Genomic DNA, 229,251 nt, shown 5'->3' on the forward strand with positions numbered 1-229,251 from the left:
GCGTTGAACTACTACGCCCAGCACGACGACTTCGTCGCCAAGCGTCGGTTGGCGGCGCTGGCGACCTGTTTGTAAGTCGCCGGCCCAGCAGCCCTGTGGGCGTTCAGTCCGCAGCTTCCAGGCGCTTCTGGAAGAAAAAGTGCTGGTGGCCCGGAGGGTAGTCGTCGATGTGGCCGACTTCCGTGAAGCCTTGCTTGCGATAGAACGCCGGTGCCTGGAAGTCGAACGTGTCCAGAAAAATGCCCAAGCAGTTTTTCTCCCGCGCCAGGTCTTCGGCCATTTGCATCAGGGTCGAGCCCGTGCCTTGGCCCCGGGCCTGTTCCGGCACGACCAGCAACTCGATGTAGAACCAGCGGAAAAATATTCGCCCGTAGAGCCCGCCGACGACTTCAGCGCTGTGCTCGTCGCGTATCAGCAAGGCGACGAGCTCGGGCACCGTGGCGCCGGTCTGGGCGCTGTTGTAGGCGCGCAGCGGCGCGAGAATGGCCTGGCGCTCCTCGTCGGTGGGCGCATCGGTGCGTTCGATTCGCAGCGTCATTGGGGATGTCCTCAAGCGGGAATTATCTGCGCGAGACTATCGCAACGGGCGCATTGCGCAAACCGGGCCATACTGGCTAGGTCCTAAAACAAGAAGAGACCTGACCCATGACGTTCCAATCCCTTGCCAGGACCCTCCTGGCCACCTCGCTGACCCTTGGCTGCCTGGCCGCGCAGGCCGCGTCCCAGGCGCCGGTTGCCGCCGAAAACGGCATGGTGGTCACCGCCCAGCACCTGGCCACCCACGTGGGCGTCGATGTGCTCAAGAACGGCGGTAATGCCGTGGATGCAGCAGTGGCGGTGGGCTATGCCCTGGCGGTGGTCTACCCGGCGGCGGGCAACCTGGGGGGCGGCGGCTTCATGACCCTCCAACTGGCCGACGGCCGCAAGACCTTCCTGGACTTCCGCGAAAAAGCCCCTCTGGCGGCCACCGCCAACATGTACCTGGACAAGGACGGCAACGTCGTGCCCGAACTCAGCACCCGTGGCCACTTGGCGGTGGGTGTGCCCGGCACCGTGTCCGGCATGGAGCTGGCGTTGCAGAAATACGGCAGCAAGCCCCGGGCTGAACTGATCGCCCCGGCCATTCGCCTCGCCGAAGAAGGGTTCACCCTCGAGCAGGGCGATGTCGACCTGCTGGAAACCGCAACCGATGTGTTCAAGAAGGACATGCGCGACTCCGGGGCGATTTTCCTGCACAACGGCGAGCCCATGCAGGTTGGCCAGAAACTGGTGCAGAAGGACCTCGCCAAGACCCTGCGGGAAATCTCCGCCAAGGGCGCCGATGGCTTCTACAAGGGCTGGGTCGCCGATGCACTCGTTACCTCCAGCCAGGCCAACAAGGGCATCATCACCCAGGCCGACCTGGACAAGTACAAGACCCGTGAGCTGGCACCGGTGGAGTGCGACTACCGCGGCTACCACATTGTCTCGGCGCCACCGCCCAGTTCCGGTGGGGTGGTGTTGTGCCAGATCATGAACATCCTCGACGGCTATCCGATGAAGGAGCTGGGCTTTCATTCGGCCCAGGGCATGCATTACCAGATTGAAGCCATGCGCCACGCCTACGTGGACCGCAACAGCTACCTGGGTGACCCGGACTTCGTGAAGAACCCCATCGACCACCTGCTGGACAAGCAATACGCCGCCAAGTTGCGCGCCGCCATCGAGCCGCAAAAGGCTGGCGATTCGCAGAAGATCAAGCCGGGCGTGGCGCCCCATGAGGGCAGCAACACCACCCATTACTCCATCGTCGACCAGTGGGGCAACGCCGTTTCCGTCACCTACACCCTCAACGACTGGTTCGGTGCCGGGGTGATGGCGAGCAAGACCGGGGTCATCCTCAACGACGAGATGGACGACTTCACCGCCAAGGTCGGCGTGCCCAACATGTACGGCCTGGTGCAGGGCGAGGCCAATGCCATCGCACCGGGCAAGGCGCCGCTGTCGTCCATGAGCCCGACCATCGTCACCAAGGACGGCAAGACGGTGATGGTGGTGGGGACGCCGGGCGGCAGCCGCATCATCACGGCGACCTTGCTGACCATCCTCAACGTGATCGACTACGGCATGAACCTCCAGGAAGCCGTCGATGCGCCGCGTTTCCATCAGCAGTGGATGCCCGAGGAGACCAACCTGGAAACCTTCGCCGCCAGCCCCGATACGCAGAAGCTGTTGGAAAGCTGGGGCCACAAGTTCGCCGGCCCGCAAGACCCCAACCACATCGCGGCGATCCTGGTCGGTGCGCCGTCGCTGGGTGGCAAACCGGTGGGCAAGAACCGCTTCTATGGCGCCAACGACCCTCGCCGTAACACTGGGTTGTCGTTGGGTTACTGATCCCATCAACGTTTGCAGAGGAAAGTCATGAGCACCGCATTGCTGATCATCGATGTCCAGAACGGACTGTGCAGTGGCGAAGAAGAATGTTTCGACATCCAGCGCGTCATCCGGACCATCAACGACCTCAGCGCCAAGGCCAGGGCGGCCGGCTGGCCGGTGATCCTGGTCCAGCATGAGGAGCTGGAAGGTTCGCTGACCCATGGCTGCGACGCCTGGCAACTGGCTGACGGCCTGCTGACTGACGCAGACGATCTGCGGGTGCGCAAGACCACGCCGGACGCCTTCTACCAGACCGACCTGCTGTCGCTGCTGCAAGCGCGGAGTATTGATCGGCTGGTGGTCTGCGGGCTGCAGACCGATTACTGCGTCAACGCCACCGTGCGCCAGGCCCATGCTCTCGGCTATGACCTGGTGCTGGCGGCCGACGCCCACTCTACGGTGGACAACGGCAGCATGACGGCAGAGCAGATCATCGCCAACCACAACAACCGCCTGGGGCGCCTGAGCAGCGCGGTGTCGCGGATCGATGTGGTGCCGGCGGAGGCCGTGCGGTTCTGACCTCACCCAGCACCTGTGGCGAGGGAGCTTGCTCCCTCGCCACAAAACCTGGTCGCCAGGGCGCGACGTCGGTGCTTCAGTTACGCCCAGCCACCCCGGCCACGGGCGCCTTGGCCCGTTCAACCTTGCGGTACGTCAGCAGCACGATACCGGTGACCACGATCGCGCCGCCCAGCACCTGGCCCGGGTTGAGCATCTGGTCCAGCACCAGCCAGCCAATCAGCAGCGTGGCCAGCGGTTCGATGTTCATCACTGGGGCGTTGCGCGGCATGTCCAGGCGCGGCACGCAGATGAACAGGACGGTGAACCCGGTGCCGTAGAGCACCACCAGCGTGGCCAGGGCCAGCCAGCCGGTGCTGCTGGCCGGCAGGTCGAAACCGCCGGGCAGGGCGCCGGTCAGGCCGGCGAGGTTGACGCTGCTGAAGACGATGAAAATCGTCAGCAGGCTGCGCACCGAGCCGCGCACCTGGGACAACTTGTGGTCGGTAATCCACAAGGCGCAGGCAAACACGCAGGCGGCGCAGAAGGCCAGCCCCACCCCGACCAGCCATTGCGGGCCGACGCTCTGTTCAGAGGCCAGCCGCGCCGGCACCTCCAACACGAACACCAGGCCCACCAGGATCATCCCCATCAGTGCGGCGGTGCGTGCGGTCGGGCGGGGCCCACCCAGTGCCCAGGTGAGCAGCGCCAGCAGAATCGGAAAGAGGTTGCCGACCAGCAGCGCCAACGCCACGGGCACCCGCGCCACGGCGGAGTAGAGGCACAGGCTCTGGGCACCGATCAACAACCCCAGCGTCAGTTGCCAGCGCCACGCACCGCGGGGCAGGCGCAGGCTCTGGCGTTGCCACAGCACCAGGGCGGCCAGCACCAGCAAGGTCCCGCCCGAGCGCAGCAGGATCGCCAGCAACACGCCGGCGCCGTCGTCAAAAGCGGCCCGGGCGGCGACATGATTACCGGCAAAGGCGCAGCCCATGCACAGCAGGACAAGCACCGCGAGGTGCCGGGGAAGTGGAGTGGGAGCGGCAGTAGCGAGGGTCATGGCAGTCTCGAAGGGCAGGCCACCCGAGCAAGTATTTCGGATGGCCGTTATTGTTATTAGTTATCGTACAACATGAGTTTTTACCCCACGAAGGGCCAGGAAACAAGCGCGCAGTCGGTATCAGTGGCTCGCCATCAGTGGGCTGAAATGCGGAGCATCGCGAAAAAACGCTGAATTGCCTGTCTTGTACGATGTCTTATCACGGAGTAAAACTGTGCTCCCGTCCAATAACAATAACGGAGAGACGCACGATGGATGCTTCGCAATCTTCAACCGCCGCCGATCAGGGGCGTCGGGTCTTCCTGAAAAAATCCCTGGTGGTTTCGGCGGCTGCCGCTACCTTGGGCAACCTGCCGGGGCTCGCCCAGGCCGAACCGCTGAGCCAGCGTTACCCGGACCCGTTGATCAATATCCTCGACCCTAGCTTCATGGACTTGCGCATCTTCAACGCCAGCGTGGAAAAGCTCGCCACCGGCCTGCGCTGGGCGGAAGGGCCGGTGTGGATCGGCGACGGTCGTTACCTGCTGGTCAGTGACATTCCCAACAACCGCATCGTGCGCTGGGATGAAATCACCGGCGATCTCTCGGTGTACCGCGAACACTCCAACTTCTCCAACGGCATGTGCCGGGATCGCCAGGGACGATTGCTGGTGTGCGAAGGTTCCACCACGTCCAGCGAAGGCCGGCGCGTGACCCGCACCGAGCACAACGGCACGATCACCGTGCTGGCGGACAGTTTCGAGGGCAAGCCGCTCAACTCGCCCAACGACATCGTCTGCAAGAAGGACGGTTCGATCTGGTTCACCGACCCGCCGTTCCAGACCGGCAACAACTACGAAGGGCACAAAGTCACGCCGGCCCAGCCCCATGCGGTGTACCGCATCGATGGCGAGACCGGTACGCTCAGCCGGGTGATCGACGACCTGGCGGGGCCGAACGGGCTGTGCTTTTCCCCGGACGAGAAAATCCTCTACGTGGTCGAAGGCCGGGCCAAGCCCAACCGCCTGATCTGGGCGATCACGGTCAAGGACGACGGCACCTTGGGCGAGCGGCGCAAGCACATCGAGGGCCTGGACTACGCCGCCATCGATGGCATCAAGTGCGACGAAAGCGGCAACCTCTGGTGCGGCTGGGGCGGCAACGGTGACCCCAAGGCCGACCTGGAAAAACTCGATGGCGTGCGGGTGTTCAACCCTCAAGGCAAGGCTATCGGGCACATCTCCCTGCCGGAACGCTGCCCCAATGTCTGCTTTGGCGGCCGGGAAGGTAACCGGTTGTTCATGGCGGGCAGCCATTCGTTGTATTCACTGTTCGTGAATACGCGGGGGGCGACGTTCGCCTGATCGATCGAGTGCTGTCAGGCAGCCCTTTTCCTGTGGCGCGGGCTGCCTCGCAGCCCCGCGCAAGCAAGCGCCCTCGCCACGGAAGGGGCGACGCCGGTCATTTATGGCCGACGTCCAGCCTGGTGTAGGTCACTTTCCCGCCTTCGCTGGCGTACCCGACGTTGTCCAGGGTGTAGACGCCGGCCTTGAAGTAAAAGTCGTAGGCGTACCAGGAAGGGTCCAGCTTGACCTGCTTGCCGAGGCTGTTGATCAGCACGGTGAGCGTGCCTTGCTTGTCCATCTGCAACGCATAGGTGAAGGCTTTGTTCAGCGCCATGTTCGGCACGCTGAAGAGCACCGGGCTCTTCACGTCCTTGGGCTTGACCCGGTATTCCACGTCGAGGTTGCCGGTGCCCTTGGCGTAGCGATACACCAGTTTCAGCAGCGGGGCGGGGGCGTCCTTGGCGTGGATCTGCGCCACCACGACCCGTCCTTCCGACGGTACCTGGTTTACCGACAAGGTGCCGTTGAGGGTGTTGAGGCCACTGTTGTAGCGCCAGTTGCGCAGCTTGCCGTCCTTACCGGTTTCCCGCAGTTCGGAGCGCGGGAAGTCGCTTTTGCCGGTGTGGGAACCGGTCACCGGTGCCCAGAACACGATGCGCTCGCCGTTGCGGTTGAAATACGGGCTCTGCAGCGTCGGCATGGCCTTGGTGGCTACGGTCAGGGCCGGCGTTTGCACGGGCAGGGTGATGTTCCAGACAGTCAGGTCAATCATGCTCAAGCGCTCCAACGGGGCTGGCCGTCGTTCATCGATACTTGGTCTGCTGGGCAACCAATGGCCTTGCCGGGCGCAGTGACTGGTTTATCGACGGCGCGCCGTTTCGCTGGAGCGGCAACTGACGAGCGGCTCTGGGTGGCGCCTCGCAGCTGAACAAGTGAATGCTGTCAATCTGATGCTGATCGGTTAGAGTACGCGCCGCCCGAGAGATGGATCCCGGGCGTTTTCCCATGGAGTATTCAATGAACCACCTCAGCAAGATCGCTGCCTGCGCACTGCTCGGCCTGGCCCTGGCGGGCTGCACCGGCGCCCCGATGAAAACCCAGCAATACGACAGCAGCCAATACACCGTAGTCGGCCACAGTGAAGCCAAGGCCACCGGCCTGCTGCTGTTCGGGGTGATCCCGATCCAGCAGAACAGCCGTTTCGTGCGCGCCCAGACCGCTGCGATCAAGGCTAAGGGCGGCGACGCCATGATCAACACCCAAGTCCAGGAAAACTGGTTCTGGGCGTGGGTCCTGACCGGCTACACCACCTCGGTGTCCGGTGATGTGGTCAAGCTGAAGAACGTTCAGTAAGCCATCGCTGTGGCGAGTCAGCGTCTCCCTCGCCACAGTCCCCTCAGTGCCCCCCGACCACCATCCGACTGAACGGCACCACATACGCCTGCAACGTCACCAGCCCGCCCACCAGGATCGCCAGCACGACCGAGTGGAAGAATACGTAGCGCAGGATTTCCCCTTCATGGCCGTACCAGCGAGTCGCGGTTGAGGCGACCACGATCGATTGCGCATCGACCATCTTGCCCATCACCCCGCCGGAACTGTTCGCCGCCGCCATCAGCACCGGGCTGATCCCCAACTGTTCCGCCGTGACCCGCTGCAAGCCACCGAACAGCACGTTGGACGCCGTGTCCGAACCGGTCAGCGCCACGCCGAGCCAGCCCAGCAGTGTGCCGAACATTGGGTAGAAGATGCCCGTCGCGGCGAAGGCCAGACCCATGGTGGCGTCCAGCCCCGAATAGCGCGTGAGGAACCCCAGGGCCAGCATCGCCACGATGGTGATCAGCGAATAGCGCACCACCCAGAGCGTGCGCAGGTACTGGCGCAGCAGTTGCGGGATCGAATAGCCCATCAGCAGGCCGCCGAGGATGGCCGCCAGGAAGATGCCGCTGCCGGTGGCGGTGAACCAGTTGAACTTGTAGATCGCTTCCTCGGTTTTCGGTTGTGGCACCACCGGCGGGACTTTCTCGATCTGCTGGTGCAGGGTAGTGAATGTCAGCATCGGCGAGAACAGCGGATTGGCCTCGCGCACCGGCTTGCCTTGCTGATCCAGCTTGACCGACTGGGTCTGCGGGTCGAGCGCCGGACGGGTGTCGAACAGGTTCTTGAAGCCCTGGGTGCCCCAGGCGAAGACGAACACGGTGAGGATGATCCACGGCATCCACGCCCGCAGCACGGCCGGGCGCGCATCGCTGGCGAACGCACCGCCGGCGACGGGCTGCGCCTGCTCGCTGGCCTCGATCTTCGAGTCATCGACCCGCCCCGACAGCGCGGCGGAGGTGTGCACCGTGGCCGGTTTCCAGACCTTGAGGAAGCCGGTCAGGCAGGCCATGGAAATCAGCGCGGCAATCACGTCCACCAGCATCGGCCCGTGGTAGTTGGAGACCAGGAACTGCGGGATGGCGAAGCTGACGCCGGCCACCAGGATCGCCGGCCAGATTTCCAGCATCTTGCGCCAGCCGGCGAATGCCCAGATCAGCCAGAACGGGACGATGACCGAGAAGAACGGCAGTTGCCGGCCGACCATCATCGACAGCTCCATTTCATCCAGGCCGGTGACCTTGGCTAGGGTGATGATGGGCGTGCCCAGGGCGCCGAACGCCACGGGCGCGGTGTTGGCGATCAAGGCCAGGCCCGAGGCGGCCAGGGGCGAGAAGCCCAGGCCGATCAAGATGGCCCCGGTCACCGCCACCGGCGTACCGAAGCCGGCCGCGCCTTCGAAGAATGCGCCGAAGCAGAAGGCGATCAGCAGCAATTGCAGGCGCCGGTCGTCGGTGATGCGTGCGAGGGAATCCTGCAGGACCTTGAACGAGCCGTTCTCGGTGGTCAGGCGGTGCAGGAAAATGATGTTGAGCACGATCCAGCCAATGGGTAACAGGCCGTTGGCCGCGCCGTACAACGCCGCCGACCCGGCCATCCCGGCGGGCATGCCGAAGGCGAAGATCGCGATCAGCAGGGCCGACGCCAAGGCCAGCAGCGCCGCCAGGTGCGCCTTGATATGAAAGAACGCCAGGGACGCCAGCATCACCACCACCGGGACCGCCGCCAGGAGCGTCGACAGCACTGCATTACCGAAGGGATCGTAGACTTGTTGCCAGACCATGTTCCACCTCTGCTTTTTATTATTGGAAGTGCAGGCCCCGTGGGGGTTGGCAGAACAGTATAGAAGGGGATTGGGCGGCAGGCCGTCCCGTCAGTTTTGCTCCTCTCGCAGCGCCAGGCTCAAGCCATCGCAGCTTTGCGACCAGGCACTCAACCAGGGCGCCAGCGCCGGCGACTGTTCGGCCAGCCCCAGTGCGCGGATGAACTCACCCGGTGCAACCGTGCCCCGGGCCGAGCGGAACAGGCCCCGCATGATCACCACGCCGACCACGCGCCCCTGGCTGATGAAGCGATGCTCCATGAAGGTCCACTTGTCGTCCCAGCCGAGCATCCGCGAGTGCACCTCGAACGCTTCGAACAACTTGAGTTCGCGCCGGAACTTGCCCCAGACATCCCCCACGATCGGCACCGCGCGTTGGCGCAGGGCGACTTTGTAGGCGCCGCTGCGCAGCACGTAATCCATGCGCCCGACGTCGGCCAGGGTGAAGTAGCGCCCGTTGGTGACGTGGCGGTTGAGGTCCAGGTCCAGTGGCCAGACGCGCATCCGCACCACGGTGGTGCCCAAAGGGTCAGTGGGCTTGCGCCAGGGACGACGCAACAGCATCAACAAGAGTCGGAACCAGAGATTCATGAGCACGCCACCAGGATGGAAACGGCGCACTTTAGCGGCGTGGTCGAGGCCGGGCTAGGTGCGTAAATGACTGTTTTTCGGGAAAACGCGCGTTTGGGGCAGGTCGCGGAGCCCGAGGTTTATGCTGGAACCTGTGGCGAGGGGATAAATCCCCTTGCCACATAAGTGCCTCTACCCTGCAGGTTATACCGGCAACATCAGGCCTTGGCGGCTATTGCCGTCACTTCCACGCGCATGCCTTCTACTGCCAGCGCCGCCACGCCCACGGCCGCGCGCACCGGCCAGGGTTTGGCGAAGAAGCGTTTGTAGACTTCGTTGAAGGCACCGCGATCCGCCATGTCGGTAAGGTAGATGGTCAGGTGCAGGACCCGGTCCATGGAGCTGCCGGCGCGCTCCAGGGCGGTCTTGAGGGCTTGCAAGGTGCATTCGCTTTGCAAGGTGATGTCGCCCAGCTCCAGGCTGCCATCGGCCCGGGTCGGGATCTGGGTGGAAACCAGCAGGCCGCCGAAGCCGGCAACGTCGGAGGAGATGGAATCTGCGTCTGGGTCGGGGGTGAAGGTGATGTCTGGATTGGCCATGCAAGTCTCTTGTTCGAAAGGATGAGGGGCGGTGTTGCGCGGCCAGTTTACCGTCCCTCGTCGAGCCTTTCGTGATTTCCTTGAGTGGCGCTGTCAGCCTCGGCCCTGGATCAGCCGTTGGGGTGGCGGGATGTGTCCGAGGGGTGGGTTGATCAGCGCCGCGCTCGCCGCGATCTGCTGCGCCTGTTCCCAATCCAGGTCGGGCCGTAGCCACTGGAGGGCTTCCTCGCCGGTGAAGGCCAGCAGGCGCTGCTGCTTGCTGGCGATGTCGCCGTAGGTCACCAGGGTCAGGCCGTCGCAGCCGTTGGGTGTTTCGCTGGCCTGGGCCAGGGCCGCGAGGAAGATCGGCGCGCCCTGGTTGGACGCGGTGTAGCTCAGGCGCGGGGAGGCGGGCGCCACGGTGGCGTCGGCCGACTCGTACCAGCCGTTCACCGCCACCAGCACCCGGCCCTCGCGCTTGATTCGATCGAAGACCTTGGAGCGCATCACCAGGTGCAGCGGCAGATGGGTCAGCGGCGGCATCGTTCCGACGGACCAGATCGGCGACCAACCCCAGCGCACCTTGATGCACTCCAGGCGCCCGCCCCGGCAGCGAATGGCACTGAGCTGCATGTTCGGCTTGATCAGGTTCTGCTGGTCGTGGGGTTTGAACTGAGCCGTCACCGACAGCCCGGCGGCGGGCGCACAGGCCTTGAAACCCGTGCCGTGGGTATCGCGTTGGGCAAAAAACGCCAGGGACTCCTTCGAGGAAACCTGTTGGACTAGGCATTCGTACATGGCGAAACTCCGGCAGTGAACTGCAAGGACACTCAATGCGCCCGCCGTTCAAGCCGTGATGCCCCGTCGCTTGCAGCGGTGTCATGTAGCTACGAGCCGTAGCGAGACGCTTGGTTCGAAAATCCTGAGGGCGGGGGGACGAGTGGCGGGTGGGCTGGGCCGAAACCGCCGGATCGGCGTGCAGCCCTGTCGAGGCGGGCCGCCACCGTCATTTGCGGGCCTGGATGAAATCCACGAAGGCCCGCAGCGGCGAGGGCAGGTAGCGGCGGCCGGGGTAGTAGAGGAAGGGGCCGGTGAAGCGCTGCCACCAGGGTTCGAGGACCGGTTCGAGGGCGCCGCTGTCGAGGTAGGGGCGCAGCCAGTCTTCGAACAGGTAGATTACGCCTAGCCCATCCAGGGCGGCCTGGACCGCCAGGTCCACCGCGCCGCCGATCCGCACGATCAACGGGCCGCTCGGGTCGACGCTCACGGTTTCGCCGTCGCGTTCGTACTCCCACGGCGGCATGGCGCCGCTGGCGAACTTGCCCCGCAGGCAGGCGTGCTGGAGCAGGTCCCGCGGGTGTTCGGGGCGGCCCCTGGCGTCCAGGTACGCCGGTGAGGCCGCCGTGGCGAAGCGTTGGAAACGCGGGCCGATGGGGATAGCGATCATGTCCTGCTCAAGGCGCTCGTCGTAGCGGATGCCGGCGTCGCAACCGGCCGCGAGCACGTCCACGAAGCTTTCTTCGGCAATCACCTCCAGGCGAATGTCGGGGTAGCTTTTCAGGAACGGCGTGACGATCGCGGGCAGCACCAGCCTGACCGCGCTGGCCGGTACGTTCAGCCGCAGCGTGCCCGAAGGGCGGTCGCGAAATTCGTTGACCACGTCCAGCGCCGACTCGACCTCGCCCAGGGCCGGCACGATGCGCTCCATCAACCGGGCACCGGCCTCGGTCGGTACCACGCTGCGAGTGGTGCGGTTGAGCAGGCGCACGCCCAGGCGGCGCTCCATCCGGCGTACCGCATCGCTGAGGCTGGAGGCAGACTTGCCGCTGAGCCGCGCGCCTTCGCGAAAGCCCCCTGCGTTGACCACCGCCACGAAGGCCAGCAAGTCTTGGATATCCGCCGCCATTGTTCTCTCCGTCGTACAAGCTGTGCCGATTGCACCCGATTATCAGCGCAATGGTCAATGCTTATAGTGCTCGTACTTTCATTGATCCAAGGGGCACGCGATGAGCATTGCAGACAAGGCAGGCACTTTTCTACTGGGCGACCGTGCGGTCAAGCGCATGGGCTACGGGGCGATGCAACTGGCGGGGCCCCATGTATTCGGGCCACCCAAGGACCCGGCGGCGGCCGTCGCGGTGCTGCGTGAGGCCGTGGCTAGCGGGGTCAACCACATCGACACCGCCGACTTCTACGGCCCGCACGTCACCAACCAGTTGATTCGCGAAGCGTTGCACCCCTACGCCGAGGACTTGACCCTCGTGACCAAGGTGGGCGCAGTGCGCGGCGCCGATGCATCCTGGAACCCGGCCCAGAGCCCCGCCGAGTTGACCCAGGCGGTGCACGACAACCTGCGCAACCTGGGCCTGGATGTGCTGGATGTGGTCAACCTGCGGGTATGGGGCAATATGAATTCGCCGTCGGACGAATCCATCGAGCAAGCCTTCACGGCCCTGGCTGAGTTGCAGCACCAGGGGTTTATCCGGCATTTGGGCGTGAGCAACGTCACCGCCGCGCAGGTCAGGCAGGCCCAGGGCATCGCCAAGGTTGTCTGTGTGCAGAACCACTTCAACCTGACCCATCGGGCCGACGAGTCCCTCATCGCCGAGCTTGGCCGCGAAGGCATCGCCTACGTGCCGTTCTTCCCGTTGGGCGGCTTCACGCCGTTGCAATCGCAAACCCTGTCCAGCGTCGCGGCGCGCCTGGAGGCGTCGCCGCTGTGCGTGGCCCTGGCGTGGCTGCTGCAACGGGCGCCCAACATCCTGTTGATCCCGGGTACGTCATCGTTGGCGCACCTGCGGGAAAACCTCAGTGCCAGCGAGCTGACCCTTGCACCGGCGCTGCTCGCCGAGCTGGACGCCTTGGTGGAGGTGGGCTGACGTCGGGCGCGCGACTCAGTCCGGCTCCGGCCGATGCTGTTCGGACCAGCCGTGGGTCGGCCGGGCGCGGTCTTCGTTGAACATTTCTTCGAGCAATGCGTTGGCTCGTAGGTAGGCGTTGTGGCGGAAGTCGAGGTCGTCCGCCGGGTGGGCCACGATCTCGTCGAGCATCTGCAGGTTCAGGCGACGGAACTGGTCCGCGCGCTCCCGTGCCTCGTAGCTGCCCACACCCATCTGCACCAGGGCGCTTCGACCCAGCGCCAGCGCGCTTTCGAAGGTTTCTCGCTCGGCGGCCTCCACGCCCAGTTGCCGCAGGGCGATGATGTGCCCCATGTCCCGGGCCCGGGCAAGCAGCTTCAAGCCGGGGAAGTGTTCCCGGACCAGGCGCGTCAGCTTCAGGTTGTCTTCCTGGTCGTCGATCGCATTGATCATCACCACGGCCTGGCCCGCGCCGGCCGCTTCCAGCAGGTCGAGGCGGGTGGCGTCGCCGTAGAACACTTTCACGCCGAATTTGCGCAAGGTCTCGATGTTGTCCGGGTCGTGGTCCAGGACCACCACCTCGACGCCGCAGGACATCAGCAGGCGGCCGGCGATTTGCCCGAACCGGCCGAACCCGGCGATGATCACCCGGGGCGTCTGCGGGTCGACCAGGTCGGATTCCTGGCGGTTCTTCTTGCTGGCGGACTCCATGCGCGCCAACAGCAGGATGAGCAACGGCGTCAGGCACATGGACAAGGCCACGGCCAGCGTCAGGCTTTTACCCCATTGCTCGGTCAGGATGCCCGCGACCGTCGCGGCGCCGAACACCACGAAGGCAAATTCGCTGCCCTGGCCGAGCAGCACCGCCTGCCATGAGCGCTGGCCACCGGGGACATTGAGCACGCGTGCGATAAGCCGGATCACCAGCAGCTTGATCAGGATGAAACCCAGGGTCAGGGTCAGGACCTTCAGCGGCGCATGGATCAGGGTGCCGAAGTCGATCGACATGCCCACGCCGATAAAAAACAACCCCAGCAGTAAGCCTTTGAACGGCTCGATGTCGCTTTCCAGGGCGTGCCGGTATTCCGAGCTGGCCAGCAGCACCCCGGCGAGGAATGCGCCCATCGCCATCGACAGGCCGGCTTCCTCCAGCAGGAACCCGAAGCCGAATACCAGGAAGAGGGCGACGGCACTGAAGATTTCCCGCAGGCCGGATTTGGCGACAAAGCGCAGCAGCGGCCGGGAAACGTAACGGCCGAGCACCACGACAAGGCCGACTGCCGCGACGATCTTGCCGATCGACAAGGCCAGGTCGGCGCCTGACGGGGTTCCGCCGTGGGCCGCCAACAGGGGGATCATGGCCACCAGGGGAATGGCGGCGATGTCCTGGAACAGCAGCACGGCAAAACTGCTGCGCCCCACGGCAGTCGCGGTCAGGTTGCGCTCACTCATGGCCTGCATGGCAATGGCCGTGGAGGACAGGCTCAAGGTCAGGCCCACCAGCAGCGCCGCCGTCCAGTTCAGGCCAAGCAGCGCGCAGAACGAGGCGATGGCTGCGCCACAGGCGAGCATTTGCAGCGCGCCGCCGCCAAACACCATTTTGCGCAGCGCCCACAAGCGCTTGGGGTCCAGTTCGAGGCCGATGATGAAGAGCATCAGCACCACGCCGATCTCGGCGAATTCCAGGATCGCCTTGACGTCGGTGACGAACTTCAGGCCCCAGGGACCGATGGCGCAACCGGCGAGCAGGTAGCCCAGCACCGGGCCCAGCCCCAACCGGACGGCGATCGGCACGATCAGAGCCGCCGAGCCCAGGTAGATGAGCATTTCAATCAGGCTATGTGTTTCCATTTCAATCGTCCTTCCAGGCGGCCAGGCGAGCGCAATAGTGCTCGATTTGTGCGTCTTGGGCGTCGCAGGCACCGGCATACGCGCCGTGCACGGCTACCGGCTCCAGCCACCGCATGTGGCAGTAGAGGGCTGTCGCGTGGAGGGGTTGGGCCAGCGCCAAAAAACCGGGGTAGTCGCCCATCTGGAAATGATCGTGCGCGCCACCGGTGGTGACGGCCCACAGCAAGGGCTTGCCCTTGAGGGCGACGGCGCCCTTGCCATAGGCCCAGCCCTGGGTGAACACCTTGTCGATCCACAATTTCAGCAGTGGCGGGGCGCTGTACCAGTACATCGGGTGTTGCAGCACCACCAGTTGCGCTTGCTCGACTGCCCGCTGTTCGGCCTCGACATCGATGTCGAAGTCCGGGTACAGCTCGTAGAGGGAGCGGATGACCACGTCCGGGTGACGGGCGGCGCGCCTGAGCATCTCCTGGTTGACCCGCGATTTATCGGGGTAGGGATGGGCGTAAATGATAAGAATCATCGGGTGAACTCCATAACGTTCAATTGGCTCCGTCGATCCTTTGGCACACGTGAGCGAAGGGGGAACGATTGCGCCCGAGCGCGGTGTCGGGCAGAAAAAAAGCGCCTTCCCGGACAGGGCCGGGGCAGCGGGGCCGGACATCCTATCGAGGAAGGCGCCGATTGTTTAGCGCATTATTCATCGTGGGGTTTTTCCAGCCGTTGCCGGGCTAACCATTCAAGGGCAGCAGGACCTTGGCCTCCAGTCCACCACCGTGACGATTGTTCAGGCTCAGCGTCCCGCCATGCTCCAGCACGGTGGCCCGGGCTGCTGACAGGCCCAGGCCGACACCGCCGGTGTTTTTGTTGCGTGAGCCTTCGAGGCGGAAGAACGGAGCGAATACCCGCTCCTGGTATTCGGGGGCAATGCCTGGGCCGCGGTCGAGGATGCGAATCTCGACGTGATCGGTCCAGGCCTTGAGTTGCACCGCCGGTTCGCTGCCGTACTTGATCGCGTTGTCGATCAGGTTCACCAAGGCGCGCTTGATCCCGATGGGCCGGCCGACATAGACGAACCGCTGGGCGCCCTCGAAGGCCACCTCGATGCCGGCGTCCTTGAAATCATCGACGACGGTGTGCAGCAGTTCGGCCAGGTCGAAGGCGGTGGCATGCTCCAGCCGGGCGTCGTCGCGGAAGAACTCCAGGGCCGAGTTGACCATCGCCTGCATCTCGTCCACGTCCCTGAACAGCCGGGATTGCTGCTCGGCATCGTCGATGAACTCCCCGCGCAGGCGCATGCGGGTCAACGGTGCCCGCAGGTCATGGGAGATGGCGGCGAGCATTTGCGTGCGGTCTTCGATGAAGTGCCTGAGCTGGGCCTGCATGGCATTGAAGGCGAGGATCGCCTGGCGGATTTCGTAAGGGCCGATCACGGGAATGGGCGGGGCCCGGTGATCCACGCCAAAGCGCCTGGCCCCTTCGGCGAAGCGTTCCAGAGGCGCGGCCAGGTGCCGGGTGGCGACCAACGCCACGATGAAGGTCGACAGCAGGATCAACGCCAGGATGATCAGGTTGCGCTCCCAGTCTTCCAGCCCCCAGTTGCGCGCGGGCATGGAGAACATCACCCACGAATGATCACTCAACTCGATCAGCGCGGCGTAGCGCCCGCCGGGTTCGCCAGCGGGCCAGTCGCTCGGCTCGTAGCCTTCTATCCGCGCATCCGGCCTGCCCAGTTGCTGGCGCAGCCGCGCCGCGCCGTCGTTGTATTGCGGGTCGTCGTCGATCACCGGCACTCGTGCGTCGTCGTGGTGTTGCAGCCATTGCGTGTTGAATGCCTGGTCGCTGGCGGCCCTGGCGATGGCGGGGCGCTGTTCGGGCGTTGCCGAGTCGATGATGCGGCTGATGGCGGAGATCTTTTCGAACAGGCCGGTTTCCATCAGGGGCGGGCGCGCCCAGGCATCGGCCAATTGGCTGAACAGCGCGTTCAGGGCCAGCAACGTCAGCATGGCACCGAGGGTCGTCAGGGCGATCCAGCGCGCCAGGGTGTCCCGTGGGCGCTTGGCGCCCGAGCGCGGCGGTTTCATCGTTTTACCACCTGGGGCGTGAACAGGTAGCCGCCGTTGCGCACGGTGCGGATCATCGACGCGCCGGTGCTGTCGGTTTCCAACTTGCGGCGTAGCCGGCTGACTTGCACGTCGATGCTGCGGTCGAACGCGTCGTAGGTCTCGCCACGGGCCATGTCCAGCAACTGCTGGCGGCTGAGCACCCGGCGCGGGTGCTCGACAAAGACCAGCAACAGTTCGAACTCGCCGGTGGAGAGCGGGATCATGACGTTGTCCGGTGAACGCAGTTCGCGGCGGGTGACGTCCAGTTGCCAGTTATCGAACGCCAGCACCCAGCGGGACGTGTCGTTGGCGGGGCTCCTGGTTTCGCCGGTGCGCCTGAGGACGGCGCGGACCCGGGCCAGGAGTTCGCGGGCATCGAACGGTTTGGTCAGGTAGTCGTCCGCTCCCAGCTCCAGGCCCACGACGCGATCACTCAATTCGCCCATGGCGGTGAGCATGACGATGCCCACGGTGTGCTCGGCCCGCAGTCGCTGGCACAGCACCAGGCCACTGTCGCCCGGCAGCATGACGTCGAGGATGATCAGGTCCGGCAACCGGCGTTCCACCGCTTGCCAGAGGGCGCGACCGTCGGCGGCCACGTCCACGCTGTAGCCATGTTGTTCGAGGAATTTGCGCAAGAGGGCGAGGACTTCGAGGTCGTCGTCCACCAGTAGTAAATGGCTCACGGCGGGCACGCTGGGCAAGGAATACAGGCGTCGATACTAGGGTCAATCCAGGGCCCGCGTCATATATTTCAATTCGGAAATAAAGTTGCCGCTGGGCAATGTTGCGGAAATCTTCGGGCAAGAAAACGGCGGCAGGATTGCGCCGGTGTCAGTCAGTTTGCCTGCGACCACACTCGCCACGGGCATTCAGGCAGCACTTCCTCAATTCCTTGCGAGACAGCCCCGTATGCCGCTCACCGATCCCGCTTCGTTACGTGTTCGATATTCCCTGGTCCTGGCACTCGCCGCCTTCGCCAGCGGCTGTGCCCAGACGCCGGCGGCCACGCCCGGCCGTTGCGAGCATGCGCGCTATGGCGTCCATGATCCCGCCGAGCCCATCAATCGCGGCATCTTCGCCTTCAACCGGACGGTGGATGACTATGCGCTGGCCCCGGTGGCCCGCGGTTACCGCAAGCTCCCTGGGTTCTTCCAGGCCGGGGTGCACAACTTCGTGGCGAACTTCGGCGAGCCCAAAGTGTTCGTCAACGACCTGCTGCAAGGCAACGGCCAGCGCTCGGTCAACACCCTGGGCCGTTTCGTGATCAACACCACGGCGGGCATCGTCGGCCTGGTCGACGTCTCCGGCAAACTGGGTATCGAACGCCACGAGGCCGATTTCGGCCAGACGTTCGGCGTCTGGAACATCGCGGCGGGGCCGACCGTGGAACTGCCGATACTGGGCACGGCCAACCTGCGGGACGCCACGGGCAAGGTGATCGATTTCATGGTCAGCCCGTTCGGTGACAACAGCAGCACCGTCGACACCCTGGGCACGCTCAACACCGCCGGCGGCATCGTCGATGGACGTGCGCAGGCGTTGCCGCTGACAGACGAACTGCGGACCCGACCGGACTATTACGCGGCCCTGCGAGAGGCCGTGGCACAGCGGCGCGCCGATGTTGTCGCCGAGGGCAAGCTGGGCGCCGTGGTGACCGGTCAATCAACATGCCCGGACGAGGAGAACGCCGATGAGTAGGGGCGCGCTGGTCTTGCATCGACGGATGCGCACGCTTGAGCAGGGGGCCTTGCACTGCCGCGAGGTGGAGCTGCACCTGGCCGAGGATGGGCGCCATGTGGTGCTCAGCCGCTATGTCGAACGGTTCAGCCAGGACCACGCCGGTTGGTGCGCCGTGCACCAGCATCGAGTGGCGTTGGTGGACATGGTGCGCTGGATGGTCGAGAACGGCGAGCGCTGAGGGCGCTGGCTGTCAAATTGCCAGCTTTTCCGGCCGCGGATCAATGAAACATTTCTACATACTTGAGGCTCAAGAATGGTTGTACGATGTCGTATCTAATGTGTTCGACTGTGGCCCGTTTCTCACAAAAAAAATAACGGAGATTCCATCCATGTCGAGCATTCCGTCCGTCGAAGGCAAGGCCGCCGCGCCCGCCCAAGGCCGCTTTGTACGAATACTCAAGCTTCTGGGCCCGGGCATCATCGCGGTCCTTTCCTGGCTCGGCGCCGGCGACCTGATCACCTCTTCGGTGGCCGGTGCGAACTACGGCTACGCGATGATGTGGGTGCTGGCGGTGTCGCTGCTGCTCAGGTACCTGATCGTCAACATCATCGCGCGCTTCCAGCTCTGCAATAACCAGGGCATGACCATCTTGCAGGGGTACGCCCAGCTCAACCCGTTCTTCGCCTGGTTCCTGCTGGTCTACGCGCTGCTCATGGGCCACTTGATGAACGCCTACATGATCAAGGGCGCTGGCGAGTCCCTGGCGATGCTGCTGCGGGTCGACTACCCGTTGCTGTGTTCGGTGGCGGTGGTGCTGGCGGTGTGGCTGCTGGTGGGGCGCAACATCTATTCGATGATCGAAGGGGTGATGAAGGCGCTGCTGGCGATCATGACCCTGGCGTTCATCGCCCTGGCCGTGATGTCCGGACCGGATGTGGTGGGGATCGTCAAAGGCACCATCGGCTTCAGCATTCCTGCGGACGAAGGTGTCCACGGTGCGCTGCTGGTGGCAGTCTCGGTGATTGGCGCGGTGGCCGGCTCGATTGCCAACTTCGTGCATCCATACGTCATGCGCCAGAAGGGCTGGACCGGGCCCGAGCACAAGCGCATCCAGCGCAACGACCTGCTGTTCGCGGTGTTCGTGGGGATTGTCATCAACCTGGCGATCTGGATCGTCGGTGCCGAGATCCTGCGGCCCAACGGCATTGAAGTCAAAACCCTGGGTGACCTGGGCAAGGCGTTGGAAATCTTCTTCGGCCCCATCGGCTGGTATGTGTTCTTCGTCGGCGTATTCGCCACGCTGTTCGCCAGTATTTCCGGCAAGACCACGGCGTTCCCGATGCTCATTACCGATGCCTTCCAGCACGTCCTGCCCAAGCGTCGGGAGCGCTACGGCAAGGAGTTCCACCGTGACCCGATGCACAAGTGGTTCATGCTCTTCATCCTCGTCACACCGTTGATCTGGTCGATGCCCGGCATGCCGGACTTCGTCACCCTGACCATCGGTGTCAGCGCGCTGAACATCGTCGGCCTGCCGGTCATTTCCCTGGGCCTGTTGATCATGTCCAACCAGAAATCGTTGCTGAGCAAGCAATACCGCAACAACCTGTTCGAGAACATCGCACTGCTGTTCGCGACGGGGCTGGCGCTGTGGGTGGCGTTCCAGCTGGGGGTCGATCTGTTCACCTGATGGGCGATAGGCCCGGCTCGATAGGGGACTGCTAGACTTCACCGTCCAGTCCCTCTCTCGGAGAACGCGGATGAACAACAAGAACACAATCTGTCTCTGGTACGACGGCGCTGCGCTGCAAGCGGCCCAGTTCTATGCGCAGACCTTCCCGGACAGCAAGGTGCTGGCCGTGCACCGTGCGCCGGGCGATTTCCCTTCGGGCAAACAAGGCGATGAGTTGACGGTGGAGTTCACGGTGATGGGCATCCCGTGCCTGGGGTTGAACGGAGGGCCTTCGGTCAAGCACGGCATTGCGTTTTCCTTTCAAGTGGCCACTGATGACCAGGCCGAGACCGACCGCTTGTGGCACGCGATTGTGAGCAACGGCGGGCAGGAAAATGCCTGTGGCTGGTGTACGGACAAGTGGGGCATCTCCTGGCAGATCACCCCTCGGGTCCTGAGCGAGGCCGTCACTCACCCGGACCAGGCGATCGCCAAGCGCGCCTTCGACGCCATGATGACGATGACCAAGATCGACATCGCGGCGATCGAGGCGGCAGTCAGGGGTTGATCACGGCTGATCCACCGCCTTCGCGAGCAAGCTCCCACAAATGGCTCTGCGGCGCCCTACCGCGCGCCTTTGTGGGAGCGAGCTTGCTCGCGAAGGCGTCGGCCGAAGACTTACCCCTTGCCACCCTCCGGCAACTTGGCAATCACCTTGATTTCAAACTCAAACCCATACAACCAGGTCACACCGACCGCCGTCAGGGTCGGATGCGGAGCGTTGCCCCAGAATTCGGGCACAACCTCCCAGATGGCCTCGAATTTCGCTTCGGGGTCGACGATGAAAACGGTGACGTCCACCACGTCGTCGAAGGTGCAATCGGCGGCCGCGAGAATCGCTTTCAGGTTGTTGAACGCCTGCCGCACCTGGGCTTGTAGCTCGGGCACCGGCGAACCCTCCTCGGTGCTGCCGACCTGCCCTGACACGAACAGAAACCCGTTGGAACGAATGGCCGGCGAATAGCGATTGCGCTCATAAAGCGCCTGGCGTCCGGCGGGGAAAACAACGTCACGCTGTGTCATGCAGACCTCCATCAATGGGCCGTGAGCGACCCGAAATCAACGATGAAGTCACTCTAGGGACTTGTGCCCAGGCGATAAACGAGCAACCTTGGCGATCACTGTTTGTAAAATCCAAACAATCCGACAAGTGCCGAGGCAGATATGGATCGTTTCGATGCGATGCAGGCGTTCGTGCGGGTGGTGGAGGCGGGCAGCTTCACCAAGGCTGCCGAGACCCTGCACATGAGCAAGACCACCGTGACGCAACTGGTCCAGCAACTGGAGGCGCGCTTGCGGGTCAGGTTGCTCAATCGCACCACGCGCAAGGTCAACGTCACCGCTGACGGCGCGGCCTATTACGAACGGGTGATCCGGCTGCTGGCGGACATGGACGATGCCGAGACCAGCCTCGCCGGTGCGCAGACCTTGCCCCGTGGACGGCTGCGGGTGGACGTGCCGAGTCCGCTCGCTGCCATGATCCTGGTGCCGGCCTTGCCTGCGTTCTATGCGCGGTACCCGGACATCCAGATCGACCTGGGTGTCAGCGACCGGATTGTCGACATGCTCGATGAAAACGTCGATTGCGTGGTGCGTGGCGGCGAGCTGGTGGATCAGTCACTGGTTGCCCGGCGCATCGGCGATCTGGCCCTGGGCATTTTCGCCGCGCCGGGTTACCTGGCGCGTCACGGCCCGCCGGATCATCCGCAGGCGCTGGAAGATTCCCTGCACCGTGTCGTTGGTTTCCTCTGGGCGCGCACGCGCAAACCCATGCCGTATGCGATGCATCGCCGGGGCGAGCGCTTGCAGGTCAAGGGCCGCTACGCGCTGGCCGTCGACGATGGCAACGCCTACCTGGCGGCGGGCCTCGCGGGGCTGGGGGTGCTGTGGCTGCCTCGGTACATGTCCAGGCCATACGAAGCGCAAGGCCAGCTCGTACCGCTTTTCGAAGACTGGCGCATAGACCCCATGCCGCTCTACCTGGCCTATCCGCCGAACCGCCACCTCAGTGCCAAGTTGCGGGTGTTCATCGAATGGGTCGCGGAGTTGATGGCGTTGCATGCGCCCGTTATCAATCGTCATGATCCGTGACTACTGACCGCTGCATGCATTTCCAAGCAAGGAAGACGGATGATCGCCCAGGCAATTGTGATACTGCTGGACTACGCGTTGTACCTGATACCCGGCCTTGTGCTCTTCGGGCTGTGGTTCGGCTTGACGCCCAAGGCCCTGACAGGAACGCGTATTTTGATTCTGCTGATGGCGTTCGTGCTGATGCGCGACGTGATGACACCGCTGCGCCTGTGGTCGCTCAAGGGTGACTTGCAGATCAGCTTTCTCGCCAACCCGTTCGTGCTGGCCACACTGGGGCTGTCGTCGCTGGGGCTGATCGCACTGAGTGCTCGCTTGTTGCCCGATCTGTGGCAACTGGTGGTGTTGTCCAAGGGGCGTCGATTGACGGGCGTTGCCCTGGGCGTCGGCGTGGGAGGCTTGATCGGCTTGCCGCTGCGGCTTTGTCAAGCGACTGATGCGGCAATGCTGCCAGGCTATTGGGCATGGTTGCCGGGCATGGTGGTGCTGGCCTATGGTGCCAATATGCTGGAAGAAGTGCTGTTTCGCGGTTTCCTTCAGGGCCATCTCGAACAGCACGTCAGCGCCCTGCGAGCGGCGCTGATCAGTGGTGTGGCGTTTGCGGCGTGCCATGGGTTCCTCGCCTTGAGCGTGACGTCGCTTGGCTGGCCAATTCTTCTTTTCACGTTGGTGGAGGGGTTGGCTTGTGGGTGGGTGCGCATGCGCCACGGGGTCGTGGCATCGACCGCGACGCACGGTACCGCGATCTTGCTGATGGCGGTACCGATGGTGGGCAACGGCTGAAGCAAACCAGATGCAAGAGGGGTCGAAGGTGTATCGATACCCTGGCCAAGAGGAACCACACCATGGACCGATTCACCGGCGGATGCCTGTGTGGCAACGTGCGTATCGAAGCCTCGGGCCGCCCTTATCGAGTGGGGCTTTGCCACTGCCTCGACTGCCGCAAGCACCATGGGGCATTGTTCTTCGCGGCGGCCATATTCCCTGAGACGGCGGTTAGGATCGAAGGCGAGACGCGCGATTACGACGGGCGTTTTTTCTGTCCGCGCTGCGGCTCGTCGGTGTTCGCCCGCAGCGGGGATGAAATCGAGGTGAACCTGGGCGCCCTGGATGCCCCTGATCAGTTGATGCCGACCTACGAGTGCTGGACCCGGCGGCGCGAGGCCTGGTTGCCGGCGTTCGTGCACATGAAACCGTACGCAGGCGACCGTAAGGGCCCTGGGCGGTCAGAGCCGTAGGCGATCAACCGAAGCCGACAATCGCCTTGGTCTCCAGATACTCCTCGAACCCATGGACGCCATACTCGCGGCCATTGCCCGAGCGCTTGTAGCCACCGAACGGCGCCATCGGATTCCAGGCCGGGTAGTTCAACAGCACCTGGCCTGCGCGGATGCGCGACGCCACGCTGCGCACCTGGTCGAGGTCCTGGCCCTGGACATGGGCCCCGAGGCCGTAGACGGTGTCGTTGGCGATGGCGACGGCTTCGTCCAGCGTGTCGTAGGGGATGATGCACAGCACCGGGCCGAAGATCTCTTCCTGGGCGATGCGCATGGCACTGTCCACCTGGGAGAATACCGTCGGCCGGGCATAGAAACCTTTGTCAAAGCCGGGCACGCGGCCTGGCCCGCCGCACAGCAATTTTGCGCCTTCCTCCAGGCCGAGGGCGATCATGCCTTGCACGCGGTTGAACTGCGCTTCGTTGGCGATGGGGCCGAGGACGGTGGCTTCCGATTGCGGATCGCCAACGATGATCGCGTTGGCGGTCGCGGCCGCGAGGGCTTCGACCTCCGCCAGGCGACTGCGCGGTACGATCATCCGGGTCGGTGCGCTGCAGGACTGGCCGACGTTGCGAAATGCCGACATCACGCCTGGCGGCACGGCCTTGGCCACGTCCGCGTCCGGCATCAGCAGGTTCGGTGATTTGCCGCCCAGTTCCTGGGTGACGCGCTTGACCGTGGGCGCGGCGGCCTGGGCCACCAGCGCGCCGGCGCGGTTCGAGCCGGTGATGGAGATCATGTCGATATCCGGATGCGCCGCCATGGCCGCGCCAACGTCGGCACCGCTGCCGTTCACCAGGTTGAAAACGCCTGGAGGGAGGCCGGCGTCATGCACCAGTTGGGCGAAGAGCAGGGCGCTCAACGGCGACAGTTCGCTGGGTTTGAGGACCACCGTGCAGCCGGCGGCAATCGCCGGGGCGACCTTGGCGGTGATCTGGTACAGCGGCCAGTTCCACGGCGTGATGAGGCCGCAGACGCCAATGGGCTCGCGGTCGATGGCGGTGCCGTTCTCGACCTTGCGAAACGCATAGGTGGCGAGCAGGTCACGGGCCACCCGGACATGTTCGGCCGCCAGCGGCACCTGCATGGCCCGGGCGAAACCGATGGCGGCGCCCATTTCCAGCGAGAGCGTCTGGGCCAATGCCTCCTTGTGTTCAAGGATCAGCTCATGGAGTCTGCCCAGGATCGATGCGCGCGTGGCCACCGGGGTCGCGGCCCACCCCGCAAAGGCCCCACGGGCGGCGGCGACTGCCCGGTCGACGTCCTCGCTGGAACCGCGGGCGACTTCGGCGATTACCGCTTCGGTGGCCGGGTTGACCACCGGTAGCGTGGCCGGGTGGGCCGCAAACGACCAGTCGCCGTTGATGTAAAACTGCCCATGCTTCAGCGGGCTATTCGAAGATCGGGTGGTCATCCAACGGGCTCCCATGGGCGTAATGCGATGGCCGGCAGCAGATCGCGATGCCGTTTCTCATCAATAAACTATCAAAGCCGTTGCGATGGCTTGTGCCGTTGTTGAGCCTGGCAAAGGATAATCTGCTGTATCTGCCGGGCAGACTGGGCAAAACGTAGCGACGCAGGTTTCATGGCGCAAAAAACCTCGGGTCGTCAGCCGATGGCTTGGGCGGTTCAGACAAGCTTGCCGGTGCTCGCGATGCTGGCCGAGAGCGGCGTGGCGAGGGCCATCGGGTCGGTGAAGCGGCGGATGTCGAACGGGCTGATCAAGGTGCCGGTGCTGCCGGTGCTGATCAACTCGGCCATGACATCGCCGACGCCTGGGCCGAGCTGGAAACCATGCCCGCAGAACCCGAAGGCATAGAACAGCCCCGGCACCCTGCCGCTGGGGCCCATGATCGGCAGCGAGTCGGGGGTATAGCTCTCGATGCCGCTCCACACGCGGATGATGTTGAGGTGGCCGACCCCCGGCAGCAGGCGATTCATCTGGTGCATCTGGTTGAGCAGGCTTTCCGGCCGGAAGTAGGCGCGACGGTTGATCATGTCCGGCTTGCAGCGGTTGCCACCGCCGATGATGAGATTGCCCCGGGGGATCTGCCGGAAGTAGATCACTTCTTCCTTGATCTTGGTGAACACTCCAATCACTGTCGGCAACGCATAGGGCACCGGTTCAGTGACCGACATCTGTGGCCCGTTGGGCTCCAGGGGCACGGCTTCGTCGAACTGTTCGGACAGCCTGGCCCCCCAGGCGCCCGCCGTGATCAGCAACTGCTCGCCGATGAACTGCTGGCCGTCGGTGGTGGTCACGTGGAATTCGCCGTTGACCTTTTGCACGTCGGCCACTTCCGTGCGTTCGCGGACGTGGGCCCCGGCCCGGGTTGCCGCGCGGGCAAAGGCCGGGGCCGCCAGGCGCGGATTGGCGTGACCGTCGTGGGGGGCGTAGGAGCCGCCCTTGACCTCGGGGCCGAGGAAGGGAAAGCGCTCGTGCAAGGCCTTGCCGGTGATGATCTGCAAGTCCAGCGCCCGAGCCTCGGGGGCGTCGGCGTAGGCCTGCAGCTCGGCGATCTCGTCTTCGCGATAACACACGCGCATGTGGCCGCTGGGAATGAATTCCAGGTCGTCGCCGATCAGTTCGGGTAGCCGTTTCCATAACCCGTAGGAGCGGTTGGACAGCTCCAGTTGGCCAAGGAATCGTCCCTGGCGCCGCACGTTGCCGAAGTTCACCCCACTGGCGTACTGGCCGATCAGGTCGCGTTCCAGCAACGTCACCGAACGCCCGCGCTGGCGCAGGAAAAACGCCGACGCCGAGCCCATGATGCCGCCGCCGATAATCAGTACATCGCTTTTTTGTGGCTTCATGATGTGTGCTCGATGGGCCCATGGGGCGAGGGTGAATAGGTGCCCTCGGGGACACCGGCCAGCGCTTCGATTTCGGTGAGGTAACCGAGATGCAGGGCCGGCACCGGGACCACGGCCTGGGGGTAATGCCTACCCGGCGCGGCAGGCTGGGGGGTATGAATCAAGTCGATTTCACCAGCCATGCAGGCGACTCCAGGTCTGGATTTCGCCGCTGGCCTCACAGGCGCTGTACTGAGGAAACTGCGCGCCCGTGGCGCACGCGTGGTTGGGCAGGATGCGCAGGCGGCTGCCGACGGGAAACCGTGTCGTGATGTCCACGTTTGCGGGCTGTTCCAGGGTGATGATGCCGTGCTCCTGATTGGCGCCGGTGAGCCGCGCGCCGTCGATCCAGTCGCCGGCCTCGTTGCACACCTGGCCGTAGCCAAAGTCGCGCCGTTGGCGCTGCGTCCCCCGGTCGCGACTCATGGCCATCCAGCCGGCATCGGTGATGATCCAGCCTTTGTCTTTCTGATGACCGATCACGGTGGTCAGTACGCTCAGGGCCAACTCGTCGGCGGCGCAAACACCGACGTTGTGCATCACCAGGTCGAAGAACACATACACCCCGGCGCGAACTTCGGTGACGCCTTCCAGGTGCTGCGCCGACAAGGCCGTGGGTGTCGAGCCGATGCTGACCTGCGGGCAGGCCAGGCCGGCTTCGCGGATGCGCTGGGCGGCGCTGACACAGGCGTGCCGCTCCTGTTCGGCCAAGGCTTGCAGCGCCTGGGGCGTGTCGAGTTCGTAGCTGGATCCGGCGTGGGTCATCACGCCGCACAGGTGCATGCCGCCGTCGCTGAGTGTCCGCGCGATGTCGACGAGCGACGGGTCCTCGACCCGCAGGCCGGATCGATGGCCGTCGCAATCGATCTCGATCCAGACGGCGAAACGTTCGTCGTGGTGCCCGCCGAAATCGACGACGGCCTGGGCGGCGGCCAGGCTGTCGACCAGGAGGCTCAGCTGGCAGCCCTTGCGCCTGAGGGCCAGGGCCTGGGGCAATTTGCCAGGAGCCATGGCGACCGCATAGAAGATGTCCTGGATGCCGTTGGCGAAACAGTGTTGCGCCTCCTTCAAGGTGGAGACGGTGATCCCGCTGGCGCCGGCCTGGATCTGTGCCTGGACCACGGGCAGGCATTTGCTGGTCTTGATGTGCGGGCGCAGGCGAACGCCCAATGCGTCCATGCGTTGCTGCATGCGTTGGATATTGCGCTGCATTCGCGGCACATCGATGAGCGCAACGGGGGTGTCGAGAGAGGCAAGGGAGGCAGGCATGGGCAGGACTCGGTGAGGGGAGACAGGGCGACTCTACGCAGCCATCGTGAAGTTATGGTTCAATGCTTCGTCATCTATCATTAAGTTGAATTGAATGATTGCCATCGAAGACCTGCGCATGGCCGTGACGCTGGCGCGTTCCGATTCGTTGAGTGCCGCCGCCAGGGCCCTCAATGTCTCGCCACCGGCGCTATCCATGCGTTTGCGCAAGCTGGAAACGCTGCTCGGCCTGACCTTGGCCAACCGCGACGCCCGGCGCCTGAGCCTGACCGCCGACGGCGAGCGGTTCTCGCGCCAGAGCGCGCTGTTGCTGGAGCAGTTGGAGGCGCTGCCCGAGTCGTTCAAGCAACAGGACGATCAGCTGGCCGGCACCCTCAGGCTGGCGGCGCCGTTCGGCTATGGTCGACAACGCATCGCGCCGCTGCTGGCCCGTTTCGCCCGGCTGCATCCGCACCTGTGCCTGCACCTGGATTTGCGCGAAACGCCCTGGCCTGATCGCCATGACAGCGACGCGGTGATACACGTCGGCGCCCTCAGTGACAGCCAGTGGGTGGCCCGGCCCCTGACCCAGAATGATCGATGGCTCTGCGCAAGTCCGGCCTATCTGGAGCAGTACGGTACGCCTGCGTTACCTGAGCAACTGGCTGAACACCGCTGCATCTGTATTCGGGAAAACGATGAAGACGTCACGCTGTGGCATCTGCGCAACGGGCAGGGGCGCAAGACGTTGCGCATCAAGCCCGCGCTATTGAGCAACGACGGCAGCGTGGCCCGGCGTTGGGCCGAGCAGGGGCTGGGCTTGGTGCTGCGCTCGCAATGGGACGTCAGCAAAGCCATCGCCGAAGGCCGCCTGCTGCGGGTGCTCGCTGATTGGCAATTCGACAGCGCCCCGATCAACCTGCTGGTGCCCTCGCGCAAGCTCCGCAGCGCACGGGTACAGGCCTTGGTGAGCTTCTTCGAGGCTGAATTGAAGGCCTGAGTTCTACAGGCCTACCGCCTTCGCGAGCAAGCTCGCTCCCGCAGTGGTTTGGTGGGGTGCATCCAGTGCAGCAACACCCGATACCTCCTGTGGGCGCGAGCTTGCTCGCGAAAGCGATCGTCCATTCCACACAGCCGGCAGCACTGCCTATTCCAGGCGTAGATTCTGCCGTAAAGCACCCTTTGCAGCGCCGGTTTGCGCACCATAACTGCCCGCAAAGCCTCAGAAACACGGGTGCAGCGCCCACGCCTGGAGCATCCCGCAAAGTCTGCTGAGGGAGCCCCGCAAAACGGTGGTTTGTACCAAGCGGCCAGTATTTTTAACCGTTTTTCCACGGTCTCATGGTGTTGTAATGAAAACGTGATGCAGCGATGCCGCGACGCCTCACGACCCGCAGCAATGTTTGCCACGTCAGGCCCTCAACCATCATCAGGACCCGCACTCATGAGCTTTCTTCGACCCAAGTACATCACCTTCGACTGCTACGGCACGTTGACCAATTTCCAGATGGGCACCATGACCCGCGAGCTGTTTGCCGACCGTGTCAGCGCCGGGCAGATGGACCAGTTCGTCACGGACTTCGCCGCCTATCGCCTGGACCAGGTGATGGGTGACTGGCGGCCCTATGATGAAATCATCAAGACCTCCCTGATGCGGGTCTGCAAGCGTTGGGGCGTCGAGTACCGGGGCGAAGGCCAGCTCTATTACGATGCCGTTCCCACCTGGGGCCCGCACGCCGACGTACCGGCGGGCCTGTCGAAGATCGCCGACAAGATCCCCCTGGTGATTTTCTCCAACGCGATGGACGAGCAGATCATGTCCAACGTCGACAAGCTCGGCGCGCCTTTTCATAAAGTCTTCACCGCCCAGCAGGCCCAGGCCTACAAGCCGCGCCTGGCGGCCTTCGAATTCATGCTCGACAACTTAGGCTGCGGGCCGGAGGACGTGCTGCACGTCTCGTCCAGTTTCCGCTACGACCTGATGCCCGCCCACGACATGAAGATCAGGAACAAAGCCTTCGTCGCCCGTGGCCATGAACAACCAGGCAACGCCATCTACGGCTACCACCAGATCGCCGATATCGGTGGCTTGCCCGGCCTGGTCGGGCTCTGAGGCGCACGCATTCTTCAAGGTCAAAGGGGTTAGACATGGGCAGTGAGTCCTATTGGCTCGATACCGCACCGGCGTTCACCGGTGCCCAGCTCGGCGGGTTGCCGGGGCAGGTCGACGTCGCCATCGTGGGTGGTGGCTTCACCGGCCTGGCGGCGGCCCGCGCCTTGGCCTTGAAGGGCGCCAGCGTGGTAGTGCTGGAGGCCGGCAGAGTGATCGGCGAAGCGTCGGGGCGCAACGGCGGCCATTGCAGCACCGGCGTGGCCCAGGACTACGCCGCACTCACCGCCAGCCTTGGCGCCGATAAGGCGCGTGCCTATTACCAGGCCTACGAAAGCGCGGTGCAAAGCGTCGTTTCACTGGTGGAGCAGGAGAGGATTGCCTGCGACCTCAAGCGCAACGGCAAGCTCAAACTGGCCGCCAAGCCGATGCACTACGAAGGGTTGGCGCGCACTTGCGAGCTGATTCGCAAGGAGGTCGATGCCCAGGTCCAATTGCTGTCTGCGCAAGAGGCCCGGGCGGAGGTCAACTCCAGCCAGTTCCACGGCGGCCTGTTGCAGCGCAACGGCGTGCAGATGCACGTCGGGCGCTTCGGGATCGGCCTGGCCGAGGCGGCGGCGCGTCACGGCGCGCTGATCTTCCAGGGCGTCACGGTCAAGGACTGGAAGGCCAGCGCCGGCGGCTATCAGGTCAACACCAGCAAGGGCACGTTGCACGCCTCGCAGGTCTTGTTGGCGACCGGCGCCAGCCAGCAGGGCGGCTTGGGTTGGTATCGGCGGCGCATTGTCCCGGTGGGCAGCTTCGTGGTGGCTACTGAGGTGTTGCCGGACGCATTGATCGACAGCCTGCTGCCGGCCCGGCGCTCCTATGTCACCAGCCGGATGATCGGCAATTACTTCCGGTTGACGCCGGACAATCGCCTGCTGTTTGGCGGCCGCGCCCGGTTTGCCATGTCCGACAGCGTGTCCGATGCCAAGAGCGGCAAGGTGCTGCAAGCGGCGATGGTGCGGATGTTCCCGCAACTGGCGAACACCCGGATCGATTATTGCTGGGGCGGCCTGGTGGACATGACGTCCGATCGCCTGCCCCGGGCCGGGCAGCATGGCGGGGTGTTCCACTCCATGGGCTACAGCGGCCATGGCGTGCAGATGTCGGTGCACATGGGCCAGGTCATGGCCGAGGTCATGGCCGGCAAGGCCGAGGCCAATCCTTGGCGTGAACTCGATTGGCCGGCCATCCCCGGCCACTTCGGCAAGCCTTGGTTCCTGCCGTTGGTGGGGGCGTACTACCGGCTGCAGGACTACCTGCACTGAGTTTCATGAAGTTGCTTGGCGTTCCATTCACGTTGCGTCAACCGTGCGCAACCGAGCCCTTATCACTTGGAAAGGTAGAACTGACATGACTGACAATAAGAACAGCATCGACAGCCAGTTGATTACCGGCACAGAAAGTCTGCGTGTTTTCGAAGGGCTCAACCGCGGCATGTCGCGTCGCCACGCCTTGCAGATGCTGGGGCTGGCGGGTGTCGCGGCAGCGGGGGCCGGCAGCCTGTTCGGCGCCGCTGGCAAGTTGTTCGCCGATGAACAGGCCAACCCCGGCAAAGGCAAGCCCGGCGGGCGTATCCGCGTCGCGGGCATCTCCAGCTCGACCGCCGATACCCTGGACCCGGCCAAAGGCTCGTCGTCCACCGACTACGTACGTCACTACATGTTCTACAACGGCCTGACCCGTTTCGACAGCCACATGGTGCCGCAACTGGAGCTGGCCGAACGCATCGACACCACCGACGCCACGCTCTGGGTCGTCACCCTGCGCAAGGAAGTGACGTTCCACAACGGCAAGGGGCTGACCGCTGCCGATGTGGTGTATTCGCTGATGCGCCACAAAGACCCGATCACCGGTTCCAAGGTCATGTCGCTGGCGGAGCAGTTCGCCGAGGTCAAGGCCACCGGCACCCACGAGGTGCAGATCCGCCTGAGCGGCCCGAATGCCGAACTGCCGTCGATCCTCGCCGTTTCTCACCTGCTGATCGTCCCGGAGGGCACCAGCGACTTCAACCAGGGCATCGGGACCGGGCCGTACAAGGTCAAGGAATTCAAGCCTGGGGTGCGTTCGATCGGTGTACGCAACACCGGCTACTGGAAACCCGGCCTGCCGTACCTGGACGAGATCGAATTCATCGGCATCGGCGACGAGCCGTCGCGGGTCAACGCGCTGCTGTCGGGCGACGTGCAGATCATCAACGAGGTCAACCCGCGTTCGACCACGCGGATCAAGGACAGCAGCGGCCATCGTGTGGTGGATTCCCCGTCGGGCAACTACACCGACCTGATCATTCGCCAGGACCAGATGCCCGGCCAGAGCGCCGAGTTCACCGAGGCGCTGAAACTGCTGCTGGACCGCGAGCAGGTCAAGTCGGCGATCTTCCGTGGCTTCGCCCGGGTCGGCAACGACCACCCCATCGCCCCCGGCGCACGGTTCTACAACGCCGACCTGCCTCAGCGGGTCTACGACCCGGAGAAGGCCAGGTTCCTGCTCAAGAAGGCCGGCATGGAAAGCATCAGCATGCCGTTGATGTGCTCGCCGGCCGCCACCGGTTCGGTGGACGTGGCCGTGCTGTTGCAGCAATCGGCCAAGGAAGCCGGGCTCAAGCTCAACGTCAACCGCCTGCCGAGCGATGGCTACTGGTCCAACCACTGGGCCAAGCACCCGCTGAGTTTCGGCAACATCAACCCGCGTCCCAACGCCGACATGCTGTTTTCGCAGTTCTTCCAGTCCTCGGCGCCGTGGAACGAGTCCGGTTGGAAGAACCCGCAGTTCGACCAACTGTTGGTGCAGGCCCGGGGGGAAACCGACGAGGCCAAGCGCGGCAAGATGTACGCCGACATGCAGACCCTGGTGCACGACCACAGCGGCATCGGCATTCCGGTGTTCATCAGCAACATCGACGGCGTCGACCAGCGCGTCAAGGGCTATGGCACCAACCCGCTGGGCGGTTTCATGGGCTACATGTTCGCCGAGCAAGTCTGGCTGGACGCCTGATGAGCGTCGGGTATCGGCCGGGTGACCGGGCAGGAGGGCAGGGTGATGAATAGCAGCACACTGTGGCTGATCGGCCGGCGCGCAGGCGCCGCGATCGTGACGCTGTTGATCGTCTCGATGGTGGTGTTCGCCATCACGGCGGTGTTGCCGGGAGATGCGGCGCAACAGGCCCTTGGACAGTTCGCCACGCCGGAGCAGGTCGCGGCGCTGCGGGTGAAGATGGGCCTCGATCAGCCGGGCGTGCTGCGCTACCTGCACTGGTTGACGAGCCTGCTCAGTGGCGACCTCGGCGTGTCGGTCTCCAATGCCGTGCCGGTCACCGAGCTGATGGCAGGCAGGGTGCCCAACACGCTGATGCTGGCGGCCACCACGGCGCTGGTCTCGGTGCCCGTGGCATTGATCCTGGGCATTGGCTCGGCGATGTGGCGTGGTGGCCGCGTCGACGGTTTCATGAGCTTCTTCACCCTGATGATGGTGGCGGTGCCGGAGTTCCTGGTCGCGACCCTGGCGGTGCTGATTTTCGCGGTGAACCTGGGTTGGCTTTCGGCACTGTCCTACGCCAGTGAAATCACCTCGCCGTGGCAGTTCATGCGCACCTACGCCTTGCCGGTGATGACGCTGTGCTGCGTGATCGTTGCGCAGATGGCGCGCATGACCCGGGCAGCGGTGATCGATCAACTGGACAGCCCCTACGTGGAAATGGCCCGCCTCAAGGGCGTGAGTGCGGTGCGGGTGGTGCTGCGGCATGCCTTGCCCAACGCGATTGGACCGATCGCCAACGCCATCGCCTTGAGCCTCTCCTACCTGCTGGGCGGGGTGGTGATCGTCGAGACGATTTTCAACTACCCCGGCATCGCCAGCCTGATGGTCGATGCCGTGACCAACCGTGACATGGCGCTGGTCCAGGCCTGCACCATGCTGTTCTGCACGGCGTACCTGATGTTGGTGCTGATTGCCGATCTGTGCGCGATCCTTTCCAATCCGAGGCTGAGAAACCAATGAACAATCCCATTGTGAAATCCCCGACGGCGGCGGTCGCACTGGCATTGGGCAAGGACGCTCACGGTTCGTCCTGGCTGGGGCTGATCGGCGCCGTGATGTGCGCGGTCTGGCTGCTGGTGGCGATCTTCGGCCCCTGGCTGGCACCGCACCCGGTGGGCGAAGTGGTCTCCGACAATATCTTCGACAGTTTCAGCGCGGCCTACCCGCTGGGCACCGATTACCTGGGGCGCGACATGCTCAGCCGCATTCTCGTGGGCGCGCGCCTCACGGTGGGCCTGGCGCTGGTGGCGGCGGTCCTGGCCAGTGGGCTCGGCACCAGTTGCGCGCTGCTGTCAGTGGTCTCGCCCAAGTGGCTGGATGAACTGATCAGTCGGCTGATGGACGCCTTCATTTCGATCCCGAGCAAGATGCTGGCGCTGATCATGGTCTCGGCCTTCGGTTCGTCGGTGACGCTGCTGGTGTGCACGGCGGTGCTGAGCTACACGCCGGGCGCGTTTCGCATCGCCCGCAGCATGGCGGTGAATATCGAGGCGCTGGAGTACGTGCAAGTGGCCCGCACCCGGGGCGAGCGGCGGCTGTACGTCGCCTGTGTGGAAATCCTGCCGAACATGCTCAACCCGGTGCTGGCTGACCTGGGGTTGCGCTTTGGCTTCATCGTCCTGCTGCTCAGCGGCATGAGCTTCCTCGGCCTCGGTGTGCAACCGCCGGACGCCGACCTGGGATCGCTGGTGCGCGAGAACATCGGTGGCCTCAACCAGGGCGCACCGGCCATCGTGATTCCGGCATTGGCCATCGGCACCCTGACCATTGGCGTCAATCTGTTTATCGATCGCCTGTCGTCACGGCGCAATCGACGTTCGGGAGGCCATTGATATGAGCGAATTGATCCGAGTCGACAACCTGCGGGTGGTCGCCAGTGGCGAGCGCGGTGACGTGGAGATCGTCAAGGGCGTGAGCTTCGCCCTGGAAAAAGGCGAGGTGCTGGCCCTGATCGGCGAGTCCGGCTCCGGCAAGACCACCATCGCCCTGGCGCTGCTCGGCTACGCCCGGCGCGGTTGTCGCCTGGCGGGTGGGGTGGTGCAGATCGGCGAGCACGACATGCTCGCATTGAGCGAGAGCGAGTTGCAGGGCTTGCGTGGCAACCGAGTCTCGTACATCGCCCAAAGCGCCGCGGCGGCGTTCAACCCGGCCAAAAGGCTGATCGACCAAGTGGTGGAAGGGGCACTGATCCATGGCCTGGGCAGTCGGGCCACGCTGGAAGCCAAGGCCATGGAGTTGTTTCGCGACCTGGCGTTGCCGAACCCCGAACGCATCGGCCGCCGCTATCCTCATCAAGTGTCCGGCGGACAATTGCAGCGGGTCATGGCGGCCATGGCGCTGATCAGCGACCCGCTGCTGGTGGTGCTCGACGAGCCGACCACTGCCCTGGACGTGACCACCCAGATCGATGTGTTGCGTGCCTTCAAACGCGTGGTGCGCGAGCGCGGCGCCACGGCGGTCTACGTGTCCCACGACCTGGCCGTCGTGGCCCAGATGGCCGACCAGATCGTGGTGCTCAACGGCGGGCAGATCTTCGAGCAGAGCGCCACCGCGCCGTTGCTCAAGGGCCCGGCCCACGCCTACACCCGCAGCCTGTTGGCGGCGGCGCGACCGGACATGACCCTGCGCCCGCCGTGCGGCGTGGCGCAAGACACGCCGCTGCTGACCATCCAGGGCTTGACCGCCGGCTACGGCAACAAGGATGCGCGCGGCATGCCGACGATCCGCGTCCTGGAGGACATCGACCTGACGGTGCGCCGGGGCCAGGCCATCGGTGTGATCGGTGAGTCGGGTTCGGGCAAGTCGACCCTGGCGCGGGTGGTGGCGGGGTTGCTGACCCCGGCGGTCGGCGGGCTGGCGTTCGACGGGCACCCCTTGGGTGGCAGCCTGTCCGAGCGCACCGATGAGCAGTTCCGACGGATCCAGATGGTGTTCCAGAACGCCGACACCGCGCTCAATCCGATGCACAGCATCAGCACCATCCTGGGCCGGCCGCTGAAGATGTATTTCGGCCTCAAGGGCGCGGCCCTGCGTGAGCGTATCGGTGAGCTGCTGGACCTGGTACGCCTGCCGCGGGACTTGGCCGAACGCCGCCCCGGCGAGCTTTCCGGCGGGCAGAAACAGCGCGTCAACCTGGCCCGGGCGCTGGCGGCCAAGCCGGACCTGATCCTGTGCGATGAAGTGACCTCGGCCCTCGACACCGTGGTCGGCGCGGCGATCCTCGAACTGCTGCGCGACCTGCGCCAGCAATTGGGGGTTTCCTACCTGTTCATCAGCCATGACATCTCCACGGTGCGGGCGCTGTGCGACGACATCGTGGTGATGTACAGCGGCTACAAGGTCCAGGCCGGTGCGCGGCAAGCCTTCGCCCAGGCGCCGTTCCATCCCTACACCGACCTGTTGATCCATTCGGTGCCAGAAATGCGCCAGGGCTGGCTGGAAAGCTGCGGCGCCACGACTTGCGGCTCGCTGCCCGCCCTGGGGCCGAGGGCCGATGTGCCGGGGTTGTGCACCTTTCTCGAACGTTGCCCGGTGCGGGTCGATGGCGTGTGCAATCGCACCGCGCCACCGCGACGAATCATCGACGGCGGCAGCGAAGTGCTCTGTCATCACGACAGCGGCGAGCTGCTCAAGACCCAACAGGATTCAAACAGCATGATCGTGGGAGCCTACGCATGAACGCGCGTTTTGTGAGGTTGGCCGAACAGGGCCGGCCCGTTGTCCGATTGAAGGTCGATGGCGAACCCATCGAGGCGTTGCAGGGCGACACGCTGATGGTCGCGCTGTTGACCCATGGCCCGGCGCTGCGCCAGTCGGAGTTCGACCCCGGCAGTCGCGCCGGCTTCTGCCTGATGGGGGCCTGCCAGGATTGCTGGGTCTGGACCCGCGGCGGCGAGCGCCTGCGCGCTTGTTCCAATGAAGTGCGCGAAGGACTGGACATCATCACCCGGCAACCGGAGGCGATATGGCCACTGCGCGGATGAACACTCATCGAATTGCCATCGTCGGCGCGGGCCCGGCTGGCGTGCGGTGCGCCGAGACCCTGGTGGCGGCGGGCTTCAGGCCGATCCTGATCGACGAAAATCGTCGCGACGGCGGGCAGATCTATCGCCGCCAGCCCGAAGGCTTCACTCGCAGCTACGCGACGCTGTACGGCACCGAGGCGGACAAGGCCAGGGCCTTGCACGACAGCTTCGATCGTCTGCGCCCGCAGATCGACTATCGCCCGGACACCCTGGTCTGGAACCTGACGCCGGGCCAGCTGTGTTGCGTCAGCCAGGGCGTGCATTCGACGGTGGAGTACGACGCCCTGATTCTTTGCACCGGTGCCACCGACCGCTTGATGCCGGTCGAAGGCTGGCAACTGGGCGGCACCTACAGCCTCGGCGGGGCGCAGATCGCGCTCAAGGCCCAGGCCGTTTCCATCGGCCATCGCGTGGTGTTCATGGGCAGCGGGCCGTTGCTGTACCTGGTCGCCAGCCAGTATGTGAAAGCCGGGGCCTCGGTGGCCGCTGTGCTGGACACCTCGCCCCTGGGCCATCGGCTCAAGGCCTTGCCCAAGCTCATGGCACGCCCGGGATTACTGTTCACCGGGCTGAAACTGCTGGCGCAACTGTATCGGGCGAAGATCCCGGTGCACCTGGGCATTTCTCCCCTCGGCGTGCTCGGCGAGGCCAGCCGTGGCGTCAGCGGCGTGCGGGTGCGCCGCGCGAATGGCGAGACGTTGACCGTGGCATGCGACGCGCTGGCGCTGGGTTACCACCTGCGGTCGGAGACTCAACTGGCCGACCTGGCGGGCTGCCGCCTGCGCTTTGACGAGGCGAGCAGTCAATGGTGGCTGGACACGGACGCCGAGGGCCGGACCTCGGTCAGTGGCGTCTACGCGGCCGGCGATGGGGCGAAGGTCCGCGGTGCCGATGCCGCCGAACATGCCGGTCGCCTGGTCGCCATGGCGCTGCTCCGTGACCTGCAACAGCCGGTGGAGGCGACACACCTGGCCGATCAGCAGCGTGCGCTCAAGGTCATGGATGCGTTTCGCCTGGGCCTGGCCGAGGCATTCCCCTGGCCTGCCGAACAAGCCGGGGCCTTGCCGGACGAGGCCATCGTCTGTCGCTGCGAAATGATCAGCGCCGGCGAGTTGCGCCGCACCGTCAGCGAGAAGGGCGCCTGCGAAGTGAACCGGGCCAAGGCGTTCAGCCGGGTCGGCATGGGCCGCTGCCAGGGTCGTTACTGTTCCCAGGCCGGGGCCGAAGTGATCGCCGCCGCCGCTGGCATCCCGGTGCAGGAGGTGGGGCGCCAACGTGGCCAGGCACCGGTGAAACCGCTTTCGATGCTGACCCGGGAGGTAACCCCATGACGGTGCAACGAGCCGATGTGGTGATTGTCGGCGGCGGCCTGATGGGCTCGGCCACGGCGTTTTTCCTGCGGCAGCGGGGGCAGTCGGTGATCCTGCTGGAGCGTGACCAGGTCGGTCAGTACGCCAGCGGTGTGAACTTCGGCAATGTGCGACGCCAGGGGCGTTTTCTCGGGCAGTTGGAACTGGCGAACCGTTCGTGGGCCTTGTGGAAGCGCCTGCCGGAGTTGATCGACGATGACCTGGAATTCATCGCCAGCGGTCACATGCGCGTGTGTTATCGCGAGGATGAAATTGCCGAGCTCCAAGCCTACGCGGCGGCGCCTGAAGCGGCGCAGCTGGATTTGCAGATCTACCGGGGCGCCGAGCTGCACGAGCGCTTCCCGTTCCTGGGCAAGGATGTCAAGGGCGGCTCCTATGCGCCGCACGACGGGCATGCCAACCCCCGCCTGGCGGCACCTGCGTTTGCGCGGGCGGCCCGGCGGCTCGGGGCGCGGATCGAAGAGCGCACCGAGGTGGCCGAAGTGCACAAGAGTGGCGACGGGTTTGGCGTGACCACCACCGATGGCCGCCAGTTCAGCGCCGCGCAGTTGCTGATCACCGCCGGTGCCTGGGGCGAGAAGCTCTCGGCGCAATTCGGCGAACCGGTTCCCCTGGAAACCAACGGCCCGCAGATGGCCGTCACCGAACCGGTGCCGTATGCCTTGCCGACGGTGATCGGCGTGTACACCAAAATCCCCGAAGAGGTGATCTACTTCCGCCAGATCCCGCGGGGCAACATCATCATTGGCGGGGGATATCGCAGCAAGCCGGACATGCTCAACCGCCGGGCCTACGTCGAGCCGCGCAGCATCCTCAACCAACTGGAGCAGATGCGGCGCCTGGTGCCGGGCATCGACAACCTCAACATCATCCGGGTGTGGAGCGGTATCGAAGGCTACCTGTCGGATGCTTTGCCGGTGATGGGTCGCAGCGGCAATGTCGACGGTCTGTTCTATGCTTTCGGCTTCAGCGGCCACGGCTTCCAGCTCGGCCCGGGCGTCGGCGACGTCATGGCCGAACTGATCAGCACCGGCAGCACCAGCACTTCCATCGAGCCGTTTTCCATTCGCCGGTTCGCCTCATCCGCCGAGCAACGGAGCAAGGCCTCATGAAACCTCGGGTACTGGCCATCCTCGAACGCCTGCTGGCCTTTGAAACGGTCTCCTCGCAGTCGAACCTCGCCTTGATCGAATATGTGCGCGACCTGTTGCTGAGCAAGGGCATCGATTCACTGATCGTCGAGGATGAAAGCGGCAAGAAAGCCAACCTGTTCGCCAGCACCGGGCCACGGGAGTTGCCGGGGATCCTGTTGTCCGGGCACACCGACGTGGTGCCGGCGGCCGGGCAGGCCTGGACGGTCCCGGCGTTCCAGGCGACGCTGCGGGACGGCCGGATCTACGGCCGTGGCAGCTGCGACATGAAGGGCTTCATCGCCCTGGCCATCGACGCCATGCTCGATGCGGCCGAGCATCCGTTGAGCCGGCCGTTGCAGCTGGCGTTGTCCCACGACGAGGAAATCGGTTGCGTGGGGGTGCGACGCTTGCTCGATGTGCTGCACCTGGCGCCGGTGCGACCGTTCCTGTGTGTGATCGGCGAGCCGACCAACATGCAGTTCGTGCTCGGCCATAAGGGCAAGGGTTCCTACCGCACCTACTGCCGTGGCCTGGAGGCGCATTCGTCGCTGGCGCCGCGCTCGGTGAATGCGATCCACCTGGCCTGCGACTTCATCGCCGCCTTGCGCCAGAGCCAGCAGCGGTTGCAGGCGCATGGAGCGCAGGATGCGGATTACGACGTGCCCTACAGCACCGTGCATGTGGGGCAGATTGTCGGTGGCAAGGCGCTGAACATCGTGCCGAACCTGTGCACCCTGGATTTCGAGGTGCGCAACCTGCCGGCCGATGACCTCGACGGGTTCCTGGAGCAGTTGCGCGAACACGCCGAATTGATCGTCAGGGAGGCCAGGCAGTTGTCCAGCGTGGCGGCCATCGAGATCGAAACCGTGAACGTCTACCCGGGCCTGGACACTCACCCGAGCGTCGAGGCGGTGCGTTTCCTCAAGGCCTTCGCTGCCCCGGACACCGGCACCGCCAAGGTCTCCTTCGGCACCGAGGGCGGCCTGTTCAAGCAACGCCTGGACGTGCCGGTGGTGGTCTGCGGCCCGGGCTCGATCGAACAGGCGCACAAGCCCGATGAGTTCATCGAGATCAGCCAGATGGAAGCGGGCGAGCGATTCCTGGATGGGCTGCTGGGATCGCTCAAGCGCTAGATTTCTGTGGGAGCTTGCTCGCGAAAATGGTGTGTCAGCCGCTGCCTAGGTAGCTGACCTGACGCCTTCGCGGATAAGCCCGCTCCCACGGGGTTTCTGCTTGCCGCAATTATCGCAGCCACCCCAAAAACAACTGTGCGAGCTTGCCCCCACTCGGGATTCTCCAACAAGGGGAATCATCAGGATCAGGTTGATTCCGGCGGTCGGTAGAGCCTGCCGTCCCATCGCGATTTTCAGCATCCAACACTGCGCCAAAATACCCTTTCAGCATCCTGCCCCGTGGCATCTCCCTAGACTGGAATGACCTCGGAACAGGACACGACCATGCTCAAGAATCGCCTGAAAGACCCCAGCCTGCTGGTAGAACTCGCCTACATCGATGGTCAATGGGCCGCCGCTGATGACGCGGCCACCCTCGACGTGCTGGACCCGTCCAGCGGCCAGTGCCTCGCGCGGGTGCCGGCGATGCAGGGCGGCGAAACCCACCGCGCCATCGAGGCCGCCGAGCGTGCCTGGCCAGCCTGGCGTGCGCGCCCGGCCGCCGAGCGCGCGGCGCTGCTGGAGCGCTGGTACCAGGCCATGATCGACAACCTCGACGACCTGGCGCTGATCATGACCTGTGAACAGGGCAAGCCGCTGAACGAAGCCAAAGGTGAAATTCGCTACGGCGCCAGTTTCGTCAAATGGTTTGCCGAGGAAGCCCGCCGGGTGTACGGCGAGACCATCCCGACGCCCAGCGGCGACCGGCGCCTGCTCACGCTCAAGCAGCCGGTGGGCGTCTGCGCGGCCATCACGCCGTGGAACTTCCCCAACGCGATGATCACCCGCAAATGTGCGCCGGCCCTGGCGGCGGGCTGCCCGGTGATCGTCAAGCCGTCGGACCTGACCCCGTTGTCGGCGCTGGCGCTGGCGCTGCTGGCCGAGCGGGTGGGGATTCCGGCCGGGGTGTTCAACGTCGTCACCGGCCTGCCCACGGCCATCGGCGAAGCGCTGACCAGCAACCCGGTCGTGCGCAAGATTTCCTTCACCGGCTCAACCGCCGTCGGCCGTTTGCTGATGCGCCAGAGCGCCGAGCACATCAAGCGCCTGAGCCTGGAACTGGGCGGCAATGCCCCGTTCATCGTGTTCGACGACGCCGATCTGGAGCAAGCCGTGGCCGGCATCATGCTCAGCAAGTTTCGCAATGCCGGCCAGACCTGCGTGTGCGCCAACCGCATCCTGGTGCAGGACGGCATCTACGAGCGTTTCGCCGCGCGGCTGGTGGAAGAGGTGGGCAAGCTCAAGGTTGGCAGTGGCCTGGAGGCTGACGTGACGATCGGCCCGCTGATCAATCCGGCCGCGGTCGACAAGGTGGCCCGACATATCGACGATGCCCTGAGCCAGGGCGCTCGGCTGCTGTGTGGGGGCGTGCCTGACGGCGACAGCCAGTTTGTCCAGCCGACGGTGCTGGGGGAGGCCCACGCCGGCATGTTGTTGGCCAGCGAAGAAACCTTCGGCCCGGTGGCGCCGCTGATGCGCTTTAGCACCGAGCAAGAAGCCCTGGCCCTGGCCAATGCCACCCCCTATGGCCTGGGGGCGTACTACTTCACCCAGGACCTGCGCCGCTCATGGCGGGTCGGGGAAGCGCTGGAGTTCGGCATGGTCGGCCTCAATACCGGGATCATTTCCATGGAGGTCGCGCCGTTCGGCGGGGTCAAGCAATCCGGCCTGGGACGCGAAGGCAGCAAGTACGGCCTGGATGAATACCTGGAAGTCAAAGCCTTCCACATCGGTGGGCTGTGAGCCGGTCACCGTTCGAACCAACACCGTGGAGCCACGATAGATGAATAGACCCTTTCGAATCGCCGCCATTGCCGGCGATGGCATTGGCAAGGAAGTCCTGCCGCAAGGATTGCGGGTACTGGAGCAGGCCGCAAAAACATGGCAGTTGGCGCTGAGCATCGAAGTGCTCGACTGGGCCCACTGCGACTACTACCTGGAGCACGGGCAGATGATGCCCGCCGACTGGTTCGAGCGTCTCAAGGGCTTCGACGCGATCTACTTCGGCGCCGTGGGCTGGGCGGACAAGGTCCCGGACCATGTGTCGCTGTGGGGCTCGCTGCTCAAGTTCCGCCGCGACTTCGACCAGTACGTGAACATCCGCCCGGTGCGCCTGTTCCCCGGCGTGCCGTGCCCCCTGGCCGGACGCGAAGCGGGGGACATCGACTTCGTGGTGATCCGCGAGAACACCGAGGGCGAATATTCTTCCGTCGGCGGCAAGATGTTCGAAGGCACCGAGCACGAGTTCGTACTCCAGGAGTCGGTGTTCACCCGGCGCGGTGTCGATCGCATCCTCAAGTTCGCCTTCGACCTGGCCCAGGCCCGGCCGCGCAAGCGCCTGACGGCGGCGACCAAGTCCAACGGCATCTCCATCAGCATGCCCTACTGGGATGAGCGCACGGCGCTGATGGCCGAGCAGTACCCGCAGGTGCAATGGGACAAGCAGCACATCGATATCCTGTGCGCGCGTTTCGTCCTGCAACCGGATCGGTTCGACGTGGTGGTGGCGTCCAACCTGTTCGGCGACATCCTCTCCGACCTGGGTCCGGCCTGTGCCGGCACCATCGGCATCGCGCCCTCGGCCAACCTCGATCCGCAGCGGCGCTTTCCGTCACTGTTCGAGCCGGTGCATGGTTCGGCGCCGGACATCTATGGGCAGAACATCGCCAACCCGATCGCGATGATCTGGTCCGGGGCATTGATGCTCGACTTCCTCGGCAACGGCGATGAACGTTACCGCGCCGCCCACGACGGCATTCTCAAGGCCATCGAGCAGGTGATCGCCGAAGGCCCGATCACCCCCGACCTGGGCGGCCAGGGCTCGACCCAGGACGTCGGCAGGGCGATTACCGAGGCGCTCCGGGCCGATTGAACGCCATCCACTCGCAGCACCTTTGCCCGCGCACACTGCGGGCTTTTTTATGGGACTGCGCAGGTAAACCCTGTGGGTGGGGCGGGGGGATTCAACCTGTCCTACCTGACGACATACACCTTGCGCACATAGACCAGGCTCTTCCAGGCACACGGCGCATTCAGCGGCACGAACACTGTATCGCCCGTGCCGACCAGCAGTTCGCGGCCATCGGCGGCCTGGAGGGTGACGCTGCCTTCGAGCAGGTGCATCAGTTCATGCAGCTTGTGCGGTCGTGAGCCGCGGGTGTAGGGCGTCGAATCCCAGAGGCCGACGCGCAGGTCGGTGGCCTCCTCGACGAACAGATTGTGCGAGCGACATTGCGGCGCGGCACTGAGCAGGATCTGCGCATCGGGCGCCGCCGAAGGCGAGAGCAGGGTGTGGGCGGGCAGTGCCGTGAGCCCGGGCATCCGCGTATCGATCGCCTGCGCATCGGCGCAGAAGGCCCAGAGCGACTGAGGGTGTGCCTCGACCTCCAGTGACGTACCGCGGCCGATCACCGCGCTGTCCCCTGGTTTGAGCTGCAGCGTTAGCGCCGGGCTACGCAGGGTGACGTCGCCGGCGTGCACCACGATCGTTTCACTGAACGGGTAATCCTCGACGGTCAATCGTCCGCTCGCCCGGACCACCCCGGCCGCCATGCCATCCGCGCCATGGTAGGCAATGAGCCTGTCGAACGGATCGTTGGGCCCCAGGGTGCCTTCGGTGAACGGGGTCGAGGGGAGGCGGCCGTCGGCGTGGGCCAGCAGCATGGCGGTGGGTTCGAGCATGGCGATGACTCTCTTGGAATGTTGTTCGGAACGGTAAATGCTCAGCCGACGGCCTGGGTCGCCAGCGCGAACTGCTGCACGCCGCCGCTGGGCTGTGGCGGCGTGCCCCGGGCCATCTGGGCGACGCTGTCGACCTGCTTGAGCCCGGCGTCTTCCAGCCAGGGCGCCAGGCCCGTGTGGACGGGAATGTCGATGCGCACGAAGGCGTCCGGCACCCGGGCCAGCAATTGAGTGATCAAGTGCCGGGCCTGCTCGGCGGTTTGCGCCACCACCGGGCCAATGCAGCGGCCACGGCCAAAGGGGCGCAACAGGGCGAAGGCGCACAACTGGCCGTCGCGTTCGATGCCCACCGAATGCTCGACGACCTCGAACAGGTCCGTCAGCAGGGCTTCCCGATCCAGCCCGCTGCCGGCGTTGGCCAGTTGGATCAGGCGGGCGTTGTCGGCGCTGGTCAACGCCCGGCAATGCTCACCGGCGGCCAATGCTTGCAGGGCCGGCACCCGCGCCTGCCCTTGATGCTGCTGGACATGCCCGAAGTCGACGAAACCCTGGCTGGCATACAACGGCGCGCCGGCCAGCGTGGCATTGAGGATGGCCGTCCGCGTGCCGCAGGCCTCGATGGCCAGTTCCATCAACTTGCGCCCGATTCCCTGGCCCTGGTACTCGTCGCTGACAATCACCAGGCCGATGGTGGCATGGCCGCCCTGAGGGCAGGTGAAGGCCGAACCGATCACGCGGCCTTGGTCTTCCACGACGAACCCGTGGGCGACACGCTGCAACATGGCCCAGTCTTCCAGCCGATGAGGCCATTTCAACTGCACCGACAATGCGTGCGCCGAAGGGACATCGGCGGCCGTCATGGAACGGTAGGAATAGGTGGGGCGTTGCGCATTGGACATGGCGAGTCACCGCTGGAAAAGGTGCTTGATGGGGGCGGATTCAACCGCTGCTGGTGCTTGTATCTCACCTGCAACGGGCCCTGACAAGCGCCAGCAATTGATTCGGCAGGTTAGGTAAGCCGCGGCTTTTGCCGCCACATTTCTTGCTCAAATGCGCGGCTTGGCCAGCAGTAAATACCGGGCCGTTTTTCAGTGGCCCGGCGCAAGGCTTGTAGTGTATCGCCTGTCACGCGACGGGCCTTTGGGCGGGCGATCAGCCTTTTTTCAAGGTCGACAACAGGTCGGTCAGCCCGGGCATGGTCGGGCCGGACTCGTTGGAGATGAGCCCGGTTTCCGAGCGACTGAACAGCGACTGCAGGATGATCTTTCGCGACTCTTCGTCCACTTGCGTGTCGTTGTTCAAGGACAGGTACAGGTGCGTGAGCTGTTCTCGTTCCTCGGCATCCCGTTGCAGGTGAAACGCGCTGAAGATCAGCTTGGAGAGCGTCCTGACGGTAAAGGCCAGCGTCGACAGGAGCGAGACGAAAATCAGCGCGCCTTCAATCTGACTGAGCCCCACCGGAGTCCGCGCGCCACTCAACCAGATGTTGAAAGACGTCCATAGCCAGATGACAGAGACGAACAGGATGACGCCGAGCACGCCGGTCCAGATGTAGCCGCGGGTCTGGTGCTCGCTGGCTTTCTTCGCCCAGTAGGTGGCCGGTCCCTCCAGACGCAGCTTTTCCCGGTAGGTGGCTTCCAACGTGTTGAGGCGCTGGGTCCAGGCCGCCTCTTCGGTCTTGTGCCAGTCGGAAAACGTACTCAGCTCTTTTTCAGCTTTGCGGGTGAGCCTGGCTTTGGCTTTGAAGAACTTGGAATGGACGTCGCGCAGGGCCAAGGTTTGCGCAGCGGCACGGCCAGCGAAGGCGCTTTCCAGGGGCAGCTTGAACTCATAAGCCGCCAGGTAGCCCGTCAGGTGATCGAATGAATCCAGGTGCTCGCTTTTTCCAAGGAAGATCCCGTCATAGAAGCCTTCCGCCACCTTCGGTTGTTGTGCGTGCAACTCCAGCCATTTGCGCGTTGCGGGGGACTCGCTGTAGAGCCAGACATCCCAGAGTCTCTCTTCGGGCTGGTCATCGTAGATAAAGTCGTTCTCATTGACCTCGATCTCGTATCGGAGGACGGCCAGGCTGTTGGCCAGGTTTTCGAAGGCTTGGTGCTTCGCAGACATATTTTTGACCTGGAGCGCTTCATGTTGCGCTTTCCAGAAGCTCAGTTCGTTTTTCATGAACTCGCATTTGGCGGCGATGCTTTCGAACACATAGCGTTCGCCGTTCAAGGTGATCAGCGTCCTTGCAGCTTCATTCATGCAGGCGGTCCATCAGAAGTTGAAGGCTAAATGCTATCACTTCGGTGGAGGCCAAAGGTAGTTGGCGTGCTGTGGGGCAACAGCGCAGCCCGGCGGGATAAGCGCCTTGCCACGGCTGCACGCCTCTTGTCGGCCTGGTCTTGCGCCCGTCGCGGTCAGTAACTGCGCGCTCGGTCCACGCATCCCAGCATCGGTTCGCCCCGTTGATGCCGACGAATGTTTTCCAGCAACCCCGCAAAGGCGCTGTCGGGTTGCGTCATGGCGGCGATGTGGGGCGTCAGCAGGATCTGCGGATGAGTCCAGAACGGATGGTCCGGCGGGGCCGGCTCCTGTTCCAGGACGTCGAGCACGGCAGCGCTCAATTGGCCGCTCGCCAGGGCTTGGAGCAGGTCCGCTTCGACCAGGTGCCCTCCGCGGCCCATGTTGACCAGCGCGGCCCCCTTTGGCAGGTGCTGGAACAACGAGCGGTCGAGGATCCCACGGGTCTGCTCGGTCAGCGGCAGCACGCACACGACGATGTCGCACTGGCCGAGAAAGGCCGGCAGTTGGTCGGCGCCGGAAAAGCAGGTCACTCCGTCAATGCGATGTTCGCTACGCGCCCAACCCGACAAGGCGAAGCCGAAGGCCTGCAAGGTGGCGAGTATCTGCCGCGCCTGCAAGCCCAGGCCCATGACCCCGACCCGGCGTTGTTGCGCGGGCACCAGCCGGTGCGCCTGCCAGTTCCCCTGGGCCTGTTGCTGGCGGTAGCGCAGCATGTCGCGGTGCAGGCCGAGCACGGCGAAGCTGGCGTATTCGCACATGCCCTGGGTGATGCCCGGGTCGAGCAGGCGCACCACCGGCAGCGTGGCCGGCAAGCGGTCGAGGTCGAGCTGATCGACCCCCGCCGACAGGGCGAACAGCACTTGCAGGTTCGGCAGCAGTGTCTGGATGTCGTCCGGTGCCTGCCAGGCCGCGAGGTAGCGGATTTCCCGAGGATCGCCGATGTCTGGCCAGGCACGCCATTGGATGTCCGGCGCGTGTTCGGCGAACAGCCGTTGCCAGTGTTCACCGCGTACCGGGTCAGCTTTGTAGAGCAGGGCCATGGATCGCTTCTCGCCTGAAATCAAGGAGCCTCAAGCATGCCTCAACGGCGGAGCAGGATCTGTCGAAAGGAGCGGCGATAAAACCCGGCGCTGCGTTGCAGGGCCCTCGGGGCGGCAGATTCGATGGGCCTGGGGCGCCTTGGAGGATTCTGCTGTTTGCCGACGTGTAAACAGTCGATCCGAATTTCTCAGTGACCAAGTTCGGCTTAGACAATCGTGTCGAACGCTTAACCTGTGATCACACCGCAGCCGCTTCCCGGGTGCGAGGCTCACGATGGGAAATGCCAATGAACAGTAAAGTCGAAGAAACCCCAAGTCTGCTCCGTCAACGTGATCAATTCGTGCCCCGTGGCCTGGTCACCGCTCACCCCTTGGTGATCGACCGGGCCCAGGGTGCGCAACTGTGGGACGTGGACGGCAAGCGTTACCTGGACTTCGTCGGCGGTATCGGTGTGTTGAACATCGGCCACAACCACCCCAAGGTCGTCGCGGCGGTGCAGGCCCAGTTGCAGAAGGTGTCCCATGCCTGCTTCCAGGTCGTGGCCTACACGCCTTACCTGGACCTGGCCCAGCGGCTGTGCCGGATGATCGGCGGCGAGCAGGCCTATAAGGCGGCGTTCTTCACCTCCGGCGCCGAAGCGGTGGAAAACGCCGTGAAGATCGCCCGGGCCCACACCCAACGCTCGGCGGTGATCGCCTTTCGCGGCGGGTTCCACGGCCGGACCTTGCTCGGCACCACGTTGACCGGCATGAGCCAGCCGTATAAACAGAACTTCGGACCGTTCGCCCCGGAGGTCTTCCACACGCCTTATCCGAATGCCTATCGCGGCGTTACCAGCGAGATGGCGCTCCAGGCCCTGGACGAATTGCTGGCGACCCAAGTGGCGCCCGAGCGCGTCGCCGCCATCATCATCGAGCCGGTGCAGGGCGACGGCGGTTTCCTCGCGGCCCCCGCCGAGTTCCTCCAGGCGCTGCGGGCGCTGACCGAGAAGCACGGTATCGTGCTGATCCTCGACGAGATCCAGACCGGGTTCGGTCGCACCGGTAAATGGTTCGGTTACCAGCACGCCGGGATCCAGCCGGACCTGGTCACCGTCGCCAAGAGCCTGGCCGGAGGCTTGCCCTTGTCGGGCGTGGTCGGCAAGGCGCAGATCATGGATGCGCCGCTGCCGGGCGGGTTGGGTGGCACTTATGGCGGCAACGCGCTGTCGTGCGCGGCGGCGCTGGCGGTGATCGACGCCTACGAGCAGGAGCATCTGCTGGCCCGTGGCGAAGCCCTGGGCGAGCGCCTGCGCCAGGGCTTGTTGCGCTTGCAGGCCCGCTACCCGCGTATCGGCGACGTGCGCGGCAGCGGTTTCATGCTGGCGATCGAGCTGATCCAGGACGACGAAGCCCGCACGCCGGATGCCGAGTTGAACCAGCGGCTGATCGACGAGGCCCGGCTGGGCGGGCTGCTGGTGATCAAGTGCGGGGTCTACCGCAACGTCTTGCGCTTCCTGGCGCCGCTGGTGACCGACGAGGCGCAGGTCGACGAAGCGCTGCAGATTCTCGAGGGCGCGTTGGCGCGGGTCATGAATTGAATCGCCACACTCGGCGCAATTCCTTGGAAGAACGGCATTAGGGACTCATCAGAGGTTTACCCATGAGGCTGACTGAATATCGAGCGTTGTTGATCGACTGCGACGAGGTTCTGGTGGACCGCGATTCCGGTGTCTGGACGGCGTTGCAGCCGCTGTTGGAGCAGCGTGGCGAGCCGCAGGACAAGGCCCGGGTGTTGGCCGAGTTCGACGAGGTGTTGCAAGCCTTGTACCCGCGTTTCGGCGAGCTGGGCTTCAGTGGCCTGCTGTGCTTTGCCCACCGTCAACTGGCCGAACGCTGGAGGCTCAAGGTCAGTTGGGAGGAGGGCATGAGTTTCGCCCGCTCGGCCGCCAGTTGGTCGTTGTTCGAGGATGGGCCGGGTGCGATGCTCTACCTGCGCAAATTCTATCGCCTGCTGGTGCAGGGAGACCGGGATGCCGAAGATCGCGGTGTGTTGTGCGAGCGGCTGGGCATCGAGCCGGAAGATTTCATTTCCCTGGCCAGCGATCCCTTGCAGGATCACGCCTGGTTGCAGGCCAATGCCCTCGACGCCGAGGCTGTCCTGCGGGTGACCCGCCCGGGCGCCCGTGCATTGGCCGTCGGGGCGGCCTGCCTGATCTGTCGCGACCCCGACAAAGCGTCCCGGCCGTGCAGCGCGGACTACTGCATCGACAGCATGGCTGACCTGGTGGCTCAGCATCAGCTGTCTTTACGACGCTGATTTTGTTAGAAGATTGTCTTACAAACGGCAGGCAAGAGGTATGCGATGGAAGGTTTAGCGAAACTGGACCGGATCGACATCAGCATTTTGGTAGAGCTTCAAAAAGACGGTCGCATGACCAACGTCAGCCTGGCCGATGCCGTTGGCCTGTCGGCAAGTCCCTGTCTGCAACGGGTCAAGCGGCTGGAATCGCTGGGCTATATTTCCAGCTACAAGGCCCATCTGAACCTGGCCAAGATCACCGATTCGGTGACGGTCTTCACCGAGGTCACCCTGAGCGACCACAAGCGCGAGGATTTCGCCAAGTTCGAATCCAATATTCGCCTGGTGGATGAAGTGCTCGAATGCCACCTGATCAGCGGCGGCTACGACTACCTGGTGCGCTTCATGACCCGCAGCATCCAGGATTACCAGGACGTGATGGAAAGTCTGTTGGACCGCAACATCGGCATCTCCAAGTACTTCAGCTACATCGTCATCAAGTCTCCGGTGCGCAAGGACGAGATTCCGCTGCGCAAGCTGCTGCGCCATTGAGTCAGCGCTTGGCCGACTGGATCAGCGAGCGCACCCGGCGCCCCAGGTCGGTCAGGCTGAAGGGCTTGGTCATGATCCAGGTCGTCGCATTGGCGCTGACCAGGCTTTCCCCCTCGGCGAAGCCGGTGATGAACAGCACCTTCAGCCCCGGGTCGCGCTTGCGCAATTCGTCGGCGAGACCGATGCCGTTCATGGCGCCGGGCAGGCCGATGTCGGTCAGCAACAGGTCGATGGCCCCGGCTTTTTCGGCTTGCTGCAAGGCCGAGACACTGTCCAGAGCCTCGACGACGCGATAACCGGTTTCCGCCAGGTACTCCGAGACCATCTGCCGGATGGCCGCTTCGTCGTCCACCAGAAGGATCGTTTCGTTGCCGCCGGGTTGCACCGGCGCCACGCTGTCGGGCGCGGCGGTTTTCGTGCGTTGGGAGGCGCGGCGCGCCACCGGGAAATACATCGTCACCGTCGTACCTTCGCCGACATTGCTCTGGATCCTGACGTGCCCTGCGGACTGCTGGGCAAATCCGTAGATCATCGACAGGCCCAGCCCCGATCCCTCGCCCAGGCGCTTGGTCGTGAAGAAAGGGTCGAACACCCGGGACAGGATGTCGGCACTGATGCCCGTTCCCGAGTCCGAGACCGCGATCGCTACATACGGCCCCGGCGGCAACAGTTTTGCGTCGGCGCCGTTTTCCTCGATCACGTAGCGGTGGACGTCGAGCTTGAGGACACCGCCTTCGGGCATGGCGTCCCGGGCGTTGATCGCCAGGTTGAGCAGGGCATTCTCCAGTTCGTTCGGGTCGCACTTGATCGGGTCGTTGTTGCGGAACGAACACTCCACAACGATGTTCGGCCCCACGGAGCGGCGGATCATTTCTTCCAGGCCGGCCACCACCTTGCGCGGTTCGAGGACGGCCGGTTGCAGCGATTGCTGCCGGGAAAAGGCCAGCAGCCGCTGGGTGAGGGCGGCGGCCCGGGTCGCCGAGGTCAAGGCAACGGCGTTGTAGCGCGACAGCTCGGCGTACTGCTGGTTGTCGATGCGCCGCTGCATCAGCTCCAGGCTGCCCGTGATGCCTGCCAGCAGGTTGTTGAAGTCGTGGGCGATGCCGCCGGTGAGCTGGCCGACCGCTTCCATTTTCTGGCTTTGCCGCAGCTTCGACTCGGCCAGGGCGCGCTCGTGCTGTTCGGCCTCCAATTGCCCGGTACGCTGGGCGATGCGTGCTTCGAGCTGGTCGTTCCAGTCTCGCAATGCGGCTTCCAGCTGCACCCGCTCGTTGATGTCTTCGACGGTGCCATACCATTGTTCGCAGTGCCCGGCAGCGTCGAGGCTGCACAACGCCCGGACCCTGAACCAGCGGTATTCGCCGGTGTGCCGGCGCAGGCGAATCTGCGCGTCGAAGGGTTGCAGGCTCGCCAGGGACTGGTTCCACGCCCGGGCGATGGTGAGCTTGTCGTCGGGGTGCGCGGCGTTCAACCATTGGCGCCCCAGCGTCTGCTCCGGGGTCCGGGCGGTGTAGTCGTACCAGCGCGGATCCAGCGACAGCAGCGCGCCATCGCTGGTGGCCGTCCAGGGCCAGAGTGGGTTGAGCTCGGCCGCGATCCGGTAGTGCCTTTCACTCTCGCGCAGCTTTGCCTCGGTCAGGCGCATGGCGTGCAAGGTCACGGAGCGCTTCAAGGCCGCCCCGATCAGGTTGGCGTAGCCGCGCAAAAAATCGATATCGCTCTGGGTAAACTGTCGTGGATGGCGACAGTCGACCTCGAAGATCCCGAACGGTCGCGCTTCGGTGGCGCCATGGACCAGCACGTTGACGAAAGCCTGGACGCCGTTCTGGATCTGGAAGTCGTGATAGCGAAAACGGGTTTCGGTGGCGATGTCCGTGGAAATCACCGCACTGCCGGTGTCCAGCGAGTGGCGTTCGGGGGTGCCGTCCAGCGCCTGCACCCGGACCTGGCCCACCACGCCCGGGGCCCAACCGACTCCGTTGCGCACGGTCAGCGTGAGCCCGTCCTCTTCCAGCAGCATGAATTTCGCCATGTGGGTTTCGAGTGCATCGCCCACCAGACGGCACGCCTCGTCGAGGATGTGCTCCAGGTCGTCCGACACCAGCGCCAGCTCACCGAGTTCGGCCAGCACCTTGCGTTGGCGCAGTAACGTATCTTCCATTGCCATGTGGGTCACCCTTGCTCCGTCTTCCATATCCGAGGGCCGGGCGCGGGCTAGGTTCACACGAATCGATGACCGTGCCTGTTCACTTCACCTGTGGGAGTGAGCTTGCTCGCGAAGGCGGTAGGTCAGGCACTGCAACATGGCTTGATCCACCGCCTTCGCGAGCAAGCTCGCTCCCCCATGGACTGCCTGGTTGCGGGCTATCCCTGGGGGAGCGAGCGGCTTGCGCAGCGTTATTGCTGAAGAAACTTCAACAGGTCCTGGTTCAGGCGATCCTTGTGAGTCTCGGTCAGGCCATGGGGGGCCCCGGCGTAGACAATCAGGCGGGCGCCCTTGATCAGTGCGGCCGAGGCTTTGCCCGAGGCGTCGATGGGGACGATCTGGTCGTCGTCACCGTGGATCACCAGGGTCGGCACGTCGAACTTCTTCAGGTCGGCGCGGAAATCGGTGGCCGAGAACGCCGCGATCGAATCGTAGGTGTTCTTGCTGCCGCCCAGCATGCCTTGCGCCCAGAACGACTGGATCAGGCCTTGGGACGGTTTGGCGCCCTTGCGGTTGTAGCCATAGAACGGCCCCGAGGCGATGTCCAGGTACAGCTGCGAGCGGTTCTCCAGGGACGCCTTGCGCAGGCCGTCGAATACCTCGATGGGCAGGCCGCCGGGGTTGGTGTCGGTCTTGAGCATCAACGGCGGCACGGAGGACACCAACACGGCTTTCTTCACGCGTCCGGTGCCGTGGCGACCAATGTAGCGCGCCACTTCACCACCGCCCGTGGAGAAACCGACCAGGGTCACGTCCTTCAGGTCCAAAGCTTCGATCACGGCTGCCAGGTCATCGGCGTAGTGATCCATGTCGTTGCCTTCCCAAGGCTGGCTGGAGCGACCGTGGCCGCGACGGTCGTGGGCAATCACGCGGTAGCCCTTGGAGGCGAGGAACATCATCTGCGCTTCCCAGCTGTCGGAGTCCAGCGGCCAGCCGTGGCTGAACGTCACGACCTGGCCATCACGCGGGCCCCAGTCCTTGTAGTACAGCTGCACGCCATCTTTTGTGGTGATGTAGCTGGCGGACTGGATCACGCTGCCGACCGCGGACACCGGGGCGGTGGCCTGGGACGGGGTGGCGGCTTCGGCGCCGAGGGAGGCCAGTGCCAAGGTGGCGACGGCCAGGGTGCGGTTCAGTGTGTTCATGGTCTCTCTCCTAAGGGGTTGGTCTGTCTGGTTGCGACCGTTGTCGATCGCTTGGTGTGCAGATTAGAGAGGGACGCCGATGTCGAGAACGGTGCGGGTATTGATAGCAACTATGCGCTTGACCGATAGCTGGGCTTCGCTCCGCTGGGTGGGGGCGAACCTGATGGGAAAGAGGCGCTGAGACTCGCTAGGCAGGCTCCACCTGCGCCGCCAGGTAAACTTGGCGGCGCAGCCATTGGTGCCCGGCATCCTTGTTGTTGCGCGGATGCCAGGCCAGCGACAGGCGCAGGGTCGCCAGTTCGATGGGGGGCTCGAACAGGTCCAGGCGGTCGCGGTACTGGGCAAGGAAACGCGCGGGCAGGGTGCACACCGCATCCGTTGCCGCAATCAACGAGGGCGCGAGGGCATAGCTTTGAATGGAAAACGCCACGTTGCGCACGCGGTTCAGCTCCACCAGTGCATCGTCGACCACACCTGCGAAGCGTCCGCCTTCGGAAGAGACGAGCACGTGGTCGAGGGCGCAAAAAACGTCGAGATCGAGCGGGCCGGTTCCCCGTGGATGGCCTTTGCGCTGGGCGGTCAGGAAACCATCCTCCCAGAGGGCGCGCTGCATGACATCGTCACGCAGGGCCTGCGGCACGGTGATCAGCAGGTCGATCTGCCCTTGCTCCAGGCGTTCGAACACATCGTGCGCAGGCTGAACGAAAGCCAGCCTGGCGTGCTTGGCCTCTCGGGCCAGGCCGGCGCAAAGCGCCGGTGCGAGGAGCGCTGCCGGCGTTTCGAATAACGCGATGACGAAGGTGCGGGTCGTTGTGGCCGGATCGAATGCATCGGGTTCACTGGCCAGGCGCCTGAGGCCTTCGAGTACCTGCCGCAATTCTTGCTCCAGCGCTTGCGCCCGGGGCGTGGGCACGACGCCTCGGCCGTTTGCCGCCGGCACGAACAGCGGGTCGGCGAGGATGTCTCGCAAGCGTGCCAGTCGCGCCGACAGGGCCGGCTGGCTGATGCCCAAGCGGGCGGCGGCCCGGGTGACGTTGCGTTCCTCCAGCAGCGCCTTGAGCGTCAGCAGCAGTGCCGCGTCGAAATCCGTGTAGTTCATCATGATCTCCCGATCAGCGCCTTCAGGCAGGTGGCTGTACGGGCATCAAATCAAACCAGGCAGTGGTCTGTACAGGGCGGCCCGGGCTTGCTCGCCCGTCTCAGTCACGGTTGCGATAGTCGGCCGGCACCCATTCATAGTGCCCGGCTTGCGCGCGAAGGTGGCCTATCCCCGGGAACGGCAAGTGCGCGGCCGCCGACAGGCGCGCCTCGTTGGCCGAGGCCTTGAACTGCTGTTGGCGCTGGGCGCGTGCGCGGTCCTGGTCGACGTCGAAAGTGACCGTCACGTCAGGTCGGGCAAACTGGACCGGGCCGACGTGGAGGAGATCGCCCCAGAAATCGATGCTCTCACCCTGGCTTTCGACCCGGTAGACGCTGTGGCCTGGGGTATGGCCAGGTGTCGGGATCGCCGTGATGCCGGGCACCAGGGTCGTAGGGCCGCTGAAGGTCTTGACCCGGCCCGCATCGACGTAAGGCCCAACGGTCCTCTGGCTCTTCTCCAGGTCCTGGGGTTTGAGCCCCTTGGTCAGATTGGCCGGGTCGAGGAAGAAATCGACGTCGGCCTGGGCCACGTGGACGGTCGCATTGGGGAACATCATCTGCCGGTTGCGCGACAGCCCGCCGGAGTGATCGGCGTGGATGTGGGTGAGCAGGACGTCGCTGATGTCCTCCAGTTTATAACCGGCCGCCGCCAGGCTCTGGGGCAACTTGCCCGCCACCTGGCCAAACAGCTCGCCGGCTCCGGTATCCACCAGCAGCACCCGTGGGCCGGTGTCGATCACATAGGTGTTGATCGACGTCTCGACGGGGTTGCGAATAAAGCCTTTTTTCAGCAACGCATCGATCTTCTCGGCGCTGATGCCTCGCAGCAGCGGGTGCAGGTCCAGCGGCAACGTGCCGTCGCTCAGGGCGGTGATCTGGAAGGCGCCGACCTGGAATCGGTAGACACCTGCCACCTGCGGTTTGTGGATGGGTAAGGGCTCCGCGACCGGTGTCGCGGCGGCATTTACCGAAGTGATCGTCCCCGCCAGAACCAGGGTGGTAAACAGTGTCGCGAGCGGGAGGGGGACTTTGTTGAACATGTCGAAACTCCTTGATAGCGCAGGCTTCGTTGATCGCGCGAATCAGCGTAGGTCAGGTGCGCACCAGGGAGAACGGTTGTGTTGGTTATACGAGGCATCGGCCCGGTGGATGGCCAGCCGTTTCAAGCCGTGGGCCTCCAGTGGGATGCAGGCTACAAAGCCGGGCGGGGTGTCAGGCAGGTGAAAGTGGGAAATGCTGGCGCCTTCGCGAGCAAGCTCGCTCCCACAAGGTTTTGTAGGGTCAATGACCTGGAGGACAGCCCTTGTGGGCGCGAGTTTGCTCGCGAAGGTGGCGCATCAACCCCTCAATGCTCGACAGGCGCCTGCGGCGCTTGCTCGGCTTCGGCCGCCAGTTTCAGGCGATCCGCCTTGCTGATGTACTTGGGTTTCTGCGGGGCCAGTTTGGCGCTGGCCTTTTTCGCATGGGCCTGCAGCAACTGCTTTATTTTCTTGCGACGATTCATGACGGCTACTCGGTGTGTAAGCGCGCGGATGATATCAGCAGCGTGAAGCGCGCCGCTTTATTTGAAGAACGTGCTCGGTGTCTTGCCAAACTGCTTGCGGAACATGTTGGTGAACGCACTCGGGCTTTCGTAGCCCAGCGCCAGCGCAACGTCGATGATCTTCTCGCCCATTGCCATGCGCTCGACTGCCTGCAACAGGCGCACCTGCTGTCGCCATTGCCCGAAGGTGATCCCGGTTTCCTTGCGGAACAGCCGCTGGATGGTCTTCTCGTCAAGGCCCAGGCGGGCGCTCCAGTCCGACAACGTCGAGCCGTCGGCGGGGTCGCCTTGCAACGTGACGCAGATTTTCTTGATACGCCGGTCCGCCGGCTGCGGCAAGTGCAGGGGCAGGGTGGGGAGCAGGGCGAGTTCATCGAGAATCAGCTGCATCACCCGGGCGGCCCGGGTGTTCGGGGCATAGGGGAGTTGCAGATGCACGGCGACCTTGATCAATTCGCTCAAGAGGGCGGAAATGCTCACCGCCTTCGTTTCGGTCGGCAGGTCTGCGGCGGCATCGGGCCGGACAAACAGGCTGCGCATTTTCACGTGCCCGACGCAGCGCACCGAATGCACCTGCCCGCAGGGCATCCACAGCCCTCGATTCGACGGCACCGTCCACTGACTGGACGCCGTGTGCACCACCATCACCCCTTCGACAGCGTAGATCAGTTGGTGCTTTTCATGGGAGTGCGAGGCGATCAGCCAATTGTCCGGGTAATCGGTCGCCCTCCCGATCATCGTCCAGGCGCCTTCGTCGATCTCGAGCAATGCTTCATTCAACGGTTTAATCATGATGTCCTTTTTGCGACGGTTGATTCCCTTGTCCAGTGAGACAGACATTTTTGTGGATTCTAGGATGATGCCGCGCCTGTCAGAAAGTGCTGTCACCTTCTGCCTACGTTTTTTTTCAGACCCATCGCCTGGAAGCTTTTGTCATGTCCACCACCGCCACAGCCTCGACCACGGCCTCCGTCGTCAATCAAACGAGCCCGCTTGTTATGCGGGTCATCGGTGCCTGCGCCCTTGCGCACCTGATCAATGACCTCATCCAGGCCGTGCTGCCTTCCATCTATCCGATGCTGAAGGCCAACTACGGCCTGACCTTCACCCAGGTGGGATTGATCACACTGACCTTCCAGCTGACGGCCTCGCTGTTGCAACCGTGGGTGGGCTATCACACCGACCGTCATCCCAAGCCCTGGCTGCTGCCCGCCGGGATGGTCTGCACCCTCATCGGCATTCTGATGCTGGCGTTCGTCGGCAGCTTCGGTGCCATCCTCCTGGCCTCCGCGCTGGTGGGCATTGGCTCGTCGACCTTCCACCCGGAAACCTCGCGCGTGGCCCGCCTCGCTTCGGGCGGCCGCTATGGCCTGGCGCAGTCGACCTTCCAGGTCGGCGGCAACGCGGGCAGCGCCTTCGGCCCGCTGCTGGCCGCGGCCATCGTGATCCCTTATGGCCAGGGCCACGTCGCCTGGTTCGGCTTGTTTGCGGCATTCGCGATCCTGGTGCAGTACGGCCTGAGCCGCTGGTATCGCAACCACCTCAACCTGTTCAAGCTCAAGCAGGGCGGCAAGGCGACCCACGGCCTGTCCAGGCAGCGAGTGACCGCGGCCCTGGTGGTCCTGGCGTTGCTGGTGTTCTCCAAGTATTTCTACATGGCCAGCTTCACCAGTTATTTCACGTTCTACCTGATCGAAAAATTCCAGCTGTCGGTGACCAGTTCCCAGCTGTACCTGTTCCTGTTCCTGGGATCGGTAGCCGCTGGCACCTTCTTCGGTGGCCCCATCGGCGACAGGATCGGCCGCAAGAAGGTCATCTGGTTCTCGATCCTGGGCGTGGCGCCGTTCACCCTGGCACTGCCCTACGTGGATCTGTTCTGGACCGGCGTGCTGAGCATGATCATTGGTTTCGTCCTGGCCTCGGCGTTCTCCGCCATCGTGGTCTTTGCCCAGGAACTGGTGCCGGGCAATGTCGGCATGATTGCCGGCGTGTTCTTCGGCTTGATGTTCGGCTTTGGCGGCATCGGTGCCGCGCTGCTGGGTTACCTCGCCGACATCCACGGTATCGAATACGTCTACACCCTGTGTTCCTACTTGCCGTTGCTGGGTGTGCTGACGGTCCTGTTGCCGTCCACCAAGGGCGTCTGAACCGCAGGTGCGCCTTGCGGCGCACCTGCACACCATGGCCTGGAACGTCGAGCCGCGAACGGTTAGTCCTGCTGTGATCGACTGACCGGGAGTCGCAGCAGGAGCCTGTTTGGCTTGTGCTATGGCAAAGCGTCGCGCTCCGCAAAGATGCCGGCTATTTGCTCCGCGTTCTCGGTCCCCCAGGTGCACAGTGGGATGATCGCCTCGGCCAGGCTGCGCCCCAGCGGGGTCAGCGCATAATCCACGCGCGGCGGCACTTCCTTGTAGTCGGTCCGTGCCAGCACGCGGTCGGCTTCCAGATCCTTCAACTGCTGGATCAGCACCTTGTCGCTGACGGCTGGGATCAAACGCTTGAGCTCGCCATAACGCTTCGGCCCCTCGCGCAGGAAAAACAGGACGAGCGGTTTCCACTTGCCCGAGATGATGCGCAACGTGGCGTTGAGCCCGCAGCCGGTACCGCAGATTTCAGGAGAAAAGGTCATATTTTGATACTTACCAAAAGGTGCATACTTGTTCTTAGGTTATCAGGGCGGCATCCTCGGGCTCAACGAGCAATTTTCTGCTTGGGTTAAACGCCAACGAGGGATGCATGATATGACCAGACTGAATGGAAAGACCGCCGTGATCACCGGCGGTGCTACCGGGATCGGCCTTGCGGCGGCAAAACGGTTCATAGAGGAAGGGGCTTTTGTCTTCATTTTCGGTCGCCGGCAAGAGGCGCTCGATGCCGCCGTGGCCGAACTCGGGGCCAATGCCCGTGCGGTGAAGGGCTCGGTTTCCGACCTGTCCGACCTCGACCGACTTTACGCGGCGGTGAGGGCCGAGCGCGGGACCCTCGACATCGTCTTCGCCAACGCCGGGGCGGGAAGCCAGCTTGTGCTTGGCGAAATCACTGCCGAACACATTGACGAAATCTTCGAGACCAATGTGAAGGGGGCGATCTTCACGGTCCAGAAGGCGCTACCGCTGATGGGCCAGGGTGGCTCGATCATCCTGACCGGTTCGAGTGCCGGTACCACGGGGGCGCCGGGCTTCAGTGCCTACAGCGCCAGCAAGGCGGCAGTGCGCAACCTCGCGCGGACTTGGGCGCTGGACCTGAAGGGCACCGGCATCCGGGTGAACGTGCTGTCGCCCGGGCCGACGGCGACCGAACTCGCCAAGCAGGCGCTGGGCGAGGAGGGCATGAAGGTCTTCGCCTCGATGAACCCGCTCCAGCGCATGGCTGATCCGGCCGAGCTTGGCGCGGCGGCGGCCTTTCTTGCCTCTCAGGACAGCAGCTTCATGACCGCTGGCGAACTCGCGGTCGACGGTGGCCTGGCGCAAATCTGACTCGCTGCATAAGAGCTGCCACCATTTGATTGTGGCGAGGAGCGGTGTAACGATGGCGAGCGATCCGAGCCCAGTCGCTCGCCTCATGACTTCTATGGAGCAGGTAACCCTTCGATGGACATCCAGTTTCGCGGTCACGCAATGCCTCATAATCCGTCCGCAGGCACCTGCGATGAATACAGCGTCAGCGGCATCTCCAGCTTCGATGACGTGCACGGCGCTTATCAGCACATCGCGGCCCGTCACCCAGGTACCAAGCCATTGCTTTCGCTTGATGACCTGCACCAGGCCCGCTACACCTGCGGGCATGCACGGGACAACCTGGGGCTGGATAGTGCATCCGAGCAGGACATCGCCGGGTTGCCGCCCGAATGCTTTGAAAACGGCGAGTACCTGGGGTATCCCACGACCAAGGCCGAATTCGCCATCGGCTATCGCAATTTCATGAACCTGGTCGCGGCCACGTCATTCCAGGACGCCTGCGCCCACGGCCTGACCCTCGACACAACAGCCCTGCAAGAGTGGGAGGCGTATCAGCAAGACCCGGTGTCATTGCTCGACCAGCCGCTCTCGGCACTCGTGGTGCCGGTTGAACAGAGTTACCAGGCGCTCGCCGCTTTCCCCAATGGCTACTTCACTTGCGACCTGGACCCCGCGCAGAACTTCGCGGTGGCCCGCCATTTTGCGCTGACTCATGGTTATGAATTGATCGGGGTGGGGGCATCCTATCTCGGCTACCTGCGCGCAGAACCGCCCGCCCCAGAGGAGGCCCTTGCGGTGGCGGCGGATTTCTGTGCGTTGTACAACACCCGTGACGAAGACCGCGAAACGGTGATTGCCCGGGTCATGGCGGCGATCAACGGGCGTACGCACCTTTGGTTGCGGTATGTGGAGTAGCTGACAGGTGGACCGCGCATGAACGAACTGCCAACAGCCGGCATTGGCCACGACGAGGCGATGCGCAAGAAGATCAGCGCCGCCGTGGCTGCAAGAAACCTGGCGAGTGCGTCAAACAACACCAAGTGGGATGAACTGATCAGCCATTTCCGCCAGCGCGAGGGATGGTGCCCGTCCTGGCGGTACAAGTCAGTCTCCGGCTACATCTCGGGGTGGGATGTGGAATGGTTCTACCATTTGCCGTTTCCATTCGCCTGCGTCGAATGGTTCGACATCGGCCTGACGCAAGAAGGCCCGTTCCGGGGACGGCTGCTGGCCCGGACAACCATCGACCACACCGACGAACTATCGGCAGTGGTCGCACGGATTGGATTCGAATTCGAAGTGCGTGGCGATGTGTTGAGGATCTGGGGTTACTTGCCTAAGTGTTATGAGGATTTTCCACCCGCGTGACAAGTTGCGCATGTCGGACGAAGCCACGGAAGAGTCGCCCAAGGCCCTTCAGGAAACAGGTCGACGCATCGCAAGGATGGCGGCGCCAAAACCGATGAACGTCGAGCCCACCAGCCGGCTGATCCATATGGAGAACGCTGGACGGGTCAGCAGGCCTTTGACCTGGGCCGCAGCGGCTGCGTACAGACTCAGTGACACCAACGACAACCCCATGAATATCGAGGTGAGCAACAGGAATTGCGGCAACAGCGCTGCGCCCTGGTCGATAAATTGTGGGAAGAGGGCGGTGAAGAACATCGTCGCCTTGGGGTTGGTGGCAGCGGTCAGGAACGCCGACTTGTAGAGCTTTTTGCGCGACGGGGCTTGGACTGTTCCGTCTGGCTGGATCTGCTGGGCGAGGATCGGCTGCCGAGTGAGCAATTGCCTGGCGCCCAGGTAGAACAGATAACCGGCACCCAGGACCTTCACCGCGTTGAACATCCATTCGGAGCTGGCAAGCAGGGCACCCAGGCCGGACATCGCCGCCGCCGACAGGCAGAACAGCCCGCAGGCATTGCCCAGCGAAGACCATACTGCGTACCGCGGCCCGTAGGCCAGGCTGTTATTGATCGCCATCACGGTCGCAGGGCCGGGGCTTGCGATGGCAATCGCGGCGACCAGTGTAAAGGCCAGGATTGAGTGCAGGTCCATTGGTCTCATTCATAGGTGGTTGGAGACGGGCATAGTACAAGACAAACCTAGAATTGCCTGGATAAAGCCGCCATCAGGATCCCGGCGGCAATTGCTGGAAGCGGCTTGCGCAGGGTTAGCATCATGACGGCGGTCGTCAGCAGGGCCAGCCGCGCACCGTTGTCACCGGTGACCGCCAGCGGCGTGAGCACCGCCACCAGTACCGAGCCGGACATGGCGTTGATGAACTGCTGCACCCGGTAGTTGATCGGGACGAATGACATCACGAACACGCCGCCCCAACGCGTCGCGAGGGTCACCACGGCCATGATCAGGATGATGAGGAATGTGCCGTAGCCTGAGGTCTCAATGCTCATGTTTTTTCTCCGTCCAGACCGCGCCCAGCACACCACCGGCCAATGCCCCGGTGACCACGTGGGCGTTTTCAGGCAGGTACCTGTACGCCAGCAACGACGCACCGGCGGCCACGCTCCAGATGATCAGCATGCGCAGGTTCTTTTGGCCTCCGAGTACCATGGCGAGCAGAAAGCAGCCCATGACCATGTCCAGGCCGAGGCTCACCGGGTCCTGGATGACGCTGCCGAACTTCAACCCCAGCCAACTGCCGAGCGCCCAGGCCGACCACAGCGCCAGGCCACCGCCAAACAGCAGGCCCAGGCCTGGCTTGCGGTTGCTGAACGCCTGCATGGACATCGCCCAGTTGGCGTCCGAGACCACCAGCATCACGCCATAGCGCCGGGCCCGGGGCAGTTCCCGCAGCCAGGGATACAACGTGGCCCCCATCAGCAGATGCCGGGCATTGATCGCGAATACCGTCACCACCAGCGGCAGCACCGGAACGTGCGGCCCCCACAGGTCAAGCACGGCAAATTGCGCGGCGCCGGCGAATACCAGCGTGCTCATCAGCAAGGTTGACGTTGCGTCCAGGCCGGTTTGCGCAGCGGCAAGGCCGAAGGCAACGGCGAAGACAATCACGAACAGGGAAATCGGTAACAGCTGCTTGAAGCCACTCCACACCAGGTTCCTATCCAGGCTCACGGAGCCCGCATCGACACTCAACACACCTTCACCTCACGACTGCCTCAAGTTGTACCGCTACAGGGGCGCCATTGTGGAAGCAATCGTGGGGTTCAGAAAAGCGAATAAGCGTCATGGGTCCCATTCGAATTTCGAATGGTAGCGTCTGGCGCTGGGAGCAATGTTGCAGTCGACGCGGTCAGGGCGCCTGATCGGGCTCCGAGCCTTCAATCAGCATGGCGCGCAAGCGTTGGCGTTGGTGTTCGAGCGCTTCGATCTGCTGTTCGAGCATCGCCAGCCGCTTGCGCTGGGTGTCGGTGATGTTAGCGCAGGCTTTCGCCCCTTCGATCAGCAGCATGCAGTCGGGGAAGGTGCGGATCTCATCCAGGCTGAAGCCGCTGGCGATCAGGCGCTGGATTTGCTTGACCTGCGTGATGGCGACTGCGGGGAATGCCCGGTAGCCGTTATCGGCCCGCGTGCACGTGAGCAAGCCTTGCTGATCGTAATGACGAATCGAGCGCACGCTGGCGCCGGTTGCTCGTGCCAGGGCACCAATCTTCAGCGGGGCGGGAGGCGATGTCTGGTTCATGGATCGAACCATAGCATTGCTGCTTGACCGTGACACTAATGTCAGGGTTTAGGCTGCGCGCTTTCCATTCGCAGGAGCTTTAACATGATGTCTTTCAAGGCCTTCAACCCCTGGCGAAGCGGGTGTGCCGGCATCGCGCTCATGGGCGTGTCTTTGCTGGCACAGGCTGCCGTGCAGCCGTACACCGTGACGGCGCCCGATGGCGTGTCCATTGCCGTGCAAGAAGCGGGAGACCCGAATGGTTCACCCATCCTCTTTATTCACGGCTTGCTGGGCAGCCATCTGAGTTGGGAAAAGCAGGTCAATAGCCCTGAACTGCAGCGCTACCGTCTCATTACCTACGACCTGAGGGGGCATGGCGGTTCCGGCCGGCCCGAGCGTGCCGATGCCTATCGTGATGGACGCCGTTGGGCTGATGATCTGGCCGCGGTGATTGCGGGCTCCGGCGCCCAACGGCCTGTGCTGGTGGGGTGGTCGCTGGGGGCGGCGGTGGCGACAAATTACCTGGCAGCCTATGGCGACGCGAAGATTGCCGGTGCCGTGTACGTGGGGGGTGTGATTGAGCTGAAACCCGAGCAAATCGTTGCGCACACTCGTGTGTACAGTGGAATGGCATCGCCTGATCTCAAGACCCATCTCGATGCCGAACGTGAGTTTGTCGCGCTGTGTTTTGCCACGCGGCCTGATGCCGATACGTTCCAGCGCTTGGTGGCGAATGCGGCCATGGCGTCGGAAAACATGCAGAAAGCGGTGCATGGCATGTCGCTGGACGCCCCCAAGGGCCTGGGCGCGATGCACAAGCCATTGTTGTTGATTTATGGGGCGCGCGACGCCCTAGTGCAGGCTGAACCTTCGTTCAATCGCGCCAAGGCGTTGAATGCCTCAGTCCTCGGCAAGTTTTATCCGAACTCGGGGCATGCTCCTTTCCTGGAGGAGGCCGAACGTTTCAATCGCGATCTGTCGGTCTTCGTTGACGCAGCGACACGGCATTAGCCATTGCGGCCGGCCGAGTTGATAGTCCGAGGCAAGGGACCGCAGTGACCTGAGGGACAACCACGCATTACAAAGGCTATGGCCAGGTCGACAAGGCCTGGTCGGCCACCGCCTCGAGTGTTTCACGGCTGAAGCCAGCCTTGGCTTGAACGGCCATGCCGTGGGTCACCGCCATGATGAACGCCGCCAGGGCAGCGCAGTTGGCCGACTCGGGCAGATCGCCCTCAGCCTTGGCCCGCTCGAACCGTTCGCGCAGTGCCGTCTCTCCCTCTGCCCGTGCCTCAATCAGCGCTTGCCGGATGGGTTCGGCGTCGTCCGAGCCGGCCAGCACTCCCTGTATACCCAGGCATCCCCTGCGGTCGGGGTAGCGGGTATTGAGTTCGGCCACCCCCCGCAGGATGTGCTCGACCACCTGGCGCGAGGTCGGCTGCAACATCGCTTCGGGGAAGAAAGCGAGGTAGACCTCGTAGTAGCGCTCCAGCGCCCGGCGGAACAGGGCCTCTTTGTTGCCGAACGCCGAATACAGGCCTGGCCGCTCCACCCCGGTGGCCTGCGTGAGGTCCGTGTACGAGGTGCCCTCGTAGCCCTTGCGCCAGAACACACCCAGGGCAGCCTCTAACGCCTGATCCACGTCGAACTCGCGCTGACGACCCATTTCTTACCTCCGTTTTTTCATAACGATCGATATTAAATGCCTTGACACCCTGGGGCAAGGTCAATTTAATAACAGTCGTTACTGTAACGGTGATTATGAAATTTAAATGCAGTCAGTCCTCGCTGTGCGGGTAGCGCGCAGGACGTTCGAATGACCCTCGACGCAGGTCGAGCCGGTCGAAATTTTCCAGTGCATGAACAAGGGATATCAAATGACGAATAAGTTTGGCGCAAAGTCGACCGCGGACGACGTGCTCTCCGGTCTCGAACTCAATGGCAAGCGCTACCTGGTGACCGGCGTGTCTTCGGGCATTGGCCTGGAAACCGCACGCTCATTGGTTGCCCACGGTGCCACGGTGGTGGGGACGGTCAGAGACCTCGCCAAAGCCGAGAAGGCCACGGCTTCGGTTTTTGAAGAAGCTGCGCGAGCGGGGGGCAGCCTGGCGTTGCTCGAGCTGGACCTGGCCTCCTTGCAAAGCGTTCGCGCCACCGCGCACAGGTTACTTGCCAATGGCCAGTCCTTCGACGCCATCATTGCCAATGCGGGTGTGATGGCAACGCCGTTCGGGCATACGGTCGATGGTTTCGAGGTCCAGCTAGGAACCAATCACCTGGGCCATTTCGCCTTGATCAATCGCATCGCGCCGCTGCTCGTCGACAACGGACGCCTGGTGGTGCTGTCCTCCCAGGCGCATCGCGTCGCCGACATCGATCTGGACGATCCGAATTTCGAACAACAGGCCTACGACCCCTTTGTCGCCTACGGCCGCTCGAAAACAGCCACCACACTGTTCGCCGTTGCCTTTGACCAACGGCACCGCAGCCGTGGCATCCGCGCCGCGGCGGTGATGCCTGGCAACAGCCTGACCGATCTACCGCGCCATTTCCCGCAGGAAGCGTTGCAGGGCCTTTTTGAAACCGTGGGCAACGCGCGGGCCGAAGCAGGTCTGCCGCCCCTGGAACTCAAATCGATTCCACAAGCGGCGGCCACCTCGGTCTGGGCCGCCGTCCTCGCAGAAAAAGACGCGATTGGCGGACGTTACCTCGAAGATTGCGCGGTCGCGCCGATTGTCGATACCTCGAACCCGTTTGCTGATGGCGCGAGGTCGTACGCGCTTGATCCTTCCAAGGCGCAAGCGCTCTGGGAAAGAAGCGAGCAAATGATCGGCAGCGTGTAATAGAACCCGCGATTTCCAGGAGAATCACATGTCAGCTTTCAACGATAAATCTGTTTTGGTGCTCGGCGGCAGCCGGGGAATTGGGGCTGCGATCGTGCGGCGTTTCGCCTCGGAGGGGGCTGCGGTGACGTTCAGTTATGCCGGCTCGAAACAGGCCGCTGAGCAGCTTGCCAACGAAACAAACAGCATCGCCGTCGAGACCGACAGTTCCGACCGTGATGCGGTCATCGCGCGGGTGCGCGACAGCGGTCCTCTGGATGTGCTGGTGGTCAATGCAGGCATCGCGATTTTCGGCGATGCGCTGGAGCAGGACCCGGATGCGATCGAGCGGCTCTTTCGGATCAACATTCATGCGCCTTACTTCGCAGCAGTGGAAGCGGCCCGGCGGATGCCCGAAGGAGGACGTATCCTCATCATTGGTTCCGTCAACGGTGATCGGATGCCGGTCCCTGGGATGGCGTCCTACGCCGTGAGCAAATCCGCGCTGCAAGGGCTGGCCCGTGGACTCGCCCGGGATTTCGGGCCGCGTGGAATTACCGTCAATGTGGTCCAGCCCGGTCCGATTGACACCGACGCGAACCCGGCGGACGGACCGATGAAGGATCTCATGCACAGTTTCATGGCCATCAAACGCCATGGAAGGCCGGAAGAGGTGGCGGCCATGGTCGCTTGGCTGGCTGGCCCGGAGGCCGGTTTCGTCACAGGCGCGATGCACACCATTGATGGCGCGTTCGGGGCCTGACAATCGGCCAGGCGCATTGAAGCCGTTTTGCTTGGGGATTTCAGTCGTTGGCAGGCAATCAGATCTTCAGATCAGACTGTAGTCGCTGTATTGACCCATCCCCTTGTGAGCCCCCGTGACCAGGTGGACGTATGGCCGTTTACCCAGTCCACCGGCAGGCAATCGTCCACCTGGAGCACGGCGTCGGTGTGGGCCTTGAGCCAATCCGCCGGCATGCGGCGCTTGCCCAATTGCTTGGCCTGGGTCTTGTCTCGGGCCACTACCAGCAGGTAGCGGTGGGCTTCACCAAACACTTCGCGCTCGTAGCCACCCAGGTTGATGAAAAACAGCTTGGGTTCGTCGGGGCCTGGGGCCATCGAGCTGAATTCGACGCGGTAGGTGTCGATGCCGTCGATTTCCAGCCAGGAATCGATATGCAAACCCTGACGGCTGCCGAACCACGCCTGGCGCAGTTGGGGGTACGCCTGTTCGAGTGAGTCCGCTTGGGCGAACACCACGTCGTGTACTTCGATGCTGGCTCGGGGGTGACGACCGCCGAGCATGACTACGTACAGCATGAAAACTCCTCACCAGGGACTGCGCATAAATCTATACAAATTTTGAATTTATCTGTACAAGAAACTAATCTTGTACAGATATTTTCGTATTCTACAGGTTCTCCATGGCGCACTCTGTTCGTTGGGCCTGCCTTTGCCTGATGCTGACGGTGATGGCCTCGGCCGCCGCAGACTGGCGAACGACGCTGCCCACCGCGCAACGGCTGGGGGAGGGCGATTTCACCTGGTTCGGCCTGCGCCTGTATACCGCCCGGTTATGGACCGCCGGCCCGGTACAGGATTGGAACCAGCCCTTCGCGCTGGAGTTGCTTTATCACCGATCGATATCCCGGGAAACGCTGGTGCAGGTCAGCCTCGAGGAAATGCAGCGGCTAGGCCCCGGCAGCCTGACAGCCCAATCCGTTGAGGCCTGGACCCAGGCGATGCAGGCCGCATTCGTGGACGTGCGCCCCGGCATGCGCATCACTGGCCTGTACCTGCCGGGCAAGGGTTGCCGCTTCTACGTGGACGGCAAGCTCAGCCATGAAGTGGCCGACCCGGTGTTTGCCCGGGCGTTCTTCGCCATCTGGCTGGATCCGCGGGCCCGCGACCCACAATTGCGCCAGCGCCTGCTAGGCCTGGCGGACAACGACCGAGGGACCTGAACATGTACAAAGCACTTTTGCTGGTGGCCTGCCTGTTTCTCGGCAGTTGCGGCAATGTCGGCGTCGAGCACTATGCCGGGGAACAACCGCGCTTGGACCTGGCGGCGTTCTTCTCGCGACCGGTGCAGGCCTGGGGGATGTTCCAGAAGCGGTCCGGAGAAGTGGTCAAGCGCTTCCACGTTCGCATCGACAGTCGCCGTGAAGGCGAGCGTCTGATCCTCGATGAACACTTCCTCTACAGCGACGGCACGCGACAGCAGCGTACCTGGACGATTGTGCCGGACGGCCCGGGTCGTTGGCGCGGAACCGCCGGGGATGTGATCGGCGAGGCCCGGGGCGAAGTGGCCGGTAACGCACTGCGTTGGCGTTACCGATTGGACTTGCCCGTGGAAGGACGGCATTGGGAAGTGGACCTGGACGACTGGATGTACCTGATGGATGAAGACACCCTGATCAACCGTTCGAGCATGAGCAAACTGGGGGTGGAGATCGGCCAGATCACCTTGTTCTTCCGCCGCTTGCCGGAGGGCACGCCATGAATTTGAGTCAACTCACTGAGCGAGTCACGGCCGGTGAAGTCGAAGCGCTTGAGTTGCTGTCGCTGGAAGGCGGCTTCTACCTCCTGCGCGCCATGACCGGTACCGGTCCGGTCACCCTGAGCGATGCCCAGGGCCAGCCTGTTCGATTGCGTTCATCCACCGAGCTGCGCCAGTTGCTGATCGATCTGCCACCCGTGCCGTGCACGTTGGTGCAGCATGTGGTGCATGATGAGATGTGTGGGCAGCGTGACGGCCCCATCGCGCCCTTGCGGCTGCCGTTGACGCTGGCTAGCCAGTGGTAGAGAGGCAGCGGCTCAGCGCCACGCCGCGAGGCGCACAAGCAGGGGAAAGGCCAATGCCCAGACCGCGCTCAACAGGATGCCCGTTTCCATGACGCCCAGCGGCAGCTCGACCTGTGCCACCCTGGCGCCGCCCAGGTAGGCCAACGGACCTCCCACTGCGCCGAGCACCGCCGCGCGCCAGACGGGCCGGCCGGTCCAGGCCAGGCTGTGGCGCAAGCCGCTGGCCAGGACCAGCCACAACAGCGCCAGCCACAGGGGCAGCGGCCAGCTGTCGAAGCGGAATACGTTCAACGCCCCTAGCAGGCTATCCAGCGCACAACCGACCAGGGCGGTGCGCAGCAGGGCCTTTACCTCGCCATTGAAGTCCGGACACAGCCACAGATGCAGGGCCAGGCCGACGGGCACCAGCAACAACAGCCAGGGATGCTGAGCCCCTAGTACGCAGATCCACCAGCCGACCTGCAACCAGAGGGCATTGGCGACCAGCCATCGCCTGGGCATCAAGCCTGTCCAGGCAAGGCCGCACGCCTTGCCTGGGGCGCGGCCCAGAGCAGGTGCGCCACACCAATGGCGCGCTCCTGGAAACCGCCCTGGCAATAACACAGGTAGAACTCCCACAGACGCTGGAACGTATCGTCGTAGCCCAGCGTCGTCAGTTCGGTACGCGCCTGTCGCAAGTTATCGCGCCAATGTTCCAGGGTGCGGGCGTAGTCCAGGCCGAAATCCTCCAGGTGCACGAGGTTGAGGGCGGTGTGACGGCTGGCGGTGTCGAGCATCACGCTCAGCGAGGGCAGGGCGCCGCCGGGGAAGATGTAGCGTTGGATGAAGTCCACCGAGCGCCGTGCCTGGGCATAGCGCTGGTCTCGGATGGTGATCGCCTGCAACAGCATAAGGCCCTCGGGTTTGAGCAGTGCCGCGCATTGGCGGAAATACACCGGCAGGTAGCGGTGGCCGACAGCCTCGATCATTTCGATCGAGACGAGCTTGTCGAAGGTGCCCTTGAGGTCGCGGTAGTCTTCGCGCAGCACCGTCACGCGCTGCTCCAGCCCCAGGGCCTGCACGCGCTGCACGGTATAGGCGTACTGCGCTTCGGAAAGGGTCGTGGTGGTGACCCGGCAACCGTGCCGGATGGCCGCGTGGATCGCCAGGCTGCCCCAGCCGCAGCCGATCTCCAGCAGATGATCGTCGGGGCGCAGCTCAAGCTTCTGGCAAATGTTTTCCAGCTTGTGCAACTGGGCTTGTTCCAGTGTTTGCCCGGCGTGCTCGAACTGGGCGGCGGAGTACATCATGGTCGGGTCCAGCAGCCGCTCGAACAAGGCATTGCCCAGGTCGTAGTGGGCTAGGATGTTGCGCCGGGAACCGCGTCGGCTGTTGCGGTTCAACCGATGCAGCAGTCGCAGGGCCGGGCGACCCAGGCGCGCCAGGCCGCCTTCAAGGGCATCGAGCACGTCCAGGTTGGCGACGAACAGGCGGGTCACCAAGGCCAGGTCCGGGCTGCGCCAGAAGCCGTGGATATAGGCCTCGCCCGCGCCGATTGAGCCGTTGCCGGCGATCATGCCCCAGGTGGTGTCGTCGAGGATCTCCACTTCGGCCTGCAACGGGCTGGCGGCATCACCGAAGTTCCATTGCCGCCCATGGCTGAGCAGCCGCAGGTGACCGTGGCGCAGCTTGCCCAGTTGAGCGAGCACGGCGGTGCGGGCCAGCCCGCCGAGCAAAGGCGCCAGGCCCGTGGACTTGCTAACGCTCAGGGTGGAATTGGACATGGTCGGGGTTCTCGCAAGGTTGGCCGAGCGCCAGGTCGCCCGGGCGGGTCGTGTGGTCATGGATTGGGGTGCGCTTGAACAACAGGCGCAAGGCTTGCCAGTAAATGGCCGAGACAGTGCGCAGGCTCATCCAGGGGAACGTCAGGATGTATCGATGCAACGCCTTTCGATCCAGCGGCTGGCGGCGCAAGGCGAGGTCGGCCTCGAAAACCCTGTCGGTGCCTTGCCAGTTCTCCATGTGGATGCGCACGTGCTGTTCGTCCAGGGCGAATCGCAGGCGATAGTCCATGTCCATCGGCATGAACGGCGACACATGGAAGGCTTTGGCCACGGCGAACGGTTTGGCGAGGTCGTCTTGCACCGGCAGCACGTAGTGGAATCGCTCACGCCACGGCGTGTTGCGCACTTCGAGCAGGATCGCCGCCAGGCGCCCGTCGCGGTCGTGGCAGAAATAGAAACTCACCGGGTTGAACGACAGGCCCCAGCAACGCAACTGCGTGAGCAGGTGGACCGGGCCCTCGGGTGTTTGTCCCGTGGCCTGTCCGACCAGCAGGCGGGCGGCCTGGGCCAGTGACTCGCCTTGACGGGTCCGCGCCGGCAGGTAGTCGCTCTCGCGCCAGCTCAGCGGTGCCAGGCGCCAGCGCCCCAGCCAGCGCGACAGGCCGAGCAGCCAGGCTTGCTCGTCCAGGTCCAGGTAGAACAGGCCGATCCGGTAGCGGAAGGCATGGCGCCGTGGCGACAGGCGACGGTGGCTGATCCAGCCCAGGCAAAGGCTGCTGTTCACAATGTTTCTCCGAAATGCTCAGCCACCTTCAGCGCGCTGACCACCCCGTCCTCGTGAAAGCCGTTGCCCCAATAGGCACCGCAGTAGTAACTCAATTGCTGGCCTTGCAGTTGCGCGTGGTCCGCTTGCGCAGCCGATGCGGCCAGGCTGTACTGCGGATGGTCGTACTGGAAGCGGGCGATGATCTTTGCCGGGTCCACCAACGCTGTCTGGTTGAGGCTTACGCAGAAGGTCTCCGATGCCTGGATACCTTGCAGGATGTTCATGTTGTAGGTCACGGCCGCCGGGGCCTGGTCGCTGCCGCCGAGACGATAGTTCCAGCTGGCCCAGGCCCTCCTGCGGCGCGGCAGCAGGCGGCTGTCGGTGTGCAGCACGACGTCATTGTCGGCGTAGCGGATGGCGCCCAGTACGGCGCGTTCCTGCGGGCTGGGCGCTTCCAGCAGCGCCAGGGCCTGGTCGCTGTGGCAGGCGAACACCACGCTGTCGAAGCGTTCCGGGCCGGCGGCGCTGGTCAGCGTTACGCCGACTTCGTCGCGGCTGACCCGGTGAACCTTGCAGTTGAGCCGGATACGTTGCGCGAACGGTTGGCACAACGGCGCGATGTAACTGCGCGAGCCGCCTTCGATGACCCGCCATTGCGGACGCTGATTCACCGACAGCAAGCCATGGTTGCGGCAAAAGCGCACGAAGAACTGCAGGGGAAAGTCGAGCATGTCCGCGGGGGACATCGACCAGATCGCCGCCCCCATCGGCACGATGTAATGCTCGATGAAGCGCTGGCCGTAGCCCTGGGCCCGCAGGTAGCTGCCCAGGGTGGTGCTGGCGTCGATACGCTGCTCGTCCAGGTCGGCGAGCGCCTGGCGATTGAAGCGCAGAATATCGCGCAGCATTCCCCAGAATCCCGGCGACACCAGGTTGCGACGCTGGGCGAACAACGTGTTCAGGTCGTGACCGTTGTATTCCAGGCCGGTGAGCGGGTCATGCACCGAGAAGCTCATCTCGGTCGGTCGTGAGGCGACCTTGAGCTGATCGAGCAAGCGGATGAAGTTCGGATAGGTCCAGTCGTTGAAGACAATGAAGCCGGTGTCGATGGCATAGTGCTCGCCACGCCAGGCCACATCGACGGTGTGGGTGTGACCGCCAACCCATTCGGCGGCCTCGAACACCGTCACTTCGTGTTTGCGTGACAGCAGGTGGGCGCAGGTCAGGCCCGCGATGCCGCTGCCGATGATTGCTATACGCATCGATCGTCAATCCTGTTCATGGCGGGCCAGGCGTTGGCCCAGCTTCAGGCGCAGGCACGCGGGCATGGCCCCGAGCAGGCGCAACACCAGGGTGAAAATGCCGGGGAAGTTGATCTCCAGCGGCCGTCGGGGCAGACGCTTGGCGATATGCCGTGCGGCGCGCTGCGCCGACCACAGTTGCGGCATGGGGAAGTCGTTGCGACGGGTCAGTGGCGTGTCGACGAAGCCGGGGTTGACCAGGGTGACGTCGATGCCCTCGCGGGCCAGGTCGATACGCTGCGACTCCACCAGATACCGCACGGCCGCCTTGGACGCGCCGTAGGCACCGGCGCGGGGCAAGGCCAGCCAGGTCACCGAACTGCCCATCACCACCAGGTGGGGTCGCTGGCCATTGCGCAGCAAGGGCAGGGCGGCCGCCAGGCAGTGGCTGACCCCCATGAGATTGGTGCGCATCACTCGCTCGACCACGGCGGGGTCGAAATGGCCCGGTTCCAGGTACTCGCAGGTGCCGGCATTGAGGATCGCCATGTCCAGCGCTCCCCAGGCAAGCTGGATCCGGGTGGCGATCCCGGCCACTTGCTCCGGGTCGTCGAGGTCGCCGATGGCCAGCAATACCTGGCCGGGAAACCGCTCCGCCAGAGGTGCGAGGCTATCTGCGTGGCGACCGCCCAATGCCACCTGATGGCCTTGCTCCAGCAGGTGTTGCGCGAGCGCGGCCCCGATGCCGCTACTGGCGCCGGTCAGCCAGCAACGGCTCATGCCAACCGGCCCTTGAGCCAGCGGATGGCGCCGCCCATGACCGGGATGTGTTCATAGAGCAGGGCGCCGGCGTCGAAATAATCCTGGTGGAAATGGACCCGGTCGCTCCACTGCAAATGACTGCAGCCTTGCAGGGTGATCTGCTCGCCGCGGGCCAGGCGTGGATGACGGAACTGCAGGGTCCAGCGCAGGTAACCTTGCCCAGGCTGGACTTCGTCGGCGCTGGTGAAGGCATAGCGGATGTCGTGGGCGTTGGCGTACAGCTCGGTAAAGTAGGCTCGCAGGTCCTTCAGGCCCTGGATCTGATGCAGGGGATCACGGAAGATGATGTCTTCGCTGTACAGCTTTTCCAGTGCATCGAGGTTGTCTCCCGTGAGACTGGCAAAGTCCTCGGCGAATTGCTGCAGGTAGGCTGACATACGGCACTCCAGGCAATCCTGTACAAAAAAGAAATGTTGTACAGGTATGGCTGAAGCGTACGGTTAAATCTGTACAAGTCAATCCTCTTGTACAGTTTTTTGTTTCAACGATTGATCTCGGCGAGTTGCCGACGCAGTTCCGCGACGTCTGCTTCCAGCGCGCGAACCTGTTCCTCGGCGGCAATCTGCGCCGTAACGTCGCGTTGGATGCCGATGTAGTACGTCAACTGGTCCGCCTCGTTGTGCACGGGCGTGATGGACAATTCATTCCAGAACAGACTGCCGTCCTTGCGATAGTTGCGCAGGACCTGACGGCAGGGCCGGCCCTGGCTGATCGCCTCGCGGATAGCGGCGATGCCCGCCTGATCATGATCCTGGCGCTGGAGAAAGCGGCAGTCCTGGTAGAGGATGTCGTCGGCGCTATAGCCGGTGAGGCGTTCGAAGGCCGGGTTGGTATAGATGAGGATGCTGTCGTTGCCCTCCTGCTCGGCGACGACGATGCCATCGTTGGAGTTTTCGACCATCAATTGCAGCAGCTTTGCGTCGATCATTGGGCCCACCCACGAAATTATGCAGCGGTCTGCGTAGCGCACCTGTGCGAAGCCTCGGTGCGGTTTGCCACATGATGACCTACGGATGCTCGCCGCAGAAAGACTGTATGGGTTTAGAATGTGCCACCTTTCGGATAAACCCCTCGTATGACTGAAGCCACCCCACCCGATTTGCTGCCCATGCGTGACGTGGTCAGCCTGACCGGCATCAATCCGGTGACATTGCGTGCCTGGGAACGACGCCATGGGTTGATCCGCCCGCAACGCACCGACGGTGGTCATCGGTTGTACACGGTCGAGGATGTACAGCGCATACGCGACATCCTGCGCTGGACGGCCGGTGGCCTGCCCATCAGCAAGGTCGGCGAACTGCTCGAAGGCCAGCACGAGGTGGTCCCGCCCGAGGATAACGCGCTTGACGATTGGCGTGCCGCCGTCGTGCACGCCACCAAGGCCTTCGATGCCCGGGCGCTGGAAGACCTCTATCACCGGTTGTTCACGCTATTGCCCAAGGCTGTGGTACTGCGCAAGGTGTTGATGCCGGTCTGGCAAGACCTGGCGGCGGGCAGTGCGTTGGGGGCGTGCAGCCAATGGCTGTTTCTCGACACGTTCCTGCGCAATCGCCTGATGCTGCGCCTGCAGAGGGATCAGGTGGATGCGCCGCACGTACTGCTGGCCGGTACCGAAGGGCATGCCGAACTGCAGTTGCTGTGCGCCGCCGTGCTGCTGGGCGGCAAGCAGCAACGCATCGACGTGCTCGGTTGCGGGCAACCCTTGCAAGAGCTTGCCCTGGTGTGCGCGGCCATCCAGCCGGCGGCGCTGGTGATTGCGTTGCAAGCGCCGGTCAACCCCCTCCTGGCCACGCGCCTGCGTTCGTTACAAATGGACATCGCTTGCCCACTGGCCCTGACGGGGGTGGGGCTGGCTGGCTCGCAAGCCGCCCTGCAAGGCATTCCGCTGTGCCTGTTGAACGAGCAGGACGCCGATGTCGAGGGCGTGCTCAACGCCTTGATCAGAGGCACCCTGGATCTGTGACCGCTTGTTTGCACGATTGCATGCAGGCATTGAGGCCAGCCAAGTGATGGCCTTTTGATTTCGGGTGGATCCCGCTAGAATCCGCACCCCTCTTCGTGAGCGGCAACTAGAACATTACGCAAGGAAGTTGATATGCAATTTGCAAAAGCCATAGGTCTTGTCCTGGCCTTGAGCCTCACTGGCTGCGCCAGCTTCACCAAGGATGAAGTCGCCCCAGTGAACCTGCCTTCGATGGCCGGTTATTCGAACAAGCCGAACGTCTATGTCGACTTCGATTTCTATCAGGGCGAACCTGACAGTGCCAAGGCCACCGAAGTGCCGCAGGCCCGCGACATGCTCAAGCCCGAACTGAAACGTACCATCGATGAATCGGGGCTGTTTGGCCGCGTGGTTTTCGACGAATTCCAGAAGCAACCCGGTGACTACAGCCTGCGCCTGAAGGTCTACAACCACGCGCCAGGCGGCGGTCAGTTGGTCTTGGCGTTCATCAGTGGTTTCTCGCTCGGGATTATTCCTGCACTGGCAACGGACCAGTACACCATGAGCCTGGAAACCGTGGATGAGCGTGGCCAGCCACTGGGCAAAGCCAACAACCATGACGCGATCAACACCTGGATGGGCATCTGGTTCCTGCCGCTGGCAGGCAATACCCCCAAGGCAGCCGTCACTGACACCTTCAACCGCCAGGTCAATGCGCTGTTGAAGAACTGGGTCGACAACAACCGCACGAAATACTCCGCTGTCGACACCCGCATTCCACGGGGCTGACACCGCTGAAAAAAAGAGCCGCGATTGCGGCTCTTTTTTTTTGCTTACTTCAACGCTTGAGTGAACTGCGGGTCGCTGTACAAGTTTTTGAGCAGGTCCTGCACCATCGGGTTGTAGTTGTTCGCGGCCGCCGGGATGGCGATCGGGCCGAAGAAACTGCTGTCCCATTCGCGCTGCACGTCCTTGGTGGCTTCGTAGAGAACCTGGTCGCCTTTGCGCAGCGTGAAGCGTGCGGACAACTCGCCATGACCGCTGCCCATGCCGGCCGTGAGCTGGTTCTTGATCAACCGGACTTGCAGCTGACGGTCAGCGCGAGGGTCCAGCAGACCCGCCTGGCGCAGTTCGTCGTTGATCGCTGCCTGGATGTGCAGCGGAACGCTACCGGCAGGCGAAGAGATCGGGTTCATGCGCACCATCAGCGACCCTTGGCCGGAATCGGCATCGACCTGGGCTTCACGCACGGGCTGCATGGGCACCTGTTGCTTGAGCTGTTGAACGTTCTGGAAGTTGGGTTCGTAGCGGGTCATGGTCACACCGCAGCCTTGAAGCAGCAGGGCGCAGAACGGTAGAGCCAGGTAGAGCTTCTTCACAGCAAATCCTTATGTGCTTTTTAAAGAGGCGTGATTATCGACAGATAGCTATGAGCCATCAAGGATTAGACGTGTGCAGTGCCGATGGAATGCCTGCCGGGCCGTTGCAGCTTGCAGCAGATGAGCAAGGACCGCTGCCTGTTGCCAGCGGTCCCCGGTTGCCAGAGGGCGTGTTATTGCGCCGCTTTCTCGATCAGGTTGGCCACCACCTTCGGGTTGGAAACCATCACCACGTGGGAGGCGCCTTTCACCACGACGGTCTGTTTAGAATGGGCACGCTCTGCCATGAACGCCATGGCTTGAGGCGGGATGTTCTTGTCCTTGTCGCCGTACACGAACCAGGATGGAATGGTTTTCCAGGCCGGGTCGGTCGCGGCTTCGTTGAGCGCGGCGACGGTGACCGGACGCTGACCGGCAGCCATCAGGCGTGCTTCGGCCTCAGGTACATCGGCGGCGAACTGGTCGTGGAACTTGTCCTGCTCGATGTACAGATCCTTGCCGCCGTCGGCCAGGTCCACCGGGGCCGCCAAGGCCGAAGCCAGGGTGCCGCCCGGGAACCGTCCAGACAATTGCGCCGCCGTCTCGCCCGTCTCGGGCGTGAACGCTGCCACGTACACCAGGCCCTTCACGTTGGGGTTGCCGTACGCCGCCTCACTGATCACCGAGCCGCCGTAGGAGTGGCCGACCAGGACCACCGGCGTCTTGATGTTCTTGACGATGCTCGCCACGGCCTGGGCATCACTGCTGACGCCCCGCAAAGGGTTCGCCGCCGCAATGACCGGATAGCCGTCCTTTTCCAGAATTTTTACCACGCCGTTCCAGCTCGAAGAGTCGGCGAAAGCGCCATGCACTAGCACGACAGTGGGTTTGACGTCGGCCGCGTTTGCAAGACCGGCAGCTGCGAAAGCGGTGGCGAGGGCCAGGCCAGAAAGAAGCTTTTTCATGAGTCACTACCTTTAAAAAGAAGAAGCGGGTGGTTGCCTGTTGTGGCGGTGTGCACGTTCGGGAAGGCCCGTGACGTCAGACCGAGACGTGCAGGCGCACATCGACATTACCGCGGGTGGCGTTGGAGTACGGGCAGACCTGGTGGGCCGCGTCGACCAGCGCCTGGGCATCGGCTTGATCAAGGCCCGGCAGGCTGATGTGCAGGTCGATGTCGAGGCCGAAACCGCCGGGGATCTGGCCGATGCCGACGTGGGCGGTGATCGAGGCGTCGTCCGGGATCTTGCGCTTGCCCTGGCTGGCGACGAATTTCAGCGCGCCGATGAAGCAGGCCGAGTAACCGGCGGCGAACAGTTGCTCAGGGTTGGTCGCCGCACCGCCGGCGCCGCCAAGTTCCTTGGGGGTAGTCAGCTTCACGTCGAGGATGCCGTCGTTCGAAACAGCGCGGCCATCACGGCCACCGGTGGCGGTTGCTACAGCGGTGTAGAGTGCTTTCATGGTCTTTCTCCTGAGAGTAGATGCGGACGGTGCTGGTTAGGTTTTAGCGCCTTAAATGTTTGCGCGCTAAGAAGTTGAGTGAAAATTATCGCATTGAAATTTAGCGCGCAAGCTAATTTTTGGAAATACATTGAAATTTCCATTAGCTCATTGTTTTTAAAGGGAATATTTTTTAAGGCACGAAGACGTCTGTCCCGTTCGCGAGACGACAGGGGTGGGCTTGGCTTCTGGACTGCTATCGAAAACGTGCTGATTTTCGCTGACGCTGCGCGCGACCTCGAAGGCGGAGGTCGCGCTGTTCTTCAGATCACCGCTTATTGGCCACGGCTAACGAACGTTGCGATGCAGCATCAGACGCGCACTTTCGTGAAGGCCGCGCGTCAGTTCCTGCAAGCGCAGGAACTCTTCAGGGTGTTGCGCGGCCACGTCTTCTCGGGGCGTTGGCGAGGCCAGGTCATGCAGGGTGGGTGAACTGCCGTCGTGCTGCATCTGCAGCAGGAAGTGCTGGGTCACGCCGCCGATGATCGGGAAGGTGCCTTCGCGCAACACCAGCGGCACCACGCGTTCGCCTTCGGGGGCGGGCTGCTGGATGTCCCGGCCCATGGCGCCGTTGGTGAAGGGGATGCCTGCCAGGCCCGCCACGGTGGGCAACAGGTCGGCCAGGCCGACGGCCTCTTCGATCACGCGGGGCGCGAGGCCTGGGGCGTGGATCAGCAACGGTACGTTGTTGCTTTCCAGGCCCAGCTGTTCGAAGGCGGGCGCCATGTGCGGGATCTGGCTGATGCGTGTGTTGTGGTCGCCAAAGAACACAAAGATGCTGTTGTCGTAGTAGCCGCCGGCCTTGGCGATCTCCATCAGACGGCCGATGTTGTAGTCCAGCAGGCGCACCGCGTTGTATTGCTCGACGCTGCGCGAACCGGCGGCCTGGGCTTGTTCCAGCGTCACATCACTCACCTGGAAGCCGTCGTTGTGCTTGGGGATGGTGAAGGGGCGATGGTTGCCGGAGGTTTGCAGGTAAGCGAAGAACGGCTGGTCCTTGGGGACGGCGCGCAGCCGTTCGTCACTCTCCTTGAACAGGTCCAGGTCGGAAATGCCCCACACGTCCACCCGTGGCGTTCGCCAGTCGCTCTCTTCAAACAGCTGCACATCGTCGATGCTCTGGCGGATCAATGCATTGATATTGGCCCAACCGGCGTTGCCGCCGATCATGTAGAACTTCCGATAGCCTTCGAACGCGTTGATCAGTGTGTGCTGCCGGGTGATCAGCGGGTTGCGCGTGGCCGTTTCCTGGCGGGTGACGTCGGGTACGCCCGTGATGCTGGCCCAGACGGTCTTGGCGGTGCCCGTGACCGGCACGTAGAAATGCTTGAAGAACCAGCTCTGCGTGGCGAGTTTGTCCAGGTTCGGCGTGGGATTGAGTGGGTTGCCGTAGGCACCGACGGCGCTGGTGCCGAGGGATTCGAGCATCACAAAGATCACGTTCGGCGGGCGCTCGCCGGCCAGCCGATAGGGCTGTACGCCTTGATGGCGCTTGAAGTCCAACTGCCGGGCATCCGGCCGATCCACCCCCAGGTACTTGGCGATTTGCGGATAATACTGGCGCACCAGGGCTTCATCGAACTGCGATTGGCCAGTTTTCAGGGTGTCGTACAGAAACAGCACCGGGTTCAGCCCCACGGCGGCCACTTGGCTGTTGCCGGAAAAGAATGCATCGCTCCAGCGCAGGGGCACCGGGTTTTCCAGGTTGAGGTTGGCGACGCGGCCGAGCAGGGCCAGCAACACGGCGACCACACCCATCACTGAGACGGATGCCAGCGCCCACCGGTTGTGGGAGGTGGGCGTGCGGTCCAAGGTCAAGCGCTCCAGGCGGACCAACGCCCACACCCACGCCACCACCGCTGCCAGCCAGCCGGCGGTGATCCATAGCACCGGGTAGGTTTCCCACACCATCTGTTGTGAAATCTGCGCGTCTTGCAGGTAACGCAGTACCGTCGCATTGATGCGCACGCCCAGGTAGGCGTAATGACCGAAGTCGATGATGTACACCAGGCCGATCATCGCCAAGGCCACAGCCAGATACGCGCGCGCCAGCCAGCGCAGGGCCGGGAGGGTGCTGAGGTTCCAGCGCGGTAGCCACGCCAGCACAGCCAGCGGCAGCAGGAGCAGCACGGCCAGGCGCAGGTCGAAGCGCAGGCCGATGCCCAGGGTTTCCAGCAGCGCCGGGGTGGTCAAGTCCAGACCTGAAAAGCCCAGCAGGAACACCAGCCGCAGCGCCACCAGCAACGCAAATACCAGCCCGATCGCGCCCACGCCGTAGCGCAAGCGGCGTGATTGCAACGCGCTCATCATTGACCTCTGTGCCATTTCAAAAGGGGACGCCAGGCGATGCCGATCAACAACCCTGCACCGGCGATCAGGCAGTAGCCGGCCAGCAATGGGTCCATCAGATAATCCCAATAGTTTTCCGAGGCCTTGAGCCGCAAGGCGAACGCCAACGTGCCGATCGCCAGCATCCCCACCGCCAACGCATGCCTCAGCCACAGCATCAGCAGCGTCGCCGCTGCCACCAGCACGATCATCGGTCGAGGGTTGAAGCCCCAGCGGTAGGGGTCGAAATAGGTCAGGCCCAGCGTGGCGGGGTAGAGCACCAGGCTCAACAGACCGAACAGCAGCCACATTTGCACCTGGTGCCGTCGAGCGAGCGGCGGCACCACGCCCAGGCGGTTGAGCACGACCCACGCCAGCAGCACCAGCGTGCTGATGGCCAAGTCATCGGTAAAACTGCGCACGTACGCCGCCAACGGCAGCTCATTGACCTGCACAAAACTCACCGCCGCCAGCATTGGCAACAGCCATGGCCGCCAGGGTGCGGTGAACCGGAGCGTGCTCAAAAGCACGAACCCCAGCAGCACGAAACTCAAGTGGGCCTGCCACAGAGAAACCATCACAGACGCTCCGCCAGCCAGGCTTCGTTGAAGCTGACATGTTTGATGAACGTGTTATTCCACGAGTACACCAGGTGATACATGCCGTCCGGGCTGCGGCTGAAGTACGGGTACTCGTATTCGAAATCGCAGCCTTGGGGCTTGCATACGCGGTAGTCGAGGTTGCTGAGGAAGCGTTGCGCCAGCGGTAACCGTTTCGCACCGCTGGAGGCGCGAAAGCCTTCGCCAATGATTGCTTTATAGGCTTCGGGGGAAAACGGCTGACCGAGCGGGTCGGGCGACTGATCCAGTTCCACCACGGTGCGCCACTGACTGAGCTGGGCGTCGGTGCTGTAGAGGCTGAGCTTGAAGCGGCCGTCCTGCAGGTCGTTCAGGGCCACCAGCAAACCGTCGTCCGCGGTGCCCACCGCCGCCAGCGACGAATTGGGGTTGGCGGGCTCCAGTGGGTACGGCGGGCTCCAGGTTTGCCCGGCGTCCGCGGTGCGGCTGGCCAGCACGCGGTGATGGGTGTCGCCGGCATAGCGCAACATCGCCACGGCGCGCTGGCCGTCCAGCGGCACGATGGTCGGTTGCAGGGCGTTCTTGCCACGGCTGATGCGGAATTTGTCGATCACGGCGCCGTCCGCGCTCAGGTACAGGTACTCGGCAAACTTACCCATGAACTCGTGGTACACCGGCAGGCCGATGGAGCCGTCGGCGTGGAACACCGGGGCGGCGCGGACCAGGGTGCTGATGTTGAAGAACGGCGACGTCACCAATTGCCGGGGCGCTGTCCAGCTGGCACCGAGGTCATCGGAGACCATCACGTTGATCGCGCTGGTGGCCCAGCCACCCACCGAGACCGACACGTAGAACATCCACAGGCGATTATCCGGCGCCAGGGCGATCACCGGGTTGCCGAGCTTGCGGATGTGACGTTGGGTGCCATCGCGGGTGCTTTCCCGCGTGGCCAGTACCTGTTCGGCGCCCCATTCGCCGCTGCGCGCATCAAAGCGGGCGGTGCGCACCTGCACATCGGCGGCGCCTTCGCGCGAACCGGCGAACCACACGGCCATCAGGTCGCCGCCGGGCAGGGCCGTGACCGACGAGGAATGCACGAAATCCGTGAGCTGGGTGGACACGAATCGGCTGCTGTACTGCGTCGGTGCATCGACGTTTGCGGTGTTCGAAGCGACCTGGGCAAACGGCGCCAACACATGGGGCGGATGGCTTTGCCAGGCCGCGAAGAACACTCCCAGCAAGAGGCCAATCAATAAGGTGGAGCGCATAGGGAACCCGTGGCAAGAGAAATTACTGCCCACGTTCATCCGGCAGGCGCTTCCTGCGACCGGTGAGCATGGATAACGGCAGGTTGTCCCGCACCAGGACACTTTCAAACAGCGCCGCCAGCACGTGGATACACACCAGGGCCAGCAGCCCATTGGCGGCCGTTTCATGGACCTGGAGCGGCCAATCGGCGCCCCACAAGGCGTCGACTTCCTGCATCAGGAAACCGCTGACGCCGATCAGCAGCAACGCCAGCAACATCGACAGCATCACCAGCGCGCCAATGGGCGAGTGGCCCAGGCGATGTTGCGGGCGACCGTTGAGCAACGAGCGCACGTGGGCATTGAGTCTTCTGGGGGTAGGCCAGAAGTCCGCCCAACGTGCACTGCGCGGTCCGACAAATCCCCACACGGTTCGTACCAGCAGCCAGGCCATGGCGTAGTAGCCCAGCCAGACATGCCAATCGTCGCCGGCTTCGTTGAAGAAGTAGTTGGCGACAAAGACCCCGGCAATGGAGGCATGGAACAGCCTCACCAAGGGGTCCCACAAGCGCAGGGATTCGCCGGGCATCAGCCTTTGATCTCCGTCTTCACCGCCTTGCCGGTGACCGGGTCGTGGTAGATTTCGACCTTGCGCTTGTCCTTGTCGAAACCGTAGATCTCGTAGCAGTTGCCGTCAGTGACCTTGAATTTGCTGATGGTGTAGCCGTCAGCCTTGAGTTTGTCCTGGAAGGCTTTTTCGTCTTGCCATTGCGAGCGCTCGGCGGTGGTGCATTGCGGGCCTGCGAAGGCCAGAGGGCTGGCGATGATCAGGGACAGCAGGAGAATTTTGCGCATGGAAAAGCTCTCAGCAGATGTGGGAGATTTCACAATGCAAAACCAACCTTAGGACAATCTTAGTTTGCAACGAGCCGTAACATCTTTGCCGAAATAACCCCGATCAGAACCCGGCATGATGCCGCCGATTCCTCCAGAGACTTTTGCCATGCGCCTACTGCTTGTCGAAGATGACCGTGCCCTCGGCCAAGGGATTCGCGTGGCTTTGGCTGCCGAAGGCTACACCCTGGACTGGTTGCAGGATGGCGCCGCGGCCTTGCACGCCTTGCGCAGCGAAAGCTTCGATTTGCTGTTGCTCGACCTCGGCCTGCCACGGCTCGACGGGATTGACCTGCTGCAACAACTGCGCGCCGGACAGCATGACTTGCCGGTGCTGATTCTCACCGCTCGCGACGGCACCGCCGAGCGCATCGCCGGCCTCGACGCCGGTGCCGACGACTACCTGGTCAAACCTTTCGACGTGGAGGAACTCAAGGCCCGCGTCCGAGCCCTGTTGCGCCGCAGCCAGGGCCGCGCGCAACCGATGCTCGAACACGCCGGCGTCAGCCTCGATCCGGCCACCCAGCAGGTGCGCTACCAGGACGCCGACATCATCGTCACCCCCATGGAGTACCAGTTGTTGCACCAATTGATGGTGCGCCCCGGCAAAGTGGTGACCCGCGAGCGCTTGTCCCGCGCGCTGTACGGCTGGCAGGAACGGGTGGAGAGCAACACGCTGGAAGTGTTGATCCACAACCTGCGTAGAAAGCTGTCCACCGAACTGATCCGCACCGTGCGCGGTGTTGGCTATGTGCTGGCGCTCAAACCATGAATTCCGTACGAGCGCGCATCCTCGTTCCGGTGCTGGTGCTGATCCTGCTCGGAGACGCCTTGATCAGTTGGCTGGTGCTGCGCGACAGCCACCACGAAATCGAGGAGGTCTATGACGCCCAACTGGCCCAAAGCGCGCGCCTGCTGCAAGGCGTGCTGCGCCAGCGCGACCCCGGCGAAGCGGATTGGGACCGCTTGTACCAGGCCTTCGACCAGGCCATGAGCCGCGTGGGCGAGGAGGGCGTGGCCCATCCTTATGAAACCCGGTTGACCTTCCAGGTCTGGAGCAGCGAAGGTGAGCTGCTGGTGCGTTCCGCGCAGGCCCCTGCGCTCGCGGCACCCCCGACGACCCTCGGCTCCCACGATCTGCTGCTCAATGGCAACGACTGGTGCGCCTTCCTCCTGGCCGACCCGCAACAGGGCCTGCTGATCTGGGTGGGCGAGCGCGATGACATCCGCCAGGACCTGATCCAGCGCATCGTGCGCCACACCCTCTGGCCCACCCTGATTGGCGTGCCGCTGCTGACCGTGCTGATCTGGCTGGTCATCGGCTGGGGGCTCAAGCCTCTGCGCGCCATGGCCCGCTCCATTCGTGGGCGCACGGCCGAAACCTTGCAGCCGCTTCATCTGAAGCCACTGCCCAGCGACCTGGAACCCATGCAGACCGCGCTCAACCGGTTGCTGGTGCAGGTGGACGAGTTGCTCGGACGCGAACGTCGCTTCATCGCCGATGCCGCCCATGAATTGCGCACGCCCCTGGCGATCCTGCGCATCCATGCCCAGAACGCCCAGAACGCCGACACGCCTGAACAGCGGTACGAGGCGCTGGACTTCCTGGTAAACGGTGTAGATCGCGCCACGCGCATCGGCAGCCAACTACTGACCATGGCCCGCATCGAGCCACAACTGAAAAACCCCAAGCGCAGCCGTGTGCAACTGACCGAACTGGTGCGCGAAGAACTGGCCGAACTGACGCCGCTGGCCATGGAAAAAGACGTGGAGCTGGTGCTGGAAGGCAATGAGGAATGCTGGGTAGAGAGCGAACCCGTGGCGTTGGCCATTGCACTTCAGAACCTGGTGACCAATGCACTCAACTTTTCCCCGCCGGGCAGCGAAGTGAAGGTGGTGATCGGCGCCCATTGCCTGAGCGTGGAAGACCAGGGGCCGGGGATCGATGAAGAGGAAATGGGCCGACTGTTCGAGCGCTTCTACAGCCGGGGCAATGCGAAGGGCGCCGGGTTGGGGCTGTCGATTGTAGAGATGATCGCCAACAAGATTGGTTGCGACTTAAGGCTCTACAACAAGCCTGGAGGCGGTTTATGCGCAGAGCTGACCTTGAATCGGGTCGCCCCTCGGGTGGATGACCCAGTGAGGGTTGCGCGTTCGGAAGCGATGGATGAACCGGTCGGCTGAAGCCCGTGGCTGCTGTTCACACGGGCATTCTTCGAGCATCGGGTTCGCTCAGATCAACAAGTCCTCATAAAACGCACCAAACGGGCGCTCAGGATGGGCCAATTGGATTTCCAGGATCCACAGGCCGGTATTGGGGTATTGCGCCAGGTTTCCGAGGTCGCCGCCGCGATGAATCGCATGGGGGAAGTCGCTGACCCGGTGGCCCTTGATGTCGAGGTTGAGCGTCCAGCCCATGGCTTTCGCCTGGGCGGCTGCGAAGTCGTAAAGCGCCACCCCGGATACCTGTTCACTGCGCCAGAAGCCCTCGACCTGGTCGAACAGTGTCTTGGCGGCTGCGGCACAGGCGATCATCTGCGGGTCGGAGCCCGTGGTGAAGGTCGCCCCGGCGTCACCCTCATGGCCTTGCCAGACGACGCCCATGTCGATGAAGAAAATATCGTCGGTTCCCAGCTCGGGATCGCCCTCGGAGCGCTGTTTGAACGTCTTGAGCGTGTTGGCGCCGAAGCGCACCAGCAAGGGGTGCCAGATCCGGTCCATGCCCATTTGCGCCAGGATCGTCTTGCCTTGTGCCTGCGCCTCGGATTCGCGCATGCCGGGGGTGATGGCGCGGGCGATCTGATCGATGGCCTTCCAGGTCATCTGCTGTGCATGGCGCATCGTTTCAAGCTGATAGCGCTCACCGACCGCTTCTTTGTTGTTGGAGACAGCATTCATCGTTCATTCCCTTGGCATGAAAGGCGCGGCTCAAGCGCTATATATTTCCATATATTGCGGTAGTCGATATCAAAAATAAAGTTTCCGGTTTCGCTCCCTTGCAGGGTTGCAGCGGCCGTCGCCGAAACCGTGAGTTACTTGGCTGCCCGATGCCTGCAGGGTTAAAGTCAACTTCAAGGTCAATGGGTGTTCTGGAGCGGCGATGAGGATTGGTGAACTGGCGAAAATCAGCGGGTTGGCGCCCTCGCGCATCTGCTTCTACGAGGCGAGCGGTCTGATCCGGTCGGTCGAGCGCAAGGCCAACGGTTATCGTGACTATGCGCCTGAGACCGAGTGGATCCTGCAGATCATCACGGGGGCACAAGCGGCAGGGTTTTCATTGGAGCAGATCCGGCAATTGATGCCGGTGGACGCCAACGGCTGGCAGGAGGAAGAGCTGCTTGGCGGGCTCAGGCAAAAGGTCGAGGAAATCGAAATCCTGCAGCAGCGACTGGCCCAGAACAAGGCCCAGCTGCTGCTGGTCATCAAGGGCATCGAGGGCAAGCCCGAGGGCGTGGCGTGTGCCGACAACGCGCAATTGTTGTTGCACCGCCTGCGTGAAGAAGGGGCGAGGGCAGCCCCAGCCCGTCAGGACGGGGTGACGTCCAAGGGGAAAAAAGCACGCAGGGTTTGAAGCTGAAAAAAATCTGTTGACCTTAAAGTTGACTTCAATCTTAAGGTGGCTGCCTCCCCCCGCTGAGGACTGCCCCATGAGTTTGTTCGACCGCCTGATCCTTCCCAACGGCTCGACCATCCAGAACCGAATCGCCAAAGCCGCCATGGAAGAGAACATGGCAGACGCCGACCAGGCGCCCTCCGAAGCCCTGATGCGGCTTTATCAGGCGTGGGCCGATGGCGGAGCCGGCCTGATCATCACCGGCAACGTCATGGTCGACGGTCGTGCCATGACCGGTCCGGGGGGCGTGGTGTTGCAGGATGACCAGCAACTGGACAAGTTCAAGCGCTGGGCACGTGTGGGTCGATCCGGCGGTGCGCAATTCTGGTTGCAGATCAACCACCCAGGTCGCCAGATGCAGGCCAATCTCGGGCAAAAGGCCTGGGCACCATCTGCTGTGCCGCTGGACCTGGGCTCCATGTCCAAGCTTTTCTCAACGCCTCACGCCATGACCCCGGCGGTGATTGAAGAGGTCATCCAGCGCTTTACCCGCAGCGCGCGCCTTGGCGAGCAGGCCGGTTTCACCGGGGTGCAGATCCACGCTGCCCATGGTTACTTGTTGAGCCAGTTCCTTTCACCGCTGACCAACCAGAGGACGGACGAGTGGGGCGGCTCCCTGGAAAACCGCGCGCGCCTGTTGCTCGACATCGTCAAGGCCGTCCGGACGGTGGTGTCCGCGGAATTTGCGGTGGCGGTCAAACTGAATTCTGCTGACTTCCAGCGCGGAGGGTTCACGGCCGACGACGCCAGGAAGGTCGTCGAGTGGCTCAACGATCTGGGGGTGGACCTGGTGGAGCTGTCGGGCGGCAGTTACGAAGCCCCCGCCATGCAGGGTGATGCGCGCGATGGGAGTACCCTGGCGCGTGAGGCCTATTTCGTCGAGTTTGCCCGCGACATCCAGACCGTCGCCAGGATGCCCGTGATGGTCACCGGCGGTGTGCGCCGACGCCCGGTGGCTGAGAGTGTCGTGGCCAGTGGGGTGGACATGGTGGGCATCGGGACGGCGCTGGCCATCGACCCGGGCCTGCCTCGTGATTGGCGCCAGGGCAAGGACAGCGCCCCTCAACTGCCGCCGATCACCTGGAAGAACAAAGCCTTCGCGGCCCTGGCCAACATGGCGGTGGTCAAGTTCCAGCTGAGTAAACTCAGCCGCGACAAGCAGCCCGACCCGACGGTGTCGCCATTGCGCGCGCTGATCTTGCAGCAGCTCGCGGTGCTCTGGCGCACCCGGCAATATCGGCGTTGGGTACAGAAGCGTCTGGTGTGAGGTGTCGGGGCTTTTCGTGACCGCTGGCGACTGTGCCGGTGTCTTGCTGGGGGCCCTGAACCGGATTTCCCGATCCGCCTGGATGACACGCCGTTGGTTTCGAGAATCAGTTGTTCGGAATTTTTAGTGCCTCGCCGACCTCTTCCAATGTTGCAGCTTTCATCGATACCGTCCTTTTCTAACGGCCTTGGCTATTGAATCAGCACCTCAATCGAGAAGTGGAACAAACTAACGTCGTGGTAGTCTTCAAGTGTGCCCCCTGACAACGAACTGTTCTTGGCAGGGTGGCGGCCCGCAACGCTGGAGTCTTTTTTCCATAGGAGGTTTCGAGTGCCCTGGAAGTCAAACCTTGTAGTGCTTGCCCTGTCTGCCGTTGCCTTTTCGGCGCAGGCCCAATCCGATAATCAAGTGGTCGAGGACATGGTGACTCGCTCGGCCAATGTCTGCCCTGGCCACAGCACTGAGCGCACCTCGCCCACGGTGAAGGCGGTGCCTGTCGGCGCGTTGCGGGTGATGCTCGATCGCGGCTTGGTCATGTGTCCCGATCGGCGTCTCGATGCCGATGCGCCGGCGGTGTTCTACGGCAGGGTCGGCGTATTCGAATGGAACCCCGAAGTGCCTGCAAGCTCGCAAGTGATCGCCAAGCAGATCGACGCCATGACCCGCAAGGACGAGTACCCCTCGGACACCTTGGTTTGGGACGCAACGGGGACGCCCCTCCAGCAGCGCACGGTGCCGGCTTTCGAACCCAAGCCAGGGGCTGCTGTGCTGTATCAGATACGGTAAGCGCTCTGCATCCACACGCCCGCGGGACGAACCTTTCCAGAGAGAGGCAGAATCGGCATGGCGCAGCACCATCTTGGCTTCCCGGGGACGATTCAGGGCCTGGTTTCAGCCGCGAGTCCATGGCCGGCTGAACCTGGATGTCACGAGGCGAAAAGTCTCGTGTCGGGCTAGCCTGGAGAAGGCCCCCTGAACATAAGGAAATGGGCGTCACCATGACAGACCGCGAACGGCTCCACCTGGATGGCTATGTCCTGCTGCGCCGGGCGATCCCGGCCGAATGGCTGGCAGGCCTGCGCGTCGTGTTCGATGCGGGTGTCCGGCCCTCGGATCAATGGCCGACACCGCGGGGCTGGGACTGGCGACATTCGCTGCTTGAGGGTGATGCGCAGATTCAGGCGGTGTGCCGCTTGCCGCCGTTGCTGGCAGCGGTGGGCGAAGTGATCGGCGAACGGTTCTTCCTGGCGCAAGTGGAAGGGCGCGAGCCCCTGGCGGGCGGCGGCCACCAGCAGTTGCACCGCGACCTGTCGGCCCAGCGCCCCGGCGATACGGCCGTCGCCCTGGCGTTCTTCGACGACTATGGCCCCGAGAACGGTGCGACACGCCTCGTGCCCGGCAGCCATCGCCCCGACCCGCAAGCCCCCTCCTTCGATTTCACTGACGAGTCCCGCTCCGTCCAACTGTCGGGTTGCGCCGGTGACATTCTGGTTTTTGACGCCGAACTGGTTCACGCCGCCAGCCTGAATGTGAACGGTGCGCGTCGTCGCTCCATCCTGATCGGGTACTTTTCAGAGCAGCTCTATGCCTCGCACCTGGAGACCGCCGCGCTGCGCAGCATCCAGATGGACACGAGCGAGCGATTCGAACCTTCCGGGGTTGCCTTGGGCCCGCTGTAGCACGACTTCTGCCCAACGCGGCGGGAAGGCTGTCCGGCCGCTCGGCTCATGGCTCGAACTCCGTTTGTAGCATGGCCAGGAATGCTTCCCTGGCAGGGTGCTGGCCGGCGTTTTCAGGCCAGTAGAACAGGTTGTCGATGCCCGTCAGTTCGGCGAACTCATACCCGCTGCAGCCGGCGCCCTGGCGGTATTGTTCATAGATCCCGCGCGGCACCAGCGAGACGCCGGCACCCGCACTGACACACCCGACGATGGCGCCATAGCTGGCGATGCTGACGATGGGTTGCACTTGACCGTGACGCAGCAGCCATTGCTCCAGCGCCAGGCGATAAGGGCAGCCCGAAGGCCACATGAAGATCGCCTTGCCTCGAAGGTCTGCGGCGCTGCGCAACGGTCCGTGGGATTCGGACGCGATCAGCACCAGGTCTTCGCGATACGTCACCACCCGTTTGAGCCCAGGCCGCTCGATGTCGACGGCGACGATCACGCCGTCGAGGCGGTGGCGCTGACTATCATCCAGCAGTTGGGACCAGGTTCCCGTGCTCAGTTCCAGGGACACTTGCGGGTATCGGGCGTGGTATTTCGCCAGCAGTTGCGGCAGGCGCCCGCTGGCGCTGGACTCAATGGCGCCAATGCGCAGGGGCCCGCTCGGCGTACTGTCAGGGCCAACCGCGTGGCGCGCCTGTTCCGTCAAGCTCAGGATTTTTTTCGCATAGTCCAGGAACACTTCGCCCGCCGGGCTGATCCGCAGGCCGCGACCTTCACGAAAAAACAACGCGGTGCCCAGTTCCCGCTCCAAGGACTTGAGGCGCGCAGTGATGTTGGACGGTACGCAGTGCAGCACTTCGGCCGCACGGGCAATGCTGCCGGTGTCGCAGACCGTCTTGAGCATGCGCAGTTGGGACAGTTCCATGGCTCACCCAAAGTGAATGATGGATTGAGTTTAAGTCACTTGTGCTGAGGTGGGAGAGGTTTCGATACTCCCAGGCAAATAGGCCCTGTGCAGGAACTCAGGATGCAAACCCGTGGCATGTCGTTCGAAGGCGCCAAGAGCCTGCGCAAACCGAACGTGAAGGTTCTACTGGCGACGCTGTTCGTGATTGTCTGCTGGGCCTATTCACCGATTGGTATCCACATTGGCTTGCAGGCCTACGCGCCCGGTCAACTGGCGTTGATGCGATTCCTTATCGCTTCGCTGTTCATGACCCTCGTGGCGACGGTGAAGGGGATTGCCCGGCCGCGGCTCAGGGATTTTCCGCTGCTGGCGGTGTTGGGTTTTTTGGCCGTGAGTCTGCACCACATTGCGCTCAATTACGGACAGCGGGGTGTCAGTGCCGGTGCGGCCAGCGTGCTGGCTCAATCCACGCCGCTGTTCAGCACGTTGCTGGCGCAATGGGTCTTCAAGGAACGCGTCTGTGGTTGGCGCTGGGGCTGTGTGTTGTGCGGGCTATTGGGCGCCGCCGTGGTGGTCGCGGGGGATCATGGCTGGGGAGCGGTGGACGCCCATGGGCTGTTGATCCTGTTGGCGGCGCTGTCCTGGAGCCTGTATTTCTCTTTGCAAAAACGCCACGCCCATCGTTACGACGGATTGACCATGGTGTGCTACACCCTGTGGTCAGGCACCCTCCTGTTGTTCGTGTTTGCACCGGGCTTGGCGGACGCGGCGCGCCAGGCCTCGGCATCGGTGAACCTGGCGGTGCTGACCCTCGGCGTTTTCCCCAGCGCGTTGGCTTATCTCGCCTGGGCCTATGTGCTGGCGCACAGCAACGTGAGTCGAGCAACAATGGCGCTTTACCTGATACCGCCCACCGCGATGTCGATGGCCGCCCTGGTGTTGGCCGAGCGTCCCTCGATAATGGTCATGACAGGAACCGTCATCGTGTTGGTGAGTGTGCTTGCGTTGAATTTCGAGCCGAAAACGAAGAAGTCTCCGACAGCTTTTTAGGGTTGGCCCTCGGAAGTGCTCCCCTTACGATCTGACTCTGCCACGGCGCCCCCCTCGGGCATCCGATGCCCAGTCTCTATCGTGAGGACAGTTCGATGCCTGAAACCGTATTCGCCAAGACCGACGAACGGAGTTACCGCGCTTGCGACATTTGGCGTTAACATGGCGACAAATGTCGCAGAAAGGTCAATGCCATGTCCGTAGCCAAGCAAGCAGACGCTTCAATCGTCAAAACCACGGCGAGGGCGAAGAAGGCCAGCAGGAAGCCTACCGAAGTGTTGTTACAGGGCCGCAAGGGGGATGAGCGCTTGTTGATCATCCGCTACGCGCAAGAAGGTTTTTACCTGAGCGACGTCAAGGAGATGCTGTCCACGTCCACGTTGTACCTGGAGCATGATCTGGTTCAGCGCATTACCGGCAAGTCCGTCAGGACCGTCCAGCGCCTGGCGAAGGAGACCCAGCCCATTCGCCTGAACCCGCAGCAGAGCACGGTGGCTTTCCAGTACGCCCAGGTCCTGGAACAGGCCATCAATGTCTTTGGCAGCCAGTCGTTGGCGGAGGACTGGTTGAGAAAGCCCTGCAAGTACCTGGACGGCCACGTGCCACTGGAACTGATCGACAACGCGCTGGGCTTCCAGGTGGTGGAGGATTACCTGACCCGGATCGAACACGGGGTTTACCAGTGAATCCTTTGCCCTGGGAGGGGCGATGGCACGCTTGGCGCCTTGATCGCGAGGTCTACAGGCAGACGTGGGACAGCGGCATTGGTGCGCAACGAAGCGGTGGCCGTTGGAACCCGCCCGGACGACGGGTCATCTACGCTTCGGCTGACCCGGCCACGGCCATTCTGGAGGTGGCGGCGCACCTGGGGTTCGATGCCCTGGACACGGTGCCCCATCTGCTGACCTGCTTCGAGGTGCTGGATCCGGCGCTCATCAAAGTGGTCCAGGCCGAAGACGTGCCCAACCCGAACTGGCTGGCTCCGGCTCGCCCCTCGCCCAATCAGCAGCAGTTCGCTGACGCGTTGCTGGCGCAGCACCCCTTCGTGCTGATTCCTTCGGCGGTGACCCAGCATTCCTGGAACCTGCTGGTGAGCTGCGACCTGGCGGCGGATCAGTTCAGGCTGGTCTCGCAGGAGCGGTTCGGCCTGGATACTCGCTTGGTCAAGTGAGCACCGGCCCTGTTCGATGGGGGGACGGTGCGTCCTTGCTCATTTCTTGAGGGGATAATCCTTGCCCCACAACCGCACGGTGGTCATCGCTTCGTTCATGCCTTCGAACACGAACTTCTGCCGCACGGCGGTTTTCGGCGGGATGGTGACTTCGTCCGGGTTGTCCAGGCCAGTGAGCTTGTTGGCGTAACCGGCCTGGTCGATGGCCAGCAGCACACCGGTCTGGCCGAGATTGATCAGGCGCAGCTGGGTGTCGGTGCTGTTCTTGAAACCGAGGGTAATGGTGTAGATGTCTTCGCTGGATTCCAGTTTCAGCACCTCCACCTGAATACGGTCCTTCATCTGCTCGCCAGAGGCAACGATCGCCGCGCCGTCAGTGCCCTGGACCGATTCTCGACCATCGAGCACGCCTTCGCTGACACCGCCCAACAGGTTCTTTCCCGCCGTGATGAACGTCGAGACGGCGGACTTGGTGGAGTCCTTGATGACGCTGTCCGTCGACTCGCCTTCGGCCAGGCACAGCGAGCTGAACAGGAGACTGGAGACGAGGAGGGTGGCGCGTGACGGTGGAAGGGTCATACCTGGGTCCTTGAGGTGGTCTGCAACGCCCGTGAGCAGGGCGAAAGGCATGATAGCCGCGACAGGTGCTGCTAGCGATCCACGTCCTTGAGTTTTTCCGACATTTTGACCAGGGTTGCCAACGAATCCGCATTCATCTTGCGCATCAGGGCGCCACGCCGCACTTTCACGGTCACCTCGCTCACGCCCAGCCGGGCGGCCACCTGCTTGTTCAACAAACCTGATACCACCAACGCCATGACCTCGCGTTCCCCGTCATTCAGGGTGCCATGGCGGCGCCTGAGTTCGTCCAAGGTCGCCGCCGTCTGGCGTCGTAGCTGATCACGGTCCAGCCCCAGGCTGATCGCGTCGAGCAGGTCCTGCTCGCGAAAGGGCTTGGTCAGGAACTCCAGCGCGCCAGCCTTCATGGCTTTGACCGACATCGGGATGTCGCCGTGGGCGGTGATGAAGATCACCGGGACCAGGATGTTCAAACGGGCCATGTCTTGCTGGAAATCCAGCCCGCTCACGCCCGGCATGCGCACGTCGAGGACCAGGCAGGCCGGTGCGTCCGGCAACCGGGCTTGCATGAACTCGCGGGCCGAGCCGAAGGCCATGCTTGCCAGGCCCACCGAGGCCAGCAGGTCTTGCAGCGAAGCACGCACCGAGCTGTCGTCGTCGACGATGTAGACCATCGGTTCGGCGGTGTCGTGGGCGTCAGTTCTGCTCATCGGGCTCCCGTGTCACGGCAGGCAGGGTGAAATGAAAGGTCGCGCCTGATTGCGGGTTGCTGGCGACCCAGATCCGTCCGTCATGGGCCTCGATGATGGAGCGACTGATGGCCAGGCCCATCCCCATGCCGTCCGGCTTGGTGCTGTAGAAAGCGTCGAACACCCGTTCGTGGTCGTTGCCGGCGAGGCCCTTGCCCTGGTCGGACACGGAAAAATGCAGTTGCCCCGCTTCCAGCCCGGCACGAACGTCGAGGGTCCGGCGATCGTCGTCATCGACCTGGCGCAGGGCGTCGATGGCGTTCATTGCCAGGTTCAGGAGCACTTGCTGGATCTGCACCTCGTCCACCAGCATCGGCGGCAGTCCTTCCTGGATCTGCACGCGCAAATGGATGTTCTGCTCATTCAACTCGCCGGCCAACAGCCGCAGCGCGGCGTTCACCGTGTCGGCCACGTTCAACCACTGCTTGGTCGGCGCCTGGTGACGGGCCATGCCGCGCAACCGGGCAATGATGTCACTGGCCCGATGGGTGTCGGCGAGGATGCGTTCCACGGCTTGTCGGGCCTTGGGCAGGTTGGGCGGGTCATTGGCCATCCAGCGCAGGCACGCGCTGCTGCTGTTGGCGACGGCGGCCAGTGGCTGGTTCACTTCGTGGGCGATGGAGGCCGCCAGTTCGCCGAGCATGTTCACGCGGGCAATGTGCGCCAGGTGCGCTCGGGTCCGATGCACGGTGCCGATGGCGGCCGACAGGCGCAGCGCCAGGTAGGTCGTGCCGGCGATGGCCGCGAGGCTGATCAGCACGTTGATCAGGCCGGCTTCCGAGTCACCGAAGCGGGTGTACCGGTAGCTTAAGATCGTCAGCACCATGCAGGCGACCGACACGCCTGCCACCGCTCGCGCCGGCAGGAGCCTCACGGCGATCAGCACCACCACGATCTGGAACACGCCCACCGCGATTTCCAGGTCGGTGACGGTGTCTATCGCGGCGATGCCGAGCGCCAGGCCCAGCAACAGCAGCAAGCGAAGCGTCAGCTGGGTTCTTCTCATTAACGGTTCATCCCACGGTTGTGTCGGCTGCCAAGGCTTCAGTGACGCAGTGTATACCGCCCAAAACGCTTCAGGAGGGGTTGTCCAGGCTGAACTGGTCGGCCACTTCATCGTAGGCGAACAGCTCGGCGTAGCGTCCCCATTGGGTGACACAGTCCAGGGTATGGACGGCGTCGTGCTCGGACATGAAGTCCTCCAACTGGTCACGGAAGCGCCGGGCCGGTGCGGTACGGGTGGGCCGGTCATCCAGCACCCGGCGCACGTGCCCCGCCAGCGGCACATACCGGAGCAGGTGCTGGGCGAACAATTGCTTGCGCTCATCGACGGTCGAGTCTGCATAGCGGTGCCCGGCCGGCAGCAGGGTGATGTGGCCGTCGTGCATGTTGGCGAAGCGCATCAGTTGCAGCACCTCGGCCACCGGGAAAAGATCGCTGGCGTTGTAGCGCAACGCCTTGGCCAGTTCACGCAAATCCGCCTGGCCGTCGTAAGGGTGATCCTGGACCGCCTCCATCAACCCGGCCAACGCGTTGGTGGAAATCGACGGCAGGACCATGCCCACTCCGCTGCCCGCAAACACGTCCCGGCGCGCGGAACCTGTCGCGCCGCCGCCGGCCATTTGCACGTAGATGTGCTCGACCAGCGCCTGGAAGGCCGGGTCGCTGCGGTTGCGTGGTTGGCTGAGGTCCACGTTGATGTGCGTCATCACCCGCCCCGGGTTGGAGGAAAAGATCAGGATCCGATCACACATCAGCACCGCTTCTTCGATGTTGTGGGTGACCATCAGTATCGATTTGATCGGCATGCGCCTTTCCCGCCACAGGTCCAGCAGGTCGGTGCGCAGGGTCTCAGCCGTCAGCACGTCCAGGGCGGAAAACGGCTCGTCCATCAACAGCACATCCGGCGCCACCACCAATGCACGCGCCAGGCCGACGCGCTGGCGCATGCCGCCTGACAGCTCTTTCGGGAAAGCGCTTTCGAACCCGTCGAGGCCAATCAGGTCGATGGCGGCCAGGGCCCGGCGCCGTCGCTCAGGGGCCGCCACGTGCAAGGCTTCGAGGCCGATCTCGACGTTTTGCAACACCGTCAGCCAGGGGAACAGGGCAAAGCTTTGGAACACCATGCGCACCGAACTCGCATCCCCTTGCGCATCCGCCGGGAAGTCGACCACGCCCGCGGTGGGGGCAATCAACCCGGCGATGGCGCGCAGCAAGGTCGACTTCCCGGACCCCGAGCGCCCCAGCAGGCCGACGATCTCCCCTTCGTCCAGGCGCAGGCAGACGTCGTCCAGCACCAGTCGCTCGGCACTGCCTGCCGTACCGTATACGTGCCCCAGTTGCCGCACATCGACGAGGCAACGTTTGTCGATCACATGCATTGCTCTCTCCTCAATCAATTCGAAGCCGGCGTTCGGCGTAGCCGTACAAGGGGCGCCACAGCAGCCGGTTGAAACCCACCACGAACATCGCCATGACCGACACCCCCAGGGCCACGCGCTGCAAATCCCCCGCCGAGGTGGCCAGGGCGATGAACGACCCCAGGCCCGAGGCATACAGGTGCTCATGACCCCAGGACACGGCTTCGGCGACGATGCTGGCGTTCCAGGATCCGCCTGCCGCCGTCAAGGCGCCGGTGACGTAGTAGGGGAATACCCCCGGCAGCGCGACCTGACGCCACCATTGCCAACCGCGCACCTGGAAGCTGCGCGCCGCTTCCCGCAGGTCGGTCGGCAAGGCGCTGGCGCCGGCGATCACGTTGAACAGGATGTACCACTGCGTGCCCAGGACCATCAGCGGCGACAGCCAGACATTGGGGTTGAGCTTCAGGGCAACAATGGCGACCACCGCGAACGGGAACAGCACGTTGGCCGGGAACGCCGCCAGCAACTGTGCGATGGGTTGCAAGCGCTCGGCCCAGCGCGGGTTCAGGCCGATCCAGACGCCGATGGGCACCCAGACCACGCTGGCAAGCACGATGAGTACGGCGACGCGCAACAGGGTCGCCAGGCCCAGGCCGAAGACCTCGATCACGTCGCCCAGGCCCAGGGTGCTGCCAATGAAGCGCGACAGTTGCACCGCGCCGACCAGGCAAGCGACCGCCACCAGGCTCCTCCAGGCCAGGTCGACCAGGCGGTTGAAGCGGGCGCCGGTGTGGAAGCGGAGGCGGCGGGCAAACCGCGCAAGCCTGTCCAGTGGCAACGCAGCCATGAGGTCTTCCAGCACGAGCAACACCCACGGCACCAGTCGGGTCGCGCGCAGCAGGTCGTAGACCCTGGAGCGTGGGCGTTTTTGCGAGGCGGTCTGTTCGAAGCGAAAGCGGTCCGCCCAGGCGACGATGGGGCGGAAGAACAGCAGGTCATAGAGGATGATCACCCCGGCCATGGCGAATACCGCCCAGGCGATGGCCACGGTGTTTTTCTGCGCGATCGCCAAGGCCAGCCATGAGCCGATACCCGGCAAGCTGACGGTGGTGTCGCCGACGGTGATGGCTTCGGACGCGACCACGAAAAACCAGCCGCCGGACATGGACATCATCATGTTCCACACCAGGCCAGGCGTGGCGAAAGGCAACTCGAGCCTGACAAAGCGTTGCCAGGGTGAAAGCGCGAACTGCCGGCTGACTTCCTGGAGGTCGTGGGGCACGGTTCTCAGCGACTGATAGACGCTGAACGTCATGTTCCAGACCTGGCTGGTGAAGATGGCAAAGATCGCCGCGCATTCCACGCCCGTTTCCTTGCCCGGAAACAGGCCCATGAAGAACACCACGGTAAAGGTCAGGAAACCCAGCACCGGCACTGACTGAAGGATGTCCAGCGCCGGCAGGATAACGAGGGCCGCCTTGCGGCTCTTGGCGGCCAACGTGGCGACGACCAGGGAAAAGACCAGCGAGGCGAAGAGGGCGATGAACATGCGCAGGGTGGTGCGCAAGGTGTAGGCCGGCAGGTGGCTCAGGTCCAGGGACAACGGCGATGAAACCAGGGCGCCGAGAGGCTGGTTCATCTGTTCGACGCCATAGAAAATGAACGCCGCCAGCAAGGCGATGAGGCTGAGCAGGGTGACGTCGGCCCACCAGGATGCGTGCTCGTTGTCGTTCAGGGAGGGCAATGCGGGGGCACGGAATGAAGAGCGCATCGAGCACCTCGTTCAGGGTGTCGGTATTGACGTGCGCTGAGGTTAAGGCGGGGCCCGGGCGATGACCACTGAGATTAAGGGCGCGAAACGATACCTTGGTATAGCCGTGGCGAAGGCCTGCGTTCTGATCCGGTTTTTTTGCCGGCAGGTGGCCCTGTCATGCAACGGCAGGCCCACGCCAGAATAGGGCAGGCACGCGGTGCCCAATTCACACGTTCATTGGTTGCAATTCTTTCAGGAGGGCTCATGGCGAAGATGGCGATGTTCTTGGGTGGTTTTTTGGCACTGACCTTGTTGATCGGTGTGCTTGCGACGATTTCGCCGGTGTGAGCCGGCGAGGGTAAGGGCTGCCGTGGCTAGCGGTGCAGGATCACCTGGGCGATATCCTGCAAGCCGATGATGCGCTGGGCGGCGTTGAGCTTGATGGCTTCCTTGGGCATGCCGAAGACCACGCAACTGGCTTCGTCCTGGGCCACGGTGCTGCTGCCGGCGTCGAGCATTTCCTTCAGGCCGCGGGCGCCGTCGTCGCCCATGCCGGTCATGATCACGCCGGTGGCGTTGCGTCCGGCGAACTTGGCCACGGAGCGAAACAACACGTCCACCGACGGCCGGTGACGGTTGACCAGCGGGCCGTCCACCACCTGCACGTGATAGAACGCGCCGCTGCGGGTCACCATCATGTGTTTGCCGCCCGGAGCGATCAACGCCAGGCCCGGGTGGATGCGGTCGTTGTTGCGCGCCTCGCGCACTTCGATCTGGCACAGGCTGTTGAGCCGGGCGGCGAACGAAGCGGTGAACTTTTCCGGCATGTGCTGGACGATCACGATGCCCGGGCACACGCGAGGCAGGGCGGTGAGCACCGCTTCCAGGGCCTGGGTGCCGCCGGTGGAGGTGCCGAGGGCGACGATGCGCTCGGTGGTCTGCGCCATGGCGTGGCCATTGGCGGCGGGCAGCATGGCGTCGGCCGTGAGTTTTGTGGCGGGCGTTAGTGCGACCGGGGCGGCGCGCTTGCCCAGGTTGCGTACATTGACCTGGGCGGCGGCGCGGATCGCCGCCACCAGTTCCGGTGCCGATTCCAGCAGGAAATTCTTCAGGCCGGTGGTGGGCTTGGTGATGATTTCCACTGCCCCGGCGGCCATCGCCTGCAAGGTGGTTTCCGCGCCCCTGGGGGTCAGGGACGAGCAGATCACCACGGGCGTGGGGCGTTCGCTCATGATTTTCTTGAGGAAGGTGATGCCGTCCATGCGTGGCATTTCCACGTCCAGTACGATCACATCGGGCCACTCACGGGCCAGTTTGTCCATGGCAAAAATCGGGTCGGACGCGGCGCCCATGACGTGGATATCCGGGGTGTCGCTGAGGATCGCCAGCAACACCTGGCGGACCACGGCCGAGTCATCCACCAGCAGTACATTGATCTTTTTTGACATGGTTAATGCCGAGTCCTTATCGGTTGGTGCCTGACCCACACATCGCCATTGCACAGGTCGAAGATGATGCTTCGGTAGCCGGTGCTGCCCATGTCCTGGGCAATCAGGTCGAGGCGGTAGAGGGCGGTCATTTCCAGGGCGGCGTTGATGTTCAGCCGTGCCACATCACCGTAGGGAATGTGGCGTTGCAGTTCGGGGAACATCTCGCCGCCGCCGAACAGCTTCAGTTGGTAGTCTTCGGGGTCGGTCCGGTGGGCCCGCGCCTGGCGAATGAACAGCTCGATGGCCTCGTCGGCGTACAGGCCGTTGAGGGCCGTGGAGCAGCGTGAGCGGCTGGGCAACATGAAATGGCACATGGCGCCGATTTTGCGTACGGGGTGCCACAGGGTGATTGCCACGCAGGAACCGAGGATCGTGCGCAGCCGGGTCGGGCAGGTGGCGAAGCGGAATTCCCCCGGCGCCAGGTACACCTCCTGCACTTCCCTCATCAAGGCGCTCATGGCTTGCGATAGATCGAGGGGGCCACCAGTTTCAACGCATCGGACACGCCGTTGAGGCTTTCCGAATGGCTGATGATGAAGTAGCCGCCGGGCTTGAGTCGGGGAATCAGGCGGGCGACGACCTTGCTCTTGGTGGCTTGATCGAAATAGATCATGACGTTGCGCAGGAAGATCACGTCGAACTCTCCCAGGTCGGGCAACGTGTCGTTGAGGTTGACCTGGATAAAGTGGACCCGGCTGCGCAACGTCCTGTCGATGAGGAACGTGCCTTGCTGGCTGCCGGTGCCCTTGAGGCAATATTTCACCAGCAGTGGATGGGGCAGGGTGCGTGCCCGTTCCATCGGGTAATGCCCGGAACGGGCCTTGGCCAGTACTTGGCTGCTGATGTCCGAACCGATGACTTCCCAAGGCGTGGTCCCCAGCCCTTCGGCCAGGGTCATCGCCAGGCTGTAGGGTTCTTCTCCCGACGAACTGGCGGCGCTCCACAGGCGGAACGTCTTGCCCGGCGTGGCGTTGGGCAGCACCTGCTGGCGCAGGAAGTCGAAATGCTTGGGCTCGCGGAAGAAGTAGGTTTCGTTGGTGGTGAGCAGGTCCAGCGCCACCTGCAATTCATCGGTGCGCTGGCCGTTCATGATCAGCTTGAAATAGTCGCCGTAGCTGTCCAGCTCATAATGCTTGAGGCGCTTGAACAGGCGCCCGGCGACCAGGGCTTTCTTGGCCTCGGACAGGTTGATGCCAGCGGCCTGGTACAACCAGGACTGGAACTGGCTGAACTCCCGATCGCTGAGGGCCACTGAATTCACGGTGCGTTCCTTGCAACTGTCGACGTTCACGGGGCCTCGACTTCCAGCGCGGTCGGGCTGGCTTCGGCGAGTTGCGACATTTCGTCGATGGACAGCACGCGCCCTACCTCCAGCACGATGACGAACTTGCCATCGACCTTGGCCATGCCGCTGATGAAGTCGGCGCGGATCTTCGCCCCGAAGCTGGGCGGCGGTTCGATCTGCGACGACGGGATTTCCAGGACGGCCGAGACCGTGTCCACCAGCAGGCCGATGTCCTGGGCGTGGCCGTCCTCGATGTTGGCTTCGATGATCACCACGCACGAGCGTCGGGTGATCGTCGAGTTCTGCCGGCTGAACCGCGCCGACAGGTCCACCACCGGCACGACCGCGCCGCGCAGGTTGATCACCCCGCGCACGAAAGCCGGCATCATCGGCACGACCGTGAGGTTGCCGTACTCGATGATTTCCTTGATGCACAGGATGCCGATGGCGAACATCTCCGTGCCGAGCATGAATGTCAGGTACTGCGCTTCTTCCTCGACCGCGGCGGCGGTTTGACGTGTCGTAGCGATGGCGCCCATGCCTGTATCTCCTTTAAGCGAGCTTGTGAAAACCGACCGTCAGAACCGGGTGAATTCGGATTCGTCCGGAGCGCTCGCCATGCTGTAGGCAAAGGCCTTGGGCAGGGCGGGCACGGCGGCGCGCGCCGGTTTGCGGCTGGACGGGCCCGGGGTGTTGTCGACTTTCAGCGGCTGGCTGGCCGACTTGGGCGGCGTGTCGAGGGTGAAGAAGCTCATGGCCTGCTGCAGTTGTTCGGCCTGGCTACTCATCTCCTCGGCGGTGGCGGCCAGCTCTTCGCTGCTGGACGCGTTCTGTTGGGTCACCTGGTTGAGTTGGGTCATGGCGGTGTTGATCTGCGCCACGCCAGCGGCTTGTTCCTCGGAGGCCGCGCTGATTTCCTGCACCAGGTCCGAGGTCTTGTTGATGGACGGGACCATCTCGTTGAGCAAGTGCCCGGCAGTCTCGGCCATGTCGACGCTGCTGGAGGACAGCTCGCCGATTTCCTGGGCCGCCACCTGGCTGCGTTCGGCCAGTTTGCGCACCTCGGCGGCGACGACGGCAAAGCCCTTGCCGTGTTCGCCGGCGCGAGCGGCTTCGATGGCGGCGTTGAGGGCCAGCAGGTTGGTCTGGTAGGCAATGTCGTCGATGATGCTGATGCGCTGGGCGATTTTCTTCATCGCCACCACGGTCTGCTGCACCGAGTCGCCGCCTTCGGTGGCTTCCTTGGCGGCCTTGCTGGCCATGCCATCGGTGACCTTGGCGTTCTCGGTGTTCTGGTTGATGCTGGCGCTCATCTGTTCGATGGACGCGCTGGTTTCCTCGACGCTGGCCGCTTGTTCGCTGGTGGCCTGGCTCATGGATTGGGCCGTGGCACTGACCTCTTCGGAGGCGCTGGCCAGGTTGTCCGCGGCGTTGCGCACTTCACCGATGATGTGGGAAAGCTTGCCCACCATGTTCTGCATGGCGTTGAGCACCATGCCGGTTTCGTCCTTGGAGCCGGCTTCGATTTTCGCGTTCAGGTTGCCTTCGGCCAGTTGTTCGGCCACCGATGCGGCTTGCTTCAGGGGGCGGGAAATGATCCGCGAGATGAACAGCGCCAGGCCCAGGCCGGTCAGCAGGGCAGCCGCCAGCACGGCAATGATCGACAGGCGCGATTTCTCGAACAGTGCGGTGCCGCGTTCGCTGGCCGCCCCGGCACCGGTGTCATTGAGGTCCACCAGTTTCTGCAGGTCGGCGGTCACCAAATCGAAGCGACGCTTGGACTCGCCCCGCAGCAGGGCATGGGCCTGGTCCGACAGGTTCTGCCGGGACAGTGCCATCAGGTCCTTGCTGACCGCCAGGTAAGCCACCCAGTCAGAGCGGGTGGTCTCGAACAGCTGGCGGTCTTCGGCGTTGGAGAGCAGTTTTTCGTATGTCGCCAGACGGGTCTCGAAGGCCTTTTTGGATTCTTCGGCTTCCTGTTCGACGGTGTTGCGTTCCTGCTCGGAATCGGCGGTGATGTGACGGTTTTCCTTGAGGCGATAGTTCGCCGCGAAGAACCGCATGCCCGAAGCGGCGCGCATCGACGGCATCCAGTTGTCGCGGATCTCCTGGGTGGTGCCGTTCACCTCGCCCAGCTGGATGATCGAGAACACACCCATGGCAGCGGTCAGGGCCAGCACCATCAGAAATGACGTGATCAGTTTGGTGGCGATTCTAAGATCGTAGAACCATTTCATCGGGAAGTACCTCTCCATGGAATTGCTAAAGCGTCAGCGAGCAGTGGCTTGTTGAAATTGAGTGGTGTAGCGGTTTTCTATCTGGGCGATCTGGGTCAGCAGCGCGGGAATGTCGAGAATCAACGCCACGGCGCCGCTGCCCAGGATGGTCGAGCCGCTGATGCCGCGCAGGGCGCCGAACAGCTTGCCCAAGGGCTTGATGACGGTCTGGAATTCACCCAGCAGGTCATCCACCACCAGCCCGGCCTTGAGTTCGGCGTAGCGCACCACCACCACGTTCTGCCGGCGCGAAGCCGGGCCTTCGTGGTTGAAGTGGTCGCGCAGGTAGACCAGCGGCAGGACTTCACCGCGCAGGTCCAGGTAACCCTGCTCGCGGCTGGCGATCCCGTCGTCCTCGCTCAGTTCGACGCACTCCTGGACCATGTCCAGCGGGATGACGTAGGTGGACTGGTCGATGCCCACCAGAAAGCCGTTGATGATTGCCAGGGTCAGCGGCAGGCGGATGCGCACCACGGTGCCCTGGCCTGGCTGGCTGTCCAGGTCGACGGTGCCGCGCAGCAGGGTGATGTTGCGCTTGACCACATCCATGCCCACGCCCCGTCCCGACAGGCTGGTAACGGCCTGGGCGGTGGAGAAGCCCGGTTCGAAGATCAGGTTGTAGATCTCCTGGTCGGTGGGGTTGGCGCCGGGGGACACCAGCCCGCGTTCCTGGGCTTTTTCCAGGATTCGGTCGCGGTTCAGGCCTGCACCGTCGTCGGCGATTTCCAGCACGATGTTGCCCGAGTCGTGGTAGGCGTTGAGGTGCAAGTGCCCCTTGGCCGGCTTGCCGGCCGCCAGCCGCGCCTCGGCGGTTTCGATGCCGTGGTCCATGGCGTTGCGCAACAGGTGCATGAGCGGGTCGCCGATCTTTTCCACCACGGTCTTGTCCAGCTCGGTTTCGGCGCCGTTGATGATCAGGTCGATGTCCTTGCCCAGTTCCTGGCTGACGTCGCGCACCACCCGGCGGAAGCGGTTGAAGGTCTCGCCAATGGGGATCATGCGCAGGCGCAGGGCACCGTCGAGGATCTCCTCCACCAGGGCGGACACGCTGGAGGTGGATTCCTGCAACGGTGCGTTATGGCAGGTGCGCGCCAGCAGGCTTGCGCCGGCGCTGGCGATGACCAGTTCGCCCACCAGGTTGATCAACTCGTCCAGCTTGTCGGCGTTGACCCGCACATAGGCGCCGTCCTTGGCCTTGTTGTCGGTTGTCGTCGGTTGTTTGTCGAGGGCGACCCGGGAGGCCGTCCGCGGGGTCTTGCGTTGGTCCGGCAACAGCTCGCCGGTGGTGATCAGCGCGGTGTTTTCCTCGGGCTGTTCCGGCTGGGTGGTGACCAGGCCGGTATTCGCCGCAGGCGCGGCATCTTCAAGGGCGATGATTTCGATGACGCAATCTTCGCGGACAAAATCGAAGACTTCGTTGATCGCCTGATGGCTGGCCGCCGAGCTGAACTCGATGTCGAAGCCCAGGTAGCAGGATTCGGCGTCCCAGGCTTCGATGGCAGGCAGGGCGTCCGTCAGGGTGCTGATCTCGACGACTTCACCGAGGGTTTGCAGATAACGCAGGAACGACAGCGGGTCCATGCCATTGCGAAATACCTCCTGGCCGAAGCGCAGGGAAATGTGCCAGAGGCGCAGTTCGCCGGGTGCCTGCGCCACGCTGCTACTGGCCGCCGTGGATGTGTCGGTGGAGGGAGGCGCCTGGTATTCCTGCAGCACCTGGCACAGCTCCATCTCGCGTTTCAACGCCGGGGGCGTCAGTGTCCCGCCCTGGTTGGCCACCACGTTGATCAGCTCCAGCATGTGATCGCTGGACTTGAGCAACACGGCGATCAGGCCGGTGTCCACCTCGACGCTGCCATTGCGCAGGCGATCGAGCACGTCTTCAACGATGTGGGTGAAGCTGACGATCGGTTCCAGGCCAAACAGCCCGGCCGAGCCCTTGATGGTGTGGGCTGCGCGAAAGATCGCGCCGATGGCGTCATCGTCGCCCGGGTTGGTTTCCAGTTGCAGCAACGACTCTTCCATCGCCTGCAACTGTTCCCGTGCCTCGACGATGAAGGTCTGTTGTGCCTGATCGAGATTGATGCTCACGCTCATATCCTTTGTCGTGTCGGGCCGCAATGCAGGGGCCTAGGCCGGCAGGTTGCACAGCTCGAGTGTTTCGGTGACGGCTTTGCTGCGACCGGTAACGGTCAGGTGGGTGCCGGCCTTCGGCGCCTCGCGCAGCACCATCAGCAGCAGTTGCAGACCGGCGCCGTCCATTTCAGTGACCTGTGACAGATCCACCTCCATGCGCGGCGTGGCCCCCAGGTGGGGCAGCCACTGTGCGGACAGGTCGGCGGCGGTGTAGATCGTCAGCTCACCGTCAATCTGCACCTGCGCGGTGTCATCGACGGTTTCGTACAACAACGGCATTGCAGCCTCCGGCCCTCAGGGCAGAATCAGTTTGGACACCGCCGCCAGCATCTGCGCCGGTTGGAACGGCTTGACCACCCAGGCCTTGGCCCCGGCCGCCTGGCCTTCCTGCTTCTTCGATTCCTGGGACTCGGTGGTCAGCATGATGATCGGCGTGAACTTGTAGCTGGCCAGCTTCTTGACCTCCTTGACGAAGGTGATGCCGTCCATGTTCGGCATGTTCACGTCGCTGATGATCAGGTGGACTTTCTGACCGGTCAGCTTGCCCAGCGCGTCCTTGCCATCGCTGGCCTCGATCACGTCGTAGCCGGCACTTTTCAACGCGATGCCGACGACTTGCCGAACGCTCGCCGAGTCGTCGACAACCAATACACTTTTAGCCATGAACGGCTCTCCTAGAAGAAGGTTATTTCCTGTGAAGCTTGCTGCACGCTCGAGTCGCCGTGGTGATTGCGGCGTTGCTCGTCGGTGGCATAAGTGGTTTCCATGCGCGCCAGCCATTGGCGGGCATCGATGGCGACGGCTTGGTCGGGCGACTGGCTGGCCTGCTGCAAGTGCACATGCAGGTCTTCGATGTTGTCGCGCACGTGGCTGAGGATCTGGCTGACCCGATCCTGGAATTGCAGGCTGACCAGCACTTCGGTGAGTTCGTCGCGGATCCCGAAGCTTTCCTGTTGCAGCAGCTCGGCCGAATCGACCAGGCGCCCGGTCACGCTCTTGAAGCGCTCCAGCACGCGCTGGATGCTTTGCTCGGAGGCACTGACCGAATGACTGTCCTGGTCTGCGCCGCTGGAGGCGGCCTGGACCAGTTGGGTAATGGCGGTGTTGATGATGTCGACCTTGGCCGACATCTGCTGGCCGGTCTCGCTGGACTTGCTCGACAGGCTGCGCACGGCGTCGGCCACCACCGCAAAACCACGCCCGGCTTCACCGGCACGGGCGGCTTCGATGGCGGCGTTGAGGGCCAGCAGGTTGGTCTGGGCGGCAATCGCCGCGACGTCGGCGGCCATGGTCCGCAGCTCGCCAGTGTAGGCGGTCAGGTTGCGCACCTGGGCCAGGGTTTCATCGCGGCTGGTCTGGGCTGTTCTCAAGATGTCGATGAGCTGGACCAGCTCGCTTTCACTTTGGGCGAGCACCTGCACGGCACCGCCGCTGCCACTGCCGGCCAGTTCGCCGGCGGCTTGCTGCGAGGCTTGCACGGTGTCTTCCAGGCGGGAGGAGATACCGGTGAAGCGGCTGGTCAGCGAGACGATCGCGGTTTCGGTCTGCTGCCGGGAGCTCTCCACTTGCTTGGCCCAGATCGGCATGGCGCCCAGGACCACTTCGTTGAGTTGCGTGTTGGAGTGGTGGGAGCGCTGCTCGCTGGCGTGCCGTTCATGCTGGGCAGTGGCCGCGGCGAATGCACGGTCGAACTGCCGGCGCTGCGTCCGCGCGCCCCACACGCCCGCGGCAATACCCAAGGCCAGGATCACCGCGCTCAACGCAATGTTCTGCCCGCTCAGGCCATTGAGCAGCAGCACGCCGATGCTTGCGACGGCGGCCACGAGCACGGGGTTCCAGAGCAGGCGTGGTTGGATAGAGGTAAAGGAATGACCGTGTGAATACGACGTCATGGTTCGGTCCTTGAACAGTGTTGCTACAGGTTATTGGCGAATAACTGGTTATCTGCGACCCCTGGTCAGACTTGAAGACCAGTCGTCCGATTCCGACCGCTGTAGGCAATGACCTACGCAGCGCGTGGCACTGTGCTATCTCAGACTAGACGCTGTCTCCCAATTGTCGAGTCGGACCGACGAAGCCATTTGTGCACGCGATCCCCTGTGGCGAGGGGATTTATCCCCGATGGGCTGCGAAGCGGCCCCACACCTGACGACTCGGTACGAGAGATGTATTGATTTCAGCTTGTCAGGGTCGCTTCGCAACCCAACGGGGATAAATCCCCTCGCCACAAGTGCCGATTGCGCTAAATTACCTGGCATTGGATTTTGAACCTGCCCTCATGAGTTCCCATGCTGCCAACCCCGCCCCTCTGGAAAACCTACCTGCTGTTCCTGGCCCCCATGGTCCTGTCCAACTTCCTGCAATCGATGTCCGGCACGTTCAACAGCATCTACATCGGCCAGATGCTGGGCACCCAGTCCCTGGCGGCGGTGTCGGGGATGTTCCCCATCGTGTTTTTCTTCATTGCGCTGGTGATTGGCCTGGGTGCGGGGGCAGGGGTGCTGATCGGGCAGGCCTATGGCGCCGGCGAAACCGGAACGGTCAAGGCGGTGGCCGGTTCGACGTTGCTGCTGGGGGCGATCATCGGCTTGGCGGCGGCGGTGCTCGGCAGTGTTTTCGCGCGTCAGGCGTTGCAGGGGTTGGGGACCCCGGCGGATGTGCTGGACGAGGCCGTTTCGTATGCCCGAGTGATGATGTGGCTGTTGCCGATGCTGCTGGTGTTCGTGCTGTTCACCCAATTGCTGCGTGGCGTGAGCGATACGCTGTCGCCGCTGTTGGCGTTGCTGGTGTCCACTGGCGTCGGCCTGCTGTTGACCCCGGCGTTGATCCGCGGTTGGCTGGGGTTGCCACAGATGGGCATCCAGAGCGCGGCGTTGGCGGGGCTGGTGGGTACGACATCGGCCATGGTCATGCTGGCCTGGCGCCTGAACCGCCGTGAGCACCCTTTGGCGCCGGATCGCGCGTTGTTCGCGGCAATGCGCCTGGACCGCGAGATCCTCGGCAAAGTGTTGGGCATCGGTTTGCCCACCGGGTTGCAGATGGTGGTGATCTCGGTGTCGGAGCTGGTGATCCTGGCGCTGGTCAATCGCCACGGTTCCCAGGCCACGGCGGCGTATGGCGCGGTGACGCAGATCGTCAATTACGTGCAGTTCCCGGCGCTGTCGATCGCCATCACCGCGACGATCCTGGGCGCCCAGGCCATCGGCGCCGGTCGGCTGGAGCGGCTTGGGCCGATCCTGCGCACGGGGCTGCTGATCAACGTCTGGCTCACCGGCGGGCTGGTGGTGCTGGGGTATCTGTTGTCCCATTGGCTGCTGGGGTTGTTCATCACCGATCCGGCGGCGCGGGTCCAGGCCGAACACCTGTTGCACATCATGCTCTGGAGTTTGCTGGTGTTCGGCTTCCAGGCGGTGGTCGGCGGCATCATGCGCGCCAGCGGCACGGTGCTGGTGCCCGTGGCGATCTCGATCTTCTGCATCGTCGGGGTGGAGGTGCCGGTGGCTTACCTGCTGGACGCACACTTCGGCCTGCAAGGCGTATGGATGGCATTTCCGGTGGCTTACCTGAGCATGCTGTTGCTGCAAACGGTGTACTACAAGCGGGTCTGGCAGCATCAGCGAATCGAGCGGCTGGTATAGCCCAGGCAACCCAAGGCCCCCCACAAGGGCGGCGCTTTTTTGCAGTTTGATAACCCAAGGATTCCCATGTCTGTACAGCACTCATCCACGGCCTATCGCGCATTCCTTTTCGACATGGATGGCACGCTGCTCAATTCCATTGCCGCCGCCGAGCGGATCTGGACCCGCTGGGCCCAACGTCACGGTGTGGACGTGGTCACGTTCCTGCCGACGATCCATGGGGTGCGCGCCATCGACACCATCGCCCGCCAGCACCTGCCGGGCGTGGACGCGGCGGCCGAGGCCGAGCAGATCACCCGGGAGGAAATCGAGGACGTCGAGGGCGTGGTGCCCGTGCCCGGTGCGCTGGCGTTCCTGCAAAGCCTGCCGCCGGCGCAATGGGCAATCGTCACTTCGGCGCCCATGGCCTTGGCCTTGCGCCGCATGGAAGCGGCCGGGATACCGCGCCCGGCAGTGATGGTCACCGCCGAAGACGTAAGCGATGGCAAGCCCGACCCCACCTGCTACCGACTGGCCGCAGAACGGCTCCAGGTGAAGCCAGGGGAGTGCCTGGTGTTCGAGGACGCCGAGGCCGGCATTCGCGCGGGCGAGGCGGCGGGAGCGGACATGATGGTGGTGACGGCGACCCATACGCACCCGATGGACACTGTCCACGGGCAGATCCGCGACTATCGCGGGCTGGGCGTTCGCCTGGAGGACAACGGATCGATGCGCCTGAGCACCACCCCATAACCCACAGAGGCAGGATCATCGTTCCCATTGTTCGAGCAGGATCGAGACGAATTTTTCCGCCGCCGGTGACAGCGATGCTCCCCGTCTATACACCAGCCCCAGCGACCGGTTCACCACCGGTTCGATCAGCGGGACACTGACCAGCGTGGGGTGATCCTCGGCCGGCATCGCCAGGCTCGGCATGGCCGAGACGCCGAGCCCGGCCTCCACCAGCCCCAGCGATGTCGACAGGTGCTGGACCTCATAGAACCACTGCGGGCGCCAGCTCAAGCCCGACAGCGCGTGGTCCAGCAGCATCCGGTTGCCGCTGAGGCGACCGACGCCGATAAGGCGGTAATGACTCAGTTCCGACCAGGTCACCGCGCTGCGCTTGGCCAATTCATGATCGCGGCGGCACGCCAGGACAAAGGGCTCGTTGACCAATGGCACGAACTCTATGTCGGGGTGTTGGCCGCTCATCATGTTGATGCCGAAATCGGCTTCGCCCCGCAGGACCGCCTCCAGCCCTTCGTTGGCGCTGAGATCCAGCAGGCGGATGCGGATCTGCGGATAGCGTTCGTTGTAGAGACGGATGACCGAGGGCAGGAAGTAGAAGGCCGCGGTCGGGATGCAGGCGAGGGTAACCCGGCCACTCTGCCGCTCGGCGAGTTCGCGGATGTTGAGGATCGAGTCGTCGAAATCATCCAGCAGGCGCCGGGCCTTGGGCAAAAAGTCCCGGCCGACGCTGGTGAGGCTGACCCGTCTTGTGGTGCGGTCGAGCAGGGCGGTGCCCAATCCTTCTTCGAGTTTTTTCATCCGGCGGCTTAACGCCGGCTGGGACAGGTGCAACGCATCGGCGGCTTCATGAAAGCTTCCCAGTTCGGCGATTTTTACGAAAGAACGAATGTCGTTGAGTTCATATTGCATCGTTTTGTCCCGCTGAAAAGACTTGTTCGCGCGTGGGAGAATTGCCAGTAGTCATGCATGAAATGAAATAATGGCGCTGATATTTGCATTGGAAACAATTTTTAAAGGCTGCGACTCTTGCAATCAAGACATCAATTGCTCCGATTGATCAACAAGAGTCTGTGTTATGCAACGAATTCCCTGTGTGCTGATGCGCGGTGGTACCTCCAAGGGCCCGGTGTTCCTTGCCTGGGATCTGCCCGTGGCAATCGAAGAGCGTGACGAGCTGCTGCTCAATCTGATGGGCTCCGGCCACGAGCTGGAGATCGACGGTATCGGCGGTGGCAGCCCGCAAACCAGCAAGGTCGCCATCGTCAGCCCCTCGCTTCACCCTGACGCCGATGTCGATTACCTGTTTGTCCAGGTGATGGTCTCCCAGCGGCGGGTCGACACGGCGCCCAACTGCGGCAACATGCTGTGCGCCGTCGGCCCTTTTGCTGTGGAGCAGGGGTTGGTGAAGGCGTCTCAGGAGCGTACCCAGGTGCGCATTCGCAACCTCAACACCGGCACGTTCGTGAACGCCGAAGTGCTGACCCCCGGCGGGAAAGTCAGCTACGAAGGCGACACCGCCATCGACGGCGTCCCTGGCACGGCCGCGCCGGTGCAACTGACGTTCCTCGATGCGGCGGGCAGCAAGACCGGTAAGTTGTTCCCGACTGGGAACAAACAGGACGTGATCGACGGTATCCCCGTGACCTGCATCGACATGGCCATGCCGATGATGATTGTCGAAGCGGGCCAATTGGGTAAGCGCGGCGACGAAAGCCCGGCTGAGCTGGATGCCGACAAGGAGTTCCTGCGCCGCCTGGAGTCCCTGCGCCTGCAAGCGGGTCTGGCGATGGGTCTGGGTGATGTCAGTGACAAGGTCATCCCCAAGCCGGTGCTGGTCTCGCCGGCCAAGGCGGGCGGCACCGTCCAGGTGCGCTACTTCATGCCACACAACTGCCATCGGGCGCTGGCGATCACGGGCTCCATTGGCCTGGCCACCGCTTGCGTCACCGAGGGCAGCGTGGTTGCGCAGTTGCTCGGCGAGGCCCGCGAGCCGCGCTTGAAGCACGTGCGCATTGAACACCCCAGTGGCGGTATCGACGTTGTATTGTCCTACACCGGCGCCCGGGGTGAGACGATTCGTGCCTCGGTGGTGCGGACGTCACGCAGGCTGTTTTCCGGTTATGTCTACGCCACGGCGCCTCAACGACTCGTCGGATAGCTTCCCCGATCGTTGCCGTTTCCTGCATCAGCACAATTCTAAAAATGGGTGATGCCATGAAAGTTGTAAAATCGCTCTACTTCCAGATTCTGCTCGCCGTGCTGTTGGGTGTGCTGGTCGGACATTTCTGGTCGCAGCAGGCGATCGCCCTGAAGCCGCTGGGGGATGCCTTCATCAAGTTGATCAAGATGATGATCGCGCCCGTGGTGTTCTGCACGATCGTCACCGGCATCGCCGGCATGAGCGATAAACGCTCCCTGGGTCGCTTGTTGAGCAAGACCATGCTGCTGTTCCTGGGTCTGACCGTGATCAGCCTGATCATCGGCCTGGTGGCGGTGTACCTGTTCAAGCCCGGCGTGGGCATGAACATCGACCCGACCCAACTGAGCACCAAGGGTCTGTCGCAGTACACCGATTCCGCTGCGAAGCTGGGCGTCGTCGAGTTTTTCATGCACATCATTCCCGACACGTTCCTCGGCGCCTTCAACAAGGGTGAAGTGCTGCCGGTGCTGTTCATCGCGGTGCTCTCGGGTTTTGCCTTGTCGGCCATCGGCGAGCGCGGCAAGCCGGTACTGGACGTGCTGGAATCCGCCTCGCACATGGTGTTCAAGATTTTTTCCTACCTGATGCGCTTCGCCCCGATAGGTGCCTTCGGCGCGCTGGCGTTCACCGTTGGCCAATACGGCATCACCTCGCTGGGTTCCCTGGCCAAGCTGATCATGACGCTGTACATCGCCTGTGCGTTCTTCGTCATCGTGGTGCTGGGGGGCATCTGCCGCGCCCACGGGTTCAGTCTCTGGAAACTGCTGCGCTACTTGCGCGAAGAATTCCTGGTGGTGCTCGGGACATCTTCCACCGAACCGGTCATGCCGCGGATGCTGGAAAAACTGCAGGCGCTGGGGTGCAAGAAAGGCGTGGTGGGCCTGGTGCTGCCAACCGGGTACTCGTTCAACCTCGACGGCACGGCGATTTACCTGTCCCTGGCGGCGGTGTTCATTGCCCAGGCCTGCAACATCGACCTCACGCTCGGGCAGACCGTGACGATGCTCGCGATCATGCTGTTGTCCTCCAAGGGCGCGGCCGGCGTGACCGGTTCCGGTTTCGTCGCCCTGGCGTCGACCCTGACGGTGATCCACGACATTCCCTTGGCGGGCCTGGCCTTGCTGATCGGCATCGATCGCTTCATGTCGGAAGCCCGGGCCTTGACCAGCCTGGCCAGCAACGCGGTCGCCACGGTGGTCATCTCCATCAGCGAAAACGCCTGCGATCGCGACCGGTTGCTTAGCACGCTGGACGGTAAGCCGGGAGCCTCGGTCGGCCAGGTCCAGGCTCACACCTGGGAACAGCCGAAGGTCACCAAACCCGTCTAGCCGTTTCCGCTAGCCCTTTTCCCTGCCTCATAAAACTTCCGCCAGGCGCCGTTCATCGTGCCGCCTGGCGGGTTAGGGGCCGTGCGCCTTGGCGTCGGCCACGCTACTCATAAGAACAAGAGATCAAACCTATGCTCGCATTGCTTGGCTTGGCCATGGTGGTCGTCTTCACCGTTTTGATCATGACCAAACGGCTGTCACCGATTGTCGCCCTGACCGTGGTGCCCATCGTTTTCGCTGTCCTGGGTGGGTTTGGCGGCACCACCGGCAAGATGATGCTCGACGGCCTGAAAATGGTCGCTCCGTCGGCGGCGCTGCTGCTGTTCGCGATTCTGTTCTTCGGCCTGATGATCGACGCCGGCCTGTTCGATCCGCTGATCCGCAAGATCCTCAAGCGGGTCAACGGCGACCCGATGAAAATTGCCATCGGCACTGCGCTGCTTTCGCTGATGGTGGCCCTGGACGGCGATGGCACCACCACCTACATGATCACCTGCGCGGCCATGCTGCCGCTCTACAAGCGCATCGGCATGAACCCGATGATCCTGGCGACCATTGCCATGCTGTCGCTGAGCATCATGAGCGGCATGACGCCCTGGGGTGGGCCTGCCACCCGCGCGATCGCCGCGCTGGGCCTGGATGCCGGCGAATACTTCGTGCCCTTGCTGCCCACCATGATCGGCGGGGCGATGTGGGTGGTCTTCACCGCATTCCTGCTGGGGCGCGCCGAGCGCAAACGCATTGGCAATATCCAGTTGGAGAGCGGCGGCGGTAACTGCTACATCAAGGCGATCCTCGAAGACACCCCGCACAAGCGCCCGAAATTGGCCTACGTCAACCTGCTGCTGGTCATCGCGGTGATGGTGGCGTTGGTGATGGGGATCATGCATTCGGCGATCCTGTTCCTGATCGGCTTCGTGCTGACGCTGATGATCAACTACCCGCAGCTGGATATTCAGAAAGAACGCATCCTGGCCCATTCGGGCAATGCCATGACCGTGGTGCTGCTGGTGTTTGCGGCAGGCATCTTCGCCGGCATCTTCTCCGGCACCAAGATGGTCGATTCCCTGGCACAAACCCTGGTCGACTGGATCCCACCGTCCTGGGGCCACCTGTTCCCGCTGGTGGTGGCAATTACCAGCATGCCGTTGACCTTTGTGCTGTCCAACGACGCCTATTACTTCGGTGTGGTGCCGATCCTGGCGAATGCGGCGGCGGCCTATGGCATCGATCCGGTGGAAATCGCCCGGGCCTCGATCCTCGGTCAACCGGTGCACCTGATGAGCCCGCTGGTGGCGTCGACCCTGTTGTTGGTCGGTATGGTCGACCGCGACATCGGCGACTTCCAGAAAGCCACCGTCAAGTGGGCCGTGCTGACCTCGCTGGTCATTACCGCGCTGGCCCTGCTGACCGGAGCGATCAGCCTCTTCACCTGATTCACCCAACCCGCTGTTTTTCCTACGCGCCTGCCCGGTCAGGCGCGTGCTGTCCTGCACCCCAAATAACAACAATGAGTAGTGAGCCATGAGCACTTTGCATACCCAACGGGCGCTGTTTTCCCTTCTTGGCCTGTTGCCGCTGGCGAGCGCCAGCGCCGAAGGACTGATCGATGACAGCAAGCTCAAGCTGCAATTGCGCAACGTCTATTTCAATGAGAATTTCCGCGACGAGCATGGCATGAGCGCGCGCGCGGCGAGGACGGCAAAAAGCGAGCGAACCGAATGGGCCCAGGGGTTTTTGCTGGACTACCAGTCAGGGTTCACCCCCGGCACCCTCGGGGTGGGTGTTGATGCTTTGGGGATGCTCGGGGTCAAGCTGGATTCCGGTCGCGGCCGCAGCGGCACCGGGTTGCTGCCCGTCCATGATGACGGACGCGCAGCTGACGAATTCGCCAGCCTCGGCCTGACAGCCAAAGCGCGCCTGGCCAAGACCACCGTCAAGTACGGCACTTTGTTGCCGAAGACGCCAGTGTTGATCTACAACGATGCGCGCCTGTTACCGCAGACGTACCGAGGCACCCAGGTCAGCAGCGTCGACATCCAGGACCTGACGCTCACCGGCGGCTACCTGGATCGATTCAAGTTGCGTGATTCCAGCGACAGCATGCCGATCGTCCCCGACGGCTATAGCGGCGACAAATCGGGCGACTTCAGCTACGCCGGCGCCGAATACAAGCTCGGGAAGAACGTTCGCCTGAGTTACTTCTACGGTGAGCTGGAGAACTTCTACCGACAGCACTTCGCCGGGATCCAGCACGACCTGCCCTTGGGGCGCGGTGTGCTGACCAGCGACCTGCGCTATTTCAACAGTGTCGACAGCGGTTCTGCCTACGGCGGCAAGATCGACAACACGATGCTGAGCGGGCAATTGTCCTATGCGATCGCAGGCCATACCGTGGGCGGCGGCTACCAGGTGCTCAATGGCGATGCCGGCCTGCCGTACATCAGCGGTGCCACGGTCTATTCGTTCAGCAACGCAGGCATCGGGAAGTTCATCGAAGAGGATGAAAAGACCTGGATGCTCAACTACGGCTACAACTTCGCCGCCCTTGGCGTCCCTGGCCTGACCTTTTCGACACGCTACCTGAGTGGCAACGACGGCCAGTCCGACACGGCGATCAAAGAGTGGGAACGAGACGCCGAACTGGCTTATGTCGTGCAACAAGGTACGTTCAAAGGCCTGGGCGTGCGGTTGCGCAATTACGTCTACCGCGCCGACTACGCCCGTGGACGAGACAGCAATCGGATCTACTTCACCTACGACATTGCGCTCTGGTGAGTAGGGGGCGGCCCGCGCTGCCGGCGGGCCGTGATTGCGCTGTCATTCGGGCTCCCGCAACGCCCCTCGGATAAGCGAAGCGAATGCTTGCGTCACGTCATCCTTGTCATGCCGTCCTCGTACCAGGGCCCCCGCCAGCGCTTCGCCCGCGCCGACCAGCCCGGTGCAGCGACGCTCCAGCTCAACGGCTGACAGCGCGGCGTGGGGCTTGAGCACGCTCGTGAACATCTGCACGCAGTTATCCAGCAGCTCCTGGAAAACCGCTGCCTTTTCGTCGCTGCCTGCCAGCGCCGCGCCCACGGCATAGAATTCGTCAGTGTTGTCAGCTGCACACTGGATGTAGGCACTGGCCAGCAGTTGGGCGGTGTCTTCCAGCGTCCGGGTGGAACCGGCCATGGCGTCACGGAATGCATTGACCCGTTCGGTATCGATCCATTTATAGAGTTCGATTAGCAGGAGCGAACGGGTACTGAAATGATCGTAGACCACCGGTTTCGACACCCCCGCACGCACCGCCAGATGCCCCAGGGTCAGGCGGTCGGCGCCTTCCTCGCGCACGATCAGTAAGGCGGTGTCCAGCAACTGTCGCCGTCGTTCGGCCTTCGAAAGCCGGCGGGTGGAAGACGTGGCCGGGGGCTCGATGTCTGTTTGCACTTCGTCGCTCCAGGTAAAAAAACCTACCAATGGTAGGTGGTGAGGTGTAAGGTCATGGCTGTTCGCCTACCAATGGTAGGTTTGGTTCCCAACGCTAGGAGAACATACCATGTCTATCGATCCTATTCTGTTTATGGGCGGCTCTGGCGCCATCGGCCATCATTCTGCCCAAGCACTGCGCGCGGCCCATCCCGGCGTACCGCTGCTGATCGGAGGGCGCGACCTGGGCAGGGCCCAGCGGGCCGCAGAGCAGATCGGCGGGGCCCAGGGCGTGCTGATCGACGCTGCTGCGGATGACCTGGGACTCGGCGATCGTCCCGTGAGCGCGGTCGTGGTGTTCTACATGGATCATGCCCTTGCGGGGTTGCGCTTCGCCCAGCAACGGGGTGTGCCGCACCTGAGCATATCGTCCGGCATCTTCGAGATCGCCCCGGAAATAGCCACCTACATGCACAGGCCTGATGCCGCGCCCATCGTCCTCGGATACGAGTGGATGGCCGGCGCCACGACAGTGTCGACCTTGAGTGTCGCCAAGGGGTTCAGCCGCGTACGCGACATCAGGATCAGCGCGTTGATCGATGAGCAGGACACTGGCGGCCCGACGGTGGCAACCGACTTCGAACACTTGAACAGGATGCTGCCAGCCGCGCTGACACGGCGCGAAGGGGTGTACGTCTGGCGTGAAGGCGAAAAGGCCAAGGCGCGTTTTCAAGCGGTGGACGGCAGGGCGATCGACGGCAGCGGTTTTTCATCCATCGACGTCGTCGGTCTGGCGGCTGCCACGGGCGCAGCCGATGTGCAATTCAACATGGCCATCGGCACGAGTTCGACCCGGCACCAGGGCGGTCCGATGTCGACCGAAATCATCATCGAACTGGCGGGCGAGGATCAGCAGGGCAAGGCGCTGCGTACCCGGCAGGCGCTCGTGCACCCGGCGGGCACTGCACCGCTGACCGGCCTCAGCGTGGCCTTGCTCCTGGAACGGCTGTTGGGGCTCGATGGGCAACCACCCACTGCGCCCGGCCTCTATTTCCCTTATCAACTGCTGGACGCCGTGACGTACCGGCAGCGCCTGGAGAAGGAGGGCGCAACGCTGCGAGAGTTGCCCTTGTAACGGCTGTCTGGGGACGGGGCAACCTGGAGACACCTTGAGGTCGCTTGCCGCCCCATGAAGCTGTCAGCGCTGCCTGATAGCGTGGGTTGGCGGCTAACGCTGCCCAGGGGCAATAGTACAGTTGGACTATTGCCGGACTGGGAGTGGTCTGGCCTGATGGAGCGCCCATCTCTCGACCTGAGGTCAGGACAAGGATATGGCAGCACGCCGGACATCGCCGATTTCGGCCAGGTGCCATTCGGGAGCGGCCAGCGCCTGGAACCCGTGCAAGGCTGGGTCTGGTCGCCGCATATCAGCACCGCACCAGACAAGGCATTCTCGGACCTGGAGTTGGCTGCTTGCACGCTGAACCCAACAAGGAAACGTTCTTGAAAAACTCACCCGCCAAACAATCTGATCTGGATGCTGCTCACTCCAAGCGTACCTCGACGGCATTGGTCTGCTTCGCCCTTGCCGTTTGCGGCGCGGGAATCCCTGGCCTCGTCATGGCTGATGCGACAGCGACGTCGACTGATTCATCTTCGGCCGCGTGTGTGAACGAAGCAGACTTTCGTGCCGGTACGGTGGTGGAGTCTGAAAGCCGTGACAACCTGTCGCCCGCGCTCAGCCGCAGCAAGACCGAGACGCTGGGGCCGCAAGCGTTTGCCGGGGTCACGCCGGTGGCTTCCTCACACACGTCATACCTGAACGGCGCGCCGTTCTTCTTGACGACGACATTTGCCGAAGTCAGGGACGGCCAGCTGATTCGCTATGGCGATCGGCATGGCGCGGGCGCCTCGCTGGTGACCACCACCTACCATCCCGCAGCCGCCGTGCCGATTGATCTGCAACCCGGGCAGACGGTCGACGTTCGCTACAAGAGCCAGGCAGTCAGTGCCGGCGCGACGGTTGAGTATGACGTCACGGAGCAACTGACCTACAGCGGCCGTGAGACCCTCACCACGGCACTCGGCACGTTCAACACCTGCAAGTTCACCAATCGGATTTCGGTGGGCTCGGCGGCGGGAGCACAACCCGCGCCGGTCGTCGTCCATAACTGGTTTCCTGCCGAGGGGCCTTATCGAGGACAATCGATCAGGGCTGTCACGCCCGCGGCCAATGGCGTGCCGGAGCGGATCACTGAAGTTGTAAAGATGCAGTATCGAGCGCAATGACTTTGGCTTGCCCCAAGGCTGAATTATCTAACGCTCACTTCACTGGATTAACAACGCTATTCGCCTCGATCGGGTGTTGTGAACTGAACAACAACCGGTAAAAGGAATGCCCCCGGTCTGCGCAATGATAGGGCAATAATGCGAGCGGATAATCAATTGCCTGGACGGCATGATGGCACTTTAAGTTCATGTCGTTTCACTAATTGAAAGCCTGACTAGTACAAGTGTGCTAGTTCAGGTGTTCTATATCTTAAGTCACAAGACTCGGACATCATCGGATCGTTTTTCTATTCGAATGGATGTCGTGTGTTGTGTGATATGAATTGCCGAATCATCGTGGCAGATGAGCATCCGCTGTTTCGCGAAGGCCTGATGGTATTGCTTGAACGTTTGATACCCGCTGCAATGATCGAGCAAGCAGGTAATCTGGAAGAAGTACGAGCGTTGATCGCGCAAGGGCGCCCCGTCGATACATTAATTCTTGAAATTCGTCTTCCCGGATTAAACGCCATTAGTGAGTTGGCTCAACTGCGTCAGGAGTTGAGGCATGTCAAGTTAATAGTGGTGTCGACCATTGATGACGGTGATGTCGTTGGCCAAGTCATGGATGCCGGCGTAGATGGTTTTGTTGGCAAGAGCCTCTCTTCGGAAGAAGTGGGCAAGGCCATTGTCGACATCCTGGAAGGCAAAGTGTTGGTCAAGTACGAGTCCTCCAGCCTGCTGCCCCTGGATGTGAACGATGATATGAGCCGGCTGACCTCCCGGCAGAGGGAAGTCTGGCGGCTGATCGCCCAAGGCAAGACCAACAAGCAGATCGCCGCGCTGCTTGAAATCTCGCCTTTCACGGTGCGAATCCACGTTTCGTCCCTTATCCGTGCGTTGAACGTTCCCAACCGGGCGGTGGCCGCCGCCCGTTATGCCGGGCGCCAGACGCAGGACGCTTCGCCTTAGCCGAGGGGTAGGCCTTGAGTCGTCTTTGGCGCCCACAAGCCCGGGGACGCCACCGGCCAGTTGACTAGGGGCGAATCGGAATCCCGTCCTGGCGATCCATGAGCTTGACCAGTTCGAGCAAGACACCGCGCAGCTCCGGCGGGCGCACGGGCTTGGCCATCACCGAGATGTTCAGGTTGTGCAGCGACTGGCGTATCCGCTCGATCTCATGCCCGGTGATGACCAGCGCCGGGACTTCCCAGCCGCGCTGCTCGCGTATGGCGGCGATGCATTCTGAGCCGGAGATTTTCGTCCCGAGGTCAAAGTCGGCAATGATGATGTCGCAGTCACTGGTCAGCCCCTCGCCATCGCTGTGGCTTTCCACCTGGCAGCCCCATTTCTCCAGCAGCGCCGAGGTCGCCATCAGGACGTTGGCGTCATCCTCCACCAGGCAGACCCGCAATCCATTCAGGCGCTCATGGAAGGGGGCCGCCCTGGGTGTGTTCGGGGTCTTGGGCGTGGCGGGCTCCAGGCCGCCGATGGTCACCCTGGTGCCTTGTCCCACCCGGGAACGGATGTGGATGTCGACATCGAGCAATTGGCTGATCCGCTTGACGATGGACAGGCCCAGGCCGAGGCCTTCGACGTCCTTGTCGCGGACATGGCGCACGCGATAGAACTCGTCGAACACGTGGGCCAGGTGTTCGTTGGCGATGCCGCGCCCCTTGTCGTAGATGACCACCGCCAGGCGGCTGGCCTGGCGTCGCACGCCGATCAATACGGGCTGGCCGGGGGCATATTTGAGGGCGTTGGACAAGACGTTCTGGACCATCGTCGTGAGCAGCCCGGGATTCACCGCGACCCAGTAAGGGCAGGGGCGCAACCGCAACTCGACGCCCGCCCAGCGTGCGGCTTCGGTGTTCTGCTTGACGACATCCTGCAACAACGCTCCCAGGTGGACGGTGTCCGCCTGGGGCACCAACTTGCCGTGATCCAGGGTGTAGATGTCCAGGATCGAACGAAACAGCTGCGACACGGTATGCAATGAGCGGTCGATGTTATCGACCAGGCGCAGCTCTTCCAGCCCCAGTTTGGCGTCGCGCAGGCAGGCGGTGAACAGGCCGATCGAGTGGATCGGCTGGCGCAGGTCATGGCTGGCCTGGGCCAGGAATCGGGATTTTTCCTGGTTGGCTGTGATCGCTTCCTCCGAGGCGATGCGCGTGCGCTTGAGCAGGATGTGCGCATAGGCGGGTACCACGATGGTGGTCACGATCAACATCAGGAACATGTACGGCTGGGTGCGCCAGAAGGCGTTGAGCCAGAAAATCAACACCAGGGTCAACAGCGCGATGGCCGTGGCGAGCGCCAGGTAGCGGGAGCCGAAGCGCATGCCGTTGCCCAGGGTCACCCAGAGCAGTGCCGCATAGATAGGCAAGGCGCCTTCGCCGCCCAGCACCATGGCGAAGGCGATGCCGGCGTAATCGTGCAGCATCGTGAAAAGGCGCCGCCAGAAGAAGTGCCCCGGCCAGCGCTTGATGATCATGCGCAGGAAGATCGAGACGACGAAGAACGTCGAGATGTAGATGATGATGGGGATGTAGCGCGCATTCCCTCCGCCATCCAGTCCCTCCAGGACGACGATGTACAACCAGGCGCAGGCACTGACGACCAGGCGGAGCGTGGCTTGGTCGAGTTCGCTGTTTTTTTCCATTGGCCTTGATCCCCTCATGAACATCGACAGGTGCGTTCGGCAATGCTCGGCATTATGGTTTAGCCATGGTCGATGCAGGTAGGCGCACGGGGCCGCGGATGGACAGCCGGCGTCATGACCCGGACTGGTCGGGGGAGGCTGGCCAGTGGTTCGGCTGCCAGATGTGCGGTTGGAGACGGCAGGTTCGCCGTCCCCAACGTTCGATGAGGGTGCTGACGGATACCGGTCGTTCGGGGTCGGGGCCCGAACAGATCACTCCTTAATAGACCCGGTAGTACTTCACGACATCGTCGATGAAGTAGATGATCAAGGTCGAACCTTGGCTTTGGCTCTGTGGCTTCTTGTTGCCGGTCACGCTGGTGACATCATTGGCCACGCCTTGGGCTTTCGAGAGCTGCGCCGAGGTGTCGTACATTTTCAAGCTGGTTTCGGTGGAAACGTATTTATGGGCCAGCTTCATGTACTTATCCAGACCCTCTTCGCTCTTTTCGTATGTCCAGTTCGACTCGTTGCTGGTACTGGTCGAGTTGAGCTCTTCACTGCTCGGAGCGCCAAACATTTGATTGATCTGATTTTTTGTTGTCTTGCCCGGCGTGATTTTTTGCTTGAGGTAAGCAATGTCATATTTATTAGCGCCCGAGTTCAAGGAGTTCATCGAACTCATCAAGTCACCGGTGTTGGCGCAACCGTGGAGGGCGCCGACCAACACGCACAGGGCTATTCCGTTCTTTAATGTTTTTCCATACGTGAGGGACATAATACTTACCTTAGTGATTACCAGCCTTTCCATTTGAACCGGGTAGGCGTTCAAGTTACGCCAGGCGTGCGAACCTGGCATCGATTGTGATTAATCGAATTTGCCCGACCTAACGTTTTAATCGCGCAGCACCGCGCGCCACGATCATCAGTGCGTTGATTGGTTTTTATACGCGGTTGACTGTTTGGCAGCGCGTTGCGGAGCCTTTACAGCTTAGGGGGGGAGATAGGCCTGGCGCCATAGTACAAGTGTGCTATGGAACGAGGCAGGGGGAGGGAAAACAATATCCTGGCCAGGCGTCTTTCACGCTTGAAGTTGCATGGCCATTAAAGTGCTAGTTATCAGGTTGTTGTGTGAGTAATCCCGTATGCATGGAGCGTGAGTATGCTGGCGATCAAAGACAAAGCGTGTTGGCGTCGCACCGGTATCTTCGTCTTGCCGCGGGGCTGCTGTCCGTGGGACAACCCTCAAGCGAGACGGCCGATGGCGCGCGCCAGATTGGCCCGTGCCTGCTGCTCGAACGCATCGAAGTACGCCGCGTTGGTGTAGATGCGCTCGCGCGCCAGAAACCCTTCCAGGACCTGACGCCGCTTCCGGCGGTATAAAAACGAGGGCACATGGCGGTATTCGCGCCGCACTTGTTGGTCGTATTCCTCGAAGCGCTCGAACGGGGCGCCAAGGATCGCCAGGTCCGTGTCCACCAGCACCGCTTCGTCGACCGTCGCGGGGGCGCCGTCGTGTCGCGTCACCATGATCAGGTCATGAAGCCTGCGTCGGGTGGCTTCGTCCAGACCGCTATCGCGTGCCACCGTGTCCAGCCATTGCGCGCTGCGCAGTTCGTTGTCGTGGCGAAGAGGGTCGTAGATCGCGTCGTGGAACCACAAGGCGAGGTCGACCTCGGCAGGGGCCTGACAGGCCGCGTCCACGCAATCGCGCACTTGAAGGCATTCCTCCAGATGCTGGCAACTGTGGTACGCGCGGTGCGGTTCGCGGTAGTGGCGAATGAGCGCTTCGTGCGTCTGGCGCGACGCGCATTCGACTCCAAGCTGCGCCCAGACACGGGCCCAGGCGGCGAAACCCAAACGCTCGGACACGTCGGGCTCGGCGCTTGCCTGACCAGAAGTCGATGGCGGCTTCAATCCAGTGTCACCAGGGATTTTACGATGGAGATAATGCCGTCGATCTCAAAAGGCTTGGCGACGACACGGGCAAACAGATCGGCACGCTCCAACCCCAGGTGAGCCTGTGCACCGCTCATCAATATGATCGGTATGGCGGTGAGGTGCGCTCTGTTTTTAACGGACTCGGCAAACTCGATCCCGGTCATGGCCGGCATCATGAAGTCCGTGATGATCAAGTCCGGCCGTTCCCTTTCCAGGATTTCCAGTGCCTTGACCGCGCTACCCGCGGTAATCGCAGCAAATCCTTCGTCCTCAAGGGCAAAGCTGAGGATGTCGGCGATCAAGTACTCATCATCGATAATCAGGATCGTCTTCATTTTTCAACCACGCGCCAAGGCCACCCTCGAAACCTGGAGCGAAACACATGCGTTGATCGCCAGCTCGTTGCCACTCGCATTTTTCAGACCTTTCTGACGACGATTCCGGCATTGCCCATGACCACCTCAAGCAACGAGAGGTCATAGGGGTTATCCCTGATCTTGAGAATCGAGAGTTGCCGTTGAAGTTCAGTACCGTTGCGTCCGAACTGGATGAGTAACAGGTTATCCATCACGCTGGAAAGTTCGGGCACTGCCAGGACGAACTGATCACTGAACATGCGCTGGATTTCCCACGACGCGATGACCGTCACCCCGCGAGAGCGCAATTCGCCCAGCACGGCGGTGAAGACTTCGAGCACGCGTGTTTGATCGACGGCGACCCTGCCCATGGCCACCAGGCTGTCGAGGAACACACGCCTGATTCGCTTCTGCTCGACGAGGGCGAGCAGTTCGTACGCCACGCGGTCGATCAGGCCCGTCGAAGCGGAGTTCCACACCAGGTGCAATGCCCCGGTTTCTTCCATCCCGGCAAAATCGTGGCCGAGCGCCCTGGCCTTCATGCGCATGCGTTGCGGAGATTCGTGGAAGCCAAAATACAGGCCTGGTTCCTGGGGGGTGGAGCCGGCCAGGAATTGCGCGCCGACGGAGGTTTTGCCCGCACCGGACGGGCCCATGATCAGCGTGACCGACGACGTCATCAGCCCACCGCCGATCTGCGTGTCCAGCGATGGAATTCCGCTGCTGATCGTCTCCATGTGGTCGCTGTCCCTGAGGGCGGGGTGGGTCAGGACACTTTCGATGCGAGGGTAGATGGTGATGCCTTTCTCGGTGATCTCGAATTCGTGGGGACCGGTGATCGCGCCGCTGCCACGGGTCTTGCGCAGTTTTATCCGGCGAACGGATTTGCAGTCGATGATCTCTTCGCCCATTTCGATGACACCGTCGACCATGGTGTGTTCGGGGCTGCCGTCGTCGAGCTGGGAACTGGTGAGGAACAGTACGGTGCAGCCGGCAAAGGCTGCATGCCCTTGCAGCTCGGAGATGAACTGCTTGGTGTCCAATGGCGTTTCCGCTTTCGAGCGGGCGTTGAGCAAGCCATCGAGGATCAGCAGGCTGGATTTCTGCCGGCTGATTTCCCGGCGCAACAGCTTGACCACTTCGTCCAGCCCTTCGTTTTCCAGCGTATCGAACGCGCTGACGAACTGGATGTTTTGGTTGACCTCTTCCTTTTTGTAGAAGGTCAGCGTGGACAGGAACTGGAAGAGCCGGTCATGGGGTTCGGCCAGCAACGTGGCGAAAAGCACGCGGCCGCCATGGTCGATATGGTTGAAGCCGATCTGGTTTGCCAGGATGGTCTTGCCCGACCCTGGCCGCCCTTGAATGATGTAGGACGAGCCGGCGATGAGGCCTCCCTTCAACAGCGTATCGAGGCCATCAATCCCGCTCTCAAGGCGTTTAAGCTGTTTCAACTCTGGTCCCTCTGCGCTGATCTTCATCGAGATTCGGATGGTGCGCCGCTCATTCACGGCGCGTCTCGTATGCAAAGGTTGTAGTGTAACCCTGCCACACGGATTTACGGCTCAATGTTTATGGATATGCATGGAGACTGCCGGGACTGTGAAGAGTTCGCGGAAAGCGAGGGGAGGTTTCAACGTGCAGGTTCGGAAAAAACCACTCAGTGAGTGGCTTTTTTCAACACGTGCACCGCTGGGGTAACCGTCGGCATGACCAGTCCGAAGGCCGCCGCTGCACCGACGGCCTGTTGGCGGTTCACCGAGCCGAGCTTGCGTCGGGCGTTGAGCAGGTGGAAGTCGATGGTCCGTTCCGAACACGTCAGGATGTGGCTGATTTCCCAGGTGGTCTTGCCGGCGCTGGCCCAATACAGACAGTCCAGTTCCTTGGGCGTCAGGTCCTGGCGGGGAGGGGCCGGCCCGCGCAACTGATGGCTCATCCCGGCGAGCAGGTAGGGGATGAGCATGAACAGTTGGTAGACGGCGGGGTTGGAAAACGCGTCCGGCTCGGTGATGTCGGTGTCATCGAGGGCCACGCTCAATGTCCCCCTGAGCAGTTCGTAGCGCAGCGGAATGCTCAGGCCGCTGCGCAGGCCATAGAGCTCGCGCTGCTGCCAGAAGTGCCGGGAGCGCCCCCGGGCACGCCGGCGTTCGCGGTCCCAGAAAAACGGCACCAGCTCGCGTCGGCAATGCCTGAGTATCGGGTCGATGTCGATCAGCCCGTCGCCGCGATACTGGTCCAGCCAGCGTTTGGGAAAGGTGGTAATGAGGCCGGCGAGCGGGTCGGTGTCCCTCGGCGTCGCCGGGCCCAGGCTGATGAGGTAGCTGCTGAAGCCGAGTTGGCGCAGCACTTTGTTCAACTGGCGCTCCCAATCGCAACGGTGGGCATCCTTGGCGAGATTCATGAAGGCGGCCAGCGGTGCGGTACGCCCGGCCGGCGGCCGGGGGGAGTTGTGTTTGTCCATAAACGAGTCGCTCTTGTCATAGCGGGAATGAAACGGCTGCAGCACGGGAAGAAGGGGCGCGTGCCCCTTCGAGCGGATCACTGGCGCACGTAACACTTGATGAAGCTGCGGAACAGGTCCAGGCCGTTTTCGGTCAGGATGCTCTCCGGGTGGAACTGCACCCCTTCCACCGGCAGGTGACGATGGCGCACGCCCATGACATAGCCATCGTCCGTGGACCTGGACGTCACTTCCAGGCAATCGGGCAGTGGCTGGTCGCTGATCATCAACGAATGATAACGAGTGGCTTGTATGGCACGTGCATCGGTGTGGTCATAGACGCCCTTGCCGTCGTTCTCGATCGTGCTCACCTTGCCGTGCATCACGTGCGGGGCCCTGCACACCTGGGCGCCAAAGGCCAGGCCGATGGCCTGGTGGCCCAGGCAGACGCCCAGCAGCGGCAGGCGGCCCTGGAAGTGATTGATCACCTCTATGTAGCCGACATCGGCCGGATGCCCAGGGCCAGGGCCCAGCACGCAGAAATCCGGGGAGAACGCCTCGATGCGCTGGAGAAGGTCTGGCACGTCGTGACGCTCGACGCGGGTTTCCAGCCCCAATTGTTCCAGGTATTGGCTGATGATGAAGACGAAGCTGTCATAGGCGTCGATGAGGAATACTTTCACAGTCCGATCTCCTGTCCGGTTACCGCTCGGTAGACGGAACCCATTTTGTACAACGTTTCTTTCCATTCCATCTCGGGGACCGAGTCGGCGACCACGCCGGCGGAGGCCCGCAGGTGGTAGGTGCCTTCATCGAAGACCGTCGAGCGGATGCACAGGGCGGTGTTGACGCTGCCGTCGAAACCGACCAGGCCCAGGGCCCCGGCGTAGATGCCACGGCGGTTGCTTTCCATGCCCTCGATCAGTTCCATCGCCCGGACCTTGGGCGCGCCGGACATGGTGCCGGCGGGGAATGAGGCCTTGATCACGTCGTAGGCGTCGAGCCCTGGACGCAACAGGCCGCGGACGTTCGAGACCATGTGATAGAGGTGCGAATACTCTTCCACCAGCATGAACTCATCGACCTCCAGCGAGCCGGCCTGGCAGACGCGGCCGATGTCGTTGCGGCACAGGTCGATGAGCATCAGGTGCTCGGCGCGCTCCTTCTCCGAGCGCGTCAGCTCCAGGACCAGTTCGGTGGGGTCCACGCCGGGTTTCTTGCCGACGGTGCCGGCGATCGGGCGCATCTCGATCAGGTCGTCCCTGATCCGGACGAACAGCTCGGGGCTGGCGCCGATCAGGTCGATACCGCCCACATGGGCCAGGTACATGTAGGGCGACGGGTTGCGAAGCCTCAGGTTCTGGTACACCTCGAACGGCGTGACCTGCGAGCGAATGCGGATCTCATGGCCGAGCTGGATCTGGTAAACGTCACCGGCGCGGATGTGCTCCATCGCCACTTCGACGCGCTGGTGAAACTGCTCCGGGGACACCGTGCGGGTTTCCTCGAAGGTCGCTGGGTACGCCGGCAACTCCGGCGTTTGCGCGGGCTCGGCGGCGCTCAGAAAGGGGTAGTCTTGCACGGTGCGGGCCGCCCACAAGGGGTGGTTGTTGATCAGGGTTTCGACGATGCCGTTGCTGTGCAGATACACCAGGGTCTGGTAGACCGACAGGGCGATGAGCGGGTAGTCGTAGGTTTGCTCGGCCAGGTCGGGAAGCCGCTCGATCAGGCGAACGCAGTCGTAGGAAAAATAGCCGAAGAACGCCAGGCTGGAAGGAGCATTGGCCGCCGGCTGGAACGTCGCCTGGATGGCCCGCAGCAGGTTCCAAGCCGCCTCGCTGTCCGGCAGGTGGATCTTGTGTTCGTGATCGATCTGCACGCCGTCTTGTTGCAGGTGCTCGCGCAGGTGCTCGCAAAGCGCAGGGCAACCGCGCAATTGTGCCTGGCCTTCATCGATGCATACTTCGAAGAGCGGGTCGAGCCCGATGATCGTCGCGCGGCGGTCGCGGCTCGGGCCGGAGAGTGATTCAAGAATAAAGACAGACTCACGACCTCGTTGAGCCGCGGCACTTGCATATATACCCAATGCGTCCATGGGTCGACGTTCTTCACGGCGAGTTACTTTGACGTCAATTAATTTTCTGTTCACGGTTAATACCATTTTCGAGGTGCAGCGATTCAGGCACTCCATTAAAAGAGCGCCACGGAAATATAAAGTGCGTAAACACTTTAAATAGGAATGGACGAATATCCTGAATGTTCGGGACGAACGCTGTTTATGCCGCGCGCAATACCAGGCCGGCCACGGATTGCGGCCAGTCAACGTGCAGGGCACAAGGCGCGAACGCCTTCGAGTTCAAGGATGAAGAGTCAGGATGTTGCTGGCAGGCAGCAGACAGGCGCTGGTCTTCGCTGGATTAGCGACGCCAGATATTGCTTTTGAAGATGGCCAGAATGGCCCGGGAACAGCTGTCGGGGCAGCTGTGGGAGGAACTGATAGCAGAAAGGTGATAGTACATTTTAGACATCCCAGTCTTGGCTAGGCACTGCGGGAAATAAACGGCAGTGCGGCGAAATTACCAGTGCCCCCCTGGGCTGTCAACCGTAAACCGGGACGGATATTCATCTTTCATTCATTGCTTAATGTTGATCAGCGCAAACGCTGTCCCTGTCCATTATGTAAACGCGCGTGCTCATAACAAGAAACGCGTGTGCGCACAACTGTGTAATCGCTCAGCTGGGTATTTGTAACTTCAGTCACTAACGTAGCGGCCGTTGAGTTCCAGTAACCCATCAACCCTGAGCGGCTGACATGAAAGAGCATCTAGAGACATTCAAGAAACGGTACGATCCGATCCACCAGGCCTATTGGACCGACGTCCTCAGCGACGCCGCGCTGGCGGCATGGCACCAGGAACAGTTGCGGGAAGTGATCGGCCATGTGAAGCGTTCCTCGCCGTTTTACTCCAGGCACCTCGCCCAGGTCGACGAGCGTTCGCTGACTCTGGATGACCTTGCCAGCGTGCCTTTCACCACCAAGGATGACCTGCGCGAGGCCGGTTTCGACATCTTGTCCGGCCCCCTCGAAGACAGCATCTTCTACTACGAGACCACGGGCACCACCGGGCCTGCCACGCCATGCCCACGGGACCGCAAGGAAAGCTACGCGAGCAATCGCCAACTGGCCATGGCCTACCAGGCCGTGATCGAAAAGCATTTTCCGGGGGAGAAGACGGTCGTCGGCATCATGGGCCCGACCGAGGTCCATTCCTTCGGTGACACCCTGGGCGATGTCTGCACCCAGCTTGACCTGTGCAATGCCAAGATCTGGCCGCACTCGCCGGTGATCGGCTGGGCCAAGTCCCTGCAGTTGCTCAAGGACCTGCGCATCGGCGTGCTCGCATCTGCGCCGGGGTTGTTGCTGGCCATGGCGAAGGAAGCCGAGCGCCAGGGCTTCAATCCGCGCGAGGATTTCGCCTTGCGTGCCTTCATGATGAGCGGCGAACTGTGCACGCCGGCGTTGAAGAACAACCTCTACAGCCTGTGGGGCGCGCAGGCCTACAACAGCCTGTATGGCTCCCAGGAAGCGATGATCATCGCGGCCTGCAACGCCAACGACCAACTGGTTCCCCATCGCCTCAACTACATCATCGAAGTGCTCGACCCCAAGTCCGGGCAAAGCCTGGGCAGCACCGGCGATGGCGAGCTGTGCGTGACCATGTTGATTCCCGGCAGCAAGCCTTTGGTTCGCTACCGCACCGGAGACCTGGTCTCGATCCAGTCGCGGCCCGGCTACCCGCAATCGATGCGCCAGACCGTCAAGGTGGTCGGCCGGGTGAAGGACGCGGTGCAACTGAATGATCGTGCCTTCTCGGCCGCGCAGATCGAGCAGGCGCTGCTTGAAGGCGTCGAGCAGTGCCTTGGCTACCAGATCGTCCTCAGTCGCGCCAATGATCGCGATACCGTCATCGCCAAGCTGGAAATGTCGCGCTTCTTCGAGGGCGACCGGGGCCGCCTGGTGCTGCTGATCAAGGAACGCCTGCGCGAACGGCTGGGGGTCGAGGCCACGGTCATGGTGGTGAGCGACCTGGCCGATCACGTGAACCTCGGCAGTTGGTTCAGCTGGAAAGAAGCGCGCATCGTCGATCAGCGTCAAGGCCAGTGAGGTCAGCGATGAGCCTGTCTGTTCGCGTGATCGACCACGCCAATGAGCTGTTCGAGTCTGTCCGGCAACTGCGCAATCGTTACCTGGGGACCAACCCGGCCAGGGAGGATGACTTCGAGCGACGAGAGCAGTTGCGCGACGCCTTGTCCTATCACCTGGTCTACCTGGACAACGACGAAGTGGTTGGGACCCTGCGCGTCACGCCCCTGGGCCATGGCCTGAGTTTCGTCGAGCGGGCCGTCAACGTGCACGCCTATTTCCAGCAATCGACCGATGCCTTCGATGCCAATCGCCTGGTGCTGGATGAGCGCTATCGCGGGGGACGGCACCTGCGCCTGTTTCTCTTGCAAGCGGCCATCTGGCTGAGGGCCAACACCCATCTGCGGTTCATCTCGGCACTGTGCCGCGGCCCGTTGGCCGCGCTGTATGTCGGCCTGGGCGGGCGCGTGCTGGTGGATGACGTGACCTGGACCGGAGAGCAGGTCGAGCGGCGCTACAGCCTCGTGTACCTGGAACTCGAAAATGTTTACCACACCGTTAAAGGAGCCATTTGAAATGCAAGCATTCTTCAAGGAACTCGACGCCATCGTCGACGCGGGCTGGGCCCAGATCAAGCAGGGCGCCTACTGGAAATTCAGTCAGGAAAACCCGACATCGCCCGCGCTCTATCAGCAGTTGATGCTGCAGGTGTACCACTACACCCGCTACAACTCGGTCAACCAGGCCGCGTGTGCCTTCAGCGCCGATCCGGAAGAAACGACCCTGCTGCGTTTCGTCTACAAGCACGCCCTGGAAGAGCTGGGCCACGAGCGCATGGTGCTGCGCGACCTCGAATCGGTCGGGCTGCTGCCGCAGGAAATGCCGGCGCCCCTGGCGCCGACCCAGGCGCTGATCGCGTTCCTCAACGACGTGGCGATCCGCAAGGGTCCGATTGCGCGGCTGGGCTACAGCTACTGGGCCGAGGACGTCTACGAGCACATCCAGCCGATCCTGGAACGGTTCCGCGCCGACCTGGGCCTGAAGGACGAGCAGATGACCTTCTTCGTCGCTCACTCGACCATTGATGAGAAGCATGCCGAGGAAGTGCGCGTGGCCATGCAACGAGCGGTGAAGACCGAAGAGCATCGCCGCCAGATCAAGGAAGTGGCGCGTGTCACGTTGTGGCTGACCGGGCAACTGATGGAGGAGGCGTTACGCGCTTACCTGGTGAGTGAAGAAGGGCTGCGGGAGGCGTCCTGAATCATGAACCTGACCATCATTGTCGGTTCCAGCCGACCTTGTGGGGTCAGTGCACGGGTGGTGGCGCTGGTGCGCCGCCACTTGGGCGAGGAGGTCGAGGTCGATGCGATCTGGCTCAAGGACTACCGGATCGACTACTGCGACGCCGATAACGCCTGCTCGGAACAGGACTGCGCGGTGCAGGACGACGTCGGGCAGTTGGTGGCGCGGCTGGATCGCGCCGATGCGGTGCTCTACCTCCCCGTCATGCACGCCTACGGTACCAACAGTCGCTTCCAGGCGTTCCTGGAGCGGGTCGGCTACGGCTTCCTGCGGCCACGCCAGCGGCCCTTGCGCGACAAGCTCGCGGCGATTGCGGTCGTCGGCCGGCGCTATGGGCACACGGCCGTTTTCTCCCAGGTCGCGTTGAACGTGCTGCTCAACAAAATGATCCTGGTGGGCTCGGGCTTTCCACCGTGCTTCCAGACACAACTGGCCCACGACCCCGAAGCGGAGCAGGCCTTGTGCGAGACGCTGGACCGGCTCTGCGAGCACCACCGTCGACTTCACCCCACGGGGCTCGTGCCGGCCAAGCCGGAACGCATCCTGCGCCCCATTCAGTTTCAGAAGGGATAACCGTCATGCCATTGAAAGATTCATTGCTGGCGCTGCTGGTCGCGCTGCTCTGGGGCGCGCAGGTCACCGCCGTGAAGATCGGCGGCGCCGAGTTGCCACCGATCCTCATGGTCGCCATGCGCTACGCGATCATGGCGCTGTTTCTCCTGCCGTTGCTCAAGCGTCTCAAGCGCGAACAATTCGGGACCGTGGCGCTGGTCGCGACGATCACCGGCACCTTGCACTTTGGCTTGCTGTATTGCGGCATCGCCCGGGTAAATGCCTCGACCTCGGCGATCATCTACCAGTTGGCGGCCCCCTTTACCCTGATCCTGGCGTTCGCGTTGTTGGGCGAAGTGCTCAAGGTGCAGGTGCTGGTGGGCATCGTGCTGGCGTTCGCCGGGGTGCTGGTGCTGCTGGCCAAACCGTCGGCGAGCGGGAGTGTCGTGGGCATGCTGCTGGTGGCGCTGGCGGCCCTGGCCTTCGCGCTCGGGTCGGTGTTGACCAAGCGCCTCGGGCCGTTGGACCCGCTGGCGTTGAGTGCCTGGACCGCTGTGATTGCCGCACCGCAACTGCTGCTCTGGTCGTTCATCCAGGAAGGCGGGCAATGGGCAAGTGTCCAGGCGGCCAGCGCCCAGGCCTGGTGGGCGGTCGTGTATACGGCGCTCAGTGGCGGCCTGCTGGGGTTCGGCCTGTGGTTCTGGTTGCTGGGGCGCAATTCGATGCAGCAATTGAGCCCGTACCTGCTCCTGGTGCCGTTGTTCGCGATCGCCGTCAGCCAGATCCTGCTCGCAGAAGGGATCAGCCAGCGCCTGGTGATCGGTGCCGCATTGACGCTGTCGGGCGTGGCGCTGTGCCAACTGCGCGTGGCGCAACGGCTTTTTTCCAGGCTCGCGGGGCGCAAGCGGCAAGAGGTGGCGGATGAACAGCGTTGATCGGCTGTTGCTCGGCACCTTGCGCCTGGTCCACCGCTGGCAGTTCGGCCTGAAGCTGCGCTGGCACACGAGTGAGCAGGGACGCCTGGCGTACCTGCAAAGCACCGGCGAGCGGACAGGCCCGACCCTGGTCATCCTGCACGGCCTGGGCGCCAGCAAGGATCAGTGGGGGCCTGCGATCCTGGGCATGGCGCGCCGTCACCCGTGTCTCTTCGTCGATCTGCCGGGCCATGGCCAGTCCTTGTACGCGCCGTCCGCGGGTTACGGGCCGCAGGCCTTGCTGGCAGCACTTGAGGGCCTGTTGGATAAGGTCATCGAAGGCCCCTTCGTGCTGGTCGGCAGCTCCCTGGGCGGTTGCGTGGCCGGCCTGTACGCCGCCAGGCATCCCCAGCGGGTCAGTCACCTGGTCTTGCTGGCGCCGGCGGGACTGGGCCCGAACGCGCTCGGCCCGGTGTTGCAAGCAGGCCTGCAAGGGCAGGGCAGCGTCTTTGGTTATCGCACGGTCGAGGAAATGCGCCAGTTTTGGCGCTTGTTGTTTCGCCAGCCGCCCCGGGTAGGCGGGCGCCTGGCGCAGGCCATGGCCGCCAGCGGCAGGGCGAGGTTCGCGGCGGTACAGCGAGTGGTCGAGGACTTTCGCCGCGAAGGCTTGGATGTGCTGCTCGATCGGCTTCCGCAAATCGTTTCGAGAACGTTGGTGATCTGGGGGCAGCATGACCAGGTGTTCCTTCCCGCGACACTGGATCACCTGCTCGAGCAATTACCCGATGCCCGCGGCCAGTTGATCGAAGACTCGGGGCATGTGCCCTACCTTGAGCGGGGCGCCGAGGTCGTCACGGCCATCACCGGCTTCATCTCGACCCCCGGGCCTGCACGCTGACGTCGGCGCGCCTGGGCATCAGATCTGCTCCAGCAACCAGCTACGGAACGCCCGCAGCGACGGCAGCATTTCGTTGCGGGGCGGGTAGGTCAGGTAATAGCTGCGGCGGCTGGCGACCGGCAGGTCAAGGCTGATCAGTTCGGCGTTGGCCAGCTCATCGGCCACCAGGATGCGCGGTACCAGGCCGATGCCGATGTCCGCCTTCACCGCCTGGATCAGGTGAGAGGTGAGTTCGAAGCTGGGGCCCAGGCGCATCATGCGGTGGGGCAGGTTGTAATGGCTGAACCAGTCGCCCCAGACGGTGGGGTTGTTCGCCACGTTGAGCAGCATCTGTTCGCTGATCCGCTGTGGGGTCCACGTCTCATGGGCCCTGGCCGCTTGCGCGGAAATGACCACGGTCAGTTCTTCGGCGTGCAGGCGATGGCTGATCAGGCCGGGCATGTCGGCATGGCCGACGACGATGGCGGCATCGATGTCGCTGGTGTCGAAGTCGATGGCATCGATCCGGGAGTTGATGTGCACCAGGATGCCGGGGTGGGTCTTGTAGAACGCATGCAGCCGCGGCAGCAGCCACTTCGAACCGAACGTCGGCAATGTCGCCAGGCGCAAGGTGCCACTGCCGGACTGATACGCCATCGCCTGCAACGTCGCGCTACGGATGCGCCCGAGCGCCTCACTCATTTCCCGCTGGTACAGGCGTCCGACGTCGGTCAGCCGGACCTGCCGGCCTTCACGACGAAACAGCGTCAGCCCCAATTGTTCTTCCAGGGCCTGCACCTGCCGGCTGACGGCGCTTTGGGTCAGCGACAGCTCCACGGCGGCGCGGGTATAGCTTTCATGCCGGGCCGCGGCTTCAAATGCCAGCAGCAGCGACATGGACGGTGTGAGGTGGCGATAATTCATTCGTAAAAGTCATCGATAGCGGCAGGATTATCCGTTTGTCTGGCCGCAGAGCCTAAGGGAACATTGGCTAAAATGCCGGTCCGAGCCTGACCGATTCATGCGCCGGCGACAAGTATGACCTGATGAGACCCTTGAGAGGCCATTAAATGATCGCCCAATTGCCGGCCGTTGCCCCTGCGGCCCATTACCCGGAATTTCTCGAGGCCCTGCGCGCCAGCGGCTTTCGTGGCCACCTGAGTGCCGACTACGCCACCCGTACCGTGCTGGCGACCGACAACTCGATCTACCAGCGCCTGCCGCAAGCCGCGGTCTTTCCCCTGGACGCCGATGACGTCGCGCGCATTGCCCGGCTGATGGCCGAACCGCGCTTTCGCCAGATCAAACTGACGCCACGAGGGGGAGGCACTGGCACCAACGGCCAGTCCCTCACCGACGGCCTCGTGGTCGACCTGTCGCGGCACATGAACACCATCCTTGAGATCAACGTGGCCGAGCGCTGGGTGCGGGTGCAAGCGGGCGTGGTCAAGGACCAGCTCAACGCTGCGCTCAAGCCCCATGGGTTGTTCTTCGCCCCGGAGCTGTCCACCTCCAACCGCGCCACCGTGGGCGGCATGATCAACACCGATGCCAGCGGCCAGGGCAGTTGCACCTACGGCAAGACCCGCGATCATGTGCTGGAACTGCACAGTGTGCTGCTCGGCGGTGAGCGCCTGCACAGCCAGCCGCTGTCCGACGCCGAGCTGACGCAGGCCTGCGCCGAGCCCGGGCGCATCGGCGAGGTGTACCGCACCGCGCGGCAGATCCACGACACCCAGGCCGACTTGATCGAGTCGGTGTTCCCCAAGCTCAACCGTTGCCTGACCGGTTACGACCTGGCGCATCTGCGCGATGAGCAGGGGCGTTTCAACCTCAACAGCGTGCTGTGCGGCGCCGAAGGCTCGCTGGGTTTCGTGGTCGAGGCCAAGCTCAACGTGCTGCCGATTCCCCACTATTCGGTGCTGGTGAACGTGCGCTACGGCAGCTTCATGGACGCCCTGCGCGATGCCAATGCGTTGCTGGCCCACGAGCCGCTGTCGATCGAAACCGTGGATTCGCGGGTGCTGATGCTGGCGATGAAGGACATCGTCTGGCACAGCGTCGCCGAATACTTTCCGGCAGACGCCGAGCGCCCGACCCTGGGCATCAACCTGGTGGAATTCAGCGGCGACGACGCCGCCCAGGTGAATGCTCGCGTGGCGGCGTTCGTGGAGCACCTGCAAAGCGACAAGACCATCGAGCGCCTGGGCCATACGCTGGCCGAAGGCGCCGCGGCGGTGAACCGCGTCTATGCCATGCGCAAGCGCTCGGTGGGCTTGCTGGGCAACGTCGAGGGTGAAGTTCGCCCGCAACCGTTCGTGGAGGACACGGCGGTCCCGCCGGAGCGGCTCGCCGACTACATCGCCGAGTTCCGTGCATTGCTTGACAGCCACGGCTTGAGCTACGGCATGTTCGGCCACGTCGACGCCGGGGTGCTGCACGTACGCCCGGCCCTGGACATGAAGGACCCGGCCCAGGCTGCGCTGGTCAAGCCGATTTCCGATGCCGTGGCCGCACTCACCCAACGCTACGGTGGCTTGCTGTGGGGTGAGCATGGCAAGGGCCTGCGCTCGGAATACGTGCCGGCGTTCTTTGGCGAACTGTACCCGGCGTTGCAATCGCTCAAGGGCGCATTCGACCCTCACAACCAGTTCAACCCCGGCAAGATCTGCACGCCGCCGGACGCCAGCGAAGGCCTGCTCAAGGTCAACGAAGTGACCCTGCGCGGTGAACTGGATCGGCAAATCGACGAGCGCGTGTGGCAAAGCTACGGCACCGCCATGCACTGCAATGGCAACGGCGCCTGCTACAACTTCGACCCCGACGACGCCATGTGCCCGTCGTGGAAAGCCACCCGCGAACGCCAGCACTCGCCCAAGGGCCGGGCGTCGTTGATGCGCGAGTGGTTGCGCCTGCAAGGCGCGGCCAATGTCGATGTACTGGAGGCGGCACGTGACGGAGCGTCCTGGCTCAAAGGCTTGCCGACGCGGTTGCGCAACAACCGTGCGCGGTCACAGGGCGAGGCGGATTTCTCCCATGAAGTCTACGACGCCATGGCCGGCTGCCTGGCCTGCAAATCCTGCGCGGGGCAGTGCCCGGTCAAGGTCAACGTGCCGGAGTTCCGCTCGCGTTTCCTGCAGCTCTACCATGGCCGCTACCAACGGCCGCTGCGCGACTACCTCATCGGCTCGCTGGAATTCACCATCCCCTACATGGCTTACGCACCGGGTCTGTACAACGCGGTAATGGGCTCCAAATGGCTGAGCCGGCTGCTCGCGCGCCAGGTCGGCATGGTCGACAGTCCGCTGATCAGTCGCTACAACCTCCAGGCCACCTTGACCCGCTGCAAGGTCGCCGTCGCCAGCGTGCCCGCCCTGCGTGAGTTGAGCGCCGCACAACGTGAGCGAAGCGTGGTGCTGGTGCAGGACGCCTTCACCCGCTACTTCGAAACACCGCTGCTGGCGGCCTTCATCGAGCTGGCTCACCGCTTGGGCTACCGGGTTTTCCTTGCACCCTACAGCGCCAATGGCAAGCCGTTGCACGTGCAGGGGTTCCTCGGTGCCTTCAACCAGGCGGCGATCCGCAACGCCACCCAGCTCCAGGCCCTTGCCGACTGCGCGGTGCCCCTGGTGGGCCTCGACCCGGCCATGACCCTGGTCTATCGCCAGGAATACCAGAAGGTGCCGGGGCTCGACGCGTGCCCGAAGGTCTTGCTGCCCCAGGAGTGGCTCGTCGATGCGGTGGCGCCGCAGACGGCGCCCGTGGCGCGCACGTTCCGCTTGCTCGCACACTGCACGGAAAAGACCAACGCGCCCGCCAGCACGGCCCAATGGCAGACCGTGTTCGCCCAGTTGGGGCTCAAGCTGGTGACCGAGGCGACCGGCTGCTGCGGCATGTCCGGCACCTACGGGCATGAGGTTCGCAACCAGGACAGCTCGCGAACCATTTTCGAGCAGTCCTGGGCCGATAAGCTGGACAAGGAAGACGAAGCCTTGGCCACGGGCTATTCCTGCCGCAGCCAGGTGAAGCGCCTGGCGGACAAGCAGCTGCGTCACCCGCTGGAGGTGGTCTTGGAGCAGGTGTTGGCCGGGCAGGCGCAGAAGGCTGGCTGAGTCCGGTGGGCTCAGCCGGGGATCTATTCTCTGGCTGGGCCTGCGCTTTCGCCCGCAGGCTCGTTCCTACCGGTGGCAGCGCTCCTATTGACTCATGATCGCCACCCGCCGACCGGCCAGGTAGCACAACGTCCCGCCCAGCGCGGTCAAGGCGCAGAGGGCGTAGAACATGGTCGGCGCCGGGGTGTGCATCAACAGGAAGCCGCAGATCACCGGGCTCAAGGCGCCGCCGAGCGCCGCGAGGTTCTGCGCGCCGTAGTAGCTGCCGCGCAGCGCTTCCGGGGCCAGGGTGTCGACGAACAGGAATTCCGCCGGGTAGATGATCATTTCGCCGAGGGTGAAGATGAACATCGCCACGCACCAACTCACCCAGCTATCGGCCAGGCTGAAACCGATCAGGCCGAGGATGAACAGGCTGGTGCCGGCGGCGATCCAGTGGCGCAATTGCTCGCGCTTGAGGAACCGGCCGATCTGGTACTGCAGCAGGATCACGCTGATGGCGTTGCAGGCGAGCAGGGCCGCCATGGTTTCCAGGGCGCGCTTGGCGTCGTGGGTCACCAATAGGTATTGCGACAGGTACAACGTGAAGCGCCCGTGGACCACGGTGCTGAACAGGCAGCCGCAGGTGAACATGATCAAGGTGCGGTCGTTTTTCAGTGTCGTCAGGGTTCTGAGGAAGCTCTGGGGTTGGCCGATGGCGGGCACCTGCACGGCGTCCTTGGCGATGCCACTCATCAGCAAAATACTGAGAAACGCGATACCGCCGGCGATCAGGAAGGGCGCCGTCGGGTACACCCCGGCGATCACCACGCCGAGCATCGGGCCCGTGGCGTAGCCAATGTTGGTCAAGGTGTAGCGCAGCGAAAACGCCTTGGCCCGCTGGCCCATCGGCAGGTGCTCGCTGAGGATCGCCTTCGAGCCGATCAGGAACAGCGCCGAGGCGGTTTCCGTGACCACCAGGGTGGCAGTGGTCAGGTAGAGGTTGTTGGCGAAGGTCAGGAGGACGAAACCGATGCCGCTGGAGAGCATGGCCAGAATCAGCAGCCGGCGCTTCTCCAGCCGGTCGATGATGTAGCCGCCGTAGAGCGCCAGCAAGGTGGCGATGAACACCGCGATGCCCAGCAGCAGGCCGACGTCCTGTTGGTCGAGGCCGAGCTTGGTGCTCAGGAACAGCGTGAGCAGCGGGCTGGTGATGGCGCGGCTGACGACGATGGTCAGCGAGCAAATCATCAGCCGGCGAATGACGAGGGAGTAAGTGGCCACGGTGAGGCAAATGTCCTTATTCAGGTTCGGTGGTGGGCGAGGGTAACCGTATCGTTGCCCCTGTTCATGTCAGGCCGCGATCCAGTGCCGCCACCGATTCCAGCGTCTCGACCTGGCGCAGTTGCGCCAACAGCGCCTGCGCGTGTTGCGGTGCCAATGCCCGTCCAGCCAGGCTGAAGAATTTCTCCTCCAGGGCCTCATCGCTCAGCGGGTTGCCCGGCGCGCCCAATGGGATGTCGACACACAGGCTCGCCTGCCGACCGTCCGCGGCTCGCACGGTCACGACGGGCTCGCCGTCCTCGGACAGCAAAGGGTTCACTTCCAGTCGAATGCGAGACATCCAGTGGGCGATGCGGGGGTCGCTGCGCCGGGCATCGTCGTAGGCTTCCAGCCGACAATGGCCCAGCACCAGTCGTGCGGCGAGGGCGTAGCGCAGGCTCATCTGCGCCGCGGCCAGGCTGGCAACGGCATGCCCGCCGCACATGTCCTGGAGCAACCCGCACAGGGAAATGTGGATGTCGTCGACCTGCTCGGCGCTGATCTGCAAGTGCGTCAGCAGCAGGCCCAGCGCATCGATCGCCGAATGCGTGCCGCGGCAGGCGGCGTAAGGCTTGATCGAGCAACGGGCGAGTTTCCAGACCTGGCCGAGGTCTTGATCCAGCGCCTCGGGCGCGGCGGTTTCGGCGGCCAGGGTCTTGAGAAACCCGCCCCACACATCCTCGAACAGTTGGCTCGGCCCGGTGATGCCTTGCTGGGCGAACCGCGCGGCCAGCAGGCCACCTTCGGCGGCGCGACCGCTGTGCAGCTTCTTGCTTTGGGAGCCGTCATGGATGAACGCCCAGAGTCCGCCGCTGAAACTGCCCGCGATGCCCAGGGCCGACAGGGTCTGCGTGGTGTCCAGGCCGAGGATCCGCGCACTGGCGGCCGCTGCGCCAAACACGCCGCAGGTGGCCGTGGAATGCCAGCCGGCGCCGTTGTGTGCCGAGTAACTGCCACAGGCTTCCAGCACCCGGCGGCCGATTTCGTAGCCGATGACCACGGCGACGATGAAGGTCTGTCCATCCACCTCTCGGCCCGCCATTGACACCGCGGCCATCACCGCCGGGAGCACGACGGCGCCGGAGTGATCGCAGCCGCCGGTGTCGTCCAGTTCCAGGGCATGGGCGGCGATGCCATTGAGCATGGCCGCTTGGGCGGCGCCGACGCGCCAGTCGGTGCCCCACACCGGCGTGTGTCCACGCTCGCCCGCAAACACGGCCCGTGCCTGCCGCGCCACTTCGCTGCCTGCCCCGGCGAGGCTGGCCCCGAACGTGTCGAGGATGTGTCGCTTGGCCTGGGTCACCAGGGCGGGGGGCAGGTCCTCGAAGCGGGTCTCGACGCAGAATCGCGCCAGCCGTTGCAGGGCCGTTGTGTGACCTGGAGTGGATGCGTTCATACCCCGTAATCCCGATAGTGACGTTCGTACACCGCCGCCGGATGATCCGCCGCCAACGGCACCTGGGCGTCGGCCCACCACCGCGCGACTTCACCGGCGGTGGTGATCCACACGTCCTGATGCTGCTGGATGCCTTCCAGCAACTCACGCAACACGCCGATGCGCCCCGGGGTGGCGATGACCTCCGGGTGCACGCGCAGTACGTAGCAGAGGCCGAAGCGGTGAAAACCGGCGAAGTCCATCTGCAGGTTGCCCAGGGTGTGGCTGTAGGAGGCGATCCGTGACTGCGCCGGTGGCACGGCCGGGCTGAGGTTGAAGGCGAAGTACGGTTCGTCTTCGAGTTCGTAGTGCAGCGGCAGCTCGATCACCTCGGGGGCCGTCGGGTGAGCGAACGGCAAGTCATCGCCCCGCCAGGACGAAGACCAGCGGATGCCCTGGTCGCGCAACGCTTCGCTGAACCCCGGCGCGCCATTTCCGGCCGGAATCCGAAACCCCACCGGGCGCTGGCCGGTCAGCGAGGCGAGGGCGTCGCACCCTTTGCCGATGTCGGCGCTTTGCTCGGCCAGGGACAGGTTGTCGTAGTCCTGGTGGCGATAGCCGGCGCAGGCGATCTCATGGCCGCCGGCCTGGATCGCCTTGACATGCCCAGGGTTCTCTTCGGCGACGATGCCCGGAATGCACCAGCTGCTGGCGATCCCAAGTTCTGCCAGCAACGCCAGCAGCCGGTCGACGCCGCGCTGGCTGCCATAGCGCCAGACCGACAGGGTCTTGTCGCGCCCGGCAACCTCGGGCGCCTGGGTGAGGATCCCATGGATGTCGTTATAGTCGACGGTCACTACCACCGCGCAGCGATAGCCCTCGGGCCAGAGACTGGAATCAACCATGGTGATGCTCCTTCAGCCACCACTGGGCGACGTCGCGGCAGGTGGCGAACCACACGTCATCACGCTGGCGCATGTGTTCGAAGAGTTTTTCCAGCAAGAGGATGCGTCCCGGTTTGCCGATGATCTTGGGGTGCAACAGGGTGGTCAGGCACAGGCTTTCGTCCATGGCCCCGTCGTATTCGCGGCACCAGTTGTCCAGGGTCAGTGCGTAACTGGCGGTGCGGTCCAGCCCTGAAGGAAAGTTCGGTGCGCGGGTGTAGGCCAGGGATGCATAGTCGTCCATTTCCCAGCGGCCGGGAATTTCCACCAGGGGCGTGTCGAAACCCGGCACGTTCACTAGGTAAGGTCGGTCATCGCCGCGCATGCTGCTGGAATAGGTCACGCCGGCCTCCACCAACACGCCCGGGGTTTCGGCACGCCAATCGCCGGAGGGTGTGCGAAAGCCTTCGGCGCGGATGTTCAGGTGCTTGTGGAACACCTCGCGAGAGCGCTTCATCACGTCCTTCTGCTGGTCCAGCGTCAGGGTGTAGAAGGACTCGTGCTTGTAGCCGTGGTACGCCACTTCGTGGCCGCGCTCGACGATCGCCTGGCATTGCCTGGGCCAGTTCTCCACGACCCAGGCCGGGACGAAGAACGTCGTCGGGATCTGGAATGCGTCGAGCAGGTCGAGGATGCGCGGCAGCGCACGGTAAGGACCGTAGCCACCGAAGCCGAAGTACTCGGGCTTGCGCCAGATCGAACCGTCGAGCATGGCATCGCCCGTCGGGCCGTCCAGATCGAACGCCAGGGCCAGGCAAGCCTTGTAAGGCGTGGGCCAGAGGGGGCGGGATGAGGAGGACATCGTTACGCTCCAACCATTCATGGGTAAACACCGCAGGGGCCGATTTAGGAGCGAGCCTGCTCGCTCCTAAATCGGTTCCTGGGTGGATGCAGAACCTACAGATACCCCAAGCCCTGTGGGAGCGAACTTGCTCGCGAAAGCGGCAGGTCAGTCACCCCTGGGCGAACCTGCCTATTTGCCGGCGTTGATGGTCACTGTCTTGATGGCGCCTATTTCCAGGTCCCATTTCTTCAGGATGGCCAGGTAGCTGCCGTCATCGATCATGCTCTGCAATGCCTCTTTCACCGCCTCGCTCAACTCCGGCTTTTTCTTGCTCAGGCCCATGCCGGAGAACTGGACGGAAATCGGCTGGCCGACGGTCTTGTACATGTCTTTTTCCTGGGTCTTGAGGTAAGACAAGGTCTCGCTACCCTGCATCGCGGCGTCGATGCGGCTCTGGCGCAGTTGCGCGCGGGCGTCCGCCGAGCCTTCGGTGCCGATGACCACGATGGCCGGCTTGCCGGCCGCCTCGCAGTGAGCCTTGCTGAACGCCGCGATTTCCGCCGGGAAGGTCGTGCGGCGGCTGGTGCCGACTTTCTTGCCGCACAGGTCAGTGATCTCGTTGGTGTCCTTGTTTTTCTGCAAGGTGTAGAACTGCGGGCCGCTGGTGAAATAGTCGACGAAAGTCACGCTGGCCTGGCGCTCGGCGGTGTCAGTCATGCCCGACAGCACCATGTCCACGCGGTCGGTGGTCAGTGCGTTGATCATTTGCTCGAAGCCGGTTTCCTGCCACTTGATCTTCACCCCCAGGCGTTCGGCCAGGGCATTGCCCAGGTCGTAATCCAGGCCGGTCAGGGTGTTGGTGGCCGGGTCCTTGAAATCCATGGGCGGGTAGTTGGGCATGATCGCCACAACGATCTCGCCCTTGTCCTTGATGCTGGCGGGCAATTGAGCGGCGAAGCTGATGCTCGAAGCCATCAGGCCGGCGAGTACTGCTGGGATAACGAAGTTCTTCATGGTCGTTCTCTTATGAGTGTTGTGGCGCCAACCGGCGCTTAGGTTCGAACGGCAGAAATGAAGCTTTGGGTGCGTGGGTTTTGCGGACTTATTAGTATTTCTTCGGGGCTTCCAGCCTCCACGATCTGCCCGCCGTCCATGAACACCATGCGGTTGGACACTTCGCGAGCGAAGCCCAGTTCATGGGTGACGACGATCATGGTCATGCCGGTTTGCGCCAGGTTGCGCATCACCGACAGCACCTCACCGACCAGTTCCGGGTCGAGTGCCGAAGTGGGTTCATCGAACAGCATCAGCTTGGGACGCATGGCCAGGGCGCGGGCGATCGCCACCCGTTGCTGCTGGCCGCCCGACAGTTCGATCGGGTAGCTGTTGCGCTTGTCGGCCAGGCCGACGCGAGCCAGCAGCTCAAGGGCCTCTTCATGGGCTTCCTTGGGCGAGCGCTTGAGCACCTGGCACGGCCCCTCGGTGATGTTCTGCAGCACGGTCATGTGCGGGAAAAGGTTGAAGCGCTGGAACACCATGCCCGTGGCCAGGCGCTGTCGGGCAATTTGCGTTTCGTTGAGCTCATGCAGCTTGTTGCCGACCACGCGGTAACCCACCAGCTCGCCGTCGACCCAGAGGCCGCCCTTGTCGATCTTTTCCAGTTGGTTGACGCAACGCAGCAAGGTGCTCTTGCCCGAGCCGGACGGGCCGATGATGCACAGCACTTCGCCTTGCTCGACTTCGATATTGATGTCCTTGAGCGCGTGGTACTGGTCGTAGTATTTGTTCAGGCTCACGGCCTTGACGATGCTTCTCATGTCCGATTCCTCACGAACGCTTGCCGGCGCCGCGAGCGAAACGACGCTCCAGGCGGCTTTGACCGAAGGACAGGACCGTGACGGCGACCAGGTACCAGATACCGGCGACGATCAGCAACTCCATGACTCGGGCGTTGGCGTAGTAGATGTTCTGGGCGTTGTAGAGCAGTTCCGAGTATTGGATGACACTGGCCAGGGAGGTCATCTTGACCATGCCGATGAACTCGTTGCCCACAGGCGGAATGATGATCCGCATGGCCTGCGGCAGGATGATCCGGCGCAACGCCTGCAGGCGCGGCATGCCGATCGACTTGGCGGCTTCGTACTGGCCGGTGTCCACCGACAGCAGGCCGGCGCGCACCACCTCGGCGGTGTAGGCGCCCTGGTTGATGCTCAAGCCGAGCAGGGCCGCCACGAACGGTGTCATCAGGCTCACGGTGTCCAGTTCGAAGACCCCGGGGATACCGACCGTGGGGAAAATCAGCGCCAGGTTGAACCACAACAGCAGTTGCAGGATCAGCGGCGTACCACGGAACAGCCAGGTGTATGTCAACGCCACGTAGCGCAGGATCGGGTTGGCCGACATGCGCATGATGGCGGTGATCACCCCGAACACGATCCCCAGTGCCATGGCCAGCACCGCCATGACGATGGTGTTGAACAAGCCCCACAGGATCGCTTGCGAAGTGATGAACTGACCGATGTAGGACCATTCGATCTTGCCTTCGGCGAAGGCGCGCACCAGGCCCAGCAAGGCGATGACGATCACGGTGGCAAAGAAGATGCGCCCGTAGTAACGCCGGGGGACGTGCTGGTACTGGGTGATGTCGAACTGGTTTTCCGCCAGTTTGCGCTCCGCCTGGAGGCGCTCTGCCTGTGTCTGGCTCATGTTGGTTCTCCAAATGCTGGTGTTTCAGGTCAAGCACAATCGGAGCAGGAGCGAGCCAGCCCGCTCCTGCGTCGGTCAGAGGCGGAAGCCTTGGTAGTCCTCGGTCCACGCCTGCTGCGCGGCGAGGGCGGTTTTCAGTCGGCCGATCTGCTCGCGCACCTGTTGCGGCGCGGTGCCGCCCCAGCCGCTGCGGGCCGCAATCGCCGCTTCCAGCGTCAGGCTCTCGCGCACTTGCGGCGTGAGGCGTGGGTCGATTTCGGCCAACAGTGCCGGAGAGGCTTCCCACAGCTCGATGTCGTGTTTCTCACAGGCCTTGACCAGTGCGCCGGTGATTTCATGGGCCTCCTTGAACGGCACGCCGCGCACGGCCAGCCAGTCGGCCACTTCCGTGGCGAGGGTGAAGCCCAACGGTGCCTGGCGCCGTAGCTCCTCGACATTGACCTGCAAGGTGGCGACCATGCCGGCCATGGCTGGCAACACCAGCAACAGGGTGTCGACACTGTCGAGCACGCCGTTCTTGTCTTCGCTCAAGTCGCGGTTGTAGGACAGGGGCAGGGACTTGAGGGTCGACAGCAGGCCGGTCAAGTTGCCGATCAGGCGACCAGCCTTGCCGCGCGCCAGTTCGGCGATGTCCGGGTTCTTCTTCTGCGGCATGATCGAGCTGCCGGTGGCGTAGGCATCATCCAGCGTGACCCAGCGAAATTGCCGCGACGACCATAGACATAACTCTTCGGCAAGGCGGGAAATGTTGATTCCGAGCATGCTGGCGATGAACAGGAATTCAGCCACGTGGTCGCGGCTGGCGACGGCGTCGATGGAGTTTTCGCACACGCCGCTGTAGCCCATTTCCTTGGCCGATTGCTGAGGCAGACGGGCGATGGCGGAACCGGCCATGGCTGCCGCGCCGAGGGGTGAAAGCGCGGTGCGTACGTCCCAGTCCACCAGGCGCTGGACGTCGCGCAGCATCGACTGAGCGTGCGCCAGCAAGTGGTGGGCGAAGACAATCGGTTGCGCCTGCTGCAAGTGGGTAAAGCCCGGGCAGATGCTTTGCACATGCTGTTCGGCTTGCGCCACCAGCGCCTGCTGCAACGCCAGCACTTGCACGGCCAGGGTGCGAACGTGGTCACGCAGGAACAGGCGCAGGTCGTTGGCGGTCTGGTCGTTGCGCGAGCGGCCGGCCCGCAGCTTGCCGCCCAGGGGCCCGAGGCGCTCGGTGAGCAGGCGCTCGATGAAGGTGTGGACGTCTTCGTCGTCCAGGGTCGGGGCAATGCTGCCGGCGCGGAAGTCGGCGCCGATCTGGTCGAGGGCGCCGAGCATGGTTCGGGTTTCTTCTTCGCTCAGCAAACCGGCGCGTTGCAGCTCCCGGGCATGGGCCTTGGACCCTGCGAGGTCGTAGGGGGTGAGGCGAAAATAGCGCTCGGGGCAACGGGACAGCGCCGCCAGGGCTTCGGATGGGCCGCTGTTGAAACGGGCACCCCAGAGACGGTCGGTGGTTTGAGACATTGTTGTTTTCCTCGTCGGTAAAGCGAACTTGATACGGGCTGCCTGGCCGGAGCATTGCCAGGACGATAGAAATCGATCCGGCGTGGCTCGGCTTAATCATTATTCAAGGGCAGGGGACAAGCGCAGTTGCGAAGTGGAGAGCGCTGATCGAAGTGTCAGCTTTTAATAGCGGAAATTCAGTGAGTTGGCACTCGGGTACGGAATTTATTAACGGTTGCCAAGCCTGGTTTTCTGTGTTCATTATTATTAGCCAGCGTTATTTTTGTTGTTGGGCACAGCGTGTTGAAAAAGGCGCCAGAGGTAAATAAGCATTATGGAAACCCCACTTTCCAATTCCGGAAACCCGCCGCCAAGACCGCCTCAACGGGCGCCGTTGGCGCTCAGCGGGCTGGACTTCAAACTGCTCAAGGTGTTCAAGGCAGTGGTCGAAGCTGGCGGCTTCAGTGCCGCGCAGAATGAGCTGAACGTGGGCCTGGCCGCCATCAGCAAACAGATCTCCGACCTCGAGATTCGTATTGGCATGCGCTTGTGCACCCGTGGTCGCGAGGGGTTTCACCTGACCGAGGAAGGGCGCCTGGTGTATCAGGCTTCGATTGATCTATTTGCCTCGGTGGATAACTTTCGAGATCGACTTAGTTCGGCTCAGAACGAACTTATTGGTGATCTTGGTGTGGGGGTTATTGATAATACGATCACCGATGATAGTTCTCCGTTAGTTGCAGCTATTAGAAGGATGAGTGAAGAGTCTCCGAAAGTAAGATTTCAACTTCAGGCCGCCCAGTTGGATGAAGTGGAACGAGGCGTGGTCGAGGGGCGACTGGTGGCGGGTATCGTGCCGGTCTACCAGAAACGCGAGGAGTTCGATTATTACCCGCTGTACGAAGAGCGCTCGGAAATTTACTGCGCGATCGGGCACCCGTTGTTCGAGGTTCCGCAGGCGCAGATCGACATCCAGGTGCTCAAGGAACACCCGTGCATCAACCACCGCTACGCGATTCATCGAGACAAATTGAGCTTTGCCCACTACGACAGTTTCTCGGCCTCGGCGACCCAGGTCGAAGCCGTTGCGCTACTGGTCAAGACGGGCCGGTTCGTGGGGTTCCTGCCACACCATTACGCCGCGAACCTGGTTGCCCAAGGACAGTTTCGGGCATTACGCCCGGACCTGATCAATATTGTCACGCCCTTCAATCTGATCCTGCGGCATAACACTGTGCGCAGCCCGCTGGTCAAGGCTTTTGCGCAGGCATTGGGCGTGGATTTGAAAGCGCTCGCATAAGGTGAGTAGGCGGTTGGATGGCGTGGTTTATACGTCGTTAATAACCCGCGTGGGCAACAGCGCCGGGTAGTAAGTGCCGCGGTTCTTTCACTGTTGCTTTTGTGGGACAGGCAGAATGCCAAGGCTGCATGCACCCTCCATCTTCTGCGAGAGCGAGCTTGCTCGCGAAGTGGGTTTCACAGCCAGTATTGCGGCCGGCAGACACAATGCTCTTGCGAACAAGCTCGTTCCCACAGGCGGATTTGCCGGGGTGTGTGAACCTTCCGTGGATACAGCGCTCACTTGTTAAGCCGTCGCGCCGAGTGATCGTGCTGTCTCATCGCCGATAAGGAATTCGCATGCTCCACACCTCGCCACCGAATCCCCTCGACAGCCCTGTGCAACGCGAGCTCAGCCTGCGAGCGGTCACGACCGGGATCGTGCTTGGGATCCTGTTGACGCCTTCCAATGTGTACGCCGGGTTGAAGATCGGCTGGTCGTTCAACATGTCGATCATTGCCCTGCTGATCGGCTACGGCATTTGGCAAGGCCTGGCCCGGCGTTCCGGCGCCGGGGTGCCGTGGACGCTGCACGAAAGCAACATCAACCAAACCGTGGCGTCTGCCGCGGCCTCGATCATTTCCGGTGGGTTGGTGGCGCCGATTCCGGCGTACACCTTGCTGACCGGGCAGCAATTGGATGCCCTGCCGATGGTGGCCTGGGTGTTCTCGGTGAGTTTCCTCGGGATCTGGATTGCCTGGTACCTGCGACCGTCGTTGCTCAATGACAAGGCGCTGAAGTTTCCCGAGGGGATGGCGACGCTGGAAACCCTGTTGCACATCTACAACCACGGCCATGAGGCAGCAACGCGCCTTAAGGTGTTGCTCGGCGCCGCGTTCGTATCCGGGCTGGCCAAGTGGATCGACACATTTATGTGGGCCTTGCCACGCTGGGCGCCGACGGGCCAGTTGGAGCGCCTGACCTTCACCGCTGACCCCTCGCTGCTGTTGCTGGGGTTCGGCGGCATTATCGGGATTCGTGTCGGCCTGAGCCTGCTGCTGGGGGCGTTGCTGGCCTGGGGCGGGTTGGCGCCGTGGTTGCTGGGGCAAGGCCTGGTGCAGTTGCCCCCTGGCAGCAGCGGTCCGCAGTTCGCGGCGCTGGTGGAGTGGTTGTTGTGGCCGGGCGTGAGTCTGATGGTCTGCTCGACACTGGCCTCCCTGGCGATTCGCCTGTGGTCGTTGCACACGTCCACCCAGGCCGGTGACGGGGTGCTCTGGCGGGTGCCCAAGGTGGGGCCTGCCGCCGGTTTCGGGCTGGCGATTGTCCTGGTGGTGAGCCTGCAAGCGCTGCTGTTCGGCATCAACCTGTGGATGGCCTTGCTGACCATTCCCCTGGCCATCTGCCTGGCCGCCGTGGCCGCCCGGGTGGTCGGCGCCACGGGTATCCCGCCCATCGGGGCCATCGGGCAACTGTCACAGCTGAGCTTCGGCATCGTGGCACCTGGGCAGGTGCCGATCAACCTGATGAGCGCCAACACCGCCGGCGGCTCGGCCGGACAGTGCACCGACCTGATGAACGATTTCAAGGTGGGCCGGGCGATCGGCGCGACGCCGCGCAAGCAGTTGATCGCCCAGACCCTGGGGATTTTCGTTGGCAGCATCGTCGGGGTACTGGCCTATCTGGCCTTGATCCCGGACCCACAGGCCATGCTGCTCTCCGAAGAATGGCCGGCCCCGGCGGTCGCCACCTGGAAAGCCGTGGCGCAAACCCTGACCCATGGCCTGGATTCCCTGTCGACGAGCATCCGTTGGTCGATTTTCGTCGGCGGCCTGGCCGGCTTGCTGCTGGGCATACTCGACAGCATGTTGCCCGAACGCCATGCCCGGCTGCTGCCCAGCACGGCGGCCCTGGGCCTGGCGTTTGTACTGCCGGCATCGGTGTCGTTGATGATGGCTTTCGGCGCCGTGCTCACCTGGCTGGTGAGCTGCCGCTGGCCGACCGTCACGGAACGGTTCGCCATCACCGCGGCAGCGGGGTTGATTGCCGGGGAAAGTATCACTGGGGTCGGGGCGTCACTGTGGGCGATGCTGGGCAACGGAGGATAGGCCTACCCCACACGGGGGCGCCGTCATCTCTTTGTGGGAGCGGGCTTGCCCGCGAAGGCGGAGGGTCAGTTTGCTCCGGTGCTGGATGGGCCACCGCCTTCGCGAGCAAGCTCGCTCCCACAAGGGGATCTGTGGCGGACACACCTCTCCAGTCCGCCAAATGACTCTGTGGGAGCGGGCTTGCCCGCGAATGCGGTGGGTCAGTCGCTGGGTTGGCTGGTTGAAATGACGCCTCGCTCCCGTCGTCTGACGGTTTGACTGAATGAAGAAGGGACCTTAGGGGCGCCTTGCGCTTGCGGCATTTGAGCGTCAGTGCCGCTGTCAATTATCTTCGGGCCAATGCCCTTGCCGAGGCCTACGTGGATCGACACCTGGATCGCCGCAATAACCTGTCCCTGGACAGCCTGAACTTCTTCCTCGCCGACGTCCGCGACGGGCTGGGGCCATACCTGGCCATCTATCTATTGGCCGTGCATCAATGGCAACCCTCCAGCATCGGCCTGGTCATGACCCTGGCGGCCATCGCCGGGCTCATCACCCAGGGCCCCGCCGGCGCGTTGATCGACCGGGTTCGCAGCAAGCGCGCAGTGGTGGCGGTCGCGGCCTTGCTGGTGACGCTGGGGTGCCTGGTGTTGCCATTCACCTCTTCGTTTGGTCTGGTGGCGTTGACCCAGGCCCTCAGTGCCGTGGCGGCGTCGGTGTTCGCCCCGGCCATCGCGGCCATTTCCCTGGGCATCACCGGGGCGAAAGCCTTTACCCGGCGGACCGGGCGCAACGAAACCTTCAATCATGCGGGCAACGCCTGCGCCGCGTTGCTGGCCGGTGGTTTCGCCTGGCTGTTCGGTCCCATCGCGGTGTTCTACCTGATGGCGGCGATGGCCTTGGCCAGCATCATCGCGGTCAGTTGCGTGTCCGCCGAAGCCATCGACCATGATGTGGCCCGCGGCCTGGAGACCGGCCAGACCGTCACCGGCGAGATGCCTTCGGCGTTACGGATCCTGCTGGATAACCGCACGCTGTTGCTCTTCGCCATGTGCTGCGCGCTGTTCCACCTGGCCAATGCGGCGATGCTGCCGCTGGTCAGTCAGAAACTCGCTCAGGCCAACGCGCACCTGGCCACGCCGCTGACCTCGGCGTGCATTGTGGCGGCGCAACTGGTGATGGTGCCGATGGCCTGGCTGGTGGGCCTCAAGGCCGACATCTGGGGGCGAAAGCCACTGCTGCTGGCCGGATTCCTGATCCTGCCGATTCGCGGCGTGCTGTACGTGCTTTCGGACGATCTTTACTGGCTGGTGGCGGTGCAATTGCTCGACGGCATCGGCGCCGGGCTGTTTGGCGCGCTGTTTCCGCTGGTGGTCAAGGACCTGACCCAGGGCACGGGACGGTTCAACGTCAGCCTCGGCGTGCTGTCCACTGTGTTCGGCCTCGGCGCCGCGTTGAGCAACAGCCTGGCGGGCTTCGTAGTCGAAGGGGCGGGCTACAGCGCGGCATTCCTGACACTTGCCGCGATTGCTGCGCTGGCCTTCGGCTTGCTGTTGGCCATGCCGGAGACCTGCCTGTCACGGCGTGCCCCACGGCCCGATGCCGCCGTGGCGGGGGCCATGGAGTGACTTGACGTCAGCCCGCTCCTGCACGGAAGTGCCCGACCAGTTGCTGCTGATGGTTTGCCATGTCGTACAGCGAATGGCTGGCTTGCGAGGCGTCCTGCATGCGGCTGGTCAATGTCTCGCTGATAACTCGGATGTCGCTGACGCGATGGCTGATGTCTTCCACCACGGTGCTTTGCTCCAGGGCCGCGCTGGCGATCTGCTGATTCATGTGTTCGATCACTTCCACGGCGTTGGCGATGTGTTGCAGCGCGCCATGGGTCTGTTCGACATGGATGACGCTGCCCCGGGCCAGTTCGCGGCTCTGTTGCGTGCTCTGCACCACCTCCAGGCTGAGTTGTTGCAGTGCTTCGATGACACTGCGTATCTGCTCGACCGAGGCCTGGGTATTGCTGGCCAGGTGGCGAACTTCGTCCGCCACCACGGCGAAGCCGCGTCCCTGTTCACCCGCCCGGGCGGCTTCGATGGCGGCGTTCAAGGCCAGCAGGTTGGTCTGTTGGGCGATGGCGCAGATCACATCCAGCACCTGGTTGATCTGCTGGCTGTTATCGGCAAGCGCCTTCACTTGCCCGAGCGTCGTCTCCAGGCGCCGGTCGAGGGTCTCGATGCTGCCGGCGGCGTTGGCGAACAGTTCCTGGCCTGATCGGCTGGCGTGATCGGCCGCCGCGGCGGCGTCGGCTGCCTGGTGGGAATGGCGCGCAACTTCCTGGGCGCTGACGCTCATCTGATGCAGCGCGGTGGCGGCCAGTTCCACTTCCTGGTACTGCTGGCGCATGCCGGCGCTGACTTCCTCGGCCACCCTTGCCGAGGTGTCGGCGTTATCTCGCGTGTCTTGGGACGCTTGCTGGATGTTGCGGATAATGGGCTGCAGCGTGTCGAGAAACCGGTTGAAGCCCCGTGCCAGTTGGCCCAGTTCGTCGTGGCGCTCATGGGGCAGGCGCCGGGTCAGGTCGCCGTCGCCCTCGGCAATGGCGTCGAGTAAGCGCACGACGTTGAGCAACGGGCGGGTGACGCCGTAGGCGCTGAGCCAGATCAGCAGCAATCCGCAGCCGCCGGCCAGCAGGCCCAAGCCGAGGTTGAACCAGTTCTCCTGGCGCCGCTTGTCGTCCAGTTGTGCCTGCATTTTCAGCGCGGGTGCTTGCACCTGTTCTTGCGGCACGCGTATCTGCAATTGCCAGGGCGCGTTGCCGGTGACCGTTTGCACGGCTTGGCGGACGTCGATGCTGGCGGCCGACACCGTGCCACCTTGCCCGGCCACCTGGCCGGAGGCGGACAGGATCCTGATTTCACTCTGCCCGGCATACAGGTCCGCGGCGAGATGGGCCGCGAGTTCCTGCAACGTACTGAGGCTGATGTCCATGCCCACGACACCGAGGGTCTTGCCGTCGACGACCAGGGGCACCGAAATGCTGCTCATAAGGGTCTTGTGCCCCTCGACTTCGACGGCGTAGGGCTCCGTGACGCAGACGCGACCTTGCGTCTGCGGACACACGAACCAGGCGTTGGCTGGTTCGCTGCCGGCCGGTGCGGTGTCGGCAAAGATCTGGGCTTCGCTGAGTACTTCCTGCACCAGGCGCCCAGGCTGGCTTTGCGACCAATACAGGGCAAAGCGCCCGATCTCGTTGCCGGCCAGATCACGCCTCCCGGAAAAGCCGGCATCTGCATCGCCCAGTGCGTTGGGGAGCAGCACGACATACAAGCCGAGGATCTTCTCGTGTCGCGCGAGCGCTTGGCGCGTCACGCCGAGCAGGTCATGACGCAGTTGCTCGACCGTCAGTCGCCCGTCCCTGGCCTGGGCGTGCAGTTGAAGAATCGTCTGGGCAAGCCCCTCGCCGTACAACGCTGTGTCATTGAAAAAACGCTCGACTCGCTGGCCATGGAACGAGGCTTGGGCCTGCAAGCGTTCCAAGGCCGCTTGCCCCAGCAACTCGCTGCTCTGGCGTTTCAGCAATGCGGCACTCTGTTGGTTCTGATACAGCGCCGCCGCGGTCAGGGCCCCGACGACGACCAGCAGGACCAGGCCACTCAGGAGGGTGATCCGCCATTGGATGGTGAGGCGATTCATTTCATGTCCCTGGCTTGGACCCACAGCACCGCGTCCTGGGACAGCGGCTTGCCCTTGTGGGTTTTCGTGGTGCCGATGTCGAGGGCGGCAATGCCCCACCAACCGGCCCGAGGTAGGCCGATGGTGATGATGCCCTGGGCATCGGCGTATGTGCTCGTGGCGTTGAAAGAAGCCTGTGGGGCCGTGACGTCGGCATGTTGGCCGAAAGTGTTGTTGTCGATCTCGACGGCGTGGTTGAGGTATTCGACTTCCACCTCGGCGAACGGCACAGGCTTGCCGTCGGCCAGCACGACAGCGCGGAACACGCCGCCCGTCCAGTTTGCATAAGGCTTGCTCAGTGGCTGGATCTCCACCGGCAGGCCCTGTGGCTCAGCCCAGTTGCCGGGCACGCCGCCGACGTTCACGACCAGCTTGGTGAACTGCTGGATGTAGACGTCTTCTTCGGTTTCCAGGTAAGGCTCGGGTTCGAGTACGAAGATATGGTCACCCAGTGGTCGCACCACTTCACGGGGAATTGAGGCGCGGTAGGCGGTTGCCCGGTTCTCGCGGCTTTGCCACTGGACAGGCCGCAGGTACTGGCGCAGGTCGATTTTTTCCCCGCCATGGGCGCTGGTGTGACTGAAGGCGCGGGGCGTTTCCATGACCATGGTGGGGCCACCGGCGAACGGGTGCGTGAAGACGACCGCGAACTCCAAGGGTTCGCCGCGTGCCAGGGCGGTGTCCTTGACGTAGAGCATCTGGAAATGCGCCTGCGCGGCGCCGGTCATGCCGATGAGCATCGCCGCGACGAGGCCTTGGAGCAGCGTTCTTGGATGGGTCATGGTCGATTCACTGTGTGATTTCGGAGGACTGGATCGAGACGTCATGGCCGTCTCCGCCAAGGAACGACACCGAGTAGCTGCCGGTGGGGGGCTGGAACCTGTAGGTGTTGTCATGGCCGACACTGCCTTCGAGCAGCACTTTGCCGCTGGCGTCCCGGACGTAGACTTTCCTGCCGGCGGCGGAGCTGCCGTCGGTGAAGCCAGCCTCGCATTTCACCTGGTCATCGGCCTCGATGTAGCAGTCGAAGACCGGCCCATGGGCGAGGGCCGCCTGGCAGAACAGCAGGGCACCGGCGATGGCTGGCCGGTGCATCGAACAGGGCATTTTCATAGGGGGGCAGTCTCCAGGGGCCGAGTGGGTCATTGGTGTGTGTCGGTGGCGGCGAACGCGGTCAGCAAGGCGTCCAGGTTCACGCGCACGAGTGCGTCATAGCCGACGGTTCCCTTGGCGAGTATTCCTGGGTTGCCCGCGTCCAGTATCAGCAAGCGAGCGCCGCCATCCTCGATGGCCTTGGCGATCCTGGCGTCCGGCGCCCATTTGTGGACCACCACGTGGATGTCTCGCTCGCGCAGGTAGCGGCTCAGCGCGGCGCGGTCGTCGTCGCTCCAGTCGACGTCCTGGCAGACAAACCAGCCGTCGACAAAAATGTCGAACTCGCCGAACAGGTAGATGAACTCATCGGCCAACGACAACACGCGCAGGTCCGGCCGTTGCGCGAGCCGGTCGCCGTATTCGGCCTTGAGTTGGCGCAATCCGCCTTCGAGTGTGGTGAGGTTGCGTTGTATTTGCGGGGCGTCGGCGGGGGCCAGGCGTATCAGGTCGGCGGCGATGTTCGCCGACAGGCGCATGGCATTGATGGGACCGAGCCAGGCGTAAGGCGACGGGCCGCCGTTGCCGTTCCGTGCACCGGCCCAGGGCACGTCGTTCGCGGGTGTGCGGGCCACGGCGACGCCGGGCCTGATCGAGTCCCAGGAGCGCGAGGCGTCGATCTCGACGGTGCGCAGGTTGTGACGACGGGCCGCGGCAAACAAGGGGTCGGCGCGCCAGAGACTGCCGAGGGTGATCACCGCATCGGCCTGCTGGAACACGCTGGCATCCAGGCGCGCCAGTGCGTTGGCCTGGCTCTCCATAGGCGTGGCGGCATCGGGCGGCAGACGGACGACTTCGATGCCGGTGTCGGCGCTGAGGGCTGAAGTCAATGCCTGTAACGCCGGCAGCGCGACCAGCACCCGGGGGCCGGCGAAGGCGGCCGGCGGAGTGCCCAGCAGCAGGACCAGCAGCGCGAGCCAGGAGCGAGACGACCGGCCAAGCCTCTTCATAGGCTGGCCCCCCGGAATCGGGCCGCGGTCGCACGCAGCACGGCGGTCACGATGAACACCAGGGCAGCGACGATCACGATCGCACCACCGGTGGGTACAGGAATCTGGAACTGCATGGGTGCCAGGATGCCGACGATGCAGGCAAAGGTGGCAATCAGGACGGCAAGCGTGACCAGCCCCGGGAGCGAGCGGCTGACATTGCGCGCCGCTGCGGCCGGTATCAACAGCAGGGCCTCGACCAGCACGGCGCCGATGATCTTCAGGCAAGCCACCGTCACCAGGGTCACCAGTATGACGAACAGGTACTCGACGCTGCGCACCGGGACGCCGCGGGCGTGTGCCAGGCTCGGGTTGAGGCTGCTCAGCAGCATGCCGTTGTACAACGGCAGCCCGACGAGCGCACAGGTCGCCGTGACGGCGAGCAGCACGTTCATGTCGGTGTGGTCCACCGCCAGGATGGAGCCGAACAACACGCTTTCCATCACATGGGTGTTGATTTTTGCCGACACGAACAGCAGCAACGATGCCCCGACCGCCAGCGAGATCGACAGGAACACGCCGATCAGCGTGTCGTTGGACAGTGCCGTGCGATGCTGGGTGTACTTGAGGGTCAGCGCAAACAACACGCAGAAGCCGAACATTGACCAGTAGGGCGAGGTGTAGGACTCGCCGATCAGCACGCCAATGGCAACCCCGGTCATGGCCGCATTGCCGACGGCCTGGCTGAAGAAGGCCATGCGCTTGATCATCACCATCGAACCCAGCACGCCCAGCAACGGCCCGATGAGCAGTGCGCAGAGCAACGCATTGATCACGAACTCGTATTCGAACGGTTGCGGCAGGAAGTGGTTCGCCGCAAGCGCCTGGAGATGGTCGCGAATGAACGTGTAGAAGGCGCTCATCGGGACATCTCCAACTGGCCGGCGACCTGATGCGGGTCTCCATGGAACATCACCTGCCGGTTGATCCCGGTGACCGACTGGGCAATGCGCCTGACCTGTTCGAGGTCGTGATTGACCCAGAGGATGGTGGTGCCCGTGCGGTGCAGCTCGACCACCAGTGCCTCCACCAGGCGTATGCCGGCTTCGTCGATGCCCGCCGTTGGCTCGTCGAGGATCAACAAGCGGGGCGCCGGGGTGATCGCCTGGGCCAGCAGCACGCGCTGGCGTTCGCCACCGGACAGGCCACCAAAGGGCTTGTCTCCCATACCGGCAACGCCGGTACGCGCGAGGGCCTGGGTCGTCGCCGCACGGTTGGACCGGGTTGCCCCCAGGAACGCCGGCTTGCGCTGGCCGAGCAGGGCCATGACATCGTTGACCGTCATGGGCAGGTTGTGGTCGAAATCCAGCCGCTGCGGGACATAGCCCATGGGCCTGGCGCACTCGCCTTCGAGGCGGATGGTCCCTGAGTGCGGCATCTGGCCGAGCAGGGCGCGCACCAGCGAGGTCTTGCCACCGCCATTGGGTCCCACCAGGCAGTGGAGCGCTCCGGCTTCGACCCGCAAGTTCACCCCGTCCAGTGCTTGCGTGCCTCCCAGTTGCAGCGAGACGTTATCGAACACGACAGCGGGTCCGCGCATCAGGTTTTTCTCCTTCATTTTGGCTGGGTGAATTCGACGGCCTCGGCCAGGGTCTCGAGGTTTTCGCTCATCGCCACCTCGAACTCGTCCGCGCTGTAGGCGCCGCCGGTGATGTGGGACAGGGCGAAGACTTTCACCCCGGTCGCAGCCTCGATCGGCTGGGCCAGGTCGATGGAGAAGTACTTTTCGGCGAACAGCACGCGGACATTGGCTTTCTTGATCGCGTCGAGGGTATTGGCCAACTGCCGCGCGGTCGGCGCGACGCCATGGCGCGGCTCGATCACGGCACTGACGAACAGCCCGAACTCCTGCATCAGGTAGTCGTAGCCGGCGTGCGTCGTGGCACAGCGGAACGAAGACAGGTCCAGGTTGGCGAAGCGGTTCATGAAGCGTGCCCGTAGCGCGCGGATGCGCCCGGCGTAGGCCAGGGCATTGCGTCGATAGGCCGGCGCGTTGTCCGGGTCCAGCTCGCCCAACCGGCGGGCGATCTCGAACACCTGCTGTATCGCGGCGGTGGTGGAGACAAAGGTATGCGGGTTGACCACCTTGGCACCGCCCTGGTCGCCGGCGATGGGAATGAGGGCGACCGTGGCATTGGCCTGGATGATGGGCAGGTTCTCGGTGCGGCCGGCGGCCTTGACGATCTCGAAGGCCCATTGGTCGTGGCCGATACCGTTAACGACCAGGGCATCGAGCGTCATCGCCCGGGTGATGTCGGCGGGCAACGGCTGATAGTTGTGCGGGTTCGCCTGCGCCGGAATGAGCGCCACCACCTGCGCCTGGTCACCGACGATGTTGGCCACGAAGCTGTAATAGGGATGCAGAGTGACACCGATCTTGAGCTTCTTGCCCTGGGCATGGGCCTGGCCGGCGAGTGCGATGGCAGGGAGGAGCATCAGCAACGCGATACACCGGCGCAGCCGGGCGCGGCAGCTTGCAGGGACGATCATGGCAAGGTTCCTTTTACGCGTTCGATTTCTCGGCTGCCGTCATAGGCAATGACCTGGCGCCAGCCTTTGCTGACCAGCGACTCGGGCTTGACGATGCCGGGGTAGGGCGCGTCCGGGTCGCGGTGGACCCAGATCGTGGCCTGGTTGGCCCACATGACGCCGGCATGGGCATGCCCGATCACCAGCAGGTAGGCGCTCTGGCCTGGCGCGCTGCCACCGGCGCCGTAATAGACCGTCGCGCCCTGGCCTTGGGTGGCTTGCGACACGCTGGCAGTGCCCGGTGCCGGCGCAGGAGCATCGGCGTGACCTTCGGTGTGCGTGTCGCCGGCAACGGCATGGGGTTGGTGGGTGCCTGGCAGGATCAATTGCCAGCGCACCTTGCCGTTGGCCTTCCAGAAGGCATCGCGGTAGAACGGCGGCAGCACGAGCTTCTGCGCCTGCTCCAGGGTGATCCAGCCGCCGGTGTCGTTGTTGAACCAGATGATTTCCTCGCCGGCTGGCAGCAGTGCGCCGTGGATCGCCTGGTCGACCGCACCCAGGCCGTCGAAGGAGCGGACCTGCCAGCTCAAGGCGGTGGGCGGGACGGCTTTCTGGGGTCGCAGCAGGACATAACCGGCGACGCTGGCGATGACCGCCAGGGTCATCAGCAGCAGGGCCAGCGACTCCCATCGGCCCGAGCGCGGGCTCACCAGCCTGGTCGCGGCGCCTGTGGGGCTGCGTGGCAGCAGGCGGGCCATCAGAAAAAAGCGATCCAGCGGCCGAGGCACACCACCCCGGCCCACAACACCATCGAGCTGAAGCCGGCGACGCGCGCCTGGCCGGGGGGCGGTAGCGTCGCGTCCCATTCCTCGATCCGGCGAAAGACCCCCAGGTGGAATATGCCCATGTTGATGCCCGCCAGCAGCAACAGCCCCATCTTCCACCAGAAGATCGGGTTCTGCGCATAGGTGAAAGCGTTGGAAGCGAACATGAGCAGGCCGGTGATCACACACGTCGCGAAGGCGACCCAGGTGAATGGCAGCAGCTCCTGGATCAGCCGCAACGCGCTGCGGCGATGGGCAGCGATGCCGAGCAGGCGCAAGTCCACCACGGCGATGGTGCCGAACACCAGGGCGATGCCGATCACGTGCACCGATTCGAGGGTGGGGAAAGCCGAGCCCGATTCCCTGATCCAACTGGCGACAGTGGTGGCTTCGAGGGCTTGCAGGGCGGATTGAATGTCCATGGCGAATACCTGAGAGCTGTGGGTTGGAAGCGTTAGATCGTGTAGGCGATCCAGCGGCCGCAGAAAATCACCACGCACCACAGGGCGATCGACAGCCAGGCAAGTGGCTTGACCAGACGGCTGGCACCCTCCGGGGGTTGCCCAGCAGGGCGCAGCAAGGGGCGTCGGATCCACCAGGCCAGGGTGAACGCGGCCACTACCAGGGCCATCTTCAGCCAGAACGTCGAGTTGACGAGGACACGGTCGGGTTCGCCGATGGACATCACCAGGCCTGTGGCGAGCAGGACGATGAGAGCGTTACGCATCCACGGGTAGTAACGGCGCACGACGCTGCCCAAGGGCTCGTCCGTGGCGAACAGGCCGGCCAGCCGCAGATCGGAGATGAAGGCGCAACCAAAGATCACTGCGATAGCCAGGATATGGATGGACTGGACAGTGGGTACGACCCAGAGCATGTCCCGAATGGCTGTGCTCACCGGTGTCGCGTAGAGCCAGGCAATGATCGGTGCTGATGACATCGGTTTTCTCCCGTGTTGGGTCAGGGGGGTTAGAAGTCTTGGGGGCGCGCCACCGGACGCAGGTCCGGCGCATCTTCCGGCAGCAGATAGCCTTGCTGGATCGCCGTGGCCTTGGCCTCTTCGAACTGCTGTTGGTACTGGCTGAAGCTTCCATAGCGCTTGCCGAGGCGCTCCTTGGAATAAGGCGCCTTGGTGTCGTAGATCAGGCCGCAGCCGGTTTCCTGGTCGGTGAGATAGGTCGCGCTGGGCACCTGGATCCACGGCGGGCGTACGCCGCCTTGGAGGTTGCCGGTCACCGGGTCGCGCGCGGCGGTCGTGCCGGCGCGCAGCACACGTTGGGCCCTGGGCATCGGCTTGCCTTCGCGAACCCATTGGTCCATGCCGTCCAGCAGCGCCGCGACGACCAACTCCGCCGGCTCGTCATACAGCGTTCGGCACTGTGGCTCGTCACCCTTGCCAATGTCGGCGGCGACCTTCTCGGTGTGCTCCGTGCCGAGGTCGGCCAATCGCAGGTGCGGCATGCCGGTCACTTCGTAATAGCGGATCTGCGGGTTGTCGGTGTCCGGTGGCAGGTCGATGCCTTCGATAACGTCGTGCATCAGTTCCGACTGGCTGTAGACGGTCACGAAAGGCACGCCGGCAGGCATCTGGCGCGGCATCCGGATCACGTCGCCGCCCACTTCGCCATAGGCCATGCGGCCAGTCATGTAGGCATCGATCAGGGGCGTTGCGTCGGGCATGCGCCATTGCTGGTGCCGACCCTGGTCGAGGTAGTCCATCCAGACCTGCGCGGTTACCGCCCAACTGTTGACATAGATTCGGCGCACATCGAGGCCGGCCAGTGGACCTTGCGCCGATGGGGTTTTGAGCAGCAACGCCAGTTGCGCCCCGATACCCTGGGATTGCGGCGCGAATGGGTCGGGCGCGTTACCGCGGGTGAAGCGTTCGGGGTCGTAGTAGCTGGCCAACGGTGCGTAGCGTGCATAGTCGAAGCGACGCATGAATTCGAAGTTGACGATGCGCCCGTATTGAGCAATCTGCTCGGCCTCGGCGGCCGGGGTGTCCGAGAGGAACTTGGGGTCGACCGGCGGCCGGTTGATGTTCAGCGTGTAGCCGACGTATGCGTAGCCGCGGCGCAGCAGATAGTCGCGAGTGAGGATCCATCCGGCACCGCGCTCGCCGAACCAACTGAAAGGCTCGATCACTACGGTGCCATTGAAACGCGCCGGGTCCGCCGGTTTACGCACCAGAATGCGTGTGGTGTAGGGCGCATCGAAGAGCTGCTGGCCGTTGGCGGTGATGGCCGGTGCCACGCCTTGCAGGTAGAACTCTTGCTCGACGTAGCGTTGTCCGTCCAGGTTGCTGTACTCGGTGCCCGGATAGTTTGCCGACGAGAGCGGTGGCTTGCCGGACGGTGGCACGGCGATCACCGTGGGCATGCGGGGCACCTCGGCGAAAGCGCTCGACATCAGCAGCAGTGACATGCAGGCGCCCAGTCTCGTCGTTCGCAGGCGATGGGAGGCGATCAGTCGTTCCATCCGGGCACTCTCCAGAAGTTGTGGGCCAAGTGGTGATTGAGGGGCGTCGCGTCAGTCGCGCCGCAGGCTGGTCTTGCCCTCGCTGTCGATCACGATCTGGTTGTTTTCGCAGACGTATTCCTGGATGCGGTAGTCGGACCGCTTGTACTCGAAGGTGAAGCGATAAGGGCGGTTGAGCACCTGGGGGTCTTCGATCAGCACCTCATCCACCAGATGGTCCGGTGTCGTCAGCCTGATGCGTTCGGTGATCTTCATGTCCTTGCCGTGGGGAACGTCGTAGAAAGCCACGTCCGTGCGCACCGCGAGTGTTTCCACCACCAGGGTGTCGCCTTCCCAATGGCCCCGCGAGTGGCCCTGGTAGGTGGGGTCCAGTTTCTCCTTCGGCGGCATCGCTTCGTTCAGGAGGATCCGGCGGACTTGCTGGAGGTACTCGCCGAGGACCACCACCTGTTGCTCGTCGTGGATGATCTGGATGGGAAACAGCGCCGCCATCAACACCGGCATGCCCTCTGGCAAGCATCGGGCGCTGGTGGTTGCCAAGGGTGTCCCGGCCTCGTTCGCCGCGGCTTCGCGCTTCTTCAGCGCGGCGTATTCACTGGCATAGGGTTCCTTCAGGTCCATCGGTCCGCCCGGGTGCACCGGGTTGTCCGGGTTCTCGCCGAACCAGTCGTCCGGGGTTCTTTCCCAGGTGCCGCTGATGTCGGGGCGTGTGGCCGTGCCTTGGCTCTTGGGCGTTGCCGCCGCGTTCAGCCCGGCGAACGCCATGAGGGCGACGCCGAGCAACATCGTTGCCGGGTTCAAGGTTCGTGTCGGTTTCATTCAAGCGTCTCCACCCTGTTGATCTGTGTGCTGTCGAGTACTCATGAAGCCGGGGCGCGATGGGTTTCAGCCGCCGCCCGTGAGCACGACATCACCGATCTTGATTTCCACCAGCAACCCGCCCGGCTCACCGTTTTTCAGCGGTTTGTAAGTGACCTCGGCGTCCTCGCCGGCCTTGATCGAGTCGGCCGTCCAGCCTGTGCGGCTCAACGCATTGACACTGCCGGTCTCGATCTTGATCTGCTGAGGCGGTGGGCCGGGGGTGTCGAGGTAAATGGCGATATGGGGGTTGGTCCAGGCAAAGCGCTGGACCACGCCCTTGACCGTGATCGTCCGGGTCTGGTCGAAGATCGCGAACGAATGGTGGGCCGTGACCGCGGTGGGCAGTGCGCTGCTGGCAACGAGGGCCAGCAGGCAAAGCCCCTGGCGCAATAACGGGGATGGGGATATGGGAGTCATGGCGGTGCCTCGGTTCTTATACGTTCTTATGGCCCCAGCATAAGGTCGGCGCTGACCGAGGCCGTAACCCAAAACGGCAACCTCTCGGGTCTCGCAAGTGTTTTTGCAGTGCGATGTCCAGCCGTTTCCTGCGACTGCTGCGCGCCCCGGAGCGCAAGAGCGAACCATTGCATTGCACTTGCTGATTTGGGTTACCGCATGGGCAACCCCGGCCGAAACACTCCTGGCTCGCCTCATAAATATAAAAACAGGAGAGACGTCATGCGCACCCCCCCATACGCCCCAATGTTTTCACTGGTCGCCCTCTGCACGTTCGAGCCCCAGGCCCTGGGCTACGAGCTGTACAACGAGAATGAAGGCGCCACCGTCCTGAACGCCGACCTGTGGGCCGGGTTCGGCTGGTTCGGCAGCCAGGAAAACTACCTCGGTGACCCGCAGAAGCAGCCCGGCAGCATGCGCTGGCAGGAAGGTTTCGTGAAATATGGCTTGAGCGGTACGACGGACAAGCTCACGGATGGTTCGGTCTATGGCGGCTTGAGCATGATCAGCTCGGGAACGTGGGGCGATGGGGATCCGGGGTCGAACACGGACGGGAGCGAAAGGGACACCGCGCTGGAAGATGCCTACCTGGGATGGAAATCAGGTGAGTCGGTACCGGCGCTGGGCCAGGATGGAGTCGACTTCTCTTTCGGTCGACAGCTGGTGACGGTAGACGGTTTCCTGATCACCGACGACGGGTTCAACCCCGGTAGGGCCTTCAACCCTATCGAGGGCGTTGTCGATGGCCGATTCGATCGCGGCGGTGCCTTCTACCTGGGCTCGCGTCTGGCGTTTGGCAACACCGCTGTTTTGAAGCTGGGAGGGACGCAGGGGCTTCACGGCAGCCTGATGTGGCTGAAGTCGGATAACCCAGGGCAGTCCAAGACCGAAGTGGCGGCCGCCACCGTCGACTACACAACGTCTGTCGGCTCGATCGGCTCGACCTATATCCGCGGCCTGGATGTTGAGAAACGCTACGCCTTCGCCGACCGGATGGAGCGTAAGGGCATGGACATTTACAGTGTTCGCGGGCAGGGCAACGCCGGGATCGAGAATGCCGATTTCGCCTTCGAGGTGGCGCGTCAGGAAAAGCGCTCGGGGTCGCAACGGGCCATGTTCTTCGATGCCGGCTACACCTTCGCCGATATCAAGTGGCAGCCGACCGTGAGTTATCGATATGCGCGCTATTCCGAAGGCTGGGACTTCCTGTTCCAGGGTGGCTACCGCAAACGCTACCAGGGTGAAGTGGCGGTCAACTACGCCGGTTCGCTGACCTCGAACATGGTCACCAACGACGTGCTCCTCTCGGTCAAGCCGACCGATAAACTGACCCTTAACGCGATGGCCTTCGACTTCCGCCAGCTCTCGGATCGACAGGAGCGCGACTACAGCGCGCGGGAGGTGGACCTGTTCCTGGATTGGATGGTGACGGACACCATCACGCTCTCGCCGCTGCTGGGTTTCTACAAGCCCGACAAGTGGCTCGGCAACGGCGGGCTGCAAAGTGGCAGTGCCGCGACCAACACGTACTTCCAGTTCATCGTCTGGGTAACGTTCTAGGGGGCACGACAAAAAAAGGCGCCACGAATCGTGGCGCCTGCTTGCAAAAGGGGGGAGGAGGTACCGCGCCTGTTCAGAGCATGCGGCGCATCACATCCTTGCGAGGGTCGCGGTCAAGGAAACGGTGCTTGAGAGCACCAACGATGTGCAGCACGATCAAGGCGAGCAGGGTGTAGGCGAGCACCTTGTGCAGCCATTGGAAGACGACGAACCAGTCGTCGTTCTTCGAGAGCAGTTCGGGCAGGTTCACCCCGAAGAAGAACACCCCGTCGCTCATGGTGTAGGTGCTCGACATGGAGTACCCCATCAACGGCACGACGACCAGCAGCCCATACATGGCGCGCTGCACCAGGTTCGACAGGATCTGTTCATGTCGGTCCAGGGTGCTCAGTGGCCTGGGCAGGTCGACGGTTCGCGAGCGCAGGACGATCTGGACCAGTACCAGCAGGAACGCTAACACCCCGAAGGACTTGTGCCAGGGGTAATAGAGTTCGTACTTGCTCGCCACTTCATCAGCCAGGCCGGTCATGTGCCAGCCGGCCCAGAGCAGGCCGGTGACGAGCACGGCGCGCACCCAGTGCAGTAACCGCAAGGACGTCGGATACCGATCAATTGTCGCTTGATTTGTGCTGTTCATCGCAGTCTCTTCATTGATCATCAAGGCATCGGGGCTGCATGTCCGGCCGGCCAGTGTCCAGGCCTTGCGCGGCCTGGACGCTGGTTCGGTCCGGTGCAGTGAGTGTTTTCAGGTCGGCAACAGTACGGTGATGACTTTCTCCTCGGTGTAGGCCAGCGCGCCGGTAATCCCGCCTTCACGGCCAATCCCGCTGGCCTTGACGCCACCCCACGGCAGGTTGGCGTCCAACGGGCTCCAGCAGTTGACGCCCACGGCGCCGGCCTTCACTGCCGCCGCGACGCGATGGGCGCGCACCAGGTCGCTGGTCCACACGGTGGCGGCCAGGCCATAGCTGGAGTCGTTGGCCAGTGCCACGGCTTCTTCTTCGCTGTCGAACGTGATCACCGTGCCGACCGGGCCGAAGATTTCGTCTCGGGCGATCGCCATGTCATTGCGGGCATTGGCGAAGATCGTCGGCCGGACGAACCAGCCTTTTCCGGGGTTCGACACGCCGCCGGCCAGCAGTGTGGCGCCCTGGTCGATCCCCAGTTGGATGTAACGGTTGACGCGTTCGAACTGGGCTTTCTTGGCGACCGGGCCCATCTGCACATCGGGCAGGCGCGGATCGCCCACCTTGACCGTGCGCGCGGCTTGCGCAAGGGCGGCGGCGAAGCGTTCCGCGAGGCTGCGGTGCACCAGGATGCGCGAGCCGGCCGCACAGACCTGGCCCTGGTTGGCGAACAGGCCGAGTGTGCAGCCACGCAGCGCGTCGTCAAAAGGCGCATCGGCAAAAACGATCTGCGGGCTCTTACCTCCCAGCTCCAGGGCCACGCGCTTGAACAGCACACCGGCGGTGCGCTGGATCTCGCGTCCGGCCTCCGGGCTGCCGGTGAAGCTGATTTTGGCGACATGCGGGTGTTCGCACAGGGCCCGACCCACTTCGGCACCCACGCCGGTGACTACGTTGATCACGCCGTCGGGGAATCCGGCTTCCTGGGCCAGCGCGGCCAAGTGCAGGGCCGACTGTGGCGTTTCTTCCGACGGTTTGATGACCACCGTGCAGCCCGCGGCGAGCAGGGCGGCGAGTTTCCAGACGGTGATCATCAGGGGCGAGTTCCAGGGCACGATGGCGCCCACGACACCCACCGGCTCGCGCACGGTGTACGAGAGGGTGCGGGTGCCGAAGTAGCCGCCGGAGGGGATGGTGCGACCCTCCAGTTGGTTGGCCCAGCCGGCGGCGGCACGCAGGTTGGCGAGCACGTTGGGTATGTCCAGGCGCCGCGGCTCGATGGGCGAGCGGCCGATGGCATTGGCGTCCAGGTCGGCCAGCCGATCGGTGTCGCGCTCCACCAGGTCCGCCAGTTTCAACAGCAGCCGTGCACGCTGGGCGCCGTCGAGCTGGCTCCAGGCGCCGCCTTCCAGTTGGGCGTGGGCCGCTTCCACGGCGCGATCCACGTCCTCGCGGGTGCCACGGGCGCAACTGCCGTATTGTTGCTCGGTCACAGGGTCGATGAGGGGCAGGCGCCCACCGTCGGAGGCTTCGAAGGTCGCGCCTGCGATGAAGTGATTCAGGTGCTGGGTCATGTTAAAGGCCTTGAATGATAGGAAGTGTTGGGCGAGACAGCCTCAAGCCTCGAGGGAGGCCAGGGCGTCGCCGAAGATGTCCAGTGCCTTGAAGAACAGCGCCCGTGAGATCGTCAGCGAAGGCATGACGCGCATCACGTTGCCGTAGCGACCGCAGGGGATCATCAGCACGCCGTGGTTCAGCAGGTAGCCCATGAGCTGGCCGATCTTCGCGCCTTCCAGCGGCGCCTTGGTGACCGGGTCCGCAACCAGTTCGATACCGATCATCAGGCCGCGTCCGCGGACCTCGCCGACCAGCGGGCTGTTGAAACCGCGGATGCGCGCCTGGGCTTCGAGCCCCAGGGTGTGGGCGCGGTTGAGCAGGTCGAGGTCCGGGTCCTGCAGGATGCTGATGTTGGTCAGGGCCACCGCGGCGGACAGGGAGTTGGCGGCGAAGGTATTGGGCATCGAACCGTCAGGAATGGCGGCCGCCAGGTCCGAGCGCATGATCAGTCCGGCCATCGGCAGGTCGCTGCCGATCCCCTTGCCGAAGGTCAGCATGTCGGGTTTGACGCCGGAGTGCTCCACCGCCCACATCTTGCCGGTGCGCCCGGCGCCGGATTGCACTTCGTCGACGATCAGCAGCGTACCGCTGCGGTCGCAGGCCTTGCGCAACAGTTGCAGGAATTCCGGCGAGGGCGGCACGTAGCCGCCTTCGCCCTGCACCGGCTCCACGATCACCGCGGCCACGTCGTCGGCGGCGGTATAGGGTGTGTTCAGCAGGTAGTCCACGTAATCGCCGGCGATCTGCTCGGCGCTCTTGTGCGTGGTGTCGAATGGGAAGCGGTAGGCATACGGGTAGGGCGCATGGATCACGCCGCCCATCATGGCCCCGTAGCCCTTGCGGTAGGCGGTGCCCGTGGTCAGCGCGCCCGAGGCGTTCCACACGCCGTGGTAGCCGCCGTGGAAGGCGATGATCTGGTGCCGCCCGGTGATGCGCTTGGCAAACTTGATCGCCGCTTCCAGTGCATCGCTGCCACTTTGCGTGAAGAAGGTGATGCAGTCGCCGCGCAGGCCTTCGGGAGCGATCTCGGAAAGCTTGGCCGCCAGTTCGGTGCGGCGGGTGCTGTTGACTTCCAGGGCATGCATCAGCACTTCGGACTGGTCGCGAATGGCCTGCACCACTTTCGGGTGGCAACGGCCTACGCTGCTGACGCCTACGCCGGCGGACAGGTCGATGTAGGTGTTGCCGTCCGTGTCCTTGAAGGTTGCGCCAAACGCACGGTCCATGGCCACGGGCATGCGACCGCCGCCGCGCGCCATCGACTCGGTACGCGCCGACAACGCGAGGGCCTCGGCGGCCATCGGGCCGGGCAGGGTGCTGGAAGTGATTCGCGGGGCATCGGCGAAGTGGAGGGATTCAAGCTTGGCTTCACTCATGACGGTCTCTCTGGATGTCGGTTGTAGTATGTCGATCATCCCCAGAGTGCGATCCTGGCCGGTAGCCCGAATCGGCACATGGATACACTGAGCGAATGCCAGTGGCCACGCGTTGAAGTCACGTGATGGAATTTGCAGAATCTGATCTTTGTGAGAATATCGCCCGGGAAGGCAGGATAAAAACAATAATATTGAACGGGGCTTTCGCGAAATATGAGAAACATAAACATAAGTCACTTCAAGGACGTCCATGTCCACGCGGCCACGGTCCAGGAATGGAGCCAGGATTACAACCAGCTCACCGCCGGTTCGGCCGAGAGTTCGCTCATGCAGTTGAGCACCGCCCGTTGCCATGTTTTCTGCGAGCAGATCAACCAGCGTGTCGTGCAGCACGGCGTGGCCCCGGCCGGCAAGATGTGCTTCGCGGTGCCGATCAACGTCCCGGGTTCGATCCGGATGCAGGGGCGTGACGTGGACGACAGCAGCCTGTTCTTCCTCCACGGTGGCGAGGAGTTCATGTTCCATATGCCGATGGGCATGGAGCTGCTGTCCATCACCTTCGAGCGTGAGCTGTTCGAGGAGGCCTTGGTGCAGACCGCGTCGGCGAAGGACATCAGCCAACTGCTCCGACAGCCGGTGATCAGGGTGTCCACCCAGCGCTTCGCGGACGCCCGGCGTCGGTTGCTGGCGGTCTTCTCCCAGGCACTGGTGAGCGAAGAGCTCGACAGCGCCCGCGACCGGGAGCTGGAGCAGGCCATGCTCGGCGAGTTGCTGCAACTGATGACCGATCCGGCCTGCGACAAGCGCCAGCGCAGCCCCAGTTCCACCCGCAGCTTCATCGTCGAGAAATGCCATCGCCTGGCGACCGCCGAGATGAACCACGTGCCCAGCGTGAGCGAGTTGTGCCAACGACTCCAGGTGAGCCGGCGAACCATGCAGAACAGTTTTCGCGCCGTGGCGGAGACGACGCCGCTCAATTACCTGCGCTCCGTACGCCTCAACGGCGTGCGCCGGACCTTGATGTCCACTCCGGCATCCCATCTTTCGATTGGCGATGCCGCCGCCCAGTGGGGCTTCTATCACCTGAGCCACTTTGCGGCGGAGTACCAGGCGCTGTTCGCCGAACTGCCGTCCCATACCGCCCGCGCGACCATCGCCCACTGCGCCCACGCTTGAACGGCGCGGCGGCGCCCCACGAGCGGGGAGCAGCGCCGGACATTGGCGCGAAATAAACCCTTTGCCTGGACGGGATCACTCCCGTGCACCCCGAATCGGCAGGCGCTCGCGGAGCGTCTTGACCTGTTTTGGGGCAAGCCTGCTGATGTTACCAATTTGGGATAGCGAGGCGTTCATGGGCCGGCATAGGATCGAATCCAGCGTGCGACAAGAACGACAAGCTGTTCGGTGCCGGTGAGTGGTTGACCGCGCCGATCCTGCAGCGACTGCCTCATACAATAAGGTCAAGAAAATGAGTGTATCTATCCCGATCGACAGCTCGACAGATCTGAAACGTGGTGCCCTGGGCGTCGGCTTCATCATCTTTTTCGTGGTTTCGGCCGCGAGCCCGCTGAGTGTGATCGCCGGCGGCTTTCCCATTGGCATCATGCTGGGCAACGGCGCCGGCACACCGGCATTGCTGATCCTGGCCTTGATGGTGTTGCTGGCGTTCTCGGTGGGCTATACCACCATGTCCCGCCATGTCACCAACGCCGGTGGCTTCTATGCCTTCACCGCCCGAGGCCTGGGTGGCCTGGCCGGCGGGGCGGCGGGGGTGTTGGCGATGTTCGCCTACAACATCCTCCAGGTCGGCCTCTATGGCATGTTCGGGGGCGTCGTCAGCGGCACCATGGCCAGTGTCTTCGGCCTGGTGCTGCCCTGGTGGTCGTATTCGTTGATGGCGATGATCAGCGTCGCGATCCTGGGGTATCGCAAGATCGATCTCTCGGCCCGGTTGCTCTCGGTGGTGGTCATCGCCGAGTACCTGGCCATCCTGACCCTGGACTTCGCCATCCTCAAGACCGGCGGGGACAGCGGCATCAATCTCGATTCGTTCGATCGCACCCATGTGCTCAGCGGTACGCCGTCCATCGGCCTGCTGTTCTGCTTCGCGGCGTTCATCGGTTTCGAGGCCACGACCATCTACGGTGAAGAAGCCAAGAACCCGCAACGCACGATCCCGATTGCCACTTACTGTTCGGTCCTGCTGATCGGCGGGTTCTACGCCCTGTCGGTCTGGGCGATGGTGGTGGGCGTCGGCGCGGACAAGATCGTCCCGACGCTGCAAGCCTTGCAAGACCCGACCACCTTCATCTATGGTATGTCTGACCACTTTGTCGGCCCGTACCTGACGCAAATCATCCGCGTGCTGTTCATGGTCAGCATCTATGCCGGGCTGCTGGCTTTCCACAACGCCGCGGCGCGCTACTTCTATGCTATTGGGCGTGACGGCCTGCTGCCGCGCCAGTTGGGCACGACCCACCGCGTCCACCAGAGCCCTCATATGGGTTCGGCGTTGCAGAGCCTGATCTCTGCGGTGATCGTGCTGATCTTTGCCGCCATGGACGCCGACCCGATCCTGCAACTCTTTGCCTGGCTGTCCAACCTGGCCACGCTTTGTGTGATCCTGCTGATGGCGATCACGTCGGCGGCGGTGCTGGTCTTCTTCCGGCGCCACCCCGAGCTCAAGCTGGGCATCTGGCGCGGGCGGATCTTCCCCGGTTTTTCCTGCCTGGCGCTGCTGGCGGTCCTGGTCCTGGCAGTGGTTCATTTCGATGTCCTGACGGGTGCCAGCGTGGCCTTGTCCTACGGCCTCTGCGCCATCATCCCCGCGGCCCTGCTGGGCGGCGTGCTCCTGGCCGCGCGACTGCGCAAGACCGCGCCGCAGCGATACCAGGCACTGGGTAGCCATAAGCTCTAAGCCCCGCGGCCCCGTTCAACCCCTACGAAAAATACCGACCCGTCCGTGTACCGGACGGCTTGTCGGTGCGCGAAAGGAAAGTGTCATGCACGATTATCAAATGCTCATCAACGGCCAGCCGGTGGACGGCGAGGACGGTCACTTCGAGGTGATCAACCCGGCGACCGGCAGAGCATTCGCCCGCTGCCCCGCCGGCTCGCTGGCCCAGCTGGACCAGGCCGTCGACGCTGCCCAGCGGGCGTTTGGCTCCTGGCGTTGCACCGCCCATGAGGACCGTTGCGAGCGCCTGTTGGCCATTGCCGCGGACATCGAGCGCGACGCCGAAGCACTGGCTCGCCTGATCGTTCTGGAGCAAGGCAAGCCCATGGCGCTGGCGTTCTCCGAAGTCATGGGGGCCGCGGCCTGGACACGCTACGCCGGGCAACAGCAGATCCCGGTAGAACTGGTGGAAGAAACCCCCGCCCAGCGTGTCGAGTTGCACCGCAAGCCCTTGGGCGTGGTGGCGTCGATCACGCCCTGGAACTGGCCTTTCATGATCGCCGTATGGCACATCATGCCGGCCCTGCGCGCCGGCAACTGCGTGATCAGCAAACCCTCGAGCCTGACGCCCCTGAGCACGTTACGACTGGTCGGGATCATCGCCCGGCATGTCCCCCAGGGCGTGATCAACATCGTCACCGGCGAGCAGGGGTTCGGCCGTGCAATCACTCGGCACCCGGGCATTCACAAAGTGGTCTTCACCGGCTCGACCGACACCGGCATGAGTGTGATGCGCGGTGCGGCCGACAATCTCAAGCGCCTGACGCTGGAGTTGGGTGGCAACGACGCGGCGATCGTGTTGCCGGGCACGCCAGTGGAACAGGTGGTCGAAGACATCTTCCAGGCGGCCTTCCTCAACATGGGGCAGACCTGCGCCGCGCTGAAGCGGTTGTACGTGCACCAATCCCAGTACGAGGCCTTCGCAGAGGCCTTGGCGGCCATCGCCCGGCGCCAGGTGGTCGGCGACGGCCTGGAGCCGGGCGTGAGTTTCGGCCCGGTGCAGAACCTTGAGCAACTGGAGCTTGTCGCCGGGCTGGTAAGCGACGCCCAGGCCCAGGGAGCCCGTGTGTTGTGTGGCGGTGCGCGGCTGGACCGCCCGGGCTTTTTCTATCCGCCGACGGTGGTGATGGATGTCACCGACGGCCAGCGCCTGGTCGACGAAGAACAGTTCGGCCCGGTGTTGCCGGTCATCGCCTACCAGGATGTCGAGGACGCCCTGCGCCGCGCCAATGCCAGCGACATGGGCTTGGGCGGGTCGGTCTGGGGTACGGATCTGGCCCAGGCGCAGGCTCTTGCCAGTCGCCTGGAATGCGGTGTGGCCTGGGTCAACTGTCACGCGCAAATTCAACCGAACACGCCTTTCGGTGGCTGCAAGCTGTCCGGCTTTGGCGTCGAGTTCGGGCTGGAAGGGTTGCTGGAATTCACCTCCCAGCAGTTGGTGTACGTACGCAAGCTTGAAACCGAGTGAGGGCAACAGTCATGTACGAGAAATATAAGACAGCACCCAAGAAGTTCTGGCATCCGATGAGTTCATCGGCCCCGGCGAACCGGGCCCGGACCTTGATCATCGCCAGCGGCGACGGCAACTACATCACGGACATCGACGGCCACCGCATGCTCGACGGCGTAGGCGGCTTGTGGAACGTCAATATCGGCCACAACCGCGCCTCGGTGAAGGCCGCCATTGCCGCGCAACTGGATGAGCTGGCGTATTACCAGACGTTCGACGGCATTGCCCATCCACGGGTATTCGACCTGGCCGAGCGCCTGACGTCGATGTTCGCCCAGGAAAAAATGGCGCGGGTGCTGTTCAGTTCCGGTGGTTCCGATGCAGTCGAGACCGCCCTGAAAATGGCCCGCCAGTACTGGATCGCCAGCGGCGAACCGGGCCGCACGCGCTTCCTGTCGCTGCGCAATGGTTATCACGGCGTGCACATGGGCGGCACTTCGGTGGGCGGCAACGGCGTGTACCACTACAACCACGGTCCGTTGCTGGCCGGCTGTCATCTGCTCGACACTCCCTGGCTGTATCGCAATCCCTGGGATTGCCGCGACCCCGAGGCGTTGACGGAGCACTGTATCCGCCAGCTCGAAGACCAGATTGCCTTGTTGGGCGCGCAGACCATTGCTGCAATGGTGGCCGAGCCTGTGCAGGGGGCGGGGGGCGTGATCGTGCCGCCGGCGCACTACTGGAAGCGCCTGCGGGAGGTTTGTGATCGCCACGCGATCCTGTTGATTGCCGATGAAGTGGTCACCGGTTTCGGTCGCTCCGGCTGCATGCTCGGCAGTCGCGGCTGGGGTGTCGCCCCGGACGTCCTGTGCCTGGCCAAAGGCATCACCGCCGGCTACATCCCCATGGGCGCGACGGTCTTCAACCAGCGCATGGCCGATGCGATCGAGAACGGCCCGGGCTTCAGCAACGTCATCATGCACGGCTACACCTACAGCGGCCACCCGACGGCCTGCGCCGCGGCCCTGGCGGTGCTGGATATCGTCGAGGCCGAGGACCTGCCGGGCAATGCGGCCACCGTCGGCGCCCAGTTGCTGGCGCAACTGCAGCCGCTGGTCGAGCGCCACGCAGTGGTCGGCGAGGTGCGCGGCAAGGGCCTGATGATCGCCCTGGACCTGGTGGCCGACAAGGCCACCCGCGAGCCGCTCGATCCGGCGTCCGGCCGTGCCTCGCGCATCGCCGACGAGGCACGACGCGCCGGAGTGCTGGTGCGGCCGATCGGCAACAAGATCGTCCTTTCGCCGCCCCTGACCCTCACGGCCGATGAGGCGGGCCAGATGGTCTCTGCCCTCGACATGGCCCTAACCGACTGCCGCTAGTCGGCGTCCGTTCCACCGACGCAGCCAGGTTGCGTCGGTTCGCGCCTGAGCATCAGGCGCCCCCTCAGGAGCTTCAACCATGCGCTATCCATCGTGGGTTTCACGTACAAGGGACAGTCTCGTCTGCGCCTTGACGCTGTCGGTCATCAGCCAGGCCCAGGCATACGAACTGTACGCCGATGAAAACAGCCACCTCAACGCCGACGCCGTGGCGGTGTTCGGGATGTTCAACAGTCGCAAGAATTACGACGGCACGCCGGGGGGATCGACCTGGCGAGAAGGGTTTATCAAGTACGGTTTGAGTGGCGACCAGGGATTGGCCGGCCATGGCACTGCCTACGGTGCGTTCAACCTGGTCAGCTCCGCCACCTGGGGGGACGGCGACCCGGCCGGCAACTCGGTTGGATCCGAGCGCACCACCAAGATCGAAGAGGCTTATCTGGGCTGGCGCTCCGGCGACCTGTTCCCGGCGTTGGGCCAGGATGGCGTCGATGTCTCTGGCGGCCGCCAGGTGGTCAAGCTGGGGCGAGGCTTCCTCATCAACGACGACGGGCCGAATCTGGGTAAAGGACCGGCCGACGGCCGCCTGAACCGTGGCGGTGCCTATTACATGGCGGCCCGGCATGCCTTCGACCAGACCGCGGTGGTGCGGCTGGGAGGGCAGGACGGGGTGCACGGCAGCGTGGTGTGGCTCAAGTCCGACAACCGTGCCCAGGCCGAGACCGAACTCGCGGCCGGTACGCTGGACTACACCGCCAAGGCCGGCACGCTGGGGCTGACCTGGGTGCACGGTATTGACGTCGATGATCGGTGGGCCAGCGACTTCCAGCGCCAACGCAAGGGGCTGGACGTCTACAGCCTGCGCGGCGAGGGCGACGCTGGCATCGAGAACGCCAGCTTCGCCTTCGAGTACGCCTGGCAGGACAAAGACGCCGGCACCGAGAATGCCTGGTACGCCGAGGCCGGGTATACCTTCGCGGACGTTGCCTGGGCGCCGAAGCTGACGTACCGCTACACCCGCTACTCGTCCCGGTGGGATTCGCTGTTCACCGGCCAGAGCACTGGCTACGGCACTTGGTTCCAGGGCGAGGTGGCCGGTAACTACGCCGGGCCGTTCAACACCAACACGGGTATCCATCATGTCGGCCTGAAGGCCACGCCCTTGGAGAATCTGACCCTCGGTGCGCTGTTCTTCGACTACAACACCGTGCGCAAAGAAAACGCCGTCAACCTCGACGCCCGGGAGCTGGATTTCTATGCCGAGTGGGCTGTCAGCGAGCACCTGATCGTCACCCCGTTGATCGGCCTCTACAAACCGGACCGGGATGCCGCGACAGGGGGTAACCAGGTGGGCGGCAACGGGACCAACCTGTACAGCCAGGTCACCGTCGCCGTTCCATTCTGACCCGGCGCCGCTGCGGGGCGGATGGCACCGCAGCGTCTGTCTTGGCGAGGTTGTCTAGCCCTGGCCGGAGACCGGCGGATGCTTCATCCGCTCGGCGATTCGCCGGGTGGTCTCCATCACCATTTCCACCACGGTGTCTTGGCGTAGCAGCTTGAAGCTCTGGGTACTGCCGACCGCCGAGAGGCTGCCGACCACCTCGTCGAGCGCCGGGTTGATGATCGGCGCCGCGATACCGGTCAGGCCTTGGTTGAGCTCGTCGTGGGTCAGGCAATAGCCATCCTTGCGGATCTTCTTCGCCGCCTTGGAAAAACCGGCCCAGTCGTAAGGGCTGTCGGGGTCGTTGGCCATGTGTTCATCGAACAGGCGTTGCAGGCGCCGGCCTTTCTGGAAGGCGATCAGCACCTTGGATTGCGCGCCGCGGAAGAACGGCAGCGGATGACCTCGGCCAAAGGAAAACTGGTAGGTGTCATCGGGTTCGGCAATGTACGTGTTGATGATGTGGCCGTCGTAGAAAACGCTGGCGAAGACCGCCAGTCCGGTTTCCTCGGACAGCGTATGCATCAGTTCGCGACCGGCCACGAGGATCGGGTCGTACTGACGCATCATCCAGTCCAGCTCGATGATCCGTGGCCCCAGGCCATAGCTGCCGGCGTCCACCCGGACCAGCAGGCCGGCGTCACACAGGTCCTTGACGTAGCGGTACACCGTCGCCCGCGACAACCCCATGCGTTCGGCAATGGTGTCGGGGTCGATCTTCAGCTGTTGCGGGCCGAACAGGTCCAGGACGCTCAGCATTTTACTCAGACTGCTCATTTGACTCCTAAGGAGGGAGGGCGCGTGGATGGCCGATGGGTGAGCACTATAGGTAGACGCGCCAGGGATGGAAAGCCTGCCCATGGCAGGGATAACCCGCCATCACGGTACTCCTGTGGCTGAGAAAAACAAGCATATGGATGGCGTTTTTAAGTTTAAAAATACAATAAAATCTCAAAATACGAGTTTTATGTTAAAAAATAGCTTGTTGATCCAGGTTTTCTGTGTGATAAATCTCAGCCACTGCAAACGCTCGATCAAGAGGGCTGGAAATGAATGGTGCGCAACTGATAGTGAAGGCGGCGGTGGCAAGCGGTATCGAGTACTGCTTTGCCAATCCCGGAACGACGGAGATTCCCCTGGTGGCCGCGATGGCCAGTGCGCCGGCCCTCAAACCGGTCCTGTCGCTGTTCGAGGGCGTGTGCACCGGGGCCGCGGACGGCTATGGCCGGATCGCCGGCAAACCGGCCATGACCTTGACGCACCTGGGGCCAGGCTTTGCCAATGGCATCGCCAACCTGCACAACGCCCGGCGGGCCAACACGCCTATCGTCAATGTCATCGGCGATCACGCCTCCTGGCACGTCAACTACGATCCGCCCTTGGCCAGCGATATCCAGGCCCTGGCCGGCAGCGTTTCCGGTTGGGTGCGGACTTCGCGCACGGCGGCCGGCGTCGGGGAAGACCTGCAGGAAGCGGTGCGTGCCGCCTGGCAGGCCAAGGGACAAATCGCCAGCCTGATCCTGCCGATGGATTTACAGGCCAACAGCGTGGCGATTGAGCGTCCGTTCAGCGCCTTGCAGGCCCCGGTCCGGCGTATGGCCGGTGACCGGATCGAAGCCGTGGCCCAGGCCCTGCGCGACGGGCGCCGGCTGGTGTTCATTGTCGGTGACGAGGGCTTGTCCGTGGACGGACTCCAGGCGGCGGGGCGCCTGGCCCAACTGCCGGGTGTACGGATGTTCGCCGAGACGTTCCCGCGCCTGAGCTACCGTGGCGGTGGCTTGCCGGACCTGGATCGCCTGCCGTATTTCCCCGAGGTGGCGATCGAGATCCTCGACCAGTACGACGCCGTCGTGTGTGCCGGCGTCCCGGATCCGATCAGTTACTTCGGCTATGAGGGCATCGCCTCGCGTTTGGCCGAGCGTGAACGCCTGCTGTGCCTGGCCGAGGTGGGGGACGATGTCGCCGGCGCGCTCACCGCGCTTGCCGATGCCTTGCAGGCACCGGCCTTCCAGCCGACCCCGATGGGCATCGAGTTGCCGCCGGGCGAAGCCGAGCTGACTCCGCAATCGATCGGTCAGGTCCTGGCTGCCTCACTGCCGGACGACTGCATCGTTTCCGTGGAGGGTGGCACGTGTGGCTACCCGTTCTTCACTGCCTCGGCCCATGCCGCGCGGCACCGGGTACTGACCAATACCGGAGGCGCCATCGGCCAGGGCATTCCGGTGGGGTTTGGCGCGGCCCTGGCCGAGCGTGGCAACCGGGTGTTCTGCCTGCAATCGGACGGCAGCGCCCAGTACACCATCCAGACCTTGTGGAGCATCGCCCGCGAGCAATTGCCGGTGGTGATTCTGATTGCCGCCAACCATCGCTACGCGATCCTGCAGAACGAATTGCGCCGTTTCGGCATGACCGAGCTGGGGCCCGAAGCCCTGAGCCTGACCGTCCTGGACCGCCCACGCGTCGACTGGAAGGCCCTGGCCAAGGGCTACGGCCTGCCGGCCTGCACCGTCTGCACCAACGCCGAACTGCAACGGGCCCTGGCCAATGCCAAGGCTGACGGCGGTCCTTGCCTGATCGAAATGGCCCTGTGAAGGAGGGGATATGAGTCAGATCCAATTACTGCCCGCCGTCGAGCAATTCCTGGCACAACCCGGCCGGCTGTTCATCGGGGGGGCCTGGCAGGACGCAGCCAGTGGCCGTCGGTTTGCCGTGGAAAATCCGGCGGACGAACGCAGCGTGGCGCACGTGGCCGAAGGTGACAAGCGCGATATAGAAGCCGCCGTCGCTGCCGCCCGCGCGGCCTTCACCGGACCCTGGGCCACGCATTCACCGGCCCAGCGTGGCCTGCTGCTGTTGCGCCTGGCGGAACTGCTCGACCAGCACCGTGAAGAATTGGCCCAACTGATCACGCTGGAGAACGGCAAGCCGATCGCAATGGCCCGGGGCGAAGCGGCAAGCGCGGCCAACATCGTGCGCTACTTTGCCGGTTGGCCGACCAAAATCGAAGGCAGCACGCTGCCGGTGTCGCCCGCCAGCGGCGCGCCGATGCTCAACTACACCCTGCGCGAACCGGTGGGTGTCTGCGCCTTGATCGTGCCGTGGAATTTCCCGCTGACCATGTGCGTGTGGAAGCTCGGCCCGGCGCTGGCGACCGGTTGCGTCGCGGTGCTCAAGCCTGCCGAGCAGACGCCCCTGGTTGCGATTCGCCTGGTGCAGTTGATCGAGGCCGCCGGCTTCCCGGCCGGGGTGGTCAACCTGGTCACCGGCCTGGGTGCCGACACCGGTGCGCCGCTGGCCCAGCACCCGGACGTGGACAAGATCGCGTTCACAGGTTCCACCCAGGTGGGCCGGCTGATCGCCCAGGCCGCCACCGGCAACATGAAGAAGGTGTCCCTGGAGCTGGGCGGCAAGTCGCCGAACATCATCCTGCCCGACGCCGACATCGTGCGGGCAGCCAAGGGCGCCGCCGACGGTATTTTCTACAACCAGGGCCAGGTTTGCACCGCCGGGTCACGCCTGTATGTACACGCCAGTGTCCTCGACCAGGTGCTCGAAGAGCTCCAGCGCCATGCCGCCGCCCACTCGCTGGGCCCTGGGCTGGACCCGGGCAGCAGCATGGGGCCGCTGGTATCGGCCCGGCAGTTGAACTCGGTGCGTGGCTACCTGCAACGCGGCCAGGAAGAGGGTGCCGAGCTGGTGTGCGGCGGCGCGCGGCCCGAGCACCTGGAGCGCGGCCACTTCATCCAGCCCAGCGTGTTTCTCGACCGCGCCGAACGCGCCTGTGTCGCCCGCGAGGAAATCTTCGGGCCGGTGCTGACGGTCATGAGCTGGACCGAGATCGACGAACTGGTGCTGCGCGCCAACGACTCGCCCTATGGCCTGGCAGCGGGCCTGTGGACCCGGGACCTGCGCTCCGCCCACCGGGTGGCCGCACAGTTGAAAGCCGGATCGGTGTGGATCAACTGCTGGAACGTCGTCGACCCGGCGTCGCCGTTTGGTGGCTACAAACAATCCGGCTGGGGCCGGGAAATGAGCAAGCACGTGATCGATGCCTACACCGAGACCAAGAGTGTCTTTGTCGATCTGGCCTGAACCGAATAAACACAAGAGGAACTGCTATGGATCTGGAATTGCAAGGCCGCGTGGCAATCGTCACCGGCGGTGGGATGGGCATCGGCAAGGAAGTCGCGCGTTTTCTTTCCCAGGAAGGCTGCAAGGTGGCGATCTGCGCCCGGCGCATGGAGTTCTTGCAGCAGGCTGCCGAGGAAATCAGCGCCGAGACCGGTAACGAGGTACTGCCGCTGTACTGCGACACCAACCAGATGTCGGCCGTGACGGACATGGTGCAGGCCGCCTACAAGCACTTTGGCCGCATCGACATCCTGGTCAATGGCGCCGCGGCGCCGTCCGGGGTGGTTCGCAATGACATCGAGCACGCCGGCGACGACGAGCTGCTGTCGGACCTCAACACCAAGGTGATCGGCTACTTCCGCTGCGCCAAGGCCGTGACCCCGCACATGAAGGCCGGTGGCTTCGGTCGCATCATCAACATCGGTGGCCTGACCGGGCGTGGCAGCAAGGTGCTCTCGGGCATGCGCAACCTCGCCATTGCCCACATGACCAAGACCCTCTCCGACCAACTGGGCCCGGCCGGTATCACCGTCAACCTGATTCACCCCGGCGTGGTGGACACCCCGCACATCCAGGAGCTGTACGAGCGCGAAGGGATCAAGCAGGGCAAGACCCCTGGGCAGGTGGAGCAGGGCTACATCGACGCGACGCCGATTCGCCGCACCCTGGCGCCCATCGAAATGGGCTGGCTGATCGGTTTCCTGGCGTCCCCCAAGGCCGGCGCCGTAACGGGCGAGTCCATCGGCATCGACGGTGGCCTGACCCGTGGCATCTTCATTTGAGGAGCAACAGCGATGAGTAACGGAACCCTTTTGGTCGCCACCGTGGGGCAGGCGGTCATCCGCAGTGCCGATGACGGGCGCACCTGGCACCGCCTCGGCCTGGGGCAAGACCTTGAGTTCGATGCGATCACCCGATCCTTGAGTGTTCATCCCGAGGCGCCTGAAGTGATCTACGCCGGCACCGATGTCGGCCTGTGCGTCAGCCGCGACACTGGCGGGCACTGGCAGCGGGTGGACTCACCGTTCAACGGGCAGACGGTGTGGAAGGTCGCCGTGGATCCGCAGGATGCCCAGCGCATTTTCGTCGGCACCGGGGCACCGTCCCGTGCCGTCCTGTGGCGCACCCTCGACGGCGGCCAGCACTGGGACCGGGCGCCAGTGGAGATTCCCGAGTTCTGCGAAGGTGTCAGCCGGCCGCGCCTGTTGGCGTTCGCCTATGACCCGACGGACCGCAACCAGCTCTGGTTCGGCCTCGAAGAGGGCGGCCTGTTCCACAGCCGCGATGGCGGCGACAGCTGGACTCGTGTCGACGACCGGCTGTTGTGGGACTACAACTCAGACATCCACAACATCCTGGTACTGCCCAACCACGGCCAGAAAGTCATCGTCGTGGTGTGCGTCAACGCCGTCTACCGCAGCCTCGATGAGGGCCAGACCTGGACCGGCATAGAAGCCCGCGAAACCTTCGGCCTGTACTACGTGCGTGCCATGAATGCGCCGCTGGGCAGCCAGGACACCCTGTACCTGAGCATTTCCGATGGCACGCCGGGTACCACCAGCAAGGTGCTCGTCTCCCGGGACGCGGCCATCAGTTGGGAAGTGCTGCCGCTGTCACAGCAACCCAACTCCTGTGTCTGGGCAATTGCCCTGAACCCGGCCAACCCGCGCCAGATCGTCGCCGGCACCAAGTATGGCCATTTGTTCACCTCCGAGAACGGCGGTGACGGCTGGCAGAAACAGTGGCGCGAGTTCAGTGAAATCGCTGATGTGCTCTGGACGCCAGCCGTGGCGCAGATCAAGTCCGGGCATCAATCCATCATCAAGAAGAACTGAGGTATCGCGCGATGAAAGTCGAGGTCGTTCGTACGCATCTGTCGCTGTTCGTCAAGGACCCGGAAACGTCGGCACGCTGGTACGCCGACGTGCTGGGCATGCACGAAAGTGCCCGGGGTGAAAGCTGGATCATGATGGCCTTCGGTGCCAAGCACCACGACATCGCCCTGATCCGCGCAGAACCGGGTGCCCACCAAGGTGGACTGGGCCTGCAGCACTACGGGCTGGAGATCGCCGGCGACATGACCACCCTGCGCCAGCTCTACGGCATGTTGCTTGGCAAAGGGATCGAGGTGGTGAAGATCACCGATCATGAAATCGGCAACGGCGTGTATTTCAACGACCCCGACGGTAATCGCATGGAGTTTTTCCTCGAGACCGAACACGACGACGAGCGCGGCAAGGAACGTTTCAAGTCGGCCGGCGCGCCCAGTCGTCACTTCGATCTCGACCCACTTTGAACAAGAGGCATGTCTGATGAAAACCGCTAATTTCGCCCGTTATCACATCCGCAAGTGGTACAGCTTCGTCGAGGAAACCCTGGCCAACGAAACCGGCCAGTTGGCCGACGGCGAGCCGTTGTTCAAGTACGCCATTGGCGCCGTGATCGCCAACCCGTATGCCGGTCGCTTCAGCGAGAGCCTGGCCGAGTTGGTCGAACCCTCGCCGTTGCTGGGCCAGGAGTTCGGCCGGCGTATCCAGGCCCTGGCGGGCGGGCGCGAGATCGTCAGCTATGGCAAGGCCTGCCTGGTGGGCAGCGCGGGCGAGTACGAGCACGGCAATGCCTTGCTCACCAACCCGGCGGCGGACCCGATCCGGGTCGCGCTGGGCGGTGGCAAGTCCTGGGTGCCTTCCACCGGCAAGCGTGGCGGGCCGGGTGCGACCATCGACGTGCCGTTGGCCCACAAGGATGCGCTGTATGTGCGTTCGCACTACGACAGCATTTCGCTTTCGTTCAGTGACGGCCCGTCCGCCGATGAACTGGTAATCATCTGGGCGTTTGCCACGCGCGGACGCCTGCATGCGCGACTCGGTGGCCTCCAGGCCGCCGACGTCAAGGGCAACGATGGCCTGTACTGAGGGGCGTTGACCGTGGGAGCCAAACGAATGTCTGCGAACAGCCACTTCTTCACCAATCGATCGTCGATGCACCTGCACTACGTGTCCTGGGGCAAGGAGTCGGGCACCCCCGTGCTGCTGCTCCACGGCCTGCGCTCCTATGCCCGGACCTGGGAGTCGCTGGCCAATGCGCTGGGCGACCGGTACTGCTGCCATGCCCTCGACCAACGCGGCCGTGGCTTCAGCGACTGGGCGTCGGCCAGCAGCTACCGGACCGAGGCCTATGTCAGTGACGTCGAGGATTGGGTGGCGCACCTGGGGCTGCGGCAGTTCATCCTGGTGGGGCATTCCCTCGGCGGCACCAACGCACTGGAGTACGCGCGGCTCAATCCCGGACGGCTACAGGCGCTGGTGATCGAGGACATTGGCCCAGGCTCTTCTGTCAGTGGCGACGGAGCCGCGCGTATCCGCCGCGAGATGAGCGAGACGCCGCTGGTGTTTCCCGATTGGCCGAGTGCCGCCCAGTTCTGGCAGCAGTCGCGCCCCGGCCTGTCCCAGGAGGGGCTGGCCTCCCGGCTGATGCATTCGATGAAGGAAACGCTGGCGGGCATCGAGTGGCGTCACGACCAGCAAGGCATCGCCCAGGCACGCCTGACCATCACGCCCACCGACCTGTGGCCGGCGGTACGCAGCCTGGATTGCCCGACGCTGTTCATTCGTGGCGCGCGCTCCGATTTCCTGCCGCTGGCGACCCTTGAGGCAATCAGGCAAGCCAATGCTCGGGTGCAGACGACGGAAGTCGCCGATGCCAGTCATTACGTCCATGATGACCAGAGCGAGATCTTCAACCGTGTTGTCAAGGACTATCTGGACGGCCAGGGCTTGCAACCACAACAAAAACAATGCGGTGAATCGTGATGAAGCAGGACAAGACCCAGGTTGTCATCGTCGGCGGTGGCCCGAACGGGATCACCGCCGCGCATTACATGGGGCTGTACGGGATCGAATGCGTTGTCCTCGAGTTGGCGGACGGCATCCTGCCGTATCCCCGCGCGGTGGGCATGGACGATGAGGCGCTGCGGGTGCTGCAAGGCATCGGCATCGCCGAGCTGGCCGTCCGCGACATGATCTGCGACGTGCCGCTGCGCTACTACAATGCGCGGGGCGTGTGCTTTGCCGAGGTCAAGCCGAGCACCGCCCGCTACGGCTGGCCGATGCGCAATATCTTCATGCAGCAATTGCTCGAAGCGACCCTGCGCGAACAGCTCGGCACGCGCGCCGGCGTCGACCTGCGCCAGGGCCATGAAATGCTCGACCTGGAGCAGGATGACCGCGGCGTGACGTTGCAGGTGCGCGACGCCCAGGGTGAGTTGTATCAATTGCAGGCGCAGTACGTCATCGGGGCGGACGGTGGTCGTTCCGCCGTGCGCAAGAAACTCGGCATCGAGTTGCTGGGCCTGACCCACCCGCGCAAATGGGTGGTAATCGACACCTGTAACGACACCCTCGATGCGCCTTACACGGCCTTGCATGCCGATCCGCAGCGACCCTTCGTCTGCATCTATTTGCCGTACCAGCAACGGCGTTGGGAGTTCATGTTGCTGGAAGGCGAGGACGAGGCGAGGATGTGCGAGGAGGGCACCATCCGGGCGTTGATCCGGGAGCACATTGGTGATGCGGTCGATCAACTGGACATCATCCGTATCCGGGCGTACACCCACAACTCCCGGGTTGCGGCCCGCTTTGTCGAAGGGCGCGTGGCGCTGGTGGGGGATGCGGCGCATATTTCCCCACCCTGGGCCGGCCAGGGCCTGAACTCAGGCCTGCGTGACGTGGCCAACGTCGCCTGGAAGATCGCGGCCATCATCCAGGGGCGGGCATCGGCGTCGATCCTGGCCAGCTACGACCAGGAGCGGCGCGGGCACGCCACCGACCTGATCGCCCTGGCCGACAACATGGGCGCGGTGCTGGGCCTGACCAACCCGTTGATGGCCGGGGTACGGGACTGGTTGTTCCAGGCCGTCAACAGCGTCGACAACCTGCGCTCGCACCTGCTGGAGTTCAAGTTCAAGCCCAAGGCGACCATCACCAAGGGCCTGGTCCATCATGAGCGGGCAGAACTGCATGAGGACGATCTGGTCGGCCAACTGTTCATCCAGCCGGCCATCGAGGATGCTCAGGGGCAGCGGCGTCGTCTTGACGAGGTGTTGGGGCATTCCTACGCGGTGCTGGGGTATAGGGTCAACCCGCGCGAGGCGCTCAGCGAGCAGAGCGCCGCCTATTGGGCGCGTTGGGACACGCGCTTCATCCAGGTCAACCGTTCACGCAGTGGCAAGGCGGCCGGCCAACCGTTGACGGCCAGCGGCGCCATCAGTGTCGAGGACGTCGACAACCGGCTGGGGGAATGGTTTGCCAAGGTGCGCGACTGCATCGTGGTGGTGCGCCCGGACCGCTTCGTTGCCGCGATCACCACGCCGGAACGACTCGACGGTGTGTTGCGCAAATTGGCGGAGCAGCACTCATGAACCCGCTCGACGATCTGGTGGTTCGACTCCACCACGCCGGGTTGGGCGCCGAGGCCTTGCCACCGTTGCCGCCCCAGGCACTGGATGTGCCCGCCGGTTATGCCTTGCAGCGAGAGGCCCTGCGCCAACGCGAAGTGCGCGGCGAGCAACTGTCCGGCTGGAAAGTCGCGTTTGCCGGCAGCGCGGCCCAGCGCCGGTTCGGCCTCCACGAGCCGGTGCTGGGAGCGCTCACCCAAGCGATGGCCGTCAAGCCGAGCAGTACGGTGGCGTTGGCGCAGTTGATCCAGCCCAAGCTGGAAGTTGAACTGGCGTTCGTGCTGGGACGGACGCTGGTACCGGGTGACTACCGTGACGAAGCCATCCTGGCTGCCGTGTCCATGGTCGCACCGGCCTTCGAGATCGCCGACTGCCGTTGGCTGGGCTGGCAGTTCGGCGTGGGCGCGTTCCTGGCGGACAATGCTGCGGCCGCGCGCTACTGCCTCGGTTCGCCGGTGGTATTCGATCCGGTCTTGCACGCCAGTGTGGCCTATCGCCTCACCTGCGACGGGGTCTCCTGTGGCAGCGGTGACACCCAGGCACGGGAAGACGCGCCGACGAGCAATCTGTGCTGGCTGGTGCGGCGACTGCTGGCCGACGGACAGGCGCTGGAGGCGGGCCAGGTGGTGCTGTCCGGTGCATTACTGGCACCCCTGGCCATCCAGGCCGGCGAGTACCGCTTGCAGATGCTTGGCACGGAACTGGCTTTGGTTTTCCAGGCGGGTACCGACGCCGCGTGAAGCCAGCCACCGTCAGGGAGGACCGGGCAGCCCATGAAGGGCTGGGAATTACAACGGGGCCACCGAGGAACGATGATCATGCTTGCCGAAGTCCGTACCTTCAATGATCCCCAGCAACACGCCGGCTCCATACGGGGCTGGCAACAAGTCTATGATCAACTCGGTCGTGGCAGCCTGAGCAGCGAATTGCGGCAGGTGTATGCCGACCGTTTTCAGATTTTCCAGGAAGTGCTGGACAAGCGCGTGGTGCAGCGCGGCAGCGCGCCAAAAGGCCGCTTATGTATCGCCATGTCGCTGGGCAGCGCACCAGTGGTCCAGGGGCATCGGGTGGACGCCCGCAGCGTGGTGCTGCTGCGCGACAGCGAGGACTTCGTCCTGCATGCCCCGGAAGGCACGCACTTTTTCGCGGTCAACGTCGACACGGTGCGTTTCGCCAAGCTGGCGGCCTGCGAGTTGTCGAACGAACAGCTCAGGCGCCTGAAAAGCGAATCGCAGATCAGCGTGGATGAAGCGGTACTGCTCAGGGTGCAGCAGCGGATCCATCCGCTGTTCCGACACCTCCTGGAGCAGACGGACGCCATCCATCCGGCTGCGGAGAAGATGCTCGAAGACGTGCTGCTCGATGCGTTCCTCGACCTGTTCAGCAATGCCTCGGATGAAGTGCGTGGCCGCCGCGGCAATTGCACCGTCAGCGCCTACCTGGTCAAACGCTGCCAGGAACTGGTCGCCGCCAGCGGTGACACGCCGTTGAGCATTCTCGATTTGTGCGGGCAACTGCGGGTGAGCCGCAAGACCCTGCAGAACAGTTTCCAGGCCGTGACCGGGATGCGTCCGGTCGAGTACCTGCGCAATCTGAGGCTCAACGCCGTGCGGCGACGCCTGATCAGCACTTGTGCGACCACACTGAACGTTGGTGATATCGCCGTCGCCATGGGCTTCTTTCACCTGAGCCACTTCGCCGCGCATTACCGGGCGTTGTTCGGCGAATCACCCTCGGATACCCCACGGGCCGGCTGACCTTGCCAAGCATTCTTCAGGTGCAGCGTCCTCTTGATGTCCATGGAACGTCTGGCCCGGCACAACCTCTGAACCTTAAGCAAGGCGACACGCGCCTTGCCTTTGATCTTCGGAGGAGCGGTTAAGATGAACATTCTAATGGTCCTTACATCTCACGATCAGTTGGGCGATACCGGCAAGAAAACCGGCTTCTGGCTGGAGGAGTTCGCCGCGCCCTACTATGTGTTCGTCGACGCCGGGATGGACGTCACGCTGGCTTCTCCCCAGGGCGGGCAGCCGCCGCTGGACCCCAAGAGCAATGAAGAGGACGCCCAGACCGACGCCACCCGCCGGTTCCGCACGGACACCGAGGCCCAGGCTGCCTTGGCCAGCACGGTGCTGCTGGGCGAAGTGGATCCCTATGACTTCGACGCGGTGTTCTATCCCGGCGGCCATGGCCCGCTCTGGGACCTCGCCGAGGACCGGGACTCGAAGATCCTCATCGAGGCGATGTACGCCGCGAACAAACCCGTCGCCGCCGTTTGCCATGCCCCCGGCGTGTTCAAGAACGTCGTCGCCCCCGATGGCCAGCCGCTGGTCAAGGGTAAGAAAGTCACTGGCTTCACCAATTCCGAGGAAGACGCGGTGGGCCTGACCCAGGTGGTGCCGTTCCTGGTGGAAGACATGCTCAAGGCCAAGGGCGGCGAGTACTCCAAGGCGGCGGACTGGGCGGTCTACGTGGTCGAGGACGGACACCTGATCACCGGCCAGAACCCAGCGTCTTCCGAGGTCGTCGCCGAGGCACTGCTCAAGCGGTTGGAGCAGGAACAGACGGCCTAGCGCGGCCGAGGCCGAACGGCTGGGCAACCGCCTGAGCGCCGGTGGCTGCGTACACAGGCGGCTTGGCGCCGTGGTCCGGGCCAGGGTCTTTTAATGAACCCGGGCCCGTCCATCAGGTCACTCCTGTGTCAGGAACGACACTACGATGGAGCTGCCTATGCGACCTATGGATTTCACCAGCCTGTCTTTCGCCGCACTGTTGTGCGCCGCTTGTTCGAGTCAACCGCCTGCCACATGGAGCTATGAAGACGCCAAGGAACGTACCCCTCTTGCACCTGACCACGCGTACCCGGAGCTGTTTGAAGCGGTGCAGCGCCAGGGGATCTTCACCGACCAGAAACACTTCGTCGATGCGCTGCCCAAGCGCGATCCCGCGAAGATCCGCGCCGATTATCTTGCCCTTCATGAGCGCGACGGTTTCGACCTGAAGGGCTTCGTCCAAGACAACTTCATCGAATCCGGCGAAGCGCAAAGCCCACCGCCCAAGCCTGGCGCGCCGATCGAGGCGCACATCGATTCGCTCTGGCCGGTATTGAGCCGCACCTACCGCGAGGTGCCACAGTACAGCAGCCTGTTGCCGCTGCCGCAGCCCTACGTGGTGCCGGGCGGACGCTTTCGCGAGATGTACTACTGGGACTCGTATTTCACCATGCTGGGCCTCGAACACAGCGGCGACAAGGATCAGGTCCGGCAGATGACCGACAACTTCGCCTACATGATCGACACCTACGGTCATATCCCCAATGGCAATCGCACGTACTACCTGAGCCGGTCGCAGCCGCCGTTCTTCGCCTACATGGTGGAGCTGCAGGCTCGCATCGAAGGCGACCAGGCCTACGCTCGCTACCTTCCCCAACTGCAACGTGAGTACGCCTACTGGATGGACGGTGCGCAGACGCTCAAGCCCGGCGCGGCCGCCCGGCATGTCGTCAAGCTGGCCGACGGCAGCGTGCTCAATCGTTACTGGGACGCCAGCGCGACACCCCGCCAAGAGTCCTGGCTGCAAGACATCAAGACCGCCGCCCAGGCGCCGGACCGGACGCGCCAGGAGGTCTGGCGCGACTTGCGCGCCGGCGCCGAAAGCGGTTGGGATTTCAGTTCGCGCTGGCTGGGTGACGGCAAGCGCCTGGAGACGATACGCACCACCGCCATCGTGCCGGTGGACTTGAACAGCCTCATGTATCACCTGGAACGCACCATCGCCAAGGGCTGCGAGACCCTCCGCGACGTGTCGTGCGTCCAGGCTTACGGCCAGCGCGCCGACCGGCGTCAGCAGGCCATCGAGCGGCACTTGTGGAAGGCCGATGGCGGTTACTACGTCGATTACGATTGGCAGCTCGACCGACAGCGTCCGGACCTGACGGCTGCGGCGCTGTTCCCGCTGTACACCGGGCTGGCGTCCAACGAGCACGCCAGGCGCACGGCCGAGGCAGTGCGCGGCGGCCTGCTGCGTGCTGGCGGGCTCGCCACGACCCAGGTCAGCAACGGCCAGCAATGGGACGAACCCAATGGCTGGGCGCCGTTGCAGTGGGTGGCGGTGGAAGGGCTGGACCGCTACCAGCAAGGCGACCTCGCGGCACAGATTGGCCAGCGCTTTCTCCAGCAGGTCCAAAACCTTTACCGCAAGGAGGACAAACTCGTGGAGAAATACAACGTGTCTGGCCAGGGGCAGGGCGGTGGCGGCGGTGAATACGCGTTGCAGGACGGCTTCGGCTGGACCAACGGCGTGACACTCAAGTTGCTGGAAAAATATGGAGCGAACGCCTCCAAAGCCCGCACAGGTGAATGACAGATACCCTCCCTATGGCGGACACACCTCTCCAGTCCGCCAAACAACCCTGTGGGAGCGGGCTTGCCCGCGAATGCGGTGGGTCAGTTTGCCCCGATGCTGGATGGACCATCGTCTTCGTGAGCAAGCTCGCTCCCACAAGTGGATCTGTGGTGGACACACCTCTCCAGTCCGCCAAACAACCCTGTGGGAGCGGGCTTGCCCGCGAATGCGGTGGGTCAGTTTGCCCCGATGCTGGATGGACCATCGTCTTCGCGAGCAAGCTCGCTCCCACAAGTGGATCTGTGGTGGACACACCTCTCCAGTCCGCCAAACAACCCTGTGGGAGCGGGCTTGCCCGCGAATGCGGTGGGTCAGTTTGCCCCGATGCTGGATGGACCATCGTCTTCGCGAGCAAGCCCGCTCCCACAAGTGGATCTGTGGTGGACACACCTCTCCAGTCCGCCAAACAACCCTGTGGAAGCGGGCTTGCCCGCGAATGCGGTGGGTCAGTTTGCCCCGATGCTGGGTGGACCATCGTCTTCGCGAGCAAGCTCGCTCCCACAAGTGGATCTATGGTGGGCACACATTTCCAGTCCACCCCATAACACTGTGGGAGGCGGCTTTAGGTCCCCAGCGCCAGGGCCGGGCCGTCGCCCTCTGGCACTGCGATGGCTGAGTCGCCGGGGGTCAGGATGACCTTTCGGCAATCTTCCTGTTTTTTGTCAAAGATCTTGTAGCCCTCGGCCGCCTGCTCCAGGGCCATTCGATGGCTGATGATGACCTCGGGTGCCAGGCGGCCGGTCTCGATGTGTTCGAGCAATTCGGGAAGGTAACGCTGCACGTGGGTCTGGCCCATTTTGAAGGTCAGCCCTTTGTCGAACGCGTCGCCAAACAGAAAACCGTGGATGAACCCGGAATACACCCCTGGCACACTCACGACCCCACCACGGCGTACGGCGGCAATGCACTGGCGCAAGGCCTTGCCACTGCTGCCTTCGAGCTTCAATGTGGCGAGCACGGTTTCGGTGGTGCTGCCCTTGGCTTCGAAGCCGACCGCATCCACTACACCGTCGACCCCGCGCATGCCTTGGGTCTGGCGAATGATCGTGTCGGCGGGGTCGTCGTCTTCATCGAAGTTGATTGGAATCACACCGTAGGTGCGTTGTGCGTAGGCCAGTCGATAGGGGTGATGATCGACCATGAAAATCTGCTCGGCCCCCAACATTCTCGCGCACGCCGCACTCAACAGACCGACCGGCCCGGCACCGTAGATCGCGATGCTCGAACCGTTGCCGATGCCCGTGTTGGTGACGGCTTGAAACGCGGTGGGCAAGATGTCCGAGAGGAACAGCACTTTCTCGTCCGCGAGGGTGCCCGGCACCTTGAACGGGCCGGTGTTGGCCTTTGGCACTCGCACATACTCGGCCTGGCCACCGGGGACGCCGCCGTACAGGTGGCTGAAGCCGAACAGTGCCGCTCCCGGTGGAATGGACTTCTTGTTCAGGATCGCGCCGCGGCCGGTGTTGGTGGTTTCACAGGCGGCAAACAAATCCATCTGGCAGAAAAAGCAGCTGCCGCAGGCGATCACGAATGGGATCACCACGCGGTCGCCGGGTTGTACGGCAGTCACCGCAGAACCCGTTTCTTCGACGATGCCCATGAACTCGTGGCCGAAGATATCGCCATGCTCGACCGTGGGGATCTTGCCGCGATACAGGTGCAGGTCCGAGCCACAGATGGCTGTTGCCGTTACACGCAAGATGATGTCGTCGCTGTCCACCAGAATCGGGTCCGGGACCGTGTCGACCTTGACGCTGTGCGCGCCGTGATAAGTAAGTGCTCTCATGACGTCCTGCCTTTTTAATCGGGTGATGGTAAAGGGCAGAGACGCAAGGTCGGATGGAAGTTCAGAGAGATCTCGTGGGCGCAGGACTGGCGGTTGTCCTGGGCTGGGGGACCTTGTGGTGGGTTGGAGAGGGCTTGCCGGCCTCTTCGCGAGCAAGCCCGCTCCCACAAAGAGATCTATGGCGAAAACACCTCTCCAGTCCGCCAAACAACCCTGTGGGAGCGGGCTTGCCCGCGAAGACGGTAGCGGGGTCAGCCCAGGGGTATAGCTGCTTGCCGGGCTTTGCGCTGGACCCACTGGGCCTCGTCCTTGAGTTCGAGGACTTGCCAGTGAATCTGTTCCAGCGAGGTGTTGTGCCCGACGCTGATCAGGATCGATTCCGGCAGGGCCTGCTTGAGCAGTTGGTAGCAGCGCTGTTCGTTGGCCGCATCCAGGGCCGAGCTGCTTTCGTCGAGGAACAGCACCGTAGGCCGGGCCAGCAGGGCGCGGACGAAGGCGCAGCGTTGCTGTTCGCCGATGCTGAGGGTCTGGGCCCAGTCCCGTTCCTGGTCCAACTGATCGCCCAGGTGCTGCAGGTCGATGTGCTCCATGGCCTGGCGCAGCGCCGCGTCTTCCTCGCGCCTTGGCGGGTTGGGGTACCACAGGGCTTCGCGCAGGCTGCCCAGCGGCAGGTAGGGTTTTTGCGACAGCGTCAGTGCCCGTTCACGGTCATAGTGGCTGCTGCCCGTGGCGTGGGGCCAGAGCCCGGTGATGGTGCGGATCAGCGTCGATTTGCCGTAGCCCGACGGCGCACTGATCATGAGGCTGTCACCGGGCTTGAGAGACAGATTGAAGCCCTTGAACAATTGCCGGCCGTTCGGCAGCCAGACGTCCAGGTCCTTGATGTCGAGGCCGCTGGCCTGCTGTTCGAGGCGCACCGCAGACTTGACCTCGACGTTGTCCAGGCGCTCCTGGAACCCGTTCAAACGATCGATCACCGATTTCCATTCCGACAGCTCCGGAAACACGCTGACCAGATAGGCGATGGCCGCGTGCACTTCGCCGAAGGCTGCGCTGATCTGGGTCAGGCGTCCGAGGGGAAAGGCACCGGCGAAGAATTGCGGCGCCATGATGAACATGGGAATGACCGTGGCGCTGCGCAGGTAGAACGTCGAGTAGCCCATGATCAGCTTTTGCTTCTTGACCAGCGCCCAGAAGTTTTCCAGCGCCGCCTCCAGGCGTCGGTTGAAGCGTTCGTTCTCCACCGCCTCACCGCGGTATTGAGCCACCGAGTCGGCGTTTTCCCGCAGGCGAATCAGCGAGAAACGAAAGTCCGCCTCGCGCCGCTGTTGCATGAAGTTGAGGCCGGGCAGGGCGCGCCCCAGCCAGAACGCCAGGCCTGTGCCCAGCAGCGCGTACACCAGGGCAATCCACACCAGCAGGCCGGGGATGACCACCGACTGGTCGTTGAACGGCACGCTCACCAGGCTGGAGGCCTGCCAGAGAATGTTCAGGAACGAAAACAGCGACACCACCGACGTCAGCAAGCCCAGGCTCAACTTCAGCGACTTGACGATGAACAGGTCGATGTCCTCGGCGATCCGCTGGTCAGGGTTATCGACCTCGGTCTCGGTCAGCTTCAGCTTCTGGTAGCGCTGGCTGCCCAGCCATTGGTCGAGCATGTTGCGCGTGGCCCAGCGCCGCCAGCGTATGGTCAGCTTCTGCTGGAAGTGGAACGCGCCCACGGTAAAGGCGGCCGTGCCGACCTGCAGCAGGATGAATTGCAGGCTGCCAACGAGAAAACCGTGGTAGTCCAGGGCCTGCAAGGCGTTGTAGAAATGCAGGTTCCAGAAATTGTTGAGGATGTTGACGCCCACCAGGCACAGGGTCATCAGCACGGTACCCAGCAGCAGCAACAGGGCCGGGTACTTTTCCTCGGATACCCAGAAAGGCCGTGCGAGGCGCCAGAAATTGCGAAGTGTGTGCATGAGGTCTTTGGTAAGCCTGGTCGCTGACGACGTTGAGTTTACAGGGGCGGGAGGATAGGATCAGCCAATGCTAATCGTTTGCATTAATTAGGGAAAGTCACGGGAGCCCGTTATCGAATTTCCAGAATGGCTGAACCAGGCCTGGCCGCCGATAAAGCGCGTGATCCGACAGGGGCCTGGCGATCAGCCTTGCATCGCGTTGAACCAACTGGCCAACCCCGAGGTGCTGCAGCCTTTGCTGGCCCGCTTCGCGCTGCGCTACCCCGGCGTGAACCGCGCGGCCGTGGTCTCGCAATGGTCGATGAACTACATGAGCATCGTCCTGCCGGCCACCCTGGCCTGTGTGTTGACCCGTCACTGCGCTATCGACTTCTGGGGCGAGCAAGCACAGTTGCTGCACGATGATGGCCAACCGTCGGCGCTGAGCCTGCCGAGCCGCCTGCCGGCCCTGGGCGCGCAAGAGCGCGCGGCCTACTGGTCGCGGTTGGTCCATGAGCACCTGGCGCCGTTGTTCATCCCCCTGGCGGCTGCCGGTGGCCTGGCACCGAAAATACTCTGGGGCAACATGGTTGCCATCTGGGACGGCGCTTTCGCGAGAATGGACCCCGACCTCTCCCGGGACGGGTTCGCCGAGGCGCACCGTTGGCTGGAGCAAGCTACGGTCAACGACGGGCGCCTGAAGTTGCGGGGCCTGCAACGCATGGTCGAGTCGCCCGCGCCGCAGATCTGCCCAACCTTGCCCTTGCGCCGGCATTGCTGCCTGCACTATCAGTTGCACGAGCCCGTCGAGGGCCAGCCACCGGTGCTCTGCGAGTCCTGCCCGAAACTGCATCGCCTGCCCCTGGCGGAGCAGGTGAGCTATCTGCATTACATCTATGAATAGGCGTGAGCCCCGGTAACGGGGCTCGCCAGATTATCCACGGGTTTGTCGACGACCTCAGGACAACACCGCCGAGGCCTTCGCCGCAGCCTGGGGCGCCACTTCGCTGAGCGTGCCGTGCTCGATGCGGATCAGCCGGTCGGCCAGGCCGAAGTAGGCGTCGTCGTGGGAAATGACGATCAGCAATTTGCCCCGCTCGCGCAGGTCCGGCAGGATCCGGGTGTAGAAGAAATGCTTGAACACCGGGTCCTGGTCGGCCGCCCATTCGTCGAACAGGTAGCACGGGCGATCGTCCAGGTAGGCACTGAGCAGCGCCAGGCGCTTGCGTTGCCCGGTGGACAGGGCCAGGGTCGTCAGCTTGCCTTCCTCGATTTGCACCTTGTGATCAAGCTGCAGCTGGATCAGGTAGTCCTGCGCCTGCTTCACCAGGTGCGGATCGTCGCCGTCGAACAGGTTCTCGAACAGGCAGAAGTCGGTGAAGATCGCCGAGAAGTGCTGGCGGTAATGGTGGTTGTCGTGGCTGGAGGAGACTTGCTCGTCGAGTACGATGTCGCCGTTTTCCGGCCGGTAGAGGCCCGTCAGTAACAACGCCAGGGTGGTCTTGCCGCTGCCGTTGCCACCGGTGATGAACACCACTTCGCCGGCATTGAGCGTAAGGTCGATGGGGCCCAGCGTGAAATGGCCGTCCTCGCGCTCGCGGTAGTAGGTATGGCTGACCTGCCGGCACACCAGGCTGCGCACCTGGGTCGGGGTGATCGTCTCGATGGCCTCGTCGGCGGCCTGCATCTCGCCTTCCAGGGCGCGAATCTTGTTCAGCGCGACACTGGCCCGGCCCAGGGTCGGCAGGGCGTGCATCAGCTCCGACAGCGGCGTGATCATGTAGAGGATCGCCAGGATGTAGCCGGTGACCAGGCTGACCTGCAGCTCGATAAAGTGCGGCGCGGCGAACAGCACCACGCCGATCAGCAGGTAGAACACCGCATTGCCCCAGTTCATCACCAGCGCATAGATGCTCATGCCCCGCACGAAATCCCGGCGATATTGCTGGCTCACCGGAATCAGCAACCGGGTGAAGAAGTGTTGCCGGCGCGGGTGGTTGAGTTGCAGTTCCTTGCTGCCGTCGGTGAGCAGGCGGTACTGGTCGAACAACTGGTCCTTGAGCTCACGGGCCCGTGAGATCGAGGTCAGTGCCCGGCGTTGCGGCCAGTTGAAGCTGAGGCTGCCCAGGGCGATCAGCAACAGCGTCAGGCCGAGCAACGGCAGGCTCAGCCAGCCCAGGTAGGCCAGGCAGGCGGCGATGATCCCGGCGTTGACCAGCAGGATCGGCACCAGCTCCACCGCCTGGCTGATGGTTTGCGTATCGTCGGTCAGCATCGCCAGCAGGCGGTGCTTGCCCAGGCGCTGCAACTGCGCGTACGGCGTGTCGATCAGCTTGGCGCTCAGGTGCAGGCGCATGTCATTGACCGCTGCTTGGCCCAGGCGCAGCAGGCTGACGTCGGAGATCACCCGCGACACCGCCACCAGCGCCACCAGGGCGCCGAAGTACACGCCATCCATCGGCCGCAGTTGGTCGAACACCGTCAGGCTGTGGTTGATGTTGGCGATCAGGCCAGCCGCCGCAAGGCCGCAGATCAGGCCCGTCAAGGTCGCCACCAGCAGGGCGCGCCATGAACGTTTGGCCATGAGTAACAACAGATCCATTTCAAACCGCTCCGTGTGTCGCAAGGGCCTCGAGACGCGCCGCCAGTTGCTGCTGGAAGGCGGGCTGTTCGAGGACAGTGAGGTGCTGTGCCGGGATGACGTCGCGGGTCAGCGAACCGCTGCTCAGGCGTTCCCAGTGTGGATCGGCAAAGTCAGCCTGGGCCAGGGTGTCGCTGGCCCACCAGACATGCACCGGGCAGCTCAGCCGGGCCGGCTTGAAGCTGGCCAGCAAGTGCTGGGTATGCTGCTGGTAGCGCAGCCGCGTCTGCAAATGTTCCCAGCTGTCGCCATCGAGTTGCAAGCCTTGCTGGCGCGCCCACTGCACCAGTTCCGGCAGGCGTGCCGCCGCAGGCAGGGCATCCAGTTGCGCGGTCAACGCGCTCATCAGCGGCGCCGGCAATTGGCGCATCAGCGCCTGGCTGTCGGGGGTCAAGGCCTCGACCGCCGATTCCAGCAGCGCTTGGACGCTGTCCTCCGGCGCCTGGTGCTGGTATTGCGAGTCGATGATGCCCAGGAAGGCGACCTGTTCGCCCAGGCTTTCCAGGCGCGCCGCCGCGGCGATCGCCAGCAGTCCACCGAGGGAGAAGCCCAGCAGGTGATAAGGCCCGTGGGGTTGCTGTTGGCGCAGGTGTTCGACGTAGAGCGCGGCGAGGCTCTCGATGTCGCCTCCCAGCGCCGTGCTGTCCTCGGCCAGGTAGGCCGCCTGCAAGCCCCAGAGGTTCCGGGCCTGCAACGGCGCCAACAGCGCGCGGTAGTCCTGCACATGGCCGGTGGACGGGTGGAAGCAGAACAGGTTGGCCGCTTCGACGCCGGGCGGCGACAGCCTGACCAGCGGCGACAGTTTCAACTCGGCCTGCACCAGCGCCGCAAACGCCGAGACGCTGGGCGCGTTGAACACGGCGTTGACGGTCACTGGCGCCGACAGGGCGGTCTGCAAGCGGCTGGCCAGCGTTACCGCCGCCAGGGAATGGCCGCCCAGCTCGAAGAAGTCATCGTCGATGCCCACCCGCTCCAGGCCCAGGACCTGCGCCCAGACCTCGGCGAGCAGGGCCTCCAGCGGTGTGCGCGGCAAGGCACTGCCGACCGTGTCGAGCACTTTGTCGGCCCATTGCTGCAAAGTCTTGCGGTCGAGCTTGCCGTTGCCCATCAGCGGCAACGCTTCGACGATCCGTAGGGTCGGCAGCATGTAGTCCGGCAGGCAATCCTGGGCCTGGCCGTGCAAGCGCGCGACGCTGGTCGAATGCCCGGGTGCCAGGGTCATGAAGGCGAACAATTGCTGGCCGAGTTCGCCACGGGGAATGCACTCCACCGCCGCTTGGGCCACACCGGGCAGGCCGGCCAGTTGGGCCTGTATCTCGTCGAGTTCCACGCGAAAGCCGCGGATCTTCACCTGGCGGTCCGCACGCCCGGCGATCTCCAGGCTGCCGTCATGGAGGTAGCGCGCCACGTCGCCGGTGCGATACAGGCGCTCGCCGGGCTCTTGCGCCGACTCGATGAACCGTCCGGCGTCCTGTTGTGCATCCAGGTAACCGCGCGCCAGTTGCGGGCCGGCGATGTACAGCTCGGCACTTTGGCCGGGGGCGACGGGCGCCAGTTGCTCGTCCAGCAGGTGCAGGCGCATGCCGTCGAGACGGTCGCCGAGGGGCAGGCGGCGATAGTCCACGGCCGGTTCGAGCTGGTGCATCACCACCCCGACCGTGGTTTCGGTGGGGCCGTAATGGTTGAAGATCGTCAGGGCCGGCGCGTGTTCGCGAATGCTGCGCAGCAGGCGGGGCGAGCAGTTTTCACCGCCGAGGATCAGTTGCTTGCGCGGCAGCACGGCGGCGCTTTGGGCGTGAATCAGCCAGGCGTCGAGCAACGACGGTACGACCTTCAAGTGATCGACCGGATGCTGCGCCTGCCACGTGGCCCAGGCCTGGGCATCCATGGCGGTTTCCTTGTCCAGCAGGTGCAGTTCGCCGCCGCTGAGCAGCGCCGGGAACAGCAAGGTGTAGCCCAGGTCGGCGGCCAGCGAGGTGACCACCGCGCTGCGCTCGCCGGCCGCCAGGTGCAGGCGCCGGGAGACACTGGCGACGTAGCTGGCAAGCTGGCGGTGCTCGACGATGACGCCTTTGGGCGTGCCGGTGCTGCCGGAAGTGAACAGCACGTAGGCGGCGTCTGCGGGTTGGACCTCGTGCTCCGGTGCGTGGCTCGGACCTTGCTGCCAGAGCGTTTCCTCGCGCAAATCGAGGCTGGCGACGGCGGGCAGGGCGGGTGCCGGGCCCGCCGCGCCGCTGAGGATGAACGCCGGTCGCGCCTGTTGCAGGATGGCCAGGGAGCGTTGGGCGGGTTGATGCACGTCCAGCGGCACGAACGCGGCACCGCTTTTCAGCACGGCGAGCATCGCCAGCACCATCGGCGCCGAGCGATCCAGGTACAGCGCCACGCGGTCTTCGCGACCGATACCCTGGGCCCGCAGGTAATGCGCCAGCTGGTTGCTGCGTGCGTCCAGCTCGGCGTAGTCCAGATGCCCATGGTGGTCGCGCAGGGCCACGTGAAGAGGGTATTGGCTGGCGCAGGCGCTGAAGCGCGCCGGTACGCTGGCCAACACCGCTGCGCTGTCGAGTGGGCCCTGTAGCGCCGCCAGCGTTGCGGCGAAGCTCGGGGCCTGCAACGACAGCGCCGACAGCGGCGTGGCAGGGTTGGCGAGGGCATCGAGCAGCAGCGACTGCAGCTGTTCCAGCAGCATCGCGGCGGCCTGTTCGCTGTAGCGGTTCGGCAGGTGAGACAGGCTCAGGCGATAACCACTGCCCGTCGTTTCAGCCACCAACAGCAGCTCCATGCCTGCCGGGATGGCGTGGGCGTCCAGTACCGTGAGCGTCGAGGCGCTGCTGCCCAGGACGTCGAGCCGCTCGGGCAGTTGCGCGCCCCACTGGAAGCCGTAGTGCGACGCTTCGGATGCCTGGGCGGTGCTGACGCCGCAGTATTCCTGCCATTCGGTGGCTTGCTCGCAGAGGTTTTGCAGGTGTGCCAGGGCCTGGGCGAACGAGCTCTCGGGGGCCGGTTGCCAGCGCAGGGGCAGGGGCTTGGCGAACAGGCCCCAGCAGTCGGCGAGTTCTTCGTAGTCGTCGCGGCAATCATGGACCCAGTTCAAGGTCAGGGCCGGGCTGTCGCCGCTGCTCAAGCGTTGCAGCAACACGGCCCAGGCGGTCATCAGCACCTGCTCGGCAGATGCATCGTGGCGCTGGCAAAAGCTGTCCAGGGCCGCGTTCAACAGCGGGCTGGCGAGCAGGCGAGTGGTCACCGGGGTGGCGGCGCGGTCGCTGCGCACCTGGCGGTAGAACAGCTCGCCGGTGGCCGCTGGGTCCACCGCCTGGGTGGCCCAGAAACGCCGGCCATGCTCGGCGTCTTCGTCGGCCTGCAATTCGTAGAGCCAGGCGCTGTATTGGGTGTAGGTCATGGCTTCGTCGTCGACCGTCGGCGCCTGCGCGCAAGCCAAGGCCTGGGCCAGGCGCAGCAAGGTCCCGCGGTCCGCGCCCAGGGCTGGCAGTTGCAGGCTGAGCCGATGCCGATCGGCCCCCACCGATTGCACCTCGACACGGATGGCGTCGTGTGCGGTGACGGCCGACTCCACCACCTGCAACGGCAGCAACAGGCCCGGCTCGGGCCGTACCCGCAGGCGTAGCGCTTCGTGGCAGGCGCTCAGCGCGGCGAGCCGTTGCTGCACGCGCTCCAGGGCCAGCGCGCCGCTGATCTCCAGCTCCAGGCGCGCCGACGGCAAACCGCCCAGCCACTGGCTGCGTTGCTGTGGCGAGAGGGCGAACGCTTCTTCACGCTTTTCGTAGGCGCTCATGCCTGCACCTCCGCCGCCGGCTGCGGCGGCACGTCGGGCAAAGCCCCCTTCAATTGGTCACGACGCATCATCTGGCCCATGGCGACACAGATCTTGCGCTCGCCTTCGAACGGGTCGCGGGCGTGGGCCACCAGCATGTTGTCGAGCATCACCATGTCACCTTTTTGCCAGGCGAACCGCACGGCGCAGTCTTCGTACGCCGCACCGATCACGTCCATCACCGCGTCTTCGATCACGCTGCCGTCGCCGTAATAGACGTTGCGCGGCAGGTGTTGCGGGCCGAACAGATTGATCAGGTTGCTGCGCACTTCAGGCTCCAGGCAGGCGGTGTGGTGCAATTGCACCTGGTTGAAGAACGACAGCTCGCCGGTCTCGGGATGCTCGACAATGGCCGGGCAGTGCTGGGCGATGCGCAGGTTATCGGCCCCCAGCCATTCCCAGCGCATGCCCGATGCCTGGCATTGGCGCTCGACTTCCTCGCGCTGTTGGGTCTTGAAGAAGTCCTGCCAGCGCACGTCCAGCTTGTCGGTGAAGTGGCGCACGTAGAGCAGGCCCTGGCTCTTCAAGCGGGCAACGATGTCGTCCGGCAGGCGCGCCAGCACCTGGCGGCAATCGACGATCGGCGTGCAGCCGCCCACCGGCGAAGGTGTTTCGCAATAGAACCACTGCTTGCGCGGCCACTGCGGCAGGTGCGAGCTCTCGTTGTGGAAGAGAATCATGTGTTGTTCCGGGTACGGCGTGGAGTGGTAGATGTTCTTGCCGGAGGTGTTCTTCGGCAGGTCACCGTAGGTCCCGTAGAGGTCCGGTTCGATGGCCTGGGCGAACTGCTCGAAAGCGGCGGCGTCCGGCAGGTTGAAGCCGCGGAACAGCAGCCCGCCGTGGGTGCGCAATTGCTCGTTGATCCATGCCCGGGCTTGCAGCGCCCAGTGCGCCGGGTCGAGGTCGCCCAGCAGCGGTTCGATGACCAGCGGCAGGGGCTGCCCGGCGATCAGCGTGCGGGTGCGCACCTGTTCGTGGGCCAACTGGCTGACGGCGGTGGCCCGGGTCTGCTTGAGCTTGCTCAGCTTGGACAGCTTGCGCGCGCTGCGTGCCGTCGCGTCGTCGGCCGGTGCTTCAGGCTGGGCCGGCGCGCTGCTGTCCTGAGGGTGCGCCAAGCGCCAGGACCAATCGTCCAGTGCTTGCCCGGAAGCCGAGGCGATCCGCTCCACCAGGCTTTCGAAGCCCTGTTCGAGGCGCTTGACGGTCGCTTCCTGCAGCACGCCGGTGCGGTACACCCAACGCACATTCAGGCCTTGGGCTTCGTCTTCCTCGACAAACACGGCGAGGTCGAACTTGCTGCTTTCCTGGCGCGGCGCCAGGTGCTCCACCGCAAGATCGGCCAGGCTGGCATTGCCGGTGGGCGTGTTCTGCATGACGAACAGCACCTGGACCAGCGGGTTCACCCCTGGCGTACGGGGCGGTTGCAGTTCCTCGACCAGTTTGTCGAACGGCACCTGCTGGTGCTGGAAGGCTGACAGGCAGTCTTCACGCAGGCGTTGCAGGCGCTCGTCGAACCCTTCGCCTTCGCTCAGGCGTGCGCGGATTGGCAGCACGTTGACGAAGAAGCCGATGAGGTGTTCCAGCGCCGGGTGTTCGCGGTTGGCCAGGTCGGTGCCGACGATGAAGTCGTTGGCCCCGGTGGCGCGCTGCATCAGGCTGTTGAAGGCGTTCAGCAGGACCATGAACAGCGTCGCTCGCTGCTGTTGCGCATAGGCCTTGAGCACCTGCGCCTGGGCCGGGCTGAACCGTTGCTCCAGGGCCGCGCCCTGGTAGTCGGGACGCGCCGGGCGCGGGTAGTCGAGCGGCAGCGGGATCAGCGTCGGTGCACCGTCCAGTTGGCGGCGCCAGTAGTCGATGGCCCGCGCCAGTTGGCGTTGCTGCGCTTCGCTGCGTTGCCAGTAGGCGTAGTCGGCGTACTGGACCGGCAACACCGGCAACACCGGCAAGTCCGGGGTCGCACCACGGGTGTAGGCCTGGTAGCCGGTGATCAGCTCCTGCACCAGGATGCCCATGGACCAGGCGTCGGTGGCGATGTGGTGCAGCACCAGTTGCAGCACGTGATCGTCCGCGCCCAGGCGCAGCAACCGTGCGCGCAGCATCGGCGCCTGTTGCAGGTCGAATGGGGTGCCGGCCTGCTCGTCGATCAGGCGTTGCAGGGTGTGCGCTTGCTGCTCGCCGTCGAGCGGGGCCAGCTCGGTCGGCGTCAGGTCGACCACGGGGGCCGGGCTGATCACTTGGCAAGGCTGGTCGCCGTTGAGCTGGAAGGCGGTGCGCAGTGATTCATGGCGCTCCAGCACGGTTTGCAACGCCGCTTGCAGCGCCGGGATGTCCAGCGCACCGCGCAGCCGCACCACGCTGCTCATGTTGTAGGCGGCGCTCGGGCCTTCGAAACGATCGAGGAACCACAAGCGTTGCTGGCTGAACGACAACGGCAACGGCTGGTGCCGTGGCGCCAGGGCGATGTCGCTGTCGCCCGCGGACTCGACCGGGGCCTCGCGCTGGCGGTCCACCGCGGCGGCCAACTGCTCCAGGGTGCCGCGCTCGAACAGCGTGCGCAGCGGCAGGTTCACGTTCAGGCGTCGACGAATCCGCGACAGCACCTGGGTCGCCAACAGCGAGTGACCGCCGATGGCGAAGAAGTCGTCGTGCACGCCGACCGTGTCCAGGCCGAGAATCTCCTGCCACAGTTGCGCCAGGACCTGTTCGGTTTCGGTGCGCGGGGCCACGCACAATGCTTCGTTGGTCTCGGCCTGGGGCACACCGCGGGCGGCGAGGGCGCGGCGGTCGACCTTGCCGTTGGCGTTCAGCGGCAATTGTTCCAGCGCCAGCCAGCGCGCCGGCACCATGTAGCTCGCCAGTTGCGCGCCCAGGTAAGCGGCCAGCACCTGTGGCGCGGGCTCGTCGCCCAGGTCGGCGGTGCTGTCCAGCACGTACCAGGCGACCAGTTGCAGGGCTCCCCGGGTGTCGGGCAGCGCCAGGACGGCCGCGCTGTTCACTGCCGGGTGTTGCATCAGGCGGTTTTCGATCTCGCCGAGTTCGATCCGGTGGCCGCGGATCTTCACTTGCTGATCGCGGCGGCCGAGGTATTCGAGCACGCCATCGGCGCGCAGCCGGCCGATGTCACCGCTGCGGTACAGCCGCGCATCCGCCTGGAACGGGTGCGGGACGAAGGCTTCGCGGGTGCGCTGTGGGTCGCGCAGGTAACCGCGCCCCACGCCGACGCCACCGATGCACAATTCACCGGGAACACCGATGGGCACCATGCGCAGTGCTGAATCGAGCACGAACACCTGGTTGTTGGCGGTGGGTTTGCCGATAGGCATGTGCAGGCAGTCGTCGGCCGGGGCTTGGGTGATTGGGTGGAAGGCCACATCGTCCGAGCATTCCGCCGGGCCGTAGGCGTTCATCAGGGCGATGGTCGGGAAGCGTGCGAACCAGTCCCGCGCCAGGGCCGGTGGCAAGGCTTCACCGGTGGGCAGCAACCAGCGCAGGCTTGCCAGGGTATGGTGCGCCTGGCTTTCCTGGAGCATGCCGCGGATCAGCGCCGGCACGGTTTCCAGAAGCGTCAGCCCGTGCGCCTGGACGGCGTCGAGCAGGGCCACCGGGTCATGGGCCTGGGTGTCGGGAAGAATCTGCACGGTGGCGCCGAACAGCGGTGCGGCGAGGAACTGCCACACGCAGATATCGAACGCCGCCGACGCGGTCTGGGCAATCCGGTCGTGCTCGCCCAGGCCCAGGCTCGGGACCTTGCCGAACATGTTGTTGAGCATCCCGCGTTGCTCGACCATGACCCCTTTCGGTGTGCCGGTGGAGCCCGAGGTGAAGATCACGTAGGCCAGTTGGTCGGGGTCGTGGACATAGGTGACCGCCGGTGCCTCGCTGCCTTGCCAGAGCGCCTGGGCGATCAGGCAGGTGGGTTGCCGACGCAGTTGTGGCAGGACGTTGTCCAGGGTCGCGCTGGCGCTGTCGCACACCAGCAGCAGCGGGGCTTCGCCGAGGTCCAGCAGCTCCGCCAGGCGGGCCGGCGGCTGCTGGATGTCGAGGGCCTGGAACGCGGCGCCGGCCTTGAGTGTGGCGATCATCATCGTCAGCAGGGCCAGGCCACGCTCGGCAAACAGCGCCACCAGGGTTTCCGGGCCGGCGCCAGCCTGTTGCAGCGCGTGGGCGATGGCGTTGGTGCGGCGGTCCAGTTCGGCGTAGGTCAGCGATTGGTCCTGGCAGACCGCGGCGATGTGCTGCGGGCGGCGACGGACCTGGTCGGCGAACAGCGAGGCATAGCCACGCTCCAGCGGGAAGTCGACGGTGCTTGGGTTGCACTCGACCTGCAAGTGACGGCGCTCCGCTTCGGGGAGCATCTGCAAGCTGCCCAGCGGTGCCTGTGGCTGGTCGAGCATGCTGGAAAGCAATTGCACCAGATGGCCGAGCATGCGCTGCACGGTGTCGGTGGTGAAGCGCTGGCTGTCATAGGACAGGCGAATGCCCAGGCGATCGCCGGGGTAGAGCACCACGGTCATCGGGAAGTTGGTGTGCACCCGGTCTTCATAGATGTCGATGCTGAAGGCATCCAGTTGCACGCTGCTGATGTCCAGCGGGGCGTTCTCGAACACCACCAGGCTGTCGAACAGTTGCTGGCCGCGGGGTACTTCGCTGCAACGCTGGATGTCCACCAGCGACGCGCTTTCGTGCTCGCGCAATTGCGCGTTGTGCGACAGCAGCGCTTGCAGCCAGTCGGCGACCGGCGCTTGCGGGTCGACGTCCACCCGCAGCGGCAGGCTGTTGATGAACAGCCCGACCATTTCCTCGACGCCGGCAAGGTCGGTGGGACGACCGGCCACGGTGACGCCAAACAGCACGTCGCGGTTGCCGCTGTAGCGCGACAGCAACAGCGCCCAGGCACCCTGGATCCAGGTGTTCGGCGTCAGTTGGTATTGCTGGCACAGCTGCTGCAAACGTTGGGTCTGGGCGATGCTCAGGGTCTGGTCGAAGTCACCCACCTGTTCCGGCGCCTGTTCGGGGCGCGCCACGGGGCTGTCCACGTGCAGTGGCGTCGGTTCGCTGAAACCGGCCATCTGCGCCTGCCAGAAAGCGTGGGCGGCGGCCATGTCATGGCGCTCCAGCCAGCTCATGTAGCCACGGAACGAACGCAGGCGCGGACGGGCTACCGGCTCCTCGCGCACGATGGCTTGGTAGATCGCCAGCAGGTCTTCCATCAGCAGGCCGAAGCACCAGGCGTCGGTGAGGATGTGGTGGAAGCTGCGCACCACGGCGAAGCGACGCTCATCCAGTTGGAATACCCGCAGGTGGGTCAGGGGCGCACACGCCATGTCGAAGCCTTGCAGACGCTGGGTTTCCAGGGCCTGGTCCATCGCCAGGCGTTGCTGCTCGGCATCGAGATGGCGCAGGTCCTGCCAGTCGAACGCCGCATGGGTCTGGCGGTAGACGCATTGCAGCGGTTCGTGGTCGTCCTGCCACCAGAATGCGGTGCGCATCATCGGGTGGCGTTGCAGGAACAGTTGCCAAGCCGCTTCCATCGCCGGGCGTTGCAACACGCCGTCCCAGCTGTAGCGCTGTTGCATCAGGTAGATCCCGCTGTGGGGTTGCAGCAGGGTGTGCAGCAGCATGCCCTGTTGCATCGACGACAGCGGGTAGACGTCTTCGATGTTCAGCCAGTCCAGCGGCTCGGCCGCCAGGGTCGCCGCTTGCTTGTGGCACAGCGGGAAGGCCTGGCTGGCGGGGCGCAGGTCGGCGGCGTTGATCAGCCCGGCCAGTTCGCCCAAGCGTTGCACGAGCTGCGGCGCCCAGGTGGCGGCGAGGGCACCCTGGCAGCGCACGTGCAGGCAACCGTCCTGCCACCAGGCGTCCAGGGTCAGCGGGCAGCTCGTTGCCGGCAATGGGCTCGCAGCCTCGATCTGGGCCAGGATGCCGTGTGCTTCGCGGTGACTGTCGCGGTTGCCCTGCCAGCGAATGGCGACGGCTGCCGGCGGCAGGTCACGCAGGGGTTCTTGCAGGTACGCGTTGTCCGACAGGTAGCGCAGGGCACCGTAGTCGACGCCGTGCTGCGGGTAGGCCCGCCACTGCGCGGCCAGCGCCTGCACGCGTTGCAGCAGGTTGTCGCCTTCGGCCTGGAGGAAGTACGGCACCGCCAGGTCCAACGGGCCGAGGATGCGGGCCGGTTCCAGGTCGGCCACGGCAATCGGCGCATTGACGGGCAAGCGTTCGGCGGCGGGGCGCCCACCCTGTACGCTCAGCGCCAGCAGGCCGGCGCCGCCGTGCTCACGGCACTGTTCGGCCACGGCAGCGGCCAACAGGCTGTTCCAGTCCAGTTGCAGCACTTGGGCCACGCGCTTGAGGTCGCTGGAGAGGCTGGCCGGCAGCGCCTGTTCGACCAGGTCGGCCGATGCCTGGCTAGCAGGCAGTTGCAGGGTATCGGCACCGGCGTATTGCAGCCAGTGCTCCCAGGCCTCGTCCAGGGCATCCCCTTGGGCGTGGTCCTGCTGGTGCCGGGTCCACTGGGTGAAGTCGCCGCCACCATAGGACAGGCGCACCGGCCGTTGATAGCGCAGTTGCGCCAGCGCCAGGTTGAGGTCGCTCAGCAGCAGTGACCAAGAGGCTTCGTCGACGCTCAGTGGGTGAGCGGCCAACAGCAAGAATGGCTTGCCGGCCACGTCCAGCAGTCGGGCATGCAAGGTCTGGCCGGCGTCCAGCTCCAGGGCATCGACACCGGCCTGGGCCAGGCGCTGCAACTGCACCGGCGTGCAGGCGGCCAGGGTTTCGCTGCCGATGACCGACGCCTTGGCCGCGCCCAGCACCCGTTGTTGCCATTGGCCTTCGGGCAGGGCCTTGAGCGCCAGACGCAAAGCCTGGTGGTGTTGCTGCAACGCACTGATCGCCTGGCCCAGCAATTCGCTGTCAAGGGCCTGGGCCAGCGCCACGCAGCGCCAGGTGGCGTCCAGCGGCCCCTGTTCCAGGCGGGCCCGTTGGCCGGCGCCCAGGGGCAGTTCGTAGCCTTCGGCGAGGTTGTCCGTCATTCCCTGGCTGGCGTCGGCACCCAGTACCCGGGCGATGTCAGCGATGGTGCGGTTCTCGAACAGTTGACGCGGGGTGAGTTTCAGCCCTTGTTGGTTGGCGCGGGCGATGATCTGCAGGTTGATGATCGAGTCGCCGCCAAGGGCGAAGAAGTTGTCGTGCACGCTGACCCGTTCCAGCTTCAGGACGTCCTGCCAGATCTCGGCCAGCAGCGCCTCGACGTCGTTGCGCGGGGCCACGTGGCTGGCGCTGTCTTCGGTAGGCTTTTGCGGGGTCGGCAGGCGTTGGACGTCGACCTTGCCGTTGCGGGTGAGGGGCAGTTCATCGAGGGTGATGAAGTGCGCCGGGACCATGTAGTCCGGCACGCGGGCACTGAGGTCGTTGCGCAGCTTGGTGGCGGACAGCGATTGGCTGGCGACCAGCCAGGCCACCAGGCGCAGGGTGCCGTCCAGTTCCACGGCACGCACCAGGGCCTGCTCGATCAGCGGCGACAGGCGCTTGATCTGTGCCTCGACTTCCCCCAGCTCCAGGCGGTTGCCGCGAATCTTCACCTGGCTGTCGACGCGGCCGAGGAACGCCAGTTGGCCGTCCACTTGCCAGCGCACGCGGTCACCGGTGCGATACCAGCGCTGCTGTTGCGCATCCAGGTGGAAACGTTCGGCGGTGAGGTCGTCGCGGTGCAGGTAACCCCGGGCCAGGGCGCCGCTGATCAGCAGCTCACCGCTGACGCCGGTGGCGGTCAGGCGACCGTCGCCATCGACCACTTGCAAGTGGCGGTTGGGCAGCGGTCGGCCGAGGGCAATGCTGCGCAGGCCTGGGGTCAGTTCGGTGGCAATCGCGCCGACCGTCGCTTCGCTCGGGCCGTAGTGGTTGAACACCCTCAGCCCCGGCGCCAGGTGATTCACCTGCTCCAGGAGCGCCGGGCTGAGGGCGTCACCGCCGAAGACCAGCAGCGAGCGCGGCAACAGCCGCGCATCGGGCAGCGCCTGCAACAGGCCGGCGAGGTGGCTTGGGGTGATCTTCAGCACATCCACCGGGTGCCGGTCGAAGAGCTCGGCCAGGGCCAGCGGGCTGAAACCGCTGTCCTCGTCCACCAACAACAGGCTGGCGCCGCTGCACAGGGCACCGAACAGCTGGGTGTGGCCGAGGTCGGCGGCAATGCTCGACAGCAAGCCGTAGGTGGCGGCCGACGGCGGGTTGAGCACGGCGTGCACCGCCGTGAGGTAGTCGACAATGGCGCGGTGCTCGACCACCACGCCTTTCGGCGTGCCGGTGGAACCCGAGGTGTAGATCACGTAGGCCGCATCGGTCGGGCTGTGGGCCACGGCCGGTGGCGTGTCGGGTTGACGGGCGAGGGTGTCGGCCTGTTCCGCCAGCCACAACGCCTGGGTATGTTCGGCCAGTTGCTTGAGCAAGGGCGACGGTGTGGCGCCAAGCAGCAGCGCCGCGCGGCTGTCCACCAGCACGTCGACCAGACGCCCGGCGGGTTGCTTGATATCCAAGGGCAGGTACGCCGCGCCGGCCTTGAGGGTGGCGAGCAGGGCGATCACGAAATCGGCGCTGCGCTCGAAGGCCAGTGCGACCACGCTGCCCTGGTCGATGCCTTGGGCGCGCAGGCAGTGGGCGAGGCGGTTGGCCTGCTGATCGAGTTCACGGTAGGTCAATGCGACCTGGTGATCGCGAACCGCCAGGTGCTCGGGGCAACGGGCAGCCTGCTGTTCGAAGCGCTGGTGCAGGCATTCGAGGGGCACGGGCAGTTGCGCGCCACGGCCTTGCGCCAACAATTGCTGGCGTTCTTCGGCGTCCAGCCATTCCAGGCGGTTGACCTGGCATTGGGCTTGGCTGGTCATCGCCAGCAGGATCGCGCGCAACTGCGTGGACAACACCGCGACTTCGGCGTCGCTGAAGCGGCTGCGGTCGTAGCTGATCAGGTAGTGCAGTTGGGTGTCCGGCATCACGATCAGCGACAACGGGAAGTGGTTGCGGCCCTGGGTGAGGGTGAGGCCGTCGACCTGCTGGTCGTTGGCCGGGGCGCTGAAGCTCAAGCCACCGGTGTCCTGGTTGAGGGCATCGGTCACCGGGAAGTTCTCGAACACCAGGATCGAGTCGAACAACGCCTGCTCGGCGGCAATGCGGGTCATCGCCTTGAGTTTGCCCAACGGCAGGTAGGCGTGGTGGCGCAGGTCGCTGTTGGCGTGCTGCAACTGTTGCAGCCAGTCCACCAGCGTCGGGCTCTCGGCCCACTGCACCCGCAGCGGCAGGGTGTTGATGAACAGCCCGACGGTGCTGTCCACCGCTGCCAGGTTCTCCGGCCGGCCGGCGACCGTGACGCCGTACACCACGTCGTCGCGTCCGGCGTGCTGGCCCAGCAACAACGCCCAGGCGCCTTGGATCAGGGTGTTGATGGTCAGGTCATGGCGCCGGGCGAACTGGGTCAGTTGCTCGGTTTCACCTGAGTCCAGGCGGCTTTCCCGCTCGGCGAACGGCGCGCCCGACGGCGCGGCCTGGCGGGTGGCGAAGGACGGCAGTGGGGTCGGTTCGCTCAGGTCCTGCAACTGTTCACGCCAGAACTGTTCGGTGACGGCCATGTCCTGTTCCGCCAGCCAGGCGATGTAGTCGCGGTAAGGGCGGGTGGCTGCCAGGTGGGCCGGGCGGCCGTGGGCTTGTTCGTAGTACAGCGCCAGCCATTCCTGGACCGCGATGCCGACGCTCCAGCCGTCCATGAGGATGTGATGGAAGGTCCAGATCAGGTGCCAGCGCTCGGGCGCCAGGCGCACCAGGCACACGCGCATCAGCGGCGACTCGTTCAGTTCCAGCGGTTGGGCCCGTTGCTCCAGGCCCAGTTGCTCCAGGGCCGCTTGCGTGTCGGCGCGGCCCTGCCAGTCCAGTTCGGTCAGGGGCAGGTCGACGTCCTGCTGCACCACCTGATAGGCATCGTCCAGCTCTTCCCACAGGAACGCACTGCGCAGCACCGCGTGGCGTTGCATCAGCGCCTGCCAGGCCCCGCGAAAGGCGCCCAGTTGCAGCGGGCCGTTCATTTCCAGGGTCAGTTGCTGGTAGTACACCCGCGAGTCCGGTTCAAAGACACTGTGAAACAGCAGGCCGTGCTGGGTCGGCGAAAGGGAGTAGATGTCTTCGATGTTGTTCATGCTTGCTTGGTCCATTTCAAAGGCTTGAAAACAGTGAGCGTCGGTCTGGCGCCCCGCTGGGGTCAGGTGATGACCCCGCGGGCGCTGCGCCACTCACTGGCTTTGGGAGTTCGGTTTCGTCTTGAGCTTGCCCAGCAACTTGTCCAGGGATTTCTGGTTCAGCGCCTTGGCCAGCGGGAAGTCCGAAGGCATCAGTGCGCCGGCTTGCGGGTCGAGGCAGTGTTCGACCAGCGCTTGCAGGTGTTCGAGCAAGCGGGCGGGCAAGCGACTGTCGGTGTCCGGCGTGACGCTGTGCCATTCGACACGCAACACACCGTCCTCCAGCCAGGCCACCACTTCGCGGGCGTGAGTCACCCGGTTCGCCGGCGCCACGTCCGGCGGTGGTGTCAGGCCGCTGGCGCGTAACCAGCCTGCCGGTGCCTGTTCATGCCCAAGGTAGTTGAACAGCACATCGCCGTGACCGGCCGGCAGTTGACCGCGTTGGCGCAACAGGCCGTAGCCAAGCCCCTGGCCCGGTACCGCGCGCAGCGCCTCCTTGGCCTGGCGCACCTGCTCGCCACGGGCGCCGCTGGCGCTGACCCGCAGCGGGAACAGCGTGGTGAACCAACCGACGGTGCGGCCGACGTCAAGGCCGTCGAGGGGCGCATCGCGACCGTGGCGTTCGAGGTCCACGACGATGTCGCTGCGGCCGTCGGCCTCCGCCAGGGTGGCGGCCAGGGCGGCGATCAGCAGCTCTTCCGGTTGCGTGCGGTAGGCCGCCTGGGACTCGGTCAGCCATTGATGGGTGCGGGTCGCTTCCCAGCGGGCCGACAGGGTCTGGCGCTCGGCGACTGTCGCCAGCGGCGCCGGGTTCGTGCCGACCTGGGTGCTCCAGTAGCGCTGTTCGCCGGTGACCTTGGCGGCGTGGGCGTGCAGTTGCTCGGACCACTGCCGGTAGGCGGTGGTTTTCGCCGGCAACGTCGGCGTCTCGCCGCGTTCCAGGGCTGCGTACAGCTGTTGGAAGTCTTCCAGCAGCGGGGTCCAGGACACGGCATCCACCACCAGGTGATGCGCCACCAGGTACAGGCGTTGCGGCTCACCTTCCAGCAGCGCGGCGGCAAACAACGGGCCGTGTTGCAGGTCCAGACTTTGTGCGACCGCGGCCAGTTGATCGGCGTGAGTGCAGTAGGTCAGTTGTGCAGGCGCCACGGCGGCGATCTGCGCTTGCCATTGCACCTCGGCTTGCCCGGCGATCTGGCTGAAACGCAGGCGCAAGGCGTCGTGGTGCGCCACCAGCCGATCCAGTGCGGCCTGCACGAGGGCCGGTTCCAGGCGCCGGTCGCTGTCGGCCAGCACTGATTGGTTCCAGTGCGCGGGTTGCGGTTGCTGTTGGTCGAAGAACCACTGGTGCAACGGCATCAGCGGCATCGCGCCGGTGATCTCGCCCTGTTCGGCCTGGCTCAGCAGCGCGGTGGTCACTTGGGCCAGCGCCGCCGGGGTCGGCGAGCGGAACAGGTCGCGTGGGGTGAGCGAGTAGCCCTGCTCCCGCAGCCGGCTGATCAGTTTCAGGCCGAGAATCGAGTCACCGCCCAAGGCGAAGAAACTGTCTGTGGTGCCGACCTCACGGCCGCCGGTCAGGCTTTCCCCGAGCAGTTCGCCGAACAGTTGGCACAACAGGCTTTCCAGGGCGTTGCGCGGTGCGGCGTAGTCCTTTTGGGTTTGCGGCAACGGCAGGGCGGCGAGGGCCTTGCGGTCGATCTTGCCGTTGCTGTTGAGCGGCAGCGCCGGCACCTGGACCCACACCGCCGGCACCATGTAGGCCGGTAGCTCGGCGGCGAGCAGGCTGTCGAGGCCCGATTGCGCGGTGGCGCTGCTGTAGAACGCCACCAGGCGGTTGTCGATCACCAGGGTGCAGGCCGCGGTGATGGCCGGAAGGTTCAACAGCGCCGCGTCGATCTCACCCAGTTCGATACGCTGGCCACGCAGCTTGACCTGATGGTCGAGGCGCCCGAGGTATTCGACGTTGCCGTCGGCGAGGAAGCGGCAGCGGTCGCCGGTGCGGTACAGGCGATCACCGTCGATGAACGGGCTGGCCAGGAAACGCTCCTTGGTCAGGTCCGGGCGCTTGAGGTAACCGCGGGCCACGCCGACGCCACCGATGTACAGCTCGCCGATGCTGCCGATCGGCAACGGTTGCAGGGTTTCGTCGAGGATGTACAGGCGCAGGTTGGCGATGGGTTTGCCGATCGGCACGATCGTATCGTCCACCGAGCAACGCCACACCGAGACGTCGATGGCCGCTTCGGTCGGGCCGTAGAGGTTGACCAGCGCCGCCGGGTGTTGGCCCATGAAGCGGCGTACCAGGTCCACCGGCAACGCTTCGCCGCTGGCGAACACCTGGCGCAGGCTGTGGCAGTCGGCCAGGCTCGGTTCCTCGACGAAGGCGCGCAGCATCGACGGCACGAAGTGCAGCGTGGTGACCTGTTCCTGCTGGATCAACCGGCTGAGGTAGGCCGGGTCGCGATGGCCGTCCGGACGGGCGACCACCAGGGTCGCGCCGGTGATCAGCGGCCAGAAGAACTCCCACACCGAGACGTCGAAGCTGTACGGGGTTTTCTGCAATACGCGGTCGTTAGGGCCAATCGGGAAGGCGTCCTGCATCCAGTACAGGCGGTTCATCAGGGCGCCGTGTTCGTTCATCACGCCTTTCGGCTGGCCGGTGGAGCCGGAGGTGTAGAGCACGTAGGCCAGGTCGTTGGCCTGCACACTGATCGGTTCGAACGCAGGCGCCTCGGGCAGGGCGTCGAGGGTCCAGGCCGAATGCCCGGTCGGGAGTTTCGGCAGCCATTGGGCTTGGGTCAGGGTGACCTTGGCATCGGCGTCCTCGATCAGGAACGCCAGGCGCGCGGCGGGCAGGTCCGGGTCCAGCGGCAGCCAGGCGGCGCCGGCGTGGACGATGCCGAGCAGGGCGACGACCATGTCCACGGAACGCTCCATGCACACCGGCACGATGGTGTCGGCGCCGATGCCGGCTGCGCGCAGGGCACGGGCAACGGCTTGGGCGCGCAGGTCCAGTTCGACGTAGCTCAGGCGTTGGCCTTCGAACACCAGCGCCGGGGCGCTGGGGCTCAGGGCCGCTTGCTGGCTCAGGGCGGTGTGCAGGTCATGCGGGCCGCTGTAACGACGCTCGGTGGCGTTCCAGCGGTCCAGTTGCTGCTGGTCCTGCTGCTGCGGGAACAGCTCGATCAGCGTGCGTGTCGGCGCCGCCACCCATGCATCCAGCAGCGCACACCATTGCGCGCTCCAGCGTTGCATCGTCGCTTCGTCGAACAGCGCTGCCTGGTACTCCAGCGCCAGCGTCATGTCGCTGCCGTCGTCCTGGACTTCCCAGCTCTGCTCGAACTTGGCGTCGATCACTGGCAAGGCCTGCTCTTCGACGTTCAGCCCTGGCCACTGGCGGCTGTCCACCCGACCGTAGTTGAGGGAGAACAGCACCTGGAACAGCGGCGTGCGGTTCAGGTCGCGGTGTTGGGCGACCGCGCCAACCAGGGTGGCGAAGGGCAGGTCGGCGTGCGCTTGGGCCGCGCGCAGGTCGGCTTCGAGGTTGGCGAGCAACTGTTCGGCCGGGGCACGCGGATCGACTTCGCTGCGGATCACCAGGGTGTTGACCAGGCAGGCGAGCAGCGCCTGGGATTGCGCCTGTTCACGCTGGTCGGCCGGGGTGCCGAGACGAATCTCGCGCTGGCCGCTATAACGCGCCAGCAGTGCACTCAGGGCCGCGGCCAGGACCACGTACGGGGTCGTGCCGCGCTGGCGGGCGAACTGGCGGATCGCCTCGGCCCGCTGGGCGCCGAGGCTGACGATCAGTTGGCGGGCTCGTCGATCCGCTTCGGCGCCACGAGGATGGTCCACAGGCAGGTCGAGTTGATAGTCGTCCTGGCCCAGGTGGTTTTTCCAGTAGTCCAGGCTGGCATTGCGTCGGGCCTGGGTGTCCGGGTGTTGTTGCCACAGGGCGAAGTCGACGTAGTCGATGTCCAGCGGCGCCCAGGTCGGCGATTGCCCTTCGAGACCGGCAGCGTAGGCCTGGGTCAGTTCATCGATGAGCAATTGCATGGCCCAGCCGTCGGTGGCGCTGTGGTGCAGGCAGACCAGCAGGAGATTCTCGTCGCTGCCCTGGCGTTGCAGCAGGTGCGCCCGCCAAGGCGCGGCGCGGGCCAGGTCGAACGGGCGCATCAACTCGGCCTGGGCCGTGGCGCAGGCGCCGGCCCAGTCTTGGGTGGTGACGGACGTGACCGTGAGCGCCGGCCCATGGTCGTCGATCAGCAGTTGCGGCTCGCCTTCGACCTCGACAATGCGGCTGCGCAGCACCAGGTGACGTTGGCTGACCTGTTCGAACGCTTCGCCCAGGACGCTGACCTGAAGCGCGCCGCGCAAGGTCAGGGCGAACGGCATGTGGTACTCGCGCGAATCCGGCACCAGGCGGCTGAGCAGCCAGAAGCGTTTTTGCGCCAGGCCCAACGGCAGTACGTCCGGACGTGGCTGCGGCGTGATCGACTCGCCTGGCAATGCGGCGCGCAGGTGTTCGGCCAGGGCCGCCACCGTGGGCTGGGCGAACACCAGTGCCAGGGGCAAGGCTACCCCAAGGCGCTCACGTACCCGGCTGACCAGGCGCGTGGCCAGCAGGGAGTGGCCGCCGAGCTGGAAGAAGTGATCGTCGACACTGACGCAGTCGCACGCCAGCACTTCGCTGAACACTTCGCAGAGCACGGCTTCGGTGGCGTTGCGCGGTGCCGTGTGAGGGCGTTCGCGCTGGCTTTGCGGCAACGGCAGGGCGGCCAGGGCCTTGCGGTCGAGTTTGCCGTTGCTGTTGAGCGGCAGGCGTTCGAGCTGAACGAAGAGGCCGGGCAACATGTGCGCGGGCAGGCTGGCGCCCAAGGCGCTGCGCAAGGCGGCTTCATCCGCGTCACCGCACCAGAAGCTCACCAGGCGTTGGTCGAGCAGCACGGTCGCGGCATCGCGAACGCCGTCCTGGGCCAGCAGCACCGAGTCGATCTCACCCAGCTCGATACGCTGGCCACGCAGCTTGACCTGATGGTCGAGGCGCCCGAGGTATTCGACGTTGCCGTCGGCGAGGAAGCGGCAGCGGTCGCCGGTGCGGTACAGGCGATCACCGTCGATGAACGGGCTGGCCAGGAAACGCTCCTCGGTCAGGTCCGGGCGCTTGAGGTAACCACGGGCCACGCCGACGCCACCGATATACAGCTCGCCGATGCTGCCGATCGGCAACGGTTGCAGGGTTTCGTCGAGGATGTACAGGCGCAGGTTGGCAATGGGCTTGCCGATCGGCACGATCGTATCGTCCGCCGAGCAACGCCATACCGAGACGTCGATGGCCGCTTCGGTCGGGCCGTAGAGGTTGACCAGCGCCGCCGGGTGTTGGCCCATGAAACGCCGCACCAGGTCCACCGGCAACGCTTCGCCGCTGGCGAACACCTGGCGCAGGCTGTGGCAGTCGGCCAGGCTCGGCTCCTCGACAAAGGCGCGCAGCATCGACGGCACGAAGTGCAGCGTGGTGACCTGTTCCTGCTGGATCAACCGGCTGAGGTAGGCCGGGTCGCGATGGCCGTCCGGACGGGCGACCACCAGGGTCGCACCGGTGATCAGCGGCCAGAAAAACTCCCACACCGAGACGTCGAAGCTGTACGGGGTTTTCTGCAATACACGGTCGTTCGGGCCAATCGGGAAGGCGTCCTGCATCCAGTACAGGCGGTTCATCAGGGCGCCGTGTTCATTCATCACGCCTTTCGGCTGGCCGGTGGAGCCGGAGGTGTAGAGCACGTAGGCCAGGTCGTTGGCCTGCACGCTGATCGGTTCGAACGCAGGGGCCTCGGGCAGGGCGTCGAGGGTCCAGGCCGAATGCCCGGCCGGCAGTTTCGGCAGCCATTGGGCTTGGGTCAGGGTGACCTTGGCGTCGGCGTCCTCGATCAGGAACGCCAGGCGCGCGGCGGGCAGTTCCGGGTCCAGCGGCAGCCAGGCGGCGCCGGCGTGGACGATGCCGAGCAGGGCGACGACCATGTCCACGGAACGCTCCATGCACACCGGCACGATGGTGTCGGCGCCGATGCCGGCTGCGCGCAGAGCACGGGCAACGGCTTGGGCGCGCAGGTCCAGTTCGGCGTAGCTCAGGCGTTGGTCTTCGAACACCAGCGCCGGGGCGTTGGGGCTCAGGGCCGCTTGCTGGCTCAGGGCTGTGTGCAGGTCATGCGGGCCGCTGTAATGACGCTCGGTGGCGTTCCACTCGACCAGTTGCCGTTGGCGCTCGGCCGTTGGCAGTGGCGACCAGTCGCCAAGACGGGTGCGGGGGGCTTCGAGCAGGGTCTCAAGCAACTGCTGCCACTGTTCCAGCCAGCGCCGGGCAGTGGTTTCGCTGAACAGCGCGGTGCGGTACTCCAGCAACACCGACAGCACTTCACCGTCGTGCACTTCCCAGTTCAGGTCGAACTTGGTCGCCTGGGCGCTCACCGCCCGTTCGCTGACCTGCAGCGGCGACCACGACTGGCTCGACGCCTCGGCGTTCTGCATGGCGAACAGCACCTGGAACAACGGCGTCTGGCCGAGGCTGCGGGCCGGCTTGAGGTGTTCGACGACCTGTTCGAACGGCACGTCCTGATGCTGCTGGGCGTCCAGCACGGTGCCGCGGACCTGATTCAGCAGGCCTTCGAAATCCAGGTTCGGGTCGAGGTCGGCGCGCATCACCACGGTGTTGACGAAGCAACCGATCAGCGGTTGCAGCTCGGCGAACGGACGTTGGGCCACCGGGCTGCCGACCCGCACATCGCGCTGGTTGGCGTAGCGGCCCAGGAGCAGCTGCGCCGCCGCGAGCATCAGCATGTACAGCGTGGCGCCGCGTTGCTGGGCGAATTGCCGCAGGCGACCGACCAGGGCCGGTGGCAGTTGCCATTGCACGGCGCCGGCCGCTGGGGCGAGTTGGTCGGGACGACCGTGCTCGGTGGGCAGGTCCAGCAGGTAATCACCGTCCTCCAGCTGGTTGCGCCAGTAGTTCAGCTGGCTGCTGAACGCGGCCTGCTGAGCGGGCTCGCGTTGCCAGAGCGCGTAGTCGGGGTATTGCAGCGCCAGCTCCGGCAGTGTGGCGCGGGTGCCCTGGCCATGGGCGCTGTAGCAGCGGCCCAGCTCATCCAGCAGGTTCTGGCTGGAGGCATCGTCGGTGGCGCAGTGGTGCACGCTGAGCAGCAACAACGACTGGGCGCGGCCGCTGCGTTGTAGCAGCGTGGCGCGGATCGGCTGTTCGCTGGCGAGGTCGAAACGGCGCCCGGTCTCGGTGTGGACGGCGGCGTCGGTCAACTGCTGCCAGTAAGCGTCGTCGGTCGCGTCCAGGGCGCTGACGCCCAAGGTGAGGTTGGCCTGGGGGTCGATGACCAGTGCCAACTCGCCGTCGTCGGCGCGCACGATGCGGCTGCGCAGGATTTCGTGACGCTGGCCCACCTGTTCAAGGGCCGCTTGCAGGGCGCGTGTGTCGAGTTCGCCGTCCAGTTGCACGGCGCTGACCACGTTGTACTCGCCACCGCCGGCACTCAATTGTTCAAGGAACCACAGGCGCTGTTGTTCGAACGACAGCGGCAGGCGTGCCGGGCGAGGCGCCGGTTGGAATGTCGCGGCGGGTGCTTGCAACGGGTCGTCCAGCAGCGCGGCCAGGGCTTGGAGGGTCGGGTGCTCGAACACCGCGCGCAGCGGCGGCACCGTGGCGAACTGTTGGCGCAGGCGGGCAAACAGCGCCGCCGCCAGCAGCGAATGGCCGCCGAGGTAGAAGAAGTGGCTGTCGCGACCGATCTGGGCCGCCGGCACGTTGAGCAGTTCCGACCACAGCGCGGCGAGTTGCTGTTCGGCGGCGCTGCGGGGCGGATCGAGGGCGTCCGGGGCGGCCTGGATGTCCGGTGCCGGCAAGGCCTTGCGGTTGAGCTTGCCGTTGTCGGTCAGCGGCAGTTCATCCAGCAGCACGAACGCCGAAGGCACCATGTAGTCGGGCAGGGCGGCGCCGAGGGTCTTGCGCCAGGCATGGATGTCGGCCTGTTCGTCACAGGTGACGTAGGCCACCAGGCGCTTGTCGCCGGGCACGTCCTCGCGGGCCAGCACCACGGCCTGGCGCACGCCCGGCTGGGCGCCGATCAGGGTTTCGATTTCCCCCAGTTCGACGCGGAAGCCACGGATCTTGACCTGGTGATCCATGCGTCCCAGGTATTCGAGCTGGCCGTCGGGCAACCAGCGCACCAGGTCGCCGGACTTGTACATCCGGGCGCCTTCGACCGGCGAGAACGGGTCGTCGATGAACACCTTGGCGGTCTGCTCGGCGCGGTTGAGGTAGCCCAGGGTCACGCCGGCGCCGCCGATGTGCAGTTCGCCCGGTACGCCCACCGGCATCGGGTTGAGAAACCCATCGAGGACGTAGGTGCGCACGTTGGCAATCGGCCGGCCAATGATCGGGCGCTGGGGGAAATCATCGACCGCACAACCGGTGGCGTCCACGGTGCATTCGGTCGGGCCGTAGGTGTTGAAGAAGCGGCTGCCGGCAATCGATGGCAGGCGTTGCCACAGTTGCGCGTCCACCGCGTCGCCGCCGAACAGCACGAAGCGCGGCAGGTACACCTCGCCACGGCGCACGCCGTCGCTTTCGAGCAGGGCCTTGAGTTGGGCCGGAGTGCATTCGAAAGCGTCCAGGCGGGTTTCGGCGAAGAACTGCGCCAGCGCCTGTGGGTCGTAGCGCACGTCTTCCGGGGTCAGGTACAGGCTGTGGCCGTCGAGCAGCAGGATGAGCTCGGCCACCGAACTGTCGAAGGCGAACGAGTAGTTGAAGCTGGTGCGCATCGGCTGGTCGGTGTAGCGGCGATACAGGCCATGGATGCGCGCCCAGGCCAGGTTGACCACCGAGCCGTTGGTGACCAGGGTGCCCTTGGGCTTACCGGTCGAGCCAGAGGTGTACATGATGTAGGCCAGGTCGTTCGGCCCGGCGAGCGCCGGCAGGTTGTCGTCCGGCAGGTCGGCCAAGTGTGCCGCGTCGCTGTCCAGGCGCAGGCGGGGCAGGTCGGCGCCCAACTGCTCCAACAGCCCTTGTTGGCCGAGGAACAGCGCCGGTTGCGCGTCTTCGAGCATGTACGCCAGGCGATCCACCGGGTAGGTCGGGTCCAGCGGCACGTAGGCGCCGCCGGCCTTGAGGATGCCCAGCAGGCCGACCAACAGGTCCAACGAGCGCTCGACACACAGCGCCACCGGACGATTGGCGACCACGCCACGGCTGCGCAGGTAATGGGCCAACTGGTTGGCTCGACGGTTCAGCTCGTCGTAGCTCAGGCGGCGGCCCTCGAAGCACAGTGCATCGCGCTCCGGGGTCCGCTCGGCCTGTTGTTCGAACAGTTGGGCGAAGGTCAGGTGGCTGGGCACCTGCATCTCGGTCCGGTTCCACTCCACCACGGTGCGTTGCCATTCCGCGTCCATCAGCAGCGGCAGGGCCGCCACCGGACGTTGCGGCTCGGCGAGCATGTGTTCGAGCAGGTGCTCCAGGCGGGCGAGGGTCTGGCGGGCGCTGTCGGCGGTGAACAGGTCGAGGGCGAACATCAGCTCCAGCTGGATCGGCGCATTGGCCGGGCACAGCACGTGCAAGTCCAGGTCGCATTCCGAGTGCCGCAGCGGCGTGTCCAGCGCTTCGAATTCCAGCCCGGGGAAGCGCAGCCGCGATTCCATGGCCAACTGTTGCGCCACCATCACCTGGTACAACGGCGCGTGGCTGAGGCTGCGGGGCAGTTGCAGGCTGTCCACCAGTTGCTCGAAAGGCAGGTCCTGGTGTTGCAGGCCACTGCGCAGGCGTTCGGCCACTTGTTTGACCAGGGCGGTGAAGTCTGCCTGGGGGGTAAAGTCGGCCCGGATCGCCAGGTTGTTCAGCAGGATGCCGAGCAGGCCTTCGGTGCCCGGTTGCTCGCGATGGGTCACCGGGGTGCCGACCAGCACCGTGGCATCGCCGCTCAGGCGGTGCATCAGCACGGCGAAACCGGCGAACAGCACCGTGAACGGCGTGGTGCCGAGACGGCTGGCAAAGGCTTGCACTCGGCCACTGAGGTCGGTGCTCAGTTCACGCTGGACGATCCCGGCGCGGTAGCTTTGCACCGACGGCCGTGGATGGTCGGTCGGCAGCGCCAGCAACGGGCTGCCTTCGCTGTCGCGCCGATCCAGGGTGGTGGTCCAGTAGTCGAGCTGGCGCTTGAGTTCGGTGCCTTGCAGGTGTTCGCGCTGCCAGAGGGCGAAGTCGGCGTATTGCAGCGCCAGGTCTGGCAGTTGGGCGGCGGCGCCGTTGCAGCGGGCTTCATAACCCAGGGCCAGTTCGCGCAGGGCGATGGTGGCCGACCAGGCGTCCGACACCAGGTGGTGCAGGGCGATGCCCAGCACGTGTTCCTGCGGCGCCAGGCGTAGCAGGCGTGCGCGCAGCAGCGGCGGGGTGGCCAGGTCGAACGGCTGCTCGAAGGTGTTTTGCAGGGCCGTGAACTGCGCGCCCTCGCGGGCCGTGGTGGAAAGTCCGGAAAGGTCGTCGAAGGGCAGGGCGATGGTCAGCGACGGGCTGATGCATTGGCTCGGCACGCCGTCGCGGCTGTCGATGCCGGTGCGCAGGATTTCATGGCGCGCCAGCAGGTCATTCAGGCTGGCGTGCAGGGCCTCGACATTGAGGTCGCCCTTGAGGTGCAGGGCGAACGGGATGTTGAACAGCGTCGTGCCCGGGGTCAGTTGCTCGATGAACCACAGGCGTTGTTGCGAGAACGACAGCGGCAGCAAGGCCGGGCGCGGTCGGGCGGTCGGCGCCGCGAGGGCGGTGGCCTGCGGTGCGGCGGCGTCGGCCTGGCGTGCGGCGATGGCGTCGGCCAGCAGGGCCACGGTCGGTTGTTCGAAGAGCGTGCGCAGCGGCAGCTCCAGTTTGAAGTGGCTGCGCAGCCGCGCGACGATCTGGGTCGCCAGCAGCGAGTGGCCGCCGAGGGTGAAGAAGTTGTCCTCCACGCCAATGCTGTCGCGCCCCAGGACCTCGGCCCAGATGGCGGCCACGGCGCTTTCCAGCGCGTTGCGCGGGGCGATGCTTTGCCGGGTGTCGACCTGCCAGTCCAGCTCCCGGGCGGCCAGGGCCTTGCGGTCGACCTTGCCGTTGTTGTTCAGCGGCAGGCGTTCCAGGCAGACGAACGCCGCCGGCACCATGTACGGCGGCAACTGCGCCCGCAGGTGGTCGCTCAGCCCATCGCTGCCCAGGGTGTCGTCATGGGCCGACCAGTACGCCACCAGCCAGGCTTCGCCCGCGGTGTTTTCCCGCAGCAGCACGGCGGCTTCGCGCACGTTGGCATGCTGGGCGAGGCGGTGTTCGATCTCGGTCAGTTCGATCCGGTGGCCGCGCAGTTTCACCTGCTGGTCGCGCCGGCCGAGGTATTCGATCACCCCGTCGGCACGCCAGCGTCCCAGGTCACCGGTGCGGTACACGCGAGCGTCGAGTGACGGGTGGTCGATGAAGGCATCGGCGGTGCGCTTAGGGTCGTGCAGGTAGCCGCGGCCGACACCGACGCCACCGACGCAGATCTCCCCGGCCACGCCGACCGGCACCGGGCGCAGGCTTTCGTCCAGCACATACAGGCGGTTGTTGGCGGTCGGCTGGCCGATGGGCATGTGGCTGACGTTGGCATCGGGTGCGGCAAAGATCGGCTGGAACGCCACGTCGTCGGCGCACTCGGCCGGCCCGTAGGCGTTCATCAGGGCAATGTCGGGGAAGCGCGCGAACCAGTCCCGGGCCACGGTGGGCGGCAGGGCTTCACCGGTGGGCAGGACCCAGCGCAGGTCGGGCAGTTGCAGGTCGCACGGGCACAGGGCGAGCAAGGTGCGCATCAGGCTCGGGACGATTTCCAGCACGCTCAGGCGCTCGCTGGCGAGCACGTGCAGCAGGCGCTGCGGGTCGTGGGCGATTTCGTCCGCAAGGATGTGCACGGTGGCACCGAGCACCGGGGCGGCGAGGAACTGCCACACCGAAATGTCGAACGCCACCGAGGCGGTCTGGGGAATCCGGTCCTCGGCATCCAGCCCCAGGGCCGGGACCTTGCCGAAGATGTTGTTGAGCATGCCGCGCTGTTCGATCATCACGCCCTTTGGCGTACCGGTCGAACCCGAGGTGAACAGCACGTAGGCCAGGCTCTGCGGACGACCGAGCAGGGGCAGCGGCGCGTCGTTGCCGGATTTCCAGCAGGCTTCGGCGAACAACGCCGCAGGGGGTTGGTCGAGGCCACTGAGCAAGGGCTCGAGCAAGCCGCCGGCCGCTTCGCTGACCACCAGCAACGGCGCGCGGGCCAGGCCGAGGATTTCCCGCAGGCGCTCGGGCGGGTGGTTGACTTCCAACGGCAGCATGGCGGCGCCGGCCTTGAACACGGCGATCATCATGGTCAGGAGTGCCAGGCCACGGGGAGCGACCAGGGCGACCAGTTGATCTTCTCCGGCACCAGCGTCGCGCAAGGCGTGGGCCAGGCGGGTGGAGCGCCGGTCCAGCTCGGCATAGGTCAGCGACTCGTCGTCACAGCGCGCGACGACCTGATCACCGCGCTGGGCGACCTGGGCGGCGAACAACTGGGCGTAGCTCTGGTCGAGGGGGAAGTCGTGTGGGTTGACCGCCCAATCGCCCAGCAATTGCTGGCGTTCTTCGACGGCCAGCAGTTCAAAGCTGCCCAGGGGCGCGTCCGGTGCCGCCAGCATGCCTTCGACCAGGCTGGCGATATGCCCGAGCAGGCGTTGCACGGTAGACGCTTCGAAGCGTTCGCGGTCATAGGACACGCGGATGCCCAGTTGCTCGCCGGGCAGGATCACCACGGTCAGGCCGTAGTGGGTGTGCACGCTGTGGTCCATGCCTTCAAGGCTGAACTGGAAGCCGCCCTCGAGGATTTGCTCGTCGATGGGCGCGTTTTCAAACACCAGGATGCTGTCGAACAGGGTTTCGCCGCGAGGGAAATCGCTCCAGCCCTGGATGTCGGTCAACGGCGTGTGCTCGAAGTCGCGCATGTCGACGTTGAGCCCCTGCAGGGCACCCAGCCAATCGCCAAGGGTAGCGTTCGGGTCAACCGAGACCCGCAGCGGCAGGGTGTTGATGAACAGGCCGATCATTTCCGCCACGCCGGTCAGGTCCGCCGGACGGCCGGCTACGGTGACGCCGAAGACCACGTCCTGCTGCCCGCTGTAGCGCGACAGCAGCAACGACCAGACGCCCTGGAAGAAGGTGTTCGGGGTGATCCGGCGGCTGCGGCAGAACGCGGCCAGCGCCTGGGTCTGCGTGGCGCTGAGGTGAATCAGTTGATCGTCTACCAGCACCGCGTCGGTGTAGCGGTCGCGGGCCACGCCGTTGTCCACGGTCAATGGCGTGGGCGCATTGAGGCCTTGCAGTTGGCCACGCCAGAACTGTTCGGCCTTGCTCGCGTCCTGGCGTTGCAGCCACTGGATGTAGTCGCGAAACGGCCGTGGGCTTTTCAGTTCAGGAGTGCGGTCGTTGCACAGCGCTTCGTAGACCTTGAGGAAGTCCACCGTCACCAGGGAAATGCACCAGGCGTCCATCAGGATGTGGTGGAAGCTGCGAATGAATTCGTACGACTCGTCGGCCAGGCGCACCAGGCGGAAGCGAATCAGCGGCGGCTTCGACAGGTTGAAGCCGACTTTCTGCTCGTCTTCGAGCAGGGTGCGGATGCGCGCCTCCTGTTCGTGAGGGGCGAGGCCGCGCAGGTCGAGGGTATCCAGGGGCACCTTGACCTCGCGGTGGATCACCTGCACCGGTTGCTTCTGGCTTTTCCATTGGAAACTGGCGCGCAGGGACGGGTGCAGCGCCACCACCTGGCGCCACGACTCGAGGAACAGCGCTTCGTCGATGGCCCCGCCGATGCGGTAGCGATCCTGCATCAGATAGACACCGGAGTCTTCGTGGAGCAGGGAATGGAACAACATCCCCTGTTGCAGCGGCGACAGCGGGTAGATGTCTTCGATCGGGTTGCCGGTGGTCTTTGCGGTGGTCATTGAAAGCGTCCTGCGTAAAAAGGGGCGACGGTGATGGCCTGGCGACGGGTGAAACCGCTCACAGGTCGGCCTCGTTCAGTTCAGCCATCAGCGCTTGCATTTCGTCATCGGACAGGCCCGAGGCGCTGAACTCGGTGCTCTGGGCGAGCGGTTCGGCGGCGGACTCGGCCAGCGGTTGCGCGACTTCGGCCATGGCGGCGATGGTCTGGCGCTCGAAGACCTGCTTGGCCGAGAGCGCGATGCCTTGCTCGTGGGCCTGGGCCACCACTTGCAGGCTCAGGATCGAGTCGCCGCCAATGGCGAAGAAGTTGTCGGTGACACTGACCGACGCCAGTTTCAGCACCTTGGCAACGATGGCTTGCAAGGCGGTTTCCATGGCGTTGCGCGGCGCCACATGAGTGCTTTCGTCGAACTGATCCGGGTCGGGCAGTTGCCGGGCGTCGAGCTTGCCGTTGGGGGTGCGCGGAAAGGTCGCCAGGGTCAGCACCCGGGCCGGCACCATGTACGAGGGCAGGCGTTCGCCCAGGAAACGCTTGAGCGCTTCGGAGTCCGGTGCATAGCCGTGGGCGGCGAGGATGTAGGCCAGCAGGCGCTTGCCGGCGGCGTGTTCCTGCACGATCACCGCGGCTTCGCGCACGTCGCTGTGGAGGCACAGCTGGCGTTCGATTTCACCCAGTTCGATGCGGTAACCGCGGACTTTCACCTGGTGGTCCTTGCGCCCGAGGAACGCCAGGCGCCCGTCCGCCAGCCAACAGGCCAGGTCGCCCGTGCGGTAGGCGCGGGTGCCGTCGGCCAGGGTGACGAAAGCCTTGGCGGTTTCGTCGGGTTTGTTGCGGTAGCCGCGGGCCAGGGTCGGGCCGGCGAGGACGATTTCGCCCGGTTCGCCGATGCCGCAGGCCTGGTCGAATTCGTTCAGCAGGCGCAGGTCCATGCCGGCGATGGGGCGACCGATGCTGACGCTGCGGTTGGGTTCCAGCACGTCGTAGCTGGCCCAGACCGTGGCTTCGGTGGGGCCGTATTCGTTCACCAGGCGCGCCTGGGGCAGGGCCTTGTGGTGCTGGCTGACCAGCGTCGGCGGGCAGGCCTCGCCGGCGACGATCCAGCATTGCAGGCTTTCGCTGCCACCGGCCCGTTGCAACTGCTCCAGCAACGCCTGGTAGAGCGACGGCAGCGACAGGCCGTGACTGACGTGATGCTGGGTTACCAGTTGCGCCAGGCGCGCCATCTCCAGTTCTTCCCCTGGCGCCGGCAGCACCAGTCGCCCGCCTTGGGCCAGGGTCCAGAAAATCCCCGCGACCGAGCTGTCGAAGGCAAACGATGACAGCAGCAGGTAGGCGCGCACTGGCGTTTCATAGGCGGCCATGCGCACCTGGGTCGAGAAACTCAGCGCGCCGTGGCTGATTTCCACGGCCTTCGGAGCGCCGGTGGAACCGGAGGTGTAGATCAGGTAAGCGAGGGCGTCCGGGTCCGGTTGGGGCAGGGGCGGCAGGTCGGCGTGGCCTTGCTCTTGCAAGTCATCGAGGACGAAGCGTTGCAGGCTGGCCGGCACGCTGTCGGCCAGGTCGGCGCTGACGACGATGTGGGCGATGGCGCTGTCGGCGAGCATGTAGGCACGGCGTTCGGCCGGGTACGTCGGGTCGATCGGCACGTAGGCGCCACCGGCCTTCAACACCGCCAGCATGGCGACGATGGCGGCGTTGCCACGGGGGAACAGGATGCCCACCGGCACGTCGCGACCGATGCCGGCAGCCACCAGTTGATGGGCCAGGCGCGTGGCGCAGGCATCGAGGCGGGCGTAGCTGAGGTCGCCGGCCTGGTCGCTGAGGGCGATGGCGTCCGGTTGCTGGCGAACCTGGCGGGCGATGAGTTCAACCAGCGTCACGGGTTCGATCACCGGCAGGTGGGCGCCGGTATCCAGCAGTTGCGATTGCAGTGGGCCGCCCAAGGGCAATTGCGCCCAGGCTCGCTGCGGTTCGGCCAGGGCGCCCAGCAGCAGTTGCAGCCACTGCTCGCCGAGGCAGCGCACGGCTTCGGCGCTCAGCACGTGGCGATCGTACGTCAGGTCTGCCAACAGTTGGCCGGGCAACTGGCGCACGTTCAGACAGGCCTTGAGCGGGTTCATCCGCGCGTCGGCGTAGCGTTCCCGGGCGTCGCCCGAGCGCCATGCGAAGGCGTAGCCGGTGCTGAAGCCCTCGGTGTAATAGTCTTGCCAGCCGGTGCCGTGCTCGACGCTGGCGCGTACCTGCTGGCTCTGCTGGGCCAGGGTGGCCTGGGCATCCAGGTCGATGTTCAGGGGCAGGCCCTGTTCGAACAGGCCGAGGGCGCTTTCCAGCTCGACGCCACGGCTTTCATGGATCAGCGTGACCGGGACCTGTTGCTGGCCCGCCAACCGGCCGAGCACCGCTGCCCAGGCCGCCAATAGCAGGTCTGCGTTCAGGCTCGGGTGACGGCTGAGGTCGTCCGGCAGCGCCAGCGTGTGCCGTGCTGGGGCAAAACCGCTGCCGCAGGGCGCCTCAAGGGACAGCTGCAAGGTGGGCTGCTCGGTCTGGCCCAGGGTTTTCCAGAAGCGCGTGCCCGGGTGGTCCGGTTCGTCTTCAACCAGGCTCCAGCGCCATTCGGCGTAGTCGGCGTACTGCAGGGTCTCGGACAGGTCCGGTGGGGTGTCCTGCAACAGCATGTTCGCCAGCAACCTGAGGCTGGCGAGGTCGAAATGGCTGCTGGCGCCGGCCAGGTCCAGCACGGCGCGGTCATCGGACAGTTGCACCACGGTCACGGCCAGCGGCGTGGTCCAGTCCCGCGGCTGCGATGCCAGGCGCGCCAGTTCGGCCTCCTGTTCGGCGACAGGACGTTGGCGCAGGTCCACCGACGTCACCGCCAGCGAGCCGCTGTCGTCGATCACTTGCACCGGGTGGCGCAGGCCGGGCACCGGCATCAGGCGCGTGCGCAGGATCTCGCAGTCGGCCAGCAGCGTGCGCAGGCGGTTGTCCAGCGCGTCGACGTCCGTCGGGCCGGACAGCGTCCATTGCAGGTGACAGCCGTAAGGGTGCGCGGCGACGCCATTGAGGTGTGGGTAGAGGGCTGCCTGTTGCGGCGAGATACGAAAACCTTGAAGTCCGCTCATGTTCAACTCGTCTGGAAAGGGGGCTTGGATCGGGGTGACACCGCGCCCGCCGGGGCTCGCTGACCGAGAGTCGAGCGAGCCGCTGGCAAGCGGTGGGTGGACCCGTTGGAAGTCAAACGGCGACGTCGCTCGACAGCAGGGCTTCGGCCATGCCGGTCATGATTGCGCGCTTGCCGGTAAAGGGTTCGCGACCGTGCACCGCGAGCATGTTGTCGATGAACAACACGTCGCCCGGCTGCCAGCTGAATCGCACCAGCGAGTCGAGGTAGGCCGCTCGCAGCGACTCCAGTACCTGCGGCTCGATCGGTTCGCCGTCGCCGTAGAAGGTGTTGGTGGGCAGGTCCAGGTCGCTGAAGTTGCTTTGCAGCGAATCCCGGATGCGCGGTGGCAAGGTGCTGATGTGAAAGAAGGTCGCGTGGTTGAACCAGACTTCTTCGCCGGTGCGCGGATGACGCACCACGGCCGGCCCGCGCTGACGGGTGCGCAGGCGATTGTTGTCCTTCCATTCCACTTCGATGCCGACGCTGGCGCAGTAGGTTTCCACTTCGCTGCGATCTTCGGACTGGAACACGCTCTGCCAGGGCAGGCCGAAACCGTCGCCATAGTTGCGCACGTACAACACGCCTTTTTCCCGGAAGCGTGCTTCGATTTCCGGGCTGATGCGGGCCTTGACCGCGCGGGTCGAGCCGATCGGCGTTTCGCCACCGGTCTCGGAAGCGAGCTGACAGTAGAAGAACAATCGCAGCGGGAAGCGTGGCGAATAGGAGTGTTCGTTGTGGGGGAAAATCATCTGGTCGGCCGGGTAGTCGGTCGAGGTATAGATGTTGCCGCCGACCCGGGTTCGGGGCGAGGCGCGGAACATGTATTCGAGGGCGCCAGGGGAGAGCGCGGCGATCACCTGGTCGAACTGCTCGACCGACGCCACGTTGAACCCGCGAAACAACAAGGCGCCGTATTGCAGCAGTTTTTGCTCCAGAGACTCGCGTTCGCGGGCGGCCCAGGCGACCAGGTCAACGCCGCTGACCGCCGGTTCGATCACCAGCGGCAGGGCGTGTTCGGGGCTGAGCAGGCGCTCGGTGACCAGTCGCTGTTCCGAGACGTTCATGGCTTTGCGACGCACGGCGCCTAGGGCGCGGGGCGATGGGGGCACGATAGACATAACGGCATCCGACTCGGTTAAAGGGGCATGGAACGACGTTTGGCTTGCAGCATCTGGCTGCGTCCGGTCTGCGCCTGGGCCTGCTGGCGCTCACGCTGGAACGCCTGGTCCCAGGCGTCGACGCGCGCAGCCAGCGCCGGCAGCGGCTCGTCCAGCTGCTGGCGGGTGTCTTCCAGCAGGCGCGTCCACAGGTGTTGCAGGCGCAAGGCACGGTCCTGGTCGAAGTATTCGCCGCGGTACTTGAGGGTCGCTTCCAGGCCATCGGTGCCGTGCACCAGGTCCAGCACCAGGTGAAAATCCCCCGGCGCCTGCGCCACTTCCAGCGTGTCCAACTGCGCACCGGCGATGCTGGCGGGTGTGACGCGGGACGGTTGATAGTTGAGCTTGACCTGGAACAGCGGCGAGTGGCCGGGCAGGCGTTGCGGCGCCAGGGCCGAAACCACCAGGTCGAACGGCAGGCCCTGGTGGGCATACGCCAGACGCGCTTCATCGCGGACCCGCTCAAGAAAACCGGCCAGCGTCGGCTCACCGTGCAGGTCGCAGCGCAGGGTCAGTTGGTTGACGAAGAAACCGATCACGTCGTGGTGCTCCGCCAACGGTCGACCGCTGACGTCGGTGCCGAGCAGGAACCGTTGCTGGCCGCCCAGTTGCTTGAGCACCAGTTGGTAGTGGGCCAGCAACAGCATGAACAGGGTCATGCCGCGCTCGCGGGCCAATGCCGAGAGTTGTTCGCAGGTGGCCTGGGGCACGTTGAAGTGCAGGCTGTGTTCACCCTGGGCC

Annotated in this window: 198 protein-coding genes and 1 pseudogene (2 of these 199 only partly in view); 89 read left to right on the forward strand and 110 right to left on the reverse strand. The window is 64.1% G+C overall.

What is annotated here, in order from left to right:
* Positions 1–75: the 3' portion of a hypothetical protein gene (locus V3H56_RS10080; protein WP_123578776.1), read on the forward strand. It extends 276 nt beyond the left edge of the window; 75 of the gene's 351 nt are visible here — the last part of the coding sequence; its start codon lies beyond the left edge, outside the window; its stop codon occupies positions 73–75.
* Positions 76–103: 28 nt separating this feature from the next.
* Here V3H56_RS10080 and V3H56_RS10085 read toward each other — a convergent pair whose 3' ends face one another.
* Complete coding sequence (locus tag V3H56_RS10085) at positions 104–538, reverse strand: GNAT family N-acetyltransferase (protein WP_338474534.1); 435 nt, start codon at positions 536–538, stop codon at positions 104–106.
* A gap of 107 nt (positions 539–645) precedes the next feature.
* Here V3H56_RS10085 and ggt point away from each other — a divergent pair, with 107 nt between their 5' ends.
* Together ggt and V3H56_RS10095 are read left to right on the forward strand one after the other, a co-directional pair.
* Complete coding sequence (gene ggt, locus V3H56_RS10090; protein WP_338474535.1) at positions 646–2,373, forward strand: gamma-glutamyltransferase; 1,728 nt, start codon at positions 646–648, stop codon at positions 2,371–2,373.
* 27 nt (positions 2,374–2,400) lie between these two features.
* Entirely contained in the window at positions 2,401–2,934 is a 534-nt protein-coding gene (locus V3H56_RS10095; protein ID WP_042731681.1) for a cysteine hydrolase family protein, read from the forward strand.
* A 76-nt stretch (positions 2,935–3,010) separates the two neighbouring features.
* Here the strand turns inward: V3H56_RS10095 and V3H56_RS10100 are convergent, their stop codons facing one another.
* On the reverse strand, positions 3,011–3,973 hold the full coding sequence (locus V3H56_RS10100) for a DMT family transporter (RefSeq protein ID WP_042731688.1): 963 nt from the start codon (positions 3,971–3,973) through the stop codon (positions 3,011–3,013).
* A gap of 251 nt (positions 3,974–4,224) precedes the next feature.
* Here V3H56_RS10100 and V3H56_RS10105 point away from each other — a divergent pair, with 251 nt between their 5' ends.
* Entirely contained in the window at positions 4,225–5,316 is a 1,092-nt protein-coding gene (locus tag V3H56_RS10105) for an SMP-30/gluconolactonase/LRE family protein (protein WP_042731682.1), read from the forward strand.
* Positions 5,317–5,413: 97 nt separating this feature from the next.
* On the opposite strand, the gene V3H56_RS10110 is transcribed toward V3H56_RS10105, so the two are convergent.
* Positions 5,414–6,070, reverse strand: a complete 657-nt coding sequence (locus tag V3H56_RS10110) for a polysaccharide lyase family 7 protein (protein WP_042731683.1) — start codon at positions 6,068–6,070, stop codon at positions 5,414–5,416.
* A 245-nt stretch (positions 6,071–6,315) separates the two neighbouring features.
* Between V3H56_RS10110 and V3H56_RS10115 the strand changes: the two genes are divergently transcribed.
* Entirely contained in the window at positions 6,316–6,651 is a 336-nt protein-coding gene (locus tag V3H56_RS10115; protein ID WP_042731684.1) for a hypothetical protein, read from the forward strand.
* A 43-nt stretch (positions 6,652–6,694) separates the two neighbouring features.
* Here the strand turns inward: V3H56_RS10115 and V3H56_RS10120 are convergent, their stop codons facing one another.
* The 5 genes from V3H56_RS10120 to V3H56_RS10140 all read right to left on the reverse strand — a co-directional run bounded on the left by V3H56_RS10120 (position 6,695) and on the right by V3H56_RS10140 (position 11,551).
* Positions 6,695–8,458 carry an L-lactate permease gene (locus tag V3H56_RS10120; protein WP_042731685.1) on the reverse strand — a complete coding sequence of 588 codons (1,764 nt, stop codon included), beginning with the start codon at positions 8,456–8,458 and terminating at the stop codon, positions 6,695–6,697.
* Between the two features lie 90 nt (positions 8,459–8,548).
* On the reverse strand, positions 8,549–9,088 hold the full coding sequence (locus tag V3H56_RS10125) for a thioesterase family protein (RefSeq protein ID WP_042731686.1): 540 nt from the start codon (positions 9,086–9,088) through the stop codon (positions 8,549–8,551).
* 197 nt (positions 9,089–9,285) lie between these two features.
* Positions 9,286–9,666 (reverse strand): RidA family protein, encoded by a 381-nt coding sequence (locus V3H56_RS10130; RefSeq protein WP_042731687.1) that lies wholly within the window; start codon positions 9,664–9,666, stop codon positions 9,286–9,288.
* Positions 9,667–9,759: 93 nt separating this feature from the next.
* Entirely contained in the window at positions 9,760–10,443 is a 684-nt protein-coding gene (locus V3H56_RS10135) for an SOS response-associated peptidase family protein (RefSeq protein ID WP_212803627.1), read from the reverse strand.
* A gap of 208 nt (positions 10,444–10,651) precedes the next feature.
* A complete protein-coding gene (locus V3H56_RS10140; RefSeq protein ID WP_338474536.1) occupies positions 10,652–11,551 on the reverse strand; it encodes a LysR family transcriptional regulator in 900 nt (299 codons plus the stop codon).
* Positions 11,552–11,651: 100 nt separating this feature from the next.
* Here V3H56_RS10140 and V3H56_RS10145 point away from each other — a divergent pair, with 100 nt between their 5' ends.
* Positions 11,652–12,524 (forward strand): aldo/keto reductase family oxidoreductase, encoded by an 873-nt coding sequence (locus V3H56_RS10145; RefSeq protein ID WP_042729107.1) that lies wholly within the window; start codon positions 11,652–11,654, stop codon positions 12,522–12,524.
* A gap of 15 nt (positions 12,525–12,539) precedes the next feature.
* On the opposite strand, the gene kefC is transcribed toward V3H56_RS10145, so the two are convergent.
* The 4 genes from kefC to V3H56_RS10165 all read right to left on the reverse strand — a co-directional run bounded on the left by kefC (position 12,540) and on the right by V3H56_RS10165 (position 17,145).
* The gene (kefC, locus tag V3H56_RS10150; RefSeq protein ID WP_338474537.1) at positions 12,540–14,354 is read right to left on the reverse strand and encodes a glutathione-regulated potassium-efflux system protein KefC; all 1,815 of its coding nucleotides are present in this window, start codon (positions 14,352–14,354) and stop codon (positions 12,540–12,542) included.
* A 1-nt stretch (position 14,355) separates the two neighbouring features.
* Positions 14,356–14,877 (reverse strand): glutathione-regulated potassium-efflux system oxidoreductase KefF, encoded by a 522-nt coding sequence (kefF, locus tag V3H56_RS10155; RefSeq protein WP_042729105.1) that lies wholly within the window; start codon positions 14,875–14,877, stop codon positions 14,356–14,358.
* Between the two features lie 208 nt (positions 14,878–15,085).
* Complete coding sequence (locus tag V3H56_RS10160) at positions 15,086–16,438, reverse strand: HAMP domain-containing sensor histidine kinase (protein WP_042729104.1); 1,353 nt, start codon at positions 16,436–16,438, stop codon at positions 15,086–15,088.
* Positions 16,435–17,145, reverse strand: coding sequence for a response regulator (locus V3H56_RS10165; RefSeq protein WP_042729109.1), 711 nt, complete (start codon positions 17,143–17,145; stop codon positions 16,435–16,437). The genes V3H56_RS10160 and V3H56_RS10165 overlap by 4 nt, the downstream gene beginning before the upstream one ends.
* Positions 17,146–17,371: 226 nt before the next feature.
* On the opposite strand from V3H56_RS10165, the gene V3H56_RS10170 reads away from it, so the two are divergent.
* The 4 genes from V3H56_RS10170 to V3H56_RS10185 all read left to right on the forward strand — a co-directional run bounded on the left by V3H56_RS10170 (position 17,372) and on the right by V3H56_RS10185 (position 20,383).
* On the forward strand, positions 17,372–18,160 hold the full coding sequence (locus V3H56_RS10170; protein ID WP_042729103.1) for a VacJ family lipoprotein: 789 nt from the start codon (positions 17,372–17,374) through the stop codon (positions 18,158–18,160).
* On the forward strand, positions 18,153–18,380 hold the full coding sequence (locus V3H56_RS10175; protein WP_042729102.1) for a hypothetical protein: 228 nt from the start codon (positions 18,153–18,155) through the stop codon (positions 18,378–18,380). The genes V3H56_RS10170 and V3H56_RS10175 overlap by 8 nt, the downstream gene beginning before the upstream one ends.
* A gap of 151 nt (positions 18,381–18,531) precedes the next feature.
* The gene (locus V3H56_RS10180; RefSeq protein WP_042729101.1) at positions 18,532–19,833 is read left to right on the forward strand and encodes an Nramp family divalent metal transporter; all 1,302 of its coding nucleotides are present in this window, start codon (positions 18,532–18,534) and stop codon (positions 19,831–19,833) included.
* Between the two features lie 70 nt (positions 19,834–19,903).
* Entirely contained in the window at positions 19,904–20,383 is a 480-nt protein-coding gene (locus tag V3H56_RS10185) for a VOC family protein (protein ID WP_042729100.1), read from the forward strand.
* Positions 20,384–20,493: 110 nt separating this feature from the next.
* Here V3H56_RS10185 and V3H56_RS10190 read toward each other — a convergent pair whose 3' ends face one another.
* A complete protein-coding gene (locus V3H56_RS10190) occupies positions 20,494–20,898 on the reverse strand; it encodes a RidA family protein (RefSeq protein ID WP_042729099.1) in 405 nt (134 codons plus the stop codon).
* 141 nt (positions 20,899–21,039) lie between these two features.
* On the opposite strand from V3H56_RS10190, the gene V3H56_RS10195 reads away from it, so the two are divergent.
* The 3 genes from V3H56_RS10195 to V3H56_RS10205 all read left to right on the forward strand — a co-directional run bounded on the left by V3H56_RS10195 (position 21,040) and on the right by V3H56_RS10205 (position 23,204).
* Positions 21,040–21,966 carry a LysR family transcriptional regulator gene (locus V3H56_RS10195; RefSeq protein WP_042729098.1) on the forward strand — a complete coding sequence of 309 codons (927 nt, stop codon included), beginning with the start codon at positions 21,040–21,042 and terminating at the stop codon, positions 21,964–21,966.
* 39 nt (positions 21,967–22,005) lie between these two features.
* Positions 22,006–22,749, forward strand: coding sequence for a CPBP family intramembrane glutamic endopeptidase (locus V3H56_RS10200; RefSeq protein WP_042729097.1), 744 nt, complete (start codon positions 22,006–22,008; stop codon positions 22,747–22,749).
* Positions 22,750–22,811: 62 nt separating this feature from the next.
* Positions 22,812–23,204 carry a GFA family protein gene (locus V3H56_RS10205; protein WP_042729096.1) on the forward strand — a complete coding sequence of 131 codons (393 nt, stop codon included), beginning with the start codon at positions 22,812–22,814 and terminating at the stop codon, positions 23,202–23,204.
* A 4-nt stretch (positions 23,205–23,208) separates the two neighbouring features.
* Here V3H56_RS10205 and V3H56_RS10210 read toward each other — a convergent pair whose 3' ends face one another.
* From V3H56_RS10210 to V3H56_RS10225, 4 genes are all read right to left on the reverse strand, one after another.
* Entirely contained in the window at positions 23,209–24,657 is a 1,449-nt protein-coding gene (locus V3H56_RS10210) for an aldehyde dehydrogenase family protein (protein WP_042729095.1), read from the reverse strand.
* Positions 24,658–24,872: 215 nt separating this feature from the next.
* Positions 24,873–26,057: an FAD-dependent oxidoreductase gene (locus V3H56_RS10215; RefSeq protein ID WP_338474538.1), complete on the reverse strand. Its 1,185-nt coding sequence runs from the start codon at positions 26,055–26,057 to the stop codon at positions 24,873–24,875.
* Entirely contained in the window at positions 26,054–26,239 is a 186-nt protein-coding gene (locus V3H56_RS10220) for a hypothetical protein (protein WP_338474539.1), read from the reverse strand. The genes V3H56_RS10215 and V3H56_RS10220 overlap by 4 nt, the downstream gene beginning before the upstream one ends.
* Entirely contained in the window at positions 26,229–27,365 is a 1,137-nt protein-coding gene (locus V3H56_RS10225; protein WP_338474540.1) for a DSD1 family PLP-dependent enzyme, read from the reverse strand. Before V3H56_RS10225 ends, V3H56_RS10220 begins: the two co-directional genes overlap by 11 nt.
* Before the next feature lie 94 nt (positions 27,366–27,459).
* Here V3H56_RS10225 and V3H56_RS10230 point away from each other — a divergent pair, with 94 nt between their 5' ends.
* The 13 genes from V3H56_RS10230 (at position 27,460) to V3H56_RS10290 (ending at position 43,110) form a co-directional block, all read left to right on the forward strand.
* Positions 27,460–28,344, forward strand: a complete 885-nt coding sequence (locus V3H56_RS10230) for a LysR family transcriptional regulator (RefSeq protein WP_338474541.1) — start codon at positions 27,460–27,462, stop codon at positions 28,342–28,344.
* 444 nt (positions 28,345–28,788) lie between these two features.
* Complete coding sequence (locus tag V3H56_RS10235) at positions 28,789–29,457, forward strand: haloacid dehalogenase type II (RefSeq protein WP_042729090.1); 669 nt, start codon at positions 28,789–28,791, stop codon at positions 29,455–29,457.
* 35 nt (positions 29,458–29,492) lie between these two features.
* Positions 29,493–30,767: an FAD-binding oxidoreductase gene (locus V3H56_RS10240; RefSeq protein ID WP_338474542.1), complete on the forward strand. Its 1,275-nt coding sequence runs from the start codon at positions 29,493–29,495 to the stop codon at positions 30,765–30,767.
* Between the two features lie 85 nt (positions 30,768–30,852).
* Entirely contained in the window at positions 30,853–32,496 is a 1,644-nt protein-coding gene (locus tag V3H56_RS10245; RefSeq protein WP_123578790.1) for an ABC transporter substrate-binding protein, read from the forward strand.
* Positions 32,497–32,541: 45 nt separating this feature from the next.
* The gene (locus V3H56_RS10250; RefSeq protein ID WP_042729087.1) at positions 32,542–33,498 is read left to right on the forward strand and encodes an ABC transporter permease; all 957 of its coding nucleotides are present in this window, start codon (positions 32,542–32,544) and stop codon (positions 33,496–33,498) included.
* Positions 33,495–34,370: an ABC transporter permease gene (locus V3H56_RS10255; protein ID WP_042729086.1), complete on the forward strand. Its 876-nt coding sequence runs from the start codon at positions 33,495–33,497 to the stop codon at positions 34,368–34,370. Before V3H56_RS10250 ends, V3H56_RS10255 begins: the two co-directional genes overlap by 4 nt.
* Before the next feature lies 1 nt (position 34,371).
* A complete protein-coding gene (locus tag V3H56_RS10260) occupies positions 34,372–36,216 on the forward strand; it encodes an ABC transporter ATP-binding protein (protein ID WP_338474543.1) in 1,845 nt (614 codons plus the stop codon).
* Positions 36,213–36,521, forward strand: a complete 309-nt coding sequence (locus V3H56_RS10265) for a (2Fe-2S)-binding protein (RefSeq protein ID WP_042729084.1) — start codon at positions 36,213–36,215, stop codon at positions 36,519–36,521. The genes V3H56_RS10260 and V3H56_RS10265 overlap by 4 nt, the downstream gene beginning before the upstream one ends.
* Positions 36,503–37,894, forward strand: a complete 1,392-nt coding sequence (locus V3H56_RS10270; RefSeq protein WP_338474544.1) for an FAD/NAD(P)-binding oxidoreductase — start codon at positions 36,503–36,505, stop codon at positions 37,892–37,894. The genes V3H56_RS10265 and V3H56_RS10270 overlap by 19 nt, the downstream gene beginning before the upstream one ends.
* Positions 37,891–39,045: an FAD-binding oxidoreductase gene (locus tag V3H56_RS10275; RefSeq protein WP_338474545.1), complete on the forward strand. Its 1,155-nt coding sequence runs from the start codon at positions 37,891–37,893 to the stop codon at positions 39,043–39,045. The genes V3H56_RS10270 and V3H56_RS10275 overlap by 4 nt, the downstream gene beginning before the upstream one ends.
* Positions 39,042–40,199, forward strand: a complete 1,158-nt coding sequence (argE, locus tag V3H56_RS10280; protein ID WP_042732804.1) for an acetylornithine deacetylase — start codon at positions 39,042–39,044, stop codon at positions 40,197–40,199. Before V3H56_RS10275 ends, argE begins: the two co-directional genes overlap by 4 nt.
* A 324-nt stretch (positions 40,200–40,523) precedes the next feature.
* Complete coding sequence (locus tag V3H56_RS10285) at positions 40,524–41,981, forward strand: NAD-dependent succinate-semialdehyde dehydrogenase (protein ID WP_047735658.1); 1,458 nt, start codon at positions 40,524–40,526, stop codon at positions 41,979–41,981.
* Between the two features lie 40 nt (positions 41,982–42,021).
* On the forward strand, positions 42,022–43,110 hold the full coding sequence (locus V3H56_RS10290) for a tartrate dehydrogenase (RefSeq protein ID WP_338474546.1): 1,089 nt from the start codon (positions 42,022–42,024) through the stop codon (positions 43,108–43,110).
* Between the two features lie 101 nt (positions 43,111–43,211).
* On the opposite strand, the gene V3H56_RS10295 is transcribed toward V3H56_RS10290, so the two are convergent.
* From V3H56_RS10295 to V3H56_RS10310, 4 genes are all read right to left on the reverse strand, one after another.
* Complete coding sequence (locus V3H56_RS10295; protein ID WP_338474547.1) at positions 43,212–43,919, reverse strand: cupin domain-containing protein; 708 nt, start codon at positions 43,917–43,919, stop codon at positions 43,212–43,214.
* 41 nt (positions 43,920–43,960) lie between these two features.
* Positions 43,961–44,818 (reverse strand): GNAT family N-acetyltransferase, encoded by an 858-nt coding sequence (locus tag V3H56_RS10300; protein ID WP_123578795.1) that lies wholly within the window; start codon positions 44,816–44,818, stop codon positions 43,961–43,963.
* A 253-nt stretch (positions 44,819–45,071) separates the two neighbouring features.
* The gene (locus V3H56_RS10305; RefSeq protein ID WP_212803640.1) at positions 45,072–46,166 is read right to left on the reverse strand and encodes a DUF6161 domain-containing protein; all 1,095 of its coding nucleotides are present in this window, start codon (positions 46,164–46,166) and stop codon (positions 45,072–45,074) included.
* Between the two features lie 155 nt (positions 46,167–46,321).
* Entirely contained in the window at positions 46,322–47,248 is a 927-nt protein-coding gene (locus tag V3H56_RS10310) for a glyoxylate/hydroxypyruvate reductase A (protein WP_338474548.1), read from the reverse strand.
* Positions 47,249–47,535: 287 nt separating this feature from the next.
* Here V3H56_RS10310 and gabT point away from each other — a divergent pair, with 287 nt between their 5' ends.
* The 3 genes from gabT (at position 47,536) to V3H56_RS10325 (ending at position 50,081) form a co-directional block, all read left to right on the forward strand.
* Positions 47,536–48,828 carry a 4-aminobutyrate--2-oxoglutarate transaminase gene (gabT, locus tag V3H56_RS10315; RefSeq protein WP_042730599.1) on the forward strand — a complete coding sequence of 431 codons (1,293 nt, stop codon included), beginning with the start codon at positions 47,536–47,538 and terminating at the stop codon, positions 48,826–48,828.
* 62 nt (positions 48,829–48,890) lie between these two features.
* Positions 48,891–49,547 (forward strand): 2-haloalkanoic acid dehalogenase, encoded by a 657-nt coding sequence (locus V3H56_RS10320; protein WP_042730598.1) that lies wholly within the window; start codon positions 48,891–48,893, stop codon positions 49,545–49,547.
* A 45-nt stretch (positions 49,548–49,592) separates the two neighbouring features.
* Positions 49,593–50,081: an Lrp/AsnC family transcriptional regulator gene (locus V3H56_RS10325; protein WP_042730597.1), complete on the forward strand. Its 489-nt coding sequence runs from the start codon at positions 49,593–49,595 to the stop codon at positions 50,079–50,081.
* Between the two features lies 1 nt (position 50,082).
* On the opposite strand, the gene V3H56_RS10330 is transcribed toward V3H56_RS10325, so the two are convergent.
* The 6 genes from V3H56_RS10330 to V3H56_RS10355 all read right to left on the reverse strand — a co-directional run bounded on the left by V3H56_RS10330 (position 50,083) and on the right by V3H56_RS10355 (position 56,955).
* Positions 50,083–52,248: an ATP-binding protein gene (locus V3H56_RS10330; protein WP_047735655.1), complete on the reverse strand. Its 2,166-nt coding sequence runs from the start codon at positions 52,246–52,248 to the stop codon at positions 50,083–50,085.
* A gap of 230 nt (positions 52,249–52,478) precedes the next feature.
* On the reverse strand, positions 52,479–53,432 hold the full coding sequence (locus V3H56_RS10335) for an alpha/beta hydrolase (RefSeq protein WP_338474549.1): 954 nt from the start codon (positions 53,430–53,432) through the stop codon (positions 52,479–52,481).
* A 187-nt stretch (positions 53,433–53,619) separates the two neighbouring features.
* Positions 53,620–54,531, reverse strand: a complete 912-nt coding sequence (locus V3H56_RS10340; protein ID WP_338474550.1) for a LysR family transcriptional regulator — start codon at positions 54,529–54,531, stop codon at positions 53,620–53,622.
* A gap of 100 nt (positions 54,532–54,631) precedes the next feature.
* Complete coding sequence (locus V3H56_RS10345; RefSeq protein ID WP_338474551.1) at positions 54,632–55,612, reverse strand: MBL fold metallo-hydrolase; 981 nt, start codon at positions 55,610–55,612, stop codon at positions 54,632–54,634.
* Between the two features lie 305 nt (positions 55,613–55,917).
* The gene (locus tag V3H56_RS10350) at positions 55,918–56,076 is read right to left on the reverse strand and encodes a DUF2986 domain-containing protein (RefSeq protein ID WP_083454185.1); all 159 of its coding nucleotides are present in this window, start codon (positions 56,074–56,076) and stop codon (positions 55,918–55,920) included.
* A 57-nt stretch (positions 56,077–56,133) separates the two neighbouring features.
* Positions 56,134–56,955, reverse strand: coding sequence for a helix-turn-helix transcriptional regulator (locus V3H56_RS10355; RefSeq protein ID WP_338474552.1), 822 nt, complete (start codon positions 56,953–56,955; stop codon positions 56,134–56,136).
* Between the two features lie 95 nt (positions 56,956–57,050).
* Between V3H56_RS10355 and V3H56_RS10360 the strand changes: the two genes are divergently transcribed.
* Complete coding sequence (locus V3H56_RS10360) at positions 57,051–58,262, forward strand: MFS transporter (protein ID WP_042728459.1); 1,212 nt, start codon at positions 57,051–57,053, stop codon at positions 58,260–58,262.
* 119 nt (positions 58,263–58,381) lie between these two features.
* Here the strand turns inward: V3H56_RS10360 and V3H56_RS10365 are convergent, their stop codons facing one another.
* Positions 58,382–58,744 carry a helix-turn-helix domain-containing protein gene (locus V3H56_RS10365; protein ID WP_042728460.1) on the reverse strand — a complete coding sequence of 121 codons (363 nt, stop codon included), beginning with the start codon at positions 58,742–58,744 and terminating at the stop codon, positions 58,382–58,384.
* 112 nt (positions 58,745–58,856) lie between these two features.
* Here V3H56_RS10365 and V3H56_RS10370 point away from each other — a divergent pair, with 112 nt between their 5' ends.
* The 3 genes from V3H56_RS10370 to V3H56_RS10380 all read left to right on the forward strand — a co-directional run bounded on the left by V3H56_RS10370 (position 58,857) and on the right by V3H56_RS10380 (position 60,941).
* The gene (locus V3H56_RS10370; RefSeq protein ID WP_042728461.1) at positions 58,857–59,591 is read left to right on the forward strand and encodes an SDR family oxidoreductase; all 735 of its coding nucleotides are present in this window, start codon (positions 58,857–58,859) and stop codon (positions 59,589–59,591) included.
* 141 nt (positions 59,592–59,732) lie between these two features.
* Complete coding sequence (locus tag V3H56_RS10375) at positions 59,733–60,488, forward strand: DUF4253 domain-containing protein (protein ID WP_123578875.1); 756 nt, start codon at positions 59,733–59,735, stop codon at positions 60,486–60,488.
* A gap of 18 nt (positions 60,489–60,506) precedes the next feature.
* Positions 60,507–60,941 (forward strand): DUF6678 family protein, encoded by a 435-nt coding sequence (locus tag V3H56_RS10380; protein WP_042728463.1) that lies wholly within the window; start codon positions 60,507–60,509, stop codon positions 60,939–60,941.
* Between the two features lie 48 nt (positions 60,942–60,989).
* Here the strand turns inward: V3H56_RS10380 and V3H56_RS10385 are convergent, their stop codons facing one another.
* From V3H56_RS10385 to V3H56_RS10400, 4 genes are all read right to left on the reverse strand, one after another.
* A complete protein-coding gene (locus V3H56_RS10385; protein ID WP_047735645.1) occupies positions 60,990–61,631 on the reverse strand; it encodes a LysE family translocator in 642 nt (213 codons plus the stop codon).
* Positions 61,632–61,678: 47 nt separating this feature from the next.
* A complete protein-coding gene (locus tag V3H56_RS10390; protein WP_053146884.1) occupies positions 61,679–61,987 on the reverse strand; it encodes an AzlD domain-containing protein in 309 nt (102 codons plus the stop codon).
* Positions 61,977–62,693 (reverse strand): AzlC family ABC transporter permease, encoded by a 717-nt coding sequence (locus V3H56_RS10395; RefSeq protein WP_123578802.1) that lies wholly within the window; start codon positions 62,691–62,693, stop codon positions 61,977–61,979. The genes V3H56_RS10390 and V3H56_RS10395 overlap by 11 nt, the downstream gene beginning before the upstream one ends.
* A gap of 154 nt (positions 62,694–62,847) precedes the next feature.
* Positions 62,848–63,237, reverse strand: coding sequence for a MerR family transcriptional regulator (locus tag V3H56_RS10400; RefSeq protein WP_123578803.1), 390 nt, complete (start codon positions 63,235–63,237; stop codon positions 62,848–62,850).
* An 87-nt stretch (positions 63,238–63,324) separates the two neighbouring features.
* On the opposite strand from V3H56_RS10400, the gene V3H56_RS10405 reads away from it, so the two are divergent.
* Entirely contained in the window at positions 63,325–64,230 is a 906-nt protein-coding gene (locus tag V3H56_RS10405; protein WP_123578876.1) for an alpha/beta hydrolase, read from the forward strand.
* 76 nt (positions 64,231–64,306) lie between these two features.
* On the opposite strand, the gene V3H56_RS10410 is transcribed toward V3H56_RS10405, so the two are convergent.
* A complete protein-coding gene (locus V3H56_RS10410; protein WP_123578804.1) occupies positions 64,307–64,885 on the reverse strand; it encodes a TetR/AcrR family transcriptional regulator in 579 nt (192 codons plus the stop codon).
* A 193-nt stretch (positions 64,886–65,078) separates the two neighbouring features.
* Here V3H56_RS10410 and V3H56_RS10415 point away from each other — a divergent pair, with 193 nt between their 5' ends.
* Together V3H56_RS10415 and bdcA are read left to right on the forward strand one after the other, a co-directional pair.
* Positions 65,079–66,062, forward strand: a complete 984-nt coding sequence (locus tag V3H56_RS10415; protein ID WP_338474553.1) for an SDR family NAD(P)-dependent oxidoreductase — start codon at positions 65,079–65,081, stop codon at positions 66,060–66,062.
* Positions 66,063–66,090: 28 nt separating this feature from the next.
* Entirely contained in the window at positions 66,091–66,804 is a 714-nt protein-coding gene (gene bdcA, locus V3H56_RS10420; RefSeq protein ID WP_123578806.1) for an SDR family oxidoreductase, read from the forward strand.
* Between the two features lie 66 nt (positions 66,805–66,870).
* Here bdcA and V3H56_RS10425 read toward each other — a convergent pair.
* Positions 66,871–67,361 (reverse strand): annotated as a pseudogene (locus V3H56_RS10425) (DUF1543 domain-containing protein).
* Between the two features lie 104 nt (positions 67,362–67,465).
* Between V3H56_RS10425 and V3H56_RS10430 the strand changes: the two are divergent.
* Genes V3H56_RS10430 through V3H56_RS10440 form a run of 3 tightly spaced genes read left to right on the forward strand, consistent with a single transcriptional unit; the run spans position 67,466 to position 68,846 of the window.
* Positions 67,466–68,005 carry a chalcone isomerase family protein gene (locus V3H56_RS10430; protein ID WP_338474554.1) on the forward strand — a complete coding sequence of 180 codons (540 nt, stop codon included), beginning with the start codon at positions 67,466–67,468 and terminating at the stop codon, positions 68,003–68,005.
* A gap of 2 nt (positions 68,006–68,007) precedes the next feature.
* Complete coding sequence (locus tag V3H56_RS10435; RefSeq protein ID WP_042728470.1) at positions 68,008–68,544, forward strand: DUF3833 domain-containing protein; 537 nt, start codon at positions 68,008–68,010, stop codon at positions 68,542–68,544.
* Positions 68,541–68,846: a DUF6482 family protein gene (locus V3H56_RS10440; RefSeq protein WP_047735639.1), complete on the forward strand. Its 306-nt coding sequence runs from the start codon at positions 68,541–68,543 to the stop codon at positions 68,844–68,846. The genes V3H56_RS10435 and V3H56_RS10440 overlap by 4 nt, the downstream gene beginning before the upstream one ends.
* Positions 68,847–68,858: 12 nt before the next feature.
* Here the strand turns inward: V3H56_RS10440 and V3H56_RS10445 are convergent, their stop codons facing one another.
* The 7 genes from V3H56_RS10445 to V3H56_RS10475 form a co-directional block, all read right to left on the reverse strand.
* A complete protein-coding gene (locus V3H56_RS10445) occupies positions 68,859–69,347 on the reverse strand; it encodes a DUF2878 domain-containing protein (protein ID WP_047735638.1) in 489 nt (162 codons plus the stop codon).
* Positions 69,347–70,609: a cyclopropane-fatty-acyl-phospholipid synthase family protein gene (locus V3H56_RS10450; protein WP_212803649.1), complete on the reverse strand. Its 1,263-nt coding sequence runs from the start codon at positions 70,607–70,609 to the stop codon at positions 69,347–69,349. The genes V3H56_RS10445 and V3H56_RS10450 overlap by 1 nt, the downstream gene beginning before the upstream one ends.
* Positions 70,584–71,393 (reverse strand): DUF1365 domain-containing protein, encoded by an 810-nt coding sequence (locus V3H56_RS10455; RefSeq protein ID WP_338474555.1) that lies wholly within the window; start codon positions 71,391–71,393, stop codon positions 70,584–70,586. Before V3H56_RS10455 ends, V3H56_RS10450 begins: the two co-directional genes overlap by 26 nt.
* Positions 71,390–72,637 carry an FAD-dependent oxidoreductase gene (locus V3H56_RS10460; protein WP_338474556.1) on the reverse strand — a complete coding sequence of 416 codons (1,248 nt, stop codon included), beginning with the start codon at positions 72,635–72,637 and terminating at the stop codon, positions 71,390–71,392. The genes V3H56_RS10455 and V3H56_RS10460 overlap by 4 nt, the downstream gene beginning before the upstream one ends.
* Positions 72,638–72,643: 6 nt before the next feature.
* Positions 72,644–73,396 carry an SDR family NAD(P)-dependent oxidoreductase gene (locus V3H56_RS10465; RefSeq protein WP_047735633.1) on the reverse strand — a complete coding sequence of 251 codons (753 nt, stop codon included), beginning with the start codon at positions 73,394–73,396 and terminating at the stop codon, positions 72,644–72,646.
* Positions 73,393–73,815, reverse strand: a complete 423-nt coding sequence (locus V3H56_RS10470; RefSeq protein ID WP_042728477.1) for a nuclear transport factor 2 family protein — start codon at positions 73,813–73,815, stop codon at positions 73,393–73,395. The genes V3H56_RS10465 and V3H56_RS10470 overlap by 4 nt, the downstream gene beginning before the upstream one ends.
* Before the next feature lie 104 nt (positions 73,816–73,919).
* Positions 73,920–74,366 carry a PAS domain S-box protein gene (locus tag V3H56_RS10475; protein WP_042728478.1) on the reverse strand — a complete coding sequence of 149 codons (447 nt, stop codon included), beginning with the start codon at positions 74,364–74,366 and terminating at the stop codon, positions 73,920–73,922.
* Between the two features lie 147 nt (positions 74,367–74,513).
* On the opposite strand from V3H56_RS10475, the gene V3H56_RS10480 reads away from it, so the two are divergent.
* Both V3H56_RS10480 and V3H56_RS10485 read left to right on the forward strand, forming a co-directional pair.
* Entirely contained in the window at positions 74,514–75,401 is an 888-nt protein-coding gene (locus tag V3H56_RS10480) for a MerR family transcriptional regulator (protein ID WP_042728479.1), read from the forward strand.
* 132 nt (positions 75,402–75,533) lie between these two features.
* Positions 75,534–76,169 carry a hypothetical protein gene (locus V3H56_RS10485; RefSeq protein ID WP_047735632.1) on the forward strand — a complete coding sequence of 212 codons (636 nt, stop codon included), beginning with the start codon at positions 75,534–75,536 and terminating at the stop codon, positions 76,167–76,169.
* A gap of 44 nt (positions 76,170–76,213) precedes the next feature.
* On the opposite strand, the gene V3H56_RS10490 is transcribed toward V3H56_RS10485, so the two are convergent.
* The 8 genes from V3H56_RS10490 to V3H56_RS10525 all read right to left on the reverse strand — a co-directional run bounded on the left by V3H56_RS10490 (position 76,214) and on the right by V3H56_RS10525 (position 83,246).
* Entirely contained in the window at positions 76,214–76,759 is a 546-nt protein-coding gene (locus V3H56_RS10490; protein WP_047735630.1) for a hypothetical protein, read from the reverse strand.
* A gap of 173 nt (positions 76,760–76,932) precedes the next feature.
* Positions 76,933–77,703 (reverse strand): alpha/beta hydrolase, encoded by a 771-nt coding sequence (locus V3H56_RS10495; protein ID WP_123578814.1) that lies wholly within the window; start codon positions 77,701–77,703, stop codon positions 76,933–76,935.
* Positions 77,704–77,779: 76 nt separating this feature from the next.
* Positions 77,780–78,199, reverse strand: a complete 420-nt coding sequence (locus V3H56_RS10500; protein WP_042728483.1) for an organic hydroperoxide resistance protein — start codon at positions 78,197–78,199, stop codon at positions 77,780–77,782.
* Between the two features lie 327 nt (positions 78,200–78,526).
* Positions 78,527–80,545 carry a sulfatase-like hydrolase/transferase gene (locus V3H56_RS10505; protein WP_338474557.1) on the reverse strand — a complete coding sequence of 673 codons (2,019 nt, stop codon included), beginning with the start codon at positions 80,543–80,545 and terminating at the stop codon, positions 78,527–78,529.
* The gene (locus V3H56_RS10510; RefSeq protein WP_042728485.1) at positions 80,545–81,144 is read right to left on the reverse strand and encodes a hypothetical protein; all 600 of its coding nucleotides are present in this window, start codon (positions 81,142–81,144) and stop codon (positions 80,545–80,547) included. The genes V3H56_RS10505 and V3H56_RS10510 overlap by 1 nt, the downstream gene beginning before the upstream one ends.
* Positions 81,144–82,412 (reverse strand): sialidase family protein, encoded by a 1,269-nt coding sequence (locus V3H56_RS10515; protein WP_042728486.1) that lies wholly within the window; start codon positions 82,410–82,412, stop codon positions 81,144–81,146. Before V3H56_RS10515 ends, V3H56_RS10510 begins: the two co-directional genes overlap by 1 nt.
* 22 nt (positions 82,413–82,434) lie before the next feature.
* A complete protein-coding gene (locus tag V3H56_RS10520; protein WP_042728487.1) occupies positions 82,435–82,980 on the reverse strand; it encodes a cytochrome b/b6 domain-containing protein in 546 nt (181 codons plus the stop codon).
* Complete coding sequence (locus tag V3H56_RS10525; RefSeq protein ID WP_042728488.1) at positions 82,980–83,246, reverse strand: PepSY domain-containing protein; 267 nt, start codon at positions 83,244–83,246, stop codon at positions 82,980–82,982. Before V3H56_RS10525 ends, V3H56_RS10520 begins: the two co-directional genes overlap by 1 nt.
* 148 nt (positions 83,247–83,394) lie before the next feature.
* Between V3H56_RS10525 and V3H56_RS10530 the strand changes: the two genes are divergently transcribed.
* Together V3H56_RS10530 and V3H56_RS10535 are read left to right on the forward strand one after the other, a co-directional pair.
* Positions 83,395–84,057, forward strand: a complete 663-nt coding sequence (locus V3H56_RS10530) for a response regulator (protein ID WP_047735622.1) — start codon at positions 83,395–83,397, stop codon at positions 84,055–84,057.
* Positions 84,054–85,469 carry an ATP-binding protein gene (locus tag V3H56_RS10535; RefSeq protein ID WP_338474558.1) on the forward strand — a complete coding sequence of 472 codons (1,416 nt, stop codon included), beginning with the start codon at positions 84,054–84,056 and terminating at the stop codon, positions 85,467–85,469. Before V3H56_RS10530 ends, V3H56_RS10535 begins: the two co-directional genes overlap by 4 nt.
* Before the next feature lie 48 nt (positions 85,470–85,517).
* On the opposite strand, the gene V3H56_RS10540 is transcribed toward V3H56_RS10535, so the two are convergent.
* Positions 85,518–86,183 (reverse strand): M24 family metallopeptidase, encoded by a 666-nt coding sequence (locus V3H56_RS10540; protein ID WP_042728490.1) that lies wholly within the window; start codon positions 86,181–86,183, stop codon positions 85,518–85,520.
* Between the two features lie 202 nt (positions 86,184–86,385).
* On the opposite strand from V3H56_RS10540, the gene V3H56_RS10545 reads away from it, so the two are divergent.
* The 4 genes from V3H56_RS10545 to V3H56_RS10560 all read left to right on the forward strand — a co-directional run bounded on the left by V3H56_RS10545 (position 86,386) and on the right by V3H56_RS10560 (position 89,844).
* A complete protein-coding gene (locus V3H56_RS10545) occupies positions 86,386–86,856 on the forward strand; it encodes a MerR family transcriptional regulator (protein WP_338474559.1) in 471 nt (156 codons plus the stop codon).
* A 76-nt stretch (positions 86,857–86,932) separates the two neighbouring features.
* Positions 86,933–88,165 carry an NADH:flavin oxidoreductase/NADH oxidase family protein gene (locus tag V3H56_RS10550; protein WP_338474560.1) on the forward strand — a complete coding sequence of 411 codons (1,233 nt, stop codon included), beginning with the start codon at positions 86,933–86,935 and terminating at the stop codon, positions 88,163–88,165.
* Between the two features lie 330 nt (positions 88,166–88,495).
* Positions 88,496–88,951: a hypothetical protein gene (locus V3H56_RS10555; protein WP_338474561.1), complete on the forward strand. Its 456-nt coding sequence runs from the start codon at positions 88,496–88,498 to the stop codon at positions 88,949–88,951.
* A gap of 212 nt (positions 88,952–89,163) precedes the next feature.
* The gene (locus tag V3H56_RS10560; RefSeq protein WP_042728499.1) at positions 89,164–89,844 is read left to right on the forward strand and encodes a phytanoyl-CoA dioxygenase family protein; all 681 of its coding nucleotides are present in this window, start codon (positions 89,164–89,166) and stop codon (positions 89,842–89,844) included.
* Positions 89,845–89,890: 46 nt separating this feature from the next.
* On the opposite strand, the gene V3H56_RS10565 is transcribed toward V3H56_RS10560, so the two are convergent.
* Entirely contained in the window at positions 89,891–90,757 is an 867-nt protein-coding gene (locus V3H56_RS10565) for a LysR substrate-binding domain-containing protein (protein ID WP_042728494.1), read from the reverse strand.
* Between the two features lie 102 nt (positions 90,758–90,859).
* On the opposite strand from V3H56_RS10565, the gene V3H56_RS10570 reads away from it, so the two are divergent.
* The 3 genes from V3H56_RS10570 (at position 90,860) to V3H56_RS10580 (ending at position 92,960) form a co-directional block, all read left to right on the forward strand.
* Positions 90,860–91,789 carry a DMT family transporter gene (locus tag V3H56_RS10570; protein WP_212803653.1) on the forward strand — a complete coding sequence of 310 codons (930 nt, stop codon included), beginning with the start codon at positions 90,860–90,862 and terminating at the stop codon, positions 91,787–91,789.
* A 194-nt stretch (positions 91,790–91,983) separates the two neighbouring features.
* Positions 91,984–92,475, forward strand: coding sequence for an antitoxin Xre/MbcA/ParS toxin-binding domain-containing protein (locus V3H56_RS10575; protein WP_047735612.1), 492 nt, complete (start codon positions 91,984–91,986; stop codon positions 92,473–92,475).
* Positions 92,472–92,960: an RES family NAD+ phosphorylase gene (locus tag V3H56_RS10580; protein ID WP_047735610.1), complete on the forward strand. Its 489-nt coding sequence runs from the start codon at positions 92,472–92,474 to the stop codon at positions 92,958–92,960. Before V3H56_RS10575 ends, V3H56_RS10580 begins: the two co-directional genes overlap by 4 nt.
* Positions 92,961–92,999: 39 nt before the next feature.
* Here the strand turns inward: V3H56_RS10580 and V3H56_RS10585 are convergent, their stop codons facing one another.
* From V3H56_RS10585 to V3H56_RS10605, 5 genes are all read right to left on the reverse strand, one after another.
* On the reverse strand, positions 93,000–93,539 hold the full coding sequence (locus V3H56_RS10585) for a hypothetical protein (RefSeq protein ID WP_047735609.1): 540 nt from the start codon (positions 93,537–93,539) through the stop codon (positions 93,000–93,002).
* Between the two features lie 71 nt (positions 93,540–93,610).
* Positions 93,611–94,249, reverse strand: coding sequence for a response regulator (locus V3H56_RS10590; RefSeq protein ID WP_212803654.1), 639 nt, complete (start codon positions 94,247–94,249; stop codon positions 93,611–93,613).
* Complete coding sequence (locus V3H56_RS10595) at positions 94,236–95,294, reverse strand: HAMP domain-containing sensor histidine kinase (RefSeq protein ID WP_047735605.1); 1,059 nt, start codon at positions 95,292–95,294, stop codon at positions 94,236–94,238. Before V3H56_RS10595 ends, V3H56_RS10590 begins: the two co-directional genes overlap by 14 nt.
* A gap of 70 nt (positions 95,295–95,364) precedes the next feature.
* The gene (locus V3H56_RS10600) at positions 95,365–96,669 is read right to left on the reverse strand and encodes a nitrate/sulfonate/bicarbonate ABC transporter ATP-binding protein (RefSeq protein ID WP_212803655.1); all 1,305 of its coding nucleotides are present in this window, start codon (positions 96,667–96,669) and stop codon (positions 95,365–95,367) included.
* Positions 96,670–96,679: 10 nt separating this feature from the next.
* Positions 96,680–98,422, reverse strand: a complete 1,743-nt coding sequence (locus V3H56_RS10605) for an ABC transporter permease subunit (RefSeq protein ID WP_212803656.1) — start codon at positions 98,420–98,422, stop codon at positions 96,680–96,682.
* A gap of 159 nt (positions 98,423–98,581) precedes the next feature.
* Here V3H56_RS10605 and V3H56_RS10610 point away from each other — a divergent pair, with 159 nt between their 5' ends.
* Complete coding sequence (locus V3H56_RS10610; protein ID WP_160310715.1) at positions 98,582–98,752, forward strand: hypothetical protein; 171 nt, start codon at positions 98,582–98,584, stop codon at positions 98,750–98,752.
* A gap of 26 nt (positions 98,753–98,778) precedes the next feature.
* Here V3H56_RS10610 and V3H56_RS10615 read toward each other — a convergent pair whose 3' ends face one another.
* From V3H56_RS10615 to V3H56_RS10655, 9 genes are read right to left on the reverse strand one after another with little or no spacing between them, the layout of a single operon-like run.
* Positions 98,779–99,852: a chemotaxis response regulator protein-glutamate methylesterase gene (locus tag V3H56_RS10615; RefSeq protein WP_042730621.1), complete on the reverse strand. Its 1,074-nt coding sequence runs from the start codon at positions 99,850–99,852 to the stop codon at positions 98,779–98,781.
* Positions 99,853–99,854: 2 nt separating this feature from the next.
* A complete protein-coding gene (gene cheD / locus V3H56_RS10620; protein WP_080922096.1) occupies positions 99,855–100,352 on the reverse strand; it encodes a chemoreceptor glutamine deamidase CheD in 498 nt (165 codons plus the stop codon).
* A complete protein-coding gene (locus tag V3H56_RS10625) occupies positions 100,349–101,185 on the reverse strand; it encodes a protein-glutamate O-methyltransferase CheR (RefSeq protein ID WP_042730623.1) in 837 nt (278 codons plus the stop codon). The genes cheD and V3H56_RS10625 overlap by 4 nt, the downstream gene beginning before the upstream one ends.
* Positions 101,182–101,718 (reverse strand): chemotaxis protein CheW, encoded by a 537-nt coding sequence (locus V3H56_RS10630; RefSeq protein ID WP_338474562.1) that lies wholly within the window; start codon positions 101,716–101,718, stop codon positions 101,182–101,184. Before V3H56_RS10630 ends, V3H56_RS10625 begins: the two co-directional genes overlap by 4 nt.
* A gap of 39 nt (positions 101,719–101,757) precedes the next feature.
* On the reverse strand, positions 101,758–103,416 hold the full coding sequence (locus V3H56_RS10635; RefSeq protein WP_042730625.1) for a methyl-accepting chemotaxis protein: 1,659 nt from the start codon (positions 103,414–103,416) through the stop codon (positions 101,758–101,760).
* Positions 103,417–103,449: 33 nt separating this feature from the next.
* Positions 103,450–105,546: a chemotaxis protein CheA gene (locus tag V3H56_RS10640; RefSeq protein ID WP_338474563.1), complete on the reverse strand. Its 2,097-nt coding sequence runs from the start codon at positions 105,544–105,546 to the stop codon at positions 103,450–103,452.
* Positions 105,547–105,585: 39 nt separating this feature from the next.
* A complete protein-coding gene (locus tag V3H56_RS10645) occupies positions 105,586–105,870 on the reverse strand; it encodes an STAS domain-containing protein (protein ID WP_047735595.1) in 285 nt (94 codons plus the stop codon).
* A 15-nt stretch (positions 105,871–105,885) separates the two neighbouring features.
* Positions 105,886–106,254 (reverse strand): response regulator, encoded by a 369-nt coding sequence (locus tag V3H56_RS10650; protein WP_042730627.1) that lies wholly within the window; start codon positions 106,252–106,254, stop codon positions 105,886–105,888.
* 11 nt (positions 106,255–106,265) lie between these two features.
* Positions 106,266–107,483, reverse strand: a complete 1,218-nt coding sequence (locus V3H56_RS10655; RefSeq protein WP_338474564.1) for a methyl-accepting chemotaxis protein — start codon at positions 107,481–107,483, stop codon at positions 106,266–106,268.
* Between the two features lie 396 nt (positions 107,484–107,879).
* Between V3H56_RS10655 and V3H56_RS10660 the strand changes: the two genes are divergently transcribed.
* Together V3H56_RS10660 and V3H56_RS10665 are read left to right on the forward strand one after the other, a co-directional pair.
* Positions 107,880–109,229, forward strand: coding sequence for an MATE family efflux transporter (locus V3H56_RS10660; protein WP_338474565.1), 1,350 nt, complete (start codon positions 107,880–107,882; stop codon positions 109,227–109,229).
* A gap of 66 nt (positions 109,230–109,295) precedes the next feature.
* Positions 109,296–109,961: an HAD family hydrolase gene (locus V3H56_RS10665; protein WP_338474566.1), complete on the forward strand. Its 666-nt coding sequence runs from the start codon at positions 109,296–109,298 to the stop codon at positions 109,959–109,961.
* Between the two features lie 15 nt (positions 109,962–109,976).
* Here V3H56_RS10665 and V3H56_RS10670 read toward each other — a convergent pair whose 3' ends face one another.
* Complete coding sequence (locus V3H56_RS10670; RefSeq protein ID WP_042732875.1) at positions 109,977–110,867, reverse strand: LysR family transcriptional regulator; 891 nt, start codon at positions 110,865–110,867, stop codon at positions 109,977–109,979.
* Positions 110,868–111,033: 166 nt separating this feature from the next.
* Here V3H56_RS10670 and V3H56_RS10675 point away from each other — a divergent pair, with 166 nt between their 5' ends.
* The 4 genes from V3H56_RS10675 to V3H56_RS10690 all read left to right on the forward strand — a co-directional run bounded on the left by V3H56_RS10675 (position 111,034) and on the right by V3H56_RS10690 (position 116,264).
* The gene (locus V3H56_RS10675; RefSeq protein ID WP_123578827.1) at positions 111,034–112,116 is read left to right on the forward strand and encodes a 4-oxalomesaconate tautomerase; all 1,083 of its coding nucleotides are present in this window, start codon (positions 111,034–111,036) and stop codon (positions 112,114–112,116) included.
* Positions 112,117–112,160: 44 nt separating this feature from the next.
* On the forward strand, positions 112,161–113,486 hold the full coding sequence (gene dctA, locus V3H56_RS10680) for a C4-dicarboxylate transporter DctA (protein ID WP_053146963.1): 1,326 nt from the start codon (positions 112,161–112,163) through the stop codon (positions 113,484–113,486).
* Positions 113,487–113,617: 131 nt separating this feature from the next.
* Complete coding sequence (locus tag V3H56_RS10685) at positions 113,618–114,922, forward strand: citrate:proton symporter (protein ID WP_338474567.1); 1,305 nt, start codon at positions 113,618–113,620, stop codon at positions 114,920–114,922.
* Positions 114,923–115,010: 88 nt separating this feature from the next.
* On the forward strand, positions 115,011–116,264 hold the full coding sequence (locus V3H56_RS10690; protein ID WP_338474568.1) for an OprD family porin: 1,254 nt from the start codon (positions 115,011–115,013) through the stop codon (positions 116,262–116,264).
* Positions 116,265–116,306: 42 nt separating this feature from the next.
* Here V3H56_RS10690 and V3H56_RS10695 read toward each other — a convergent pair whose 3' ends face one another.
* Positions 116,307–116,918 carry a TetR/AcrR family transcriptional regulator gene (locus V3H56_RS10695; RefSeq protein WP_338474569.1) on the reverse strand — a complete coding sequence of 204 codons (612 nt, stop codon included), beginning with the start codon at positions 116,916–116,918 and terminating at the stop codon, positions 116,307–116,309.
* Positions 116,919–117,027: 109 nt separating this feature from the next.
* On the opposite strand from V3H56_RS10695, the gene V3H56_RS10700 reads away from it, so the two are divergent.
* The 3 genes from V3H56_RS10700 (at position 117,028) to V3H56_RS10710 (ending at position 120,137) form a co-directional block, all read left to right on the forward strand.
* The gene (locus V3H56_RS10700) at positions 117,028–118,032 is read left to right on the forward strand and encodes an NAD(P)-dependent oxidoreductase (RefSeq protein ID WP_338474570.1); all 1,005 of its coding nucleotides are present in this window, start codon (positions 117,028–117,030) and stop codon (positions 118,030–118,032) included.
* Between the two features lie 338 nt (positions 118,033–118,370).
* The gene (locus V3H56_RS10705) at positions 118,371–119,186 is read left to right on the forward strand and encodes a hypothetical protein (protein WP_234407958.1); all 816 of its coding nucleotides are present in this window, start codon (positions 118,371–118,373) and stop codon (positions 119,184–119,186) included.
* A gap of 318 nt (positions 119,187–119,504) precedes the next feature.
* Positions 119,505–120,137, forward strand: a complete 633-nt coding sequence (locus V3H56_RS10710) for a response regulator transcription factor (RefSeq protein WP_338474571.1) — start codon at positions 119,505–119,507, stop codon at positions 120,135–120,137.
* 64 nt (positions 120,138–120,201) lie between these two features.
* On the opposite strand, the gene V3H56_RS10715 is transcribed toward V3H56_RS10710, so the two are convergent.
* The 8 genes from V3H56_RS10715 to V3H56_RS10750 form a co-directional block, all read right to left on the reverse strand.
* Positions 120,202–121,827, reverse strand: a complete 1,626-nt coding sequence (locus tag V3H56_RS10715) for a hybrid sensor histidine kinase/response regulator (RefSeq protein ID WP_338474572.1) — start codon at positions 121,825–121,827, stop codon at positions 120,202–120,204.
* Between the two features lie 259 nt (positions 121,828–122,086).
* On the reverse strand, positions 122,087–122,584 hold the full coding sequence (locus V3H56_RS10720; protein WP_080922032.1) for a hypothetical protein: 498 nt from the start codon (positions 122,582–122,584) through the stop codon (positions 122,087–122,089).
* 467 nt (positions 122,585–123,051) lie between these two features.
* Complete coding sequence (locus tag V3H56_RS10725) at positions 123,052–123,723, reverse strand: hypothetical protein (RefSeq protein WP_123578832.1); 672 nt, start codon at positions 123,721–123,723, stop codon at positions 123,052–123,054.
* The gene (locus V3H56_RS10730; protein WP_047735571.1) at positions 123,720–124,082 is read right to left on the reverse strand and encodes a response regulator; all 363 of its coding nucleotides are present in this window, start codon (positions 124,080–124,082) and stop codon (positions 123,720–123,722) included. The genes V3H56_RS10725 and V3H56_RS10730 overlap by 4 nt, the downstream gene beginning before the upstream one ends.
* Positions 124,083–124,165: 83 nt before the next feature.
* Positions 124,166–125,581: an ATPase domain-containing protein gene (locus V3H56_RS10735; protein WP_042728860.1), complete on the reverse strand. Its 1,416-nt coding sequence runs from the start codon at positions 125,579–125,581 to the stop codon at positions 124,166–124,168.
* A 179-nt stretch (positions 125,582–125,760) separates the two neighbouring features.
* Positions 125,761–126,561: a LuxR family transcriptional regulator gene (locus V3H56_RS10740; protein WP_338474573.1), complete on the reverse strand. Its 801-nt coding sequence runs from the start codon at positions 126,559–126,561 to the stop codon at positions 125,761–125,763.
* A 77-nt stretch (positions 126,562–126,638) separates the two neighbouring features.
* Positions 126,639–127,223 carry an aminodeoxychorismate/anthranilate synthase component II gene (locus V3H56_RS10745; protein WP_338474574.1) on the reverse strand — a complete coding sequence of 195 codons (585 nt, stop codon included), beginning with the start codon at positions 127,221–127,223 and terminating at the stop codon, positions 126,639–126,641.
* Positions 127,220–128,635 carry an anthranilate synthase component I family protein gene (locus V3H56_RS10750; RefSeq protein WP_244868269.1) on the reverse strand — a complete coding sequence of 472 codons (1,416 nt, stop codon included), beginning with the start codon at positions 128,633–128,635 and terminating at the stop codon, positions 127,220–127,222. The genes V3H56_RS10745 and V3H56_RS10750 overlap by 4 nt, the downstream gene beginning before the upstream one ends.
* A 717-nt stretch (positions 128,636–129,352) precedes the next feature.
* On the opposite strand from V3H56_RS10750, the gene V3H56_RS10755 reads away from it, so the two are divergent.
* The 6 genes from V3H56_RS10755 to V3H56_RS10780 are packed head-to-tail and all read left to right on the forward strand — an operon-like array spanning position 129,353 to position 134,350.
* On the forward strand, positions 129,353–130,705 hold the full coding sequence (locus V3H56_RS10755) for a phenylacetate--CoA ligase family protein (protein ID WP_123578834.1): 1,353 nt from the start codon (positions 129,353–129,355) through the stop codon (positions 130,703–130,705).
* An 8-nt stretch (positions 130,706–130,713) separates the two neighbouring features.
* Entirely contained in the window at positions 130,714–131,259 is a 546-nt protein-coding gene (locus tag V3H56_RS10760; protein WP_042728855.1) for a hypothetical protein, read from the forward strand.
* A 1-nt stretch (position 131,260) separates the two neighbouring features.
* Positions 131,261–131,944 (forward strand): iron-containing redox enzyme family protein, encoded by a 684-nt coding sequence (locus tag V3H56_RS10765; protein WP_047735562.1) that lies wholly within the window; start codon positions 131,261–131,263, stop codon positions 131,942–131,944.
* 3 nt (positions 131,945–131,947) lie between these two features.
* Positions 131,948–132,559, forward strand: coding sequence for a flavodoxin family protein (locus tag V3H56_RS10770; RefSeq protein ID WP_042728853.1), 612 nt, complete (start codon positions 131,948–131,950; stop codon positions 132,557–132,559).
* Positions 132,560–132,564: 5 nt separating this feature from the next.
* On the forward strand, positions 132,565–133,473 hold the full coding sequence (locus V3H56_RS10775; protein WP_338474575.1) for an EamA family transporter: 909 nt from the start codon (positions 132,565–132,567) through the stop codon (positions 133,471–133,473).
* Positions 133,460–134,350, forward strand: coding sequence for an alpha/beta fold hydrolase (locus tag V3H56_RS10780; protein WP_338474576.1), 891 nt, complete (start codon positions 133,460–133,462; stop codon positions 134,348–134,350). The genes V3H56_RS10775 and V3H56_RS10780 overlap by 14 nt, the downstream gene beginning before the upstream one ends.
* A gap of 18 nt (positions 134,351–134,368) precedes the next feature.
* Here V3H56_RS10780 and V3H56_RS10785 read toward each other — a convergent pair whose 3' ends face one another.
* Positions 134,369–135,253 carry a LysR substrate-binding domain-containing protein gene (locus V3H56_RS10785; protein WP_338474577.1) on the reverse strand — a complete coding sequence of 295 codons (885 nt, stop codon included), beginning with the start codon at positions 135,251–135,253 and terminating at the stop codon, positions 134,369–134,371.
* A 146-nt stretch (positions 135,254–135,399) separates the two neighbouring features.
* On the opposite strand from V3H56_RS10785, the gene V3H56_RS10790 reads away from it, so the two are divergent.
* Positions 135,400–138,441 carry an FAD-binding and (Fe-S)-binding domain-containing protein gene (locus V3H56_RS10790; RefSeq protein ID WP_338474578.1) on the forward strand — a complete coding sequence of 1,014 codons (3,042 nt, stop codon included), beginning with the start codon at positions 135,400–135,402 and terminating at the stop codon, positions 138,439–138,441.
* A gap of 84 nt (positions 138,442–138,525) precedes the next feature.
* Here the strand turns inward: V3H56_RS10790 and V3H56_RS10795 are convergent, their stop codons facing one another.
* The 8 genes from V3H56_RS10795 to argH form a co-directional block, all read right to left on the reverse strand.
* Entirely contained in the window at positions 138,526–139,704 is a 1,179-nt protein-coding gene (locus V3H56_RS10795; RefSeq protein ID WP_042728848.1) for an MFS transporter, read from the reverse strand.
* A 64-nt stretch (positions 139,705–139,768) separates the two neighbouring features.
* Positions 139,769–141,139: an MmgE/PrpD family protein gene (locus tag V3H56_RS10800; protein ID WP_338474579.1), complete on the reverse strand. Its 1,371-nt coding sequence runs from the start codon at positions 141,137–141,139 to the stop codon at positions 139,769–139,771.
* Complete coding sequence (locus V3H56_RS10805; protein WP_338474580.1) at positions 141,136–142,023, reverse strand: polysaccharide deacetylase; 888 nt, start codon at positions 142,021–142,023, stop codon at positions 141,136–141,138. Before V3H56_RS10805 ends, V3H56_RS10800 begins: the two co-directional genes overlap by 4 nt.
* Positions 142,016–142,864 (reverse strand): polysaccharide deacetylase, encoded by an 849-nt coding sequence (locus tag V3H56_RS10810; RefSeq protein WP_338474581.1) that lies wholly within the window; start codon positions 142,862–142,864, stop codon positions 142,016–142,018. Before V3H56_RS10810 ends, V3H56_RS10805 begins: the two co-directional genes overlap by 8 nt.
* Before the next feature lie 171 nt (positions 142,865–143,035).
* A complete protein-coding gene (locus tag V3H56_RS10815) occupies positions 143,036–143,860 on the reverse strand; it encodes an ABC transporter substrate-binding protein (protein WP_042729208.1) in 825 nt (274 codons plus the stop codon).
* Between the two features lie 38 nt (positions 143,861–143,898).
* A complete protein-coding gene (locus tag V3H56_RS10820; protein ID WP_042729207.1) occupies positions 143,899–144,663 on the reverse strand; it encodes an amino acid ABC transporter ATP-binding protein in 765 nt (254 codons plus the stop codon).
* 10 nt (positions 144,664–144,673) lie between these two features.
* Entirely contained in the window at positions 144,674–145,552 is an 879-nt protein-coding gene (locus V3H56_RS10825; RefSeq protein ID WP_042729206.1) for an amino acid ABC transporter permease, read from the reverse strand.
* Between the two features lie 75 nt (positions 145,553–145,627).
* Positions 145,628–147,055, reverse strand: a complete 1,428-nt coding sequence (gene argH, locus V3H56_RS10830; protein ID WP_338474582.1) for an argininosuccinate lyase — start codon at positions 147,053–147,055, stop codon at positions 145,628–145,630.
* A 313-nt stretch (positions 147,056–147,368) separates the two neighbouring features.
* Between argH and V3H56_RS10835 the strand changes: the two genes are divergently transcribed.
* From V3H56_RS10835 to V3H56_RS10845, 3 genes are all read left to right on the forward strand, one after another.
* Positions 147,369–148,334, forward strand: a complete 966-nt coding sequence (locus V3H56_RS10835) for a LysR family transcriptional regulator (RefSeq protein WP_338474583.1) — start codon at positions 147,369–147,371, stop codon at positions 148,332–148,334.
* Positions 148,335–148,672: 338 nt separating this feature from the next.
* Positions 148,673–150,418 carry an OPT family oligopeptide transporter gene (locus tag V3H56_RS10840; protein ID WP_338474584.1) on the forward strand — a complete coding sequence of 582 codons (1,746 nt, stop codon included), beginning with the start codon at positions 148,673–148,675 and terminating at the stop codon, positions 150,416–150,418.
* 359 nt (positions 150,419–150,777) lie between these two features.
* Entirely contained in the window at positions 150,778–152,028 is a 1,251-nt protein-coding gene (locus V3H56_RS10845; protein WP_123578880.1) for an MFS transporter, read from the forward strand.
* Between the two features lie 7 nt (positions 152,029–152,035).
* On the opposite strand, the gene V3H56_RS10850 is transcribed toward V3H56_RS10845, so the two are convergent.
* The 13 genes from V3H56_RS10850 to V3H56_RS10910 form a co-directional block, all read right to left on the reverse strand.
* Complete coding sequence (locus V3H56_RS10850) at positions 152,036–154,090, reverse strand: methyl-accepting chemotaxis protein (RefSeq protein ID WP_123578842.1); 2,055 nt, start codon at positions 154,088–154,090, stop codon at positions 152,036–152,038.
* Positions 154,087–154,911, reverse strand: a complete 825-nt coding sequence (locus tag V3H56_RS10855; protein WP_042729201.1) for a DUF4198 domain-containing protein — start codon at positions 154,909–154,911, stop codon at positions 154,087–154,089. Before V3H56_RS10855 ends, V3H56_RS10850 begins: the two co-directional genes overlap by 4 nt.
* 7 nt (positions 154,912–154,918) lie before the next feature.
* Entirely contained in the window at positions 154,919–155,242 is a 324-nt protein-coding gene (locus V3H56_RS10860) for a hypothetical protein (protein ID WP_042729200.1), read from the reverse strand.
* Positions 155,243–155,271: 29 nt separating this feature from the next.
* Positions 155,272–156,231, reverse strand: a complete 960-nt coding sequence (locus tag V3H56_RS10865) for a zinc ABC transporter substrate-binding protein (protein ID WP_338474585.1) — start codon at positions 156,229–156,231, stop codon at positions 155,272–155,274.
* Positions 156,228–157,133: a metal ABC transporter permease gene (locus tag V3H56_RS10870; protein WP_042729199.1), complete on the reverse strand. Its 906-nt coding sequence runs from the start codon at positions 157,131–157,133 to the stop codon at positions 156,228–156,230. The genes V3H56_RS10865 and V3H56_RS10870 overlap by 4 nt, the downstream gene beginning before the upstream one ends.
* A complete protein-coding gene (locus tag V3H56_RS10875) occupies positions 157,130–157,810 on the reverse strand; it encodes a metal ABC transporter ATP-binding protein (protein WP_042729198.1) in 681 nt (226 codons plus the stop codon). The genes V3H56_RS10870 and V3H56_RS10875 overlap by 4 nt, the downstream gene beginning before the upstream one ends.
* 14 nt (positions 157,811–157,824) lie before the next feature.
* Positions 157,825–158,760: a zinc ABC transporter substrate-binding protein gene (locus V3H56_RS10880; RefSeq protein ID WP_338474586.1), complete on the reverse strand. Its 936-nt coding sequence runs from the start codon at positions 158,758–158,760 to the stop codon at positions 157,825–157,827.
* Positions 158,757–159,497, reverse strand: a complete 741-nt coding sequence (locus V3H56_RS10885; protein ID WP_338474587.1) for a hypothetical protein — start codon at positions 159,495–159,497, stop codon at positions 158,757–158,759. The genes V3H56_RS10880 and V3H56_RS10885 overlap by 4 nt, the downstream gene beginning before the upstream one ends.
* On the reverse strand, positions 159,497–159,985 hold the full coding sequence (locus V3H56_RS10890; protein ID WP_338474588.1) for a DUF6644 family protein: 489 nt from the start codon (positions 159,983–159,985) through the stop codon (positions 159,497–159,499). The genes V3H56_RS10885 and V3H56_RS10890 overlap by 1 nt, the downstream gene beginning before the upstream one ends.
* Before the next feature lie 32 nt (positions 159,986–160,017).
* Complete coding sequence (locus V3H56_RS10895) at positions 160,018–160,503, reverse strand: DUF6644 family protein (RefSeq protein ID WP_042729194.1); 486 nt, start codon at positions 160,501–160,503, stop codon at positions 160,018–160,020.
* Between the two features lie 29 nt (positions 160,504–160,532).
* Positions 160,533–162,041 carry an alpha/beta hydrolase domain-containing protein gene (locus V3H56_RS10900; protein WP_338474589.1) on the reverse strand — a complete coding sequence of 503 codons (1,509 nt, stop codon included), beginning with the start codon at positions 162,039–162,041 and terminating at the stop codon, positions 160,533–160,535.
* Positions 162,042–162,092: 51 nt separating this feature from the next.
* Positions 162,093–162,860: a hypothetical protein gene (locus V3H56_RS10905; RefSeq protein WP_338474590.1), complete on the reverse strand. Its 768-nt coding sequence runs from the start codon at positions 162,858–162,860 to the stop codon at positions 162,093–162,095.
* Positions 162,861–162,926: 66 nt separating this feature from the next.
* Entirely contained in the window at positions 162,927–163,319 is a 393-nt protein-coding gene (locus V3H56_RS10910) for a DUF6152 family protein (protein WP_042729192.1), read from the reverse strand.
* 261 nt (positions 163,320–163,580) lie between these two features.
* On the opposite strand from V3H56_RS10910, the gene V3H56_RS10915 reads away from it, so the two are divergent.
* Positions 163,581–164,918: a hypothetical protein gene (locus V3H56_RS10915; protein WP_042729191.1), complete on the forward strand. Its 1,338-nt coding sequence runs from the start codon at positions 163,581–163,583 to the stop codon at positions 164,916–164,918.
* A gap of 73 nt (positions 164,919–164,991) precedes the next feature.
* Here the strand turns inward: V3H56_RS10915 and V3H56_RS10920 are convergent, their stop codons facing one another.
* The 3 genes from V3H56_RS10920 to V3H56_RS10930 all read right to left on the reverse strand — a co-directional run bounded on the left by V3H56_RS10920 (position 164,992) and on the right by V3H56_RS10930 (position 168,537).
* Positions 164,992–165,555 (reverse strand): cytochrome b/b6 domain-containing protein, encoded by a 564-nt coding sequence (locus V3H56_RS10920; protein WP_042729190.1) that lies wholly within the window; start codon positions 165,553–165,555, stop codon positions 164,992–164,994.
* 108 nt (positions 165,556–165,663) lie between these two features.
* A complete protein-coding gene (locus tag V3H56_RS10925; protein ID WP_338474591.1) occupies positions 165,664–167,118 on the reverse strand; it encodes an aldehyde dehydrogenase family protein in 1,455 nt (484 codons plus the stop codon).
* Positions 167,119–167,160: 42 nt separating this feature from the next.
* Positions 167,161–168,537, reverse strand: coding sequence for an aspartate aminotransferase family protein (locus V3H56_RS10930; RefSeq protein WP_338474592.1), 1,377 nt, complete (start codon positions 168,535–168,537; stop codon positions 167,161–167,163).
* A gap of 213 nt (positions 168,538–168,750) precedes the next feature.
* Here V3H56_RS10930 and V3H56_RS10935 point away from each other — a divergent pair, with 213 nt between their 5' ends.
* From V3H56_RS10935 to V3H56_RS10955, 5 genes are all read left to right on the forward strand, one after another.
* The gene (locus tag V3H56_RS10935) at positions 168,751–169,713 is read left to right on the forward strand and encodes a helix-turn-helix domain-containing protein (protein ID WP_042731995.1); all 963 of its coding nucleotides are present in this window, start codon (positions 168,751–168,753) and stop codon (positions 169,711–169,713) included.
* A gap of 292 nt (positions 169,714–170,005) precedes the next feature.
* Positions 170,006–171,454 (forward strand): APC family permease, encoded by a 1,449-nt coding sequence (locus V3H56_RS10940; RefSeq protein ID WP_042731994.1) that lies wholly within the window; start codon positions 170,006–170,008, stop codon positions 171,452–171,454.
* An 85-nt stretch (positions 171,455–171,539) separates the two neighbouring features.
* A complete protein-coding gene (locus tag V3H56_RS10945; RefSeq protein WP_338474593.1) occupies positions 171,540–172,961 on the forward strand; it encodes an aldehyde dehydrogenase family protein in 1,422 nt (473 codons plus the stop codon).
* Between the two features lie 11 nt (positions 172,962–172,972).
* Positions 172,973–174,322, forward strand: a complete 1,350-nt coding sequence (locus V3H56_RS10950; RefSeq protein ID WP_042731992.1) for an aminotransferase class III-fold pyridoxal phosphate-dependent enzyme — start codon at positions 172,973–172,975, stop codon at positions 174,320–174,322.
* 79 nt (positions 174,323–174,401) lie between these two features.
* Positions 174,402–175,727 carry a hypothetical protein gene (locus V3H56_RS10955; RefSeq protein WP_338474594.1) on the forward strand — a complete coding sequence of 442 codons (1,326 nt, stop codon included), beginning with the start codon at positions 174,402–174,404 and terminating at the stop codon, positions 175,725–175,727.
* Between the two features lie 54 nt (positions 175,728–175,781).
* On the opposite strand, the gene V3H56_RS10960 is transcribed toward V3H56_RS10955, so the two are convergent.
* A complete protein-coding gene (locus V3H56_RS10960) occupies positions 175,782–176,540 on the reverse strand; it encodes an IclR family transcriptional regulator (protein ID WP_123578855.1) in 759 nt (252 codons plus the stop codon).
* 272 nt (positions 176,541–176,812) lie between these two features.
* Here V3H56_RS10960 and V3H56_RS10965 point away from each other — a divergent pair, with 272 nt between their 5' ends.
* The 12 genes from V3H56_RS10965 to treA all read left to right on the forward strand — a co-directional run bounded on the left by V3H56_RS10965 (position 176,813) and on the right by treA (position 189,714).
* Positions 176,813–178,354 carry an acetolactate synthase large subunit gene (locus V3H56_RS10965; RefSeq protein ID WP_123578856.1) on the forward strand — a complete coding sequence of 514 codons (1,542 nt, stop codon included), beginning with the start codon at positions 176,813–176,815 and terminating at the stop codon, positions 178,352–178,354.
* A gap of 10 nt (positions 178,355–178,364) precedes the next feature.
* Complete coding sequence (locus V3H56_RS10970; RefSeq protein ID WP_338474595.1) at positions 178,365–179,855, forward strand: aldehyde dehydrogenase family protein; 1,491 nt, start codon at positions 178,365–178,367, stop codon at positions 179,853–179,855.
* A gap of 26 nt (positions 179,856–179,881) precedes the next feature.
* Positions 179,882–180,676 carry an SDR family oxidoreductase gene (locus V3H56_RS10975; RefSeq protein ID WP_042731326.1) on the forward strand — a complete coding sequence of 265 codons (795 nt, stop codon included), beginning with the start codon at positions 179,882–179,884 and terminating at the stop codon, positions 180,674–180,676.
* Positions 180,677–180,688: 12 nt separating this feature from the next.
* The gene (locus V3H56_RS10980) at positions 180,689–181,729 is read left to right on the forward strand and encodes a YCF48-related protein (RefSeq protein WP_042731325.1); all 1,041 of its coding nucleotides are present in this window, start codon (positions 180,689–180,691) and stop codon (positions 181,727–181,729) included.
* An 11-nt stretch (positions 181,730–181,740) separates the two neighbouring features.
* A complete protein-coding gene (locus V3H56_RS10985; protein WP_042731324.1) occupies positions 181,741–182,190 on the forward strand; it encodes a VOC family protein in 450 nt (149 codons plus the stop codon).
* 16 nt (positions 182,191–182,206) lie between these two features.
* Positions 182,207–182,809: an amino acid synthesis family protein gene (locus V3H56_RS10990; protein ID WP_042731323.1), complete on the forward strand. Its 603-nt coding sequence runs from the start codon at positions 182,207–182,209 to the stop codon at positions 182,807–182,809.
* 27 nt (positions 182,810–182,836) lie between these two features.
* Positions 182,837–183,706, forward strand: a complete 870-nt coding sequence (locus V3H56_RS10995) for an alpha/beta hydrolase (RefSeq protein WP_123578857.1) — start codon at positions 182,837–182,839, stop codon at positions 183,704–183,706.
* Positions 183,706–185,313, forward strand: a complete 1,608-nt coding sequence (locus V3H56_RS11000) for a bifunctional 3-(3-hydroxy-phenyl)propionate/3-hydroxycinnamic acid hydroxylase (protein ID WP_042731321.1) — start codon at positions 183,706–183,708, stop codon at positions 185,311–185,313. Before V3H56_RS10995 ends, V3H56_RS11000 begins: the two co-directional genes overlap by 1 nt.
* Entirely contained in the window at positions 185,310–186,089 is a 780-nt protein-coding gene (locus tag V3H56_RS11005) for a fumarylacetoacetate hydrolase family protein (RefSeq protein ID WP_338474596.1), read from the forward strand. Before V3H56_RS11000 ends, V3H56_RS11005 begins: the two co-directional genes overlap by 4 nt.
* A 78-nt stretch (positions 186,090–186,167) precedes the next feature.
* Positions 186,168–187,106: a helix-turn-helix domain-containing protein gene (locus V3H56_RS11010; protein ID WP_042731329.1), complete on the forward strand. Its 939-nt coding sequence runs from the start codon at positions 186,168–186,170 to the stop codon at positions 187,104–187,106.
* Positions 187,107–187,232: 126 nt separating this feature from the next.
* Positions 187,233–187,925 (forward strand): type 1 glutamine amidotransferase domain-containing protein, encoded by a 693-nt coding sequence (locus V3H56_RS11015; protein WP_338474597.1) that lies wholly within the window; start codon positions 187,233–187,235, stop codon positions 187,923–187,925.
* 157 nt (positions 187,926–188,082) lie between these two features.
* Complete coding sequence (gene treA / locus V3H56_RS11020) at positions 188,083–189,714, forward strand: alpha,alpha-trehalase TreA (protein ID WP_047735548.1); 1,632 nt, start codon at positions 188,083–188,085, stop codon at positions 189,712–189,714.
* 604 nt (positions 189,715–190,318) lie between these two features.
* Here the strand turns inward: treA and V3H56_RS11025 are convergent.
* Together V3H56_RS11025 and V3H56_RS11030 are read right to left on the reverse strand one after the other, a co-directional pair.
* Complete coding sequence (locus tag V3H56_RS11025) at positions 190,319–191,542, reverse strand: zinc-dependent alcohol dehydrogenase (protein WP_338474598.1); 1,224 nt, start codon at positions 191,540–191,542, stop codon at positions 190,319–190,321.
* A gap of 251 nt (positions 191,543–191,793) precedes the next feature.
* Positions 191,794–193,509: an ABC transporter ATP-binding protein/permease gene (locus V3H56_RS11030; RefSeq protein WP_338474599.1), complete on the reverse strand. Its 1,716-nt coding sequence runs from the start codon at positions 193,507–193,509 to the stop codon at positions 191,794–191,796.
* Between the two features lie 199 nt (positions 193,510–193,708).
* Here V3H56_RS11030 and fhuF point away from each other — a divergent pair, with 199 nt between their 5' ends.
* A complete protein-coding gene (fhuF, locus tag V3H56_RS11035; protein WP_338474600.1) occupies positions 193,709–194,392 on the forward strand; it encodes a siderophore-iron reductase FhuF in 684 nt (227 codons plus the stop codon).
* A 54-nt stretch (positions 194,393–194,446) separates the two neighbouring features.
* Here fhuF and V3H56_RS11040 read toward each other — a convergent pair whose 3' ends face one another.
* The 7 genes from V3H56_RS11040 to V3H56_RS11070 all read right to left on the reverse strand — a co-directional run.
* On the reverse strand, positions 194,447–196,090 hold the full coding sequence (locus tag V3H56_RS11040) for a cyclic peptide export ABC transporter (RefSeq protein ID WP_047735542.1): 1,644 nt from the start codon (positions 196,088–196,090) through the stop codon (positions 194,447–194,449).
* A gap of 1 nt (position 196,091) precedes the next feature.
* Entirely contained in the window at positions 196,092–199,922 is a 3,831-nt protein-coding gene (locus V3H56_RS11045; protein ID WP_338474601.1) for an amino acid adenylation domain-containing protein, read from the reverse strand.
* The gene (locus tag V3H56_RS11050) at positions 199,919–210,136 is read right to left on the reverse strand and encodes an amino acid adenylation domain-containing protein (RefSeq protein ID WP_338474602.1); all 10,218 of its coding nucleotides are present in this window, start codon (positions 210,134–210,136) and stop codon (positions 199,919–199,921) included. The genes V3H56_RS11045 and V3H56_RS11050 overlap by 4 nt, the downstream gene beginning before the upstream one ends.
* A 93-nt stretch (positions 210,137–210,229) precedes the next feature.
* Entirely contained in the window at positions 210,230–224,191 is a 13,962-nt protein-coding gene (locus V3H56_RS11055) for a non-ribosomal peptide synthase/polyketide synthase (RefSeq protein ID WP_338474603.1), read from the reverse strand.
* A 58-nt stretch (positions 224,192–224,249) separates the two neighbouring features.
* The gene (locus tag V3H56_RS11060; protein WP_338474604.1) at positions 224,250–227,312 is read right to left on the reverse strand and encodes an amino acid adenylation domain-containing protein; all 3,063 of its coding nucleotides are present in this window, start codon (positions 227,310–227,312) and stop codon (positions 224,250–224,252) included.
* Positions 227,313–227,424: 112 nt separating this feature from the next.
* On the reverse strand, positions 227,425–228,471 hold the full coding sequence (locus V3H56_RS11065; RefSeq protein ID WP_042731828.1) for a TauD/TfdA family dioxygenase: 1,047 nt from the start codon (positions 228,469–228,471) through the stop codon (positions 227,425–227,427).
* 17 nt (positions 228,472–228,488) lie between these two features.
* Positions 228,489–229,251, reverse strand: partial view of a condensation domain-containing protein gene (locus tag V3H56_RS11070; RefSeq protein ID WP_338474605.1) — the final stretch only. Its footprint extends 2,666 nt past the window's final position; only the last 763 of its 3,429 coding nucleotides appear in the window; the start codon falls outside the window, past its right edge — the gene reads right to left on this strand; it ends in the stop codon at positions 228,489–228,491.

The sequence above is a fragment of the Pseudomonas sp. MS646 genome, assembly GCF_036693845.1.
GTDB classification, from domain to species: domain Bacteria; phylum Pseudomonadota; class Gammaproteobacteria; order Pseudomonadales; family Pseudomonadaceae; genus Aquipseudomonas; species Aquipseudomonas chlororaphis_E.

Excerpts from the sequence above, each read along its gene's own strand:
- V3H56_RS10085 (WP_338474534.1), bottom strand. The coding sequence starts at position 538 with ATGACGCTGCGAATCGAACGCACCGATGCGCCCACCGACGAGGAGCGC.
- ggt (WP_338474535.1), top strand. The coding sequence starts at position 646 with ATGACGTTCCAATCCCTTGCCAGGACCCTCCTGGCCACCTCGCTGACC.
- V3H56_RS10095 (WP_042731681.1), top strand. The coding sequence starts at position 2,401 with ATGAGCACCGCATTGCTGATCATCGATGTCCAGAACGGACTGTGCAGT.
- V3H56_RS10100 (WP_042731688.1), bottom strand. The coding sequence starts at position 3,973 with ATGACCCTCGCTACTGCCGCTCCCACTCCACTTCCCCGGCACCTCGCG.
- V3H56_RS10105 (WP_042731682.1), top strand. The coding sequence starts at position 4,225 with ATGGATGCTTCGCAATCTTCAACCGCCGCCGATCAGGGGCGTCGGGTC.
- V3H56_RS10110 (WP_042731683.1), bottom strand. The coding sequence starts at position 6,070 with ATGATTGACCTGACTGTCTGGAACATCACCCTGCCCGTGCAAACGCCG.
- V3H56_RS10115 (WP_042731684.1), top strand. The coding sequence starts at position 6,316 with ATGAACCACCTCAGCAAGATCGCTGCCTGCGCACTGCTCGGCCTGGCC.
- V3H56_RS10120 (WP_042731685.1), bottom strand. The coding sequence starts at position 8,458 with ATGGTCTGGCAACAAGTCTACGATCCCTTCGGTAATGCAGTGCTGTCG.
- V3H56_RS10125 (WP_042731686.1), bottom strand. The coding sequence starts at position 9,088 with ATGAATCTCTGGTTCCGACTCTTGTTGATGCTGTTGCGTCGTCCCTGG.
- V3H56_RS10130 (WP_042731687.1), bottom strand. The coding sequence starts at position 9,666 with ATGGCCAATCCAGACATCACCTTCACCCCCGACCCAGACGCAGATTCC.
- V3H56_RS10135 (WP_212803627.1), bottom strand. The coding sequence starts at position 10,443 with ATGTACGAATGCCTAGTCCAACAGGTTTCCTCGAAGGAGTCCCTGGCG.
- V3H56_RS10140 (WP_338474536.1), bottom strand. The coding sequence starts at position 11,551 with ATGGCGGCGGATATCCAAGACTTGCTGGCCTTCGTGGCGGTGGTCAAC.
- V3H56_RS10145 (WP_042729107.1), top strand. The coding sequence starts at position 11,652 with ATGAGCATTGCAGACAAGGCAGGCACTTTTCTACTGGGCGACCGTGCG.
- kefC (WP_338474537.1), bottom strand. The coding sequence starts at position 14,354 with ATGGAAACACATAGCCTGATTGAAATGCTCATCTACCTGGGCTCGGCG.
- kefF (WP_042729105.1), bottom strand. The coding sequence starts at position 14,877 with ATGATTCTTATCATTTACGCCCATCCCTACCCCGATAAATCGCGGGTC.
- V3H56_RS10160 (WP_042729104.1), bottom strand. The coding sequence starts at position 16,438 with ATGAAACCGCCGCGCTCGGGCGCCAAGCGCCCACGGGACACCCTGGCG.
- V3H56_RS10170 (WP_042729103.1), top strand. The coding sequence starts at position 17,372 with ATGCCGCTCACCGATCCCGCTTCGTTACGTGTTCGATATTCCCTGGTC.
- V3H56_RS10175 (WP_042729102.1), top strand. The coding sequence starts at position 18,153 with ATGAGTAGGGGCGCGCTGGTCTTGCATCGACGGATGCGCACGCTTGAG.
- V3H56_RS10180 (WP_042729101.1), top strand. The coding sequence starts at position 18,532 with ATGTCGAGCATTCCGTCCGTCGAAGGCAAGGCCGCCGCGCCCGCCCAA.
- V3H56_RS10185 (WP_042729100.1), top strand. The coding sequence starts at position 19,904 with ATGAACAACAAGAACACAATCTGTCTCTGGTACGACGGCGCTGCGCTG.
- V3H56_RS10190 (WP_042729099.1), bottom strand. The coding sequence starts at position 20,898 with ATGACACAGCGTGACGTTGTTTTCCCCGCCGGACGCCAGGCGCTTTAT.
- V3H56_RS10195 (WP_042729098.1), top strand. The coding sequence starts at position 21,040 with ATGGATCGTTTCGATGCGATGCAGGCGTTCGTGCGGGTGGTGGAGGCG.
- V3H56_RS10200 (WP_042729097.1), top strand. The coding sequence starts at position 22,006 with ATGATCGCCCAGGCAATTGTGATACTGCTGGACTACGCGTTGTACCTG.
- V3H56_RS10205 (WP_042729096.1), top strand. The coding sequence starts at position 22,812 with ATGGACCGATTCACCGGCGGATGCCTGTGTGGCAACGTGCGTATCGAA.
- V3H56_RS10210 (WP_042729095.1), bottom strand. The coding sequence starts at position 24,657 with ATGACCACCCGATCTTCGAATAGCCCGCTGAAGCATGGGCAGTTTTAC.
- V3H56_RS10215 (WP_338474538.1), bottom strand. The coding sequence starts at position 26,057 with ATGAAGCCACAAAAAAGCGATGTACTGATTATCGGCGGCGGCATCATG.
- V3H56_RS10220 (WP_338474539.1), bottom strand. The coding sequence starts at position 26,239 with ATGGCTGGTGAAATCGACTTGATTCATACCCCCCAGCCTGCCGCGCCG.
- V3H56_RS10225 (WP_338474540.1), bottom strand. The coding sequence starts at position 27,365 with ATGCCTGCCTCCCTTGCCTCTCTCGACACCCCCGTTGCGCTCATCGAT.
- V3H56_RS10230 (WP_338474541.1), top strand. The coding sequence starts at position 27,460 with ATGATTGCCATCGAAGACCTGCGCATGGCCGTGACGCTGGCGCGTTCC.
- V3H56_RS10235 (WP_042729090.1), top strand. The coding sequence starts at position 28,789 with ATGAGCTTTCTTCGACCCAAGTACATCACCTTCGACTGCTACGGCACG.
- V3H56_RS10240 (WP_338474542.1), top strand. The coding sequence starts at position 29,493 with ATGGGCAGTGAGTCCTATTGGCTCGATACCGCACCGGCGTTCACCGGT.
- V3H56_RS10245 (WP_123578790.1), top strand. The coding sequence starts at position 30,853 with ATGACTGACAATAAGAACAGCATCGACAGCCAGTTGATTACCGGCACA.
- V3H56_RS10250 (WP_042729087.1), top strand. The coding sequence starts at position 32,542 with ATGAATAGCAGCACACTGTGGCTGATCGGCCGGCGCGCAGGCGCCGCG.
- V3H56_RS10255 (WP_042729086.1), top strand. The coding sequence starts at position 33,495 with ATGAACAATCCCATTGTGAAATCCCCGACGGCGGCGGTCGCACTGGCA.
- V3H56_RS10260 (WP_338474543.1), top strand. The coding sequence starts at position 34,372 with ATGAGCGAATTGATCCGAGTCGACAACCTGCGGGTGGTCGCCAGTGGC.
- V3H56_RS10265 (WP_042729084.1), top strand. The coding sequence starts at position 36,213 with ATGAACGCGCGTTTTGTGAGGTTGGCCGAACAGGGCCGGCCCGTTGTC.
- V3H56_RS10270 (WP_338474544.1), top strand. The coding sequence starts at position 36,503 with ATGGCCACTGCGCGGATGAACACTCATCGAATTGCCATCGTCGGCGCG.
- V3H56_RS10275 (WP_338474545.1), top strand. The coding sequence starts at position 37,891 with ATGACGGTGCAACGAGCCGATGTGGTGATTGTCGGCGGCGGCCTGATG.
- argE (WP_042732804.1), top strand. The coding sequence starts at position 39,042 with ATGAAACCTCGGGTACTGGCCATCCTCGAACGCCTGCTGGCCTTTGAA.
- V3H56_RS10285 (WP_047735658.1), top strand. The coding sequence starts at position 40,524 with ATGCTCAAGAATCGCCTGAAAGACCCCAGCCTGCTGGTAGAACTCGCC.
- V3H56_RS10290 (WP_338474546.1), top strand. The coding sequence starts at position 42,022 with ATGAATAGACCCTTTCGAATCGCCGCCATTGCCGGCGATGGCATTGGC.
- V3H56_RS10295 (WP_338474547.1), bottom strand. The coding sequence starts at position 43,919 with ATGCTCGAACCCACCGCCATGCTGCTGGCCCACGCCGACGGCCGCCTC.
- V3H56_RS10300 (WP_123578795.1), bottom strand. The coding sequence starts at position 44,818 with ATGTCCAATGCGCAACGCCCCACCTATTCCTACCGTTCCATGACGGCC.
- V3H56_RS10305 (WP_212803640.1), bottom strand. The coding sequence starts at position 46,166 with ATGAATGAAGCTGCAAGGACGCTGATCACCTTGAACGGCGAACGCTAT.
- V3H56_RS10310 (WP_338474548.1), bottom strand. The coding sequence starts at position 47,248 with ATGGCCCTGCTCTACAAAGCTGACCCGGTACGCGGTGAACACTGGCAA.
- gabT (WP_042730599.1), top strand. The coding sequence starts at position 47,536 with ATGAACAGTAAAGTCGAAGAAACCCCAAGTCTGCTCCGTCAACGTGAT.
- V3H56_RS10320 (WP_042730598.1), top strand. The coding sequence starts at position 48,891 with ATGAGGCTGACTGAATATCGAGCGTTGTTGATCGACTGCGACGAGGTT.
- V3H56_RS10325 (WP_042730597.1), top strand. The coding sequence starts at position 49,593 with ATGGAAGGTTTAGCGAAACTGGACCGGATCGACATCAGCATTTTGGTA.
- V3H56_RS10330 (WP_047735655.1), bottom strand. The coding sequence starts at position 52,248 with ATGGCAATGGAAGATACGTTACTGCGCCAACGCAAGGTGCTGGCCGAA.
- V3H56_RS10335 (WP_338474549.1), bottom strand. The coding sequence starts at position 53,432 with ATGAACACACTGAACCGCACCCTGGCCGTCGCCACCTTGGCACTGGCC.
- V3H56_RS10340 (WP_338474550.1), bottom strand. The coding sequence starts at position 54,531 with ATGAACTACACGGATTTCGACGCGGCACTGCTGCTGACGCTCAAGGCG.
- V3H56_RS10345 (WP_338474551.1), bottom strand. The coding sequence starts at position 55,612 with ATGTTCAACAAAGTCCCCCTCCCGCTCGCGACACTGTTTACCACCCTG.
- V3H56_RS10350 (WP_083454185.1), bottom strand. The coding sequence starts at position 56,076 with ATGAATCGTCGCAAGAAAATAAAGCAGTTGCTGCAGGCCCATGCGAAA.
- V3H56_RS10355 (WP_338474552.1), bottom strand. The coding sequence starts at position 56,955 with ATGTCTGTCTCACTGGACAAGGGAATCAACCGTCGCAAAAAGGACATC.
- V3H56_RS10360 (WP_042728459.1), top strand. The coding sequence starts at position 57,051 with ATGTCCACCACCGCCACAGCCTCGACCACGGCCTCCGTCGTCAATCAA.
- V3H56_RS10365 (WP_042728460.1), bottom strand. The coding sequence starts at position 58,744 with ATGACCTTTTCTCCTGAAATCTGCGGTACCGGCTGCGGGCTCAACGCC.
- V3H56_RS10370 (WP_042728461.1), top strand. The coding sequence starts at position 58,857 with ATGACCAGACTGAATGGAAAGACCGCCGTGATCACCGGCGGTGCTACC.
- V3H56_RS10375 (WP_123578875.1), top strand. The coding sequence starts at position 59,733 with ATGCCTCATAATCCGTCCGCAGGCACCTGCGATGAATACAGCGTCAGC.
- V3H56_RS10380 (WP_042728463.1), top strand. The coding sequence starts at position 60,507 with ATGAACGAACTGCCAACAGCCGGCATTGGCCACGACGAGGCGATGCGC.
- V3H56_RS10385 (WP_047735645.1), bottom strand. The coding sequence starts at position 61,631 with ATGGACCTGCACTCAATCCTGGCCTTTACACTGGTCGCCGCGATTGCC.
- V3H56_RS10390 (WP_053146884.1), bottom strand. The coding sequence starts at position 61,987 with ATGAGCATTGAGACCTCAGGCTACGGCACATTCCTCATCATCCTGATC.
- V3H56_RS10400 (WP_123578803.1), bottom strand. The coding sequence starts at position 63,237 with ATGAACCAGACATCGCCTCCCGCCCCGCTGAAGATTGGTGCCCTGGCA.
- V3H56_RS10405 (WP_123578876.1), top strand. The coding sequence starts at position 63,325 with ATGTCTTTCAAGGCCTTCAACCCCTGGCGAAGCGGGTGTGCCGGCATC.
- V3H56_RS10410 (WP_123578804.1), bottom strand. The coding sequence starts at position 64,885 with ATGGGTCGTCAGCGCGAGTTCGACGTGGATCAGGCGTTAGAGGCTGCC.
- V3H56_RS10415 (WP_338474553.1), top strand. The coding sequence starts at position 65,079 with ATGAACAAGGGATATCAAATGACGAATAAGTTTGGCGCAAAGTCGACC.
- bdcA (WP_123578806.1), top strand. The coding sequence starts at position 66,091 with ATGTCAGCTTTCAACGATAAATCTGTTTTGGTGCTCGGCGGCAGCCGG.
- V3H56_RS10430 (WP_338474554.1), top strand. The coding sequence starts at position 67,466 with ATGGCGCACTCTGTTCGTTGGGCCTGCCTTTGCCTGATGCTGACGGTG.
- V3H56_RS10435 (WP_042728470.1), top strand. The coding sequence starts at position 68,008 with ATGTACAAAGCACTTTTGCTGGTGGCCTGCCTGTTTCTCGGCAGTTGC.
- V3H56_RS10440 (WP_047735639.1), top strand. The coding sequence starts at position 68,541 with ATGAATTTGAGTCAACTCACTGAGCGAGTCACGGCCGGTGAAGTCGAA.
- V3H56_RS10445 (WP_047735638.1), bottom strand. The coding sequence starts at position 69,347 with ATGCCCAGGCGATGGCTGGTCGCCAATGCCCTCTGGTTGCAGGTCGGC.
- V3H56_RS10450 (WP_212803649.1), bottom strand. The coding sequence starts at position 70,609 with ATGTCCAATTCCACCCTGAGCGTTAGCAAGTCCACGGGCCTGGCGCCT.
- V3H56_RS10460 (WP_338474556.1), bottom strand. The coding sequence starts at position 72,637 with ATGCGTATAGCAATCATCGGCAGCGGCATCGCGGGCCTGACCTGCGCC.
- V3H56_RS10465 (WP_047735633.1), bottom strand. The coding sequence starts at position 73,396 with ATGAGCCGTTGCTGGCTGACCGGCGCCAGTAGCGGCATCGGGGCCGCG.
- V3H56_RS10470 (WP_042728477.1), bottom strand. The coding sequence starts at position 73,815 with ATGTCAGCCTACCTGCAGCAATTCGCCGAGGACTTTGCCAGTCTCACG.
- V3H56_RS10475 (WP_042728478.1), bottom strand. The coding sequence starts at position 74,366 with ATGATCGACGCAAAGCTGCTGCAATTGATGGTCGAAAACTCCAACGAT.
- V3H56_RS10480 (WP_042728479.1), top strand. The coding sequence starts at position 74,514 with ATGACTGAAGCCACCCCACCCGATTTGCTGCCCATGCGTGACGTGGTC.
- V3H56_RS10485 (WP_047735632.1), top strand. The coding sequence starts at position 75,534 with ATGCAATTTGCAAAAGCCATAGGTCTTGTCCTGGCCTTGAGCCTCACT.
- V3H56_RS10495 (WP_123578814.1), bottom strand. The coding sequence starts at position 77,703 with ATGAAAAAGCTTCTTTCTGGCCTGGCCCTCGCCACCGCTTTCGCAGCT.
- V3H56_RS10500 (WP_042728483.1), bottom strand. The coding sequence starts at position 78,199 with ATGAAAGCACTCTACACCGCTGTAGCAACCGCCACCGGTGGCCGTGAT.
- V3H56_RS10505 (WP_338474557.1), bottom strand. The coding sequence starts at position 80,545 with ATGAGCGCGTTGCAATCACGCCGCTTGCGCTACGGCGTGGGCGCGATC.
- V3H56_RS10510 (WP_042728485.1), bottom strand. The coding sequence starts at position 81,144 with ATGGTTTCTCTGTGGCAGGCCCACTTGAGTTTCGTGCTGCTGGGGTTC.
- V3H56_RS10515 (WP_042728486.1), bottom strand. The coding sequence starts at position 82,412 with ATGCGCTCCACCTTATTGATTGGCCTCTTGCTGGGAGTGTTCTTCGCG.
- V3H56_RS10520 (WP_042728487.1), bottom strand. The coding sequence starts at position 82,980 with ATGCCCGGCGAATCCCTGCGCTTGTGGGACCCCTTGGTGAGGCTGTTC.
- V3H56_RS10525 (WP_042728488.1), bottom strand. The coding sequence starts at position 83,246 with ATGCGCAAAATTCTCCTGCTGTCCCTGATCATCGCCAGCCCTCTGGCC.
- V3H56_RS10530 (WP_047735622.1), top strand. The coding sequence starts at position 83,395 with ATGCGCCTACTGCTTGTCGAAGATGACCGTGCCCTCGGCCAAGGGATT.
- V3H56_RS10535 (WP_338474558.1), top strand. The coding sequence starts at position 84,054 with ATGAATTCCGTACGAGCGCGCATCCTCGTTCCGGTGCTGGTGCTGATC.
- V3H56_RS10540 (WP_042728490.1), bottom strand. The coding sequence starts at position 86,183 with ATGAATGCTGTCTCCAACAACAAAGAAGCGGTCGGTGAGCGCTATCAG.
- V3H56_RS10545 (WP_338474559.1), top strand. The coding sequence starts at position 86,386 with ATGAGGATTGGTGAACTGGCGAAAATCAGCGGGTTGGCGCCCTCGCGC.
- V3H56_RS10550 (WP_338474560.1), top strand. The coding sequence starts at position 86,933 with ATGAGTTTGTTCGACCGCCTGATCCTTCCCAACGGCTCGACCATCCAG.
- V3H56_RS10560 (WP_042728499.1), top strand. The coding sequence starts at position 89,164 with ATGACAGACCGCGAACGGCTCCACCTGGATGGCTATGTCCTGCTGCGC.
- V3H56_RS10565 (WP_042728494.1), bottom strand. The coding sequence starts at position 90,757 with ATGGAACTGTCCCAACTGCGCATGCTCAAGACGGTCTGCGACACCGGC.
- V3H56_RS10570 (WP_212803653.1), top strand. The coding sequence starts at position 90,860 with ATGCAAACCCGTGGCATGTCGTTCGAAGGCGCCAAGAGCCTGCGCAAA.
- V3H56_RS10575 (WP_047735612.1), top strand. The coding sequence starts at position 91,984 with ATGTCCGTAGCCAAGCAAGCAGACGCTTCAATCGTCAAAACCACGGCG.
- V3H56_RS10585 (WP_047735609.1), bottom strand. The coding sequence starts at position 93,539 with ATGACCCTTCCACCGTCACGCGCCACCCTCCTCGTCTCCAGTCTCCTG.
- V3H56_RS10590 (WP_212803654.1), bottom strand. The coding sequence starts at position 94,249 with ATGAGCAGAACTGACGCCCACGACACCGCCGAACCGATGGTCTACATC.
- V3H56_RS10595 (WP_047735605.1), bottom strand. The coding sequence starts at position 95,294 with ATGAGAAGAACCCAGCTGACGCTTCGCTTGCTGCTGTTGCTGGGCCTG.
- V3H56_RS10600 (WP_212803655.1), bottom strand. The coding sequence starts at position 96,669 with ATGCATGTGATCGACAAACGTTGCCTCGTCGATGTGCGGCAACTGGGG.
- V3H56_RS10605 (WP_212803656.1), bottom strand. The coding sequence starts at position 98,422 with ATGCGCTCTTCATTCCGTGCCCCCGCATTGCCCTCCCTGAACGACAAC.
- V3H56_RS10610 (WP_160310715.1), top strand. The coding sequence starts at position 98,582 with ATGCAACGGCAGGCCCACGCCAGAATAGGGCAGGCACGCGGTGCCCAA.
- V3H56_RS10615 (WP_042730621.1), bottom strand. The coding sequence starts at position 99,852 with ATGTCAAAAAAGATCAATGTACTGCTGGTGGATGACTCGGCCGTGGTC.
- cheD (WP_080922096.1), bottom strand. The coding sequence starts at position 100,352 with ATGAGCGCCTTGATGAGGGAAGTGCAGGAGGTGTACCTGGCGCCGGGG.
- V3H56_RS10630 (WP_338474562.1), bottom strand. The coding sequence starts at position 101,718 with ATGGGCGCCATCGCTACGACACGTCAAACCGCCGCCGCGGTCGAGGAA.
- V3H56_RS10635 (WP_042730625.1), bottom strand. The coding sequence starts at position 103,416 with ATGAAATGGTTCTACGATCTTAGAATCGCCACCAAACTGATCACGTCA.
- V3H56_RS10645 (WP_047735595.1), bottom strand. The coding sequence starts at position 105,870 with ATGCCGTTGTTGTACGAAACCGTCGATGACACCGCGCAGGTGCAGATT.
- V3H56_RS10650 (WP_042730627.1), bottom strand. The coding sequence starts at position 106,254 with ATGGCTAAAAGTGTATTGGTTGTCGACGACTCGGCGAGCGTTCGGCAA.
- V3H56_RS10655 (WP_338474564.1), bottom strand. The coding sequence starts at position 107,483 with ATGACGTCGTATTCACACGGTCATTCCTTTACCTCTATCCAACCACGC.
- V3H56_RS10660 (WP_338474565.1), top strand. The coding sequence starts at position 107,880 with ATGCTGCCAACCCCGCCCCTCTGGAAAACCTACCTGCTGTTCCTGGCC.
- V3H56_RS10665 (WP_338474566.1), top strand. The coding sequence starts at position 109,296 with ATGTCTGTACAGCACTCATCCACGGCCTATCGCGCATTCCTTTTCGAC.
- V3H56_RS10670 (WP_042732875.1), bottom strand. The coding sequence starts at position 110,867 with ATGCAATATGAACTCAACGACATTCGTTCTTTCGTAAAAATCGCCGAA.
- V3H56_RS10675 (WP_123578827.1), top strand. The coding sequence starts at position 111,034 with ATGCAACGAATTCCCTGTGTGCTGATGCGCGGTGGTACCTCCAAGGGC.
- dctA (WP_053146963.1), top strand. The coding sequence starts at position 112,161 with ATGGGTGATGCCATGAAAGTTGTAAAATCGCTCTACTTCCAGATTCTG.
- V3H56_RS10685 (WP_338474567.1), top strand. The coding sequence starts at position 113,618 with ATGCTCGCATTGCTTGGCTTGGCCATGGTGGTCGTCTTCACCGTTTTG.
- V3H56_RS10690 (WP_338474568.1), top strand. The coding sequence starts at position 115,011 with ATGAGCACTTTGCATACCCAACGGGCGCTGTTTTCCCTTCTTGGCCTG.
- V3H56_RS10700 (WP_338474570.1), top strand. The coding sequence starts at position 117,028 with ATGTCTATCGATCCTATTCTGTTTATGGGCGGCTCTGGCGCCATCGGC.
- V3H56_RS10710 (WP_338474571.1), top strand. The coding sequence starts at position 119,505 with ATGAATTGCCGAATCATCGTGGCAGATGAGCATCCGCTGTTTCGCGAA.
- V3H56_RS10715 (WP_338474572.1), bottom strand. The coding sequence starts at position 121,827 with ATGGAAAAAAACAGCGAACTCGACCAAGCCACGCTCCGCCTGGTCGTC.
- V3H56_RS10720 (WP_080922032.1), bottom strand. The coding sequence starts at position 122,584 with ATGTCCCTCACGTATGGAAAAACATTAAAGAACGGAATAGCCCTGTGC.
- V3H56_RS10730 (WP_047735571.1), bottom strand. The coding sequence starts at position 124,082 with ATGAAGACGATCCTGATTATCGATGATGAGTACTTGATCGCCGACATC.
- V3H56_RS10735 (WP_042728860.1), bottom strand. The coding sequence starts at position 125,581 with ATGAAGATCAGCGCAGAGGGACCAGAGTTGAAACAGCTTAAACGCCTT.
- V3H56_RS10740 (WP_338474573.1), bottom strand. The coding sequence starts at position 126,561 with ATGGACAAACACAACTCCCCCCGGCCGCCGGCCGGGCGTACCGCACCG.
- V3H56_RS10750 (WP_244868269.1), bottom strand. The coding sequence starts at position 128,635 with ATGGACGCATTGGGTATATATGCAAGTGCCGCGGCTCAACGAGGTCGT.
- V3H56_RS10755 (WP_123578834.1), top strand. The coding sequence starts at position 129,353 with ATGAAAGAGCATCTAGAGACATTCAAGAAACGGTACGATCCGATCCAC.
- V3H56_RS10760 (WP_042728855.1), top strand. The coding sequence starts at position 130,714 with ATGAGCCTGTCTGTTCGCGTGATCGACCACGCCAATGAGCTGTTCGAG.
- V3H56_RS10765 (WP_047735562.1), top strand. The coding sequence starts at position 131,261 with ATGCAAGCATTCTTCAAGGAACTCGACGCCATCGTCGACGCGGGCTGG.
- V3H56_RS10770 (WP_042728853.1), top strand. The coding sequence starts at position 131,948 with ATGAACCTGACCATCATTGTCGGTTCCAGCCGACCTTGTGGGGTCAGT.
- V3H56_RS10775 (WP_338474575.1), top strand. The coding sequence starts at position 132,565 with ATGCCATTGAAAGATTCATTGCTGGCGCTGCTGGTCGCGCTGCTCTGG.
- V3H56_RS10780 (WP_338474576.1), top strand. The coding sequence starts at position 133,460 with ATGAACAGCGTTGATCGGCTGTTGCTCGGCACCTTGCGCCTGGTCCAC.
- V3H56_RS10785 (WP_338474577.1), bottom strand. The coding sequence starts at position 135,253 with ATGAATTATCGCCACCTCACACCGTCCATGTCGCTGCTGCTGGCATTT.
- V3H56_RS10790 (WP_338474578.1), top strand. The coding sequence starts at position 135,400 with ATGATCGCCCAATTGCCGGCCGTTGCCCCTGCGGCCCATTACCCGGAA.
- V3H56_RS10800 (WP_338474579.1), bottom strand. The coding sequence starts at position 141,139 with ATGAACGCATCCACTCCAGGTCACACAACGGCCCTGCAACGGCTGGCG.
- V3H56_RS10805 (WP_338474580.1), bottom strand. The coding sequence starts at position 142,023 with ATGGTTGATTCCAGTCTCTGGCCCGAGGGCTATCGCTGCGCGGTGGTA.
- V3H56_RS10810 (WP_338474581.1), bottom strand. The coding sequence starts at position 142,864 with ATGTCCTCCTCATCCCGCCCCCTCTGGCCCACGCCTTACAAGGCTTGC.
- V3H56_RS10815 (WP_042729208.1), bottom strand. The coding sequence starts at position 143,860 with ATGAAGAACTTCGTTATCCCAGCAGTACTCGCCGGCCTGATGGCTTCG.
- V3H56_RS10820 (WP_042729207.1), bottom strand. The coding sequence starts at position 144,663 with ATGAGAAGCATCGTCAAGGCCGTGAGCCTGAACAAATACTACGACCAG.
- V3H56_RS10825 (WP_042729206.1), bottom strand. The coding sequence starts at position 145,552 with ATGAGCCAGACACAGGCAGAGCGCCTCCAGGCGGAGCGCAAACTGGCG.
- argH (WP_338474582.1), bottom strand. The coding sequence starts at position 147,055 with ATGTCTCAAACCACCGACCGTCTCTGGGGTGCCCGTTTCAACAGCGGC.
- V3H56_RS10835 (WP_338474583.1), top strand. The coding sequence starts at position 147,369 with ATGGAAACCCCACTTTCCAATTCCGGAAACCCGCCGCCAAGACCGCCT.
- V3H56_RS10840 (WP_338474584.1), top strand. The coding sequence starts at position 148,673 with ATGCTCCACACCTCGCCACCGAATCCCCTCGACAGCCCTGTGCAACGC.
- V3H56_RS10850 (WP_123578842.1), bottom strand. The coding sequence starts at position 154,090 with ATGAATCGCCTCACCATCCAATGGCGGATCACCCTCCTGAGTGGCCTG.
- V3H56_RS10855 (WP_042729201.1), bottom strand. The coding sequence starts at position 154,911 with ATGACCCATCCAAGAACGCTGCTCCAAGGCCTCGTCGCGGCGATGCTC.
- V3H56_RS10860 (WP_042729200.1), bottom strand. The coding sequence starts at position 155,242 with ATGAAAATGCCCTGTTCGATGCACCGGCCAGCCATCGCCGGTGCCCTG.
- V3H56_RS10865 (WP_338474585.1), bottom strand. The coding sequence starts at position 156,231 with ATGAAGAGGCTTGGCCGGTCGTCTCGCTCCTGGCTCGCGCTGCTGGTC.
- V3H56_RS10870 (WP_042729199.1), bottom strand. The coding sequence starts at position 157,133 with ATGAGCGCCTTCTACACGTTCATTCGCGACCATCTCCAGGCGCTTGCG.
- V3H56_RS10875 (WP_042729198.1), bottom strand. The coding sequence starts at position 157,810 with ATGCGCGGACCCGCTGTCGTGTTCGATAACGTCTCGCTGCAACTGGGA.
- V3H56_RS10880 (WP_338474586.1), bottom strand. The coding sequence starts at position 158,760 with ATGATCGTCCCTGCAAGCTGCCGCGCCCGGCTGCGCCGGTGTATCGCG.
- V3H56_RS10885 (WP_338474587.1), bottom strand. The coding sequence starts at position 159,497 with ATGGCCCGCCTGCTGCCACGCAGCCCCACAGGCGCCGCGACCAGGCTG.
- V3H56_RS10890 (WP_338474588.1), bottom strand. The coding sequence starts at position 159,985 with ATGGACATTCAATCCGCCCTGCAAGCCCTCGAAGCCACCACTGTCGCC.
- V3H56_RS10895 (WP_042729194.1), bottom strand. The coding sequence starts at position 160,503 with ATGTCATCAGCACCGATCATTGCCTGGCTCTACGCGACACCGGTGAGC.
- V3H56_RS10900 (WP_338474589.1), bottom strand. The coding sequence starts at position 162,041 with ATGGAACGACTGATCGCCTCCCATCGCCTGCGAACGACGAGACTGGGC.
- V3H56_RS10905 (WP_338474590.1), bottom strand. The coding sequence starts at position 162,860 with ATGAAACCGACACGAACCTTGAACCCGGCAACGATGTTGCTCGGCGTC.
- V3H56_RS10910 (WP_042729192.1), bottom strand. The coding sequence starts at position 163,319 with ATGACTCCCATATCCCCATCCCCGTTATTGCGCCAGGGGCTTTGCCTG.
- V3H56_RS10915 (WP_042729191.1), top strand. The coding sequence starts at position 163,581 with ATGCGCACCCCCCCATACGCCCCAATGTTTTCACTGGTCGCCCTCTGC.
- V3H56_RS10920 (WP_042729190.1), bottom strand. The coding sequence starts at position 165,555 with ATGAACAGCACAAATCAAGCGACAATTGATCGGTATCCGACGTCCTTG.
- V3H56_RS10925 (WP_338474591.1), bottom strand. The coding sequence starts at position 167,118 with ATGACCCAGCACCTGAATCACTTCATCGCAGGCGCGACCTTCGAAGCC.
- V3H56_RS10930 (WP_338474592.1), bottom strand. The coding sequence starts at position 168,537 with ATGAGTGAAGCCAAGCTTGAATCCCTCCACTTCGCCGATGCCCCGCGA.
- V3H56_RS10935 (WP_042731995.1), top strand. The coding sequence starts at position 168,751 with ATGAGAAACATAAACATAAGTCACTTCAAGGACGTCCATGTCCACGCG.
- V3H56_RS10940 (WP_042731994.1), top strand. The coding sequence starts at position 170,006 with ATGAGTGTATCTATCCCGATCGACAGCTCGACAGATCTGAAACGTGGT.
- V3H56_RS10945 (WP_338474593.1), top strand. The coding sequence starts at position 171,540 with ATGCACGATTATCAAATGCTCATCAACGGCCAGCCGGTGGACGGCGAG.
- V3H56_RS10950 (WP_042731992.1), top strand. The coding sequence starts at position 172,973 with ATGTACGAGAAATATAAGACAGCACCCAAGAAGTTCTGGCATCCGATG.
- V3H56_RS10955 (WP_338474594.1), top strand. The coding sequence starts at position 174,402 with ATGCGCTATCCATCGTGGGTTTCACGTACAAGGGACAGTCTCGTCTGC.
- V3H56_RS10960 (WP_123578855.1), bottom strand. The coding sequence starts at position 176,540 with ATGAGCAGTCTGAGTAAAATGCTGAGCGTCCTGGACCTGTTCGGCCCG.
- V3H56_RS10965 (WP_123578856.1), top strand. The coding sequence starts at position 176,813 with ATGAATGGTGCGCAACTGATAGTGAAGGCGGCGGTGGCAAGCGGTATC.
- V3H56_RS10970 (WP_338474595.1), top strand. The coding sequence starts at position 178,365 with ATGAGTCAGATCCAATTACTGCCCGCCGTCGAGCAATTCCTGGCACAA.
- V3H56_RS10975 (WP_042731326.1), top strand. The coding sequence starts at position 179,882 with ATGGATCTGGAATTGCAAGGCCGCGTGGCAATCGTCACCGGCGGTGGG.
- V3H56_RS10980 (WP_042731325.1), top strand. The coding sequence starts at position 180,689 with ATGAGTAACGGAACCCTTTTGGTCGCCACCGTGGGGCAGGCGGTCATC.
- V3H56_RS10985 (WP_042731324.1), top strand. The coding sequence starts at position 181,741 with ATGAAAGTCGAGGTCGTTCGTACGCATCTGTCGCTGTTCGTCAAGGAC.
- V3H56_RS10990 (WP_042731323.1), top strand. The coding sequence starts at position 182,207 with ATGAAAACCGCTAATTTCGCCCGTTATCACATCCGCAAGTGGTACAGC.
- V3H56_RS10995 (WP_123578857.1), top strand. The coding sequence starts at position 182,837 with ATGTCTGCGAACAGCCACTTCTTCACCAATCGATCGTCGATGCACCTG.
- V3H56_RS11000 (WP_042731321.1), top strand. The coding sequence starts at position 183,706 with ATGAAGCAGGACAAGACCCAGGTTGTCATCGTCGGCGGTGGCCCGAAC.
- V3H56_RS11005 (WP_338474596.1), top strand. The coding sequence starts at position 185,310 with ATGAACCCGCTCGACGATCTGGTGGTTCGACTCCACCACGCCGGGTTG.
- V3H56_RS11010 (WP_042731329.1), top strand. The coding sequence starts at position 186,168 with ATGCTTGCCGAAGTCCGTACCTTCAATGATCCCCAGCAACACGCCGGC.
- V3H56_RS11015 (WP_338474597.1), top strand. The coding sequence starts at position 187,233 with ATGAACATTCTAATGGTCCTTACATCTCACGATCAGTTGGGCGATACC.
- treA (WP_047735548.1), top strand. The coding sequence starts at position 188,083 with ATGCGACCTATGGATTTCACCAGCCTGTCTTTCGCCGCACTGTTGTGC.
- V3H56_RS11025 (WP_338474598.1), bottom strand. The coding sequence starts at position 191,542 with ATGAGAGCACTTACTTATCACGGCGCGCACAGCGTCAAGGTCGACACG.
- V3H56_RS11030 (WP_338474599.1), bottom strand. The coding sequence starts at position 193,509 with ATGCACACACTTCGCAATTTCTGGCGCCTCGCACGGCCTTTCTGGGTA.
- V3H56_RS11040 (WP_047735542.1), bottom strand. The coding sequence starts at position 196,090 with ATGGATCTGTTGTTACTCATGGCCAAACGTTCATGGCGCGCCCTGCTG.
- V3H56_RS11045 (WP_338474601.1), bottom strand. The coding sequence starts at position 199,922 with ATGAGCGCCTACGAAAAGCGTGAAGAAGCGTTCGCCCTCTCGCCACAG.
- V3H56_RS11050 (WP_338474602.1), bottom strand. The coding sequence starts at position 210,136 with ATGAACAACATCGAAGACATCTACTCCCTTTCGCCGACCCAGCACGGC.
- V3H56_RS11055 (WP_338474603.1), bottom strand. The coding sequence starts at position 224,191 with ATGACCACCGCAAAGACCACCGGCAACCCGATCGAAGACATCTACCCG.
- V3H56_RS11060 (WP_338474604.1), bottom strand. The coding sequence starts at position 227,312 with ATGAGCGGACTTCAAGGTTTTCGTATCTCGCCGCAACAGGCAGCCCTC.
- V3H56_RS11065 (WP_042731828.1), bottom strand. The coding sequence starts at position 228,471 with ATGTCTATCGTGCCCCCATCGCCCCGCGCCCTAGGCGCCGTGCGTCGC.